At 64.5% G+C, this 219209-nt stretch carries 226 protein-coding genes, 2 tRNA genes and 4 pseudogenes (2 of these 232 cut by a window edge); 113 read left to right on the top strand and 119 right to left on the bottom strand.

What is annotated here, in order from left to right:
* From I6F33_RS08215 to I6F33_RS08200, 4 genes are all read left to right on the top strand, one after another.
* Positions 1-155, top strand: the 3' portion of a protein-coding gene (locus I6F33_RS08215; protein ID WP_035999731.1) for a TRAP transporter small permease. Its footprint begins 454 nt before the window's first position; only the last 155 of its 609 coding nucleotides appear in the window; the start codon falls outside the window, past its left edge; it ends in the stop codon at positions 153-155.
* Entirely contained in the window at positions 155-1420 is a 1266-nt protein-coding gene (locus tag I6F33_RS08210; protein WP_036045581.1) for a TRAP transporter large permease, read from the top strand. Before I6F33_RS08215 ends, I6F33_RS08210 begins: the two co-directional genes overlap by 1 nt.
* 18 nt (positions 1421-1438) lie before the next feature.
* On the top strand, positions 1439-2422 hold the full coding sequence (locus tag I6F33_RS08205) for a TRAP transporter substrate-binding protein (RefSeq protein ID WP_225141883.1): 984 nt from the start codon (positions 1439-1441) through the stop codon (positions 2420-2422).
* A gap of 72 nt (positions 2423-2494) precedes the next feature.
* Positions 2495-3421, top strand: a complete 927-nt coding sequence (locus tag I6F33_RS08200; protein WP_057029142.1) for a dihydrodipicolinate synthase family protein — start codon at positions 2495-2497, stop codon at positions 3419-3421.
* Between the two features lie 105 nt (positions 3422-3526).
* Here I6F33_RS08200 and I6F33_RS08195 read toward each other — a convergent pair whose 3' ends face one another.
* Genes I6F33_RS08195 through I6F33_RS08180 form a run of 4 tightly spaced genes read right to left on the bottom strand, consistent with a single transcriptional unit; the run spans position 3527 to position 9249 of the window.
* A complete protein-coding gene (locus tag I6F33_RS08195) occupies positions 3527-4438 on the bottom strand; it encodes a hydroxymethylglutaryl-CoA lyase (protein WP_225141882.1) in 912 nt (303 codons plus the stop codon).
* 1 nt (position 4439) lies between these two features.
* Positions 4440-6443, bottom strand: a complete 2004-nt coding sequence (locus tag I6F33_RS08190) for an acetyl/propionyl/methylcrotonyl-CoA carboxylase subunit alpha (protein ID WP_225141881.1) — start codon at positions 6441-6443, stop codon at positions 4440-4442.
* Positions 6444-6447: 4 nt separating this feature from the next.
* A complete protein-coding gene (locus I6F33_RS08185; RefSeq protein ID WP_225141878.1) occupies positions 6448-8052 on the bottom strand; it encodes a carboxyl transferase domain-containing protein in 1605 nt (534 codons plus the stop codon).
* Between the two features lie 24 nt (positions 8053-8076).
* Positions 8077-9249 (bottom strand): isovaleryl-CoA dehydrogenase, encoded by a 1173-nt coding sequence (locus I6F33_RS08180; protein WP_035999647.1) that lies wholly within the window; start codon positions 9247-9249, stop codon positions 8077-8079.
* A gap of 111 nt (positions 9250-9360) precedes the next feature.
* On the opposite strand from I6F33_RS08180, the gene I6F33_RS08175 reads away from it, so the two are divergent.
* Entirely contained in the window at positions 9361-10389 is a 1029-nt protein-coding gene (locus I6F33_RS08175) for an AraC family transcriptional regulator (RefSeq protein ID WP_225125478.1), read from the top strand.
* 45 nt (positions 10390-10434) lie between these two features.
* On the opposite strand, the gene I6F33_RS08170 is transcribed toward I6F33_RS08175, so the two are convergent.
* Both I6F33_RS08170 and I6F33_RS08165 read right to left on the bottom strand, forming a co-directional pair.
* A complete protein-coding gene (locus I6F33_RS08170; RefSeq protein WP_057029137.1) occupies positions 10435-10929 on the bottom strand; it encodes an Lrp/AsnC family transcriptional regulator in 495 nt (164 codons plus the stop codon).
* Between the two features lie 213 nt (positions 10930-11142).
* The gene (locus I6F33_RS08165) at positions 11143-11448 is read right to left on the bottom strand and encodes an ETC complex I subunit (protein ID WP_024337795.1); all 306 of its coding nucleotides are present in this window, start codon (positions 11446-11448) and stop codon (positions 11143-11145) included.
* 253 nt (positions 11449-11701) lie between these two features.
* Here I6F33_RS08165 and I6F33_RS08160 point away from each other — a divergent pair, with 253 nt between their 5' ends.
* On the top strand, positions 11702-12874 hold the full coding sequence (locus I6F33_RS08160) for an OpgC domain-containing protein (RefSeq protein ID WP_036027956.1): 1173 nt from the start codon (positions 11702-11704) through the stop codon (positions 12872-12874).
* 12 nt (positions 12875-12886) lie between these two features.
* On the opposite strand, the gene I6F33_RS08155 is transcribed toward I6F33_RS08160, so the two are convergent.
* From I6F33_RS08155 to I6F33_RS08135, 5 genes are all read right to left on the bottom strand, one after another.
* Positions 12887-13081 (bottom strand): hypothetical protein, encoded by a 195-nt coding sequence (locus I6F33_RS08155; RefSeq protein WP_036027955.1) that lies wholly within the window; start codon positions 13079-13081, stop codon positions 12887-12889.
* 715 nt (positions 13082-13796) lie between these two features.
* Positions 13797-13873: transfer RNA gene (locus tag I6F33_RS08150), tRNA-Pro, on the bottom strand.
* Between the two features lie 92 nt (positions 13874-13965).
* On the bottom strand, positions 13966-14451 hold the full coding sequence (locus tag I6F33_RS08145) for a DUF192 domain-containing protein (protein ID WP_035999663.1): 486 nt from the start codon (positions 14449-14451) through the stop codon (positions 13966-13968).
* A gap of 115 nt (positions 14452-14566) precedes the next feature.
* A complete protein-coding gene (locus I6F33_RS08140; protein ID WP_225141876.1) occupies positions 14567-15229 on the bottom strand; it encodes a cold-shock protein in 663 nt (220 codons plus the stop codon).
* Positions 15230-15427: 198 nt separating this feature from the next.
* Positions 15428-16189: an NAD-dependent protein deacetylase gene (locus tag I6F33_RS08135; RefSeq protein ID WP_225141875.1), complete on the bottom strand. Its 762-nt coding sequence runs from the start codon at positions 16187-16189 to the stop codon at positions 15428-15430.
* A gap of 252 nt (positions 16190-16441) precedes the next feature.
* Between I6F33_RS08135 and I6F33_RS08130 the strand changes: the two genes are divergently transcribed.
* Positions 16442-16606 (top strand): hypothetical protein, encoded by a 165-nt coding sequence (locus I6F33_RS08130; protein ID WP_225140731.1) that lies wholly within the window; start codon positions 16442-16444, stop codon positions 16604-16606.
* 98 nt (positions 16607-16704) lie between these two features.
* Here I6F33_RS08130 and I6F33_RS08125 read toward each other — a convergent pair whose 3' ends face one another.
* Positions 16705-16989 carry a hypothetical protein gene (locus I6F33_RS08125; protein WP_036045604.1) on the bottom strand — a complete coding sequence of 95 codons (285 nt, stop codon included), beginning with the start codon at positions 16987-16989 and terminating at the stop codon, positions 16705-16707.
* Between the two features lie 270 nt (positions 16990-17259).
* Here I6F33_RS08125 and I6F33_RS08120 point away from each other — a divergent pair, with 270 nt between their 5' ends.
* Both I6F33_RS08120 and I6F33_RS38310 read left to right on the top strand, forming a co-directional pair.
* A complete protein-coding gene (locus tag I6F33_RS08120; protein ID WP_225141873.1) occupies positions 17260-17502 on the top strand; it encodes a hypothetical protein in 243 nt (80 codons plus the stop codon).
* Positions 17503-17579: 77 nt separating this feature from the next.
* On the top strand, positions 17580-17705 hold the full coding sequence (locus I6F33_RS38310) for a hypothetical protein (RefSeq protein WP_035999737.1): 126 nt from the start codon (positions 17580-17582) through the stop codon (positions 17703-17705).
* A 13-nt stretch (positions 17706-17718) separates the two neighbouring features.
* On the opposite strand, the gene I6F33_RS08115 is transcribed toward I6F33_RS38310, so the two are convergent.
* From I6F33_RS08115 to I6F33_RS08110, 3 genes are all read right to left on the bottom strand, one after another.
* Positions 17719-17916 carry a hypothetical protein gene (locus I6F33_RS08115; RefSeq protein WP_249788245.1) on the bottom strand — a complete coding sequence of 66 codons (198 nt, stop codon included), beginning with the start codon at positions 17914-17916 and terminating at the stop codon, positions 17719-17721.
* A 490-nt stretch (positions 17917-18406) separates the two neighbouring features.
* On the bottom strand, positions 18407-18541 hold the full coding sequence (locus tag I6F33_RS38305; protein WP_260347228.1) for a hypothetical protein: 135 nt from the start codon (positions 18539-18541) through the stop codon (positions 18407-18409).
* A gap of 403 nt (positions 18542-18944) precedes the next feature.
* Positions 18945-19241, bottom strand: a complete 297-nt coding sequence (locus I6F33_RS08110) for an HU family DNA-binding protein (protein WP_008558895.1) — start codon at positions 19239-19241, stop codon at positions 18945-18947.
* 287 nt (positions 19242-19528) lie between these two features.
* On the opposite strand from I6F33_RS08110, the gene I6F33_RS08105 reads away from it, so the two are divergent.
* Positions 19529-20020 carry a hypothetical protein gene (locus I6F33_RS08105; RefSeq protein ID WP_225141870.1) on the top strand — a complete coding sequence of 164 codons (492 nt, stop codon included), beginning with the start codon at positions 19529-19531 and terminating at the stop codon, positions 20018-20020.
* Between the two features lie 123 nt (positions 20021-20143).
* Positions 20144-20446 carry a hypothetical protein gene (locus I6F33_RS08100; RefSeq protein WP_036022979.1) on the top strand — a complete coding sequence of 101 codons (303 nt, stop codon included), beginning with the start codon at positions 20144-20146 and terminating at the stop codon, positions 20444-20446.
* Between the two features lie 57 nt (positions 20447-20503).
* Here I6F33_RS08100 and I6F33_RS08095 read toward each other — a convergent pair whose 3' ends face one another.
* The 5 genes from I6F33_RS08095 to I6F33_RS08075 all read right to left on the bottom strand — a co-directional run bounded on the left by I6F33_RS08095 (position 20504) and on the right by I6F33_RS08075 (position 23342).
* A complete protein-coding gene (locus tag I6F33_RS08095; protein WP_035999684.1) occupies positions 20504-20731 on the bottom strand; it encodes a hypothetical protein in 228 nt (75 codons plus the stop codon).
* Positions 20732-21466: 735 nt separating this feature from the next.
* Positions 21467-21673 (bottom strand): DUF2934 domain-containing protein, encoded by a 207-nt coding sequence (locus tag I6F33_RS08090; protein ID WP_050995879.1) that lies wholly within the window; start codon positions 21671-21673, stop codon positions 21467-21469.
* Between the two features lie 136 nt (positions 21674-21809).
* Positions 21810-22379 (bottom strand): DUF1236 domain-containing protein, encoded by a 570-nt coding sequence (locus tag I6F33_RS08085; RefSeq protein WP_225141867.1) that lies wholly within the window; start codon positions 22377-22379, stop codon positions 21810-21812.
* 508 nt (positions 22380-22887) lie between these two features.
* Positions 22888-23115 carry a hypothetical protein gene (locus I6F33_RS08080; RefSeq protein ID WP_036022976.1) on the bottom strand — a complete coding sequence of 76 codons (228 nt, stop codon included), beginning with the start codon at positions 23113-23115 and terminating at the stop codon, positions 22888-22890.
* Positions 23109-23342, bottom strand: a complete 234-nt coding sequence (locus I6F33_RS08075) for a hypothetical protein (RefSeq protein WP_035999688.1) — start codon at positions 23340-23342, stop codon at positions 23109-23111. Before I6F33_RS08075 ends, I6F33_RS08080 begins: the two co-directional genes overlap by 7 nt.
* 98 nt (positions 23343-23440) lie before the next feature.
* On the opposite strand from I6F33_RS08075, the gene I6F33_RS08070 reads away from it, so the two are divergent.
* A complete protein-coding gene (locus I6F33_RS08070; RefSeq protein ID WP_225141865.1) occupies positions 23441-23632 on the top strand; it encodes a DUF3072 domain-containing protein in 192 nt (63 codons plus the stop codon).
* A gap of 58 nt (positions 23633-23690) precedes the next feature.
* Positions 23691-23843 (top strand): hypothetical protein, encoded by a 153-nt coding sequence (locus I6F33_RS08065; RefSeq protein WP_225141863.1) that lies wholly within the window; start codon positions 23691-23693, stop codon positions 23841-23843.
* Between the two features lie 4 nt (positions 23844-23847).
* Here the strand turns inward: I6F33_RS08065 and I6F33_RS08060 are convergent, their stop codons facing one another.
* Together I6F33_RS08060 and I6F33_RS08055 are read right to left on the bottom strand one after the other, a co-directional pair.
* Positions 23848-24111, bottom strand: coding sequence for a hypothetical protein (locus tag I6F33_RS08060; RefSeq protein ID WP_036033380.1), 264 nt, complete (start codon positions 24109-24111; stop codon positions 23848-23850).
* Complete coding sequence (locus tag I6F33_RS08055; RefSeq protein WP_036033381.1) at positions 24111-24311, bottom strand: hypothetical protein; 201 nt, start codon at positions 24309-24311, stop codon at positions 24111-24113. The genes I6F33_RS08060 and I6F33_RS08055 overlap by 1 nt, the downstream gene beginning before the upstream one ends.
* A gap of 187 nt (positions 24312-24498) precedes the next feature.
* On the opposite strand from I6F33_RS08055, the gene I6F33_RS08050 reads away from it, so the two are divergent.
* From I6F33_RS08050 to I6F33_RS08025, 6 genes and pseudogenes are all read left to right on the top strand, one after another.
* Positions 24499-24807, top strand: coding sequence for a type II toxin-antitoxin system RelB/DinJ family antitoxin (locus I6F33_RS08050; protein WP_225113584.1), 309 nt, complete (start codon positions 24499-24501; stop codon positions 24805-24807).
* Positions 24804-25090 (top strand): annotated as a pseudogene (locus I6F33_RS08045) (type II toxin-antitoxin system RelE/ParE family toxin). Before I6F33_RS08050 ends, I6F33_RS08045 begins: the two are co-directional and overlap by 4 nt.
* A gap of 202 nt (positions 25091-25292) precedes the next feature.
* A complete protein-coding gene (locus I6F33_RS08040; protein WP_225125493.1) occupies positions 25293-26240 on the top strand; it encodes an NAD-dependent epimerase/dehydratase family protein in 948 nt (315 codons plus the stop codon).
* Positions 26241-26247: 7 nt separating this feature from the next.
* Positions 26248-26955, top strand: coding sequence for a hypothetical protein (locus I6F33_RS08035; protein WP_225141861.1), 708 nt, complete (start codon positions 26248-26250; stop codon positions 26953-26955).
* A gap of 500 nt (positions 26956-27455) precedes the next feature.
* The gene (locus tag I6F33_RS08030) at positions 27456-27692 is read left to right on the top strand and encodes a hypothetical protein (RefSeq protein ID WP_225141860.1); all 237 of its coding nucleotides are present in this window, start codon (positions 27456-27458) and stop codon (positions 27690-27692) included.
* Positions 27635-28414: an STM4504/CBY_0614 family protein gene (locus I6F33_RS08025; RefSeq protein WP_225141858.1), complete on the top strand. Its 780-nt coding sequence runs from the start codon at positions 27635-27637 to the stop codon at positions 28412-28414. The genes I6F33_RS08030 and I6F33_RS08025 overlap by 58 nt, the downstream gene beginning before the upstream one ends.
* Positions 28415-28454: 40 nt before the next feature.
* Here the strand turns inward: I6F33_RS08025 and I6F33_RS08020 are convergent, their stop codons facing one another.
* Positions 28455-28601 (bottom strand): hypothetical protein, encoded by a 147-nt coding sequence (locus I6F33_RS08020; RefSeq protein ID WP_225125497.1) that lies wholly within the window; start codon positions 28599-28601, stop codon positions 28455-28457.
* A gap of 600 nt (positions 28602-29201) precedes the next feature.
* Here I6F33_RS08020 and I6F33_RS08015 point away from each other — a divergent pair.
* Positions 29202-29654: a VOC family protein gene (locus I6F33_RS08015; protein ID WP_225113580.1), complete on the top strand. Its 453-nt coding sequence runs from the start codon at positions 29202-29204 to the stop codon at positions 29652-29654.
* Between the two features lie 377 nt (positions 29655-30031).
* The gene (locus I6F33_RS08010; RefSeq protein WP_225125498.1) at positions 30032-30670 is read left to right on the top strand and encodes a glutathione S-transferase family protein; all 639 of its coding nucleotides are present in this window, start codon (positions 30032-30034) and stop codon (positions 30668-30670) included.
* A gap of 128 nt (positions 30671-30798) precedes the next feature.
* Here the strand turns inward: I6F33_RS08010 and I6F33_RS08005 are convergent, their stop codons facing one another.
* The 3 genes from I6F33_RS08005 to I6F33_RS07995 are packed head-to-tail and all read right to left on the bottom strand — an operon-like array spanning position 30799 to position 31525.
* On the bottom strand, positions 30799-30966 hold the full coding sequence (locus tag I6F33_RS08005) for a hypothetical protein (protein ID WP_036022969.1): 168 nt from the start codon (positions 30964-30966) through the stop codon (positions 30799-30801).
* A gap of 5 nt (positions 30967-30971) precedes the next feature.
* Positions 30972-31220, bottom strand: a complete 249-nt coding sequence (locus tag I6F33_RS08000; RefSeq protein ID WP_225126000.1) for a hypothetical protein — start codon at positions 31218-31220, stop codon at positions 30972-30974.
* A 50-nt stretch (positions 31221-31270) separates the two neighbouring features.
* Complete coding sequence (locus I6F33_RS07995; RefSeq protein WP_057029117.1) at positions 31271-31525, bottom strand: PilZ domain-containing protein; 255 nt, start codon at positions 31523-31525, stop codon at positions 31271-31273.
* Positions 31526-31749: 224 nt separating this feature from the next.
* On the opposite strand from I6F33_RS07995, the gene I6F33_RS07990 reads away from it, so the two are divergent.
* The 7 genes from I6F33_RS07990 (at position 31750) to I6F33_RS07960 (ending at position 38121) form a co-directional block, all read left to right on the top strand.
* Positions 31750-31824, top strand: a tRNA-Glu gene (locus tag I6F33_RS07990).
* 1219 nt (positions 31825-33043) lie between these two features.
* Positions 33044-33700 (top strand): hypothetical protein, encoded by a 657-nt coding sequence (locus I6F33_RS07985; protein ID WP_225125500.1) that lies wholly within the window; start codon positions 33044-33046, stop codon positions 33698-33700.
* Between the two features lie 149 nt (positions 33701-33849).
* Entirely contained in the window at positions 33850-34476 is a 627-nt protein-coding gene (locus I6F33_RS07980) for a PilZ domain-containing protein (RefSeq protein WP_225125501.1), read from the top strand.
* A gap of 98 nt (positions 34477-34574) precedes the next feature.
* On the top strand, positions 34575-34817 hold the full coding sequence (locus tag I6F33_RS07975) for a hypothetical protein (RefSeq protein ID WP_036022964.1): 243 nt from the start codon (positions 34575-34577) through the stop codon (positions 34815-34817).
* A 294-nt stretch (positions 34818-35111) separates the two neighbouring features.
* Complete coding sequence (locus tag I6F33_RS07970) at positions 35112-36152, top strand: PrsW family glutamic-type intramembrane protease (protein ID WP_035999770.1); 1041 nt, start codon at positions 35112-35114, stop codon at positions 36150-36152.
* Between the two features lie 70 nt (positions 36153-36222).
* The gene (locus I6F33_RS07965; RefSeq protein ID WP_035999772.1) at positions 36223-36801 is read left to right on the top strand and encodes an HdeD family acid-resistance protein; all 579 of its coding nucleotides are present in this window, start codon (positions 36223-36225) and stop codon (positions 36799-36801) included.
* A 234-nt stretch (positions 36802-37035) separates the two neighbouring features.
* Entirely contained in the window at positions 37036-38121 is a 1086-nt protein-coding gene (locus I6F33_RS07960; protein ID WP_057029112.1) for a 3-deoxy-7-phosphoheptulonate synthase, read from the top strand.
* A 62-nt stretch (positions 38122-38183) separates the two neighbouring features.
* On the opposite strand, the gene I6F33_RS07955 is transcribed toward I6F33_RS07960, so the two are convergent.
* The 3 genes from I6F33_RS07955 to epmA all read right to left on the bottom strand — a co-directional run bounded on the left by I6F33_RS07955 (position 38184) and on the right by epmA (position 40650).
* Positions 38184-38438: a hypothetical protein gene (locus I6F33_RS07955; protein WP_035999808.1), complete on the bottom strand. Its 255-nt coding sequence runs from the start codon at positions 38436-38438 to the stop codon at positions 38184-38186.
* Between the two features lie 68 nt (positions 38439-38506).
* A complete protein-coding gene (locus I6F33_RS07950) occupies positions 38507-39601 on the bottom strand; it encodes a lysine-2,3-aminomutase-like protein (RefSeq protein ID WP_035999791.1) in 1095 nt (364 codons plus the stop codon).
* Positions 39598-40650: an EF-P lysine aminoacylase EpmA gene (gene epmA, locus I6F33_RS07945; RefSeq protein ID WP_225141855.1), complete on the bottom strand. Its 1053-nt coding sequence runs from the start codon at positions 40648-40650 to the stop codon at positions 39598-39600. The genes I6F33_RS07950 and epmA overlap by 4 nt, the downstream gene beginning before the upstream one ends.
* A 162-nt stretch (positions 40651-40812) precedes the next feature.
* Between epmA and efp the strand changes: the two genes are divergently transcribed.
* The 3 genes from efp (at position 40813) to I6F33_RS07930 (ending at position 44093) form a co-directional block, all read left to right on the top strand.
* Positions 40813-41379, top strand: coding sequence for an elongation factor P (efp, locus tag I6F33_RS07940; RefSeq protein ID WP_028136595.1), 567 nt, complete (start codon positions 40813-40815; stop codon positions 41377-41379).
* Between the two features lie 45 nt (positions 41380-41424).
* The gene (locus tag I6F33_RS07935) at positions 41425-43026 is read left to right on the top strand and encodes a M23 family peptidase (protein WP_225141854.1); all 1602 of its coding nucleotides are present in this window, start codon (positions 41425-41427) and stop codon (positions 43024-43026) included.
* 80 nt (positions 43027-43106) lie between these two features.
* Positions 43107-44093 (top strand): DUF808 domain-containing protein, encoded by a 987-nt coding sequence (locus I6F33_RS07930; protein ID WP_035999800.1) that lies wholly within the window; start codon positions 43107-43109, stop codon positions 44091-44093.
* A 29-nt stretch (positions 44094-44122) separates the two neighbouring features.
* Here the strand turns inward: I6F33_RS07930 and I6F33_RS07925 are convergent, their stop codons facing one another.
* The gene (locus I6F33_RS07925; RefSeq protein ID WP_225141852.1) at positions 44123-44626 is read right to left on the bottom strand and encodes a cupin domain-containing protein; all 504 of its coding nucleotides are present in this window, start codon (positions 44624-44626) and stop codon (positions 44123-44125) included.
* A gap of 14 nt (positions 44627-44640) precedes the next feature.
* A complete protein-coding gene (locus I6F33_RS07920; protein ID WP_225141850.1) occupies positions 44641-45126 on the bottom strand; it encodes a carboxymuconolactone decarboxylase family protein in 486 nt (161 codons plus the stop codon).
* Positions 45127-45180: 54 nt separating this feature from the next.
* On the opposite strand from I6F33_RS07920, the gene I6F33_RS07915 reads away from it, so the two are divergent.
* Entirely contained in the window at positions 45181-45699 is a 519-nt protein-coding gene (locus tag I6F33_RS07915; protein ID WP_225141848.1) for a MarR family winged helix-turn-helix transcriptional regulator, read from the top strand.
* A gap of 35 nt (positions 45700-45734) precedes the next feature.
* Here I6F33_RS07915 and I6F33_RS07910 read toward each other — a convergent pair whose 3' ends face one another.
* Complete coding sequence (locus tag I6F33_RS07910; protein WP_035999836.1) at positions 45735-45986, bottom strand: hypothetical protein; 252 nt, start codon at positions 45984-45986, stop codon at positions 45735-45737.
* A 191-nt stretch (positions 45987-46177) separates the two neighbouring features.
* Between I6F33_RS07910 and I6F33_RS07905 the strand changes: the two genes are divergently transcribed.
* Positions 46178-47407 carry a lytic murein transglycosylase gene (locus tag I6F33_RS07905; protein WP_225113571.1) on the top strand — a complete coding sequence of 410 codons (1230 nt, stop codon included), beginning with the start codon at positions 46178-46180 and terminating at the stop codon, positions 47405-47407.
* A gap of 51 nt (positions 47408-47458) precedes the next feature.
* On the opposite strand, the gene I6F33_RS07900 is transcribed toward I6F33_RS07905, so the two are convergent.
* The gene (locus I6F33_RS07900; protein ID WP_225141846.1) at positions 47459-48148 is read right to left on the bottom strand and encodes an FMN-dependent NADH-azoreductase; all 690 of its coding nucleotides are present in this window, start codon (positions 48146-48148) and stop codon (positions 47459-47461) included.
* Between the two features lie 108 nt (positions 48149-48256).
* On the opposite strand from I6F33_RS07900, the gene I6F33_RS07895 reads away from it, so the two are divergent.
* Positions 48257-49141, top strand: coding sequence for a LysR substrate-binding domain-containing protein (locus I6F33_RS07895; protein ID WP_035999847.1), 885 nt, complete (start codon positions 48257-48259; stop codon positions 49139-49141).
* Positions 49142-49178: 37 nt separating this feature from the next.
* Here I6F33_RS07895 and I6F33_RS07890 read toward each other — a convergent pair whose 3' ends face one another.
* The 3 genes from I6F33_RS07890 to recJ all read right to left on the bottom strand — a co-directional run bounded on the left by I6F33_RS07890 (position 49179) and on the right by recJ (position 52807).
* The gene (locus I6F33_RS07890) at positions 49179-49976 is read right to left on the bottom strand and encodes an aldolase (protein ID WP_225141844.1); all 798 of its coding nucleotides are present in this window, start codon (positions 49974-49976) and stop codon (positions 49179-49181) included.
* A 97-nt stretch (positions 49977-50073) separates the two neighbouring features.
* Positions 50074-50883, bottom strand: coding sequence for an SDR family NAD(P)-dependent oxidoreductase (locus tag I6F33_RS07885; protein ID WP_225141842.1), 810 nt, complete (start codon positions 50881-50883; stop codon positions 50074-50076).
* 82 nt (positions 50884-50965) lie between these two features.
* Positions 50966-52807, bottom strand: coding sequence for a single-stranded-DNA-specific exonuclease RecJ (gene recJ, locus I6F33_RS07880; RefSeq protein WP_225141840.1), 1842 nt, complete (start codon positions 52805-52807; stop codon positions 50966-50968).
* 283 nt (positions 52808-53090) lie between these two features.
* On the opposite strand from recJ, the gene I6F33_RS07875 reads away from it, so the two are divergent.
* Entirely contained in the window at positions 53091-54167 is a 1077-nt protein-coding gene (locus I6F33_RS07875) for a methyl-accepting chemotaxis protein (protein WP_225113566.1), read from the top strand.
* 188 nt (positions 54168-54355) lie between these two features.
* Here the strand turns inward: I6F33_RS07875 and I6F33_RS07870 are convergent, their stop codons facing one another.
* The 8 genes from I6F33_RS07870 to I6F33_RS07835 form a co-directional block, all read right to left on the bottom strand.
* Positions 54356-55417: a glycosyltransferase family 4 protein gene (locus I6F33_RS07870; protein WP_225141837.1), complete on the bottom strand. Its 1062-nt coding sequence runs from the start codon at positions 55415-55417 to the stop codon at positions 54356-54358.
* 131 nt (positions 55418-55548) lie between these two features.
* Complete coding sequence (locus I6F33_RS07865) at positions 55549-55764, bottom strand: hypothetical protein (protein ID WP_225141835.1); 216 nt, start codon at positions 55762-55764, stop codon at positions 55549-55551.
* Positions 55765-55900: 136 nt separating this feature from the next.
* Complete coding sequence (locus I6F33_RS07860; RefSeq protein WP_225141834.1) at positions 55901-56905, bottom strand: 4-hydroxythreonine-4-phosphate dehydrogenase PdxA; 1005 nt, start codon at positions 56903-56905, stop codon at positions 55901-55903.
* Positions 56902-58440 carry a tripartite tricarboxylate transporter permease gene (locus tag I6F33_RS07855; protein WP_225141831.1) on the bottom strand — a complete coding sequence of 513 codons (1539 nt, stop codon included), beginning with the start codon at positions 58438-58440 and terminating at the stop codon, positions 56902-56904. The genes I6F33_RS07860 and I6F33_RS07855 overlap by 4 nt, the downstream gene beginning before the upstream one ends.
* A gap of 12 nt (positions 58441-58452) precedes the next feature.
* A complete protein-coding gene (locus I6F33_RS07850) occupies positions 58453-58935 on the bottom strand; it encodes a tripartite tricarboxylate transporter TctB family protein (protein ID WP_225141828.1) in 483 nt (160 codons plus the stop codon).
* 177 nt (positions 58936-59112) lie between these two features.
* Positions 59113-60105 carry a tripartite tricarboxylate transporter substrate binding protein gene (locus tag I6F33_RS07845; protein ID WP_057029101.1) on the bottom strand — a complete coding sequence of 331 codons (993 nt, stop codon included), beginning with the start codon at positions 60103-60105 and terminating at the stop codon, positions 59113-59115.
* A 51-nt stretch (positions 60106-60156) separates the two neighbouring features.
* Positions 60157-61416: a CaiB/BaiF CoA-transferase family protein gene (locus tag I6F33_RS07840; RefSeq protein ID WP_074447908.1), complete on the bottom strand. Its 1260-nt coding sequence runs from the start codon at positions 61414-61416 to the stop codon at positions 60157-60159.
* A gap of 9 nt (positions 61417-61425) precedes the next feature.
* Positions 61426-62220, bottom strand: coding sequence for an enoyl-CoA hydratase/isomerase family protein (locus tag I6F33_RS07835; RefSeq protein WP_036022948.1), 795 nt, complete (start codon positions 62218-62220; stop codon positions 61426-61428).
* A 117-nt stretch (positions 62221-62337) separates the two neighbouring features.
* Here I6F33_RS07835 and I6F33_RS07830 point away from each other — a divergent pair, with 117 nt between their 5' ends.
* Positions 62338-63003: a GntR family transcriptional regulator gene (locus I6F33_RS07830; RefSeq protein ID WP_036022947.1), complete on the top strand. Its 666-nt coding sequence runs from the start codon at positions 62338-62340 to the stop codon at positions 63001-63003.
* A 218-nt stretch (positions 63004-63221) separates the two neighbouring features.
* Positions 63222-64193: an MBL fold metallo-hydrolase gene (locus I6F33_RS07825; protein ID WP_036022946.1), complete on the top strand. Its 972-nt coding sequence runs from the start codon at positions 63222-63224 to the stop codon at positions 64191-64193.
* A 62-nt stretch (positions 64194-64255) separates the two neighbouring features.
* Here I6F33_RS07825 and I6F33_RS07820 read toward each other — a convergent pair whose 3' ends face one another.
* Both I6F33_RS07820 and I6F33_RS07815 read right to left on the bottom strand, forming a co-directional pair.
* The gene (locus tag I6F33_RS07820; protein ID WP_109143886.1) at positions 64256-64765 is read right to left on the bottom strand and encodes a DUF4269 domain-containing protein; all 510 of its coding nucleotides are present in this window, start codon (positions 64763-64765) and stop codon (positions 64256-64258) included.
* A 23-nt stretch (positions 64766-64788) separates the two neighbouring features.
* Complete coding sequence (locus tag I6F33_RS07815) at positions 64789-65517, bottom strand: haloacid dehalogenase type II (protein WP_036022944.1); 729 nt, start codon at positions 65515-65517, stop codon at positions 64789-64791.
* Between the two features lie 337 nt (positions 65518-65854).
* On the opposite strand from I6F33_RS07815, the gene I6F33_RS07810 reads away from it, so the two are divergent.
* Positions 65855-66877, top strand: coding sequence for a hypothetical protein (locus I6F33_RS07810; RefSeq protein ID WP_225113557.1), 1023 nt, complete (start codon positions 65855-65857; stop codon positions 66875-66877).
* 64 nt (positions 66878-66941) lie between these two features.
* Here the strand turns inward: I6F33_RS07810 and glpX are convergent, their stop codons facing one another.
* From glpX to I6F33_RS07790, 4 genes are all read right to left on the bottom strand, one after another.
* On the bottom strand, positions 66942-67943 hold the full coding sequence (gene glpX / locus I6F33_RS07805) for a class II fructose-bisphosphatase (RefSeq protein WP_035999899.1): 1002 nt from the start codon (positions 67941-67943) through the stop codon (positions 66942-66944).
* A gap of 87 nt (positions 67944-68030) precedes the next feature.
* Positions 68031-69347 carry a homoserine dehydrogenase gene (locus I6F33_RS07800; protein ID WP_036022941.1) on the bottom strand — a complete coding sequence of 439 codons (1317 nt, stop codon included), beginning with the start codon at positions 69345-69347 and terminating at the stop codon, positions 68031-68033.
* 28 nt (positions 69348-69375) lie between these two features.
* A complete protein-coding gene (locus tag I6F33_RS07795) occupies positions 69376-70596 on the bottom strand; it encodes an LL-diaminopimelate aminotransferase (RefSeq protein ID WP_035999902.1) in 1221 nt (406 codons plus the stop codon).
* 228 nt (positions 70597-70824) lie between these two features.
* A complete protein-coding gene (locus tag I6F33_RS07790; protein ID WP_225141827.1) occupies positions 70825-71100 on the bottom strand; it encodes a hypothetical protein in 276 nt (91 codons plus the stop codon).
* A 254-nt stretch (positions 71101-71354) separates the two neighbouring features.
* On the opposite strand from I6F33_RS07790, the gene I6F33_RS07785 reads away from it, so the two are divergent.
* Together I6F33_RS07785 and I6F33_RS07780 are read left to right on the top strand one after the other, a co-directional pair.
* Positions 71355-73163: an alpha/beta hydrolase gene (locus I6F33_RS07785; protein WP_225125527.1), complete on the top strand. Its 1809-nt coding sequence runs from the start codon at positions 71355-71357 to the stop codon at positions 73161-73163.
* A gap of 121 nt (positions 73164-73284) precedes the next feature.
* On the top strand, positions 73285-73683 hold the full coding sequence (locus I6F33_RS07780; RefSeq protein WP_225125529.1) for an MAPEG family protein: 399 nt from the start codon (positions 73285-73287) through the stop codon (positions 73681-73683).
* A gap of 116 nt (positions 73684-73799) precedes the next feature.
* Here I6F33_RS07780 and argC read toward each other — a convergent pair whose 3' ends face one another.
* Both argC and I6F33_RS07770 read right to left on the bottom strand, forming a co-directional pair.
* Positions 73800-74783 carry an N-acetyl-gamma-glutamyl-phosphate reductase gene (gene argC, locus I6F33_RS07775; protein ID WP_036022938.1) on the bottom strand — a complete coding sequence of 328 codons (984 nt, stop codon included), beginning with the start codon at positions 74781-74783 and terminating at the stop codon, positions 73800-73802.
* The gene (locus I6F33_RS07770) at positions 74780-75445 is read right to left on the bottom strand and encodes an FMN-binding negative transcriptional regulator (protein ID WP_035999927.1); all 666 of its coding nucleotides are present in this window, start codon (positions 75443-75445) and stop codon (positions 74780-74782) included. Before I6F33_RS07770 ends, argC begins: the two co-directional genes overlap by 4 nt.
* A gap of 391 nt (positions 75446-75836) precedes the next feature.
* Between I6F33_RS07770 and I6F33_RS07765 the strand changes: the two genes are divergently transcribed.
* On the top strand, positions 75837-76832 hold the full coding sequence (locus I6F33_RS07765) for an MBL fold metallo-hydrolase (protein WP_035999929.1): 996 nt from the start codon (positions 75837-75839) through the stop codon (positions 76830-76832).
* Positions 76833-76885: 53 nt separating this feature from the next.
* Here I6F33_RS07765 and I6F33_RS07760 read toward each other — a convergent pair whose 3' ends face one another.
* Positions 76886-77416 carry a DedA family protein gene (locus tag I6F33_RS07760; protein ID WP_035999932.1) on the bottom strand — a complete coding sequence of 177 codons (531 nt, stop codon included), beginning with the start codon at positions 77414-77416 and terminating at the stop codon, positions 76886-76888.
* Positions 77417-77689: 273 nt separating this feature from the next.
* Between I6F33_RS07760 and parE the strand changes: the two genes are divergently transcribed.
* From parE to I6F33_RS07740, 4 genes are all read left to right on the top strand, one after another.
* Positions 77690-79732, top strand: a complete 2043-nt coding sequence (parE, locus tag I6F33_RS07755) for a DNA topoisomerase IV subunit B (protein ID WP_225141826.1) — start codon at positions 77690-77692, stop codon at positions 79730-79732.
* A 443-nt stretch (positions 79733-80175) separates the two neighbouring features.
* Positions 80176-80958 (top strand): outer membrane protein, encoded by a 783-nt coding sequence (locus I6F33_RS07750; protein ID WP_057029089.1) that lies wholly within the window; start codon positions 80176-80178, stop codon positions 80956-80958.
* A gap of 189 nt (positions 80959-81147) precedes the next feature.
* The gene (locus I6F33_RS07745) at positions 81148-81333 is read left to right on the top strand and encodes a hypothetical protein (RefSeq protein ID WP_036000069.1); all 186 of its coding nucleotides are present in this window, start codon (positions 81148-81150) and stop codon (positions 81331-81333) included.
* Positions 81334-81354: 21 nt separating this feature from the next.
* Positions 81355-82125, top strand: a complete 771-nt coding sequence (locus I6F33_RS07740; protein ID WP_035999947.1) for an SDR family NAD(P)-dependent oxidoreductase — start codon at positions 81355-81357, stop codon at positions 82123-82125.
* A gap of 111 nt (positions 82126-82236) precedes the next feature.
* On the opposite strand, the gene I6F33_RS07735 is transcribed toward I6F33_RS07740, so the two are convergent.
* The 4 genes from I6F33_RS07735 to I6F33_RS07720 all read right to left on the bottom strand — a co-directional run bounded on the left by I6F33_RS07735 (position 82237) and on the right by I6F33_RS07720 (position 86945).
* Entirely contained in the window at positions 82237-83004 is a 768-nt protein-coding gene (locus I6F33_RS07735) for an outer membrane protein (RefSeq protein ID WP_036022935.1), read from the bottom strand.
* Positions 83005-83182: 178 nt separating this feature from the next.
* Positions 83183-84400: an FAD-dependent oxidoreductase gene (locus tag I6F33_RS07730; RefSeq protein WP_225141824.1), complete on the bottom strand. Its 1218-nt coding sequence runs from the start codon at positions 84398-84400 to the stop codon at positions 83183-83185.
* Between the two features lie 211 nt (positions 84401-84611).
* The gene (locus tag I6F33_RS07725; RefSeq protein WP_225141822.1) at positions 84612-85052 is read right to left on the bottom strand and encodes a hypothetical protein; all 441 of its coding nucleotides are present in this window, start codon (positions 85050-85052) and stop codon (positions 84612-84614) included.
* A gap of 378 nt (positions 85053-85430) precedes the next feature.
* A complete protein-coding gene (locus I6F33_RS07720) occupies positions 85431-86945 on the bottom strand; it encodes a caspase family protein (RefSeq protein WP_057029084.1) in 1515 nt (504 codons plus the stop codon).
* Between the two features lie 206 nt (positions 86946-87151).
* Between I6F33_RS07720 and I6F33_RS07715 the strand changes: the two genes are divergently transcribed.
* The 3 genes from I6F33_RS07715 to I6F33_RS07705 all read left to right on the top strand — a co-directional run bounded on the left by I6F33_RS07715 (position 87152) and on the right by I6F33_RS07705 (position 91159).
* Positions 87152-88117: a helix-turn-helix domain-containing protein gene (locus I6F33_RS07715; protein WP_225140355.1), complete on the top strand. Its 966-nt coding sequence runs from the start codon at positions 87152-87154 to the stop codon at positions 88115-88117.
* A 300-nt stretch (positions 88118-88417) separates the two neighbouring features.
* Positions 88418-89926, top strand: coding sequence for a DEAD/DEAH box helicase (locus tag I6F33_RS07710; RefSeq protein ID WP_225141821.1), 1509 nt, complete (start codon positions 88418-88420; stop codon positions 89924-89926).
* A gap of 165 nt (positions 89927-90091) precedes the next feature.
* Positions 90092-91159, top strand: coding sequence for a GGDEF domain-containing protein (locus tag I6F33_RS07705; protein ID WP_036033560.1), 1068 nt, complete (start codon positions 90092-90094; stop codon positions 91157-91159).
* A gap of 88 nt (positions 91160-91247) precedes the next feature.
* Here I6F33_RS07705 and I6F33_RS07700 read toward each other — a convergent pair.
* The 9 genes and pseudogenes from I6F33_RS07700 to I6F33_RS07660 all read right to left on the bottom strand — a co-directional run bounded on the left by I6F33_RS07700 (position 91248) and on the right by I6F33_RS07660 (position 100099).
* Positions 91248-91668: pseudogene (locus tag I6F33_RS07700) on the bottom strand (TfoX/Sxy family protein).
* A 166-nt stretch (positions 91669-91834) separates the two neighbouring features.
* Entirely contained in the window at positions 91835-92245 is a 411-nt protein-coding gene (locus I6F33_RS07695; RefSeq protein WP_074447904.1) for an iron-sulfur cluster assembly accessory protein, read from the bottom strand.
* A 49-nt stretch (positions 92246-92294) separates the two neighbouring features.
* A complete protein-coding gene (locus I6F33_RS07690; RefSeq protein ID WP_018641712.1) occupies positions 92295-92666 on the bottom strand; it encodes an SUF system Fe-S cluster assembly protein in 372 nt (123 codons plus the stop codon).
* Positions 92663-93910, bottom strand: coding sequence for a cysteine desulfurase (locus I6F33_RS07685; RefSeq protein WP_036022923.1), 1248 nt, complete (start codon positions 93908-93910; stop codon positions 92663-92665). The genes I6F33_RS07690 and I6F33_RS07685 overlap by 4 nt, the downstream gene beginning before the upstream one ends.
* The gene (gene sufD, locus I6F33_RS07680; RefSeq protein ID WP_225141819.1) at positions 93907-95211 is read right to left on the bottom strand and encodes a Fe-S cluster assembly protein SufD; all 1305 of its coding nucleotides are present in this window, start codon (positions 95209-95211) and stop codon (positions 93907-93909) included. Before sufD ends, I6F33_RS07685 begins: the two co-directional genes overlap by 4 nt.
* An 11-nt stretch (positions 95212-95222) precedes the next feature.
* The gene (sufC, locus tag I6F33_RS07675; RefSeq protein WP_035999976.1) at positions 95223-95975 is read right to left on the bottom strand and encodes a Fe-S cluster assembly ATPase SufC; all 753 of its coding nucleotides are present in this window, start codon (positions 95973-95975) and stop codon (positions 95223-95225) included.
* A 132-nt stretch (positions 95976-96107) separates the two neighbouring features.
* A complete protein-coding gene (gene sufB / locus I6F33_RS07670; RefSeq protein ID WP_036033568.1) occupies positions 96108-97604 on the bottom strand; it encodes a Fe-S cluster assembly protein SufB in 1497 nt (498 codons plus the stop codon).
* A gap of 112 nt (positions 97605-97716) precedes the next feature.
* Entirely contained in the window at positions 97717-98856 is a 1140-nt protein-coding gene (locus I6F33_RS07665) for a cysteine desulfurase family protein (RefSeq protein WP_225141817.1), read from the bottom strand.
* A gap of 52 nt (positions 98857-98908) precedes the next feature.
* Positions 98909-100099, bottom strand: a complete 1191-nt coding sequence (locus tag I6F33_RS07660) for an acyltransferase family protein (protein WP_225141814.1) — start codon at positions 100097-100099, stop codon at positions 98909-98911.
* A 189-nt stretch (positions 100100-100288) separates the two neighbouring features.
* Between I6F33_RS07660 and I6F33_RS07655 the strand changes: the two genes are divergently transcribed.
* The 3 genes from I6F33_RS07655 to I6F33_RS07645 all read left to right on the top strand — a co-directional run bounded on the left by I6F33_RS07655 (position 100289) and on the right by I6F33_RS07645 (position 102479).
* Positions 100289-101128, top strand: a complete 840-nt coding sequence (locus tag I6F33_RS07655) for a LytTR family DNA-binding domain-containing protein (RefSeq protein WP_225141812.1) — start codon at positions 100289-100291, stop codon at positions 101126-101128.
* A 348-nt stretch (positions 101129-101476) separates the two neighbouring features.
* Positions 101477-102124 (top strand): alpha/beta hydrolase, encoded by a 648-nt coding sequence (locus I6F33_RS07650; RefSeq protein ID WP_035999994.1) that lies wholly within the window; start codon positions 101477-101479, stop codon positions 102122-102124.
* A 64-nt stretch (positions 102125-102188) separates the two neighbouring features.
* The gene (locus I6F33_RS07645; protein WP_225125548.1) at positions 102189-102479 is read left to right on the top strand and encodes a DUF1330 domain-containing protein; all 291 of its coding nucleotides are present in this window, start codon (positions 102189-102191) and stop codon (positions 102477-102479) included.
* A 13-nt stretch (positions 102480-102492) separates the two neighbouring features.
* Here I6F33_RS07645 and I6F33_RS07640 read toward each other — a convergent pair whose 3' ends face one another.
* The 3 genes from I6F33_RS07640 to I6F33_RS07630 all read right to left on the bottom strand — a co-directional run bounded on the left by I6F33_RS07640 (position 102493) and on the right by I6F33_RS07630 (position 104738).
* A complete protein-coding gene (locus I6F33_RS07640) occupies positions 102493-102816 on the bottom strand; it encodes a multidrug efflux SMR transporter (protein ID WP_225125549.1) in 324 nt (107 codons plus the stop codon).
* A 10-nt stretch (positions 102817-102826) separates the two neighbouring features.
* A complete protein-coding gene (locus I6F33_RS07635; protein WP_225141810.1) occupies positions 102827-103522 on the bottom strand; it encodes a glutathione S-transferase family protein in 696 nt (231 codons plus the stop codon).
* A gap of 112 nt (positions 103523-103634) precedes the next feature.
* Positions 103635-104738, bottom strand: a complete 1104-nt coding sequence (locus I6F33_RS07630) for an anhydro-N-acetylmuramic acid kinase (protein ID WP_225141798.1) — start codon at positions 104736-104738, stop codon at positions 103635-103637.
* Positions 104739-104904: 166 nt separating this feature from the next.
* Between I6F33_RS07630 and tyrS the strand changes: the two genes are divergently transcribed.
* The 4 genes from tyrS to I6F33_RS07610 all read left to right on the top strand — a co-directional run bounded on the left by tyrS (position 104905) and on the right by I6F33_RS07610 (position 110224).
* On the top strand, positions 104905-106158 hold the full coding sequence (tyrS, locus tag I6F33_RS07625; RefSeq protein ID WP_128261852.1) for a tyrosine--tRNA ligase: 1254 nt from the start codon (positions 104905-104907) through the stop codon (positions 106156-106158).
* A gap of 56 nt (positions 106159-106214) precedes the next feature.
* On the top strand, positions 106215-107498 hold the full coding sequence (locus I6F33_RS07620; protein ID WP_225141796.1) for an MFS transporter: 1284 nt from the start codon (positions 106215-106217) through the stop codon (positions 107496-107498).
* 228 nt (positions 107499-107726) lie between these two features.
* Positions 107727-108137: a DoxX family protein gene (locus tag I6F33_RS07615; RefSeq protein ID WP_036000011.1), complete on the top strand. Its 411-nt coding sequence runs from the start codon at positions 107727-107729 to the stop codon at positions 108135-108137.
* A 392-nt stretch (positions 108138-108529) separates the two neighbouring features.
* Positions 108530-110224 (top strand): methyl-accepting chemotaxis protein, encoded by a 1695-nt coding sequence (locus tag I6F33_RS07610; protein ID WP_036000014.1) that lies wholly within the window; start codon positions 108530-108532, stop codon positions 110222-110224.
* Positions 110225-110391: 167 nt separating this feature from the next.
* On the opposite strand, the gene I6F33_RS07605 is transcribed toward I6F33_RS07610, so the two are convergent.
* Entirely contained in the window at positions 110392-114198 is a 3807-nt protein-coding gene (locus tag I6F33_RS07605) for a DUF3971 domain-containing protein (protein ID WP_225141794.1), read from the bottom strand.
* 195 nt (positions 114199-114393) lie between these two features.
* Between I6F33_RS07605 and I6F33_RS07600 the strand changes: the two genes are divergently transcribed.
* Together I6F33_RS07600 and I6F33_RS07595 are read left to right on the top strand one after the other, a co-directional pair.
* Positions 114394-115095 carry a peroxiredoxin gene (locus tag I6F33_RS07600; protein WP_225113980.1) on the top strand — a complete coding sequence of 234 codons (702 nt, stop codon included), beginning with the start codon at positions 114394-114396 and terminating at the stop codon, positions 115093-115095.
* 111 nt (positions 115096-115206) lie between these two features.
* On the top strand, positions 115207-116562 hold the full coding sequence (locus I6F33_RS07595) for a M23 family metallopeptidase (protein ID WP_192893223.1): 1356 nt from the start codon (positions 115207-115209) through the stop codon (positions 116560-116562).
* Here the strand turns inward: I6F33_RS07595 and I6F33_RS07590 are convergent.
* The 5 genes from I6F33_RS07590 to I6F33_RS07570 all read right to left on the bottom strand — a co-directional run bounded on the left by I6F33_RS07590 (position 116549) and on the right by I6F33_RS07570 (position 123808).
* A complete protein-coding gene (locus I6F33_RS07590; RefSeq protein ID WP_225141792.1) occupies positions 116549-117526 on the bottom strand; it encodes a DMT family transporter in 978 nt (325 codons plus the stop codon). The two genes, I6F33_RS07595 and I6F33_RS07590, sit on opposite strands and share 14 nt — an antisense overlap.
* Positions 117527-117660: 134 nt before the next feature.
* The gene (locus I6F33_RS07585; protein ID WP_109143907.1) at positions 117661-118542 is read right to left on the bottom strand and encodes an NAD(P)-dependent oxidoreductase; all 882 of its coding nucleotides are present in this window, start codon (positions 118540-118542) and stop codon (positions 117661-117663) included.
* Positions 118543-118544: 2 nt separating this feature from the next.
* A protein-coding gene (gene prfB / locus I6F33_RS07580; protein ID WP_100213427.1) for a peptide chain release factor 2 occupies positions 118545-119676 on the bottom strand; the annotation gives its coding sequence in 2 pieces (ribosomal slippage) (positions 118545-119606 and positions 119608-119676; 1131 coding nt in all).
* 107 nt (positions 119677-119783) lie between these two features.
* The gene (locus tag I6F33_RS07575; RefSeq protein WP_036022896.1) at positions 119784-122285 is read right to left on the bottom strand and encodes a penicillin-binding protein 1A; all 2502 of its coding nucleotides are present in this window, start codon (positions 122283-122285) and stop codon (positions 119784-119786) included.
* 227 nt (positions 122286-122512) lie between these two features.
* The gene (locus I6F33_RS07570; RefSeq protein ID WP_225141790.1) at positions 122513-123808 is read right to left on the bottom strand and encodes an N-acetylmuramoyl-L-alanine amidase; all 1296 of its coding nucleotides are present in this window, start codon (positions 123806-123808) and stop codon (positions 122513-122515) included.
* A gap of 705 nt (positions 123809-124513) precedes the next feature.
* On the opposite strand from I6F33_RS07570, the gene I6F33_RS07565 reads away from it, so the two are divergent.
* Together I6F33_RS07565 and I6F33_RS07560 are read left to right on the top strand one after the other, a co-directional pair.
* The gene (locus I6F33_RS07565; protein WP_225141783.1) at positions 124514-127621 is read left to right on the top strand and encodes a ribonuclease E/G; all 3108 of its coding nucleotides are present in this window, start codon (positions 124514-124516) and stop codon (positions 127619-127621) included.
* A gap of 66 nt (positions 127622-127687) precedes the next feature.
* Complete coding sequence (locus tag I6F33_RS07560) at positions 127688-128920, top strand: FAD-binding oxidoreductase (RefSeq protein WP_225141782.1); 1233 nt, start codon at positions 127688-127690, stop codon at positions 128918-128920.
* Positions 128921-128930: 10 nt separating this feature from the next.
* Here the strand turns inward: I6F33_RS07560 and I6F33_RS07555 are convergent, their stop codons facing one another.
* Complete coding sequence (locus tag I6F33_RS07555; RefSeq protein WP_057029063.1) at positions 128931-129488, bottom strand: biotin transporter BioY; 558 nt, start codon at positions 129486-129488, stop codon at positions 128931-128933.
* A 92-nt stretch (positions 129489-129580) separates the two neighbouring features.
* On the bottom strand, positions 129581-130768 hold the full coding sequence (locus I6F33_RS07550) for a pyridoxal phosphate-dependent aminotransferase (RefSeq protein WP_225141781.1): 1188 nt from the start codon (positions 130766-130768) through the stop codon (positions 129581-129583).
* Between the two features lie 206 nt (positions 130769-130974).
* Between I6F33_RS07550 and I6F33_RS07545 the strand changes: the two genes are divergently transcribed.
* The 10 genes from I6F33_RS07545 (at position 130975) to aat (ending at position 140899) form a co-directional block, all read left to right on the top strand.
* A complete protein-coding gene (locus tag I6F33_RS07545; protein ID WP_036022887.1) occupies positions 130975-132375 on the top strand; it encodes a M48 family metalloprotease in 1401 nt (466 codons plus the stop codon).
* Between the two features lie 96 nt (positions 132376-132471).
* Entirely contained in the window at positions 132472-133239 is a 768-nt protein-coding gene (locus tag I6F33_RS07540) for a DsbA family protein (RefSeq protein ID WP_225141780.1), read from the top strand.
* A gap of 207 nt (positions 133240-133446) precedes the next feature.
* Positions 133447-134322: a DUF1236 domain-containing protein gene (locus I6F33_RS07535; protein WP_225141779.1), complete on the top strand. Its 876-nt coding sequence runs from the start codon at positions 133447-133449 to the stop codon at positions 134320-134322.
* Between the two features lie 226 nt (positions 134323-134548).
* Positions 134549-135016 carry a type II 3-dehydroquinate dehydratase gene (gene aroQ, locus I6F33_RS07530; protein WP_036022884.1) on the top strand — a complete coding sequence of 156 codons (468 nt, stop codon included), beginning with the start codon at positions 134549-134551 and terminating at the stop codon, positions 135014-135016.
* Between the two features lie 35 nt (positions 135017-135051).
* Positions 135052-135540, top strand: coding sequence for an acetyl-CoA carboxylase biotin carboxyl carrier protein (gene accB, locus I6F33_RS07525; protein ID WP_036022883.1), 489 nt, complete (start codon positions 135052-135054; stop codon positions 135538-135540).
* Between the two features lie 82 nt (positions 135541-135622).
* A complete protein-coding gene (gene accC, locus I6F33_RS07520; protein ID WP_036022882.1) occupies positions 135623-136981 on the top strand; it encodes an acetyl-CoA carboxylase biotin carboxylase subunit in 1359 nt (452 codons plus the stop codon).
* Positions 136982-137087: 106 nt separating this feature from the next.
* Complete coding sequence (locus I6F33_RS07515) at positions 137088-138614, top strand: CHASE3 domain-containing protein (protein ID WP_225141778.1); 1527 nt, start codon at positions 137088-137090, stop codon at positions 138612-138614.
* A complete protein-coding gene (locus tag I6F33_RS07510) occupies positions 138611-139051 on the top strand; it encodes a response regulator (RefSeq protein WP_036000093.1) in 441 nt (146 codons plus the stop codon). Before I6F33_RS07515 ends, I6F33_RS07510 begins: the two co-directional genes overlap by 4 nt.
* The gene (locus tag I6F33_RS07505; protein WP_225141776.1) at positions 139048-140163 is read left to right on the top strand and encodes a sensor histidine kinase; all 1116 of its coding nucleotides are present in this window, start codon (positions 139048-139050) and stop codon (positions 140161-140163) included. The genes I6F33_RS07510 and I6F33_RS07505 overlap by 4 nt, the downstream gene beginning before the upstream one ends.
* 55 nt (positions 140164-140218) lie before the next feature.
* Complete coding sequence (aat, locus tag I6F33_RS07500; RefSeq protein WP_057029056.1) at positions 140219-140899, top strand: leucyl/phenylalanyl-tRNA--protein transferase; 681 nt, start codon at positions 140219-140221, stop codon at positions 140897-140899.
* A gap of 12 nt (positions 140900-140911) precedes the next feature.
* On the opposite strand, the gene I6F33_RS07495 is transcribed toward aat, so the two are convergent.
* Entirely contained in the window at positions 140912-141940 is a 1029-nt protein-coding gene (locus I6F33_RS07495) for a DUF2155 domain-containing protein (protein WP_192893224.1), read from the bottom strand.
* Positions 141941-142144: 204 nt separating this feature from the next.
* Here I6F33_RS07495 and I6F33_RS07490 point away from each other — a divergent pair, with 204 nt between their 5' ends.
* Together I6F33_RS07490 and I6F33_RS07485 are read left to right on the top strand one after the other, a co-directional pair.
* Entirely contained in the window at positions 142145-143191 is a 1047-nt protein-coding gene (locus I6F33_RS07490) for a Na+-dependent transporter (RefSeq protein ID WP_225141774.1), read from the top strand.
* Between the two features lie 38 nt (positions 143192-143229).
* Positions 143230-143484, top strand: a complete 255-nt coding sequence (locus I6F33_RS07485; protein ID WP_036000102.1) for a PepSY domain-containing protein — start codon at positions 143230-143232, stop codon at positions 143482-143484.
* Positions 143485-143560: 76 nt separating this feature from the next.
* Here the strand turns inward: I6F33_RS07485 and I6F33_RS07480 are convergent, their stop codons facing one another.
* Positions 143561-144499, bottom strand: coding sequence for a GlxA family transcriptional regulator (locus I6F33_RS07480; protein ID WP_074447899.1), 939 nt, complete (start codon positions 144497-144499; stop codon positions 143561-143563).
* A 104-nt stretch (positions 144500-144603) separates the two neighbouring features.
* Between I6F33_RS07480 and I6F33_RS07475 the strand changes: the two genes are divergently transcribed.
* Complete coding sequence (locus tag I6F33_RS07475; protein WP_225141772.1) at positions 144604-145290, top strand: DJ-1/PfpI family protein; 687 nt, start codon at positions 144604-144606, stop codon at positions 145288-145290.
* Between the two features lie 422 nt (positions 145291-145712).
* Here I6F33_RS07475 and I6F33_RS07470 read toward each other — a convergent pair whose 3' ends face one another.
* On the bottom strand, positions 145713-146120 hold the full coding sequence (locus I6F33_RS07470) for an NADH:ubiquinone oxidoreductase subunit NDUFA12 (protein ID WP_036022873.1): 408 nt from the start codon (positions 146118-146120) through the stop codon (positions 145713-145715).
* A gap of 240 nt (positions 146121-146360) precedes the next feature.
* On the opposite strand from I6F33_RS07470, the gene I6F33_RS07465 reads away from it, so the two are divergent.
* The 3 genes from I6F33_RS07465 to I6F33_RS07455 all read left to right on the top strand — a co-directional run bounded on the left by I6F33_RS07465 (position 146361) and on the right by I6F33_RS07455 (position 149991).
* Entirely contained in the window at positions 146361-147074 is a 714-nt protein-coding gene (locus I6F33_RS07465) for a BA14K family protein (protein WP_225113967.1), read from the top strand.
* A gap of 239 nt (positions 147075-147313) precedes the next feature.
* Complete coding sequence (locus I6F33_RS07460; RefSeq protein ID WP_036022871.1) at positions 147314-147736, top strand: response regulator; 423 nt, start codon at positions 147314-147316, stop codon at positions 147734-147736.
* Positions 147733-149991, top strand: a complete 2259-nt coding sequence (locus I6F33_RS07455) for a CHASE3 domain-containing protein (RefSeq protein ID WP_225141770.1) — start codon at positions 147733-147735, stop codon at positions 149989-149991. Before I6F33_RS07460 ends, I6F33_RS07455 begins: the two co-directional genes overlap by 4 nt.
* Before the next feature lie 21 nt (positions 149992-150012).
* Here the strand turns inward: I6F33_RS07455 and I6F33_RS07450 are convergent, their stop codons facing one another.
* Complete coding sequence (locus I6F33_RS07450) at positions 150013-151293, bottom strand: malonyl-CoA decarboxylase family protein (RefSeq protein ID WP_081492890.1); 1281 nt, start codon at positions 151291-151293, stop codon at positions 150013-150015.
* Positions 151294-151305: 12 nt separating this feature from the next.
* Positions 151306-152952 (bottom strand): malonate decarboxylase subunit alpha, encoded by a 1647-nt coding sequence (gene mdcA / locus I6F33_RS07445; protein ID WP_225125586.1) that lies wholly within the window; start codon positions 152950-152952, stop codon positions 151306-151308.
* Positions 152953-153062: 110 nt separating this feature from the next.
* Between mdcA and I6F33_RS07440 the strand changes: the two genes are divergently transcribed.
* The 3 genes from I6F33_RS07440 (at position 153063) to I6F33_RS07430 (ending at position 157284) form a co-directional block, all read left to right on the top strand.
* Positions 153063-153923: a LysR substrate-binding domain-containing protein gene (locus I6F33_RS07440; RefSeq protein WP_036000125.1), complete on the top strand. Its 861-nt coding sequence runs from the start codon at positions 153063-153065 to the stop codon at positions 153921-153923.
* 581 nt (positions 153924-154504) lie between these two features.
* Positions 154505-155476, top strand: coding sequence for an ABC transporter substrate-binding protein (locus I6F33_RS07435; protein WP_225141768.1), 972 nt, complete (start codon positions 154505-154507; stop codon positions 155474-155476).
* A gap of 8 nt (positions 155477-155484) precedes the next feature.
* Positions 155485-157284 (top strand): adenylate/guanylate cyclase domain-containing protein, encoded by a 1800-nt coding sequence (locus I6F33_RS07430; protein ID WP_225141766.1) that lies wholly within the window; start codon positions 155485-155487, stop codon positions 157282-157284.
* A 19-nt stretch (positions 157285-157303) separates the two neighbouring features.
* On the opposite strand, the gene I6F33_RS07425 is transcribed toward I6F33_RS07430, so the two are convergent.
* A complete protein-coding gene (locus tag I6F33_RS07425) occupies positions 157304-158203 on the bottom strand; it encodes a DMT family transporter (RefSeq protein ID WP_225141764.1) in 900 nt (299 codons plus the stop codon).
* A gap of 767 nt (positions 158204-158970) precedes the next feature.
* Between I6F33_RS07425 and I6F33_RS07420 the strand changes: the two genes are divergently transcribed.
* The 5 genes from I6F33_RS07420 (at position 158971) to I6F33_RS07400 (ending at position 166312) form a co-directional block, all read left to right on the top strand.
* Positions 158971-162741 carry a vitamin B12-dependent ribonucleotide reductase gene (locus I6F33_RS07420; protein ID WP_225141762.1) on the top strand — a complete coding sequence of 1257 codons (3771 nt, stop codon included), beginning with the start codon at positions 158971-158973 and terminating at the stop codon, positions 162739-162741.
* Between the two features lie 178 nt (positions 162742-162919).
* Positions 162920-163921: a TIR domain-containing protein gene (locus I6F33_RS07415; RefSeq protein ID WP_225141759.1), complete on the top strand. Its 1002-nt coding sequence runs from the start codon at positions 162920-162922 to the stop codon at positions 163919-163921.
* A gap of 119 nt (positions 163922-164040) precedes the next feature.
* Positions 164041-164583 carry a hypothetical protein gene (locus tag I6F33_RS07410; RefSeq protein ID WP_225141757.1) on the top strand — a complete coding sequence of 181 codons (543 nt, stop codon included), beginning with the start codon at positions 164041-164043 and terminating at the stop codon, positions 164581-164583.
* A 201-nt stretch (positions 164584-164784) separates the two neighbouring features.
* Positions 164785-165594: an Mbeg1-like protein gene (locus I6F33_RS07405; protein ID WP_225141755.1), complete on the top strand. Its 810-nt coding sequence runs from the start codon at positions 164785-164787 to the stop codon at positions 165592-165594.
* Between the two features lie 202 nt (positions 165595-165796).
* Complete coding sequence (locus I6F33_RS07400) at positions 165797-166312, top strand: ParB N-terminal domain-containing protein (RefSeq protein ID WP_225141753.1); 516 nt, start codon at positions 165797-165799, stop codon at positions 166310-166312.
* Positions 166313-166517: 205 nt separating this feature from the next.
* On the opposite strand, the gene I6F33_RS07395 is transcribed toward I6F33_RS07400, so the two are convergent.
* Positions 166518-166784: a DUF2312 domain-containing protein gene (locus tag I6F33_RS07395; protein ID WP_025575662.1), complete on the bottom strand. Its 267-nt coding sequence runs from the start codon at positions 166782-166784 to the stop codon at positions 166518-166520.
* Positions 166785-166828: 44 nt separating this feature from the next.
* Between I6F33_RS07395 and I6F33_RS07390 the strand changes: the two genes are divergently transcribed.
* Positions 166829-167446 (top strand): hypothetical protein, encoded by a 618-nt coding sequence (locus I6F33_RS07390; protein ID WP_225141750.1) that lies wholly within the window; start codon positions 166829-166831, stop codon positions 167444-167446.
* Between the two features lie 326 nt (positions 167447-167772).
* Entirely contained in the window at positions 167773-168831 is a 1059-nt protein-coding gene (locus I6F33_RS07385; RefSeq protein ID WP_225142046.1) for a hypothetical protein, read from the top strand.
* Positions 168832-169010: 179 nt separating this feature from the next.
* Here the strand turns inward: I6F33_RS07385 and I6F33_RS07380 are convergent, their stop codons facing one another.
* The 7 genes from I6F33_RS07380 to I6F33_RS07350 form a co-directional block, all read right to left on the bottom strand.
* Entirely contained in the window at positions 169011-169514 is a 504-nt protein-coding gene (locus tag I6F33_RS07380; RefSeq protein WP_036000202.1) for a hypothetical protein, read from the bottom strand.
* A 288-nt stretch (positions 169515-169802) separates the two neighbouring features.
* Positions 169803-170843 (bottom strand): acyl-CoA desaturase, encoded by a 1041-nt coding sequence (locus I6F33_RS07375; RefSeq protein ID WP_225141748.1) that lies wholly within the window; start codon positions 170841-170843, stop codon positions 169803-169805.
* A 217-nt stretch (positions 170844-171060) separates the two neighbouring features.
* Entirely contained in the window at positions 171061-171342 is a 282-nt protein-coding gene (locus tag I6F33_RS07370) for a hypothetical protein (protein ID WP_036022858.1), read from the bottom strand.
* A 251-nt stretch (positions 171343-171593) separates the two neighbouring features.
* Positions 171594-172235 carry a cell envelope biogenesis protein TolA gene (locus tag I6F33_RS07365; RefSeq protein WP_225141745.1) on the bottom strand — a complete coding sequence of 214 codons (642 nt, stop codon included), beginning with the start codon at positions 172233-172235 and terminating at the stop codon, positions 171594-171596.
* A gap of 96 nt (positions 172236-172331) precedes the next feature.
* Positions 172332-172736, bottom strand: a complete 405-nt coding sequence (locus I6F33_RS07360) for a VOC family protein (RefSeq protein WP_225125604.1) — start codon at positions 172734-172736, stop codon at positions 172332-172334.
* A 235-nt stretch (positions 172737-172971) separates the two neighbouring features.
* Positions 172972-173331 (bottom strand): cytochrome c, encoded by a 360-nt coding sequence (locus I6F33_RS07355; protein ID WP_225141743.1) that lies wholly within the window; start codon positions 173329-173331, stop codon positions 172972-172974.
* Between the two features lie 94 nt (positions 173332-173425).
* On the bottom strand, positions 173426-173878 hold the full coding sequence (locus I6F33_RS07350; protein ID WP_225113953.1) for a pyridoxamine 5'-phosphate oxidase family protein: 453 nt from the start codon (positions 173876-173878) through the stop codon (positions 173426-173428).
* Positions 173879-174110: 232 nt separating this feature from the next.
* On the opposite strand from I6F33_RS07350, the gene I6F33_RS07345 reads away from it, so the two are divergent.
* Positions 174111-174461: a zinc ribbon domain-containing protein YjdM gene (locus I6F33_RS07345; protein ID WP_036000193.1), complete on the top strand. Its 351-nt coding sequence runs from the start codon at positions 174111-174113 to the stop codon at positions 174459-174461.
* 6 nt (positions 174462-174467) lie between these two features.
* Here I6F33_RS07345 and I6F33_RS07340 read toward each other — a convergent pair whose 3' ends face one another.
* Both I6F33_RS07340 and I6F33_RS07335 read right to left on the bottom strand, forming a co-directional pair.
* Positions 174468-175382: a DMT family transporter gene (locus tag I6F33_RS07340; protein WP_225140322.1), complete on the bottom strand. Its 915-nt coding sequence runs from the start codon at positions 175380-175382 to the stop codon at positions 174468-174470.
* Positions 175383-175467: 85 nt separating this feature from the next.
* Entirely contained in the window at positions 175468-175884 is a 417-nt protein-coding gene (locus I6F33_RS07335; protein ID WP_225140321.1) for a nuclear transport factor 2 family protein, read from the bottom strand.
* 129 nt (positions 175885-176013) lie between these two features.
* Here I6F33_RS07335 and I6F33_RS07330 point away from each other — a divergent pair, with 129 nt between their 5' ends.
* Complete coding sequence (locus I6F33_RS07330) at positions 176014-176574, top strand: bifunctional transcriptional activator/DNA repair enzyme AdaA (protein WP_074447944.1); 561 nt, start codon at positions 176014-176016, stop codon at positions 176572-176574.
* Here the strand turns inward: I6F33_RS07330 and I6F33_RS07325 are convergent.
* A complete protein-coding gene (locus I6F33_RS07325; protein WP_225141741.1) occupies positions 176571-176822 on the bottom strand; it encodes a hypothetical protein in 252 nt (83 codons plus the stop codon). The two genes, I6F33_RS07330 and I6F33_RS07325, sit on opposite strands and share 4 nt — an antisense overlap.
* A 171-nt stretch (positions 176823-176993) precedes the next feature.
* Entirely contained in the window at positions 176994-177197 is a 204-nt protein-coding gene (locus I6F33_RS07320; RefSeq protein ID WP_036022847.1) for a hypothetical protein, read from the bottom strand.
* 241 nt (positions 177198-177438) lie between these two features.
* On the opposite strand from I6F33_RS07320, the gene I6F33_RS07315 reads away from it, so the two are divergent.
* Positions 177439-178770: a hypothetical protein gene (locus I6F33_RS07315; protein WP_225141739.1), complete on the top strand. Its 1332-nt coding sequence runs from the start codon at positions 177439-177441 to the stop codon at positions 178768-178770.
* A 4-nt stretch (positions 178771-178774) separates the two neighbouring features.
* Here the strand turns inward: I6F33_RS07315 and pdxY are convergent, their stop codons facing one another.
* Positions 178775-179590 (bottom strand): pyridoxal kinase, encoded by an 816-nt coding sequence (gene pdxY / locus I6F33_RS07310; protein WP_225141737.1) that lies wholly within the window; start codon positions 179588-179590, stop codon positions 178775-178777.
* Between the two features lie 124 nt (positions 179591-179714).
* Between pdxY and I6F33_RS07305 the strand changes: the two genes are divergently transcribed.
* Positions 179715-180059, top strand: coding sequence for a multidrug efflux SMR transporter (locus I6F33_RS07305; RefSeq protein ID WP_025035970.1), 345 nt, complete (start codon positions 179715-179717; stop codon positions 180057-180059).
* A gap of 42 nt (positions 180060-180101) precedes the next feature.
* Here the strand turns inward: I6F33_RS07305 and I6F33_RS07300 are convergent, their stop codons facing one another.
* The 3 genes from I6F33_RS07300 to I6F33_RS07290 form a co-directional block, all read right to left on the bottom strand.
* Entirely contained in the window at positions 180102-180308 is a 207-nt protein-coding gene (locus tag I6F33_RS07300; protein ID WP_036000235.1) for a hypothetical protein, read from the bottom strand.
* A 130-nt stretch (positions 180309-180438) separates the two neighbouring features.
* Positions 180439-180720, bottom strand: a complete 282-nt coding sequence (locus I6F33_RS07295; protein WP_225141735.1) for a hypothetical protein — start codon at positions 180718-180720, stop codon at positions 180439-180441.
* 225 nt (positions 180721-180945) lie between these two features.
* Positions 180946-182868 (bottom strand): FAD-binding monooxygenase, encoded by a 1923-nt coding sequence (locus I6F33_RS07290; RefSeq protein ID WP_225141733.1) that lies wholly within the window; start codon positions 182866-182868, stop codon positions 180946-180948.
* Positions 182869-182968: 100 nt separating this feature from the next.
* Here I6F33_RS07290 and I6F33_RS07285 point away from each other — a divergent pair, with 100 nt between their 5' ends.
* Entirely contained in the window at positions 182969-183433 is a 465-nt protein-coding gene (locus I6F33_RS07285; protein ID WP_225125612.1) for a MarR family transcriptional regulator, read from the top strand.
* A gap of 118 nt (positions 183434-183551) precedes the next feature.
* Positions 183552-183983, top strand: a complete 432-nt coding sequence (locus tag I6F33_RS07280) for a hypothetical protein (protein WP_036000243.1) — start codon at positions 183552-183554, stop codon at positions 183981-183983.
* 42 nt (positions 183984-184025) lie between these two features.
* Here the strand turns inward: I6F33_RS07280 and I6F33_RS07275 are convergent, their stop codons facing one another.
* Positions 184026-184622, bottom strand: a complete 597-nt coding sequence (locus I6F33_RS07275) for a L,D-transpeptidase (protein WP_167361659.1) — start codon at positions 184620-184622, stop codon at positions 184026-184028.
* Between the two features lie 343 nt (positions 184623-184965).
* Between I6F33_RS07275 and I6F33_RS07270 the strand changes: the two are divergent.
* Together I6F33_RS07270 and I6F33_RS07265 are read left to right on the top strand one after the other, a co-directional pair.
* Positions 184966-186038 (top strand): annotated as a pseudogene (locus tag I6F33_RS07270) (hypothetical protein).
* Positions 186039-186522: 484 nt separating this feature from the next.
* Positions 186523-186753, top strand: a complete 231-nt coding sequence (locus tag I6F33_RS07265; RefSeq protein ID WP_057029028.1) for a hypothetical protein — start codon at positions 186523-186525, stop codon at positions 186751-186753.
* A 1-nt stretch (position 186754) separates the two neighbouring features.
* Here I6F33_RS07265 and I6F33_RS07260 read toward each other — a convergent pair whose 3' ends face one another.
* Positions 186755-187537 (bottom strand): SDR family NAD(P)-dependent oxidoreductase, encoded by a 783-nt coding sequence (locus tag I6F33_RS07260; protein ID WP_225141721.1) that lies wholly within the window; start codon positions 187535-187537, stop codon positions 186755-186757.
* Positions 187538-187664: 127 nt separating this feature from the next.
* Between I6F33_RS07260 and I6F33_RS07255 the strand changes: the two genes are divergently transcribed.
* Both I6F33_RS07255 and I6F33_RS07250 read left to right on the top strand, forming a co-directional pair.
* Positions 187665-188057, top strand: coding sequence for a hypothetical protein (locus I6F33_RS07255; protein WP_225141719.1), 393 nt, complete (start codon positions 187665-187667; stop codon positions 188055-188057).
* A 107-nt stretch (positions 188058-188164) separates the two neighbouring features.
* Complete coding sequence (locus I6F33_RS07250) at positions 188165-188413, top strand: hypothetical protein (RefSeq protein ID WP_036033817.1); 249 nt, start codon at positions 188165-188167, stop codon at positions 188411-188413.
* Between the two features lie 18 nt (positions 188414-188431).
* Here the strand turns inward: I6F33_RS07250 and I6F33_RS07245 are convergent, their stop codons facing one another.
* The 8 genes from I6F33_RS07245 to I6F33_RS07210 all read right to left on the bottom strand — a co-directional run bounded on the left by I6F33_RS07245 (position 188432) and on the right by I6F33_RS07210 (position 194013).
* The gene (locus tag I6F33_RS07245) at positions 188432-188617 is read right to left on the bottom strand and encodes a hypothetical protein (RefSeq protein ID WP_036000257.1); all 186 of its coding nucleotides are present in this window, start codon (positions 188615-188617) and stop codon (positions 188432-188434) included.
* Positions 188618-188793: 176 nt separating this feature from the next.
* Positions 188794-189075, bottom strand: a complete 282-nt coding sequence (minE, locus tag I6F33_RS07240; RefSeq protein ID WP_036033781.1) for a cell division topological specificity factor MinE — start codon at positions 189073-189075, stop codon at positions 188794-188796.
* On the bottom strand, positions 189072-189887 hold the full coding sequence (gene minD, locus I6F33_RS07235; protein ID WP_036022837.1) for a septum site-determining protein MinD: 816 nt from the start codon (positions 189885-189887) through the stop codon (positions 189072-189074). The genes minE and minD overlap by 4 nt, the downstream gene beginning before the upstream one ends.
* 21 nt (positions 189888-189908) lie before the next feature.
* Positions 189909-190607 (bottom strand): septum site-determining protein MinC, encoded by a 699-nt coding sequence (gene minC, locus I6F33_RS07230; RefSeq protein WP_225141717.1) that lies wholly within the window; start codon positions 190605-190607, stop codon positions 189909-189911.
* 259 nt (positions 190608-190866) lie between these two features.
* Positions 190867-191958: a TRAP transporter substrate-binding protein gene (locus tag I6F33_RS07225; RefSeq protein WP_225141715.1), complete on the bottom strand. Its 1092-nt coding sequence runs from the start codon at positions 191956-191958 to the stop codon at positions 190867-190869.
* A 185-nt stretch (positions 191959-192143) separates the two neighbouring features.
* Entirely contained in the window at positions 192144-192644 is a 501-nt protein-coding gene (locus tag I6F33_RS07220; RefSeq protein ID WP_036022833.1) for an SMI1/KNR4 family protein, read from the bottom strand.
* 94 nt (positions 192645-192738) lie between these two features.
* Positions 192739-192996, bottom strand: coding sequence for a hypothetical protein (locus I6F33_RS07215; protein WP_036000273.1), 258 nt, complete (start codon positions 192994-192996; stop codon positions 192739-192741).
* A gap of 66 nt (positions 192997-193062) precedes the next feature.
* The gene (locus I6F33_RS07210) at positions 193063-194013 is read right to left on the bottom strand and encodes a DUF2778 domain-containing protein (RefSeq protein WP_225142044.1); all 951 of its coding nucleotides are present in this window, start codon (positions 194011-194013) and stop codon (positions 193063-193065) included.
* Between the two features lie 206 nt (positions 194014-194219).
* Here I6F33_RS07210 and I6F33_RS07205 point away from each other — a divergent pair, with 206 nt between their 5' ends.
* Positions 194220-194660 carry a DUF1810 domain-containing protein gene (locus I6F33_RS07205; RefSeq protein WP_225141713.1) on the top strand — a complete coding sequence of 147 codons (441 nt, stop codon included), beginning with the start codon at positions 194220-194222 and terminating at the stop codon, positions 194658-194660.
* Between the two features lie 10 nt (positions 194661-194670).
* Here the strand turns inward: I6F33_RS07205 and I6F33_RS07200 are convergent, their stop codons facing one another.
* Positions 194671-195447: a crotonase/enoyl-CoA hydratase family protein gene (locus tag I6F33_RS07200; protein ID WP_036000278.1), complete on the bottom strand. Its 777-nt coding sequence runs from the start codon at positions 195445-195447 to the stop codon at positions 194671-194673.
* Between the two features lie 35 nt (positions 195448-195482).
* The gene (locus I6F33_RS07195) at positions 195483-195965 is read right to left on the bottom strand and encodes a tautomerase enzyme (protein ID WP_225141711.1); all 483 of its coding nucleotides are present in this window, start codon (positions 195963-195965) and stop codon (positions 195483-195485) included.
* 126 nt (positions 195966-196091) lie between these two features.
* Between I6F33_RS07195 and I6F33_RS07190 the strand changes: the two genes are divergently transcribed.
* The 3 genes from I6F33_RS07190 to I6F33_RS07180 all read left to right on the top strand — a co-directional run bounded on the left by I6F33_RS07190 (position 196092) and on the right by I6F33_RS07180 (position 199646).
* Entirely contained in the window at positions 196092-196679 is a 588-nt protein-coding gene (locus I6F33_RS07190) for a TetR/AcrR family transcriptional regulator (protein ID WP_225125616.1), read from the top strand.
* A 14-nt stretch (positions 196680-196693) separates the two neighbouring features.
* Complete coding sequence (locus I6F33_RS07185) at positions 196694-197479, top strand: 2-keto-4-pentenoate hydratase (RefSeq protein WP_225128566.1); 786 nt, start codon at positions 196694-196696, stop codon at positions 197477-197479.
* An 85-nt stretch (positions 197480-197564) separates the two neighbouring features.
* Entirely contained in the window at positions 197565-199646 is a 2082-nt protein-coding gene (locus tag I6F33_RS07180; RefSeq protein ID WP_225141709.1) for a methyl-accepting chemotaxis protein, read from the top strand.
* A 103-nt stretch (positions 199647-199749) separates the two neighbouring features.
* On the opposite strand, the gene I6F33_RS07175 is transcribed toward I6F33_RS07180, so the two are convergent.
* Together I6F33_RS07175 and I6F33_RS07170 are read right to left on the bottom strand one after the other, a co-directional pair.
* Positions 199750-200340: an NADPH-dependent FMN reductase gene (locus tag I6F33_RS07175; RefSeq protein ID WP_225125624.1), complete on the bottom strand. Its 591-nt coding sequence runs from the start codon at positions 200338-200340 to the stop codon at positions 199750-199752.
* 50 nt (positions 200341-200390) lie between these two features.
* Positions 200391-201338 carry an AraC family transcriptional regulator gene (locus tag I6F33_RS07170; protein WP_225141708.1) on the bottom strand — a complete coding sequence of 316 codons (948 nt, stop codon included), beginning with the start codon at positions 201336-201338 and terminating at the stop codon, positions 200391-200393.
* Between the two features lie 297 nt (positions 201339-201635).
* On the opposite strand from I6F33_RS07170, the gene I6F33_RS07165 reads away from it, so the two are divergent.
* The 3 genes from I6F33_RS07165 to I6F33_RS07155 are packed head-to-tail and all read left to right on the top strand — an operon-like array spanning position 201636 to position 204247.
* Positions 201636-202748: a DUF2336 domain-containing protein gene (locus tag I6F33_RS07165; protein ID WP_225142041.1), complete on the top strand. Its 1113-nt coding sequence runs from the start codon at positions 201636-201638 to the stop codon at positions 202746-202748.
* A complete protein-coding gene (locus tag I6F33_RS07160; protein WP_036000311.1) occupies positions 202745-203077 on the top strand; it encodes a PilZ domain-containing protein in 333 nt (110 codons plus the stop codon). The genes I6F33_RS07165 and I6F33_RS07160 overlap by 4 nt, the downstream gene beginning before the upstream one ends.
* A gap of 51 nt (positions 203078-203128) precedes the next feature.
* Positions 203129-204247, top strand: coding sequence for an HD domain-containing phosphohydrolase (locus I6F33_RS07155; RefSeq protein WP_225114112.1), 1119 nt, complete (start codon positions 203129-203131; stop codon positions 204245-204247).
* 26 nt (positions 204248-204273) lie between these two features.
* Here I6F33_RS07155 and I6F33_RS07150 read toward each other — a convergent pair whose 3' ends face one another.
* Complete coding sequence (locus I6F33_RS07150; RefSeq protein ID WP_036000317.1) at positions 204274-204477, bottom strand: hypothetical protein; 204 nt, start codon at positions 204475-204477, stop codon at positions 204274-204276.
* A gap of 133 nt (positions 204478-204610) precedes the next feature.
* Entirely contained in the window at positions 204611-205288 is a 678-nt protein-coding gene (locus tag I6F33_RS07145; RefSeq protein ID WP_225114113.1) for a nitroreductase, read from the bottom strand.
* A gap of 115 nt (positions 205289-205403) precedes the next feature.
* Between I6F33_RS07145 and I6F33_RS07140 the strand changes: the two genes are divergently transcribed.
* The gene (locus tag I6F33_RS07140; protein ID WP_225114114.1) at positions 205404-206366 is read left to right on the top strand and encodes an alpha/beta hydrolase; all 963 of its coding nucleotides are present in this window, start codon (positions 205404-205406) and stop codon (positions 206364-206366) included.
* A 6-nt stretch (positions 206367-206372) separates the two neighbouring features.
* Here the strand turns inward: I6F33_RS07140 and I6F33_RS07135 are convergent, their stop codons facing one another.
* Positions 206373-206834 carry a cupin domain-containing protein gene (locus I6F33_RS07135; RefSeq protein WP_036000328.1) on the bottom strand — a complete coding sequence of 154 codons (462 nt, stop codon included), beginning with the start codon at positions 206832-206834 and terminating at the stop codon, positions 206373-206375.
* Positions 206835-207036: 202 nt separating this feature from the next.
* On the opposite strand from I6F33_RS07135, the gene I6F33_RS07130 reads away from it, so the two are divergent.
* From I6F33_RS07130 to I6F33_RS07120, 3 genes are all read left to right on the top strand, one after another.
* A complete protein-coding gene (locus I6F33_RS07130; RefSeq protein WP_036000331.1) occupies positions 207037-207285 on the top strand; it encodes a hypothetical protein in 249 nt (82 codons plus the stop codon).
* A gap of 292 nt (positions 207286-207577) precedes the next feature.
* A complete protein-coding gene (locus tag I6F33_RS07125) occupies positions 207578-208630 on the top strand; it encodes a type II asparaginase (RefSeq protein WP_225141706.1) in 1053 nt (350 codons plus the stop codon).
* Positions 208631-208810: 180 nt separating this feature from the next.
* The gene (locus I6F33_RS07120) at positions 208811-209344 is read left to right on the top strand and encodes a transposase (protein ID WP_225141704.1); all 534 of its coding nucleotides are present in this window, start codon (positions 208811-208813) and stop codon (positions 209342-209344) included.
* Between the two features lie 167 nt (positions 209345-209511).
* Here I6F33_RS07120 and I6F33_RS07115 read toward each other — a convergent pair whose 3' ends face one another.
* Positions 209512-211134 (bottom strand): ABC-F family ATP-binding cassette domain-containing protein, encoded by a 1623-nt coding sequence (locus I6F33_RS07115; RefSeq protein WP_225141702.1) that lies wholly within the window; start codon positions 211132-211134, stop codon positions 209512-209514.
* A 118-nt stretch (positions 211135-211252) separates the two neighbouring features.
* Here I6F33_RS07115 and I6F33_RS07110 point away from each other — a divergent pair.
* Positions 211253-211357, top strand: a pseudogene (locus I6F33_RS07110) (DUF3750 domain-containing protein); the annotation flags it as partial.
* 60 nt (positions 211358-211417) lie between these two features.
* On the opposite strand, the gene I6F33_RS07105 reads toward I6F33_RS07110, so the two are convergent.
* Positions 211418-212698 (bottom strand): amidohydrolase family protein, encoded by a 1281-nt coding sequence (locus I6F33_RS07105; protein WP_225141700.1) that lies wholly within the window; start codon positions 212696-212698, stop codon positions 211418-211420.
* Positions 212699-213112: 414 nt separating this feature from the next.
* Between I6F33_RS07105 and I6F33_RS07100 the strand changes: the two genes are divergently transcribed.
* From I6F33_RS07100 to I6F33_RS07080, 5 genes are all read left to right on the top strand, one after another.
* Positions 213113-214240, top strand: a complete 1128-nt coding sequence (locus tag I6F33_RS07100; protein WP_036000349.1) for a TRAP transporter substrate-binding protein — start codon at positions 213113-213115, stop codon at positions 214238-214240.
* Positions 214241-214354: 114 nt separating this feature from the next.
* The gene (locus I6F33_RS07095) at positions 214355-214957 is read left to right on the top strand and encodes a TRAP transporter small permease subunit (RefSeq protein ID WP_025035930.1); all 603 of its coding nucleotides are present in this window, start codon (positions 214355-214357) and stop codon (positions 214955-214957) included.
* On the top strand, positions 214954-216303 hold the full coding sequence (locus I6F33_RS07090; protein WP_036000352.1) for a TRAP transporter large permease subunit: 1350 nt from the start codon (positions 214954-214956) through the stop codon (positions 216301-216303). Before I6F33_RS07095 ends, I6F33_RS07090 begins: the two co-directional genes overlap by 4 nt.
* 31 nt (positions 216304-216334) lie before the next feature.
* Positions 216335-217735, top strand: a complete 1401-nt coding sequence (locus I6F33_RS07085) for an amidase (protein ID WP_225141698.1) — start codon at positions 216335-216337, stop codon at positions 217733-217735.
* Entirely contained in the window at positions 217732-217902 is a 171-nt protein-coding gene (locus I6F33_RS07080) for a hypothetical protein (protein ID WP_157284651.1), read from the top strand. The genes I6F33_RS07085 and I6F33_RS07080 overlap by 4 nt, the downstream gene beginning before the upstream one ends.
* A gap of 74 nt (positions 217903-217976) precedes the next feature.
* Here the strand turns inward: I6F33_RS07080 and I6F33_RS07075 are convergent, their stop codons facing one another.
* The gene (locus tag I6F33_RS07075; protein WP_036000430.1) at positions 217977-218435 is read right to left on the bottom strand and encodes an Rrf2 family transcriptional regulator; all 459 of its coding nucleotides are present in this window, start codon (positions 218433-218435) and stop codon (positions 217977-217979) included.
* Positions 218436-218522: 87 nt separating this feature from the next.
* Between I6F33_RS07075 and I6F33_RS07070 the strand changes: the two genes are divergently transcribed.
* Positions 218523-219209 carry the 5' portion of a class I SAM-dependent methyltransferase gene (locus I6F33_RS07070; RefSeq protein ID WP_225141695.1) on the top strand. The gene runs 93 nt beyond the window's last position, so 687 of the gene's 780 nt are visible here — the first part of the coding sequence; it begins with the start codon at positions 218523-218525; the stop codon falls past the right edge of the window.

The raw sequence follows: 219209 nt of genomic DNA, 5'->3' as shown, positions 1-219209 counted from the left end.
TGAACTGGCCGACCTGGGTGCTCTATCTGACGCTGCCGATCTTCGCGGTGTCGATGACCGTACATGGTCTCGCCAACCTGCTGGAAGATCTCGAGCTGGTCCCGCGCACGCCGCCGAAGGGCTTCCAGCTCTCCGAGCTCGACGGGGTCAATTGATGATCACGTCAGCAGCCTTCATGGCCTTCATGCTGGTCGGCGTACCGATTGGCCTCTGTCTCTGCCTCGCCGGCCTCGTCTACATCGCCGCCTCGGGCAACCCGGTGCTGTTCCAATCCTATCCGCTGCAGCTGTTCGGCGGCGTCGACAGCTACGGCCTGATCGCGATCCCGCTCTTCATCCTGATCGGCGAGATCATGAATGGCGGCGGCATCACGCGGCGCATCGTCGACATGGCGATGGCCTTCGTCGGCTCACTCAAGGGTGGTCTCGCCTACGTCAACATCCTCGCCAACATGTTCATCTCGTCCATCCTGGGATCGGCGACCGCGCAGGTCGCGATCATGGCGCAGATCATGGTCCCCGAGATGGAGAAGAAGGGCTACGACAAGACCTTCGCGGCCGGCCTGACCGCCTATGGCGGCATGCTCGGCCCGATCATCCCACCCTCGGTGATGTTCGTGGTCTACAGCGTGCTGGCGCAGGTCTCGGTAAGCGACATGCTGATCGCCGGCATCGTCCCGGGCGTCATCCTCACCGTGATGTTCTGCCTCGTCATCGCGCTGATGGGCTACATCTACAACTATCCGCGCGCGGCCTACCAGACGCCGCGCCAGCGCGTGATGACCATCCTGCGGACCTCGCCGACGCTGCTGATCCCGATCGTCATCGTCGGCACCATTCTCGGCGGCCTCGCCAACGCCACGGAATCCGCGGCCGTCGGCGCGGTGGCTGCGGCCCTGGTCGGAAAGTTCTGGACCAAGGAGTTCAAGTTCTCGCAGCTGCCACAGATGATGCTGCGCAGTGCGATCTATTCGGCGATCGTGCTGTTTCTGGTGGCGGCCGCCGCGGTGTTCTCCTGGGTGCTGATCTTCGGCAAGGTGCCGCAGGAGACCGCCGCCTGGATCCAGACCGTCGCCAAGGATCCGGTCAGCTTCATGCTGATCTGCAACGTCATCCTGCTGCTGATCGGCACTGTCATCGACGGCATTCCCGGCTTGATCATGACGGTGCCGATCCTGCTGCCGGTCGCAACCGAGATCTATCACATCGACCCCCGGCAATTCGGCGTCGTCGTGGTGATCAACCTCGTGCTCGGCCTTTTGTCGCCGCCGGTCGGGCTTTGCTTCTTCGTCGCGGCCGCCGTCACCGGCGCCAAGCCCGGCAGGATGTTCATGGTGACGCTGCCCTTCTTCGTCATCGCCTGCATCCTCCTGGTGCTGCTCTCGCTGTACCCATCGCTCTCGCTGATCCTCGTCAAATAGGCCCAAAGGAGTCCCACGATGCCGCTTTCACGCCGCCACTTTCTCGCCGCCAGTGCCGCCGCCTCGGTGTTCGCCCCGTCGCTGGCGCTCGCCCAGGCCAAGGAATTCCGTCTCGGCCTGATCACGCCGAACGGCCATTCCTGGAACAAGGCCGCGCTCAAATTCGGTGACGAGCTCAAGGCCGCCACCAACGGCCGCCTGACCTTGACCGTCTTCCACGCCGGCCAGCTCGGCAACGAGACCGCGATGATGCAGCAATTGCAGTCCGGCGCGCTCGACATGGGCTTCATGCAGGCCGCCGAGCTCGGCTCGCGCGTGCCGCACATCGCCGCGATCAACGCGCCTTACATCGTGCGCTCGACGCCGGCGGTGGCAAAGTTCGTGCGGCATCCGGCGGCGGTGAAGTTGTTCGAGGTGCTGCCGCAGGAGACCGGCACGATCGGGCTCGGCTGGGGCATCACTGGAATGCGCGCGGTGTTCTCCTCCAAGGACCTGAACACGCTCGCCGACATCAAGGGCATGAAGCTGCGCATCAACCCGACCCCGGTCTATCGCGACTTCTATTCCTCGCTCGGCGCGGCGCCGACGCCGATCCCGACGCCGCAAGTGTTCGACGCCATGGCCAACGGCCAGGTCGACGGCCTCGAAGCCGATCTCGAGTTCTCCTGGAACCAGCGCTTCGACAAGGTGTCGAAGGTGATCCTGCAGATGAACGCCGTCTTCATGCCGATGGCCGCGGTCGTCTCCGGCCGCGTCTGGCAATCGCTGCCCGCCGCCGACCGCGAGCTGATCACGAAAACGATCAAGACGACGCTGGACGCGCAGATCGACGAGCTCGCCGGCAACGAGCCCACGCTGATCGAGAATTTCAAGAAAGCACCAATCCCGATCCGCCAGGTCGACGCCAAGGACACCGAGGCCGTGATTGCCGAGTTCGACAAGATCTGGCTGCCCAAGGCCCCCGTCCTCGCCGAGCTGCGCAAAGTCGGCGCAACGCTCTGATCCCGTTCCCCATCCCTTTCACAAGAGCCGGCGGCTCCAGCCCCCGCCGGCATATTTACCTGGAGTCAAACCATGAGCCGCCGCGTTGCCTGGGAAGGCGTCTTCCCGGCCGTCACCACCCAATTCCACGACGATCTCTCGCTCGACATCGACGCGACCGCCAAGGTCATGGACGGATTGATCCGCGACGGCGTCTCCGGCCTGATCGTCTGCGGCTCGGTCGGCGAGAACACCTCGCTCGAGCGCAAGGAGAAGGTCGCGATCATGGAAGCGGCGAAGTCGGTCGCGAAGGGCCGCGTGCCCGTGCTGTGCGGCATCGCCGAATTCACCACCGCGTTTGCGGTGGAGACCGCGCAGGAAGCCGCACGCGTCGGCATCGACGGCGTCATGGTGATGCCGGCGCTGGTCTATTCCTCCAAGCCGCACGAGACCGCCGCGCATTTCCGCGCCGTTGCCTCCGCGACTGACCTTCCCGTGATGCTCTACAACAACCCGCCGATCTACAAGAACGACGTTACGCCCGATATCCTGGCCTCGCTCGCCGACGTCGAGACCGTGGTCTGCTTCAAGGATTCCTCCGGCGACACCAGGCGCTTCATCGACACCCGCAACATGGTCGGCGATCGCTTCGTGCTGTTCGCAGGTCTCGACGACGTCATCGTCGAGAGCGTCGCGATGGGCGCCGTCGGCTGGGTCTCCGGCATGTCCAACGCCTTCCCGCGCGAGGGCGAGACGCTGTTCCGCCTCGCCAAGGCAGGGCGCTTCGCCGAGGCGATGCCGCTCTACGAATGGTTCATGCCGCTCCTGCATCTCGATGCCCGCCCGGACCTCGTCCAGTGCATCAAGCTGTGCGAGCACATCATGGGCCGCGGCACCGCCCTGACCCGTCCGCCCCGCCTGGCACTGCTGCCGCAGGAAAAGGCCGAGGTCGAGGCCCTGATGGCCAAGGCGCTGAAGAACCGCCCGCGCCTGCCGGATGTCGGGCTGAAGGCGGCTTGAAAACTCTCTCGGTCGTCATTGCGAGGAGCCCTTGCGACGAAGCAATCCAGACCGCCTCAGCGGAAAGACTCTGGATTGCTTCGCTTCGCTCGCAATGACGGAGAACTAGGAGACAGCCCGCTTCTTCTTCGCGTTCAGCGCGGAGGCCACGCGGCTCACGGGCGGCTTGCCGAGCACGCCGCTCATCGCGTTCGTCGCCGCCAGCAGCTTCTCCATATCGACACCCGTCCTGACGCCCATACCCTCCAGCATGTAGACGACGTCCTCGGTCGCGACGTTCCCCGTCGCGCCCGGCGCATAGGGACAGCCGCCGAGCCCGCCGGCAGCGGCGTCGATGACGCGGACGCCCTCCTCCAGCCCTGCATAGAGGTTGGCGAGCGCCTGGCCGTAAGTGTCGTGGAAATGCATCGCGAGCCTGGCTGCGGGAATGTTGGCGGCAACCGCGCGCAGCATCTCCTTGGCCCTGGCTGGCGTGCCGACACCGATGGTGTCGCCGAGCGAGATCTCATAGCAGCCGAGATCGAACAGCGTGCGCGCAAGATCCGCCACCGCCTTCGGCTTGATCTCGCCATCGAACGGACAGCCCAGCACGCAAGAGATATAGCCGCGCACCTTGACGCCATCCTCCCTGGCGCGCGCCAGCACCGGCTTGAAGCGCTCGATGGACTCCGCAATCGTGCAGTTGATGTTCGCCCGGGAAAACCCCTCGGAGGCCGCCGCGAACACGGAGACCACTTTCGCGCCCGCGGCACGCGCGGCGTCGTAGCCTTTCTCGTTCGGCACCAGCACGTGGAATTCGGCGCCCTTCACATGCGCGACGCCGCGCAGCACGGCATCCGAGCTTGCCATCTGCGGGATAGCCTTGGGCGAGACGAAGGCGCCGACCTCCACGGTATCCAGCCCGGCCGCCACGAGCGCCTCGATAAAGGCGATGCGCGCCTCGACGCTGACGGACGTCTTCTCGTTCTGAAGGCCGTCGCGCGGCCCCATTTCGATGATGCGGACCGGATCGCTCATCTCATTTCCCTGCAGGTTCGACCATAGCGAGCTCGACGCCCTCCTGCACGATGTCGCCGACCTTGCACTTGATGGATTTCAGCACGCCGGCATAGGGCGCGCGCAGCGTCTGCTCCATCTTCATCACTTCCAGCGTGAGGATCGGCGCGCCCTTCTCCAGCTCGGCCCCCTCCTCGGCCAGCACTGCAACCACCGTGCCCGGCAAGGGTGCTGCGATCTTGTCCTCGCCGACATGCTCCTCGCTCTCGCCTCCGAACGGATCGACCCAATGCAGGTCGAAGCGGCCGTTGCGCGTGCGCAGGTACAGCTCATGGCCATTGATGACCGCTGCCACCGACGATTTGACGCCGTCGAGCGTCAGGTCGAAGCCGCCATCCTTCGCAGCGATCGTGAACGCCAGCTCGCGCTCGCCGATCACCAGCGTCGACGGTCCGCTGCCGTAGTTCAGCGTGATCTTCTGCTCCGGACCATGGCCGACACGGAAGGCAAAGCTGCGCTGGCGGCGACCGACCGGCTGCCAGCCGAAGGTCTGCCAGGGCGAACTCGCCTGCGCATGCGCGGTCTGCCGCTCCTCGTTGACGATGGCGGCAACTGCGGCGCAGAGCTCGAGCTCTCCGGGCGCCGGCGCCGCGGCGGTCAGCACCGCCAGCTCGCGCTCGATGAAGCCGGTGTCGATCGCATTCGCCCGCACCTTCGGATGCGTCATCAGCGCCGACAGGAACGGGATGTTGGTGACGATGCCGCGGACGTCGGACTCCTCCAGCCCGCGGTTCAGCCGCTCGATCGCGACGTCCCGCGTCGGCGCCCACGCGATCACCTTGGCGAGCATGGCGTCATAATACGGCGAGACCGTATCGCCCTCGCGATAGCCGGCGTCGATGCGCAAGCCCCCGGTCTCCGCCGGCAACCGCCAGGTCGAGATCCTGCCGACCGACGGCATGAAGTTCTTGGTCGGGTTCTCGGCGTAGACGCGCGCCTCGACGGCATGGCCGTTGAGCCTGATCTCATCCTGCTTGAGCGGCAGCGCCTCGCCGAAGGCAACGCGCAGCTGCCACTCGACCAGGTCGATGCCGGTGATCAGCTCGGTGACGGGATGCTCGACCTGCAGGCGCGTATTCATCTCGATGAAGAACACGTCCTTGCCGTCGGAGACGAACTCGATGGTGCCGGCACCGACATAGTTCACCGCGCCCGCCGCTTTTCGCGCGGCGGCGCAGACGGTTTCGCGCTGCGCAGCATTGAGCGTCGGTGATGGCGCCTCCTCGATCACCTTCTGATGCCGGCGCTGGAGCGTGCATTCGCGCTCGAACAGCGAGAGCAGATTGCCATGGCTGTCGCCGATGATCTGCACCTCGATATGCCGGGGATTGTCGACGTACTTCTCGATCAACATGCGGTCGTCGCCGAAGGCGGCCTTCGCCTCGCGCTTGGCGCTGACGATCGCCGGCGCCAACTCATCGGCGGACCGCACGATGCGCATGCCGCGCCCGCCGCCACCGGCGGAGGCCTTCACCAGCACGGGAAAGCCGATCTTGTCCGCCGCCTTGGCGAGCGTCGCCTCGTCCTGGGCCTCGCCGTGATAGCCTGATACCAGCGGCACGCCGGCCTTCTCCATCAGCTCTTTCGAGCCGGATTTCGAGCCCATTGCCGTCATCATCCCGGCGGTCGGCCCGACGAAGACGAGGCCGGCGTCATAACAAGCCTGCGCGAACTCGGCATTCTCGGAGAGGAAGCCGTAGCCGGGATGCACGGCCTCCGCTCCGGTCTTGCGCGCGGCCTCGATCAAGCGCTCGATATTGAGATAGCTGTCGCGGGCGCGGGCGGGCCCGAGCAATACGGCCTCATCGGCGAGCGCGACATGCATCGCCTCGCGATCGGCCTCGGAATAGATCGCGACCGTGCGCAGGCCCATCGCACGGGCGGTGCGGATGACGCGGCAGGCGATCTCGCCGCGGTTGGCGACCAGGAGCGTGCGGAAACGCCGGTAGAGTTTTGAGCGGTCCATCGCATCACATCCTGAACAGGCCGAATTTCGTCGGCTCGAGCGGCGCATTCGATGCCGCCGAGAGGCCAAGGCCGAGCACGAGACGCGTGTCGGCCGGATCGATCACACCGTCGTCCCACAGCCGCGCGGTCGCGTAGTACGGGTGGCCCTGGCTCTCATATTGCGCGCGAATGGGCTCGCGGAACTTGTCTTCCTCTTCCCTGGACCAGCTGTCGCCCTTGGCCTCGATATTATCGCGTCGGACCTGGCTCAGCACCATCGAGGCCTGCTCGCCGCCCATCACCGAGATGCGCGCGTTCGGCCACATCCAGAGGAAACGCGGCGAGTAGGCGCGGCCGCACATGCCATAATTGCCGGCGCCGTAGGAGCCGCCGATCACGACGGTGAACTTCGGCACCGAGGCGGTCGCGACCGCCGTCACCAACTTGGCGCCGTCGCGCGCGATACCGCCGGCCTCGTATTTCTTGCCGACCATGAAGCCCGTGATGTTCTGCAGGAACACCAGGGGAATGCCGCGCTGGCAGCACAGCTCGATGAAATGCGCGCCCTTCAGCGAGCTCTCGCTGAACAGGATGCCGTTGTTGGCGATGATGCCGACCGGATAGCCCCAGATATGGGCGAAGCCGCACACCAGCGTCGTGCCATAGAGTTTCTTGAACTCGTCGAACTCGGAACCATCCACCACGCGGGCGATGATGTCGCGCACGTCGAACGGCTTGCGGCCGTCGACCGGCACCACGCCGTAGATTTCCTCCGCCGGAAACAGCGGATCGCGCGGCTTATGCATGTTCAGGTTCGGCCGCACGGAAGGCTTGAGCGTGCCGACGATACGCCGGGCGATGCCGATCGCATGCGCATCGTTCTGGGCGTAGTGATCGGTCACGCCGGACTGCCGCGAATGCACGTCGGCGCCGCCGAGCTCCTCCGCACTGACGACCTCGCCGGTCGCGGCCTTCACCAGTGGCGGGCCGCCGAGGAAAATGGTGCCCTGGTTGCGCACGATGATGCTCTCGTCCGACATCGCCGGCACATAGGCACCGCCGGCGGTGCAGGAGCCCATCACGATCGCGATCTGCGGAATGCCCTGCGACGACATCTGCGCCTGATTGTAGAAGATGCGGCCGAAGTGCCGCTCGTCCGGAAAGATCTCGTCCTGCAGCGGCAGGAAGGCGCCGCCGGAATCCACCATGTAGACGCAAGGCAGATTGTTCTGCCGCGCAATGTCCTGCGCACGCAGATGCTTCTTCACCGTCATCGGGTAGTAGGTGCCGCCCTTGATGGTGGCGTCATTGGCGACGATCACGCATTCGCGGCCCGAAATGCGCCCCACCCCCGTGACGACGCTCGCCGAATGCACATCGCCGCCATAGAGGCCATAGGCCGCGAGCGGCGACAGCTCCAGGAACGAGGTCCCGGGATCGACCAGGAGGTCGACGCGCTCGCGTGCCAGCATCTTGCCGCGCGCGGTGTGGCGCTTGCGCGAAGCCTCGCCGCCGCCGCCGGCGACCTCGCTGAGTTTCTCACGCAAGTCCGCGACGAGGCCGCGCATGGCCTCGGAATTGCGTGCAAAATCTGATGACGACGGATCGATGCTGGAATAAAGCGGCATGGTGTTTCCAATGGGGTGAAGGACTTAAGCCGTCTCGGCCATCAGTTCGCGGCCGATCAGCATGCGGCGCACCTCCGAGGTGCCCGCGCCGATCTCGTAGAGCTTTGCATCGCGCCACAGGCGCCCGACCGGGAATTCGGAGGTATAGCCGACCCCGCCCAGCGCCTGGATTGCTTCGCCCGCCATCCACGTTGCCTTCTCCGCGGAATAGAGGATCGCAGCAGCCGCGTCCTTGCGCAGGGTGCGCGCGTGGTCGGCGCGGTCGCAGGCGCGGCCCACCGCATAGACATAGGCGCGCGTGGCCTGCCAGGTCGCATACATGTCGGCGAGCTTGCCCTGCATCAGCTGGAAGTCGCCGATCGGCTGGCCGAACTGCTTGCGCTCGTGCATGTAGGGCACCACTGCGTCCATGCAGGCCGCCATGATGCCGAGCGGCCCGCCCGAGAGCACCGCGCGCTCATAATCGAGGCCGGACATCAGCACCTTGACGCCCTCGCCCACCTTGCCCATCACATTCTCCTCCGGCACCTCGCAATCGTCGAAGAACAGCGGATAGGTGTTGGAGCCGCGCATGCCGAGCTTGTCGAGATGCTGGCCATGGGTGAAGCCCTTGAAGCCCTTCTCGATCAGGAACGCGGTCATGCCGCGCGGGCCGGCCTCCGGATCGGTCTTGGCATAGACCACCAGCACGTCGGCATCGCCGCCGTTTGTGATCCACATCTTGGAGCCGTTGAGCACGTAGCGGTCGCCGCGCTTGTCGGCGCGCAGCTTCATCGAGACCACGTCGGAGCCGGCGCCCGGCTCGGACATCGCGAGCGCACCGACATATTCGCCTGAGATCAGCTTCGGCAGATAACGCTGCCGCTGCGCGTCATTGCCGTTGCGGCGGATCTGGTTGACGCAAAGATTGGAATGGGCGCCGTAGGAAAGGGCCACGGCCGCCGAACCGCGCGAGATTTCCTCCATGGCGACGATATGGGCGAGATAGCCCATATTGGAGCCGCCATATTGCTCCGGCGCGGTCATGCCGAGCAGGCCGAGGTCGCCGAAGCGCTTCCAGAGGTCTGCGGGGAAAAGATTAGCCTTTTCGATCTCGGCGGCACGCGGGGTGATCTCCGCCTCCACGAACGAACGAACGGTGTCGCGCAGCAGGCTGATGTCTTCGCCCAGATCGAAATCGATGCTCGGGATGTTCAAGGCGAGTCCTCCGTATTTTGGGCTCCGAAACTAGCCCGGTCCCGGCCCTCTTGCAGTCGAAAAGGTTGCATTTTCCGCCAAACTTGGCGAGGATTTCCGAAAGGAATTCCGATGCCTTTTCAAGCCGCCACCGCGATTCCGCGCCGCGCCGTCACGCCCGCCGCCTTCGTCCGCGGCGTGGTGGCCGCGTACGAGCATTACGGCCGCGATCCCGCCGAAGCCTTGAGCCGGGGCCAGGTCGCGCCGGAGCTTGTGAATTCTCCTGATGGGCGTGTGACCGCGGCCCAGTTCGAAGCGCTGGCGGGCCATGCCATGCGCGAGCTCGATGACGAGGCGCTTGGCTGGTTCTCGCGCCGGCTGCCATGGGGCACCTATGGCATGCTGTGCCGGGCCTCGATCACCGCACCGACGCTGGAGGTCGCGCTCAAGCGCTGGTGCCGGCATCACCGCTTGGTCACAGAGGATGTGCTGCTCGATCTCGAGGTTGGCGAAGAGACCGCCGTCGTGTCGATCCGTCAGCTCCGTGACCTCGGACCCTTCCGCGAGTTCTGCCTCGTCACGCTGTTCCGCTACGTGCTCGGCTTCTCATGCTGGGCTGTCGACTCCCAGATCGCGCTCCGCGCGGCTGAGTTTCCTTACTCAGAGCCCGGCCACGTCTCGGTCTATCCGACCATCTTTTGCCGGAGCGTCCGCTTCGATGCGGACCGCGCGGCCATCGTCTTCGACAAGCACTATCTGTCGCTACCGCTGACGCGCAGCGCGGCCGATCTCGACAACATGCTCAAGGGCGCGCTCCGGCTCACCGTGCTGCCGTACCGGCGCGACCGCCTGCTGGTCGAGCGCGTCCGCCGCGTGCTGCGAGAAGCGCGCGGACGGGTCCTCGGCGCCGAGGACGTCGCGCGCGAGCTTGCGCTCTCCACCCGCACGATGCATCGCCGTCTGCGCGAGGAGTCCACCTCGCTGCGCGATCTCAAGGAGGAGACGAAATTCGAGCTGGCCAAACAGGAGCTGATGCGCGGCCGCACGCCGATCAAGCGCATCGCCGAGATCGCCGGCTTCCGCAACGAGAAGAGCTTTTCGCGGGCCTTCCGAACCTGGACCGGCACCTCCCCGCGCGAGTTTCGGGGGCGGTATCGCTGAGGCGCTTTTCTGAGATTCAGACTTGATCGTGGAATATTCGGAGCCCTACCCCGCCGGCTCTGCCACCGCGACCTCCTGCAATGGCAGCGGCACGTCCTTGGCAACCCCGAGCACGGGGAAGCTGCGCACGTTCTTGACGTTAGGCATCGCGGCGAAATGCAGGAGCTGCTGCCGCATACTCTCGACACTCGGGGCCACGCATTTGAGCAGATAGTCGGTGTCGCCGGAAATCCGCCAGCATTGCTGGATGCGCGGGATTGCGGCGATCGAGCTCTCGAACGCCTCCAGCACCGGCTGGGCCTGGCTGCCGAGCTGGATCGAGACGAACGACACCACCTCGTAGCCGAGCAGCCGCTCGTCGATCACGGCGCGAACCGCCCGGATCACGCCGCGGCTGAACAGCGACTTCAGCCGCCGCAGGCAGTTCGGCGCGGACACGCCGACGCGCAGCGCCAGCTCGTTGTTGCGAACCCGCCCGTCCTGCTGCAGTTCGGATAGGATTTTCAGATCGACGCCGTCGAGCTGGTCACGCCCCGCCATCCCCCACCTCGTCCTGGTCGTGTCATGCGAGGCAGCGAAGCACGGGGCGGAATTGGTGCCAAGGGTTCTCAGGCGCGGGCGACCAGCCGCTCCCTTCGTCATGGCCGGGCTCGTCCCGGCCATCCACGTTCTTCGTCTACCGCCAAAAACGTGGATGCCCGGGACAAGCCCGGGCATGACGGCACTTTGGATGCTTCGGGTGAGAATGGCCCCTCAATGCGTCCAGGGTTCGCCGCGGCGGAACGAGAAATTGTCGGCATAGGCAACCGGCCGGCGGATCGACTCCTTGGGCTCGATCACCTGGTAGGCGATGCCCTTGCGCTCGCAATAGGCGATCGCCTCTTCCTTGCTGTGGAAGCGCAGCGTTATTTGCTGCTTCATGTCGGCCGACGAGGTCCAGCCCATCAGCGGCTCGACCGAGCGCGGCTGCTCCGGCTCGTAATCGAGCTGCCATTCCCTGGTCTTGGACCGGCCGGATTGCATCGCGTTTTTGGCGGGCTTGAAAATGCGTGCGGTCATGACTGGTCCGGGCCTCTTGGTCTTTCCGTTCGATTTCGATGCGTCACGGTGGCAGTTGGTGGAAATCTCGGGGATAGTATAGAGAAGCCGGTTGGGAACTGATCCTGATTCCGGCCCCGGCAACCCTCGCCAACGGTATAGTCATTATGCTGCACCGTGACAATTGCGTACCCGCGTTTCATCCTGGGACCCCGTTTGGCGGCCCGGTTTCATCGATCTCCGTGCTTCTGTCCTCTCTGAAAGCTCCCGACGCATGGCCTTCCTGAACGTCAGCGCCACACTTCCCGACAAGGGTCGCGACCTCCGGCTCGACCTGTTTCGCGGTGTCGCAAACTGGGCGATCTTTCTCGACCATATCCCCGACAACGTCGTGAACTGGATCACGACCCGCAACTACGGCTTTTCCGACGCGGCCGACCTGTTCGTCTTCATCTCCGGCTACACCGCCTCCTTCGTCTATGCACGGATGATGCTGGACCGCGGCTTCATCGTCGGTGCCACGCGGCTGACCAAGCGGGTCTGGCAGCTCTATGTCGCCCACATCATCCTGTTCGTGATCTACATCGCATCAATCAGCTATCTCGCGCTGCGCTTCGGCGATTCCGAGATGATCAACGAGTTCAACGTCGCCGGCCTCGTCGACAACGCCACCGAGACGCTGCGCCAGGGCCTGTTCCTGCGCTTCAAGCCGCTCAACCTCGACGTGCTGCCGCTTTACATCGTGCTGATGGGCCTGTTTCCGCCGGTGCTGTGGTTTATGCTGCGCAAGCCCGATTTGACGATGATCCTGTCGATCGTGCTGTGGCTCGCCGCGCGCCATTACGGCTGGAACCTGAACGCCTATCCGGCCGGCCAGTGGTACTTCAACCCCTATTGCTGGCAGGTGCTGTTCGTGTTCGGCGCCTGGTGCTCGATGGGCGGCGCGCGGCGCTCGGCAACGCTGATCAATTCGCCTGTTACGCTGTGGGTCTGCCTCGGTTATCTCCTGTTCGCGCTGGTCATGACCATGGCCGGCCGTTTCCCCACCTTCGGCGGCATGTTCCCGGAATGGCTGTTCTCGGCCTTCAACCCCAATGACAAGACCAACCTCGCACCGTATCGCTTCCTCCACTTCGTGGTGATCGTGATCCTGGTGATCCGCTTCGTGCCGAAGGAGTGGCCGGGGCTGGAGTGGAAGGTGTTCGACCCCTTGATCGTCTGTGGCCAGCAGTCGCTCGCCGTGTTCTGCGTCGGCGTGTTCCTGTCCTTCGTCGGTCATTTCGAGCTGTCGATGAGCTCAGGGTCGCTGCTCGCGCAGATCTTCGTCAGCGTCGCCGGCATCGCGATCATGACGACGGTGGCATATTACATCTCGTGGTCGAAGAAGCAGGACAAGCCGCTGAAGCCGCCGCCGGCCAAGCCGGCTGCGGAGGCGAAGGCGGCCTGAGAGAGGCGGCAGTTAGGCCGCCTCTTCGCCGTCGAACTCGGTGAACTTCTTGTAGATCCAGTCGCGGCCGTCATGGCGGCGCCAGACCTTGCCGAGCACGAACTGCCCGTTGATGGAGCGGCGCGGCACGATCACCGTCCAGAGGTGCCAGATCTCGGTCCAGTTTGACTGCGGACCGATGGTCCCGATGTTGCGGTCAATAGACATGGCAGAACTCGCTGGCGCAGAACTTAGGCTGATCCGCGCGCCGCGACGAACAATCATCTGTGGTGGCACAGAATGGACAGCCCATCGCGAGCCGGGACCGACCTGATAGCAGCCAGCCAAACGGCCGCAACAGCCGCTCGCCTTTAACCTTGCCGATCAACCTTACTTCTTGGGATGGAGCGGCGCGTTTGGTTGAAAGCCCGCGCCGGTTTTTCTAGAATGCCCGTGATTTGAGGACGGGCGCGCCGTTTCGGCGCAGGGCGATTTTAAGACTGAACTTTGCAGACGATCGGACGTTTGGAAGCAAGTAGATTGCTGGGGGGACGACAATGATGAAATTGCAATGTGCGCGTCTGCGCCTCGCGTTGCGCGTGATCCCGCCCGCGCCAATCGTGAGCATGGCGTCGCAACGGCCGCCGCAAGCCGCCAACGACAATCAGATGGCCTGGCCGTACGTGCCATTTCCGCCCGGCTGGTACGCCTCGAACTGACGAGCGCGGCGGACAAAACGCAACGCCGCGCAAGCGGAATATTCATCGCTTGGCGGCGTCCGTTTAGACATTGGGCGCTGAAATCCCCAACACGGATTTGTCTATCGCGACGGGCGAAGGTTCGATGAGGCTTTGCTGATTTCCGCGCGAAGCGGAGGCCGGACGCGTAGATGCCTGGCCATTGCCGGTTGGATGCTGACCTCTAGGCCAGCGCCGCCCGGGACTGGTCGGGGCAGCTGGATTCGAACCAACGACCTGCAGTACCCAAAACTGCCGCGCTACCAGGCTGCGCTATACCCCGAATGTCCGGCGAGCCCCGTCGATACACGCTTCCCGGAGCGCCAGCAAGCTTTCCAAAGCCGCCGGCCTGGGCCGCAATCGCCCCTGCCCGTCCTATTTGCCGCCGAACAGGGGGTGGCCGACGCGATCACCGGGGCGGATGCCGTACTTCTGCGCCGTCCCCGCCACCACCTCCAGCACGGCCCGGGCGGGTCCCCGGGAGGAGATGATCTTCGTCGACAACGGCTCGGTATTCTCCGCAATGCGCAGGATGCGGCCATCGGCGCGGATGAAGATCATGTCGAGCGACACATAAGTGTTCTTCATCCACATCGAGATTTCCTGCTCGGGATTGAAGTCGAACAGCATGCCTTTGCCGTCGGCCAATTCCTTGCGGTACATCAGGCCGGTCTCCTTCTCCTCCGGGGTCGTTGCCATCTCGACCGAGAACACCTGCACGCCGTTCTTGGTGACGATCTCGAGCGGCTGGAAGCTCGCGGCGCCGGCCGGCGCGCCGGCGACGGCCCAGCCGGCGATGACGAGGATGGCGGCCAGCCAGCCCTTCAGAGCGGACCAGGCGGCCTTTCGATCAGAATTCATGGGGGCTCTCGCGGCGTGGGACTTCAATCAGTCCTTACGCGGCGACCGCCGGAAAAGGAAGAGGCGCGCCGGACTTGCAGCGCGCCTCTGCTCACAATTGCTGGAAGTCATAGCCTTAGTGCGACTGCAATCCCGGCGATCCGGTCTCGGGATGGATCTCGGCCGCCATCATGCCCTTGGAGCCGGGCCCGAAGCGGACCAGCACATACTGGCCCGGTCTCAGCTCAGTCATGCCGAAGCGGCGTAGCGTCTCCATGTGCACGAAGATGTCGGGCGTGCCCTCGCCGCAGGTCAGGAAGCCGAATCCGCGCAGCCGGTTGAACCATTTGACCTGGGCCCGTTCCAGCCCGCTGGTCGGGGTGACCGTGACATGGGTGCGCGGCGGCAGCATCTGCGCCGGGTGGATCGCGGTCGACTCGTCCATCGAAACGACGCGGAAGGCCTGGTAGCCCTTGGCGCGCTGGATGCACTCGACGACGATGCGGGCGCCCTCATAAGCGGTCTGGAAGCCGTCGCGCCTAAGCACGGTAACGTGCAGGAGCACGTCCGGCCAGCCGTTGTCGGGAACGATGAAGCCGTAACCTTTGGAGGCGTCGAACCATTTGATGACGCCGGTGACCTCGACGAGGTTGCCGCTGGCTTCGCCCAATCCGGTGAAGGGATTGAGCGCATTGTCGCGGCCGGCTCCGCCGTGCTCGCCCGGCGTCAATCGCCCTGGCGAGGTGCCCTGTCCGGGAACTCCAAGCTTCTTGGACTCAAATCCGTCCGACGACCCCATAACCCCGGACCCCACACTGCCATGCAACCCGCCACATTGGCGGCGCTCGAATCACGCGTCTTAAGAGAATGTTCTCAATTCGACGCGACGCGAATCTTTCGACTCAAAAGATAACACTCCCGGTTGCGACGCATAGACAAAAAAGAGATTCGCCGGAACCTATGAACAGCTTGCACAGCCGCGAATCAAATTGATGCCTCAATTGCCGACAAAGGGCCCGAGAGTCTCGCCGATGTCGTGGTGGATGACGAGGTCGGCGATGTTGTCCTGCTCGGTCGGCTCGCGATTGATGATCACGAGACGTGCACCGGCGCGCTTGGCCATCATCGGAAAGCCGGCCGCCGGCCAGACCACCAGCGAGGAACCGATCGCGATGAAGAGATCGCAGGCCTGCGACAGCGCTGTCGCGCGCTGCATCTCCTCGTCCGGCATCATCTGCCCGAAGGAAATCGTGGCGGTCTTCACCGGCGCGTCGCAGGCGGTGCAGTCGGGCGCGATGCCATCGTCATCGAAACGGCGCTTCACCCAGTCGAGCGGGTAAACCTGCCCACATCCGATGCAGCGCGCATAGGTGGTATTTCCGTGAAGCTCAACCACGTGCTCCGGCGCGAAGCCGGAGGCCTGGTGCAGGTTGTCGATGTTCTGGGTGATGACGGCGGGAACCTTGCCAGCGCGGTAGAGCGATGCCAGCGCCCGATGGCCGCGGCCGGGCTTCGCTGCGGCGAATACCTCCTCCATCGCAAAGCGGCGGCGCCAGGATTCGTCCCGCGCTGACTGGCTCGCGACGAACTCGTCGAACGGGATCGGACGGTTACGCGTCCAAATTCCGCCCGGCGAGCGGAAGTCGGGTATGCCGCATTCGGTCGAGATGCCGGCACCGGTGAACGGCACGATGGTCCCGGCCTCGGCGATCATGTCGCCGAGCCGTTCGATACCGCTCTGCACATCCGATGCGATCAACCGCGCCTCCCGAATAGTTTGGCCTGACAGCAACATGCGCAAGCGGCAAGATCGTTGACGCTCTTATCAAGCGCCAACGCAATGCGCTCGGCAATTTCTTCCGACCTTCGCATATCACAATCCTGCAATGCCTCCTCCCCATTGACGCCCCATTCGGAAGTGCCAATGGATGTGTTGACGCGACTCAACGTGATTGCGGCGGCAGTGCTTGAGTTCGGATGTGCACATACTCAGGTGTAGAGGGGATTTGACATGACCGAAGACGAACAACGCAAAGAGCGCGAACGCGAAGAAATCGCCGCCCGTGTCGCCGCCTTCCGTGCCACGCAGGAAAAGTTCAAGCGCGAGCGCGAGGAATATTTCGTGGCGACGCTGGAGAATGCCCGCAAGGCCGAGCGGCCCTCGCTCTGGCCGTAGGCATCATCGCGCCGGCAAGCGCGAAAATGGGCGAGTAAACAAGACCTGCGAATGAAAAAAGCCCGGAGCACCGCTCCGGGCTTTTCGCTATTCGCCGACTACCAATGACGGTAGTGGTGGTGACGGTAGTACGGCCCGCCGTAATAGGCGTACGGACCCGGTCCGTAATAGGCGGGACCGTCGTAGTAGCGGTAGCGGGGACCGTAATAGCCATAGGGCTGAGAAGCCGCGACTGCGCCCGCGGTGATCGCGCCGGCGGCGAGGCCGAACGCGAGGCCCGGGCCGATACCGCCGCGGCCACGCGCCTCAGCCGGCGCGGGCGCCGCGACCGCGGTCACACCGACCGCCGCGATGGTGGCCAGAACTGCCAGTGTCTTCTTCATGCTTGTCCTCCTTCGCGTGTCGCGGAGACAACGGCGAGCGCCTGCGATGGTTGCGCATGGATGGAACCCGCCCGCAGTCAGGAAATGTCGATGAAGCGGGAACGAAACGGCGAGATGGGGGTTAGCCTCTCAAGTGCGGGAGCCTCCGCCATCCGGGTCGAGGCGACAGCACGAAGACCCCGTCAGCATCTCCGCGGTGCTGGCGGGGTTTTCAGTTTCATGGGAGCAGATGGCAGCAGACCATGACGGTTGCCAGCGGGGACGACAATCATGGAGGAGAGTTTGCCCTTATCCGCCTTGCTGGCCCGTATCCGCAAATTGGTTCCCAGATCCGAGGATGAGCATTACGACGAGATCGTCCGCAACTTCGGTGTCGGCACGCTGCGCCCGCCGCCGACGCCGATGAGCGACCGCGAGCTGGCGCAGGCCATCGCCGAGTTCCTCAAGGAGCAGCCGTCGAGCGAATCCGTCGCGACCCTCGGCCGCCGGCTCGACCCGTCCACCCGGCTCTGAGTTTCTTCGCGGGAGTATGGAACCAGGAATGCGCGCGGACGTTGAGCCCGTTCCCTGCTGAGCGGAGAGAAAGAGATATGCCCGCCTGGCTCGAAGTCTTGCTCAACCTGTCCGGCTATGCCGGCTTCGTGGCGCTCGCCTCGCGCGGCGCCGGATCCCCGCAGGCGCGGGCCGATGACCGCCGTTGCGGCGACGAGCGTTAATTGGCGCGCGGCGTTAGTTGGCGCGCGCGGCTTGGCCTGCCGTGCGGACCAGCCGGTCGGCTTTGACCGCAACGCGCGTGTCCTCGGCCTGCGGCCGCAGCGAGAAGCTGATCACAACGAAAGCAAGGCAGAACAGCGTGACGACGACGGCGACGCGCCGGTAGGTGTGCCGGTCGCCTTGGAAAAAGGACGGAGCTGAAAAAGGCATCATGGCAAATTGCTGCTTGCGCAAAGGCGTTTCTTGCTTGTCGTTGCCGAACACCTACCCCAAGGCGCAGCAAGCGCAACGCGATTAGGCTTTTAACCTAACCGAATAGGGTTATCGGCATCCGTATAAGCTATCGTTAGCCAGACGCATCCGGCACCTTCGCGGCGAGAGCGGCGCAAGAACGCCCGGCTTTGTTCCAGCTTCGACTCCGTTTCGTTCGCGAAGAACGAATCGGAGTCGCAAGAATGCGCGGAGAGCAAATCCTAACGATCGATGAAAGCGCGCGCGCGCTCACACCGTCGACGCGGCAGGACCCTTCTTCGACGAGTGTCTTCTGCAACGAGTCTCTTCTGCAACAAGTCTCTTCTGCAACAGACTCTTCATCGACACAACTTCGAGAAGACTCTTCGCCGGCAAGCAGCGCGGCGACAGATCAAGCGCGCCCCCGCGGAGCGGATCGCGCTTGCGCGTTGCCGCGTGGCGTCGACAAAGGTCAGGCCGCCCGCTTCGGCTTCTCCTTCGAGAAGCATTCGAGGATCTGGATGCGCAGCTCCTCCGCCGCAGGGCCCTCGACCTTTCTGAGCTCGTTCCAGAGCCTGATCACTTCGCGCTGTTTTTCGACGGTCATGAGCAACCTCCAACGGTCCATCAGGGCGCCTCACTAGAACAAAATGAGAACAAAAAGTCCAGCCCCGGACGTAAAATTTTGGTGGGGGCGGCGTTGAACCTTTTCGGCGCGGCAAGCACCTATGGAAGCTGGGGATTTCAGCGCCCAGTTACACGGCAGCGCCGCCTGACGAACATACTCCGTCGTGGCGGCGCTGTTGCTTTTTGCGATTTTCAACTTTAGGTTAAAGCCATGGCTGTCGGCCAGGCGCTGAAATCCCAACGCCGTCAGCCAGAAAAGCCTCGCGCGAAAGCGCGGGGCTTTTTCTTGTGAAGCGGATGAGGATGGTGAGGGAACGAAGCCTCGCCCCCCGATTGCTGCGCCGGCGCGTCAATGAGCCCACCGCACCGACATCCCCGGCACGTCAGACGGCGTCCTTGGCCACCTTCAGCGGCGAGGCCTTGACCGACTTGCTAGCGGGCTTCGCTGCAAACTGCATCGGCTCCTTGGTGAAGGGATTGATGCCCATGCGGGCTTCGGTCGCCGGCTTGTTCACCACCGACATCTTCACGAAGCCGGGAATGACGAACTCGCCGGACTCGTTGAGCTCCTTGTAGCCGACCGTCGCCATGTACTCGATCACCGACTTCACGTCGTTCTTCGAAAGCTGCGTGCCCTCGGCAATTGCATCGATCAATTGGGTCTTCGTCATCTTCGCCATGGTCTGAATTCCTTTGAATGGGTGCGCGGAGCAATTCTGCTGCTGGGGACGCGGCCGGACCCGCGAGTGCGCGCTGCTGATTCATGCCAGAAGTCATGAAGCGATCGGGCTTAGACCCTATCGAGGCCAAAAACGCAAGCACGGGCTCCGCGAGGTTCCCGACTTCCTGTGCAAGACGTTGCAGGAGCTACAATTTTAGGCCCTGCAATTTTAGGACCTGCAATTTCTCGAGCCTGACACAGCGCCGCGGCTGCTATAAGCCAGGAAGGGTATCTGATGGGGTTCTGATGAAGGTCGCTATCGTCATCGCAGGTTTGATCGTGGTCGCCGTCGCAGCCCTCGTCGCGATCCAGCCTAGCTTCTTGAAGCCTGCGTCCTTCGCCCTCGTGAAAAAGTCCGACATGTTCGGCTTCTCGCCCGGGATGACATTCGACGAGGCCAACAAGCTCATCGCGCGACGCCACTATCTCTGCCGGCCGAGCCGAGGTCCGTACACGCTCACATGCGACATCAACGGCGCCAAGGTCGCCGTCGACGGCGACGAGACCGATCCCAGGCATCCGATCTGGCGCGTCAATGCGACGCTGAACAATCCGGGATCGCAGGAAACCGCCGTCAAATCGATTTCCGAGCAGTTCAACGCCTCGGCCATCAAGGACCGGGAAGGCTGGATCTGGATCGTCGGCCGCGGTTTCAAGCTGAGCTATGACGGGGCCAGCTTGACTCTCGTCGACGAGGCCGCCGAGGCCAGGCTGCGCAAGGAGGACGCCAAGCGCTAGATCGCATCGCGCTTTGGCGTCACCTCGTCGTGAAACTTGTGGCTCAGCGATCCGTCGTTGACGCTTCAGTAACCTAACGCGACCAAGCTTCTGTCAGGTTGGTTGCGTTGGAGTATCCTCAAAGTGCTGGATTTTAACGAGCTGCGTGAACTCGCGGCAGATGTTCGTGTTTTTGTCGATGTCGCCGAAGACAAGGCCGAGGCGCTCAGAGCCGTGATCGCGGCCTACGATGTGGTGCTGGCGATCTTCCCCGTCGATGACGGCATGGGCCTCCACGTCATCAAGGGCAAGGGGATCCTGGACCAGATCGCGACGTCGCGCACACACGCGATGTACAGCCACACGGCGATCGCGGTTCCGGATCTCGCCCACGCCGAAGCGCTCAAGTTCCTGACGGCGCCGGTCGAACAGCGGATTGCGGCCTGAGCATCGTTCAGCCGCTCCGCTCGCGTAGAGCGGCGCGGCGGAATTGTCGTGGTCGCTTCAGCGGCTTTGTCTGGGCGTGCGGGCTGTTCGCCGCTTCCGTCGCAGACCGATGCGCGTGCCCGGAAGATTGATGCCAAGCTCGATCGCACGCGACCTGATCGATGCAATGGGACGCTTGAGCTTCACGATCATCAGCGTGAGGCTCTTTCCCGTTTCGCACATGGATCGAAGCAGCCGGTCGTCGTCTTCCGACCAGCGTTCGTGGTTGTAGGTGCGGGCAGCCATCGACGTTTGCCTCTGAGGCCAATGAGGCGGGACCTTAAGCGGGAGAATGTCAAAGGACCCAGCTTCGCCTGTTCTGAGCGCGGCGGCTGGGTGTCAGTTGAAGGGCGGCTTGTTACGCTGCCGCCTGACGCAGAGATAGTTTTTCGGCGTCGATTTTCAACCGACTTACGGATTTGTAATGGCCCGGCGCGGGCGCATCCACGTTCCAGCGACGCGGCGCACTTTCGTTTGAACTTTCTTGCCGCTCGCGCGTCTTACAGTTGAAGCGTCCCTAAGCTTCACCTCGACAGAGAACCCCGCTCCTGAAAGGGCGGGGTTTTCGCTTTTGGCGCTGCATCAGCTCGCCCGGGATTTCAAGCGCTCTTTGCCGTTGACCCGGCAGCCCTCCAGACGCATTTTTTGCGACGGGCAGGGTTTTGAGGAGCCGTGATGCCGAAAACCCTTGTGGAATTCAGAGCGCAGAACCTTCGTTTGCTCGAGCGGCTTTGTCCCGACGACCCGCGATACATCGCGGCCTGGCTGAAGCAGTTCGACGAGCAGAACGGGATCATACCAAAAGCCGGTCCGAAGTCCGGCAAGCGCCGCGCGACTGCTTCGCCGCGAAGCAAGACGGCTTCGCCCGCGCGCACGAGGTCAGCGCCCTCCTCCGTCTCACCCCGCTAGTCCGCGGTGACGACAACGCGCGTGCTTATGGCTTGCATGCGCGCGCGTGTCACGACCGAGCGGCCGCAAGCTTCAGGCGGCGCGGCGCTTCTTTCGCGCACCTGCCGGCTTCGCCTTCGGCTTTTCGGCGCCGACTTTCGAGACGCGCGCGACAAGCGAGGCGGAAAGAACCTCGCGCTGGGCTTCGAGCCAATGCCTCTCGGCGTGGCCGTCCGCCCCACCGCTCTCCATCCAAATCTGGTATGCGCGCTCGCGGATCGCTTGTTCCAGGTCTGACATCGATGTCCCTCCAATTCGGAGCGGCATCCTGGGCGCGGTCGGTTAACAAGCTCTCAAGCGACCAACGTTCCCCGAGCCGGAACATCGCAACGAGCCAGCTCGTTGCGGGCCCTGACGTCTTCACGAAACGCGGACGTCATCGCACGTCGGCAATGATCGCAGCGACGCGGCGGGAATGATGATCGACGATCACGAGGGACTTCCCAGCGATCAGGTACTGATCTCCCCAGAACCCGTTGAGGATCTGCGTCACCTCCGGCGGCAGGTCCGCCGTCTCGGTCTGCCGCGGGACCGAGGTGCCGATCATCATCTCGAAATTCGGCCGATCCATTGCGGGGCCTTGCGATGTCGAAAGGACTGAGCGCAGCTGCTCGCGTTGTTGCGCGGAGAGGTTTGCCGGCTGGCTACTCTCCTTGATCTGGCGAGCGCGAGCGCCGCTCGAATCCTCATTTGCAGCGGGATCTTGTTTGGCAGCGGTGCTGACTGCGTCGCGTTGTGTTGGAACTCCCGTGCCGACCGTGGTCGCGGGCGCGCTGTTGTCCGCGCCGGTCGAGGGGCGTCCAACGTAGTCGGTCACGCCGAACATTTGGGGAGCCGCAAACCACAGCCCGAAGCCCACAAAGAGGATTGCAGCGACCGCCGATCCCCACATCATCAGCTTGCGTGTGCCTTCTCGCTCTGCGTCCCGAGGAAGATCCTTGACCATCGTGAGATGCCTCCAGTTGCTTCGGGCCAACCCGGGCCTTGCTCCTCCGTTCCTACAGCTTCAGCGAGGGCTCTGAATGGAGCACGTCCTTGAAATTGGAACGTTGCGTCCGCACCGGCGTAGCGACAGCAACCGCAATTGCGCAACGGCCGGCTGAAGGGCGGTGAGTCAATCGCCCGCCTCGCGCCGCGAACGCTCGCGCTCGAACCAAGTCAGGCAGAAGCAATGCAGAGCAACTCGGAAACCAGGCTGCAGTCGATCCCGGCGGATGCCTCGGCCGAACGCAGGCCACACCCTGCCGGTCCGCACGCCACGCCGGAGCTGACCGACACGGAGAAGACACCCGGTTGCGGCGTTTTGCCTGAACCGGATGATCCGAACATCAGTCCCACGGGTTAATCGGCACGACGCTCTGCGGCCACGTCGATCCGGCGACGGAGTGCGCATGGCTGCAGCCCAACTTGCATCGACGGCTCCGCCCGACCAGCAGCAGAGACCGCAGCGCCAGTCACGGAACGTCCGCGGCCTTGCGGTTGTCCCCGATCGAAACCGGCTTGTTGAGGAAATACTCGCGGTTGCCCGTCGCCGCTTCCGCGTATTGGTCGATGGCGACGATGATGGCCTGGACGTGGGCATAGCACCACCCTTCCCGCGTCGCGCGTCGGCGAACGTCCTCGAGCGCGGTCAGGAAGGGCGACAGGTCTCGCTCGTCGTCGAACCATCGCCTGCTCACCATGTCCTCCCGCCGAGCACCCTGCCCTTGGTCTGGCGCGGCTCTGCCGCCTTCAGCGCGTCGCGTTGCGCGCACAGGCTCTCGACCTTCGCCTCCATCCGCGACAGCAGCGCTTGCGCCGAGGCCGTCCCGATCCCCGCCCGCTGCAGCTGGAGGATCTCCTTCCTCTGCCTGCCCATCTGGATGCGCATCCGTTCGATCTCCCGCCTGAGAAAGTCCAGGTCCGGCATTGTTCCGCCTCGCGAATTCGAGATATGGCCCATGAGAACAAAAACGGAACGAAGAGTCGAGTCCGACGTTCTACGGAAAACGGAATAGGAGATGCGCAATGGCCGACAACACCCGGAAGGACCCGAAGGACTGGGTTTCCGGCGACGATCCGATGACCGGAGCCCAGGAATCCTACCTCAAGACCCTCGCCGAGCAGGCCCACCAGGATTTGCCCGAGGAGGAGCTGACCAAGGCCGAGGCCTCCGAGCTGATCGACAAGATGCGGCAAAAGGCCGGGCTGGACGAGTGAGCCGTCCAATTGCGGGAACCCGGCTCCGTGCGTATGCAAACGAAATTGGGAATCGAGAATGCCTTATTTCGTTTGTGCCCGCGACGGAGCGGGCCAGATCATCTTGAAGAGAGACAACCGGGAAGCGGCCGAGAAGAAAGCCGCCGAGCTCCGCGACATGGGCTATTTCGAAGTCGAGATCGTCGCGAAGGGCGACGAGGAGACGGCGTGAGGGATCATGCGTCCCTCAGCACCTTCAAGGCGCTGAGAATGACGAAAGCACCCAGACCGTAGGTCAGCGCATTCACGACCCACGAAATGGCGATGCCGAGGAAGGCGGAGCCTCCGACCGCTCCCCGGAAAAAATACGCTGCGCTGATGCCCGGCCACTCCAGCCAAAGCAACGCGAAGTCGGTCAGCGGCTCCAGCACGAGGAGCACCGTCGAGACGAGCGCCCCCACGGCCAATGCGATGACGAGATATGTCCTCAGCCAGGGCATCAAAGACCCAGCAGGCCAGCGATAACAGGAATGAGGAAAAAGGCGGCGATCCCGAGTAGCCCGCCCACGACAAAGCGTGCCGCGCGGCCGTGAATCTTCGTATCGAGCCACGCACAGATGGCCACCGCAGCCTGTCTCAGCCAGCTACCCACGAGGGTTCTGACGAGATCGAACAGGAGTTCTGCAACGAGTGCGGCCATGGCGTTTGGTCGGCGCCAGCTCTGGCGGGGTTCACGAGCAGTCATCGCGGTGGCTGATCGGCCGAACGCGAGCCGATAGGCGATGACACAGCACGCTTACCGCGCCGCGCTCCCGCGGGCGCCTTGCACTCGTCATTCAATTGAATTACCTTGGACGTATCGCTTCGGAGAAAGTAAAGAAAGTAACATGGCCGCAAATGCCCTTGTTCAGACCCGCATCGACGCCGAAGTCCGTGATCGCGCCTCGGCCGTCCTTGAGGAGATGGGGCTAACGGTGTCGGACGCGGTCCGCATCCTGCTCACCCGGACTGCCAATGAGGGCGCGCTACCGCTCGAGCTCCTCACGAACGGCAAGGCTCATGACGCCTGGTTTCGCGCGAAGGTTCTGGAGGCGCTGAACGATACCCGGCCCGATACCTCCGACGAACAGGCTGAAGCGCATTTCGCAAAGCGGCGGGCGGCGGCTCGGCGCAGGGCGGATGAACCAAAGTCGTGAAGCTCGTCTGGTCCGCGTTCGCGCTGTCGGACCGCGACGGCATCTTCACCCACATCGTCGCTGAAAATCCTCGGGCAGCCATAGCGCTCGACGAGAGGATCGCTGCCGCTGCGCATCGACTTGTCGAGTTTCCCGAAAGTGGGCGCCTGGCCGTGTCGCCGGCACACGCGAGCTCGTCATTGTCGGCACTCCCTACGTCGCGGCCTATACCGTAACGGAAAGCTCGATCCGGATATTGCGCGTCCTGCACGGCGCCCAGAAGTGGCCCGATGAGCTTCCCTAAGATTGAGGCTGCGGAAAGCTGTCAGGGCTCCATGAACTGACAGCGCGTAGGATGGAGCGAAACCCATCGAGCGCCTCGTTACGAAACATGATGGGTTTCGCAAGTGCTCTACCCATCCCACGAGCTAATCCAAGTTGCCTTGGGCCTCCTGATCTGCATTCATCAACTTGCATTGGTCTCTCAACGCAAACCGGTGGCTTGAATGAAAACCGCACTTGTCTTCGGCGCATCCGGCTTCATCGGCTCGCATTTGCTGCGCGATCTCTTGGACAGTCCGGACTATTCGCGGGTTGTGGCGGTGGCCCGCAAGCCGCTGGCGGTGAGCGATGCGAAGCTCACGGTGCTGATCGGCGATCTCGCTTCCCTGCCCGCACTTAAATCCCAATTGGTTGCGGACGAGATCTTCATCGCGCTGGGGACGACGCGCAAGCACACGCCTGACGAGGCCGAGTACTACAAGATCGATCATGATTATCCGGTGTTGGCAGCCGAGATTGCCAGGGCGAATGGCGCGCGGTCGGTGTTTCTGGTCACAGCCGTTGGCGCCAACGCCGCTTCCAGCGTGTTCTATCTCAGGACCAAGGGCGAAGTTGAACGGGACATTCTCTCGCTCGATTTCGAGCACACGCATATTTTCCGCCCCTCAATGATCCTCGGCGCGCGCGACGAGGATCGCCCGCGTGAACGCCTCATCGCCGCGATATGGGGCGTGCTCAATCCGCTGCTCCTCGGTCCCGCCGACCGGTATCGCGGGCTCACCGGCAACGACATCGCGCACGCCATCGCCCAAGCCGCGCGGGGCATCAAACCGGGAAGGTGCGCATCTATCATTGGAAAGAGATGGCGGAGCTGCTTCGAACGTGATGCAGATCAAGCCCAACCGGCGCGCTTTGCGCCGCAATATTCAACGCGGTCAGTGGATTCACAACGCTGCTCGGCTGCTGGCGCACGCAGTCAGCTAGGTGTTGGACTGAAGACAGTCTCAGGCGCCGTATGGATCCTTCGTAGCCAGCTGATGCCTGGATTTGGGATTCTCCACCTGCGATCAGTTCGATGTATGGGGCCCACCGCCAATGAAGCCCTCTCAGGAGGGCTTCTATTTTGGTTGCAGCTTTGGAATACTACACCCTTCCATTTGATTCATTTGTAGGTTGAACATGAACGCGCACGAGATGCCTCCAGAGGAAAATCCCGACGCACTTGAAGTTCTACAAGAACCAAGGTATCGCCGCTTGTTCACTGTCGTAAACAGTGGAGCATTCCTGGCGATAATCTCTGCCGCAATAGCCGCAGGAGGTTGGTATCTCAAATCTTATAAGGAATGCACGTTGTCAGCCACTACGCTGACAGACGGGATCGTTGATAAGGCCAACAAGATTGTGACCCAACTTACTCGTCTCAAGGTTCTTTCTCACGAGTACGACGATGTCGAAAAAATATACGCCGATGCGCCTAGCCTCGCGATCATTCCCGACGACCCGACTTTGGAGAAGTTATCGAGAAGTCTCTTGCTGCAGAAATCCACGGTCGACTACATGCAGTGGATTCCGTCGATAGTTACTCAACAGGGGCTTCCTGTTGGGCCGCCTTACGTGATGAACCTATTCAAAAAGGACGGTTCGACTCAGAAGCAATCAATAGAGGATCTGCGAACAGCAATAGCTGACACCAGCGTTTTCAGATTTCTTGTACACTATCCCGAACTCAAGTCAGTTTATACGAACCAATGCGGCCCCGTTGATATGGCCAGGCGCGAATACCTAGGAGAAACTATCCCTTTGGTCGTTGGCGCGCCGCGAGATTTGCTTACAGAAGATGATTGGAAGAGTGTTGCCCTTAATTATCGGGTCTTCGATTATCAGTAGGGGGATCGATATGAAACGCTGCTGTTCTTGATTTTACCAACGGGCGCCTACGCCGAGGTCGTCAACGTGAATATCGCGGTCCCGTGGACCTCAAACCCTTCACTTGCCACGACGCGAAGAACCAGTATCCTTCTGAAGGATACCGACTAACACTGCTGCGAGATACCGACATCGACGGTAGAGCCCTCCTTTCAGCGGAGTTTCACTGGGCTATTACGCGGAGTTTCACTGGGCTATTACAAAGCCAATATCAAGGGGTCAGGGAAGGACGGCCCTTATGATTGTCGGACACACTTATTGAACGCAGATGCTCAGCCCCGCAACCAGCTCGGTAGGATGGGTAGAGCGAAGCGAAACGCATGCGGGTCTTGTTGCGCAACAGATTTCGCAACTGCTCTGAGCTGCCAATAACAATGCCGTTGAGAACTCTGCCGCTTAAAAGTCGGGGCAGTTCCAGCTAAACGTTGGCCGGTGTAAGACTTCCTCTTTCAGGAGGGAAGATGCCAGTCTACGACCTCTATTCAAAACGCAAGGCGCGCGAAAGCCGCAGCCAGCCGGACGTCTATAAATACGATCATATCCCATACGGCCTGAAAATTCAGATCAAACATATTTGGGACGATGCAATCGGTGTGCCCTACCATACACGCGGACGCCGTGGCGACGATCAGATTTTTCAATGCTATTTACGGTATCGCTCAGGTCCTACGCCGCGAATTCAGCGTCATGGACACTGACCCCGAACGTCGATCGGTTTTCGAAGAGTGACTCATATCAAGACGTTCGGGATTGGTTTGAACGTGAAACCGATACAGATCGTCTTCTCGATGCGGTCGAGCTCTCCTTTCGTCTTATCGACGGCCATACGCGTAAATTCGAATACCTTAATCGGCAGAGGTCGGACCAGATCGCCACCGAGGCTATCGAAGAACTCAATATCCGCTTTAAGGAGCACGGCGTCGGCTATCAATTTGTCAATCGTCAGATCATTCGGATGGACTCTGAGTTTGTCCATGCCGAGGCAGTGGTCCCCTCGCTGGCCGTTCTGCGAGGAGCGGAATTCAGAAACGCGCAGGATGAATTTCTCAGTGCCTTCGATCATTACCGGCATGGAAAATATGAAGAAGCTTTGGTTGACTGTGCAAAGTCCTTCGAGAGCACGATGAAGGTCATCTGTCATAAGCGCGGATGGCCCTTTGACCCCAATCGCTCCACCGCGTCCGAGCTTGTTCGGACCTGTCTTGATAATGGTTTGATCCCCTCATATTGGGAGAACCATTTCACCGGCGTGAGAAACATCCTTTCATCGGGCATTCCCACCGCTCGCAACCGTCAAGGGGGCCATGGGGCGGGAACACTGCCGGATAATGAACCGCCCGAGGAGTTGGTGTCCTACGTGCTGCACATGACTGCTTCAACTATTCTCTTCCTCAGCGAGGCTGAAAAGAAATTGCCTTAGTAGCGGCGCCCTTACTTCGGACCCTGACCGAGCAAGCAGGCTAATGCCCTCCGTGGAAGATCGCTGCAATCGCCAACCCGATACGAACGATGAAATACCAAGGGCCTCGCTCGCGACCGCTGGGCGGCCGCGCCGAGGGCATTACCTCGACTTCCTCGATAATGGTGATCTTGCGGGTACGTTTCATCAGGGCACACCTTTTGGTAGCGAGAACCGATGTCTCGCGGGATTGACAGGGCGCCTGGGGGGAGCGAGAACCTCAGTTGTTCAGGCGGAGAGTCCTTCGGGATCTCCACCCCAGGCGTCAGGCGATTCACCTCGCCTGGCGCCATTTTAATGTTTTCGGATTCGGTACGAAGCCGGGCCTATACGGATGCCGGTCACGTCCCGGTGAGACAGCACAAACTCACGGCCAACCAATATCACTGGGTTCGCGTGCGCGCGTAGCTGCGTCTGAGTTATCCGGGATATTCGTCCTGTCCACAGCTAAGGGAATGCGGTGGTTTTCCCCACTCATTCTCGACCACTCTCTTGACAGTTACCGAACGCCCCGCCTTCGGCGCCATGCCTCCCCCCGCCCGAGGGCTCAAGAGGGGTGCGGCCACAGTCAGGGGCTCGACTAACTACCGCCTCCAAACTCCGCAATAGCGCCATCAAAACAAAGCGAGTTTTACCCGCACGTCAGCGGCACGTATGGCAGTGCCCCCGCTGCATTTTCCTGCTATTTCCTACCCCCGCCGTCCCGGCCCAACACAAAACCCTCCGTCCGTTCCAGGGAGCAACAACCATGCGATACCTCCACACTATGCTGCGCGTGCGCAATCTCGATGTCGCGCTGAAGTTTTACCAGGATGCGCTGGGCTTGAAGGAGGTGCGGCGGATCGAGAACGACAAGGGGCGGTTCACGCTGGTGTTCCTGTGCTCGGCGGACGATCTCGAGGCACTGAAGAAACAGCCGCCGACGCGCGGGGCGCCGCTGGTCGAGCTCACCTACAATTGGGACGAGGAGAAGTATGGCGAGGATCGCTTCTTCGGCCATCTCGCCTACGAGGTCGACGACATCTACGCCACCTGCGAGAAGCTGATGAAGGCGGGCGTCACCATCAACCGTCCGCCGCGCGACGGCAACATGGCCTTTGTCCGCTCGCCGGACCTGCACTCGATCGAGCTGCTGCAGAAGGGCGATCCGAAGCCGCCGCAGGAGCCGTGGGCGTCGATGCCGAACACCGGCCACTGGTAACGGCGCCGGCCGGAACAAGGCCCCTCGCCCGGCGTTCTCCTTTCACGAAACCGATTTGGAGGAGGATGCGATGGCGAGAGGGCTGTTGCTTTGGATGCTTGGCGTGCCGATCCCGGTGATCATTCTGTTGTGGCTGTTCTTCGGCCGCTGAGCGTCGGTTTGAACTTTGCAAGGAAAGCTCCGCCGCGTGCGGAGCTTTTTGCATGACGGACGCGATGCAATCGCGCATCGCTCCGCGCGCCGAATTCCGCTATCACCCGCAGCGAGGTGGATCTGTAGCCCGGATGGAGCGCAAGCGTAATCCGGGACTGTCAGCCCTGGATTGCGCTTCGCTCCATCCAGGCTACGACACCGAACAATGCCGCGGGAGACGCTTCATGGCCGATACCAAGCTGACGATCTGGGGCCGCGCCAATTCGGTCAACGTGCAGAAGGTGCTGTGGTGCTGCACCGAGCTTGGCCTGGCTTACGAGCGCATCGATGCCGGCATGCAATACGGCAAGACGCGCGAGGCCGAATATCTGGCGATGAATCCGAACGCGCGGATTCCGACGCTGGTCGAGGGCGACTTCGTGCTGTGGGAATCCAATTCGATCATGCGCTACCTCTGCATGGCGCATGGCCGCGGCACGCCGATCTATCCCGAGGCGCCGAAGCAGCGCGCCTCGGTCGACCGCTGGCTCGACTGGACGCTGGCGACGGTGCAGCCGGTCGACCGCCCGGTATTCTGGGGCATCGTGCGCACCGCGCCCGCCGAGCGCGATATGATCCAGGTGCAGCGCGATGCCGATGCTGCCGCCGAGGTCTGGGCCATCGCCGACCGCCTGCTCGCCACGCGCCGCTTCATCGAGGGCGATGCGTTCACGCTCGCCGACATCGCGGTCGGATCCTATGCGCGGCGCTGGCTCGGGGTCGAAGGCATCAGCCGGCCGGCCCAGCCGCACCTGACGCGCTGGCTCGCCGAGCTCGGCAAGCGGCCCGGATTTGCGCAATTCGTCGCACCGCCGATGTCGTGAACCCCTCGCGCGCCTTAAGCTGCGGCGATCGCGCGGGGAATCCTCGTTCCGGCGCGCTTCCCGCGGCGTCACCGCCGCGCTTGACGGCTACTGTGCATGGGGTTGTTTTCGCGGTTTTGTTTCAGGCTTTAGCGCCAGCCGCGCTCGACCAGCAGCACGACGACGATCAGCACCAGAGTCACGGCAGCCGTGGCGAGCCGCGCGGTCCAGCTGAGGCCGCGGCCGACCCACCACAGCAGCGCGCAATACATCAGCACGGGAACGATGATGTCGAGCCGCACCAGATCCGCGGGCATGGGCTTCAGCGCCGGATGCCAGCGTCGACGCTGGTCGAGCCACCGAGCTTGACGCAGGTCCCGGTGCCCTCGGCCATCACGAAGCCCCGGCCGTAGGCGGCGCAGGCGCCTGCCCTCACCTTGCCGGCCGTGCTGCCGTTCAGCGGCAGCACCTTGCCCGCCTGTGGCGGCTCGGCAGGCGGCAGGCGCAGGCTCTCAGCCGCAGTCGCGGACGTGGCCAGCAAGGAGAGCAGGATGAGGAGCTGCGTGCGCATCGCCGCCTTGTAGCCCGGACCGGACCCGCGCGCCATCGGACCGTCCGCAGCTAGAGGAACTTGACGCCGGCCGACTTGCCGCGGCGCCAGACCACTTGGCAGCTCCGCCCGGTGCGCGCATCGCGTGCGAAGGCCATCCGGATCACGCCGGGAAGCTGGCTCGCGTCCTCGTCGAGGGTGATCCTGGCGCCCGAATCCGAGATGTCCTGAACCAGGCAGTGCCGCGCGGCAAAGCCGCCGTCCAGCGTGATCCAGGCGTGCTGCGACAGCAGCTTGCGGGCTGCGCGCTTCTTCGGCGGTGGCATCGGCAAAATCTCCCCGTCCAGCGCTACGTAGGGAACGCTAACAAACCGTTGAAATCGCCTCCGAATGATCCCGCGCCCCGGGGCTATCCACCGGGCCGGAAAGACCGTTCCCGAACGGCTTGCCCGGGAGCGCAAAGGCCACTATACGTTCGCCCGCTGCAAGCCGCCGGGCCCTGTTCGGCCGGCCAGCGGCCGTGCCGGGAAAACGGCAGGGCCCTGCGTTTGCTCCCTTCGTCTATCGGTTAGGACGCCACCCTTTCACGGTGGAGAGAGCGGTTCGATTCCGCTAGGGAGCGCCAGCAAAATCAATCACTCAAAGATCCACTCTGCCGCCGTGTCCAACGTGTGGCCAATAAACCCGTGCGAACACCCATGGACGTGGGGCTCGATCGCCGCCCCGCTTCGCGAGCGTGAACCGGCGGGCCATCGTGCTTACCGCCTGAGCCCGGGGCGGTGCGTCATCAGCCGCGGCCGGTCGCGCCTCCTGTGCAACCTGCGGTCGCCGCGAGGCAAGCCGCCGGCATCGCTCATTTATTTTTGTCGAAGCAGCCAGCGGCTACCCTGTTGCCGATTGAGTAGCAATCAGGAGGATTGGGCTTTGTGACCACGTGCTGGGGCGTTTCAACTCGTGGGCTCGACCACCCCCAAAGCACAGCAAGCAGGGCCAGACCCCCGAGGATCGCGAGTGCAACCATTTCAGGCGTGACGAGAGCGGGGCGCCGACAGAGCCCCTGGGGTGCAATCTGCTTCAACGAACACAACTCTGAACTGTAATAATCTAAACTGTAATAAAAATATCATATGTTAATTCCGGTTCCATTGCAAATGGCAGTTGTTCCACGCAGAAATGCCTGAAACGAACGGCCCGCCAGCGTGAACCGGCGGGCCCTGCTCAATGGTGCTTCATTGGTCGCGCTCCGCCAGGATGCGGTTGATCTCGGCCGTCACGATCAGCTGGTGCTCAGGCGTGAGCTGGGCATACCTCGCGAAAGGGCTCGCTCAGCCCTCTGGTGCCCTCGGCGTTCGTCGATCATCCTCTTGAGGCCCCTTAGATCGCCGTCGAGTATCCAGTCGACGTTGATCCCGTGCTTCCGGCAGTAGTCGCACAGCTCGGCGCCGACCTTCGGAGCTCGTTCCAATCCCCATTCGATCGCGAGCCACAACAGGCGCCGGTTGTTGTTCTGCGCTGACGACGCGCCGTCGGCGTCGAGCCGCCCCCAACGGTGTCCGGAGGCGTAGCCGCCGACGCTTGGCGGCGTTGCGGCGCCGCGTGATGCCAGCGCGGGTGATGGGCTTCTCCTTTGCCACTGCGCGCGGATCTTCCTGAGCTTCGTTTGTGCCTTGTCGATGTCTATTTTTACGGAGGTGGGACGGCCATGGACCTATTCTCATCTCTTTCACGGTGGAGTGAGCGGTTCGATTCCGCTAGGGAGCGCCAGAGGCGCAAGCCGCCGCGGCAGCATGAACCTCCTCGCCCCTCGTCTCCGACCAATGTCAGGTCGAAACCGGTCGAGGCCCATGCCGCAGCTCAAAGCCGACATTGCAGACGCATCGCAGATGCCGGCGCTTCCCACATGGCTGCGCCACCCGCGCCAGCATGCGCCGGACCGGCGCGCCAAGATGCTGGCGCACATGGCCCACCTCCAATCACTGCCCGAGCGCCAAGCGGCGTTGACGCCGCCCTCGCCGGAGCGGTCAGGCCAGGCCGTCGCTGACATTCTCGGCGATGCCTTCGGCTACATCGTGCTGTTCGGTGTCATCGCCCTGCTCTTCCATTCGCGCGTTCCGCTCTACCTCGGTGCCTTTCTCTTCCTGACCGATGGCGAGCGCATCGAAAGCGCGCTGGCAAGCATCGGTATCCGCCTCGAGCCCGAAATGATCGGCCAAGACCTCGTCAAGCGCTTTGTATTCTGGTTCGGATGGTTCGCGTTGCTCGGCCCCCTGAATGCCTCGGTTCCCGCCTGGCTCGCGTCTTGGCTGCCTCCGACCCAGTCATGGTCTTCCCTGGCCGGCATTGCCATTCTGCTCGCCCTCGTCGAAGCATTGACCGGGCTCGCGCTGCGGCGCGCATTGCCGCGCCTGCGATGGGAGATCCGTCCGAACGGACTGATATGGACGATGATCCAGTTCGCCTTTGCCGCATTGGCTATCCTGGTGCTGTTCGGACCTCGCTAGCCGTCGCTTATGCCGCGCTTCCCGCTGCTCTGCCGACCCGCGCCATTTACCGAAAATTCACCCCAGCTATTAGGCAGCAGTATCATTTGCTTAGAATTTGCTCGCTACCGTGGAACTACGGCAATCACCCGAACCCCCGGTCAGCGCTCATGTCCGTCGCAGACTTCCTGAGGCAGCGAGCAGTGGACGTTGCGGTCAGCGGCAGCTACTCGCTGCCGCGCTGGTATGATTGCGAGGGCAAGCTCCGCAGCTTCGCCTGCCGGACCAAGCGCGTCTCGCCGTTCCGGATGATCGTGGATGTGCCGGTGGTCGGCAAGGTCGGCGAGCGCTTGACCTCCTACTTCGAGGATTTCGGCGAATTCCAGGGCACCATCAGCGCGACGCTGAAGGCTGGCTTCCTGATGGAGCTCGAGATGACGCGGGCGCGGCGCGTCTGGATGTCGGAAAAGCTGACATGGCTCGAGAAGAAGCAGAAGGATGCCAGCGTTCGGGAGCTGCGGCGTGACGCGCGTTTCGTTCCGCAAGTCTCGCACACCGTGCTGACCCTCGCGGACGGCAGCTGCCATCCGTGCTTCATCATCGACGTCTCGACGGCCGGCGTCGCGGTGTCCTCCGAGTATGATCCGGTGGTCGGAACCCCGCTTGCGGTCGGCGCCTGTGTCGGGCGGGTGATCCGCAAGTTCGAGCACGGCTTTGCGGTCAAATTCGCCGAAAAGCTGGACCGGGACGACCTCGTCCGCCTGATCGTCCGCGCGCCCTTGCTGAAGTCGGCCTGAATTTCGCCGCCCTATAGCGGCCCCAATGCCGGATCAGCTTTTGCAGGTCTGTGCCTCGGGCCGGACGTCATTTTGCAGACTTGCGATCGGGGGACCGAATGGCAGTCGACAAGATCACCTGGGACAGGGTCGGCCGGGTCACCGAGCCCGGACGCTACATGTACACGTTCGGTTGGCTCACCATCACCGCCGGCGATCTCGAAATCTGGAAACGATACCCGCGCGCCGCGTTCACGCTGCTGGCGCAGCGTTCCGGGTCACATGAGTCCGCTGGCGAGGAATTCCATCTCGGCGCCTTCGACGTCGCACCCGACGCGCCGCCCGCGATCACGACGCACTGACTAGACAAGGCCAGCAGCCGGCACGCTGCGCAGATGCGCCAGGAATCGAGGAATCCCGCGCATTTCCTTGAGCTCGCTTGCAAATCTCGATCCGCAGCGCACCGGGCAATCGTTGCGGTGACTGGCGAGCTTCTGCCATCATGCGATTGATTGCGCTCGTATTCTACTCCCCACAATGAGCCCGGATGAACGGCAGCTGTCGCGCACCTTCAGGGAGCCGACAGCCGGCGCATGACACATGGTCGCATCGGAGAACGTAGATAAGCGGATCAAGGGAACTTATTTTCGGCGCCAATGTACCTGATCGAAGCGCTCCCCACCGTCGTTGGAACTGCCGCTATCGCCCCGGCGCTGCTGTTGCTCTGGCTCGTCATCGCTGCCGAGGAACGCCCGGGGCCGCCGGCCCAGGTCTGGACCGCATTCCTGTTAGGGGCGGCGAGCATTTCGCTCCTGGGCCTCGCCCGCGCCCCCTTCGCCAAGATGATCGCCGCCCCCGACGATCCCTGGGCGGCGCTGGCGATGCATTCGATCTTCGGCGTCGCGCTGCCCGAGGAAGCCGTCAAGGTGCTCGCCATCGTGCTGGTCTCCTCGACCAAGCGACGCACCTTTGCCAATCCGATGGACACCGTGGTCTACGGCGCCGCGGTCGGCCTCGGCTTCGCCGCCTACGAGAATCTCGCCTATCTGGTCCAGCACGCCGACATGTGGCGCTCGCTTGCCGCGCTGCGCAGCGTCCTGACCGTGCCGTTCCACGGCGCGCTCGGCATCATCGCCGGCGCCTACCTGACCATCGCGCGCGCCGGCACGGCGCTTGGCGCAAACCGCCACCATCGCGATTGGGCCCGTCTTTCCAGCCGGCTGTTGATCTTCGGTGGCCCGCTCGCGCTTCATACGGCCTTCGACTTCCCGCTGCTGACGCTCCAGCGCATGCCCGATCTCGATCCGACACTCCGCATGTGGTTGGGCGCTGCAAGCCTGTTGATCGGCTTCGGCTCGATCGCCTTCGCCATCCGCCTGGTCCGGCGCGTCGCGCGCCACCACGCGCCGCGAACCGATGTCGCGCGCGAGCGGCTCAGCCAGCTGCGCCGGATGTGGGCGCTGCTGCTCGCCGGCGGCGGCATCGGGTTCGTCGGGCTCGCCTTCGTCCTGACCTCGATCCATCACTGGCTGATCAACCCCGAGCGCAACCTGACGCTGGCGCTGATTCCGATCGGTTTCGTCTCGATCCTGCTCGGCCTTGCGCTTCTGATTGTCACATCGGCTATCTACATTCTCGGCCGCAACCGCATTCGCACCAACGCGGAAGGCTTTTCGTCGGCGCCCGGCGGCACTTGATCCAACGCATGGCGAACGCGCGACAGGCCCACTAGATTGGGACGCAATCCTCTCGTTCCGGAGCCAGACGATGACATCGCCCGAGGAATTTGCCCGCCTCCAATCCGAGATGAACCAGGCGGTCAAGGCGCACTGGAAGGCTTTTCTGTTCGAAGGGATCCTGCTTGCCGTCCTCGGCATTGCCGCGCTCGTCCTGCCGCCGCTCGCCAGCCTTGCGACCGCGATCTTCCTCGGCTGGATGTTCCTGATCGGCGGCATCGGCGGACTGATCGCGACCTATTGGGCGCGCAGCACGCCGGGCTTCTGGTGGTCGCTGATCTCGGCTGCGCTCGCTGTGCTCACCGGCCTGCTGCTGCTGGCCCGGCCGATGCAGGCCGTGCTGACGCTGACCATCGTGCTCGGCGCCTATTTCCTCGCCGAGGGCGTCGCCACCATCATGTACGCGCTAGAGCACCGCCGTGAGCTCAGCGGCCGCTGGTCGTGGCTGCTGATCTCGGGCCTCGTCGACATCGCGATCTCGTTCATGGTGATCACGGGACTGCCGAGCTCGGCGGAGTGGGCCATTGGCGTCCTCGTCGGCATCAACCTGCTGTTCGGCGGCGCCACCCTGATCGGCATGGCGCTGGCGGCACGCAATGGCAACACCTGAGGCGCCTCGTCGCTCCACATTCTGATTGGGGGGTGACAAGGCGCCAGCGGCACGCTATATGGCCTTTCCATGATCACCGTCGCCACCAGCTATTTTTGGTACTTTAGCTACGACAGCTCGCTGGCGGTGGGAGGATCGCGCTCAATCTGAAACATTGCAGCAAACGTCCGAACAGCCGCCCGACCTGGCGGCTTTTTTATTGCCGGCAGGTTCTAGAACAGACAGGAGCCCGCCGTGCTGAGCACGACCGACGATCTTCGTATCCGCGAACTGAAAGAGCTGAGCACGCCGGAAGAGGTGATGCGGGAAGTCCCGCGCACGCTCACCGCGACGCGTGTGGTGATGGCCGCGCGCAACGCCATCCATGCCATCCTGAGCAATCAGGACGACCGCCTTCTGGTCGTCGTCGGCCCCTGCTCGGTGCATGATCCCAAGGCGGCGCTCGACTATGCCGAGCGGCTAGCAAAGCTTCGCGAGGATCTCGCCGATCAGCTCGAGCTCGTGATGCGGGTCTATTTCGAGAAGCCCCGCACCACGGTCGGGTGGAAGGGCCTCATCAACGATCCCGACCTCGACGGCAGCTTCGACATCAACAAGGGGCTGCGGCTCGCGCGCAACGTGCTCGCGGCGGTGAACAATCTCGGCCTGCCCGCCGGCACCGAGTTCCTCGACATGACGACGCCGCAATACATCGCCGACCTCGTCTCCTGGGCCGCGATCGGCGCGCGCACAACCGAGAGCCAGATCCATCGCGAGCTGGCGTCGGGGCTGTCCTGCCCGGTCGGCTTCAAGAACGGCACCGACGGCAATGTGCGGATCGCGGCCGACGCGGTGAAATCAGCCTCGCATCCCCATCATTTCATGGCTGTCACGAAGCTCGGCCGCTCGGCGATCGCCTCGACCGCCGGCAACGAGGACTGCCACATCATCCTGCGCGGCGGAGCTGAGCCGAACTACGACGCGGCAAGCGTTGCGTCGGCCTGCAACGAATTGACCAAATCCGGCGTTGCCCCGCTGGTGATGGTCGATGCCAGCCATGCCAATTCGAGCAAGAAGCCGGAGAACCAGCCGCTGGTGATGGCCGATATCGCCCGTCAGATCTCGGGCGGCGAGAGCCGCATCATGGGCGTGATGATCGAGAGCAACCTCGTCGCCGGCCGGCAGGATGTCGTACCGGGCAAGCCGCTCACTTATGGGCAGAGCATCACGGACGGTTGCATTGACTGGGCAACGACGTCGAAGACGCTCGAGCAGCTCGCCGACGCGGTCGAAATCCGCCGCAACATCCGGCGCGCCGGACTGCACGAGCGATCAGCCTGACGGATGGCCGAGCTTGGGATGGCTCATTCCTCACCTCTCCCCGACGGGGAGAGGTGAAAGCCTCAGCAGCCGCGGCAGATGCTCTTGATCTTCTTGTCGAGCGCCTGGTTTTCCTTGCTGAGCGGATCGTTGGGATCGCTCAGATTCTTCTCGCTAGGCACATCGCTGGCACGCGGCTGGCGATGACCGACCGGCGCCGGCAACACCGACCCGGACGATGCGCCGCTTGAGGTCGATCCCTTGGAGCCGCCGGTCTGCGCAACAGCCGCGCCGCCAAGCAAGACAACGAGCGATACTGCCAGCATGATCTTCGTCATGTCCATTTCTCCATTCTCAAATCAGCGTCCAAGCCCAGCACTCAAGTCAGCGTCGATGCCATCGCCACTCATGCCTCGGGCGGATAGAGATGAACGTCGCCGCAATAGTCGACGATACGATAGCGCGTTTCTGATTCCGCTTCACTTGTCTCGTTTGCGGTATTTTTCACCGCCGACACGTAATTCGGACCCACCGGCGACTTGCCGGCACCGCCGGGAATGTCGATGACATAGTCCGGCTGACACAGGCCCGACACCCGCCCGCGCAACTGCCGCATCAAGGCCTGCCCCTCTGCCAACGTCGTGCGCAGATGCGCCGTTCCCGGGGCGAGATCGCCGTGGTGCAGATAATAGGGCTTGATCCGGCATTCGACGAAAGCTCGCATTAAATCCGAGAGAGCGGCGATGTCGTCATTGACGCCGCGCAAAAGCACGGACTGGCTCACCAGGGGAATTCCAGCATCGACGAGCCGCGCGCAGGCATCGCGCGCGGCCCCCGTCAGTTCGCGCGCGTGATTGGCGTGTACCGCGACCCAGGTGGCCGCGCCCGCAACCTTCAGGGCTGCAACCATCTCCGCGCTGACGCGCGCTGGTTCGGCCACCGGGACACGGGTGTGGAGACGGATGATCTTGACGTGATCGATGGCCGCAAGGTCAGCCATGATCTCACTCATCCGCCGGGGCGACAGCATCAGGGGATCGCCGCCGGTCAGGATCACTTCCCAGATCTCGTCATGCGACCGGATGTAGTCGATCGCGGTGCGATAGGCGCTCTCCGACAGCGCATTCTCCTTGCCGGGCCCGACCATCTCGCGGCGGAAGCAGAAGCGGCAATAGACCGCGCAGACGTGCACGAGCTTGAACAACACCCGGTCGGGATAGCGGTGCACGATTCCCGCCACCGGCGAATGCGGGTGATCGCCGATCGGATCGGCATTCTCGCCCGGCTGCGCCTCGAGCTCGGCCGAAACAGGAACGAACTGCCGCGCGATGGGATCGTCGGGATCCGTCGCGTCGATCAGCCCGACCAGATCCGGCGTGATCGCCACGGCATAGCGCGCGGCGACGCGTTCGAGCGCCGGCAGCGCCGATGCGGGGACCAGGCCCTCGGCTACCAGCTCGGCAGGTTCGCGCAGAGTGCGTGCAAGGTTCGTCTTTGTCATCTCTCATCCGCAGGCGGTGTCCACACCACCTGATCAATTCGTGTGGCGCCGCTCGCCAGCATCACCAGCCGGTCGAAGCCGAGCGCGACACCGCTCGCCTCCGGCATTGCGGCGACCGCCGCCAGAAAATCCTCGTCGAGCGGATAGGCTTCGCCGTAGCGGCGCTGCTTCTCCGTCATGGATTCCGTGAAGCGTTTGCGCTGCTCCCCGGCATCGGTCAGCTCTCCAAAGCCGTTGGCGAGCTCGACGCCGCAGGCATAGACCTCGAAACGTTCGGCGACCCTCGGATCGTCCGTCTTCACCCGCGCCAGCGCCGCCTCTGGAGATGGGTATTCGAACAGGATGGTCAAACGCCCCTGCCCCAGCTGCGGCTCGACGTGTTCGACCAGCACCTTGCTGAAGATGTCGGACCAGGTGTCATCCTCGGCGACACGGACCTTCCCGGCTGCCGCCTCGGCGAGCGCCGCACGGTTACCCTCGCCGCCCGAGATTGTCGACAACAGGTCGACGCCGGCGAACTGCGCGAAGGCGCCAGCGACCGTCAGGAGCTCCGGCTCGGCGAAGGGATCGGCGGTTCGGCCGCGGAAGGAGAAGGTCCCGATCCCGGTCGCCTGCGCCGCCCGGGCGATCACGACGACGCAATCGGCCATGATGGCATCATAGGGCGCTCCCGCCCGGTACCATTCCAGCATGGTGAACTCGGGCAGATGCAGGTCGCCGCGCTCGCGGTCCCGGAACACCCGTGCGAACTCGAAAATCCGCGTCTCGCCCGCCGCCAGCAGTTTCTTGCAGGCGAACTCGGGCGAGGTGCGCAGGTATCGGCTGGCCCGGCTGCCGTCGGGCCGCATGATCTCGGTCCTGGGGGCGTGCAGATGGGTCTCGTTGCCCGGAGAGACCTGGAGAACGGAGGTTTCGACCTCCACAAACCCCTGTTCGGCGAAAAACCCCCGCAAAGCTCCGGTCACGGCGCCCCTAGCCTGGAGGAACGGCCGTCGGTCGAGGTGGCGCGCGGGCGACCAAAACGGCGACATCGGCTTGTCCCCAGCCATCAACCGACCGCCCCAGCCGGCAGCAAAATGCTGGCATCCAACGGCAAAATCAGTATGTTGCGGCCCGAAACGGGTGCCGAGGTCCGAATTGAGGCCCCAAGTCCCCCAGCAATTCGACCACGTCCTGGCTGGTGCCGGGCCAAGCAAGCAGGAAATACAGCTTTGAGAGTCATCGCCAGTTCTATTCGCAAGGGCAACGTGATCGAGCAAGACGGCAAGCTCTATGTCGTCGTGAGCGCCGAGAACATCCATCCCGGCAAGGGAACCCCGGTCAGCCAGATCGAAATGCGCCGAATCTCGGACGGGGTAAAGATCTCGGAACGCTACAAGACCACCGACCAGGTCGAAAAGGCCACCATCGAAGAGCGCAACTACACCTTCCTTTACGAAGATGGCGATGGCTACCACTTCATGAACCCCGAGACCTACGACCAGGTTCAGGTTTCCAAGGACGTCGTCGGCGACGCGGCCGCGTATCTTCAGCCGGACATGACCGTCAAACTGTCGATGCATGACACCAATCCGGTGTCGATCGCACTGCCGCAGCGCGTGACGCTGGAAGTGGTGGAGACCGAGCCGGTGACCAAGGGCCAGACCGCCTCCTCCTCCTACAAGCCGGCGGTGCTGTCCAACGGCGTGCGCACCACCGTGCCGCCGCACATCTCGGTCGGCACGCGCATTGTGGTGATGACCGAAGACGGCTCCTACTCCGAGCGTGCTAAGGACTAAACGAGCCATCGAGGATCGGAACAGGTACCGCCGGGGGGCGAAGCAGTGGGCAGGAACAGTCTCCGCTTCGTCTCGCTTCTCCTGGCGTTGCCGTCGCTCCTCGTTGCTGCACCGATCGCTGCGGACGAGTTCCGCAGTCCCTCGCTGACGGCCCTGCGCATCGAGTGGCGCGCGGCGCTCGATCAGCTTCGCAGCGAGATCAACAGCCGTCCGCAAATTGCGGGCGACTTCATCTTCGCACCGCGCCGTTCGGTGCCGCGCTACGATCCGCGCGCGATGCCGGCACTGGTGCAGCTCAACGCGGTCTCCTCGCGCTTCTTCACCGGCATTACCCGAAGTCCCGTCCCCGTGCTGCTGCCGTTCGACGCCGCCGCGTATCTCGACGCGCAGCGCAGCGGCGCGCCGGCGACGCTCGCGCTGTCGCGCTACCAGGCCGACTTCAATCCCGTCGACATGTTCGATGCCGGTCCTGCCGGCTACAGCGCGACCTTCTCGCTCGAGCCCGGCGCCGGTGACGGCATGCCGAGCCGGGTGTACGCAAAGCCCGTCGAGGTGCAGATCACGGGCTCGGCGCTGATCTACGACATCGCCGATCCGGCCGGGGGCAAGGGCGAGCCAGTCAAGCCGCTCGCCGCAACCTACCCGGATCTGCGTAGGTTCATCCGGGAAGGCAATGTGCGCTACGCCTTCACCCGCTTCGGCGCCACCTATGTGGTCTCGATCCAGTGCCTCGACAGTGTCGCGAGGCCACGGCGGCTCGCCTGCAAGGAGGCCTATCCGGTCGCCGAGCGCTTCCTGAAGGCGCTGCGCGTCGCAGGGGGCCAGCGCATGCGGCCCCTGGCGGACGTTGCCTCCAACATTATCGACCGCCCCGCGGTGCGTTCACCGGATTTCAGCTACCGGCCGAGCGGCGACATCATTCCGAACACCGGCTACCGCAAGCAGGGCGGTCATCCCGACGCCATGGCCTATGCCCAGATCCGCTTTCCCTTGGAGAAGGCGCCCGCCTTCGTGCGCTCCCAATCCTTCGGCAAGCGCGACAAGAGCGAAGGCCCGACCGCTTATCCCTGGCGCGACAATTTCTGCGAGTCGCGTAGTTTCGAGGTGTGGCAATGCGGCGGAGGTTACGGCCACCAGGGCGAGGACATCCGCGCCGCCGACTGCCCGCCGCCCGGCGAAGGCCGCGAGCCCTGCGATTCCAAGCGGCGCGGCGTCGTCGCCGTGCGTGACGCAATCGTCATCCGTGGAGCCAAGGACCAGGCCGCGACGCTTCAGGTCAATAGCCGCACCGAGCACATCCGTTTCCGCTACATGCACATGAATCCGCATGCGATGAACGCCGATGGCGTCATCAACGGCCGCATCGTCACCGAAGGCGAGAAGATCGGCGTGATCTCGAACTACCTCGACCGTCCCGCCGGCACCTCGATGCACCTGCATTTCGACGTCCAGGTGTTCACCCGCGATGGCTGGATCTGGGTCAGCCCCTACGCGACGCTGGTCTCGGCCTATGAACGGCTGATCCGCGCGCGCGGCCGCGAGATCGGCCCGGAGATCGCGGTCACGGCGCAGCCGGTGGCCCATGCGCTGCCGGAAGACGTGCTCAAGCCTGACCTGCGCGAGGGAGCGGGCGGCGAGGAGAACTGACAGCGTGCTGGTTCGTTGCTGGAGCGGGCAGGACGCATCTGGTCGCGCACTCCCCCGCTCGAACGAAGAAGGATGGGTTGATGAGTGTCGGACTAATCGGTCTCCTCGACGATATCGCGGGGATCGCAAAGGTGGCTGCAGCCTCGCTCGACGATGTCGCTAGCCAGGCAGCCAAGGCAGGCACAAAGGCGGCTGGCGTGGTCATCGACGATGCGGCGGTCACGCCGAACTACGTCATCGGTTTCGCTTCGAAACGCGAGCTGCCGATCGTCGGCAAGATCGCGGTCGGATCGCTACGCAACAAACTGCTGATCTTGCTGCCGATTGCCCTGCTGCTCGGCTATTTCCTTCCCGCTGCGGTCACGCCGCTGCTGATGCTGGGCGGCGCCTTTCTCTGCTATGAAGGCGCCGAAAAGGTGCTCGAAGCCGTGATGCCGCATCATGCGCACCAGCACGAAGCTCAGCTCGAGCCGATTGCGTTGAATGCCCAGTCGGTCGAGGACGAGAAGGTCGCTGGCGCCATCAAGACGGATTTCATCCTGTCGGCGGAGATCATGGCGATCACGCTGGCGGCCCTCCCGGCGGGCAGCATCTGGACGCAGGCGCTGGTGCTGGCGCTGGTCGGCCTCTTCATCACCGTTGGTGTCTATGGCGTGGTGGCCCTGATCGTGAAAGCGGACGATGCCGGCATCGCCCTCGCGCGGTTCGACGGCGCCTCGCTCGCCGGCGGCGCGATCCGATTGCTTGGGCGCGCGCTCGTCCGCGGCATGCCCGTTTTCCTGGCGGTGCTGAGCACGATCGGCACCGCCGCCATGATCTGGGTCGGCGGTGGCATCATCCTGCACGGCATCGAGAAATACGGCCCACCCGCGATCGGCCACACGGTCCATGCCATAACCGAGGCTGCCGCACATCTCCTTCCATCCGTTGCCGGCATCGTCGAATGGTCGGTCGAGGCAGCCATCTCGGGTGCGCTTGGACTGCTCGTCGGCGCAGTCGCCATTCCGGTCGTCCAATACGGACTCGCGCCGGCCTGGAAGCGGTTGAGGCGATCGCGATCGGCCTGAGCACAGCCATTGCGGATGACGCGCGCAGCCTATTCCAGGAACGTCGTCAGTTGCGCGCCCTCATCCGCCACGAACACCGCGATCAGTTCCGCCGGCTCGGTCATGCTGGCATTGGCCGAGACCAGATGCGTCGAGCCCGGCGGTTCGAAGAAGGACTGGCCGACGCCGAACGTCTCGACCGGGCCGCCGCCGAGCTGCGAGCGGATCTCGCCCTTGGTGATGTAGGCGGTGACGGATCCGGAGTGACGATGCGGCCGCGAAAACCCGCCCGGACCGTAGGACACGCGCACGATGGTAACGCGTTTGCCGGGCACGTTCGGAAGCGCGTAGGAGCCGATCGGCTCAACCTTGTCGAGCGGAGAGCCTTCCGCCGCCGTCGCGCAGAGCGGCGCGAGGGCGCTGGACACGCTGTCGATCGTCACCGGCAGAGCTTTGCCGATTGCCAGCGCGCAGACTAATCCTGCGATGACGGCGAACGCCGTCGAACGTGACGGCAACGGGTACTGCACGGCCGAAAGACTCATGGCTGTCATCGTGATCTTCTCCGTCAGGACGAAGCTGCAGCGGCGGCCGCTGCGACCGGCCGCTTTGCAGGCGTCCAGCGAAACGCCGCACCAAAACGGTTCCAGACGTTGATCGAGGCGACCGCCGAGGTCAGGTACGTCAGTTCAGTCTCGGAGAATTCGCCGGACGCTTCCGTGTAGACCTCCTCGCTGACGCCGTCCGGCAGACAGGTCAGCGCCTCGGCCCAGGCGAGCGCAGCCCGCTCGCGCGGCGAAAAGATCGGCGCCTCGCGCCAGACCGCGAGCAGATGAAGCTTGTCGAGGGGAACGCCGATCCGTTCCGACAGCAGGACGTGATGCTGCACGCAGAACGCGCAGCCGTTGATCTGCGAGGCGCGCAGCTTGACCAGCTCGAGCAGCTGCTTGTCGAGGCCGGCCTTGGCCGCAAGCTGGCCCAGCGCCAGCACCAGATCAAACGCATCGGGCGCGATCCGCTTGAAATCTTCGTATTCGCTGCGGGCGTGTGCCATTGCCATTCACCTCGGCTTATTATAAGAACTCCGATACATTATAAGAGCTCTTATATGTCGCGCAAGACGAATGTCATGACATTGCAATCGGGCCGCAAGGCCGTTGCAGCCGGCGCGGTGCATGTCCCGGCACCGGGCGAAGGCAAGCGCGGCGAGCAAGGCTATCTCGGCTACCTGCTGCGCCAGGCCCACGCCGCGGTTCGCCTGACGATGGAGCGCACGCTCGCCGATCTCGGCGTGACCTCGCCGCAATTCGCGGTGCTGACGATGCTGAACGCCTATCCGGGCCTGTCGGGAGCCGATGTCGCCCGCCTCACCTTCCTGACGCCCCAGACCGTCGGCGTCATCATCCGCAATCTCGAACGCGACGGCGCGATTGCGATGACGCCTCATCCCGTTCACGGCCGCATCCAGCAATGGACGCTGACGCCGCGCGGCGCGACGCTTCTGAAGGCGTGCCGGCACCGTGTGCTCGAATTGGAGAAGCGCCTCGCTCGCAATTTGGATTCAAAGGCGGAAACCACGATCCGGCGTTGGCTTTCCGGAATCGCGGCTGAGCTTAAGGAGGACTAGGCGGCCGGCATTCGCGGCTGTCGTCGCCGCTGGTGCTACCCGCCTTTCAAGGCGTTCTTGACTGCGCCGTCCGGCCAGCTCTCGTCGGCCGCGATCACCCGCACGCGGGTCTGGTCGGCGGGATTGACCAGCACGTGCGAATTCACCCGCTCACCGCTCGGCTCCAGACGCAGATCGGTTTCGGGCTTCCAGCTCAGCGTCGTCGCGAGGTCGCCGGGAAAGATCTTCCATTGCGATCCGTCGTCGAGTTCGACGATATGGCTTTCGGCATGTGTGCGTATCTTCATTCCACCCCGATGCTTCGATGAACAGGAAGGACGGCCGTACCAGGACCGACTCTTCTCCTCCTGGCGTGGGAGGAATGCGGGAGTGCGGCACTTGTTCCGGTGGGAACGACCGACGGGGTCGGGCCGAGTTGACGCACGCGGCCATTTCGGAACCGACTCACACGTGCCATGTTTCCGGCTAGAATGTGCCCATGAAGCACACTGATTCCACGCCCCGTCACACACGCCGCGCCCTGCTCCAATCGACGCTCGGTGCAGCCGCTTTGCTCGCGCTTCCCACCCGCGCTCTCGCCGCGCCTCCCGGCTTCGACGAATGGCGCGAGAGCTTCCGTGCGCGCGCGATGGCAAAAGGCATTTCCGCCGCGACATGGCAGCGCGCGATGGGACGGGTCGAACCGGACATGAGCGTGTTCGCGCAGATGCGCAACCAGCCCGAATTCCGCGAGCAGGTTTGGCAGTACATCAACCGCCGCGTTTCGGACTGGCGCATCATCAACGGCAAGATCGCGCTGAAGAACAATGAGGCGCTGTTCGCCCGCATCGAGCGCGATTTCGGGGTCGAGCGCGGCACGCTGCTGGCGCTATGGGGCGTCGAGTCCGCCTATGGCGATCCGTTGGTGCAGCAGAACCACATGAGGCCGGTGTTTCCCTCGCTCGCCGCGCTCGCCTGGAACGAGCCGCGCCGCAAGGCCTATTGGGAGACCGAGCTGATCAATGCACTGCGCATCGTCGACAAGGGCTGGTCCACGCCTGAGGACATGCGGGGATCATGGGCCGGCGCGATGGGCCATTCGCAATGGATGCCGGAGGTCTGGCTCAATGTCGGCATCGACTATGACGGCAACGGCAAGGTCTCGCCATTCGGCAAGCCCGACGACGCGCTGGGCTCGACGGCAAAGTATCTCGTCAATCGTGGCAAGTGGCATCGCGGCGAGCACTGGGGCTACGAGGTGCGCGCGCCCGCCAACATGAGCGGCAGCCGGACCTATGCGGCCTGGCAGGCGGCCGGCGTGACGCGTGCCGACGGCCAACCGTTTCCGCAGCCCAACGCATCCGCGCAGATGTGGACGCCGGTTGCGGGCGGGCCGACCTTCCTGCTCGGGCCGAATTTCTACTCGGTGAAGAGCTACAACCCTTCCATGAACTACGCGCTGGCGATCTGCCATCTCGGGGATCGCTGCCTGGGAGCTCCGCCCTTCATCCAGCCCTTCCCGGGCTCCGAGCGTGCGTTGACGCTCGCCGAAGTGCAGGAGATGCAGACGCGCCTGACCAAGGCCGGCTTCGACACCGGCGGCACCGACGGCCGGGTCGGCAACGACACCATGAAGGCAGTCAAGGAGTTTCAGCAGAAGGTCGGGATCGCGCCCGCCGACGGCTACGGCGGGCTCAAAGTGCTGGCCAAGCTGCGGCAAACCAACTAGCACGGCTGGGAGCGTCGGTGCTGGCGCCTCCGCCGCCGCTGCAGCCGACCCTTAAGCCGCGTTTCGCTGTTCTGTCAGCTTCAGCATCTCGTCGACGAGGTCATCCACGGCACGCTCGGCCGCGGCAATCGACGCCTGCAACCGATCGTCGGCGAATTCGTCGTACTCGACTGCGATGCTGTGGAAGGCCGTGATCCCGATGAAAGCAAACACGTCCCGGACGGCTCCTTCGACATGATTGACGGCGGCCATACGCCCGCCCGGATCGTACCCGTAGTCTCCGCGCGAGCCGAGCAGGACAAGACGCTTGTCCATGCCCGCAAGCAGCGCCGAATATGGATTGTCCGGGCGTGATCGGTCGAAGCCAAACGTGCGTCCGACCCGAACGATGTTGTCTATGTATGCCTTGAACTGCGCTGGCACACCGAAGTTGTACATTGGCACGCCCGCGACGATCAGATCAGCTGAGATCAACTCGTCGACCAGCGCATCGCTTTCCGCCAAAGCCTCTCTCATCCATGGCTCGCGCCGATCGGGCTTCGCGAAGGCCGCCTTGACCCAGTCGTCCGTCACCGGACTCGGTGCGAAGCGACCGAGGTCGCGGCTGACGACGCGATCCCCCGGCCGCGACTGTAGCCATCGTTGGACGAAACGCTGAGTCAGACGCCTGGTGTGCGAACCGCGCGGATTTGCATCTGAAGGCTCGAACCGCGCGCTTGAATCGATTTGTAGCAGTTGCATTGCAGCACTCCTCTCATCTATTTGCCCAATAGATCGGTTCAGGTCCCGTCGTTGACAAACGAAAGTTGCTCAGCCTATGGATGAACTGCATTCATCCTTGAGTTCGCGATGAGAAGGCTTCCTCCGCTGGCGGGATTGCGTGCATTTGAAGCGGCGGCACGTCACCTCAGCTTCAAGCGCGCCGCCGATGAACTTCACGTCACGCCGACCGCGATCAGCCATCAGGTGCGACAGCTGGAGCAGACGGTCGGGGTCAGGCTGTTCGAGCGCCGGACGCGGCAGGTTCTGCTCACCGCGGAAGGTCAGGTCCTGCTTCCGGTCCTGCGCGACGGCTTTGATGCGTTTGCGCGTGTTCTGGAGGGATTGAGCCGGAAGCGACGCCGGGCGGTGGTCACACTTTCGGCGACGCCGGCTTTCACAGCCAAATGGCTGGTGCCGCGTCTTGCTGGGCTCCGAAAGAGCAGAGCCGACATTGATCTCACATTGCTTGCGAGCTTGGAGGTGGCCGATCTCAATTCGACCGCGGACCTCGCACTTCGCTACGGTTCCGGTCCTTATCCCGATCTGATTGCCGAGCCGCTCACGGTCGATCGTTTCGCACCGGTGGTCAGTCCGCGCTTGGGCATCCGAAGACCGAGCGACCTGCGCTCAGCAACGCTGCTACATTTCGACTGGCACCGTCGTGATGCCCGAAATCCGACCTGGCGGCGCTGGTTCAAGACGGCCGGCATTGACGACGTTGATGCGCGCGCCGGCGTGCGTTTCAGCGATGAAACCCATGCCATCCAGGCAACCGTCGCCGGCGCTGGTGTCGCTTTGCACAGTCTTGTGCTCGTCGCCGACGAACTTTCGCAGGGAACGCTGGTCGCACCATTCGGGCCGGAGCTGGAAGGCTCTTCGCTGCACTTGGTCCGCAGCCGCGACCGGCCGCTCACCGAGCCGGTCGAGGCTGTACGACACTGGCTGAAGTCAGAGTTCGACGCGGCCCGCTGATGCGCGCAGCTCTAGCGCGCCCGGAATGACATCGTGGTCAGTGCCGATATTGCGGCTCTTCCGCATCGAGCTGCCGCCGGATCGCGGCGAGATGCAGCCGGGCGGATTCGGAATCGCCCTCGCGCATCTGCCTGTAGGTCTCCGCCGCAACGGCGGGATCGACCGGCAGCACCTTCCGCCCCGTCGACATCGCCAGCACCTGCACCTCGGCGGCGCGCTCGAGATAATAGAGATCGTCCCAGGCTTCCGCGATGGTCGGCGCCAGCACCATCACGCCGTGATGCTTCATGAAGACGATGTCGGCATCGCCGACGGCGGACGCGATGCGGGCACCTTCGCGGCTGTCGAGCGCGAGGCCGTTGTAGTCGCGGTCGACCGCGGTGCGGCCGTAGAATTTCAGCGCGGTCTGGCCGGCCCAGATCAGGGGCTCGCCTTCGGTCATCGACAGCGCTGTCGCGTAGGGCATGTGGGTGTGGAAGGCGACCTTGGCGCGCGGCAGCAGCCTGTGCATCTCGGCATGGATGTAGAACGCGGTCGCCTCGGGCACGCCCTCGCCGTCGAGCACGTTGCCGTGGAAGTCGCAGATCAACAGCTTCGACGCGGTCAACTCGCGAAAGGCGTAGCCATAGGGATTGACGAGGAACAGATCGTCATGACCGGGCACCACGGCCGAGAAGTGGTTGCAGATGCCCTCCTCAAAGCCGTTGCGCGCGGCCATGCGGAAGCAGGCGGCGAGATCCTCGCGCGCGGTGCGGATCGCGTCGGTGGCGAGATCCGGCCGGTTGGAACGGAATGGCGCGGGCGCGGGTGAAGAAGCGTGAAGGCTGTGCGCCATGGCGAAGGACACCTCTTTCGGTCGGGAGCTGCCCAGTGTTGTACAGGGACTGCGCCTGCGCGTCAGCCCCTGCGGCCGCCACCCTGCCCTGCGCAGCTCAAGCGCGCCGCGGCACGCCGCCGGCATTCATGCCGCCGTCGATGACGAGCTCGCTGCCGGTGACGTAGCGCGAGGCATCGGAAGCCAAGTATAGCACGCCCGAGGCGATCTCCGCCGCCTGGCCCGCACGACCAAGCGGCGTCACCACCTTGGCGCGCTCCTCCGGATCGATCGGGGCGTTCTGGCCGGCGCCGGCCGCCCCCGTCGGGATCTTGCCCCAGATCGGGGTGTCGATGATGCCGGGGTGAACCGAGTTGACCCGGATGCCGTCGCCCGCCGCCGCGCACTCCATCGCAATGGATTTGGCGAACAGCCGCACGCCACCCTTGGTCGCCGAATAGGCCGACAATCCGGGCGAGCCGCGCAGGCCGGCGAGCGAGGACATCATGACGATCGAGCCGCCGCCGGTTTTGCGCATCAGGGGCAGGCAATGCTTCACCGAAAGAAACACGCCATCGAGATTGATCGCATTCTGCTTGCGCCAGTCCGCGAGCGTCATGTCGACGATCGACGGCACCGAAATGCCGATACCCGCATTGGAGACGAGCACGTCGAGCCGGCCGAAGCGCTTTGCGATCTCGGCGATGATCTCGATCCAGCGCTCTTCGCTGGTGACATCCTGCTCCAGAAAGATCGCCTTGCCGCCCTCCCTGGTGATGCGCCTGACCAGCTCGGGGCCCCTCAGCTCATCGATGTCGGTCGCGATGACCGTAGCGCCTTCGCGTGCGAACAGCTCGACGGTAGCCTCGCCAATGCCGGAGGCGCCGCCCGTCACCAATGCGACCTTGCCCTCAACCTGCCCTGCCATCCCTCACTCCCTTTTTTGTTGTTTGGAACCGTTGTCTTTGATCGTTGTCGGAAAACCGCTTCGCACTTTTCCGGATCATGCATCATCTAATCACGGATGGCCCCTGATCCGGTAGCGCGACGTCGACGACACGGAATTGCACGCGCTCGGCGCCCTGGTAGCGATCGACCGACAACGAGCCCGCGACATGCATCTGCTGGCCGCGATTGGCGAGCAGCGCATTGCCGAGCTTTTGGCCGACTGAACGGAACGCGATGCCGTTGACGATGGCGCCGTCGCCCGCCTTGAAGCGCAGGCGCAGATGCGACTGGCCGACCTCGTCGGCAAACACGAGCTGGTGCGCCGGCAGCGCCAGCACCGGCTCCGGATTGCCGCTGCCGAAGGGACCGGCGCGATTGAGCGTCGCCGCAAGCTCCGGCGTCACCGCACGGGCGGTGACTGCGCCGTCGATATAGAGCTCGTTGACGTGGCGCGCCTCGGCGACGTCGCGCGCCAGCGCGGTCTCGAGATAGGCGCGGAATTCGGCGAGCTTCTCCTTGCGCAGCGTCACGCCCGCGGCCATCGCGTGGCCGCCGCCCTTGAGCAGGATGCCGTCGGCGACCGCCTGCCGCACCGCCTTGCCGAGATCGACGCCGGCGATCGAGCGACCGGAGCCGGTGCCGATGCCGCCCGGCTCCAGCGCAATGGTAAAGGCCGGCCGCGAGAACTTCTCCTTCAGGCGGGAGGCAACGAGGCCGACCACGCCGGGATGCCACCCTTCCGAGGCCGTGACGATCACGGCGAGCTTGTCCTCCAACCCGATCGAGGCCAGCGCCTCGGCTTCGGCCTGGGCTTCTGCCGCCTGCTCGATGACGCGACGTTCGCTGTTGAGACGGTCGAGCTCGGCCGCGATCCGCGCCGCCTCGACGCTGTCGCCTTCGAGCAGCAGCCGCACCCCGAGATCGGCGCGGCCGATGCGGCCGCCGGCATTGACGCGCGGGCCCAGCATGAAGCCGAGATGCCAGGCCTCCGGCGGGCCGTTGAGCCGCGCCACGTCCATCAGCGCGGTGTGGCCGACATGGTCGCGCCGCCGCATCGCGATCAGCCCCTTGGCGACGAAGGCGCGGTTGAGACCGATCAGCGGCGCGACGTCGGCGACGGTGCCGAGCGCGACGTGATGCAGCATGCCCAGGAGATCGGGCTCGGGCATCTCGCTGGTCCAGAAGCCGCGCTGGCGCAGCTCGCGGTTGACCGCCACCAGCGTCACCAGCACGAGGCCGACGGCGGCGAGATGACCGAGGCCGGAGAGATCGTCGAGCCGGTTCGGATTGACCAGCGCATCCACCACCGGCAGCTCCGTGCCAGCCTGGTGATGGTCGATCACGACCACGGACATGCCGAGGCGCTTGGCCTCGGCGAGCGGCTCTATGCTGGTGGTGCCGCAATCGACTGTGATCAGCAGCGTGGCGCCCTTGGCCGCGAGCGCGCGCACCGCTTCCGTGTTGGGGCCATAGCCCTCGAAAATCCGGTCGGGAATATGGATCAGCGGATCGAGCCCGCAATGGCGCAGATGCCAGGCCAGCAGCGCCGCCGAGGTCGCGCCGTCGACGTCGTAGTCGCCGAAGATCGCAACCTTCTCGCCCTTGGTCGCGGCATCCGCGATGCGTTTGGCGGCGGTCTCCATCTCCGTCACCGTGAACGGGTCCGGCAGCAGCTTTCGGATGGTCGGATCGAGAAAGTCGGACACCGCGTCGATGTCGACACCGCGGCCCGCCAGTACCCGCGCCAGCAGTTCCGGCAATTGGTGCCGCTGCACGATGGCGAGCGCCTGGGCTGCCCCGCGGGCATCAAGCCGGTCGCGCCACAGCTTGTCGGTGAGCGAGCGCGCCACGCCCAGGAAGGCCTGGGGCGCTTCGATAGGCAAGGCGGTGGCTGGCGGCGTCATGACAGAGGCAGATGTTGGGGAACCAGGGCCAGGCGGTCACGCGAACGCAGAGTCACTGGCTTCAGGGGATTGGTCGGCATCCGGGACGGATTTGCAACGGTCCGGCCGCACAAAGCGGTGGATGGCCGCCCCGACGGGCGCACTGACTATCATTTAGGCATCCCGTCAAACAGCAAATTAAGCAGGCGTTAGGCGGAATCCTCGAAAAAGAATCGTATTCGATCTGTAAGTCGTTGTTCCGGGTTCATTGCAGATCAGACCTCATTGCCAAGGGAAGTCCCCGATGTCTGCTGCGCTGGGTCTGAAAGCCAAGCCGATCGCCACCGAGCCCGCGGACGATGATTCCGACATCTCCGCGCTGATCAACCGCCTCACCGCGGAGGTCAACCAGATCGCGGTCGACAAGACCAAGTCGATCCAGCAGATCACCAACCAGATGAAGATGCTGGCGCTCAACGCGCTGATCGAAAGCTCGCGCGCCGGCGCGCAAGGCGCGGGCTTTGCGGTGGTGGCGCAGGAGGTGCGCGGCGTCGGCCAGCAGGTCGAGACCATCGCCCGCGAGCTCGAGACCCAATTGACGAAACGCACCGGCGATCTCGTCGCCTCGATCGACCGCATGAGCCAGCGCTCCCGCGGCGAGCGCATGGTCGACCTGTCGCTCAACGCGATCGAGCTGATCGACCGCAATCTCTACGAACGCACCTGCGATGTGCGCTGGTGGGCGACCGATTCCGCCGTGGTCGATTGCGCGGCCTCGCCCAGTGCTGCGGCCGTCTCCCATGCCTCGCAGCGCCTCGGCGTGATCCTCGGGGCCTACACCGTCTATCTCGATCTCTGGCTCTGCGACCTCGACGGCAACGTCATCGCCAACGGCCGCGCCGACCGCTTCCGCGTCGTCGGCCAGAACGTCGCCCACACCAGATGGTTTCGCGATGCGAAAGGCCTTCGCTCCGGCGACGATTATGTCGCCGGCGACGTCGAGAACCAGCCGCTGCTCGGCAATGCGCAGGTCGCGACCTATTGCGCCAGCGTCCGCGCCGGCGGCCAGGCTCATGGCGCACCGATCGGGGTGCTCGCCATCCATTTCGACTGGGAGCCGCAGGCCCGCGCCATCGTGCAGGGCGTGCGCGTCGGCGACAGCGACAAGGCGCGCGTATTGCTGGTCGATTCCAATTTTCGCGTGATCGCGGCCTCCGACGGCCAGGGCATCCTCAGCGAACGCATCTCGCTGTCGCTGAACGGCCAGCGCTCCGGCTTCTATCAGGAACGCACGGGCACACTGGTCGCGTTCCATGCCACCCCAGGCTACGAGACCTATCGCGGGCTCGGCTGGTACGGCGTGATCGTCTGCGGCGCGTGAGGCGAGCGGGCCCGCCTCGATCAAAACTCGCGAAAACAACCCCATGCACAGTAGCCAAGGGGTTGTCTTGCCTCGCTGTTTTTGCACGCGCGAAGATTCTTTGACACGTCGGGCAAAACAGAAGGAATCCGGCTCGGCGACACCTCATTGGGCGCGGCGATCTAGCACAGCGACATCGCCGCCTCCCTTCACCTTTCCGACATTTGCGTGTTGACCTTCCGAGCTGCCGCGGCAGCCAGCTTGCGGTACTGATCTTCGTACTGGCGCGCCATTCGGTATGCGGTGAAGCGTTCCTTGAAGCGGGCGCGCACTCTCCTTCGATCCAGCTTGCCCAATTCGCCGACCGCCTTGACCGCCTGCTCCTCGTTCTCGACGATGAAACCGGTTAGGCCGTGCTCGATGACCTCAGGGACAGAGCCGGAGCGATAGGCGATCACGGGCGTTCCGCACGCCATCGCCTCGATCATGACCAGCCCGAAAGGCTCCGGCCAAGCGATCGGAAATAGCAGAGCGGCTGCTCCGCCAAGGAATGATTGCTTCTTCACGTCGTCGACTTCGCCGATAAGCTGGATCATCTCGCCGTCGATCCGGGGCGCAAGGTGTTTCCTGAAGTAGGCAGTCTCGGCGCGTGGAATCTTGGCGGCGATGCGAAGAGGCATCCGGGCTGCGTGCGCGATGCGGATGGCGTCCTCCGGACCCTTGTCCTCCGTGAGACGGCCAAGAAACGCCAGATAGGATCCCTCCTCATAGGATGGGTCCAACAGCTCCGACGGCAGCCCGTGCTGGATCGTCCCAATCCATTTCGCATCCGGAAGCGGCAGGCGCTGGTGATCCGAGATCGACACGAAGCATGCTTCTGGGAACTGCCGAACCACGTCAGGCAAGCCAGGCAAGTCAAGGCGGCCGTGCATGGTCGTCAGGAACGGTACGCCAACGCGACTGAGCAACGGCAGCGGAAGCCAGTCGAGATGGGCGTGGATCACGTCGAAGTCGTTGGCTCGTCTCGCGATCGCTTCCAGCAGCATCGCGCAGGCTGCGTTCGGATCGGCGCCCTTCCGGCCGAGACGCAGCGCGCGTGGCCATACCGGGTGGAGTTTGCCTCTCGTTCGGGAGTCACCGCTGGCAAACAGCGTGACGTCGTGACCGAGCTCGACAAGCTCATCCACAAGCCAGGCTACCACCCGCTCGGTGCCGCCGTAGAGCTTCGGAGGGACGCTTTCGGCAAGCGGAGCCAGCTGGGCGATACGCATTGGAGCTCGCTATATCGCTGAACGCACGATCAGCACGATGGCCGCAGACAGAAGGTTCGAAATCGCGAGCAAGGTCCAATCCGGCCTTGCGCTCGCGCTAGCCAGCCGACAGATACCGCCCTCGATGAGCCTCAACATTCGTCATCGGAAAGCCGCTCGAGATAGGCAAGCCCGAATGCTGCGAGTTCCTGGGCATCACCGTTACTCTCGCGCGCTTCCCGCCTCCTTTGCAGATGACGCTCGAGCAGGCAACGACGGCCATCCGCTGCATCGACGCTGCGATGCCGGGCAAGGTACACGCACCAAGCGGTGTCCACCGCTGTTCGTAGCGGGCTGTCGTCGACCATGTTCCAGCTCCGACGTGGAAGATGTTCATGGGGCGCCAACTCCTCGCGACGGCGGAAGTTTCCAGTTTTTCCCTAAAGTCTAAGTCTGCGCGCAAGGCGAGCGCAATCAGCGGTCGCTCCCTTCGCGCGTGCAAGTTCAGCCGAGACGACGCGCCGCCATCTCCGCGGCGAGCAGCAACGCCGCGCGGCTGGCGCCAATCGATGCGATACCTTGACCCGCGATGTCGTAGGCGGTGCCGTGCGCGGGCGTGCAGATCGGGAACGGGAAGCCGCCGAGCAAGGTCACGCCGCGATCGAAACCCATCAGCTTCATCGCGATCTGGCCCTGGTCGTGATACATCGTCAGCACGGCATCGAAGGCGCCGGCCTTGGCGCGCAGGAACACGGTGTCGGCCGGAAACGGTCCCTCCGCGGCAATGCCCTCGCTCTGGCTTGCTGCGACCACCGGCGCAATCACGTCGATCTCCTCGCGGCCGAAATTGCCGCCGTCGCCGGCATGGGGGTTGAGGCCTGCGACCGCGATGCGTGGCCGCGCAAAGCCGGCGTTGCGCATGCAGGAATCGGTTAGTCTGAGCGCGCGATGGATGCGTTCGCCGGATAGCTTCGCAGCGACGTCCCTGAGCGGGATGTGCGAGGTGACCCGTGCGTTCCAGAGCCGGTCCAGCACGTTGAATTCGCTTGCCGGCGTCTTGAGACCGACGACCTCGGCGGAGAACGCGATCTCGTCGTCGTACTCGGCACGGGCAAGGCGCATCGCCTGCTTGTTAAAGGGGGTGAAGCAGACCGCGTCGACATGGCCGTCGCGGCCGCGCTCGAGCGCATGCCTGTAATTGGCCAGCGCAAATTTTCCGCCGGCAAGGGTCGCTTTCTTCGGCTCGACCTCTCTGGGGTCGAGGTGGCGGAGATCGACGAACAGCGCATCTTCCTGCGCTGCGCGAAGATCGGCGCCCTGCTCTATCATCGTCAGTGCCGGCTTGACGCCCGCAATGCGCGCGCCCTCGTCGAAAATGCGGCGATCGCCGGTGACGACGAGCCGGCAGCGCGCGCGGATGTCGTCCTGCGCCACGAGCTTGGCCGTCAGCTCCGGGCTGATGCCGGCTGGATCTCCCATGGCCAGCGCAATCAGCGGCTTTGCGGTCATATGATCGCCCTTTCCTGGACTGGCGCATCGGTCGCGGGCGACGCAGGTTTGCGCCAGAGCCGCGGCAGCTGCAACAGAAGCGGAAGCAGCAGCAGCGCGATGCCGCCCACGATCAGGCACGTCACCAGCTTGTTCGCAAAGAAAATGCCGAGAGATCCCTTGGAGATCAGCATCGACTGCCGGAAGGCGTCCTCGGCCTTGTCGCCGATGACGATCGCGAGCACGAGCGGCGCCAGCGGATAGAACAGCTTCTTGAAGAGATAGCCGACGACCCCGAAGCCGAGCATCATGACGACGTCGAGATAGGAGTTCGACACCGAATAGGCGCCGACGACGCAGATGATCACGATCAGCGGCGCGATCACCACGAAGGGAATCCGCATCAGGGCGGCGAACACCGGGACCGTCAGCAGCACCAGCGCGACGGCGACGATGTTGCCGACATACATCGAGGCGATCAGGCCCCAGACAAAATCCTTTTGGTCCACGAACAGCATGGGCCCGGGATTGAGGCCCCAGATCATCAACCCGCCCATCATCACGGCCGCGGTTGCCGAGCCCGGAATGCCGAGCGAGAGCATCGGCAGCAGCGCGCTGGTGCCGGCGGCATGATCGGCCGTCTCCGGCGAGACGATGCCTTCGACCTCGCCCGTGCCGAAATGTCGGCCGCGCCGTGAAAAGCGGCGCGCGATGCCGTAGCTCATGAAGGAGGCCGCGGTCGGGCCGCCCGGCGTGATGCCCATCCAGCAGCCGATCGCGGCGCTGCGCAGCAGGGCGACGCCGTGCCGCGGCAGGCGGCCGACGGCGCGAAACACCTCGCGCCAATCGATCTTGGACGAGACGGCGCGCGCGTGAAATTCCTCCTCGACGGCGACAAGCAGTTCGCCAATGCCGAACAAGCCCATCACCGCCACGACGAAGCTGACGCCCTTGACGAGTTCGTCCACGCCCATGGTGAGGCGCACGCTGCCGGAGACCGTGTCGATGCCGATGGCGGCGATGGCGAAGCCGAGCGCCAGCGCCACGACGGTCTTGATCGGCGCCGCACCGCCCATGCCGACGAAGCTCGCAAAGGCGAGGAAATAGACCGCGAAATACTCGGCCGGACCGAACGCGAGCGCAGCCTGCGCCACCCAGGAGGCGAGGAAGGTGATCAGGATGACGCCGACCAGCGCGCCGAACGCCGCCGAACCGAAGGCGGTCGCGAGCGCGGTGGTCGGCCTGCCGTCGCGCGCCATCGGATAGCCGTCGAAGGTGGTCGCCACCGACGACGGCTCCCCCGGGATATTGAACAGGATGGAGGTCACCGATCCCCCGAATAGCGCGCCCCAATACATGCTGGAGAGCAGGATGATGGCCGAGACCGGCTGCATGCCGAAGGTGAGCGGCAGGAGCAGCGACACGCCGTTCGGCGCGCCCAGCCCCGGCAGCACGCCGACGAGAATGCCGAGCAGCACGCCGACCACCATCAGGACCGGATGCGGCACCGTGACCGCGATGGTGAAGCCGTGCAGGAGCTCCTGGAGATTGTCCATCCCGCTGCTCCCTCAGAACCCGAGCGCGGAAGCCAGTGCGCCGCGCGGCAGACTGACCTGGAACATGCGCTCGAACACGAGGTAGAGCGCGAGCGCCGTAGCTCCTGCCATAGCCAGCGCGCGCGGCACGGATTGGTGTCGGGGAATCGCCAGCACCGCGAAGACATAGAGAGCGGAGGCGACATACATCCCGGCGAGCGGGATCGCAGCGACGAAGATGGCAGCCGGCACGAACAGGCCGACGAGCCGGCGCAGCTCGATCGACGTGATCGCGATGGGAACGTTTGCGAGCGTGGCGGCCGGCAGCACGCCTCGCACCAGATTGTAGAGGCTGCCGAGCACGACGATGATCCCGGTCAGGAACGGGAATGTGCCGGCGTCCACGCCTGCGCTCGACCAGCCGATGCCGTTGTCGAGGCTGGAGACGACGACGGCTACGCCGAAGCTGCCGGTGAGCACGGCGGTCGCAAGTTCAAGCGCGCGACGGGAGATCATGGGCAGCTCCGGCGAAACAGTCCTCGTCCTGAGGAGCGCGCTTTTTCGCGCGTGTCGAAGGACGGCTCCAGGCGACATCGCATCCGCGGCCATCCTTCGAGACGCCCGCCTCCGGCGGGCCCTCAGGATGAGGACCAGGGCTACAGTTGGCGGCGCGATCGAAGCCCATCCTCGGCCTCACTTGACCAGCCAGCCCTGCTCGCCCGCGACCTGCTTGATGCGCTCGAGGTCCTCCTTGATGAATTTTTCGAGCTCGGCACCGGTGAGGAACGTGTCGACCTGGGAGGTCTTCTCGATGTAGTCCTTCCACTCCGGCGTCGCCTGGACCTTCTTCATGAGGTCGACATAGAACGCGGCCTGCTCCGGCGTGACCTTGCCGGGCAGCCACACGGTACGCGGCTGCTCATATTGGTTGATGTCGAGGCCCTGCTCGACGCAGGTTGGAACGTCGCCCCAGCCTTCCGTCGCGGTGACCTTCGGCCCCTGCGGCAGCCGCTTCGGGCTGAACACGCAGAGCGGGCGCTGCGTGCTGCCGCGCCATTGCCCGAGGCTTTCGCTGGGGTTGTTGACGTGGGAATCGAGGTGTCCGCCGGCGAGCTGCACGGCGGTCTCGGCGCCGCTCTTGAAGGGGATGTAAGTCAGCTTGACCTTGCCGGCCTTCTCGATCATGCGCGTCAGCACCTCGTCGGTGTCCTTGGACTGCGCGCCGCCCATCTTGAATTCGCCCGCTGCGGCCGCCTTCAGATAATCGCCCGCGGTCTTGTACGGTGCGTCCTGCTTGACCCAGAGCAGGAACTCGTCCTGCGCCATCGCCGCGATCGGCGTGAGATCGGTGTAGTTGAAGGCGACCTTGGAGACGAGCGGCTGCTGCCAGGCATTCGAGGTGCCGAAGATCACCTTGTAGGGATCGCCGGCGGAGGCCTTGCCGTAGACATAGCCTTCGGCGCCGCTGCCGCCGCCCTTGTTGACGACGACGATCGGCTGCTCGATCAGCTTGTGCTTGGTGATGATGTTCTGCACCGCGCGCGCGAGATTGTCGGTGCCGCCGCCGGGGCCGGCGGTGGCCACGAACTCGATCGGCTTTTGCGGTTGCCAGGCGCTGAGCGCCGGCATGGTGCCGGCGAGCACGGCTGCGGCTGCGGAGAGCAGAAATGTTGACGTCCGACCCATGATTTCCTCCAGCTGATCTTTATCTTTTGTTGTTGTCGTATCGACGTCCGGTCAGGCGACGTGTTCCTCGCGTCGTTCCCGGGCCGAGACGATTGCGCCTTCTTTTTCGAGCGCTTCGATTCGTGACTGGTCGAACCCATGCTCGGCCAGAACCTCTTTCGTGTGCTCTCCATAGACCGGTGCGCCTGATCGCACTTTGCCCGGGGTCTCCGAAAACTTGATGGGAAGCCCGATCGTCTTGACGGACCCGAGCGTGGAGTGCTCGACCTCGACGACCATCTCGCGCGCCAGCGTCTGCGGATCGCTCAGCGCCTCCAGCATGTCGTGCACGGGGCCGCACGGCACGCCCTTCTCGTCCAGCGCCGCGAGCCAATGCGCCCGCGATTGCTTGCGGAAGCGTTCGCTGAGGACGGCTTCGAGCTCCTTCAGGTTGGCCATGCGATCGGCACCGGTGACGAAGCGCGGATCGTCGGCGAGCTCGCTCGCGCCGAGCGCTTCCAGCATCAACAGCCAATGCTTCTTGTTGGCGCCGCCGACCACGAGCCAGCCGTCCGAGGCTTCAAACGCCTGGTACGGCGCGTTGAGCGGATGCGCCGAGCCCATCGCGCGCGGCGCGGTGCCCGCGGCGAGCGCGATGGTCGACTGCCAATAGGTCTGCACCAAGGCGGCTTCATAAAGCGAGGTCTCGACCCATTGGCCTTCACCGGTCTTGAGGCGATGGGTGTAGGCGGCCAGGATGCCCATGCTCGCGAGCAGGCCGGCGGTGATGTCCGACAGCGGCGGGCCGCACTTGACGGGCGGACCGTCGGGCCGCTCGCCGGTAAAACTCATGATGCCGCTCATGGCTTGCGCGACGAGATCGAACCCCCTGCGATGCTTGTAGGGGCCGGTGCGGCCGAAGCCCGACAGCGAGCAATAGATCAGCGCCGGGAATTCCGCGTGCAGCGCCTCATAGCCGAAGCCGAGGCGCTCCATCGCGCCCGGCGCAAAGTTCTCGACCAGCACGTCGGCATCGGCGATCAGCCGGCGCAGCACCTCTTTGCCGCCGTCGGTCTTCAGGTCCAGCACGATGCCGCGCTTGTTGCGGTTCATCATCAGGAAGGAGGCCGCCTCGTCCCCGATCTTCGGCGGCACCGAATGACGGGTGTCGTCGCCGTTCGGCCATTTCTCGATCTTGATCACGTCGGCGCCCATGTCGGCGAGCATCAAGGTGCAGGTCGGTCCCGCCATGACGTGAGTGAGATCAATGACCTTGAGGCCGGCCAGCGGTCCCGAACGGCGGGAGGTGGATTGCGATGGATCGCTTTGCATCGGCTCGTCCTATTGGCCGCGCCATTGCGGCGCGCGCTTGTTGAGGAAAGCATCGAGCCCTTCGCGAAAATCCTGGCTCGTGTAGCACATCAGGATGAGGTCTTCGCCCTCGTCCTGCGTCAACCGGCGCTGCAGACGGCTGACAGCCTGCTTGGTCGCATTCAGCGTCAACGGCGCATGGCTCGCGACGAGCCGGGCCACCTCGTCTGCACGTCGTTCAAGGGCGGCAAGATCGTCGACGACCTCGCCGAGCAGCCCGACGCTTGCGGCCTCCCCGGCATCGACGAGGCGTGCGGTGAAGATGAGATCCTTGACGCGCGCGGCGCCGATCAGTGCGGTGAGACGGCTGACATTGGACATCGACAGGCAATTGCCGAGCGTCCTGGCGATGGGGAATCCGATCTTCGCAGCTTTTGTGCCGATGCGGAGGTCGCAGGCCGCGGCAATGCCGGCCCCGCCGCCGGTACAGAACCCGTTGATCGCCGCGATCGTGGGGACCCGGCATTGCTCGAGTGTGGTCAGCACGCGGTCGATGCGGTTCTCGTAGTCGACGGCGTCCTGCGGCGTCCTGAATTCGCGAAACTGATTGATGTCGGTGCCCGAGGCGAAGGCCTTGTCGCCGGCCCCCCGCAGCACCAGCACCTTGATGTCATGGTCGCGATTGGCCTCCTCGCAGATCGCGGCGAGCCGCTCGTACATGGCGAACGTGAAGGCATTGCGGGCCTGCGGACGGTTGAAGGTGATCCGCCCGATGCCGCCGTCGCGCTCGAACACGAGGTCTTCTGCCGCCACTTGCAGGTCCATTTCCTCATACCTTTCTGTTTTTTACATTTTTGAATGCAAAACTCTGAATTTTCAAGCTGGAACTTGGCCATATGGGCGTATAAGTTCATTTTTGCATTCAAAACAGAGCTCAGAGCCATGCTTCACGACGAGGTCGTCAACCGCATCCGCGCCATCCTGCTCGACGGCGAAATCCCGCCGGGCGCGCGGATTCCCGAGCGCGAGCTGTGCGAGCGGCTCGAGATCTCGCGGACGCCGCTGCGCGAGGCGCTCAAGGTGCTGGCGGCGGAAGGGCTCGTGCAGCTGCTGCCGCATCGCGGCTCGCGGGCAGCAAAGCTGACCGACAAGGACATGCGCGACCTGTTCGAGGTCTGCCAGGGCTTGGAGGCTCTCGCGGGCGAACTCGCCTGCGAGCGCATCAGCGACGCCGAGATCGATGCGATCGCCGCCGCACATGCGGACATGGTGCAGCATTATCGCGAGCGCGACCTGATCCAGTACTACCGTGGCAATCGCGCCATTCACGAAGCCATCGTGACCGCAGCGGGAAATCCTGTGCTCGCCGGGCTTTACGCCTCGGTGACCGCGCGCATCCGGCGCGCGCGCTATGTCACGCCGATGACGGCGCAGCGCTGGGCGCTCGCCGTGAAGGAGCACGAGGCAATCCTGAACGCGCTTCAGCGCCGCGACGGTGTCGGGCTCGCCCACATCCTGCGTGCGCATCTGCGTCACAAGCGCGAAGAGGTGCTGCAGGCGGGCTTTGCCGAGACGGAAGGCAATGACGTCACGTTGAGAATTGCGTAACGCGCAATTCCGCGCCTTGGCGCAGCCTGCCTTTGGACGTCGCTTTCGCGCTCCGGCTATCGTTCTCGTTCAGCGTGCCGTACCGGGTAATTCCACTTGCTAGCTTGTCGCAACCGGCGCAGCATGCTTTCCGCCGCCCTCCGGCCACGTGGCCGATCGGGCGGCCGCTTACCGCGCCAACGATTGCGCAAAACAAAAGACGAAAGCGGAGGAAAAGAATGACACTCGATGTCTCGCGTCGGTCCCTACTCGCACTTGGGGCCGGTCTCGGCGCCAGCGCCATGCTCGGCAGCAGCGCGATGGCGCGGGCGCCCAAGCTCGGCACTCAGACGCCCTACTGGCACCGCTTCATTCTCGGCGATGCCGAGGTGACCGTCGTATCCGACGGACCGCTTCCGCTCGGCGATCCCTCCGGGACCTTCACCGGCGTTCCCAAGGAAGAGGTCAAGAAGATGCTGGCCGACAATTTCCTGTCGCCGGACAATGTCGTGCTCGAACAGAACTCTCCGATCGTGAACACCGGTGACAAGCTCATCCTGTTCGACACGGGCATGGGCTCATCGAAGATGTTCGGCGCCAGCACCGGACGGCAGCAGAAGAGCATGACGGAGGCCGGCATCAAGCCGGGCGACATCGATGCCGTCGTATGCTCGCATGCCCATATCGATCATATCGGCGGCATCGTCGACGAGGGCGGCAAGCCGCTGTTCCCCAACGCGCAAGTCTACATTGCCCAGAGCGATTTCGACTTCTGGACCGACGAAGGCAAGCTCGGCAGCGCGGCCAAGGATTTCGTCATCCACGCCCGCAAGAACCTGCTGCCGGTCCGGGATCGGATCAAATTCTTCAAGGATGGCGAGGAATTCCTGCCCGGCGTGCAGGCGATCGCGGCCCCCGGCCACACCGTCGGCCACACCATCTTCATGGTGACGTCGGCCGGCAAGTCGTTCGCCTTCCTCGGCGATCTCTCGCACCATTCGGTGCTGCTGCTGGAGAAGCCACGGATGGAGTTCTCCTACGATTCCGACCCGAAGCAGGCGGCGGAGTCGCGCGTCAAGCTGCTGACGATGCTGGCGGCGAACAAGATCCCGGTGATGTCCTATCACTTCGCCTGGCCAGGCTATGGCCATGTCGCCAAAGCCGGAGATGGTTTCCGCTACTATCCGGAGCCGATGAAGATGACGTTGTAGCCGTCAGTTCAGATCCGGGCGGCGCGAGCCGCCCGGATCTGTGCGGTCCCACGCGGCGAACCTTACAGGCACTCCAGGCGGGCCCGCAGCTGGGCGTCGCTCTCACGGCCCAATGCAAGCAATGCGGAATACGGGTCCCCGGCAATGCCGAGCGCGGCGGCAAACGCGGGCTCGGTCTTCATCCCGCGCGCCCTATGGTCGGCCACGGCTTTGCGCAGACGCCCGTCGTCGAGCGCGAGCAATCTCCGCTCGATTTCGAAGTGCAGCCAGCCTTCCTGCTGATCGACCGGCCTGGGATCGCCGAACAGCTCGAACGGCCAGCCGTCCCACTCGAAGCGGGCGACCACCGGCCGCCGGCTGGAGCACCATTGGTAGAGCGCAAACCCGCCACAGGCGCGGTACCGGCGCCAGATCACTTCGGCGAAAGCCACCGCGTCCAGAACATGGCAGACGACATCGATGTCGCTCAATGGCGTCGCAAGCCCCAAAGGCAGCGTCCCGACCACGCGTGGATCGAACTCCCGCAGCTCGTCGAGCAATCCCGAACTGCCGATCGCACTTTCGTAGTCCATTGATCGCCGCTGCGCCGCGAATGTCAGCAGCCGAGCTGATCGGCGATGCCGCCAAAATCCTTCGCGACGATGTCCCACTTGCCGGTTGCTTCGAAATCGACCTTCTGAAGCGGGCCGTATTCGGTCGGTCGCGCCACGAAGGCGGTCTTCAATCCGTTCTTCTGGGCGGCAGCGAGATCGCCATTGTGGGCCGCGACCATCATCACCTCTTCCGGCTTGAGGCAGAGCAGCTTTGCTGCGCCGAGATAGGTTTCCGGATCGGGCTTGTAGTGCTCGAACAGCTCGGCCGACATGATGAGGTCCCACGGCAGGCCGGCGAACTTCGCCATGTTGGTGAGCAGCGCGACGTTGCCGTTCGAGAGCGGCGAGATCACGAACTTTGATTTCAGCCGCATCAAGCCGGCGACGCTGTCGGGCCAGGGATGCAGGCGGTGCCAGCCTTTGGTGAGGTAGTCGAGATCGGCCTCGGTGAGGCCCCTGATCGCGAATTGATCGACCAGCTGCTCCAGCGAGCGGCGATGCAGATCGTCGAGCATGACGTAGCCGCGCTCGGGATGTTGGCGCACGTCGTCCATCGAGGCCATGTACATGCCGCGCCAGCCGTCGACCAGCGCGGTCCAATCGGCGGTGATGCCGCGCTGCTTGCTCCACCACATGAAGTCGGTAATCAGGCTGGTGCGCCAGTCCACGACTGTGCCGAACACGTCGAAGACGAGGGCTTTGACGGCGGAGAGATTGGATGGTGTGGTCATGCTTCGCTCCGCTGATTTTGTTTTGGCCCGGCTAGCCGGCCGAGATCGAGGGCTTTAAAGCATGATCCGTTCCATGCAACAATAGCGCTAGTTCGGCGCATCAAGCACGTGAGGGACGAGTTTGGTCGCCTACCTCAACTCGTCGGGGTGAAGCGCACCGGCCATGACAACCGTCTCTGTCGCATACATATTGCTCGAGGATGCCCGCCTCCCGGACGAGGAGGCTTTGATCCAGTTCTTACGCGTTCGTCATGCCGACATACGCTGGAACCGTAGCACCTTCGCACCGAGCGACGGTGCTGACGGTCCCCTGTTCATCCGCGCAGGAGATCATCTCATGACGATCCTCCTGATGCCTGCGCCGATACCTTTCGATCAGCAATTGTGGGAGCGGGCTTCCTGGCTGTGGCCGGAAGCTTTCCACGCCGCTCGACGCCATCGTGCGCACCTCGTGGTCGCGCCGATGGGCTCTGCCGAAGGCAATACGGAAACGAAAGCGCTGGATTTTGCCGAGAATACGTACCTCACGACCGCCTTTGTGGGTGCCGTGGTTGCGGCACTGCCTAATGTTGTCGCCGTCATCTGGGACGGAAAAATCGGCCGTTCCCCCGAGATGTGGCTGGAGCAGTCAAGCCGCGCGTTCGAGGCGTATCCAGATCAGCCGTTCGGATTGTGGATGGACATCGTCCCCTTCCGTTCCGGCAAGACCCTGGGAGCTTATACGCTCGGATTGTCCGCGTTCGCTGGACGAGAGATCGAGTTTGAGGTGGACGGGCTTGACGAACGCACCGTCACCGGCCGGGTTGCCCAGCTCTCGGCATTTCTCATCGCTGCCGACCCCGACGCGAGCTTCAAGAACGGTGAGGTGTTCAAACCGGACTCCGAGATCGACCATCGCGTTGCTGTGCTCCATCGCAAGTCGCGCTTCAACCTTGGGCCGGTCATCTCCTTCTCATCTCTTGATGATCGATCGGGGAGAATCAGGACCTATCCGATCATTCCTCCTTCCATCGCCGGAAATCATCCTCTGCTGATCATGCTGGCAAAGGTTGGGCATTTCGATCCGGCGCATCCAAGAAACAAAATCGGTCTCAAGCCTGATCACTACGTCTCCGAAGTACGCCTGGAGAGCTTCGATGAAGGCCTCGCGCAGGCGCTGTCCCGTATGATTGCAACTGACACCTATGCCGAGGCCGACATAAACGCGCGCAGCGCGCTCGCGCGCGGAGACATGGCGACCGCGAAGTCCATTCTTCAGCCCTGGGCCGATGAGGTTGGGCAGCTCCAGGGGGCCGTCATGCTGGCTCTGATGTTGCGCGACCTGCACATGTTCGCCCCGGCACCGCATCGCAGCCCATAGCAGACAGACGACGGATCCGTCTGCGACCAAAGCGCCGAGCAATCGCGCGCGGATGACCGCGGCCTCAATCCAGATGGAACTTTGCCAGCTCGCGATGCTCGGCCTTGATGTAGCGCACGGTGCCGGTGACGGAGCGCATCACCACCGTCTCGGTCTCGATCACGCCGTCCTTGCGGAACTTGACGCCCGACAGCAGCGAGCCCGTGGTGACACCGGTGGCGGCGAACAGGCAGTCGCCGCGTGCCATGTCCTCGATGCCGTAGATCATCTTGGGATCGTTGACGCCCATCTTGGCGGCGCGCTCGCGCTTCTCCTCGGAATCGAGGATGAGGCGGCACTGCATCTGGCCGCCGATGCAGCGCAGCGCCACGGCGGCGAGCACGCCTTCCGGTGCACCGCCGGTGCCGAGATACATGTCGACGCCGGTGTTGTCGGGGTCGGCGCAATGGATGACGCCGGCAACGTCGCCGTCGGTGATCAGGCGTACGGCCGCACCGGTCGAGCGCACGCTCGAAATGATGTCGGCATGGCGCGGACGGTCGAGCACGAGAACGGTGATGCCCTCGGGCTTCACGCCCTTGGCATTGGCGAGGCGACGGACATTGTCGGCCGGCGAGGCATCGAGATCGACGACGCCCTTGTCGTAGCCGGGGCCGATCGCGAGCTTCTGCATGTAGACGTCGGGGGCGTGCAGCAGCGTGCCGCCGTCAGCCATCGCCATGGTGGCGATCGAGCCCGGCATGTTCTTGGCGCACAGCGTGGTGCCTTCGAGCGGGTCGACCGCGATATCGACCTCGGGACCTGCCTTGAGGCCGACCTGCTCGCCGATATAGAGCATCGGCGCCTCGTCGCGTTCGCCCTCGCCGATCACGATGGTGCCCTGGATCGGCAGCTTGTTGAGCTCGCGCCTCATGGCGTCGACGGCGGCCTGGTCGGCCGCCTTCTCGTTGCCGTGGCCGCGCAACCGCGCCGACGACACCGCCGCCCGCTCCGTCACCCGCACGATCTCCAGCGTGAGAATGCGCTCGAGCAAGGCGTGCGGGGGGACTTCAATATGGGTCGACATCGGCTTACTCCTTCGAAACGTTTGGGACGGAAATCTCCGCCCGCATCAACTCACAACGCCCGGTGTTCGTTCGAACGAACGACCGCCTCAGTTCTTCTCGATCCGGATCACCTGCGGCCGTCCGCTGATCACCTTGTCCTTCTGCACGGCGGCGAGCGCACGGCGCACGGCATCCTCGTGAGTGGCATAGGTGATCAGGATGACGGGCACCGGGACAGCCTTGCCGTCAGTGGGCGCAGCGCCGCCATTGGGATGACGCTGCACGATCGACTCGATCGAAATCTTCTGCTCGGCAAGCCGCGTCGCGATCGCGGCCGCAGTGCCGGGGAAATCGCGGGCGAGCAGGCGAATGTAATAGCCGCCCTCGTGGCGCTCCATCGGCGCCTTCTTGGTGTCGCGCAGCTGCCCGATCGGCCGGCCGAACGGATTGGCGCGGATGCCGCGCGCGACGTCGGCGATGTCGGCGACGACGGCGGATGCGGTCGCGGCACCGCCCGCGCCGGGGCCGACCAGCGTGATCGGCGGAATGCCTTCGCCATCGATCGTGACCGCATTGGTGACACCCATCACCTGCGCGATCGAGGAGGATTTCGGCACCATGGTCGGATGCACGCGCTGCTCGATGCCCTTGGCGGTGCGAACGGCGACACCGAGCAGTTTGAGCCGATAACCGAGATCGTCGGCGGCGCGAAGATCTTCCGGCGCGATGGAGGAGATGCCTTCGACATACACCGCACTTTGAGCAACTTTCGTGCCGAAAGCGAGGCTGGCGAGAATGGCGAGCTTCTGCGCGGTGTCGTGGCCGTCGACGTCGAAGGACGGATTGGCCTCGGCATAGCCGAGCCGCTGGGCATCCTTGAGGCATTCGGCGAAGGACAGGCCCTCCTGCTCCATCCGGGTCAGGATGTAATTGCAGGTGCCGTTGAGGATGCCGTAGACGCGGTTGACGCCGGTTCCGGCAAGCCCTTCGCGCAACGTCTTGATGACGGGGATCGCGGCGCCGACCGCTGCCTCGAAATTCAGCGCACCGCCGTGCTTTTCAGCCGCCTTGGCCAGCTTGAGGCCGTGCTTGGCGAGCAGCGCCTTGTTTGCTGTGACGACCGACTTGCCGGCACCGAGCGCAGCGTCCACCGCCGACAGCGCGGGATCGCCGGCGCCGCCCATCAACTCGACGAAGCAATCGACCTCCGGATGCGTGGCGAGCGCGATCGGGTCCTTCGCCCAATCGAAGCCGCGCAGGTCGATGCCGCGTTTCTTCGCCTTCGAACGCGCTGTGACCGCAACCACGCGGATGCCCCGGCCGCTGCGCCCTGCGAGCACGCGCGCCTGTGTTTCGATCAAACGGATAACCTCGGCACCCACGGTGCCGAGCCCCGCTATGCCCACTTTCAGCGGTGCGACCATGATACTTCAGAAAACCTGCAGAAGAGAATTACCGCCGATTAGCGAGAGGAACCACGTTGTGCAACGTTTCGATGCCGCTTTCAAGGAAGCGGCGGACGCCGCGCGCGGCCTGCCTGATCCGTTGCTCGTTTTCCACCATGGCGATGCGGACATATCCTTCACCATGCTCGCCGAAGCCGACGCCGGGCGAGACCGCGACGCCGGATTTCTCCACCAACAGGGTCGCGAACTGCATGCTGCCGACGCTGCGGAAGGCTTCCGGCAGCGGCACCCAGGCGAACATCGAGGCCTCCGGCGCCGGGATTTCCCACCCAGCCCGGCCGAACGATTCCACCAGCGCGTCGCGGCGCTTGCGGTAGGTGTCGCGCATCTCCTTGATGCAATCGTCGGGGCCGTTCAGCGCGGCGGTCGCCGCGACCTGCACCGGCGTGAACGCGCCGTAATCGAGATAGGATTTGACGCGGGCGAGCGCTGCGATCACGCGCTCATTGCCGACTGCAAAGCCCATGCGCCAGCCGGCCATCGAATAGGTCTTCGACATCGAGGTGAACTCGACGGTGCAGTCCATCGCGCCCGGCACCTCCAGCACCGAGGGCGGCGGGTTGCTCTCGTCGAAATAGACCTCGGCATAAGCGAGATCGGACAGGATCAGGATCTCGTGCTTCTTCGCGAAGGCGACGAGGTCCTTGTAGAAGTCGAGGCTCGCGACATAAGCGGTCGGGTTCGAGGGATAGCAGACGACGAGCGCGAGCGGCTTGGGGATCGAATGCACGATCGCCCGCTCCGCCGCCTCGAAGAATTGCGGCGTCGGCTCCGAAGGCACCGAGCGGATGACGCCGCCCGCCATCAAGAAACCGAAGGCGTGAATCGGGTAGCTCGGGTTCGGACAGAGGATGACGTCGCCCGGCGCGGTGATCGCCTGCGCCACATTGGCGAAACCTTCCTTCGAACCCAGCGTCGCCACGACCTGAGTGTCGGGGTTCAGCTTCACGCCGAAGCGGCGGGCGTAATAGGCGGCCTGGGCCCGGCGCAGCCCGGGGATGCCGCGCGAGGCCGAGTAGCGGTCGGTGCGCGGCTTGCCGAGCGTCTCCTTCAGCTTGTCCAGCACATGCGCCGGCGCCGGTAGGTCCGGATTGCCCATGCCGAGGTCGATGATGTCGGCGCCGGCATTGCGCGCAGCCGCCTTGGCCCGGTTGACCTGCTCGAACACGTAAGGCGGAAGGCGGCGAATGCGGTAAAATTCTTCCATGGCTCTCTGGGCTCCGGGCAACCGGTCAGGACAGAATCGACAGGCCGCGAGGGCCGGCACGAAAGCACTCAGGCTCCATCGCGAAAATTACTCAGAATCAAATACTTAGAGCAATCGTCGGCAACGAAGATTGAAGTCGTTCGCCCTGACTCCAGGCTGAACCGAGGTCTTTTAGCACGGCAAAGCGGAGGCGCCAGCGATTACCTTGCCGGTCTCGCGGCCACGGGCCTATTTGGCGTCCTTGGCGGCAGCGGCCTGGCGATCGCGCGCGGCGGCGAGCTCGGCCTCGATCTTGGCGCGCTGCTCCAGCGGGATGATCGCCTGATCGCGATCCGGGGGCAGATCGTGCACGGGCAGATAGCTCCCGGGCTCCCTGGTACGCGGCGGCGCATCCGCGGGCGCCAGATCCGCGAGTTGGCTCGAACACCCGCCCAGGGCGAGCGCCGCGATCAGCACCGCGCCGCAGATCGACAGCGTCTTTTGCAGGTCCCATAACGCCAACACTTGGGAAATCCCCTACTCGTCCCAATGCACGGCCCCGGGGCAAGCTTACCCAAGACCGTGCCCAAGCTCAAACCATTGCTGCCCAAATGGTGCGAGCGAGAAAACAACCGACGCCCAACAAGCCGAGCCGTGCGGCTCCATTGTGACGGAACCAAGAAGATTTGTCGCAGTGCAACACATCTTCGAGAGTGTTTAACGTCAAACATGCGAGCTTCGCGGTGACGAATACGGAATGAATCGTTACTGTTCTGCTCATGAGTATGGCCACGACCGATACGCCGAAACCCGAGACGAAGTTCGACGCCGAAGCCTTTGCGATGAACGTCGCGCGGGCGATGGAGAGCGGCGGCAAGGCGCTCGCCGCCTATCTCAAGCCGCGCGAGAGCGGCGAGGTGCAGGACCGCCCGCCGGCCGAGCTTGCCGAGGTCGTCAAGACGTTCACGTCGGTCGCCGAATATTGGCTGTCGGACACGTCCCGCTCGTCCGATCTCCAGACCAAGCTTGCCAAGGACTATCTCGACCTGTGGGGCTCGGCGGTGCGTCGCATGGCCGGTCAGGACGCCGAGCCCGCGATCGCGCCCTCGCCGCGCGACAAGCGCTTTGCCGATCCGGAATGGAAGTCGAACCAGTTCTTCGACTTCGTCATGCAGCTCTATCTGCTCACGACCAAATGGGCGCAGGAGCTGGTGCGCGACGCCGAAGGGCTCGATCCGCACACGCGCCGCAAGGCCGAGTTCTACGTCCAGCAGGTCACCAACGCGCTCTCGCCGTCGAACTTCGTGCTGACCAACCCCGAAGTGCTGCGCGAGACGGTGGCGTCCAGCGGCGAGAACCTCGCGCGCGGCCTGAAGATGCTGGCCGAGGACATCGCCGCCGGCAAGGGCATGCTGAAGATCCGCCAGTCCAACCCGGACAATCTCGTCGTCGGCGTCAACATGGCGACGACGCCGGGCAAGGTGATCTACCAGAACGAGATGATGCAGCTGATCCAGTATTCGCCGACGACGGAGAAGGTGCTGCGCACCCCGCTCCTGATCGTGCCGCCCTGGATCAACAAGTTCTACATCCTCGATCTCAAGCCGGAGAAATCCTACATCAAGTGGTGCGTCGATCAGGGCATCACCGTCTTCGTGATCTCATGGGTCAATCCCGACAAGCGGCTCGGCAACAAGGGCTGGGAAGACTACATGAAGGAAGGCCCGCTCACGGCGATGGACGTGATCGAGAAGATCACCGGCGAGATGAAGGTGCACACCGCCGGCTATTGCGTCGGCGGCACGATGCTCGCGACCACGCTGGCCTGGCTCGCCGAGAAGCGCCGCCAGCGCGTGTCGTCCGCGACGTTCTTCGCGGCCCAGGTCGACTTCACTCATGCCGGTGATCTGCTCGTGTTCGTCGACGAGGAGCAGATCGCGGCGCTCGAGCAGGACATGAAAACGGTCGGCGTGCTCGAAGGCTCGAAGATGGCCATGGCCTTCAACATGCTGCGGTCCAACGACCTGATCTGGTCCTACGTGGTCAGCAACTATCTGAAGGGCCAGCAGCCGAGCGCGTTCGACCTGTTGCACTGGAACTCCGATGCGACACGGATGACCCAGGCCAACCATTCCTATTACCTGCGCAATTGCTACCTGGAGAACCGGCTCTCCACCGGCACGATGGCGCTCGACAACACCCTGCTCGATCTCTCCAAGGTGAAGGTGCCGGTCTACAATCTCGCCACCCGCGAGGACCACATCGCGCCCGCAGAATCGGTGCTCTACGGCTCGCAGTTCTTCGGCGGCCCCGTGAAATACGTGCTGTCCGGCTCGGGCCACATCGCGGGCGTGGTCAATCCGCCTGCCGCGAACAAGTACCAGTATTGGACCAACGACAACATCAAGAACGTCAGCGTCGCGCAGTGGATGAAGGGCGCCACCGAGCACAAGGGCTCGTGGTGGCCGGACTGGCGGGAGTGGCTGGGCGAGCTCGACCCCGAGGAAGTCCCGGCGCGCGCGGTCGGCAGCGACGCATTCCCGCCGATCGAGGACGCGCCCGGCAGCTATGTCAGAGTTCGCGCGTAGCGGAATGCGGCGCGCTTTCGTATAGACTAATTGTTTGAGCATGATCTTTTCGGAAAACCGCTACTCACTTTTCCGGATCATGCTCTAGCCTCAATCCAGCGACGACACAGGGACCGGCACTATGACACGCGAATTGTTCTGGCTGACACTGACGGTGATCCTGACGGGAGTTCTGTGGGTTCCCTACATCATCAACCGCTGCCAGGTTCGCGGGTTGAGCGGCGCCATGGCCAACCCCTCGCGCGGCGACAAGCCGCAGGCGGAGTGGGCCAACCGGCTGATGTTCGCCCATGACAACGCGGTCGAGAACCTCGTCATCTTCGCCCCGCTGGTGCTGATCCTGAACGCGATCGACTATTCCACGAAATGGACGGTGCTCGCCTGCGCCGTCTATTTCTGGTCGCGCATCGCGCACATCATCGTCTATGCGCTCGGAATTCCGGTGTTCCGCACCCTCGCCTTCACCGTCGGCTTCTTCGCCCAGGCCGTGCTGGTGCTGGCGATCTTCGGGGTGGTTTGAAGCACTTTCCACGTCATTGCGAGGAGCCCTCGCGACGAAGCAATCCAGACTATTTCCGCGGTGGAAGCTCTGGATTGCTTCGCTTCGCTCGCAATGACGGAGGATAGAGGCCTGCCTCACTCCTCCGGCAGGCCGAGCATCAGCCGCATGTTCTGCACGGCTGCGCCGGATGCCCCCTTGCCGAGATTGTCGAGCCGGGCGACCAATAGCGCCTGGTGATATTTGTCGCTGGCGAAGACGTAGAGCTCGAGCATGTTGGTCTCGTTGAGCGCCTCCGGCTCGAGCCGGCCGCCCTTGCTCGCCTCGTTTTGCAGCGGCATCACCTTGACGTATTTCGAGCCGGCGTAACGTTTTGCCATCGCCGCCTGCAGGTCGGCGCCGCCGGGCTTGCCCGGCAGCGTGTCGAGCTGGAGCGGCACCGAGACCAGCATGCCCTGCCGGTAGTTGCCGACCGAGGGAATGAAGATCGGCCGCCGCGTCAGGTTCGAATAGAGCTGCATCTCCGGCAGATGCTTGTGCTCGAAGCCGAGGCCGTAGAGCTCGAAGGACGGGGCGCTGCCATCCTCGAAGCTTGCGATCATCGACTTGCCACCGCCGGAATAGCCGCTCACCGCGTTGACGGTGACGGGATAATCAGGCGGCAGCAGGCCGGCATCGACGATCGGCCGCAGCAGCGCGATCGCGCCGGTCGGATAGCAGCCGGGATTGGAGACCTTCTTCGCGGCCTTGATCTTGCCGGCCTGGTCCGGCGTCAGCTCCGCAAAGCCGTAAGCCCAGTCCGGCGCGACCCGGTAGGCGGTCGAGGCATCCAGCACCTTCGGCGCGTGAGCCCCCATGCCGTCGACCAGGGCAACGGTTTCCTTGGCGGCATCGTCGGGAAGGCAGAGGATGACGAGATCCACCTCCTCCATCAGCGCCTTCTTGGCCGCGGGATCCTTGCGCTTGTCGTCGGCAATGGTCTTCACCGCGACGTCGCTTTGGAGCTTCAGCCGCTCATTGATGCCGAGCCCGGTGGTGCCGGAGCCGCCGTCGACGAAGACGGTGGCCGGCTTCTTGGCCGCGCTGGTGGCCGGAGCTTTGGTGGTGTCAGCGAGGCTCATGATGCGCTCCCTTCGAGCATGTTCGTGTCGTCTGCGAAAATCTGCGGCCTTGCCTGCCGCATCAATTGTGAGATCCGCTTGGCATCGGCATCGCCGCCGTCAAGCGCATTCGCGATCGCTGCATAATCGGCATCCGACTTGTGCTGGTTCAGCTTGAAGCTGCCTTCGACCTCCTCAACGGTCATGACCAGCCCAACGATCCCTTTCTTCATCGTCTCCAGCCGACCCGCCGTCATCTTGGCCGACGTCCACGGCTTTTTCGGCAGCAGCCAGCTCTCGAACTTGGCGCTGAGCACCTCGAGCTGCACCGCCAGCTCGTCATCCGACAACAGCCGAACCGGCCCGCTCAGATGCACCGACTGGTAGAGCCAAGTCGGAACCTGATCCGGCGAGACGTACCAGTCCGGCGATACATAGGCATCCGGGCCGTTGACCGCGAGCAGCCACGACGCCTCGCCGCCCGCCAGCTTTAGCAGCGGATTGTGACGGGCGAGATGAAAGGCAGCCTGCGGCGTGCCATCTGCGGCATAGGTCAAATAGAACGGCAACGGCGAGGCGATCGGCCGCTTGCCATCGAAGGCGCACATCGTGCCGAAGCCGCGCTCCTCGGCGAATTTCAGGCTCGCGGCGCGGTCCTGCTTGAAAAAGGGTGGCGTGTACATCGTGGTCTCCTGCTGGGCCTCCTCGGGGGACCGCCGGATCAGATCGCGCTGACAGGAGAGAGGATGCCGCGGATCGGGTCCAGCGGCAAAGACGATGATCTCAAACGCGATCGACCGCCCAAACCGCTAAGCTGCGGCGGCGGCGACGGGCGAACAGAATGGTCGCGGCGTTGATCATGGCGCGCGGCTATAATGCCCGCTGGTTCCATGGTCAAGAGCAAATCGGTTCAGTGGGACGGCAGGATGCCGCACGCGCGACGGCAGGACGCGCACAGATGTCATCGGCCCGCCGTGGAATTTCCACTAGAAGTAGGGGTTTTCGAGAACGACCGGCGGGACACAACCTCTTCGCCGGCCCCGAGCCGTTCGCACCCAGCCTCAGGACATCACCATGACCGAGATTACTCGTCGCGCAACGCTAGCCGGCGCCGCCGCATCGGCGCTCCTGCCTTTCGTGAAGATTTCGCCCGCGGGCGCCGCCGCGCCGCTGGCCGAGAAGCAGAATGCGAGCTTCTATCGCTACAATGTCGGCACCCACCAGGTCACGGTGGTCTGCGACGGCGTTGCGACCGTCAATCTGACCGACAATTACGCCGCCGGCGCCAGCAAGGATGACATCAACAAAGTGTTCGCCGAGCACCACCTGCCGGCCGACAAGGTCACCCACACCTTCAACCCGGTGGTGGTCAACACCGGACCGAAGCTCGTCGTCATCGATACGGGGCTCGGTCCCGACCAGTTCACGCAGTCGAAGGGCAAGGTCGGCCAATTCCAAAACAATCTCGCCGCCGCCGGCATCGACCGCGCGGCGGTCGATACCGTCATCATCTCCCATTTCCATGGCGACCACATCAACGGCCTGCTGGCGGCCGAGAACAAGCCCGCCTTCCCCAATGCCGAGATCATGGTTCCGGCGGTGGAATGGAAGTTCTGGATGGATGACGGCGAGATGAGCAAGGGGATGGGCAATCCGATCCTCGAGAACAATTTCAAGAACATTCGCCGCGTGTTCGATGCCCTGGGCCGCAAGGTCACGCAATATGAGGCCGGCAAGGAAGTCGCGCCCGGGATCACCTCGGTGGCGAGCCCCGGCCACACGCCAGGCCACAATTCCTTCATCGTCGCCTCCGGCGCCGAGAAGGTGCTGGTGCAGGTGGATATCACCGCGGGCGCAGCGTTCCTGTTCGTGAAGCATCCCGAATGGAACATCGCATCCGACGTCGACAAGCCGCTGGCCCAGCAGACGCGCCGCAAGCTCTACGACATGGCGATTGCCGAGAAGATGCCGATCCAGGCCTTCCACGCCGCCTTCCCCGGTCTCGTCCGGGTCGAGAAGGACGGCTCCGGATATCGCTGGATCCCCGCGATCTGGAACGCATCGCTGTAGGCTTGCTTAGAAGGCTTGGCCTGACGCCCTGACCGGGCGGCCCCGTTGCCCGGTCAGATCACCCGCCAGATCCATTCCATGATCTTGGCGAGCACGTCGCCGAACAGCAGGAGCACGGCCGACCAGATCAGGGCCGAGACGAAATTGGCCGCCTGGAAGGTCCAATAGGGCATCTCGAAGATGCCGGCCGCGAGCGGCACCGAGGCGCGCAGGGGTCCGAAGAAGCGCCCGATGAAGATGCTGGGGACGCCCCAGCTGCGCACGAAAGCCTCGCCTCTGGGGAGCAGTCCCGGATAGCGCGAAAGCGGCCACATCTCGGCGACCTTCTCCTTGTAGCGGTAGCCGAACCAGTAGGAGACCCAGTCACCCAGCGCCGCGCCGAGGGCGCCGGCAATCCAGACCGGAAAAAAGTTGATGCCGCTGACCCCGATCAGCGCACCGATTGCCACCAGCGCGCCCCAGGCCGGGACCAGCAGCGAGATGAAAGCGAGCGACTCTCCGAAGGCCAGCACGAACACAATTGGCGCTGCCCAAGCCTGGTGAACGCGCACGAAGTCAGTAAGGGCGTGCGCAAACTGCTCCATCCAAAATAGCCTTCCCGCCCGTCTCAAGGTGCTGCTCGATGAAAAGGACTGGTAAGCCAAGGACTTGTGTGACATCAAGTCACAAAACCCAGACATCACCAAGCCGGCACGTCAAATTGCCGGGAAATGGCGAGGCTGCGGCGTAAAATCGCCCGGATTCGCTCCCAACCCACAGCGCCCAGTCCGCCCTACGGTAACCTTTCCAAGTCAGAAGTGGCATAGTCGGCTTAACCGATTCGCCGCTTCTGCGGCCCTCAAAACCCATCAAGATATATGTCCAAGCAGTTGAAGCCAAAAGCAAAAGACGATTTCTTCGGCGGTGACGAGCCGAAGCCCCGCACAGCCGTCAAGGCGGCGCCGCGCAGTGGGGGGGAAGCCGATTACACGGCAGCCGACATCGAGGTGCTCGAGGGGCTGGAACCGGTGCGGCGCCGGCCCGGCATGTATATCGGCGGCACCGACGAGAAGGCGCTGCATCATCTGTTCGCCGAAGTCATCGACAACTCGATGGACGAGGCGTTGGCCGGGCATGCGACCTTCATCGGAGTCGAGCTGAGTGCGGACGGTTTCCTGACCGTCACCGACAACGGCCGCGGCATCCCGATCGATCCGCATCCGAAATTCCCGAAGAAGTCGGCGCTCGAAGTCATCATGTGCACGCTGCATTCGGGCGGCAAGTTCGACAGCAAGGTCTACGAGACCTCGGGCGGTCTGCACGGCGTCGGCATCTCCGTGGTGAACGCCCTCTCCTCGCGTCTCGAGGTCGAGGTTGCGCGCAGCCAGAAGCTCTACCGCATGACCTTCGAGCGCGGCCATCCCAAGGGCAAGCTCGAGGACCTCGGCAAGGTCAACAACCGCCGCGGCACGCGCGTGCGCTTCAAGCCCGACACCGACATCTTCGGGCAGAAGGCCGCGTTCAAGCCGCAGCGCCTGTTCAAGATGACGCGCTCGAAGGCCTACCTGTTCGGCGGCGTCGAAATCCGCTGGAACTGCGCGCCCGAGCTGCTCAAGGGCGTAGAGGACGTGCCGGCGGAAGCGACGTTCCACTTCCCGGGCGGCCTCAAGGACTATCTCGCTGCCGCGATCCACGCCGACACGCTGGTGCATCCGGACATCTTCTCCGGCAAGTCGGGACGCAACGGCGCGCACGGCGCCTGCGAATGGGCGGTGGCCTGGACCGCGGATGCCGACGGCTTCCTTTCCTCCTATACCAACACCGTGCCGACGCCCGACGGCGGCACCCACGAATCCGGCCTGCGCAGCGCGCTGCTGCGCGGCTTGAAGGATCACGCCGAGCGCGTCGGCCAGGGCAAGCGCGCCGCCTCCGTCACCTCGGAAGACGTGATGGTGGGCGCCGCCGTGATGCTTTCGGTGTTCGTGCGCGAGCCCGAATTCCAGGGCCAGACCAAGGATCGCCTCGCCACCGCCGAAGCGCAGCGCATCGTCGAGCAGGCGATGAAGGACCCGTTCGACCATTGGCTGTCGGGCAATCCGAACATGGCCAACCGGCTGCTCGACTTCGTCATCGACCGCGCCGAGGAGCGGCTGCGGCGGCGGCAGGAGAAGGAGACCGCACGCAAGACGGCCGGCAAGAAGCTGCGCCTGCCCGGCAAGCTCGCCGACTGCACCGATGCCGGCACCGAGGGCTCGGAGCTGTTCATCGTCGAGGGCGACTCGGCCGGCGGCAGCGCCAAGCAGGCGCGCGACCGCAAGAACCAGGCCGTGCTGCCGCTGCGCGGCAAGATCCTCAACGTCGCCTCCGCCGGCAAGGACAAGCTGACGGCGAATGCGCAGCTCTCCGACCTCGTGCAGGCGATCGGCTGCGGCACGCTCGCGCAATATCGCGAGGAGGATCTGCGCTATCAGCGCATCATCATCATGACCGACGCCGACGTCGACGGCGCCCACATCGCCTCGCTCCTGATCACCTTCTTCTATCGCCAGATGCCGCGGCTGATCGACGAAGGCCATCTCTTCCTCGCGGTGCCGCCGCTCTACAAGCTGACCCACGGCTCCAAGTCGGTCTACGCCCGCGACGACGCGCATAAGGAGGCGCTGCTCAAGAGCGCGTTCAACGCCAACGCCAAGGTCGAGGTGAACCGCTTCAAAGGGCTCGGCGAGATGATGCCCGCGCAGCTCAAGGAGACCACCATGGACCCGGCCAGGCGGACGCTGCTCAAGGTGGTGCTGCTGGCCGACGACCGCGACACCACGGCGGATTCGGTCGAGCGGCTGATGGGCACCAAGGCCGAGGCGCGCTTTGCCTTCATCTCGGACAAGGCCGAGTTTGCCAGCGACGAGCTGCTGGACGTTTGAGGCGGCAACCAAACCGGCTGCACGCCAACACAGCCCCGGCCCAAAGCCGGGGCTGTGTCTTTGGGGCAGCGGCCGCCGTTTCGGACCAGTTTGCCTTGTGTGCTGCCGGGATCTTCGTTGCTTTCCGGATTCGTCTCGCGGCGACTCGGCCAGCGACTCAGCGGATGCTGCGGCCGGGAGCAGGATTGCCTCCGTCTCGGACAAAACCGAATTTGCTAACGAAACCTTACTCAAAATCGAGTCGCTAGAATTCGGTCAAGGCCTTGAAACATAACAATTTTTTTTTAGATCTGGGCGAGGCCGCCGCAAAATACCCCCACACCGGCGTTTTCCGGCGACTGTGCCTGTCCGGCAACAGCATTTCGGCAAGAACCGTCTATAGTCCGGTCATCAGATGACACGGACTTCAGTGCGCTCGCGCCGACAAGGTTTGGGGATTTAAAATGAAGAAGACATTGCTCGCTCTGACCGCGGTTGCGGCGATGACCGGCACGGCCTCGGCTGCCGACTTGGGCGCCCGTCCCTACGCGAAGGCCCCGATGCCGGCGCCCGTCGCCAACTGGACCGGCTTCTACGTCTTCGGCGGCGGCGGCGGCGGCCTCTCCAATGCTGACCAGCAGATTGTCGACACCGCCACGGGTACCCCGCTGACCATCACCCAGCGTCAGGGCGGTTCCGGTTGGTTTGGTACGGTCGGCGCTGGTTACGACTGGCAGTTCAGCGGCACCTGGGTGGCCGGTGTGTTTGGCGACGCTCAGTTCGGCAGCATCCGCTCCACCATCCAGGATCCGATCTTCGACATCACTGGTAACCAGAAGCTGGAGACCTCTTGGGCCGCGGGCGTGCGCCTCGGCTGGCTGGTCGCTCCGAACGTTCTCTCCTACGTCAACGGCGGTTACTCCGGCGCTCACTTCGGCCGCACCAACTTCACGACGCTCGGCGGTACCCCGGCCGGTGTTCACCTCAATGGCTACGATCGTCACGGCTGGTTCATCGGCGGCGGCGTCGAGAACAGCCTGAACATCTTCGGCATCACCTCGCCCGGCTGGTTCATGAAGACCGAGTACCGTTCGGCCTTCTACAATGCCAAGACTGAGGCTATCCGCACCGATATCGGCGACCTCCCGACCATCAACAGCGTCCGCGCCAACAGCTGGAACCAAACGATCTCGACCTCGCTAGTCTACCGCTTCAACTGGACTGGCCCTGTGGTCGCGAAGTACTGATCTGATCGCACGATCAAGCGTCAAAGCCCCGGCATCGCCGGGGCTTTTTCGTTTTGGGCCTAGCGTCCTTGCGGCCACGGCCCATTGTGTCCGTACCAGAGCTACGGCTAGTCTGTCGGCAAGTTTTCGTGGCTGCGGCAGTCGTTGATGCCGTGGAGCGCGACAGAAGCGGACCGATGGGAGGAAGGCATGCGCAGATTTCTGCTGGTGGCAGGCCTGTTTGCAACCGCTCTCGGGCTGCTCTGGATCGGACAGGGCACGGGCACGGTTCCGTGGCCGCGATCGAGCTTCATGGTCAACCAGCTGCACTGGGCCGGCTATGGCGCAGCCATGGCCGGGTTCGGGCTGGTGCTGATCTGGCAGAGCAACCAATAGAAGAACTCAGGGAATCCAAGCATGACATCCAGCCGGTTCGATCTCCGCGGCAAGGTCGCGATCGTCACGGGAGGCAATGGCGGCATCGGGCTCGGCATGGCGCGCGGCCTCGCCGATGCCGGCGCCGACATCGCCGTGGTCGGACGCAACGAGAGCAAGTCCGCCGCCGCCGTGGCCGATCTCAGGCAGCGCGGCGTGAAGGCGATCGCCGTCGCCACCGACGTGACCGACAAGGCGGCGGTCGCAGCCATGATCGACCGTGTCGTCAAGGAGCTCGGCCGCATCGACATCCTCGTCAACAATGCCGGCATGAGCATCCGCAAGCCGCCGCACGAGCTCGAGCTCGACGAGTGGAACAAGGTGATCGACACCAACCTCACCAGCGCCTTCGTGTGCTCGAAGCTGGCCTATCCGGCGCTGAAGGCGTCCGGCAACGGCAAGGTGATCAACATCGGCTCGATGATGTCGATCTTCGGCGCAAGCTTCGCGACCGCCTATGCGGCCAGCAAGGGCGGCATCGTGCAGTACACCCGCGCCTGCGCCAATGCCTGGGCGCCCGACAACATCCAGGTCAACGCCATCCTGCCGGGCTGGATCGACACCGATCTCACCCGCGGCGCGCGACAGCAGGTCTCGGGGCTGCACGAGCGCGTGCTGGCGCGCACGCCTGCGGGGCGCTGGGGCGACATCGACGACTTCGCCGGCATCGCCGTGTTCCTGGCATCGCCCGCGTCGAATTTCGTCACGGGTACGGCGATCCCGGTCGACGGCGGATTCTCGGTGATGGCCTGAAGCCGGCCTGCCCGCCATCCAACAACGCAAAAAAGAAGCCCCGGACGACGCCGGGGCTTTTGAATTGAGACAGTGCTTTTCTTGATCGTTGGTCGCGTTGCGTCGACGTGCTCAGTAGCGGGCGATGGTGGGTGCGTCGAACTTGTAGCTCGCGCGCACCACGGCCCATTGGATGTCGCGCGGCTTGGCATCGAAGGTGTAGTTTCCGGAGGTGCCGCCGAGCTGATAGGTCTGGCTGGTGAAGGCCGCGTAATTGTATTCGAGGCCGACGATCCAGTTGCGGGTGACGCCGTATTCCCAGCCGGCGCCGACGGTCCAGCCGTTGGCCCAATGGGTTTGTCCGCCCGAGCCCGTCGCCACACCGACGGTGTCGGTGACCGAGAGGCGGTTGTTCGCGCCGGCATAGCCGCCCTTGATGTAGAAGAGGTTGTTCTGCACGGCGAAGCCGGCGCGCCCGACCACGGTCGCGAGCACGTTGGTACGCCAGGAGAACACGTCATCCGCGGCGCCAAACACGGTGTTCGTGAACGAGCCCTTGTTGTCGAGACCCGAAATCGTGCCTTCCACGCCGAACACGTAATTGTTGGCCTGCCAATTGTAGCCGATCTGCGCGCCGCCCATGACGCCCGCGTTGCGCTGGCGATAGCCCTCTCCCGGCAGCAGATCGCCGAACGCCGCGCCGGTGCCGTTGTTGATGAACTGCTGGTTGGTCCATGCGCCACCGATGTGGCCGCCGACATAGAAGCCGGTCCAGTTGAAAAGCGGCTCGACATAGGCGGGCGCCTTCGTGTAACGCGCACCGAGATCGGCGGCGGAGGCCGCACCGGTCGAAACCAGAGCCGTCGTGCAGGCAAAGGCGGCAATCAACTTATTACGCATGGTACACCCCGTGTCCTTGATGGACGCACGGTCACAGACGGCTCTTACTAAAATTGAAATCAACACGGTTAACGTGGGGGTTGGGCCCGCATCGCGCCGTGAATCCGATGGCGATGTTGCAAGCGTGCAACGCATCGCGCGCGAATTCACGCCGCGTTATCCCTACCGAAGTCCTCCGCTAGGATTGCGGCGCGGCGCGCAAATGCACGTGCTCGGGCCGCACGCCGAGCGCAAGCAGGCGCGCTGGAATGCCCTGGAGCCATGGCAGCGCGGTGATGAGGCGCACGACCAGCGGCACCTTCAGCGGCCGGTCGCCGCCCTGCAAGGCGCCACTGATGATGTTGTTCTGCACGACCACCTGCATAGCTTGCGTCATCTTCACCGGGAACGCGCGACGGCGCCTGATGGCATCGAGCTCGTGCTCGGACGGGCAGCCATGCTGCAGCTTGTCCGCCAGGAGGTTCGCGGTCGCAACCGCATCCTGCACGGCGAGATTGACGCCGACGCCGCCGATTGGCGACATCGCATGTGCGGCATCGCCGATGCACAACAGGCCTGGCTGCGTCCAGCGCGTCAGACGGTTGATCGCGACGGTGAGCAGCTTGACGTCGTCGAAGCTCTTCACCTCGGCGGTGCCGGAGCGGAGGATCGGCGCCATGCGCACGACGTCGTCGAGCAGCGCCGAAAGTCCCCTCGCCTTCACCGCATCGTACTGTCCCTTGGCGATGACATAAGCGCACTGCCAATAATCGCCGCGGTCGAAGGTGATCATCATCTTGCCGGGCTCGACCCGCGCGAACACGTTCTCGGTCTCTTCGGGTGTGCGGCCGGCGCGAAACCACAGCACGTCCATCGGCGCGCCGATCTCCTCGACGCTAAGGCCGGCGCGCTCGCGCACCGTCGAATGCCGGCCGTCGCAGGCGATGGTGAGATCGGCCTCGATGTCGATGATGCCGTCAGGCGTCTTCGCCCGCACGCCGGCGATCGTCTCGCCGCGGCGGATCAGATCGATCGCCTCCGTGCTCATCATCACCTCGAGCGAGGCAAAGCGCCTGCCCGCCTCGCGCAGAAAATTCAAGAAGTCCCATTGCGGCATGAAGGCGATGAAGGGGTATTTGGTATGGAGCCGGCTGAGATCGGCAATGCGCACAGGCGTGCCGCCGAACAGGCCGTCCATCTTTTGCAGGCGCTGGTGCGGCAGCTTCAGGAAGCCGTCGATCAGGCCGAGCTCATCCATCACTTCAAGCGTCGACGGATGCACGGTATCGCCGCGGAAGTCGCGGAAGAAATCCGCATGCTTCTCCAGCACCACGACGTCGATGCCGGCGCGTCCCAGGAGGTAACCGAGCATCATGCCGGCAGGTCCGCCGCCGACGACGCAGCAGCGGACTTTCATGGTCCTGTCAGATTGTGGGTTGGGTGTCACTGCAGACGCGAACCGCGAGGTGAGTATCGATGAAGAGATGTCCGCCGATACTAGCGCGATTCAGGTCAAAGAGAGTCCTAATTATGCAGGGCGCAGGTGGATCAATGCGGGTTGGGAGCAGCAGACCGGCGCCAAATGAAAGGCCCGCTTCGTGCGGGCCTTCCGTGACAATCGCGTTCGACTATTTCTGATCCTCGTTGCTGGTCCCGGACCCCGGACTACCGATCGGCACCCCATTCGGAGCGCGCCCGGCACCCATGTTTCGCTCGGCCTGAGCTGCCGTGGGCGACTTGCCGGCGGCAGTCGGCGCCTGAACGTTGGGATTGGTCGGGCTGTTATTGGTGTTGATGTTGGCGCCTGTGGTGGTGCCCTGCGTTCCCATGCCGGAGGGAGCCGACGGCCCGGAATTGGCACTGCTGGGTGACGTTCCAATTCCCGCGCCCGATGAGGCCGCAGATCCGCCGCTGGTTCCGCCGGTCCCCGTGCCTGCCGCGGCACCCGCACCTGCGCCACCGCCGCCTGCGCCACCACCACCGCCTCCGCCACCACCGCCTCCTTGAGCAAGGGCGGCCGTCGAAAGCGCAGCACAAGCGATCGTGACGAGGATGGATTTACGGATCATGGATCGTCTCCCTGGTTTGGCAGACAATCCAGCCCGGCAGGAGTTGTTCCTTCCGCGGGGGAAGCGAGCTTCGCGTCTCAGGACTTTGGCGACTTGCGGTCCCACGGCCGTTTGCCATCGGCGTCGCGATCCCATGGTCGCGTGGCCGGAGCCCCCTTCTCATCCTCGGCAGCCTTCGCGCGGTCCGCCTGGACGCGTTCGCGATCGGTGAGAGGTGGGGCTGTGGGAACTGGATTCGTTTGAGCCAGAACCGGAAGCGTCGTAAGGAGCGCGACAATAATGAATCTTGTCATTCCCGGCTCTAGCACTTTCACCTTGGCTTGTCCGATTTAAGTTCGGCCGCTGCGCAAGATCATCCCGTCACAATCGAACAGCGCATCAATTATTACTCCGGTTCGCGCTCCTGAAGCTCTTGATCTCCGACACGCTGCCGTCGCGATAGGTCAGCTCCACCGAGATGGATTTCGTGCTTGGCGCGAGCTTCATGTAGAGCGGCATGCCGGCGCTGACCGCGCTGGGGTCGCGCATGTCGCAGGGCGGCATCTTCAGCACCTGGTTGGGCACGGCGCTGTCGACGCCGATGCGCACCTCGCGGATGGCGCAGCGGTAGGAGACGAGATGGGTGTAGTAGACGAGCAGCCCGTTGAACTCGCGGAACGACAGCCAGCTCGTCGAGGTCATGTCGAGGATCTTGCGCTGGTCGCGGATCAGCGCGGCCTCGGGATCGAACCTGATCGGGAACGGGCCCTGCATGTCGCCGGACTGATCGACATAACGGACCTCGATCGTGCCAGCCTGCGCATCCGGCGGCAGCTCGATCGACGGGTTCGGCATCCGCTTGCGGGTGCGCGGATCGAGCGTGTCGATGAAGCCGGTCTCGCGGAAATCGCCCGTGCCGGCAATGCGCCAGGAAATGCCGAGCGTCGGATCGGCGAAAGAGAAGGTCACGCTCCAGCCGCCATTGTGACGCGAGAAGCTCGCGATCGGCGCGTTGAGGGTCTCCTCCTTGGGCATCTGCGGCACCGACACCGGCGGCAGCGCCGCAAGCTTCGTGGGCGGCGGATCGTCCGAACGCGCGGCGGTGTCCTTGGCGAGGCCGCTGAGGAAGACATCGTCGACCATCTGGTCGAAATAGACCGGCACCTGCCTGTGCTTCACGGTGTCGGCGAGCTCGCTGACGGCACGGCGGGTACGCTGCGCCACCTGCACCAGATTCTCGCCGGGCTTGAGCAGCTCCTTGGCGAAGGTGCGCGTAAACACTGAGTTTGGATTGGCGTCGTCATTGGAGAGCCGATCGAGCGCGGTCTGGCGGGGACCCGCGGAGAACACCGAGAACACGCCCTCGGGCAGCTGGGTCATCGGTGCGAGCCCGCCGGCGCCGGCAACCGCGCGGGTGCCCTTGCGCTCGAACGGATTGTTGCGGCAGGCGTCGAACACCAGGATCGAGGTCCGCGCCTTCTTGTTCTGCAGCCGCTCGACGATGCGGTCGGCCAGGATCGAGGCGTCGCGCACCAGCTCCTCCTGCCCTTCCGTCGCAGCCGGCACGTCGGTCGGCAGCAGATAGTTCTGGCCCGCGATCTCGAAGCCGTGGCCGGCATAGAAGAAGAAGGCGGTGTCGCCGGGCTCGATGGCCTTGTCGAAGGCGAGCAGCGTCTCGGAGAATTGCTGCCGGCTCTGGTTTTCGGCGACCATCACCGAGAAGCCGAGCTGCTTCAGCGTGTCGCCCATGGTGCGAGCGTCGTTGACCGCCTTGAGCAGCTTCGGCACGTTCTTGTAGTCGTTGTTGCCGACGACGAGCGCGACGCGCTTAGCGGCCCAGGCGGGCCCCGCGAAACCGCTCAGGCCCACCGCGAGGCCAAGGGCCGCCAGAATTCTGAAAAGCCGACGCGTCATCGCAAAATTTCCCGTTGCAGAACCGGCCCTGCCACCGATCTTCGAACGGCAGTTCATGGGACCCCCCCTGCCGCTGTGTGATAGTCGGCCCAGACCTGACGACGGTTCAAGGACCCCGGGGGGCTCCGATTGTACGATCCGACTATGGCCGATTCCGCTGGAATCTGTTTCCTTTTGGACAATTTCGCCGGAAGCGAGGGGCTGCCGTGTTGCACTGGTGTACGGACGAGGTCGACCCGAAGGATCGCTTCGACTATTGGCGCGAGGTGCGCGCCAAGGGGTTGTTCGGTGTCACCGCCGAGCTCGCGCGCGAGCGGCGCGCGGACTTCTTCGGCGAATTCTCGCTGCGTAAGCTGGGCGGCGCCGGCCTCGTCGAGCTGAAGGCCTCGCCCTACGCGGTCGAGCGCAGCGCGTCGGACATCGCCTATGCCCCGGGTGAGGCGATCTGCGTCTACCAACAGCTCGGCAGCGGCGGCTGGTTCGGCGGCATGCGCGCAAGCGACTTTGCCATTGCCAATGGCAGCTTCGCCACCAGCCATACCGACCTGCCGTACCGCACCGCCCCGCTGGGCACCGGGGGCTTCCACCTGCGGATCCTCAAGATCCCCGTGAGCCACATCCCGGTGCAGGACAAGCGCATGCGCGAGCTGGCGCCCCGGACCTTCAACGATCTGGCCCTGGCGCCCCTGCTCGCGGCCTGCTTCGCCGATCTCGGCGAAATCGCCGCGGACGATACGGCCTCTGCCGTCCAGACCTCGTTAGTCCAGGCGTTGGCCCACCTGGCGCTGATCGAGCGCGGCATCGTGCGGCCCGGAAGCCGGCGGGGACAGGAGGCACTGCGGACCGCCCGCCTCTCGCAAGCCCGACGGCTGATCGCGCGCCACCTTCAGGACCCCAATCTTGCGCCAGCCATGGTGGCCGACCTGCTCGGCGTCTCCGTTCGTCACCTGCACATGCTGTTCGAGATGGCGGAGAAGAGCTTTTCCCAGACGGTGACCGACGAGCGCCTGAAACAGAGCCGCCGCCTGCTGCGCGAGGCGCCGGAACGGCTGATCGCCGACATCGCCGCCTCGTGCGGCTTCGAGAGCCTGGCGACCTATTACCGGGTGTTCAACGCCGCCTACGGCATGGCCCCAGGTGATTTCCGGGCCAAAGGCACGGACGGGCCTTAGCTGCTGTCTAGGCGGTTGCGGCCAGGCGGAGGGGGCTCGGGGGAAAACCCCAGCCGCGCCCGTGATTTGGGCAAAAACCTCAGGCTTTTTAGGCTCTTCCCGCGCCCGCTCCATTGACTTTGGCCAATTCCCGCCTATGTTCCGGGTCGACGCGGCTCAGATCGAAGAGCGATTCCTGAGCCTTGCGCTTTGTCCGCGTGAGTCAGCACCCCCAGCTTCTTCGAGAGCGCGCCGTTTCGGGGTGGAACGCGACAGCCTTATTACCCTCGATTCCGAACGGCGGTTTCGACCAGAGGCTCAATGTCCTTTTCAGATCTCGGACTGTCCGAAAAAGTCCTCGCCGCAGTGGCGGCCACCGGTTACACCACCCCCACCCCGATTCAGGAACAGGCGATCCCCCACGTCCTCGCACGCAAGGACGTGCTCGGCATCGCCCAGACCGGCACCGGCAAGACCGCGGCCTTCGTGCTGCCGATGCTCACCATCCTCGAAAAGGGCCGCGCCCGGGCGCGCATGCCGCGCACGCTGATCCTCGAGCCAACCCGCGAGCTCGCGGCCCAGGTGAAGGAAAACTTCGATCGCTACGGCGCCGGCCAGAAGCTCAACGTCGCCCTCCTGATCGGCGGCGTCTCCTTCGGCGACCAGGATGCCAAGCTGATGCGCGGCGTCGACGTGCTGATCGCCACCCCCGGCCGGCTGCTCGACCATACCGAGCGCGGCGGCCTGTTGCTCACCGGCGTCGAACTGCTCGTCATCGACGAAGCCGACCGCATGCTGGACATGGGCTTCATCCCCGACATCGAGCGCATCTGCAAGCTCGTTCCCTTCACGCGGCAGACCCTGTTCTTCACCGCGACCATGCCGCCGGAAATCCGGCGCATCACCGAAGCCTTCCTGCACAATCCGCAGAAGGTCGAGGTCTCCAAGCCCGCCACGACCGCCGTCACCGTTACGCAAGCCCAGGTGCCCGCCGGCCGCGAGGCGCACGAGAAGCGCGAATTGCTCCGCCGTTTGCTACGCGAGGCCAAGGACCTCAAGAACGCGATCATCTTCTGCAATCGCAAGCGCGAGGTCGCGATCGTTCACAAATCGCTGCAGAAGCACGGCTTCAGCGTCGGTGCCCTGCATGGCGACATGGACCAGCCGGCCCGCATGGCCGCGCTCGACCAGTTCCGCAAGGGTGAACTGCCCCTCCTCGTCGCCTCCGACGTCGCCGCCCGCGGCCTCGACATTCCCGAGGTCAGCCACGTCTTCAATTTCGACGTTCCCCACCACGCCGACGATTACGTCCACCGCATCGGCCGCACTGGCCGCGCCGGCCGAACCGGCACCGCGATCTCGATCGTGACACCGCTCGACCAGAAGTCGATGGCCGCGATCGAGAAGCTGATCGGCCAGAGCATTCCGCGCGCCGAAGGCGACTATGACGTCCACGCCGAAGCGGGCGAACAAGGCGAGCGTCCGCGCGAGCAGCGCGGCCGCGAGCGTTCACGCGGCGGACGCGGCAAGCCGCAGCGCGGCGAGCGGCGCGGTCATGACCGCGAACGCAGCCACGAGCCGCGCGAGGCGCGTGGCGAGGCACGGGCGGCTCCCGAGGCGAGGCCGGCACGCGAGGCACGGCCTCCGCGCGAAGCCAGGCCATCATCCGAGCCGCGCAATGGTGCGCGCCCGCAAGCGAATTCGTCGCATGTGCCCTCGATCGGCCGTCCCGAGCCGCGCCGCCAGCGCGAGATCGACAGCGAGCCGGGCGATCACTCGCATCTGCCGGCGTTTCTTCTGCGGCCGGTGCGCTCCCCCGCCGGCGCCTGAAGCGCGCTGGCGCGCCAGATTTTCGGTTGAAAATCCTCGATCTGCAATTTTCTGGATGCCCCGTAAACGTATATTTACGGGGCGTTCACGATCGTCCGTTAGCCTACGAACATAATTTAAGGATTGCTGCGGTCGATGGCGCGTCGGCCGCTGTGGGGATGTTCAGTGATCAAGGTACTCGACGAACACGAACGCACCCTGGCGTTCGCCGAGGTGGCGCTCGGTCAGATCCGATCGCTTCGACAGACGGCCATTCCCCGCAATTACGAGATCTGGTACGTCTACGCCACCGGCTACAACGCACCGCTCAACAAGATCATCAATGAGACGCTGGCGCGCAGCGGCAAGCTGACCGAGGCCGATCTCGAGCAGATCTACGAGACCTATCTCTCCCACATCAAGACCACCGACCGCATCGACAAGGTCGGCGCGCGCGTCGTCGGCGAGATCGACGACGTCGTGAAGGTGTTGGGCGAGGCGCTCGGCATGACCGGGGCCTACGATACCAGTCTGTCGGATGCGACCGAGAAACTGTCGTCGGCCGAGAACCGCGACCAGGTCAAGGCGATCGTCGAGGCGCTGCTGCGCTCCACCAGCGAGATGCGCGAGACCAACAAGGCGCTCGAAGACCGGCTGACGCTGTCGAAGAACGAGATCAGCAATCTCCAGCAGAGCCTGGAGGCGATCCGCGCCGAAAGCCTGACCGATCCGCTCACGGGCCTGGGAAATCGCAAATATTTCGACCGCATGATCGGCATGGCAGTGCAGAGCGCGCTCGTCTCGGGCGAGCCGCTGTCGCTGCTGCTGTTCGACATCGATCACTTCAAGTCGTTCAACGATTCCTACGGCCATCTCACCGGCGACCAGGTGCTGCGGCTCGTCGGCCTTTCGCTGAAGCAGACCATCAAGGGCCAGGACATCACGGCGCGCTACGGCGGCGAGGAATTCGCGGTCGTTCTCCCCAACACCGCGATGCGCCAGGCACTGACGGTGGCCGATCACATTCGCCGCGCCGTGATGGCGAAGGAATTGAAGAAGAAATCGACCGGCGAGATCCTCGGCCGCGTCACCATCTCCGTCGGCGTTTCCATGCTCAGGGAGGGCGACGACACCGACGCGCTGATCGAGCGTGCCGACGCCTGCCTCTATGCCGCCAAGCGCAACGGCCGCAACCGGGTGATCTGCGAAGCCGATCCGGAATTCGCGATCGAGAGCCACAGCCGGGTGGCGTGACGTTCATCCTCGCCTCTGTAGGGTGGGTTAGCGCAGCGTAACCCACCTCTTGTCTATCAAGATGTATGAAGTGGTGGGTTACGCTGCGCTAACCCACCCTACGCATCGCCTTCCCGGCAACCTTCTTCGCCACACCCTTCTTCGGCGCAACCTTCTTCTTCGCCGCCGCCTTCTTCGCCTTCGGTCGCTTCTTCACCTTGGCGCTGCGCGGCAGTGAGCGCCGCCCTCGCCCATTGCGCAAGCTCCTGGGAATCGTCGAACAGGCGCGCCGGCAGCTCCCAGTAGGAATTCACAACCACGGTCTTGGCGCGGGTCGAATACTGGAACGGCTTCGAGCCTTCGGCTTCGAAGTCGGGAATGGTCGTCTCGTCGGCGCGAAAGAACAGGCCGGCGCGCAGTGACAGCGCGAAATTGACGCCGTCGGCCGAGATGCCGTAGCCGGAGAACATTTTCCGGATGGTGACCGGGCCGAAATCAGCGAACAGGTCGATCAGGAATTCGCGGTCCATCGGAGGCTTCCCTGCGCAAGCAAGTGAGCCTTCATAGCATTTCCGTCATTGCGAGCGAAGCGAAGCAATCCAGACTTCCGCCGCGGAGGCAGGTTGGATTGTTTTGTCGCCAGCGCAAAATTGCTCGCAATTTTGTCGCGGGCTCCTCGCAGTGACGCTGGAGAGTCTACCCGTCGATCTTTGCCGGCCGCAACTCGACCGACTCGCCGCAGCCGCAGGCGGAGACCTGGTTGGGATTGTTGAAGACGAACTGGGCCTGCATCTTGTCGGCCTTGTAGTCCATCTCGGTGCCGAGCAGGAACAGCACGGCCTTGGGATCGACCAGGATCTTGACGCCCTTGTCCTCGACGACCTCGTCGGTCGGGCGGATGTCGTGGGCGTATTCGACCGTGTAGGACTGGCCGGCGCAGCCGCCGTTCTTCACGCCGACGCGCAAGCCCACGATCTCCGAGTCCGCGCGTTGGGTCAGCTCGGTGATGCGCTGGGCAGCGGCATCCGTCAGCCGCATCACCTGCGGGCGCGGGCGCCGCGGCTTCGGAGTGGATGCTGGTGTCGAGCCTGACGAAATCTGGGTCATGTTGTCTATGTGGTCCGTTGCGGAGCGAATTCAATGCGGCCCGAGGGCGTCACCACATGTTCAGCACGAGGCGGGCCTCGTCGCTCATGCGTTCCGGCGACCACGGCGGCTCCCAGACGACCTTGACGTCGACCACGCCGACGCCGGGCACGCTCGCCACCGCGTTCTCGACCATGGTCGGCAGCTCGCCGGCGGCCGGACAGTTCGGCGTCGTCAGCGTCATCTGCACGTCCACGGAACGGTCGTCCTTGATCTCGACCTTGTAGATCAGGCCGAGCTCGTAGATGTCGGCGGGGATTTCCGGGTCGAACACGGTCTTGAGCCCGGCGATGATCTCGCGGGTCAGCCGCTCGGTCTCCTCCGGCGGCAATGCCGAATGGGTCTCCATCGGATTGGCTTTGATTTCGGCCGTGTCACTCATGCAAACAAATCCCGCGCCTTCAGCAGCGCCTGTGCCAGATGATCGACTTCTTCCCGCGTATTATACATGCCGAACGAGGCCCGGCATGTCGCCGTCACGTTGAACCGCTCTAAAAGCGGCATGACGCAATGGGTGCCGGCGCGCACCGCGATGCCCTGGCGGTCGATCACGGTGGCGACATCGTGGGCGTGCGCGCCCTTGAGCTCGAAGGAGATCACGGGGCCCTTGCCCCGCGCCGTGCCGATCAGCCGCAGCGAGTTGATCTCGCGCAGGCGCTCCTGGGCGTAGGCGGTGAGGTCCGCCTCGTAGGCGGCGATGCGTTCCTTGCCGATCGAGTTGACGTAGTCGATGGCGGCGCCAAGGCCGACGGCCTCGACGATCGCCGGCGTGCCCGCCTCGAACTTGTGCGGGGGATCGCCGTAGGTGACGACGTCGCGCGAGACCTCGCGGATCATCTCGCCGCCGCCGTTGAAGGGGCGCATCGCGACGAGGTGGTCGTACTTGGCCCAGAGCACGCCGATGCCGGTCGGACCATAGACCTTGTGACCGGTGAAGACGTAGAAGTCGCAGCCGATATCCTGGACGTCGACCGGCAGATGCACCGCGCCCTGGCTGCCGTCGACCAGCACCGGAATGCCGCGGGCATGGGCGATCCTGACGACGTCCTTGACCGGCACGATGGTGCCGAGCGCGTTCGACATCTGCGTGATCGCGACCAGCTTGGTCTTCGACGTCAGCAGCTTCTCGAATTCGTCGATGAGGAAATTACCCTCATCGTCGACCGGTGCCCATTTGATCACGGCACCCTGGCGTTCCCTCAGGAAATGCCAGGGCACGATGTTGGAATGGTGCTCCATGATGGAGATGACGATCTCGTCGCCTTCCCCGATATTCGGGGCGCCCCACGAAGACGCGACCAGGTTGATCGCCTCGGTCGCGTTGCGGGTGAAGATGACTTCCTCGGTGCGCGCAGCGTTGATGAACTGCGCCACCTTGGTGCGGCCGCCCTCATAGGCTTCGGTCGCGGCATTGGCGAGGTAGTGCAGGCCGCGATGCACGTTGGCGTATTCGGATGTATAGGCCTGCGTCATGCGGTCGAGCACAGCACTCGGCTTCTGCGCCGAGGCGGCGTTGTCGAGATAGACGAGCGGCTTGCCGTAGACCTGCATGGCGAGCGCCGGAAAATCCTGGCGCACGCGCGTAACGTCATAGGCGCCGTTCTTGACCGCCGGATGCGTGCTCATGACCGCCGCTCCAGCCAGCGCTCGGCGATGCCGATCACGTGCTCGCGCAAAGTATCATCGGCGATCTGCTCGATCGCCTCGCCGACAAAGGCCTGGATCAGCAGCGCCTGGGCCTGCTTCTCCGGCAGGCCACGGGCCTTCAGGTAGAACAGCAGACTGTCGTCGAGCGCGCCGGCGGTGGCGCCGTGGCCGCAGGAGACGTCGTCGGCAAAAATCTCGAGTTCGGGCTTGTTGTCGGCCTCGGCCTCGTCCGAGAGCAGCAGCGCGCGCGTCATCATCTTGCCGTCGGTCTTCTGCGCGTCGGGACGGACGATGATGCGGCCCTGGAACACCGAATGGGCGCGGTCGTCGATCACCGCACGGAAGATCTCGCGGCTGACGCAGTTCGGCACGGCATGGTCGACCACCAGTGTGGTGTCGCCGTGCTCGGTCTTCTTCAACAGGTTGACGCCGTTGACCGAGAGCTGGCTGCCCTCGCCCGCCAGCGTAATGAAGCCCTGCAAGCGGCTGACCGCAGCGCCGCTGGTCATGTTGAAGACGTTCAGCTTGGTGTTGGCGCCGACGGTGACGAACTGCGAGGTGATGTTCACCGCATCGGCCGCATCGTCCATCAGGCGGATATGCGCGACGTCGGCGTCGTCACCGATCGAGACGATGACGGCGTCGTTGACCTGGTAGGCCGCAGCGCCGGCGGCGGCGAAGCTCTCGATGATGGTGGCGCGGGCGCCCTTCCCGATCGCCACCTGCGAGCGGGTGAAAGCCGAGACCGATGCGGCGATCGCAACATGGATGATCTGGACCGGCGCAGAGAGCTGCGTTCCATCCGCGATCGACAGCACCACGCCGTCGGTCGCCAGCGCCGCGTTGACCGCGATCACGGCATCGGTGGACGCGGTCTTGAGGAGACCGGCATCCTTATCCAGCGTCTCGCGCAGAGTCTTGAAGCCGACCTCGGACGCAAGCGCCTTCACGTCTGAAAGCTCAGCCGCGAACACGCCGTCGACCAGCACCAACTTGCGGGCGCCCGCGATGGCATGCGCCTTGACCGCGTCCGCGGCGCGCTTCAGCGCGGTCGCATCGGGCACGGCGGCCAGCGGCAGCACCTCGCCGACCAGCGCGCGCAGGTCGGTGTATTTCCATTCCTCGATCCGGCGGTGCGGCAGACCGAGACGCTCATAGGTCTCGAACGCCTCGCGGCGCGCCGCCATCACGTCAGGCGAACCCGGCAGGCGGCCTTCGGCGCTGGCGAAGAGATCGCTCACCGCGCGGCCGCTCCCGGTCTTTGCCACAGCAACGTTCATCTTAAAATTCCTTACGCGGCATCCTCGAACTGGGCGTAGCCGGAGGCTTCCAGCTCCAGCGCCAATTCCTTGCCGCCGCTCTTCACGACGCGGCCCCTGGACATCACGTGCACGACGTCGGGCACGATGTAGTTCAGCAGCCGCTGATAATGGGTGATGACGACCATCGCGCGCCCCGGCGAGCGCAGTGCGTTGACGCCGTCGGCCGCGATGCGCAGCGCGTCGATGTCGAGGCCCGAATCCATCTCGTCGAGGATGCACAGGCTGGGCTCGAACAGCGCCATCTGCAGCACCTCGTTGCGCTTCTTCTCGCCGCCGGAGAAGCCGACATTGACACCGCGCTTGAGCATGTCCTGCGGGATGTTCAGCGACTTCGAGACTTCGCGGACCTTCTTGAGGAAGTCCGGCACCATCAGCTCGCTCTCGCCGCGCGCCTTGCGCTGCGCGTTCAGCGCCGTGCGCAGGAAATTCATGGTGGTGACGCCGGGGATCTCGACCGGATATTGGAACGCCAGGAACACGCCCTTGGCGGCACGCTCGTCGGGATCCATCTCCAGCAGGTCCTCGCCCCTGAACAGGATCTGGCCGTCGGTGACCTCGTAGCCGGGCTTGCCGGCGATGACATGGGAGAGCGTCGACTTGCCGGAGCCGTTCGGCCCCATGATCGCGTGCACCTCGCCCTCGTTCACGGTCAGCGTCAGCCCGTGGAGGATCTCACGCTCCTCGACACGAACCTTGAGGTCTTTCACTTCAAGCAAAGCCATAATGTTTTTCCATCTATCCCCTCATCCCAGGGAGCGCCGCAGGCGCGTCTCGAAGGATTGAGGCCACCAATCTTTCCGGTATCCATCCTTCGAGGCGGCCGCTTGCGCGGCCTCTTCAGGACGAGGTCCGAGCTAGCCGACCGACCCTTCGAGCGAGATCGAGATCAGCTTCTGCGCTTCCACCGCGAACTCCATCGGCAGCTGCTGCAGCACGTCCTTGACGAAGCCGTTGACGACGAGGCCGACCGCTTCTTCCTGGCTGAGCCCGCGCTGGATGCAGTAGAACAGCACGTCCTCGGAGATCTTCGAGGTCGTCGCCTCGTGCTCGAAAGTCGCCGAGGAGTTCTTGGCCTCGATGTATGGCACCGTGTGCGCGCCGCATTTGTCACCGATCAGCAGCGAGTCGCAGGCGGTGAAGTTGCGCGCGCCGGTCGCTTTCCGGTGCGCGGTGACGAGACCGCGATAGGTGTTCTGCGACTTGCCGGCGGCGATGCCCTTGGAGATGATCCGGCTCGACGTGTTCTTGCCGAGATGGATCATCTTGGTGCCGCTATCCACCTGCTGATAGCCATTCGAGATCGCGATCGAGTAGAACTCGCCACGGGAATTGTCGCCGCGCAGAATGCAGCTCGGATATTTCCAGGTGATGGCCGAGCCGGTCTCGACCTGGGTCCAGGAAATCTTCGAGTTGGCGCCCCGGCAGTCGCCACGCTTGGTGACGAAATTGTAGATGCCGCCCTTGCCTTCGGAATTGCCGGGATACCAGTTCTGCACCGTCGAATATTTGATCTCGGCGTCGTCGAGGGCGACGAGCTCGACCACGGCGGCATGCAGCTGGTTCTCGTCGCGCTGCGGCGCGGTGCAGCCTTCGAGATAGGAAACGTAGGAGCCCTTGTCGGCGATGATCAGCGTACGCTCGAACTGGCCGGTGTTGCGCTCATTGATGCGGAAATAGGTCGACAGCTCCATCGGGCAGCGCACGCCCGGCGGCACGTAGACAAACGAGCCGTCGGAGAACACCGCCGAGTTCAGCGTCGCATAGAAATTGTCCGAGGTCGGAACCACCGAGCCCAGATATTTCTGCACCAGCTCGGGGTGCTCTCGTATGGCTTCCGAGATCGGCATGAAGATCACGCCGGCCTTCTTCAGCTCAGCCTTGAACGTGGTCGCAACCGAGACCGAATCGAAGACAGCATCGACCGCGATCTTGCGGCGGGCCGGATCTTCCTCGCCGGGCTTGGGCTCGACGCCTTCGAGCATGGCGACTTCCCGCAAGGGGATGCCGAGCTTCTCGTAGGTTTTCAGGATCTCCGGATCGATCTCGTCGAGCGAGGAGACCGTCTTCTTCGGCTTCGGCGCCGCGTAGTAATAGAGGTCCTGGAAGTCGATCTTGGGATAATCGACGCGGGCCCAGGTCGGCTCCTGCATGGTCAGCCAGCGCCGATAGGCTTCCAGCCGCCACTGCAGCATCCAGGCGGGCTCGTTCTTCTTCTGCGAGATGAATTTTACGATCTCTTCCGACAGCCCCTTGGGGGCCTTCTCGGAGTCGATCAGGGTCTCAAACCCATAACGATACTGGTCGACGTCGATGCGCTTCACGCGCTCGACCGTCTCTTGTACGGCTGGCATTCCATCCTCCGCTCGCGGTTTCAAGGACCGCGGTGGATCAAACTCGGACGAGTATTACGATATTTCTCTGCGGAAAGCACGGCTTAGAACCGTTCAAGCCGTGTTTCGTCGCTTAGCCCTTAAGTAGGGTATTACCAAGCTTTCGCCAAGCCTCTAACGCCCTATTGATGTCCGCCGGTTCCGTGGACCAGCCCAGACTGAGACGCACCGCTCCCTGGGCCACCGCGGGATCATAGCCCATCGCCGACAGGACGTGAGACGGCTGGACCTTTCCGGAGGAACAGGCGGAGCCGGAGGAGACCGCGATGCCTTCCAGATCGAAGCCGATCACGGCGGTTTCGGCCTTCAAGCCGGGCGCCGTCAAGAGGACGGTATTTGGTAACCGCGCCACGTCTTTCGCAAAAACGGTCGTCCCGGGAACCTCGCGGAGGCCATTTTCCAAGCGATCTCTGAGACTTGCCATACACTTCACATCCTCCGGCATAGCCTGAAGCGCAGCCTTCACCACCGCCCCGAAGGCGGCGATCCCGGCAATGTTCTCGGTTCCGGCCCGGCGGCTGAACTCCTGTCCGCCGCCCCGCAGCACCGGCTCAAGGCCGCTTATCCCATCGGCCATCGCCAGGGCGCCGACCCCCTTGGGGCCGCCGATCTTGTGCGCAGAAAAGGTCGCAAGGTCGGCGCCTACTGAATTGATATCGAACGGTATTTTGCCAAGCGCCTGGATCGCGTCGACATGCAGCAGGCCGCCGGCCTCGTGGACGATGGTTGCAGCCTCCGTGACGGGCTGAAGAGCGCCGGTCTCGTTGTTGGCGGCCATGATCGAGACCAGGGCCGGCGGGCCGCCCTTCAGCAGCGCCTTCAAATGATCGAGGTCGACCACGCCGGAGCGCGTGACCTGGATCACCCCGATCTTGTCCGCCGGGAACCGGCCGCCGGCCAGCACCGAGGCGTGCTCGACCGCCGAGACCAGCAGCCGCTCGACGGGTGCGCCGGACGGGCCCCGCAAACCCGGCGAGAGCGCCAGCGCATTGGCCTCGGTTCCGGCGGAGGTGAAGACGATGTTGCGCGGCTGCGCCCCCACCGCGGCGGCGAGTGTCGCGCGGGCTTCTTCGACCAGCCGCCGCGACTCCCGCCCCTCGGCATGGACCGAGGATGGATTGCCGACCAGGTCGAAGGCCGCGACCATCGCCGCCCGCGCCTCGGGGCGCAGCGGCGTGGTCGCATTCCAGTCGAGATAGACACGGTTCGGCATCTGGCCCTCTTAGCACCTTTTGTCGTCCGGCCAATCGGACGGCGTGCGCTCGTCAGGCCGGCTGCTGCTCCATCCTCGCAACACTTCGCGGCACCGCGCGCAACCCGAACAGCGGCCGCAGCCAGGCAACGCGTCGGACGATCTCATAGCTCGCCACACATGTGAGCGCGGTCCCGGCGATGACAATGGACGCTTCGATCCCAGCCGACAGACCGCTGCCATGCAATTGATGCGCGATCACGATGATCGCGGTCTGATGCACTATGTAGTACGGGAAGATCGCGTCGGTCAGATAGCGCCGCGCCGGGCTGTCGGCTGTAAGATAGCGCCGGGCAAAGCCCAGCACGACGGCGATCGCGAGCCATTGATAACAGCCATAGGCCGAGGCGGCGAACCACTTCAGCATGGGCGACGGCGCAAACAGGCCGGCGCGTACCAGGATGAAGCCAGCGAAGCACGCGGCGGCGGCCAGCAGGGCCGCCCAGCGCAGGCGTTCGAGTTCGCGCCAGATCCCCTCCTGCTTGGCCAGCAGGAAACCGATCAGGAAGGCCGTGGCGTGGTCCGCGTGGTTGTACCAGTCGCCAAACAGCGCGTGTGTCGACGGGAAAGCCGGGAACAGCACCAGGCGCCAGGCCGCATACAGCAGGCAGGGCGCGATCAGGAGCCATGGGCCGGTAAGCGCACGAGCCAGCTTTCGGCCAAGCCAGTCAGCGCCGGCCGGCCATAACGCGAGCACGCCGATCAACGCCATGGTGTAGACCCACAGATAGACCACGAACCAGAGGTGGTTCCAGGTCGGCAACACGATGCACGGCTTCGGACAGAATTGCGCGCCGAAGGCGAAGTAGTGCCTGGCGTAGAAATCGAAGAAGCCGGCGGGATAGCCGAGGCTTTCGACGATCTGGAGATAGGCCTGCGGCGGCACGATCACGAGCATGCCGAAGATCAGCGGGATCAGGAGCCGCGCCGATCGCGCACCGGCAAGCGAGGCGAGGCTGGACTTGCCGAGCATGAAGCGGGTGGCAACCCCAGACACCAGGAACAGAAGCGACAGCCGCCATGGGTTGAGGAAGAGCATCACCGGTTCCAGCCACGTCAGCCGGTGCGTGCTCTTGATGTGAAATCCCCAGGACATGTAGAGCATGCCGACGTGGTAGAAGATGAGCAGCGCGAAGGCTAAAATCCGCACCCAGTCCAGGTCGATACGCCTTTCAGAGCTTTGGGATTGCTGTGGTGTTGTCATGGTTTTCTGCTCCTTGACGGGACGACAAACGCGGTTTTGGGGCCAGGACTGACGAAAATGGCTGACACCGAAAATGCTCCGCCTGCGGCGCGCGTCGAGCCGGTTTGGGATCAGAATCGGACACGAGGGGATGAGCTGCCGGCGGCTGGGACGAGTCGCGGGACTTTCGGGATCAGCGGCGGCGACCGGATGATGTTCGCAGCGATCGCGGCCGTCGCGCTCGTGATCGGAATCGTCAATGCGTTTTCGTTCGCTCAGGACGCGGCCTGGCGCGGCGACAGCTACGACATCGGCCGGCGGTTGTTCTGGGAGATGTCGAGCATCGCCGTCATCCTGCTGTTGCTGCCGATCCTGGTTTTGGCGGTCCGCCGCATGCGCCGGACAGCCGGCCTCGCCGCCCAGGCGGCCATCGGGGCGATCGCCCTGCTCGGCTTCTCCACCCTCCACATCACCGGCATGGTCTGGGTGCGGAAGCTCGCGCTCTGGCTCGCCGGCGGCGCCTACGATTTCCGTTTCTCGCTCGCGACGGTCCTGTATGAATTCCGCAAAGACGCCGTGGCCTTTGTTCTGATCGCCGCCACGATCTGGCTGCTCGAAAGCCGGCGTGAGCTGAAGAGCGCGGCAGTCGCATCGTCGGCGCCGCCCACCCCGAAGCAGCCATCGTCCGCCGATCTGATCTGGCTGCGCGACGGCACCAGCCGCATTCGCGTGGTGCCGCGCGATATCCTCTGGGTCGCGTCAGCCGGCAATTACATCGAATATAGCCTCGCCGACGGCACCCAGCACCTCATACGGGGCACGCTGGCAGCGGCGGAAAGCGAGCTGGCGCGCTTTTCCATCGTTCGCGTCCACCGGACCAAGCTCGCCAATCTCGACCGGGTGCGCGGCGTGGACCTCAAGCCATCAGGGGATTTCGAGCTCGCCTTCGACAACGGCCAGACGCTCGGCGGCAGCCGGCGCTACCGGCCGGCGGTCGCATCGCTGGGAAGCCGAACCGCGCCAGCGGGAATCGCCCCAGGCGCCCCCTAAACAATCGTGATTTCAATAAGTTGGATAGCACCCTTCGGCAGGACGGCCGGCTCTTGCCGTGCTTCGGTTGATTCAGGCAGGTCCAGGTCGCGGCAGGCAAGCCAGAGATGACAATGCAATGACTGGCTAAGCTCTTGAGCTGATTGAGAGATGTCGAAGAAGCTTGCTTTTTGACCCTGGCCTTGTGTTAGAAGCGCGCGTCAGTTCACCTGCGCGCCACTCGCGCATCATCCGAGGGCGCGCCTCTCCACCCTTCATCCGTGCTCTCGTCGGCGGCAACGCTGCGAGAGCCACAATCGGACGATTGCGCAGGGATCACCTCCAAGGGACTTAGATCAGAGATCATCGATGCCTGAAGTCATTTTCACCGGCCCCGCCGGCCGCCTCGAGGGCCGCTATCACCCGGCCAAGCAGAAGAATGCGCCGATCGCGATGATCCTGCATCCGCATCCGCAGTTCCACGGCACGATGAACCATCAGATCGTGTACCAGTGCTACTACGCCTTCGCCCATCGCGGCTTCTCGGTGCTGCGCTTCAATTTCCGCGGCGTCGGCCGCAGCCAAGGCGCGTTCGACCACGGCACCGGCGAATTGTCCGACGCGGCCGCCGCGCTCGATTGGGCGCAGACCATCAATCCCGAGGCGCGCGCCTGCTGGGTTGCCGGCTTCTCCTTCGGCGCCTGGATCGGCATGCAGCTCTTGATGCGCCGCCCCGAGGTCGAGGGCTTCATCTCGATCGCGCCACCGGCCAACCTCTACGACTTCTCGTTCCTCGCGCCCTGCCCGTCCTCAGGTCTGATCGTGCATGGCGAGAAGGATGCGGTGGTGCCGCCCAAGGACGTCAACACGCTGGTCGAGAAGCTGAAGACCCAGAAAGGCATCGTAATCGATCAGCAGATCATCCCCGGCGCCAACCACTTCTTCGACTCCAAGCTCGAGCCGCTGATGGAAACCATCACGGCCTATCTCGACATGCGCCTCGCCAACGTGCGGTAATATCTTCCGACGTGGATGGGTTCGCGGCATGGCTGCGAACCCATCACCCTGGAGATTGCGAGCGATGAAGGCGTATCTGGTTCTTGATCTCTCGGTGAACGACTACGCCGGATTCAAGACTTACATCGCTGAAGTTCCGGCGTTCATCGCCAAGCACGCAGGGCGATACATCGTCCGCGGCGTCGAGCCGACAACGATTGAGGGCGACTGGGCGCCCGAGCGTCTCGTCATCATCGAATTTGCGGACCGCGAGAAGGCTCAGGCCTTCTTGGATGATCCTGAGATTCAACCCCTGTTCAAACTGCGTCAGGCGACGACGACCAGCAGGCTGCTGCTCGCGGATGGGTGCATCTGATCGCAGCAACTGACTACGCCAGCTTGAGCGCGACGATCCCCATCAAGACGAGCGCGATGCCGGCAAGCTTCATCGCGCTCAAGGTCTCGCCGAACAGCACCACGCCCATCAGGAACGTGCCGGCCGCGCCAATGCCGGTCCACACCGAATAGGCGACGCCGACCTCGAGCACCTTCAAGGCGCGCCCGAGCAGGAATACGAAGGCGGCGAGCAGCACGAGCGAGGCGATGCTCCAGCCGGCGCGCGTGTAGCCTTCGGCATATTTCATGGTGATCGCCCAGCCGACGTCGAGCAGGCCCGCGATCACCAGCATGAGCCAAGCAAGGGATTGCGACATCGGACGGGGCTCACGCCGCGAGCTTGAGCAGATGCGCGTCGTGGCGAATGAGGAAGGCGCGCAACAATTGCGGATAATCCGCCCCGACCGCGCCGCGCACGCTCGGGCGCTTTGCGAGTTCGGCGCGCCAGGCGCGCACCTTCGGCACGTCGTTGAAAATGCCGTGCTCGGTCAGTTCGTCGAACAGATCGAAGTAACGGAAGACAGGTGCGAACACCGCATCGACCAGACTGAACGCCTCGCCGGCGAAGTACGGGCCCGCGCCGAGCGCGGCCTCGACCCGCGCGAATTTTGCCGCGAGTGCATGGCGCTTGCTCTCGAACGTCGCCGGATCGGTCGTGGTTTCCAAGCCCCAGAGGTCGCCGAGGATCGCCGAGCCGAACTCCATCCAGGCGCGGTGCTCGGCCCGCTTCAGCGCGTCGACCAGATGCAGCTTCGCGCCGCCTTGGGTTTCCTCGATGTATTCGCAAATCACGTTGCTCTCGAACAGCGCGACCTCGCCCTGCTCCGTCGTCACCACCAGCACCGGCACCTTGCCGAGCGGCGAGAGCTTCAAGAACCAGTCCGGCTTGTTGGCGAGATCGATGTCGATCCGCTCGAACGGCACGCCCTTCTCCTTCAGCGCGATCACAGCGCGCTGCACGTAGGGACAAAGCTTGTGGCTGATCAGTTTCAGTGAAGCGGGCGTATTAAGCGACGATGTCATGGCAACGATCCCGGCGGTTAGATGCAATTGCATCCTATATAGATGCATCTGCATTCACTCGTCAAGATCGATGCATTCGCATCAACCAAGCGTGATCCTCAGGCAGTCATCTTCAGGGCCTGGCGATCACCCCGCCGGTCATCGGCATCGGCACGCCCGTGGTCGCGGGATAGGACAGCGGCAGGCCCTTCATGCCGCGGACCGCGAGAAAGCCGAAGGCCTGCGCCTCGATGGCGTCCGAGGCCCAGCCGAGCGTTTCGGCCGCCTCGACGCTGGCCGAGCCCACCCGCTCCCGCAGCATCCGCAGCATGGTGAGATTGCGCGCGCCGCCGCCGCAGACGATCCAGCTGCGCGGCCGGCGGGGCAACAGCGGAATGATGCGGGCGATCGCGGCGGCGGTGAAGGCGGTCAGCGTCGCTGCGCCGTCGGCAGGCAGCACCTCGCCGAGCCGCAGCGCCGCGAAATCGTTGCGGTCGAGCGATTTCGGAGGCGGGCTTGCGAAGAACGGCAGCTCCAGCGCCCGCGCGATCCAGGCTTCATCCACCTTGCCGAGCGCAGCGAACTTTCCGTCGGCATCGAACGGCTGGTTCATGGTGCGGTACATGAAATCGTCCAGCAACGCGTTGCCGGGGCCGGTGTCGCAGGCGATCAACGCATCGTTGCCGTCGATATAGGTGATGTTGGAGACGCCGCCGATATTGACCACGACGATCGGCCCTTCGCGCTCCAGCGAATGGGCGAGCGCGCGGTGGTAGACCGGCACGAGCGGCGCGCCCTGCCCGCCAGCCTCGACGTCGGCGGCGCGGAAGTCGTGCATCACGGGAATATGGATGGCCCTTGCGAGCGCCGGCGCGTCGCCGATCTGCACCGTTAGCCGCCTCTCGGGCCGGTGCAGCACGGTCTGGCCGTGGAAGCCGACAATGTCGACGTCCTCCGCCCTCATCCGATTCTGGGCGAGGAAGGCCGCGACCGCTTCGGCATGGGCCTGCGTCACCGCACGCTCGGCATCGCCCAGACTGCCCGGGCGGGCGTCGCGTTGCTGCAGATGCACGGCCTCGCTCAGCGCCTGGCGCAGCAGGTTGCGCTCGGCCGGGCCGTAGGGCCGGTAACCGGACGGTCCGAACGCCTTCACCTGTTTTCCGTCGGTCTCGATCAGCGCGACATCCACCCCGTCCAGCGAGGTGCCGCTCATCAAACCGAGTGCCGTCAACATCATGGACCAGCATCCTCAAGAGACCCGCGCTGGCATGCCGATCTTGTGCCAGAGGGGCACATCTTATAATGCCAACGCGCCAAGTGGCGGGCGGCCAACCGGGTTCCCGCGGAAGACCCTTAAATTGCCCCCAAAACGGTAAACCAAGAATTGTCAGGCACGCCGACAGATGACTGCATTTAAATCGGATTTCCTCAACACCCTGCAGGAACGTGGATTCATCCACCAATGCTCCGATTTCGAGGGGCTGGACGCGCTCGCCGCCAAGGGCGAGGCCACCACCTATGTCGGCTACGATTGCACCGCCCGCTCGCTGCACATCGGCAATTACCTGACCATGATGATGCTGCACTGGCTGCAGCAGTCCGGCAACAAGCCGATTACGCTGATGGGCGGCGGCACTACCATGGTGGGCGATCCCTCCGGCAAAGACGAGACGCGCGCGATGCGCACCATCGCCGAGATCGAGGCCAACAAGGAATCGATCCGCGGCGTGTTCGCCAAGGTGCTGCGCTACGGCGAGGGCAAGAGCGACGCGGTCATGCTCGACAATGCGGAATGGCTGACCAAGCTGAACTGGATCGAGATGCTGCGCGACGTCGGCCGGCACTTTTCGGTCAATCGCATGCTGACCATGGATTCCGTGCGGCTGCGCCTCGAGCGCGAGCAGGAGATGAGCTTCATCGAGTTCAACTACATGGTCTGCCAGGCCTACGACTTCGTCGAGCTGGCCAAGCGCACCGGCTGCCGCCTACAGATGGGCGGCTCGGACCAATGGGGCAACATCATCATGGGCGTCGATCTCGGCCGCCGCATGGGCACCCACCAGCTGTTCGCGCTGACGACGCCGCTGCTGACGACCGCCTCGGGCGCCAAGATGGGCAAGACCGCTCAAGGCGCGGTGTGGCTCAACGCCGACCAGTTCAGCCCTTACGACTTCTGGCAATACTGGCGCAACACCGAGGACGCCGACGTCGGCAAGTTCCTGAAACTGTTCACGACACTGCCGATGGCCGAGATCAGGAAGCTCGAGGCGCTCGGCGGCTCGGAGATCAACGAGGCCAAGAAGGTGCTCGCAACCGAAGCGACCGCGCTGCTGCACGGCCGCGACGCCGCGAACGAAGCCGCCGAGACCGCGCGCCGCACCTTCGAGGAAGGCGCGCTTGCCGAGAGCCTGCCGACCGTGGAAATTCCGCGCGGCGAACTCGACGCCGGCCTCGGCGTGCTCAACGCCTTCGTCAAGGCTGGCCTCGTCGGCTCCAACGGCGAAGCGAGGCGCCAGATCAAAGGCGGCGGCCTGCGCGTCAACGACGCGCCCGTCACCGACGAGAAGATGGCGCTGTCGGCAGGCCACCTGACGCCGGAAGGCGTGATCAAGCTGTCCTTTGGCAAGAAGAAGCACGTGCTCATCAGGCCTGCATAGGCGTATGAGCTTTTCACTGCTTGTCAGGGCGCACGGATGCGCGCTCCCTGACGGCAATGAAACAGGACAGGCCCAAGGAAACGAAAGCGGAAACGACAGCGGAAACGGGCAAGGAAAGGGTCGGAGGCGCCCGGCGGGACGCGGTGCGCACCGCACTCGTCGTGCTCGGCCTCTGCTTCACGCTGGCTGTTCTTGGCCGGGGCTTGAGCGAGAGCTTCACGGTCTTCCTCAAGCCGATCTCCGAAAGCCTCGGCTGGGATCGCGCCCAGGCCGTCTCGATCTACTCCCTCACCTGGCTCGTCAGCGGGCTGACCGCACCCTTGGTCGGGCGCCTGTTCGATCATTCCGGGCCACGGCTCGTCTATGCGCTCGGCTTGCTCCTGCTCGGTTCGGCCTTTCTGATCGCGAGCCATGCGCACGCGCTCTGGCAATTCCAGCTCTCGATCGGCATCTGCGTCGGCATCGGCGTTGGCTTCATCGGCAATGTGCCGAACTCGATCCTGCTCGGCCGCTGGTTCGGACCAAAGCTGCCGACCGCCATGGCGGTGGTCTATTCGGCGATGGGCGGCGGCGTGCTGGCCTTGCTGCCGGCATCGCAGCTTCTGATCGATCATCTCGGCTGGCGCGAGACCTATCAGCTGTTCGGCTTTGCAGCGCTCGGGCTGCTGGCGCCGCTGTTGCTGCTGCCCTGGCGCATGTTCGCGGCCGGCTCGCCGCACGTCGCCAAGAAGAGCGATCCTGACTTCGTCGACAGCGGCTGGACGCTTGCGAGCGCGATGCGCCACCACGCATTCTGGGCGCTGTTCTCGACCTTCTTCTTCACCGCGGTCGGCATGTATGCGATCGCGGCGCAGATCGTGGCCTATCTGATCGACGCCGGCTTTCCGCCGCTCCAGGCCGCGACCGCCTGGGGCTTCTCCGGAATCGTGCTGGTGTTCGGCATGCTCGGCATCTCCGCGCTCGACGGCCTGATCGGACGGCGGCCGTCGGTGCTGCTCAGCTACGCGATCTCGATTCTCGGCATCGTTCTGCTCTGGCTGCTGCAGTACTATCCGAACGTCATTCTGCTCACCGGTTTCGTCGTCTGCTTCGGCAGCATGATGGGCTCCCGCGGGCCGCTGATCAGCGCCACCGCCATGAAGATCTTTCGCGGCAAACGCGTCGGCACCATCTTCGGCACGATCTCGATCGGCAGCGGCCTCGGCTCGGCCTTCGGTTCATGGAGCGGCGGCCTGATCCACGATGCCACGCACGGCTACGATCTCCTGCTCGTCTTCGCACTTGCGAGCGTGATCCTCGGAATGATTCCGTTCCTGGTCGTCCCTGCTTTGCGGGAGTAGGTCTCCCCGACGTAACCTGCACACCCTGGTTTCACCGGAATCCTACGGACGAGCGCGAGGCGAACGTGCAAAAAAGAGGGTCGCGTGCAGCTGGTGGCGGCGCCTTGCGGTGTTTTGTCCGACATGACGAAAATGTCAGCGCTGAATTGATGCTGGTGGCTTGCGAGGCGGAAGCGAATGCGGTCCAAGTCGCAGCATTGGGTCCAGCATTGGATGGAGGGCAAACCAATGGACTTTCCTTATCTCACTCGCTTTCAACCGGTTCTCCTGAGCCTGTTTCGCTTCATCACCGGCCTGCTGCTGTTCCAGTACGGCGTCGCCAAGCTGTTCAAGTTTCCGGCTGTCCCAATGTTCGCCAAGGTCGAGCTGATGTCGCTTTACGGCGCCGCCGGTGCGCTCGAACTGGTGCTTGGCGGGCTGCTCATGATCGGCCTGTTCTCGCGCCTCGCAGCCTTCATCTTGTCCGGTGAAATGGCTTTCGCCTACTTCATGGGCCACATGTTCAGGGGCGAGACGCCGATCTTCCTGCCGCTGCTGAACAACGGCACCCTGGCGATCCTGTTCTGCTTCGCCTGCCTGTATCTCTCGGCGGCGGGCGGAGGCCCGGTCAGCGTCGACGCAGCGATGGGCAAGAAATAGCCGCCGGACCGGCGGGCGCATCCGCGCCCCGCTGAAGCACATCTCATCCGCTAAGCACGAGGATGGCGCCGGCAGATCTCCGGTGCCGTCTCAGCGCGTCCCCAGCACATTCCAGATCAGAACGAGGGCCGCGACGAGCAGCAGAGACATGATGATGCGATGAACGAATCGATTCATTGCAGGTCCGTCCAGACGGTCTAGCTGCCAAAACCCAAGATCGATTCCCTTCCCCAGACGGGCTGGAGTCCGTCTGCACGGCGATTTGCCTGCACCATTGCGCACGCGCCTGCAAACGCTGTCCGCGCAGCAGGCCGCCGCATGCCTCCATTCATGATTGGTAAGAACTTCATGCTACCGGTGCGAGCAATAACAACCATTCCGTAGGGGCTGTGATGAAACTGCTGAGTCATTTGAAGATCCGCACCAAGCTTGCCAGCATGGTCTGCCTTGCGGCTCTCACGGTCACAGCCATCATCGGCGTATCGGCCGTGCTCAGCAAGAGCCGGATGATGGAGGACCGCGTCCAGCAGATGCGGACCGCCGTCGAACTCCTCTACAACTACGCCCAAGCGCTCCAGGACGAAGTGACCGCCGGCAAGCTGACGCCGGCCGAGGCCAAGAGCCTGTTCCACCAGCGCGGCCGCCGCATGAACTTCAACGGCAACCAGGGCTATCCGGTGGTTTACAATCCGGACGGCTCCCTGGTCGTGAACGGCGCCAACCAGCAGCTCGAAGGCAAGATCACCGGCGCCAAGGATTCAAACGGCGTGCTGATTGCCGACGCCATCATCAAGGCCGGCAGCGAGACTGCGCAGGGCGGCGTCACCTCCTATCTCTACCCCCGTCCCGGCCAGACCGAGCCGGTCCGCAAGACCGTGTTCGCGCGCAAGTTCGCGCCCTGGAACGTCATCATCAGCTACGGCCTCTATGTCGACGACATCGACGCCGATGTGCGCGCCTTGACGCTGGAGCTTGGCGCCATCGGCATCGGCCTGATGCTGCTGATGGCGGCGCTGTCCTGGCTGATCGCGCGCGACGTGCTCGGCGCGCTCGACCGTCAGAAGAACCGCATGCAGGCGATTTCCGAAGGCGCCATCGACAAGCCGGTCGAGGAGACCGACCGCGGCGACGAGATCGGCCGCATGGCCGAGACGCTCGAAATCCTCAGGCAGACCGCGCTCACGGCCCGCACGCTGGAGGCCGAGCAGGTCGCGGCCAAGGCCCGCAGCGAGCAGGAGAAGCGCGAGGCCCTGATCGCCCTTGCCGACCGCTTCGATGCCTCCGTCGGCCAGCTCGTCGGCCTGATGGCCTCCGGCTCCGGTGAATTGGAGACCACGGCCAAGTCGATGTCGTCGACCGCCGAAGGCACCAATCGCCGCGCCGCCGTGGTCGGCTCGGCCGCCAATGAGGCCAGCCAGCGCGTCCAGACCGTCGCCTCCGCCGCCGAGGAGCTCTCCTCCTCCATCACCGAGATCAGCCGCCAGGTCGCGCAATCGGCCGAGGTCACGGGACGTGCGGTGGACAGCGCCCGCCGCACCGACACCATCGTGCGCGCACTCTCGGACGGCGCCCAGCAGATCGAGCATGTCGCCGAGCTGATCTCCAACATCGCGGCGCAGACCAACCTGCTCGCGCTCAACGCCACCATCGAGGCCGCCCGCGCCGGCGAAGCCGGCCGCGGCTTTGCCGTGGTCGCTTCCGAGGTGAAGTCGCTGGCGAGCCAGACCGCGGAAGCCACCCGCGAGATCGGCGACAAGATCGCCCAGATCCAGGGCGCCACCAAGGAAGCTGTCGATGCGATCGGCGGCATCACCGCCACCATCGAGGAGGTCAGCCGCATCGCCACCTCGATCGGCGCGGCCATCGAGGAGCAAGGCGCCGCCACCGCCGAGATCGCCCGCAGCGTCTCGCAGACCGCGGAGGCGACCAAAGAGGTCACCACCAATATCGGCGGCGTCTCCACGGCGGCCAACGAGACCGGCAACGCTGCCGGCATGGTGCTCGCAGCAGCCAGCAACCTCTCCAAGCAGGCCGAGCAGCTCTCCGGCGAAGTCGGAACATTCCTGAAGGGCGTGCGCGCGGCCTGACGCCCCGCTCCAGCCTCAAAACGTTTGGCGCGAAAGCATCGCCACATTCGTCATGGCCGGGCTTGTCCCGGCCATCCACGTTTTTGGCCGCGCCGCACGAAGAACGTGGATGCCCGGGACAAGCCTGGACAAGCCCGGGCAATGACGAGCACCTGGGAATGTGGGGATTACCGCCGCGCGAGGGTGCAACCGCTCGACAGCTGGCGCGTCGATCCGGTCGAGCCGTCGTTCGAATGCGATGGGAATTCCTCGAACGGCGAGTTCTGCTTGCCGGTGTTGAACTCGAAGATCTTGCGGAACAGGCCCGGCGCCATCGCCGAGATCGGATTGACGCGCATCACGGGCGCGGCTGGCGTGCCGACGACCTCGTAGGTCACGCCGATCAGCCCCTCATTGTTGCCGCCACCGAGGAAGATGCCGAACAGCGGGATCTGGCCGAAGATGTTGTTGACGCCGTACATCGGCACGAAGGTGCCGCTCATGCAGACCTGGTTGCCGGGATAGTCGATCGAGCCCTCGATGGTGGCACCGATCATCGGCCCCTTGACCACGCCGTCACGGACCGTGAGCGCACCGTTCTGCCGCGTGAACTCGGCGCGAAGTGCGCTGAAGGAGACGCCATTCCCGGTCCCGTTCGGCGCGCCGGCGGCAACGCGTTCGAGCTGCGCCTCGCCCTTCACGGTGAAGTCGCGGACATTGATCAGGCCCTCGCGCGCGGCGTTCGGCTCGGAAGACGGCGGCTCCATCGCCACCACCATCTGGCCGCCGACCGCCTTGGTGTAGGTGTCGGTGAAGCGCAGCAGCGCGCCGGCGTCGTTGGTCTGCAGGTAGATCACCTCGCGGTTGCCCTGGGCACGGCCGCCGCGCAGGTCGGCAGCGACAGGCGTGTCGCGGCCGATCTTGCCGCTCAGCGTGAACGCCTTGATAGCCCCATTGCGCTTCGACATCTTGGCATCGAGGCTGCGCATGGCCTCGCCGTTGAAGCCGGCGACGGCACCGAGCTTCACGTCGATGTCGAAATCGACGTTCTTCAGCTTGTTCTTGTCGTCCTTGGAATTGCCTGAGATCGCCGACTTCAGGAAGCCGCGGCCGTCGAACACGTCGCCACGCATGGTGCCGCGCAGCACCCCGTCCTGGCTGCGCTCCACCCTGAGCGAGGCCTTGTCGCCGTCGGACGGCGCGTAGGTCGGGAAGTTCGCGTTCACGAGATCGCTGTTCGCGTCGAGCTCGAGCGAGCCCTTGATCGAGGCGCCGCCGCCTTCGATGACGATGTCCTCGAAACGCGTCGATTGCGCCGTCGGCACGACCTTGAAGCTGGCCTTGCCGGACTTGCCCGGCAGCTTGACCCAGCCAGGCAGGATGTTGTCGAGCCTGACCGCGGTCAGGTCGGCCTCGACGCCGAGCTTCGTCGTCTGATCCGCGCCGCTCGCGATCTTGCCCGACAGCTTGATCGGCAACGATCCGATGACGGCGGGGCTGAGATCGAAGCCGAGCCGCGCGCGGCTGGCATCGTCCAGCGTCGCCTGCAGCCTGACATCCGCGTCGCCCTCAGCCGGCTTGCGATAATCGAGCGAGGCCGCCTGGCCGTTGATCTTGACGTCGCCCTTGACCTGATAGCCCTGGTTGTTGGCTGATATCTTGAGGTTGTTGGCTTCCAGCTTCTGGTTCATCACCAGCTTGTCGGCGGCAAAACCGTTGAGATCGGCGGTGACGGCGTAGGTGGTGTCGGCCTTGGTCAGCTCGCCCTTGACCGGCATGCCGAGCTGGATGTTCGCCGAGAACGTTCCCTTGCTGGTGTTGGGATCGACGACGGTCGCCGACAGGTCGCTCAGCCGATCATTGGCGAGCATTTCAGCGGCCGCGGGCACCGGCCCTTCCACACGGAATCTGCTCCGCGACGGCGACGGCTTCGGCGCCATGTCGGGCACCTCGAAGACGAAATCGGAGATCGTGACCTTGCGGCCCGCGGGGGTATCGGCAATGCCCTGCCCGATGTTGACGGTCGCGGTGCGTCCGGTCACGCGCGCCTTCAGATCGGCATCGCGCACCACCGGCATGCCGTCCACGGGCCGGACCGCAACGCCGCTCGCCACGATATTGACCGACAGGCCGTCGTCCGGAATGGGCGGACCCTTGCGCGGCAGGTTCCTGGTCGGCGAGTTGACGCCGATCTCGATGCGCTGGAGCGTGCCGCGCTCGATCCGTTCGATCACCCATTCACGCAATTCGGGGACGATCAGCGTCGGCCACATCCGCTTCAAGGCGGAGGCCGACATCGGCGTGCCCGCAAAACCGAGGGTGAGCCGCGGCTCGCCCGAATAGTCGAGGGCGCCGGTGCCGGCGACGCCGATCTCGCCGTTGGAGACGTCGGCCTGTGTCAGCAGGATGCGCTTGTGGTCGGCGTCGAAGCGGAAGCCGATCGCAATGCGGTTGAAGACGAGCGGCGGCTCGTTGTCGATGCCGCCGAGCAGGATCGACCCGCCGCTGAAGCCGAGCTGCCAGTCGTTGATGTTGCCGTTGGGTGGCTCGAGATGGGCCAGCAGCGTCAGGCGGTTCGCGCCGGAGAGAACCTTGAACGGCGCGACCAGCACCCGCCGGTTCGCATCCCACTCGACGTTGATCTCGGCCGAGTCGATTGCCATCGGGTAGTCGGGCGTGTCGGTATCGATGATATTGCCGGCGCCGGCCGCGATCTTGCCGCGGAAGAAGGTCGGCACGCCGTCGCGGCCGAGCTCGCCCTTGAGCTCGCCCGTCAGCGGCAGGTCGGCGGTGTAGGTGAGGTCCTTCACCCGCAGCGCCAGCAGGATGTTGGAGGTCGAGACCTTGTCGGCCTTGATGTCGACCGAGCGCACGCCGTTCTTGGCCGGTCCGATCGTGGCGCGCAGCAGCCACGGACGCGCGCCCTGCTCGCCGAGGCTGAGCGCGACGCCGCCGCGGCTCGGCCGCCTCAGACTGAGCGTGATGTTCTCGAACGACCATTTGCTGCCGCGCTGCTGATCGTCGACGATCAGGACGCCGTTTTTCAGACCGATCTCGTTGAGGTTCTGACCGTCGAGGCCCGTCATGCTCAGGCTGTCGAGCCAGTCGAGGCCCTGAAGGATGCCGCTCTGCGCGGTCGCCTGCGGTGCGGCCTGCGATGCGTCCGGGCTCGCAGGCGCGGTCGCGAATGGCGGCGGGGGGACACCGCTGCGCGGGAATGTCGGCGGCAGGCCCGCATCCTTCTTGGACGCGACACCGGTCGCGAGCGGCTTTGCCGTGTCGCCGGCGGACACGGTGACGGTGCCATCGGGCGCAATGCGGATGGCGAGCTCGGCATCGACCAGGTTGAGACTCTCGGCACGCAGGTGCCCCATCAGGAGGGCCGCACCCGACAGCCTCACCTCGGCCTTCGGCGCGCTGGCGACGACGGCGTGATCGCGGTCGCGAACGATGATGTCTCGGATGCGGACGGCGACGCGGACCCGGCCGGCCCGCTCGATCTGGGTGCCGCCGACCTCAACGGTGTTGCCATGGCCGATATTGTCCTCGATCGCGGCTGCGAGCCACGGCGTTGCGATGTCCAGATTGATGGGACCGGCGCCGAGCCGCCACCACAGCGCACCGAAACAGCCGACGAAAATGACGATGACGGTGGCGACGGCCACCGCCAGGCGCTTCAGCCAGCGCCCCCTACCTGTCCAGCGGCGCAGCGCGCCAAATCGACCACCGAAGCGAAGAAAGCCCGAACCGGAACGCGCCAGCAACCGGCGTGCGCGATTGCGCGCAGCCGCTTCCTGATCCGGATCCCAGTCGGCGTCGTCCCATTCCTGCGGCTCGAATTGGCCGCCGCGCCGATCAAAATCCCGGTTGTAGTCCTGGGGCGACGTATTCCTTGCCATTGCCTCTCGATACAGGCGCCCGTCATAGGACTGAGCGCCGCCGGGACCGCAGCCGTTCGCGGGAAGTGATGCTCCCTGCGCCGGCACTGCCGCCATACCTCGAATATTCCTGCTGTTCGTCATTTCGCCCCGGGAGCGCGTTCAACGAGCAGTGGGGTGGTGCGTGGAATTCCTTGTAACCATACTCCGGCGTCGCCAGACTTGCCCAGCCGAGGGCACGATTCCGGCTCGCCGGACAAGAGCTGCAATACCGCTTCGGTTGACCTGCCGAAAGCGTCGAAAGGAAGGCGTATGTCCAAGAAATCCCGAAAGAAATCGTCCAAAACGCCCTCCGGCAGTCCGACCGCTGAAAAGAAGTCCGCAAAAACGCGGGCATCGACTCAAACAAGATCCGCGAAAACGCAGCGCACACCGGCACGCAAATCAGCTGCGACCGTAGCAAAAGCAGGATCACATAAGGCCGCATCGAAACAGTTAAAATCCTCCAAATCCGCCTCTTCTCCGGCTGCCGCCAAGTCGGGCTTGAAGTCCGGCTTGGCCGAGGGCCAAAAGGCCCCGGCCTTCCGCCTGCCGCGCGATGGCGGCGACGTGGTCACGCTCGCCGACTACGCCGGCCGAAAACTCGTCCTGTTCTTCTACCCCCGCGCCGACACCCCCGGCTGCACGCGGGAGGCGATCGACTTCACGCGCCTGGCGGGCGCCTTCGCGGCCGCCGGCACCGCCGTGCTCGGCATCTCCGCCGATCCGTTAAGGGCCCAGGAGAAGTTTCGCGACAAGCACAAGCTCGGCGTCCCCCTCATCTCGGACGAGACGCATGAGATGCTGGAGGCTTATGGGGCCTGGGGCGAAAAGTCCATGTATGGCAAGAGCTTCCTTGGGATCCTTCGCACCACGGTGCTGGTCGGGACTGACGGTAAAGTCGCGCGGATCTGGCGCAATGTCCGGGTCGATGGCCATGCCGACGAAGTGCTGGAGGCGGCAAGGAGCCTTTAACCAATCCTTTAAATTCGCGCGTTCCCATTTGCGGAAAATTAACCATGAGCGGCCCAGATTGCGGCGGCAATTGAGCCGCAAGGAACCCATCCGACCGGCGCGGGAGTGCCGATGTCGAAAAGTTCTGCCCAATACTCGCAGTACCCCCAACATCATCCTCACGATCACGGACGCGCCTTCCGGCGCCCTCTGGGTGCCCCGGCGGCGGTAACCGCGATTCCCCTGCCCGCCACCGACGATGCCTACACCATCGTGCATGCCGGCAAGCAGGTCCGCTTCGGACCCGTGGTGTTCTGGATCGTGGTCGGCACCGTGGTGCTGCTCGGGCTGTGGTCGGCCGCCACCGCCACCTATTTCGCGTTCCGCGACGACGTCCTGACCCGGCTGATCGCCCGCCAGGCCGAGATGCAATACGCCTATGAGGACCGCATCGCCGAGCTGCGCGCCAAGATCGATCGCACCACCAGCCGTCAATTGCTCGACCAGGAGCAGTTCGACCAAAAGCTCGATCAGATCATGAAGCGCCAGACGGCGCTCGAGTCCCGGGCCACGGCGCTCGGCGCCATGCCCGACGTGACGGGCTCGATTCCCCGCGCCGCTCCGCAGCGCAGCGATGCAAGCCCGACCACGCCAAAACCGTCGCCCATCAGCGACACCGTGATCTTCGTGGCGCCACCGGATCGCGAAGCGCGCCTCGAATCGCGCGCGCCGAGCGTTGCGGCAACGCCGACCAGCCAGTTCGCCAAGAACCGCGGTTTCGACAACGTGCTGGTCCGGCTCACGACCTCGCTTGATCAGGTCGAGCGGCGCCAGATGGCGACGCTCAACGCGGTCGAGGAAAGCATGGATTCGCGCATGCGCCGGATGCGCAGCGTGGTCAGCGACCTCGGCCTGAACCTTGCCCATCTCGAAGCCGCCGTGCCGCGCAGTGCGATGGGCGGACCGTTCGTCCCGGTCAAGCTGACGGCGAATGCCGGACCGTTCGAGAAGCAGCTCCACCGCATCCACACCACGCGCGCCGAGATGGACCGTCTCAACCGCACGCTGGCCTTGGTGCCGTATCGCAAGCCCGTCATCGGCGAGGTCGAGTTCACCTCGGGCTTTGGCGTGCGCAGCGATCCTTTCCTGGGTCGGCCCGCGATGCACACCGGCCTTGATTTCCGCGCCGCCAGCGGTGATCCCGTCCGCGTCACCGCCTACGGCAAGGTGGTTTCCGCCGGATGGTCCGGCGGCTACGGCCGCATGGTCGAGGTCGACCACGGCAACGGGCTTTCGACCCGCTACGGCCATCTCTCCGAGATCAACGTCAGGGTCGGCGAAGTCGTGAAGATCGGCCAGGTCATCGGCCTCGTCGGCTCGACCGGCCGCTCCACCGGTCCGCACCTGCATTATGAGACCCGCATCGAAGGTGAAGCGGTCGATCCACAGAAATTCCTGCGCGCCGGCGTGCGGCTCAGCGCGGGTTAGGCCCGCGCTTTTCAGTTTCGCAGCGCAGAGCTTCCCGAGAGCCAGAGATGGCGGCCGAGAGCTTGCGCAGTAAGCTGAATGCACGCCCGTCAATCACCAGCAGCGCGCTGGCGATGACGATCGAGCCGGCGATCTCGCGGCCGGAGATCGGCTCATCCAGCACCAGCCAGCCCAGCAGGATGGCGGTGACGGGAATGAGCAGCGTCACCAGCATCACGTTGCTCGCACCCGAGCGCCGCACGATCTGGAAGAAGACGATGTAGGCGAGCGCCGTCGAAAGCCCGGCGAGCCCGAGCACGGCGAGCCAGGTCGTGAGGCTCGGCATCGGTAACTGCCAAGGCTGCTCCACGACGCCGGCGACGACCGCTATCATCACCGTGGATGACATCAATTGAAACGTCGCCGTCCCCAGCGGCGCTGCGTCCTGCAGCAAGCGCCGCGCAGCCAGCGCCGCAAAGCCGTAGCTCAGTGCCCCGCCGAGGCAGAGCAGAATGCCGAGCCCCTGTCCCGGCCTGGTCTCGAAGCCCCATCCGCGCAGCAGGATCACGCCGACAAAGCCCAACGCCACCCCGGCCAGGCGGCGCATCTGCAAGGCCTCCTGGCCCGCTGCAATCATCACGGCCACCGTGAACATCGGCGTGGTCGCGTTCAGGATCGAGGCCAGCCCACTCGGAATGAAAGTTTGGCCGATCGCGATCAGCGAAAACGGGACGACGTTGTTGAGCAGCCCGATCGCAATGAACGGCGCCCAGCCCGTCCAGCTCCTGGGAAAGCCGATGCCATGTGCGCGCAGCAGCGGCAGCAGCATTGCAGCGCCGAGCGCGACGCGCAAAAACACCAGTGTGAGCGGCGGCATTTCCCGCAAGGCTGCGCCGTTGAAGAAGAACGAGCCGCCCCAGAGGATCGAGAGCAGAGCGAGCAACGACCAGTCGCGTGCATCGATCCGGTGGTCATTGTCGGGCATGGGGTCTTACCTCAGCCCCATGGCCTAGAACGGTGCGATCAATGTCGCCACCCGATTTCTGACGAGGTCCCGGTTTACAAACCGATGCTCGGCGCGAATGGAGTGACTGAGGGGCACCGGTTAGCGCGGTTTGACTAGGATGGCTTCTTCGGCCGCGACACCAGCTCGATCATCCTGCCTTCATCATCGTCCGGCATCACCGCTTTCGCCTGCGCGTACGCCTCGACCGCGGCGCGCGCGACCAGCGGCTTGCCCGCGAGCAGGCTCTCGGCGAGCTTCACGGCGTAGGCGGCATCCTTGTGCCGCAGCGCTGCGGTGAAGGTCGCGCCGCTGAAATCGCGGGCGACCATGCGCTTGGAGTGACGCGCTACCTGCGGGCTTGCCGCGACGCCTGCCTGGATCGATTCCAGCACCAGGTTCATGTCGAGCCCGGCCTGCTCGGCAATCGCAAGGCCCTCGGCGAGGCCGGCGATCTGGATCGCGCCCATGAGATTGTTGATCAGCTTGTAGACCGTGCCGGAGCCGACCGCGCCGAAATGGCGGATGGTCGAGCCGATCGGCGTCAGATAGGGCCGCGCGCGCTCGAGATCGGCCGCGTCGGCGCCAACCAAGAGCGTCAACTTCCCGGCCGCCGCCGCGTCCGGCAATCCCGTCACCGGGCAGTCGATATAGATCAGCCCGCGCGCGTTGAGCTCGCGGCCCATCTCACGGGAATGGTCATAGGAGACGGTGGAGCATTCGATCGCGATGGTGCCGGCCTTCGCCGTCTTGGCGGCGCCGTCAGGCCCGAGCCAGACCGCGCGCGAGGCCTCGTCGTCGGCGACCATGGTCACGACCGCGTCGGCATCGATCGCGGCATCCTCCGGCGAGGTCGCCCAAATCGCGCCGCGCGCGATCAGGTCCTCGGCCTTTGCCTTGCTGCGATTCCAGATCGTTACCGTGAAGCCGGCATCGAGATAGCGGCCGGCCATGCCATGGCCCATCCGCCCAAGCCCGATGAAGGCGATTCGGGACATGGCTAGTCCACGTCCTCGACGTCGCCGGCGGTGGTGCCGAAGGCGCGCTGCGCCAAGGTCGCGGCCATGAACTCGTCGAGCTCGCCATTGAGCACGCCCGATGTGTCGGAAGTCTGCACGCCCGTGCGCAAATCCTTCACCATCTGATAGGGCTGCAGCACGTAGGAGCGGATCTGGTGGCCCCAGCCGATATCGGTCTTGGCGGCCTGGTCGGCGGCGGCTTTCTCCTCGCGCTTCTTCAGCTCGATCTCGTACAGACGCGCGCGCAGCATGTCCCAGGCCTGCGCCCGGTTCTTGTGCTGGGAGCGGCCGGCCTGGCAGACCACGGCGACGCCGGTCGGGATATGCGTCAGGCGCACCGCGGATTCGGTCTTGTTGACGTGCTGGCCGCCGGCACCGCCCGATCGCATCGTGTCGACGCGGACGTCGGATTCCTTGATGTCGATCTTGATGCTGTCGTCGATGACGGGGAACACCTGCACGCTCGAGAACGAGGTGTGCCGCCGCGCGTTGGAATCGAATGGCGAGATGCGCACCAGCCGATGCACGCCGGCTTCAGTCTTCAGCCAGCCGTAGGCGTTGTGACCGGAGACCTGGATGGTCGCCGACTTGATGCCGGCCTCTTCGCCCTCGGACTCTTCGAGATACTCGACCTTGAAGCCGTGGGTTTCGGCCCAGCGCGTGTACATGCGCAGGAGCATCTGCGCCCAGTCCTGGCTCTCGGTGCCGCCGGCGCCGGCATGGACTTCGAGATAGGAATCGAAGCGGTCGGCTTCGCCCGAGAGCAGTGCCTCGAGCTCGCGCCGCGCCACTTCCTTCTTGAGGTTCTTCAGCGCAGCTTCGGCTTCGGCGACGACGCCGTCATCGCCCTCGGCCTCGCCGAGCTCGATCATGCCGATGTCGTCTTCGAGCTCCTGCTCGACCTTGCCGATGCCTGAGAGCGCATCCTCAAGCGAGGTGCGCTCCTGCATCAGCTTCTGGGCTTTCTGAGGGTCGTTCCAGAGATTGGGATCTTCTGCGAGCTTGTTCAGCTCAGCGAGGCGCGCCGTCGATTTCTCGACGTCAAAGATGCCTCCTCAGCAGCCCGACTGACTGCTTGATCTCTTCTACCAACCGTTCGATTTCGGCGCGCATGTTGTTCTCTGTCTTGCGGAATCCCGCGTGCAGTTCGAGAGGGGATGTAGCGGCGGCGGCCGCAAAGCGCAACCGCCCGAACCGTGATCGCCGGCCTTATCCGCGGCCTACCACAACCCGCCAGTGCCCGGCCGGAAGAGGAAGCCGGAATCCGGCTGCTGCTGCTGCACCGGCATGCCGCGCCCGTCGGCGTCGGCAACGCCGATGACCGAATAATTGTCCGGCGGCGCCGTGCCGGGCTTGAAGGCTTCGAGGATCGTTCCGCCGGTCTCGCCGGGGCCGGCGCGCATGCCGGTCTTGGCGACGACGCGAACGAGCTTGATGCCGGCGGGCACCTTGAACGGGACCGCGGGCTTGTCGGCGAGCGCGAGCTTGAGGAAGTCACGCACGATCGGAGCAGCGAGATGACCGCCGGTCGCGGCATTGCCCTTACCGAGCGGACGAGGCTTGTCGTAGCCCATGTAAACTGCGACTGCGATGTCCGGCGAGAAGCCGACGAACCAGGCGTCCTTGGCCTCGTTGGTGGTGCCGGTCTTGCCGGCGACGGGCTTGCCGACCTCCTTGATCACCGTGGCCGTACCGGACTGCACCACACCCTCCATCAGCTCGGTGATCTGATAGGCGGTCATGGAATCCAGCACCTGCTCGCGGCGGTCGATCAGCTGCGGCTCGGGCTGGTTCTTCCAGCCGCCCGGCGCGTCGCAGCCGCGGCATTCGCGCTGGTCGTGCTTGAAGATGGTGCGGCCGTAACGGTCCTGGATGCGGTCGATCAGCGTCGGCTTCACGCGGCGGCCGCCATTGGCGAGCATCGAGTACGCCGTGACCATGCGCATCGCCGTGGTCTCGCCGGCGCCGAGCGCGTAGGAGAGATAGTTCGGCAGTTCGTCATAGACGCCGAAGCGGCGGGAATATTCGCCGATCAGGGGCATGCCGATGTCCTGCGCGAGGCGCACCGTCACGGTGTTGAGCGATTGCCGCAGCGCATTGCGCAGCGTCACCGGTCCCTGGAACTTGCCCGAGGAGAAGTTTTCAGGCCGCCACACGCCGGCGCCCTGCCCCTGGTCGATCTCGATGGGCGCGTCGAGCACGACGGTCGAGGGCGTGTAGCCGTTGTCGAGCGCGGCCGAATAGACGATCGGCTTGAACGACGAACCGGGCTGCCGGTAGGCCTGCGTGGCGCGATTGAACTGGCTCTGGTCGAACGAGAAACCGCCGACCATCGCGAGCACGCGGCCGGTCCAGGGATCCATCGCCACCATCGCGCCGGAGACTTCCGGAATCTGGCGAAGCCGGTACTGGCCCTCGACGGGGTGGCCGTCCTTGTAGAGGGGATCGGCATAGATGACGTCGCCGGGCTGGAGCACCTGCGACACCGCTGTCGGCGTCTTGCCTCTCGTGCCGCCCTGCAGCGCCCGCGCCCAGCGCACGCCGTCGACCGTCACGATGCCGGTCTCGCGCTGCTTGCTCACCGCGCCGCCGAGCTCGCGGCCAGGCTGAAAGCCGATCCGTGCCGACTGATCGCTGGTCTCCAGCACTACCGCCATGCGCCAAGGCGAGATGTCGGACAGCGACTTGATCTCGGCGAGCTTCACGCCCCAGTCGCCCGAGATGTCGAGCTTGCTGATGGCGCCGCGATAACCCTGCTGCTCGTCATAATTCACGAGGCCGGCGACCATGGCCTTGCGCGCCATGACCTGAATCTTCGGATCGAGCGTGGTGCGAACCGACAGGCCACCCTCGTAGAGCTTCTTCTCGCCGTAGCGCTCGAAAATGTCGCGGCGCACTTCCTCGGCGAAATATTCGCCGGCAAAGGTGTGGGCGCCGTTGGAACGGCTGGTGACGGCGAGCGGCTCCTTGCGCGACTTGTCGGCGTCGGCCTGCTTGATCCAGCCGTTTTCCACGAGACGGTCGATCACGTAATTGCGGCGCTCGATGGCGCGGTCGCGGTTGCGGACCGGATGCAGCGTCGCCGGCATCTTCGGCAGCGCCGCCAGATAGGACGCTTCCGCCACCGTCAGCTCGTTCACCGACTTGTCGAAATAGACCAGCGAGGCCGCCGCGATGCCGTAGGCGCCGAGGCCGAGATAGATCTCGTTGAGATACAGTTCGAGGATTTTGTCCTTCGAATAGGTCTTCTCGATGCGCATCGCCAGCAAGGCTTCCTTGATCTTGCGTGAGAAGGAGACCTCGTTGGTGAGCAGGAAGTTCTTGGCGACCTGCTGCGTGATCGTGGACGCACCCTGCGGACGGCGGTTGGAGCCGTAATTCTGCAGATAGAGCAGGCCTGCGCGCGCCATGCCGGTGTAGTCGATGCCGCCATGCTCGTAGAAATTCTTGTCCTCGGCCGCGAGGAACGCGTTGATCACGAGCTTCGGCACCGCCTGGATCGGCAGATACAGCCGCCGCTCCTTGGCGTATTCGCCGACCAGCGAACCGTCGACCGCGTGCACACGCGTCATCACCGGCGGCTCGTAATCCTGAAGCTGAGAGTAGTCCGGCAAGTCCTTCGAGAAATGCCAGATCAGGCCTGCCACGGCCCCGACGCCAACAAGGAACACCACTGTTCCCGCGGCGAACAGGAAGCCCATGAACCGCACCAGCAAGCGCATTATCTGTTTATCCGTTCAAACTCTGGATCAGCCCAGTATCAGCCCTTTGGCACACAAAACGGTACCAACCTCACGCCGCGAATTCACCGGCTTACGCAATCACATCGAGGCCGGACTTAAGACGCTTGCCGAACAGGTTCTCGCCGATTCCGGAACCCTCTACCGGTTTCTATAAAGCGTCCGCTGTGGCCAAACTAGGGCCTTCGGGCCGGGAGGAACAAACCGGCTCAGTTCGACGTCCCCGCCGTGGCCATCCGCTTGGTCAAAAATCCGTCGATCGCCTGGGCCATCGAGCCCACGGCGCGGGACCGCCAGCCCTCGGAGACCAGGTGCTCGAGATCTGCCTTGTTGGAGACGTAGCCGATCTCGACCAGCACCGATGGCACGTCGGGCGCCTTCAGGACCCGGAAACCGGCGGACTTCAGGGGATGCTTGTGCATTCGCACCGTCTGCTTCATTTCGCTCATCAAATGGCGGGCGAAACGGTTTGAAAAGGTGCGGGTTTCCCGCTGTGTGAGGTCGATCAGGATGTCGGCGACGTCGGTCGGCTCCTCCGCGAGGTTGAAGCCGGCGATCGCATCGGCGCGGTTCTCCGCATCCGCCAGCCGCTGGGCCTCGGCGTCGGACGCCTTGTCGGAGAGCGTATAGATGGTCGCGCCCTGCGCATCCCCTTCCGCCCGCGGCAGCGCATCGGCGTGGATCGAGACGAACAAGGCCGCCTTGAGATTGCGGGCGATCTTGGTGCGGTCATTGAGCGGAACGAAGGTGTCGTCGTCCCGCGTCATGACCACGCGGTACTTGCCGGCTTTTTCCAGCTTGTCGCGGAGCGCCAGGCCAAAGGCCAGCACCAGGTTTTTCTCGCTCTCGCCGCTCGACTGCGTCCCGTTGTCGATGCCGCCGTGGCCGGGATCGATCACCACCACCGGTCGAGTATCGGCCTTCTGCTGCGCGCCATCCGGGGCCGCGGCACTGGGAACCGTGGCAGGCGGCGCTTCAGCGATTGCGGGCCGCAGCTCGGGACGGTTCTCGGGGGCACGCGACGACACGAAGGCGGTGCGGTCGACCTCCTCCAGCTCGAGCACGAGCCGGGCGGGTTGGCCGTTGGCCGCCTCCAGCACGTAGGATTTGGCGATCTTCGCCGGTCCGGTCAGGTCGAACACGATTCGCGAGCCGCCGGGCATGACGAGCCCGTAGCGGAAGGCCTTGACCAGCCCCCGCCCCCCGCTTCCGGTCCCGGCGGGCAGCTGAAAATTGACCTGCGGCACGTCCACCACCACGCGGTAGGGGTCGCCCAGCGTGACGGCGCGGAAGGTGACGGTCTGGTCGAGGTCGAGGATGAAGCGGGTCTGCTTGCCGTCGCCGGCCAGGCGGGCGGCCGAGGCGACCGGAAAATTCGCCGCAACGGCAGCAGGTTGCAGCCGGCTCTCGGCGGCGATCAGGCGCGCGGAATCGGCACAGGGCAATGCCGCAGTGCACAGCAACACGCCCCCTAGCAAAATCCGTCGATTTGTGCGGCTCGCCACCGATTCCGTGCCTCCGAGCAGCTCTCTTAACGCAATAGAACCACAGGGTTAATCGATCCTTAATGACGGAAACGCGAAACTCGCCGACTGTGACCGCCGTGCGACGCTCCCTTGCACGGATGGCTCATTCCTCGTATGTACGGAATGCTGACGGCCGATATTTCCGGTTGTGTCGCATTCAGCCTCCCGGTGCAGCGCCGGAACTCTCAAGGTTTGAGAATTCCAGCGTTTTCCACTTCCCTCTATGACCAGCGCGGTGCGCGGCAGCGAGGTGGAGCGGGTCAAGCCCCGGCGGCGGACGGTCTCGGGCTACCACTCATGTTGCCGGGACGGTTCTGACAGCGGCGTAACCCATTACCCGGTCCCTTGACCCCAAGGGGGCGGTTCGTGATCCCCAAGGCGAGCGCGCTCGCGCCGTGCCTGGCCAGCAGCAACTGATTGAAGGGCGGCCTCGCCGCCCAGTGTTTCATACGGGCCGACGCTTGATGCGCCAGACTGTGCCGACGAAATCTGAAGGAGCATTCGCGACGCTGCGGAGTGACAATCCCGTGCGTCGCAATGGTCCTGAAGCTTCCGGTTCGGCAAGGCGCGAGAGACGGCGTTTCGGCCTTCCCCTCACCCCCGAATCAGGTGGACCGTCGCGTCACCCGCCGGCGCGATACGCGCCCACGGCTTATCGCGTCCGCCGCCGCCAAGAGTTAAGACATGCCCAACAAGATGTTGATCGATGCCACCCACCCGGAGGAGACCCGGGTCGTCGTGGTCCGCGGCAATCGTGTCGAAGAGTTTGATTTCGAGACCGCGCAACGCAAGCAACTGCGCGGGAATATCTACCTCGCCAAGGTCACAAGGGTCGAACCCTCGCTCCAGGCTGCTTTCGTCGAATATGGCGGCAATCGCCACGGCTTTCTCGCCTTCAGCGAAATCCATCCCGACTATTACCAGATCCCGGTCGCCGACCGGCAGGCGCTGATCGAGGCCGAGGAACAGGCCCATCGCGAGGCCGAGGAAGAAAGCGAGAACCGCTCGCACGGCCGTCGCCGCTCGCGGCACCGCAACGCCCGCCGCCGCGGTCATGGCGAGCGCGTGCGCAGCGACATCGTCGAAGGTCTCGAAGCCGGCGCCGATCCCGCCGCTCAGCCGGTCGAAGGCGCCGCGCTGCCCGAGCATGCCGAGGGCGAGCATCCGCACGCCGATACGGAGCATCATGGCGAGCACGAAGGCCACGATCCCGATCATGGTGACCATGATCATGACGAACATCGTCATGCCCGCGATGACGAGCACGATCACGCTCACGATGATGCCCACGGCCGCGAGGACGAACGCGATCATCACGATCATGATCACGCCGACGAGACGCCCGCGCCTGTCGCGGCGGTCGGCGCCGAGCCCGCGGTCGAAACCGCTGCCGAGCCGCAGCCGGCGTCAACCTTCGACGTTCCCGCTCCCGAAGCTCATGCCGCGGAAGCGCAGGCGGAGCCTCTGGCCGAAGCCGTGACATCGGCCGCCGAGCCGGCCGAGGCCATCTACACCGCCGGCGAAAGCACGGAAGCCCCGCATGCGGACGCCGGGGAAGCAGCCGAGGAGGACGACGAGGACGAGGACGGCGAGGATGCCGAAGAGGAAGTCGTCGAATCCGTCGGCGGCGACGACGTGCTCGAGGAAGTGCCGGAGCGCACCTTCCGCCCGCGCCGCCAGTACAAGATCCAGGAAGTCATCAAGCGCCGCCAGGTGATGCTGGTTCAGGTCGTCAAGGAAGAGCGCGGCAACAAGGGCGCGGCGCTGACGACCTACCTCTCGCTCGCCGGCCGCTACGCCGTCCTGATGCCGAACACCGCACGCGGCGGCGGCATTAGCCGCAAGATCACCAGCGCGCAGGACCGCTCGCGCCTGAAGGAAGTGGTGCAGGACCTCGACGTGCCCGAGGGCATGGGCATCATCCTGCGTACCGCGGGCGCCGCCCGGACCAAGCCCGAGATCAAGCGCGACTTCGAATATCTGATCCGGATGTGGGAGACGGTGCGCGACCTCACGCTGAAATCGCAGGCCCCGACCCTCGTCTACGAGGAAGGCTCGCTGATCAAGCGCTCGCTGCGCGACCTCTACAACAAGGAGATCGACGAGATCCTGGTCGCCGGCGAAGCCGGCCACCGCGAGGCCCGCGACTTCATGAAGATGCTGATGCCCGCCAATGTTGGCGCGGTGAAGCAATATCGCGACGGCCAGCCGCTGTTCTCGCGCATGGGCGTCGAGAGCCAGCTCGATGCGATGTTCTCGCCGACCGTGCAGCTGCGCTCCGGCGGCTACATCGTCATCAACCAGACCGAGGCGCTGGTCTCGATCGACGTCAACTCGGGACGATCGACGCGCGAGCACCATATCGAGGACACCGCGCTCAAGACCAACATGGAAGCAGCTGAAGAGGTCGCCCGCCAGCTCCGCCTACGCGACCTCGCCGGCCTGATCGTCATCGATTTCATCGACATGGACGAGAAGCGCAACAACCGCGCGGTCGAGCGCAAGCTGTCCGATTGCCTCAGGCAGGATCGCGCGCGCATCCAGGTCGGCCGCATCTCGCATTTCGGCCTGCTCGAGATGTCGCGCCAGCGCATCCGCGCCAGCGTGCTGGAATCCTCGACCGATCCGTGCCCGCATTGCGGCGGCACCGGCCACGTCCGCTCGGTGTCCTCGGTGGCGCTGCAGCTCCTGCGCGGCCTCGAAGAGATCCTGATGAAGGGCGCCACCCACAATCTCGTGGTCCGCACCCGCACCGACGTCGCGCTCTATGTGCTGAACCACAAGCGCGGCCATCTGCGCGATCTCGAGAACGGCTTCAAGGTCACGCTGTCGGTGATCGCCGATCCCGGCGTCAGCGGTCCGCAGGCCTATGTGATCGACCGCGGCGAGCAGGTGCATACGCTCGAAGCCGCCAAGGCGCTGCTCGTTGCGCAAGCCGCTGCGAGCCCGCCGCCACCGGCCGAAGAGGCCTATGACGACGAGGACGTCTTCGACCTGGAGACGGAATCCGAGGTCGAAACCGACGAGACCGAAGGCCTTGCCGACGAGCAGGCTGGCGGCGAGGCAGCCTCGGAGCAGGACGGCCAGCGCCGCAAGCGCCGGCGCCGCCGGCGCGGCCGCGGCGGCCAGCGCGAAGGAGAGTTGCGCGAGGATACGGCGCCGACCGTGCCTGAGCCCGCGATGATCGCCGGCGAAAGCGAGGAGGAGACCGAGGCCGAGCAGGACGGTGAGGAAGGCGAGGAACAGGCGGCCCGTGGCGAACAGCAGGGCAGCGGTGATCGCCGGCGCCGGCGTGGTCGCCGCGGCGGTCGCCGCCGTCGCGGTGGCGGCGAGGAAGGTCTTGCCGGCTCCATCAGCGACGAGCTCGGCACCAACCCGCCGCCGGAAGCTGCCGATGCAGTGGCCGATTTCGACGGCCTCGGCAGCCAGGCTTCGCCTTCGATCGCGCAGGCCGAGCCGACCGGCGAGCCGCAAGTTGCGGAGCCTGAGCCGCACGCCGAGATCCGAACCGAGGCGCCGGCCCAGCCGGAGCCCGCTCCCGCCGCGACGACCGCAACGCCGGACGAAGAGTCAGCCGGCGACAGGGCCGCGCGGCGCCGCTCCACCGTGCGCGAAAAGGTGAGCTTCCTGGCGAACAGCCAGGCGGAGCCCGCAACGCCGGCGGCGGAGGCGACCGAGCCGGTTGCTGCACCCGCGCCGGCACCTGAGCCCGCGCCGGAGGCGGCAAGCGAAACCCCGGCCGCCCCACGTCGTGCCGGCTGGTGGTCGCGCCGTTTCGGCGGCGGCGAGTAAAGGGACAAATGGAATTGAAACCGCCCGGCCCAACCGGGCGGTTTTGATTTGATGAGGTCAGTTGCGATGCAAAGCGCGATCATTCTCGGCGGCGGCATGGTGGGCGTCGGCGCCGCGCTGCATCTGCAGCGGCGCGGCTGGTGGGTGACGCTGATCGATCGCAGGGAGCCGGGCCGCGAGACCAGCTACGGCAACGCGGGGATGATCCAGGCCGAAGCGGTACGCCCCTATCCGATGCCGCGCGACCTCGCTTCGCTTTTGAAGATCGCGACCGGCCGCACCAACGACGTGCGCTACAGCCTCTCCTCGCTGCATCTCCACATCGAGCCCCTGCTCCGCTATTGGTGGCATTCGGCGCCGAAGCGACATCGCGAGGCGATCGAGGCGTGGGCACAGCTGATCGCCTACGCAACGGCCGAGCACGACATCCTGATCCGCGAGGCGCATGCCGACAATCTCATCCGACGCGCCGGCTACCGAGCGCTGTTTCGCGATGCCGCTTCGTTGGATCTCTCGGTCAAGGCTGCCGAGGAAGATCAGCGCGAATTTGGCGTGAACTACCGCGTGCTGTCGGGCAGCGAGCTTGCCAGGGCCGAGCCGATCCTGCGCGACGATCTCCCGGGAGCGATCCACTGGCTCGACACCTGGACCGTGTCCGATCCCGGCGCGCTGGTCACGGCCTATGCCGAGTTGTTCGCGCGCCTCGGCGGCAGGATCGTGCTCGGTGATGCGCAGTCGCTGCGACAGACCGCGACTGGCTGGTCGGTGGACACCGATCAGGGCCGCATCGACGCTGCCCACGCCGTCGTGACGCTCGGGCCGTGGTCGCCTGATTTATTGTACAAATTCGGCTATCGCATCCCGCTGGTGCGCAAGCGCGGCTACCACATGCATTACAGCGGCGGCGCTTCGCTCGACCTGCCGCTGGTCGACAAGGCCCGTGGCTACGCCATGGGGCCGATGGCCAGGGGAATCCGCATCACCACCGGCGCCGAATTGACCGGCGCGGACGCACTCGCAACACCAGTGCAGCTCGCCAGCGCCGAAGCCTCGGCGCGCGAGCTGATCGACCTCGGCAAACGGGTCGAGCCGGATCCGTGGTTCGGCACGCGGCCCTGCACGCCCGACATGCTGCCGGTGCTCGGCCCCGCCCCGCGCCACCCCGGCCTCTGGATGAATTTCGGCCATGGCCACCAGGGTTTTACGCTGGGACCTGCGACCGGGCGCCTGCTCGCGGAAATGATGAGCGGCGAAACGCCCGCGGTCGATCCCACGCCGTACCGGCCCGAGCGATTTTAGCGAGCGCGTCCTATCCGCGACGCTCGACAATCCGGCGCGCCGCCGGCATCAGGGTCGCGCCGAGCGCATTCTTGACCAGCGAGGCCGCGATGAAAGGCACGATGCCGACCTGCCAGGCCTTGGCGGCGCCGAGACCAAGGCCGAATGCCAGCCAGCCGAATCCGGCCGCGAGAATGACGATGTGGCCAACAGCCATCGCCGCAAACAGCAGCACGACGCTGCGATCCCAGCCGCGCTCGGCGAGCCAACCGGTCGCGAACGCAGCCAGCACGAAACCGAACAGATAGCCCGCGGTCGGGCCGACCAGCGGCGCGATCCCACCCACGGGGCCGGCGAACACCGGAAGCCCGATCGCGCCCTCGGCGAGGTAAGCGATCATGGTCGCGCTGCCGAGGCGCCAGCCATAGGCGGCGCCGATCATCAGCACCACCAACGTCTGCAACGTCATGGGCACGTAAGGCAGCGGCAGATTCACCTTGGCCGACAGCGCCATCAACGCCGTGCCGAGCGCGACCAGCACGACGGCACGCAGCGCGCCGACGGCTTCGCCCGGTCGCGTCGGCCACATCAATGCGGCGAGAGAGGAATGTGGCGTAGCGGCGGACGGGACGGAACGGTCTGACAAGCTGAACTCCGGAAGGCTGAAGAAAACTGGCGCAGTTATTTAAGCCACTCAGCAATCCGGTCAACTGCCTCACGCATCTCCCCTGGCGAGCGCGCATAGGAGAAACGAATGAACGAGCGGCCATGGATGGGATCGAAATCAAGGCCGGGCGTTGCCGCCACGCGCGCCTGCTCCAGCATCTGCTTTGCGAATTCGAAACTGTCGGAGGTGAAGTCCGAGACGTCTGCATAGAGATAGAAGGCGCCGTCGGCCGGCAGGAATTTCGTCAGTCCCGCCTTGGGCAAACCATCGATCAGGACGCGCCGGTTTTCCTGGTAGCCGTGCTTGATCTCCTCCATCTCGGCCGCGCCGTCGAAGGCGGCCTCCGCCGCGATCTGCGACAGCGCCGGCACCGAGATCGAGAGGTTCTGCTGCAGCCGCTCGATCGGCCGCACAAGGATCTCGGGCACCACCATCCAGCCGACGCGCCAACCGGTCATGCAAAAATACTTCGAGAACGAATTGATCACGAGCGCGTGCTCGGACAGCGCGGCCGCAGTCACGGCCGGAAACGCGTAATCGAGCCCGTGATAGATCTCATCGGAGATGAAGCGGATGCCGGCGTCTTCCGCGGCCGCGATCAGGCCGGCGAGCGCTTCACGGGACATCATCGTGCCGGTCGGATTGGCGGGGCTGCCGACCAGAACACCCTTCAGCGGCGCCTTGCGATGCGCTGCGAGCAGGGCCTCGCCGGTGAGCGCGTGACGCGTTTCGTTCGTGGTCTCGATCAGCACCGGCTCGCAGCCGAGCGCGGTCAGGATGTGTCGATACGGCGGATAGCCCGGCACCGTCACGGCGACGCGATCGCCAGGTTCGAACATCGACAGAAAGGCCAAGATGAAGCCGCCGGACGAGCCCGTCGTCACCACGATCCGCTCGGGGCTGACATCGCAGCCATAGGTGTCGCGATAATGGCGCGCGATGCGCGCGCGCAAGGAAGGGATGCCGAGCGCGGACGTATAGTCGATTCGTCCGGCCTCGAGCGCCGCATGGGCGGCCGCGATCGCGGTCCTGGGCGCGCCGGCCGCGGGCTGGCCGACCTCCATGTGGATCACATGACCGCCGGCGGCCTCGATTCGGGCCGCCGCGGCCATGACGTCCATCACCATGAACGGGGGAACATCGCTGCGGCGGGAGGGCTCGAGCCACTGCCCCAACCGGTTCCTCAATGTCGCGTCGTGCATCGATTTCTGCTATTGGCTGGCGAACCGGTCCGTCCGGTCCGTAAACGGGGCGCTTGTGCCCCAGACTGGCCGCATTGTACGGCTCATAAGGGCACCGCTCACAAGCGGCATATCGCGTATCCGGTCCGCCGCCAATCGCCAAAACCAATCACTGAACTGCTTGACCAAGACCACTTGACCGAGCCCCTTTTGACCAAGACCGCTTGATGTCGCTCCAGATCGCATTGCGCAAGAAGGCCTCCGCCCTCACCGCCCTCGTCACGGCCACGGCGATCGCGCTGACGCCGTTCTCGGCCGCGCGCGCGCAGGCCAAGGGGCCGCCGGTCCTGCGCGACACCGAGACCGAGCAGCTGCTGCGCGAATACACGCGTCCGATCCTGCGCGTTGCGGGTCTGGAGAAGCACAACATCCAGATGGTGATCATCAACGACGGCTCGTTCAACGCCTTCGTCGCGGATGGCCGCCGCATCTTCGTCAATTGGGGCGCGATCCTGCAATCGGAGACGCCGAACCAGATCATCGGCGTGCTCGCGCACGAGACCGGACACCTGGCGGGCGGCCATCTGTCCAAGCTGCGCGAGCAGCTCGCCGCCGCCCAGACCCAGATGATCATCGCGATGCTGCTCGGCGCCGGCGCGATTGCGGCCGGCAGCACGCAGCGCAGCAGCGTAGGCAACAACGGGCTCGCCAATGCTGGCGCGGCCGCCATCGCCGCTCCGCAGGAGGTGATCCGCCGCACGCTGCTGTCCTACCAGCGCCAGCAGGAGGAGAATGCCGACCGCGCCGGCGTGAAATTCCTGGCTGCGACCCAGCAATCGCCCAAGGGCATGTACGAGACGTTCAAGCGCTTCACCAGCGAGAGCCTGTTCGCCGCGCGCGGTGCCGATCCCTACCTGCAGTCGCATCCGATGCCGGCCGAGCGCGTCGCCGCACTACAGGAGTTCGCAAGCTCCAGCCCCTACTGGAACAAGAAGGACGATCCCGCGCTCCAGCTTCGGCATGACATGGTCCGCGCCAAGATCTCCGCCTTCATGGAGCGGCCGGAGACGGTGTACCGCCGCTATCCCCAGACCAACGACAGCCTGCCGGCGCGCTATGCCCGCGCCATCAGCACCTATTTGCACGGTGATCTGCGCAGCGCGCTCGCCCAGATCGACGCGCTGATCCAGGTGCAGCCGAACAACCCGTATTTCTACGAGGTGCGCGGCCAGGCGCTCCTGGAAAGCGGCAAGGCGGCCGAAGCGATCGCTCCCTTGCGCAAGGCCGTCGCCCTCTCGAACAACGCCCCCCTCATCGAGATGTTACTTGGGCAGGCTCTGGTCGGAACCGATAATAAGGCCTACACCGACGATGCCGTTCGAATTCTCCGCGCCGCGGTGGCCCGGGAGCCCGAGGCGGCGCTCGGTTATACCCAGCTCGCGATGGCCTATGGCCGGAAGGGAGATTATGCGGAGGCAGATCTCGCCTCGGCCCAGGCCGCATATTTGCGCGGCGACAACAAAACCGCCCGCGAGCTTGCCACGCGCGCGAAAACACGTTTCGCCGTCGGCACCCCCGGATGGGTCAAGGCCGACGACATCGTGGCGGCGAAGCCGCCGCGCAACTGACGCAAACTCGAACGACGCCCGACCACGACGTCACGACACCGGGCTTGCTCCGCCGGGACGTTTCTCGAAACCCGCTTTGGATAAGAGGATTTGACTATGCCTTCGCTGCGCCTGCTCGCTCCTGCCCTGTTCGCGCTCGCCATGTTCGGCGCAGCCGTGCCCGCCTCGGCCGACAGTTTCTCCGACAGCCAGCGCACCGAGATCGAGAAGATCATCAAGAACTATCTCGTCAGCAATCCCGAGGTGCTCGAGGAGGCCATGGCCGAGCTCAGCAAGCGCCAGGCCGCGGCCGAAACGCAGAAGCACCAAGCCAGCATCGCGCAGAACGCCGAGGCGATCTTCAACTCGCCGCGCCAGGTCGTGCTCGGCAACAGGGACGGCGACGTCACCTTCGTCGAGTTCTTCGACTACAATTGCGGCTATTGCAAGCGCGCGATGGACGACATGCTGACCATCATGAAGGGCGATCCGAAGCTGAAGGTGGTGCTGAAGGAATTTCCGGTGCTGAGCCAGGGCTCGGTGGAAGCGGCGCAGGTCGGGGTCGCCGTGCGCATGCAAGATCCCTCCGGCAAGAAATATCTCGACTTCCATCAGAAACTGCTCAGCGGCCGCGGCGCCGCCGACAAGGCCCGCGCGATGCAAGCCGCCAAGGAAGCCGGTCTCGACACGGCTCGCATCGAGAAGGACATCGCCAGCCCCGAGGTGCGCGCCACCCTCGAGGAGAATTTCAAGCTTGCCGAAGCGATGGGCATGAACGGTACGCCGAGCTACGTGATCGGCAAGCAGATCGTGATCGGTGCCGTCGGTGTTGAAAGCCTGAAGGAGAAGATCGGCATTGCCCGTTGCGGCAAGGCGACCTGCTGATCACAGTTTTACGATAGCGAGAACACAAAAAGGCCGGCAGACATGCCGGCCTTTTTCTTGCGCGAACGTTGGCGCCTTCGTGCAAAGTCATTCATCTGGCGTTCAACAAACAAAAGCCGCGGAACAGTCGAAGTTCCGGAACAACTCAAATCCCCTTTCGTTGTCGGCGCGGGCAATGACGCGAATGAACACGTGAGGAGAATTTCGATGTTGAACCGCTTTATGATTTCGGTTGCCGCAGTCGCGCTCGTCGCGGGCACTGGCCTCGCGAACGCGCAGGGCAATATGGGCCGCGACAGCGGCGGCGGCGCCGGTGGCGCGCAGACGCAGCATTCGCAGCCTTCCGGCGGCGCTGCTGAGCGCGGTGGCTCGATGAGCCAGGACAAGGGGACCGTTGGCCAGGCCGGCGGCTCCGGGACGATGAAGTCCGAAGACAAGTCCGGCGCGATGAAGGACGAGCGCCCCTCGGGCGGCGCGATGAACAAGAACGCGGCCGAGGACAAGTCTGGTACCACCAAGGGCCAGCGCACCGATGATCGCGCGCAGGGCCAGATGGACAAGTCCCAGCAGGACAAGTCCAAGAGCATGAGCCAGGACACCAGCAAGTCCGGTGCTAAGGACCAGAAGGACATGAAGGCTGAGGGCAGCAAGAGCGGCACCTCGACCACCGAGACCCAGAAGGGCACCGGCACGAGCACCAACCAGAATGCTCAGGGCCAGACCGGCACCAGCACGAACCAGAACGCGCAGGGCCAGACTGGCACCAGTTCGACCCAGAACGTTCAGGGCCAGAGCTCGACCACGGTCGGCCAGGCCGGCGCCGCTGCCAAGCTTTCGACTGAGCAGCGCACGCAGATCACGTCCGTGATCCGCGAGCAGCGCGTCGCCCCGGTGACCAACGTGAACTTCTCGATCTCGGTCGGCACCCGCATTCCGCGGGAGGGCATCACCCTTCACGCCCTGCCGTCTCGGGTCGTGTCGATCTATCCGGAATGGCGGAGCTACAAGTATGTCCTGGTCCGGGAAGAGATCGTCATCATCGATCCGGACACCTACGAGATCGTGGCTGTGCTGAACGTCTAAGGCGGACACGGGCAATCTCAGGGGCGGGCAGCGATGCCCGCCCCTTTGCATGCGCCCGGCAGCCATGCTTCGGACTGGTTAACAAGCAATTTCCGTGGTTTCCGCACAGGTTTTTGCGCACTGGATGAGGTGCTTGAACCCAACCTCAAGGCCCTTCAAGGCTTCCCCTCACGCGCTTTGTTACCTATAACCCCCGCCACGCCGAAGCACCTCTTCCGGGATTGGAATGGCCGAACCTGCAACCGACACGATCCTCGTCCTGAACGGGCCGAACCTCAACATGCTGGGGACCCGCGAGCCCGACAAGTATGGCCATGCGACGCTGGCCGACGTCGAGGCGTTGTGCCGGGACACGGCCGCGACGTTCGGCCTGAAGGCGGACTGCCGGCAATCCAACCGCGAAGGCGAGTTGATCGATTTCATCCACGAGGCGCATGCGCGCAAGATGAAGGGCATCATCATCAATGCCGGCGGCTATTCCCACACCTCGATCGCACTGCACGATGCGCTGCTCGCGGTGCAGATTCCGACCGTCGAGGTGCACGTGACCAACATCCACGCCCGTGAGAGTTTTCGTCACCATTCCTACACCGCGCGCGCGGCTTTCGCCTCGCTCTGCGGTTTCGGCATCGAGGGCTACCGCCTCGCCATCCAGGGCCTTGCCGCCAAGCTCGGCATCAAGCCCAACGCCTGACGCTCCCTTCCAACAGAACATTCGGATCAAACAACATGGCGCGCCAGCCAGACGACAAAGCAGCCGCAAAGTTTTCCAGCGAGGATTCCGCGCTCGTCCGCGAGCTGGCACTTCTGCTCGATGAGACCAGCCTCACCGAGATCGAGATCGAGCGAGCGGGTCTGCGACTGCGCGTTGCCCGCAACATCAGCGTTGCCGCGACCATGCCGATGCAGGTGACGGCTCCTCCGGCCGCCCTGCCGGTGGCAGCAAGCCCCGCGGCCCCTGCCGCGGCCGATCTGTCGAAGCATCCCGGCGCCGTGACCTCGCCGATGGTCGGCACCGCCTATTGGGCGCCGGAGCCGGGCGCAAAGCCGTTCATCGACGTCGGCACCAAGGTCTCAGTCGGCCAGACCCTGCTGATCATCGAAGCCATGAAGACGATGAACCAGATCCCCTCGCCGCGCGCCGGCACGGTGACGCAGATCCTGGTCGAGGACGGCCAGCCGGTCGAGTACGGCGAGCCGCTGGTGATCATTGAGTGACGCGAATGGGGAATAGCGAATAGCGAATGGCGTCAGCCTTCCCTACTCGCCATTCGCCACTCGCCATTCGCTGCAGGACAACATGTTCGACAAGATCCTCATAGCCAACCGCGGCGAGATCGCCCTTCGCATCCTCAGGGCCTGCAAGGAGCTCGGGATCGCCACCGTCGCCGTGCACTCCACCGCCGACGCCGATGCCATGCATGTGCGGCTGTCGGACGAGAGCGTCTGCATCGGGCCGCCGGCGTCCAAGGACAGCTATCTCAACGTGCCCGCCCTGCTCGCGGCCTGCGAGATCACGGGCGCCGACGCGGTGCATCCCGGTTACGGCTTCCTCTCCGAGAACGCGCGCTTTGCGGAAATCCTCGCCGAGCACAATCTGCACTTCATCGGTCCGAAGGCCGAGCACATCCGCCTGATGGGCGACAAGATCGAGGCCAAGAAGACCGCCAAGCGCCTCGGCATCCCCGTGGTGCCCGGCTCGGACGGCGCCGTCGGTCCCGACGACGATGCGATGGCGATCGCGAGGAAAATCGGCTTCCCCGTGCTGGTGAAGGCGGCGGCGGGCGGCGGCGGCCGCGGCATGAAAGTCGCGCACAGCGAGGCCGACCTCCAGGTCGCCTTATCGACGGCGGCCAACGAGGCCAAATCCGCCTTTGGCGATGCTTCCGTCTATCTGGAAAAATATCTGCAGAAGCCGCGCCACATCGAGATCCAAATCCTCGGCGACGGCCGCGGCGGCGCGATCCATCTCGGCGAGCGCGACTGCTCGCTGCAGCGCCGCCACCAGAAGGTCTGGGAGGAAGGCCCCTCGCCCGTGCTTGCTGCCGCCGCGCGCGCCAAGATCGGCGAGACCTGCGCGAAAGCGATGCGCGAGATGAAATATCTCGGTGTCGGCACCATCGAATTCCTGTTCGAGGACGGCGAGTTCTACTTCATCGAGATGAACACCCGCATCCAGGTGGAGCATCCCGTCACCGAGAGCATCACCGACATCGACCTCGTGCTGGAGCAGATCCGCATCGCCGCCGGCGGCGACCTGCCGGCCAGGCAGGACGAGGTCCAGGTCATCGGCCATGCGATCGAGTGCCGCATCAACGCTGAGAATCCGCAGACCTTCCGCCCCTCGCCCGGCCGGATCCTGCAATATCATCCGCCCGGCGGCCTCGGGGTGCGGATCGATTCCGCCGTCTACCAGGGCTACACGATCCCGCCCTATTACGACTCCCTCGTTGGCAAGCTGATCGTGCACGGCAAGACCCGCGCCGAATGCCTGATGCGGCTGCGCCGCGCCTTGGACGAGATGGTGGTCGAGGGCATCGAGACCACGCTGCCGCTGTTCCGCGCGCTGGTGCGCGAAGCCGACATCATCAACGGCGACTACCACATCCACTGGCTGGAGCAGTACCTGGCCGGCAAGGTGGAACCAGCGCCGCGATAATCACGTCCTCTCAAGGAACCCCTTGCCTCCAATCGCGTTCTAGACGGTTGGGGCCAGTTCCAAGGGGGCGTTTTGAACTCCATTGCCCGCAGACAGGTGAACCGTCGTGACGGCTGAAGGCCAGCGACGGCGCGCATTCTGGCAGATCCTGCTGTTCGCGGCGGGCCTTTTGGTGCTGACCGTGATCAGCGCCGGTTCCGTCTATCTCGTCAACAAGGCGCGGGAGGACAGCAAATGGGTGGTTCACACCATCGAGGTGGAGAACCAGATCAATGCCCTGCTGCTGGAGATCCGACGTGCAGAGAGCGGCGCTCGTGGCTACCTGTTGACCGGGGAAGACAACTTCAGGACTGACCATGAAAAGGCCGTGGCCGCCATCATCCCGGCCCTCGACAAGCTCACCCGCCAGAGCGTCGACAATCCGGGGCAACGCGAGAATGTCGAGAAGCTGAGCGCGGCGATCGAAACCCGGCTCAACCAGTTCGCGCAGGAAATGGCCTTCATTCGGCAAGGCCAGCCGGACAAGGCCACGGCACTGGTGCGTGAGCTAGCAGCCCAGGACGCCACGGCGAGGATCGCCAGCGTCGCCAACACGATGATGCGGGAGGAGGAGCGGCTGTTCCGCCTCCGCACGGCCAACTCCGACCGCAGCCAGACCCTGGCCGCCTCGATGACCGGTATCGGATCCGGCCTGGTTGTGGTGCTGGCGCTGATCTCGATCTGGCTGGTGCGGCGTTCGACACGCGAACGCGATGCGGCCGAAGCGCGCCTGCGCGAGGCCTACGCCAACCTCGAGACCGTCGTCGACGAGCGCACGGCGGATCTGCGCGAAGCCAACGACGAGATCCAGCGCTTTGCCTATATCGTCAGCCACGATCTGCGCTCGCCGCTCGTTAACATCATGGGCTTCACGAGCGAGCTCGATGAGCTCGGCGGCGACATCTTCCGCCGCATCGGCAGCCTCTCGCACGCCCCCGCGGAAGGAGCGCCGCTCGCGCCCGCCGCGCCGGGCGAGATCGCGCTCGAGGGCGGCGACAAGCAGCTCCAGGAGGATTTCTCCGAAGCGCTCGGCTTCATCAAATCGTCGATCGCCAAGATGGACCGGCTGATCTCGGCCATCCTCAACCTCACCCGCGAGGGCCGGCGCGAATTCCAGCCGGTGAAGGTCGACACGCGCGAGCTGATCGAGGCCATCGTGACGACGCTGGCGCACCAGGCCGCCGAGGCGCAGGCCGAGATTCACGTCGAGCCCCTGCCGGACCTCGTGAGCGACCGTCTCGCCCTCGAGCAGATCTTCTCCAACCTGATCGACAATGCCATCAAATATCTCAAGCCCGGCGCGCCCGGCGAGATCAGAATCCGCGGGCGGACCAAGCTCGGCTACGCTATCTTCGAGGTCAGCGACAACGGCCGCGGAATCGATCCCAAGGACCACCAGCGGATATTCGACTTGTTCCGCCGCGCGGGAACCCAGGACAAGCCCGGCCAGGGCATTGGTCTTGCCCATGTGCGTGCACTTGTGCGTCGCCTCGGCGGCACCATGTCGGTATCATCGGAACTCAACACGGGCAGCACCTTCACGATCACGCTGCCGATCGCCTGGAACGTGAGCAACCGGAACAGAGATCGATGACCCAGCCTGTCACCATCATCATGGTCGAGGACGACGAGGGCCATGCCCGTCTGATCGAGCGCAACATCCGCCGCTCGGGCGTCAACAACGAGATCGTCTCCTTCACCACCGGGACCGACGCCATGCGGCACCTGTTCGGCGCCGACGGCTCCGGGCTGGTGCAGAAGGGCAACGCGCTCCTGATCCTGCTCGACCTCAACCTCCCCGACATGACCGGGATCGACATCCTGAAGCAGATCAAGGAGAACAAATACCTGAAGGCCTCGCCCGTGGTGGTGCTGACCACCACCGACGATTCCCAGGAGATCAAGCGCTGCTACGAGCTCGGCTGCAACGTCTACATCACCAAGCCCGTCAACTACGAGAATTTCGCCAACGCCATCCGGCAGCTCGGTCTGTTCTTCTCGGTCATCCAGGTCCCGCCCGCCGCCACATGAACCAGCGCACGCCGACACTGCTCTACATTGACGACGACGGGGCGCTGGCGCGCCTGGTCGATCGCGGCCTGACGCGGCGCGGCTTCCGGGTCGTCCATGCCGCGAGCGGCGAGGAAGGGCTCGCGCACATCCGCCGCGCCGCCGCCCAGAACAGCACCGAAGGCGGCATCGACGTCGTCGCGCTCGATCAGTACATGCCGGGCCTCGACGGGCTCGAGACGCTCGAGCAGATCATGGCGATCCCGGACGCGCCGCCCGTCGTGTTCGTGACCGCCTCGCAGGATTCCAGCATTGCGGTGACGGCGCTCAAGGCGGGAGCGGCCGACTATCTGGTCAAGGACGTCCAGGGCGACTTCATCCCGCTCCTCCACGTCGCGGCCGAAGGCGCGCTGCGCCAGGCCGAGCTGCAACGGGCGCGCGAGGAAGCCGAGGCCGAGATCCACGCCTCGCGCGACCGCTACGCGGCGCTCGCCGCCGAACGCGAGCTCCTGCTGCGCGAGGTCAACCACCGCGTCGGCAACTCGCTCCAGATCATCGCCTCGCTGCTGCACCTGCAGGCAAGCTCCGCCGCACAGGACGAGGTCAAGGCGGCGCTGACCAACGCGATGGGCCGCGTCGCCGCGGTGGCGCAGGTGCACCGCCGCCTCTACACCTCGCAGGACCTCAAGAGCGTGGTCCTCAATCAATATCTGGACTCGCTGCTCGAGGATCTCAGGCGGTCGGCCGAAGGCAACCGCATGTCGCGCCTGACGCTGAAGGCCGAGCCGATCGAGATCGATCCGGACCGTGCGGTCGCCGTCGGCATCATCGTCAACGAGCTGGTGATGAATGCGGTGAAATACGCCTACCCCGACGGCGCCGGCCCGATCCATGTCGAGCTGATCTCGCAAGGCGATGACCTCCTGCTCTCGATCACCGACGACGGCGTCGGCGACAACGCCAAGGCCGATCCGCGCTCCACCGGCATGGGCCAGCGCATCGTCGCAGCCATGGCCACCAAGCTCGACGCCACGGTCGAGCGCGATCCCACGCATTCCGGAACCCGGGTCGTGCTGAAGTTCGGCCGCATGCCCGCAAGCGTCGGCAAGACCAGCACCGCTGCCACGGGCTGAGCGGTTCGGCCGCACCCATCGCAACTGCATTGCGATCCTGCTATGATGGCAAGCCATGACTTCGCGCGACTCCGCCCCGTCTGAAATCACGCCGGCCGTGCTGCTGCGCGCTTATGCCTGCGGCATCTTTCCGATGGCCGAAAGCGCCGACGATCCGACCCTGTTCTGGGTCGAGCCGGAGCTGCGCGGCGTCATCCCGCTCGACGGCTTCCGCGTCGCCTCGCGCCTCGCGCGCACCGTGCGCTCGGATCAGTTTCGCGTCACCGTCAACACCGCATTCAAGGCGACCATCGCCGGCTGCGCGGCGCCGCAAGTGGGCCGCGAGGACACCTGGATCAACAAGCGCATCCGCGACCTCTATGGCGGGCTGTTCGAGCTCGGCCATTGCCACAGCGTCGAAGCCTGGCAGGGCGACGAGCTCGTCGGCGGTCTCTACGGCGTCAGCCTGGGGCGGGCCTTCTTCGGCGAGAGCATGTTCCACAATGTGCGCGATGCCTCGAAGGTCGCGCTGGTGCATCTGGTCGCGCGGCTCATTCACGGCGGCTTCGAGCTGCTCGACACCCAATATGTCACCGAGCACCTGAAGAGCTTCGGCGCCGTCGAGATCTCGCGGCGACGCTATACCGCGCTGCTCGACAAGGCGCTGGCGGGCGAGCCCGGCGATTTCCTGAAGCTCTCCGCCGGCGAAGCGATCCCGGGCGCAAGCGCCCTCGAGATCATCGCTTCGCGGCAATAACAAACAGCTCGGTTAGCGGCCAAACCCGGGAATGCCGAACAGGCCTGGGCGCTGCTCCGGTGGTGGCGGCGGTGGCGGCGCCGGTTGCTGCTGCTGGATCGGCGGCAGCGGCTGCGGCGGGCGCTGCTGCACCTGCTTGGGCGCGGCCTTCTTCTGCGCGGGCGGCGGTGGCGGCGGCTTGGCCGCGGCCGGATCCGGTGCCGCCGTCGCCACAGTCTGCTGCGGCTCTTTGCAGTCGGTCAGCCAGATGTCGTAGATCGGATGCTCGACGCCGTGCAGGCCGGGGCTCGCCGCGTACATCCAGCCCGAGAAGATCCGCTTCACCTCGCCCTGCAAGGTGATCTCGTCGACCTCGACGAAGGCGTCGGTGTTGGCCGCTTCAGTCGCCGGACGCGTGTAGCAGGCGTTGGTCTTGACGCGGAGCGCACCGAACTGGACGGTCTCGCCGATCTCCTCGTCGAAATTGATGATGCGCCCGGTGATCTTGTCGAGGCCGGAGAACGTCGCCTTCTTGTTCACGATCTTCTGGGCCGGCGGCTCCGTCACGACCTCGTCGCCCGGCTGGAGGCTGGCCGGCGTCTGCGGCACGCCGCCCTTCTGCTGGGGCTGCCGCTGACCGGGCGCTCCGGGAGCGCCTTGCGGACCCGGCGGAGTGATCGCGGCCGAGGGCGGCTGGTTCGGCGGCGCGAGGGTCGAGCCCGGCGGCGGTGCTAGGGGCTGGGTCTCGACCGGCCCGGGCATCACGTTGCCCTGCCGGCCCGGAGGCGGCGGCATCGGGCGCGACGGCAGCACCCGGCCCTGCGGCGGCAGCTCCGGCACCTCTTCGTCGTCCTCGGGCATCTGCTGCGGCTGGGGCTGGCCGCGCGGAATGCTGCCGGGCGGCCGCAGCGGCGGCGGATCGGAGAAGATCGTGCCGATCTGCGCACTTGCCGGCGTCGCAGCCGTCAGTGCGGTGGCGGCCAAAAGCGCCGCAAGACCGGTCAGGGAAAAGGTTTTGAACATTTCGCGCGGCTTCAACAGCGAATCGGGCTCGTTGGACATTCTACAGGGGATACCGCCGCTCGCAGGCCTTCCGGTTAACACGCCGAATACGGCGGGGGAAGGGCGGCATCCCTGCCCTTCCCGGCCCGGTCTGGCCAGGCCGGCTCCCGGATGGGATAGTCCTGAGCCCCTCGCCGGGGCACCCCCATGGCCGAAGGCGAGCATGCCCTCCAAAGCGCTACACAGCCGATAATACCGACAGAAATGCCCTCCCTCGTCCGAGCCGTCCTCGCCCTTCCCCTGCGTGCCCTCGGCTGGCTTGGTGGCCAGGGCACGCGCGCGGTGGCGGCGATTGCCTTCATCGCGGTCGCGGTGCCGCCGCTCGGCGCGCTGCTGCGCCCCTACGTCACCGAGGCGATCTTCCTTCTGCTCTGCATCTCCTTCATGCGCGTCGATCTCGGCGCGCTGTACGGACATCTGCGCCGGCCGGCGCTGGTCGCGGCCGCCACCGCCTGGACCACGATCGGCGTGCCGCTAATCTTCGCCCTCGCTGCCCACGCGACGGGGCTCTCCACGAGCTCTCCAGGCCTTGCTCTCGCGCTGATGCTCCAGGGCATGGCCTCGCCGATGATGGCGGCGCCAGCGCTTGCCGCGCTGATGGGCCTCGATGCCGCGCTGGTGCTGGTCACGCTGGTGACCTCGACCGCGCTCGTGCCATTCACCGCCTCGCTGTACGCGAGCCTGTTTCTCGGCGGCATGCTCAGCATCTCTCCGATGACGCTCGGCTTGAAGCTGCTCGGCATCCTCGCCGCATCACTGGTGACCGCCACGATCATCCGCCGTCTGGTGGGCAGTGATGCAATCCAGCGCCACAAGCGGCCGATCGACGGCCTCAACATCATCATACTCTTGGTGTTCGCCTCCGCAGTGATGGGCGACGTCGCAACCGAGTTTCTCGCCGATCCGCTGTTCACGATCGCCGTTGCGCTGCTCGCTTTTGCGGTCTACTTCACCCTCCTCGCCGCAACCACGCTGATCTTCCGACGTGCCGGCACCGAGCGCGCGTTCGCGCTCGGCCTGATGGTGTCACAGCGCAATCTGGGCCTGATGCTGGCGGCCACCGCCGGCGCGCTGCCGGCGACGACCTGGCTCTATTTCGCGCTGACGCAGTTTCCGATTCACTTTGCGCCGTACATGCTGATGCCGATCGCAAGGCGCCTGACGGCACGCACGAATGGGTCCAGCGAGGCAAAAAAGGCCGAAGTTCACTCGTTTGTGTCACAGGAGCGCCGTGAAGGAACAACAATCTAAGGTGGCCGTTCAAGGTCTGTTACCCAAAGGAGGTCGCGATGAGGTTTGCCGTGATTTTGGTTCTCGGCTCGCTCGCGCTGGGCTCGGCCGCGAGAGCCGATCGACCCGGCCCCGACTGGATGCCGATGCAACAAGTGATAGCCAAGATCCTGGAGGCGGGCTATTCCGAGGTCACCAAGCTTGAAGCCGACGATGGCCGGTGGGAGGGCGAAGGCATCAAGAACGGCCAGAAGATGGAATTCCGTGCCGATCCCAAAACCGGCGCCATCGTGAGCGAGAAGCCGGACAAGTGAGCATCGCCGAAGTCCGCTTCTGAGCAACGCCCGACTTCGCCGTTCCGCAGGGCTCGCCAAGGTCAAGAGAAACGTCCTACCCCGCCCGCGCCGCGCGCCGCAGCGCCTGCGGCGGCTGGCCATAGGCGCGGATGAAGGCACGCCGCATGCGCTCGGGGTCGCGGAAGCCGGTCACCTCCGCCACGCGCTCGATCGCCTCGCGCGAGGACTGCACGCGCTCGCGCGCGACTTCGAGCCTGAGCCGCTCGATCGCCTTGGACGGTGTCGTGCCGGTCTCGGCGGCAAAGGCGCGGGCAAAATGCCGCGCGCTCATGCCGGCGCGATCGGCGAGATCCTCCACCGTCAGCGGCGCGTCGAGATTTTCGCGTGCCCAGGACAAGAGCGTGCCGAAGCGTCCGTTTGGCGCCTTCAATTCCAGCAGCGACGAGAACTGCGACTGGCCGCCGCTGCGGCGATGGTACAGAACGAGCTGCCGCGCAGTTGCCTGCGCGATCTCCTCGCCGTGGTCCTCGGTGACCATAGCCAGCGCGAGGTCGATCCCTGCGGTGATACCTGCGGAGGTCCACACATTGCCGTCGCGGGTGAAAATCTGGTCCGGCTCGAACTTCACCTTGGGAAACCGCGCGATGAAATCGCGCGTCCGTCCCCAATGCGTGGTGGCGCGGCGGCCGTCGAGAAGCCCCGCCTCGGCGAGCACGAAGGCGCCCGAGCAGACGCTCGCGACCCGCACGCCGCGCCTTGCAAGCCGCTGCACGAAGGCCCGCGTGATCTGACAGCGCCCAGCTTCCGCGACGCCCATGCCGCCGGCGACGACGAGCGTCGTGATCGCGTTCGCGGTCTTGAAGTCGCGCGCCATCATCTCAACGCCGGACGAGCTGCGCACCAGCCCCGGCTTGGCGGCCAGCACGCGGATGGCTGGCGCCTTGCCGAGGCAGCGCGCTGCGATCTCGAACGCCGAGATCGGACCTGCCGCATCGAGCAGCTGGAAGTCCGGGAAGATCAGGATGCCGATCATGGGCCAAGCCGTAACGTATGTCCGAAAGCGAGGGAATTATGCCATTTCGGACAGAAGGGCACCATGCCATTCTGCCGGCGTCAAGCGCATTATCGGAGGCTCCCATGTCGTCACCGCTCCAGATCGGAATCCTGGTATTTCCGCGCGTCACCCAGCTCGACTTCACCGGGCCCTTGCAGGTGTTCGCCATGGTGCCGGACGCAAAGCTGCACCTGATCTGGAAGCGGATCGAGCCGGTGCCGAGCGATTCCGTCCTGACGCTGACGCCGACCACGACCTTTGCGGATTGCCCCCAGCTCGATGTCATCTGCGTGCCGGGCGGCCAGGGCACCAACGACCTTCTCAACGACGAGGACGTGCTCGAATTCCTGCGCAAGCAGGCGGCAGGCGCCAAGTACGTCACCTCGGTGTGCACGGGATCGCTGGCCCTCGGCGCCGCCGGCCTTCTGAAGGGCTACCGCGCCGCCACCCATTGGAGCGCAATGGAGATGCTCGCACAGTTCGGCGCGACGCCGACCAAGACACGCGTCTGCGTCGATCGCAACCGCATCACCGGCGGCGGCGTCACCGCCGGGATCGATTTCGCGCTGACGCTGGTCTCGATCATGGTCAATCGCACCACCGCCGAAGCGATCCAGCTCCAGATGGAATATAATCCAGCCCCGCCGTTCAATGCCGGATCGCCCAACACCGCGCCAGCCGAAGTGCTGGCGCTGCTGAGGGAGCGCGGCGCGCAGAACCATGCACGGCGGCTCGAGGCGGTGCAGCGCGCGGCCGAGCGGGTGGCGTAAAGGATCGGGCTTGCTCTTGTACCCCGGACGCAGCGCAGCGCTGCACGCTGCACCGCGTCCGGGACACGCGAGGCGAACAACGACAGAAAAAGGCCGCTCGGTTTCCCGAGCGGCCTTTCCTGTCTCACGGTGGCTGCACATTCACATCGGGCGATGTCGGAGCTTCCAGACCGGGGGCCTATCTCCCGATCGAGTCCTTCCTCGGCGGCCGCTGCATCTCGGGACAGTCGCGAACTGTTGCCCGAACCGAACGCGATGGTCTCCCATCTCCGTAAGATGGGATCATTGAGCCGCATCGCCCGCCTCGCGGCAACACCTGCGCAGGCGGCATCCCCGCTGTTCCCGTTGTCCACAGCGGCGCGGCGCGGATGCATGTGCATCCGCTTTGGACGATGGTGATTCGTGGGTCGGCCGAAAGGGGCTTAGCCGGGCGTCCAGGGCTGATAGTCGCCGGTCGCCTTGGGACGCCTGCCGCTGGCGAGCGTCGAGCCGGAGGGCCGATAGGCCTTCGCTGTGCCGGTGAGGTTCGGCTGGTGCGGCTTCTCCCACTCGCGCGGCTGATAATCGATTTCGGTCGGCGGCTTGTCGACGACGTGGTGAATCCAGCCATGCCAGGACGGTGGAATCCGGCTCGCTTCCGCGTAGCCGTTATAGATCACCCAGCGCCGCTCGAAGCCGAGCGCCGGATCGATCGCCCCGCCCCGCGTGCGGTAGTAACGGTTGCCCTGCTCGTCCTCCCCGACCAGCTCGCCATACCGCTTGGTCCAGAGCTGGGTGCCAAAGGTCTGGCCATTCCACCAGGTGAAGAACTTGAGGAAGAATTGTTTCATGCGGCAAGGGCCCTGCTTCGTGGGGTCCTGATGCCATCCGGGGGCCGAAATGTCCAGTTCGGCAGGCGCGTCGGCGCCCCCGCAAATCCGCCTGCCGCGCACGCCCCTGCCGCAAAGCCGACGCGATTCATTCATGCCCGGTACAGCGGCGGGACCTGAGGCTTCATGCGCGCGCAAACCGGCGTGATCCCAGGAACCCCCGCGCTTTCTCAGGGTTGCTTTCCGGGAAAGGAGTTTACCATGAACAGTCTGAAATTGTTGAGTGCCGCTGCGACGGTGGCGTTGGTTCTTCCCTTGGCGAGCCCGAGCTTTGCGCAGCAGAGTCGTGCCGCCGCGGTCGGAGCGGGCGGTGGTGCGGCGATCGGTGGCGGAGGTGCCGCGGTCGGTGGCGGAGGCGGCGGCTTCGGTGGCGGCGCCCGCATGGGCGGCGGCGGCGCCGCGTTCCAGGGCGGTGGCGGCGGTTTCGGGGGCGGAGCCGCGATGCGCCCGAGCGGTGGCAATTTCGCAGGCGGTGGCGCGGTCCGTCCGGGCGGTGGCAGTTTCGTCGGGGGCGCGGCAGACCGTGCCGCTATCTCGCCGAGCTTCAGTGGGACCCGTAGCGCTGCAGTTGCGGGCAACTGGCAGGGCGGCAGCGGCAATTGGCAGGGCGGCAGCGGCAACTGGAGCGGTCGTCACTGGCACGGTCGCCACCACCATCATCATCGCCACGGCGGCTTCTGGCCGGGCTTTGCGGCTGGCGCCGCGATCGGCGGCCTCGGCTCCTACGCCTATTACGGCAGCGGCTACGGCTATTACGATGATCCCTACTACTACGGCTACTATGACGAGCCGTCGGTTGCCGTAGTGCAGGATGGCGGCGGCGACGCCGCTTATTGCGCGCGGCGCTTCAAATCTTACGACCCGGCCTCGGGCACCTATCTCGGCTACGACGGCCGGCGGCATCCTTGCCCGTAAGCAGATCGCGAAGACTAGAGGCGAAAGGCGCCGCAGCGATGCGGCGCCTTTTTTGCAATCGGCGCCTTCCTCGCTCCTTTCGGCTCCATCACCCTCGCGGATAAATACAACATCGATGCAAATGGACCTTTATGCACCAAACCGTGCATATCCTGCGCGATCCAATCGCAAATTGACCGGACCCACGATTCGCGGATATCACAAACCACAGTGGGGACTTCGATCTTCTGGGAAGTGTCATGCCGCGTATTCTCGTGGTTGATGACGATCCGATGGTCGGCGCGACCATCGAGGTCCTCCTCCAACGTCAGGGCTTCGACGTCACGCTGACCGACGGCGGCGAAACAGGACTGGCTGCGCTGGAATCGCAAGCCTTCGACGTCATGCTGGTCGACATCTTCATGCCGCATATGCGCGGCTTCGAATCCATCCGCATCTTTCACGAGCGCGCCCCTGCCACGCCGCTGATCGCGATGTCAGGCTATGCCTTCGCCTCGTCCGCCTCGCCCTCTCCCGATTTTCTCCGCATGGCGCTTGAGCTCGGCGCAACGCGCTGCCTGCGCAAGCCGTTCACGCCGGAAGCGCTGCTGACCACGATCCGGGAATGCCTTGCCGGCGCGGGCGAGAGCGCGCCGCCGAAGGACCAGAAAGAAGCCCCTTGATTCCAACGCAGCGCGTCATTCTCGGTGTTGGACTTGCCATCCTCCTGATCATCACCGCGGCCTCGATCGCCCTCGACGTCAAGTCGCGGTCCGACGCGGCGTCGGTGAACCACACCGTCCAGGTGCAAAAGAAGATCTCCGATCTGCGCGTGCTGCTGCGCCGGGCCGAGAGCGCCGCGCGCGGCTACGAGCTCTATCGCAGCCAGGGCTTCAGCGACGAGTTCCAGGCGGTGCACGCCAAGCTCGCGCCGGCCCTCGCCGAGCTCAAGCGCGACGTGCGCGACACCCCCGATCAGGTCGCCCTGCTTGAGGGCACCGAGCCGCTGGCGCTGCGCCGGATCGAGATCGCCGCCACCGCGATGCGCCTGCGGGCCGCCAACGACCAGGCCGGCATTGCCGCGCTCAACAGCAAGGCCGAGGGCCGCGGCCTCATGGACACGGTGATGCGCAATCTCGACCGCCTGAGCGCGGAGGAAGAACGCCTGCTCGCCGCCCGCTCCCAGGATTCGCGCCGCACCGGCATCGTGCTGCTCGGCATCGACGTCGCCGGCGCCGTGCTGATCCTGCTCCTGGTCGCGTTGGTGATGCGCGAAAGCCGCCGCACGACCGGTGAGCTCCAGAGCTCGCTCGAGCAGACCCAAGCCGCCAAGGCGGCGCTCGAGGCGGCGGTGGCCGAACGCACCGAGCACCTCGTCGCCGCGCATGACGAATTGCGCCTGTCGGTCAACGTGCTCCAGAGCACGTTTCGCAGCATGGCGGAGGCGGTGCTGGTCATCGACGCCGAGGGCACCGTGCTGCTGTCCAATCCGGCCGCCGAGCGCATGCTGCTGCATCGCACCGGCATGAACGTCGGCAATCTGCGCGCGCTGTCCGACGTGTTTCACGGCGACGGCGTCACGCCGCTTCCGGCCGACGAGCTGCCATCGACGCGCGTGCTGCGCGGCGAGCAGTTCGAAGAGCTGGAGATGATCGTCCGCCCGCACAGCGGCAACCCGCCGCGCCATCTCATGGTCAGCGGCCGGCCGATGCGGGACGGGCAAGGCAACATCTCCGGCGCGGTGCTGGTCTATCACGATGCGACGACCTCGCGCGAGACCGAGCGGCAGTTGCACCAGTCGCAGAAGCTGGATGCGATCGGCAAGCTGACCGGCGGCGTCGCGCACGACTTCAACAACATGCTCACGGTCATCTCCGGCAACACCGAGACGCTGGTGGAGCGCCTGAAGGACCAGCCCGAGCTGCAGCGCACGGCCCGGCTTATCGACGATGCCGCCGAACGCTGCGCCGAGCTGATCCAGCACCTCTTGGCATTCGCGCGCCGGCAGCCGCTCGAGCCGCGCAACGTCGACATCAACGCCGCGATCTCGGACATCGCAAAGCTTCTGCGCCCCACCCTCGGCGAGCAGATCCAGATCGAGACTGTGCTGGAGCAGGGGCCGATGACGACGCATATCGATCCGTCCAGGCTCACCAACGCCGTGCTCAACATGGCGATCAACGCCCGCGACGCCATGCCGGGCGGCGGCAAGCTGCTGCTGGAGACCCACCGCGTCGTGCTCGACGAAGCCTATGCGCAGGCCAATGCCGACGTGGCAGCGGGCCCCTACATCATGCTCGCGGTCAGCGATACCGGCACCGGCATGCCCTCTGACGTGCAGCAGAAGGCGTTCGAGCCCTTCTTCACCACCAAGGAGGTCGGCAAGGGATCCGGCCTCGGCCTCTCCATGGTCTACGGCTTCGTCAAGCAATCCGGCGGCCACATCAAGATCTACAGCGAGGAAGGCCACGGCACCACGATCAAGCTCTACCTGCCGCCGGGCGAAGGCGCAGCGGACATCGCAACCGGCGTCACGCCGACGGCCGAAGGCGGCGCCGAGACCATTTTCGTGGTCGAGGACGATCCGCTGGTCCGCAACTTCGTCACCGCGCAGCTCCAGAGCCTTGGCTACAAGACGATCGCCGCGTCCGACGGCAAGGCGGCGCTGGACCTGATTGAGGCCGGGCAGAGCTTCGACGTGCTGTTCACCGACGTCGTCATCCCCGGCGGCATGAGCGGCCGCGAGCTCGCCGACGAGGTGGCGAGGCGCCGGCCGGGCGTGAAGGTGCTCTACACCTCCGGCTACACCGACAACGCCATCGTCCATCACGGCAAGCTCGACGACGGCGTGCTGCTGCTGACCAAGCCCTATCGGCGCAACCAGCTCGCCGAGATGATCCGCAAGGCGCTGAACGGCGGCGGGATGGCGCCGAGCTAGCGCAACGAACTTGATCGCGGCTCAGTCGGTGATGTGCAGTAGAGCATCGACATCAGGCGAACGGACGATAGTGCCGTCGCGTACAAATGCTTCGTGATTGGTCTCAATGGTGTTGTGGTCATAAAGATAGTTGACCATGATCCCGAAGGATTCTTGAATCGCACGCAGAGCGGTATTGCCGAGCCAATTGATGCGCTCGAGCCGTGCGCCGTTGCCGAGGTGAAAACGCGCCACGGGGTCGATGCGTATCGAGGGCTTCCGTGTCAGATAGCTAGCGCAGAGCCGCAGCAAGGGCACGCGCAGCTTCTCGCTCTGCGCCGGGTCATTCCACCAGCTATCGCTCTCCAGTTGCGATAACAGCGCCGCATCGGGATCACTTGCATTTGCAAGCCGATTAGCGAGCCATTGCCGAAATCCCGGTACCGGAGATAGGGTGGAAAAACGCTTCAGCTGCGGAAACTCCGACTGCAGCTCTTCAACGACCTGCTTGATCAGGAAATTGCCGAACGCCACGCCGCGCAGGCCGTCCTGACAATTGGAGATCGAGTAGAAGATCGCGGTGTCGGCGCGCGCGGCGCGTTGCTGCGCGATGGCTTCACCGTCGTCCTGCGACAACAACGGCTGCACGGCCGTGGCCAGTCCTTCCACCAAAGCAACCTCGACGAAAATCAGTGGCTCGCCTGGAAGTGCGGGATGAAAGAAGCCAAAGCAGCGCCGATCGGGTGCAAGGCGCCGGCGCAGGTCGTCCCAGCCCTTGATTTCGTGCACGGCTTCGTAGGCGATCAGCTTTTCCAGCACCGCGGCCGGTGTCTGCCAGTCGATGCGCCGCAACTCGATGAAGCCGCGGTTGAACCATGAGGCGAACAAATGCTTGAGATCCGCGTCGAGCAACTTCAGTTCGGGGTCAGTGCGCATGTATGAAGCAATTTCGCTGCGAATCGCGATCAGCGCGCTGATCCCGCCGGGTGCCATGTTGATTCGCCGCAGCAGTTCCTGGCGCGGCGGCTCGGCAGCACGCGCGAGTGCGGCCGCGGCTTCTGCGGTGCCTTCGGCGAGGTAGCGCTGCGCCGCCGCGCGCAAAGCCGGACCGTGAGGATGGAATTCCGTGGCGAGATAGCGCTGAAAGCAGCGGCGATCGTTGTCGTCGAGTGCACCAAGCATCTCGCGCAATTGCCGCGCGACCAGCGCTCCTGAGGCCTGGCTGCGCTCGGAGAGCAGCGATGCTGCGAGCTGCTTCGCGCGATCGAGGAGCGGCATTGTCGTGCTGGATGGATCGTTGAAAGTTTGGCGGATTGCGGACATGACTATTCCTCCTCAAGCTTGGGCGGTGACGGCGCGGCGGAACTTGGCCGGTGGCGCGTAGAGTCCGCTCGAGGCGGCCACGAGGTCATCGATCGTCTTGGCGGCGAGCAGATCGCGCGTCGCCGTGCCGACGTCGATGCCAAGGTCTGCCGGAAACATCACGATGCCGCGACGGCGGAGGCTCTCGGTTGTGTCAGGCGATTGGCGCTTGCCAAATTCGGTGTCGCCGGCGATCGCGCGCAATGCCGCCTCGCGATCTTGCGGTGATCGGCAGCGCAACAGGTTCGCCACGGCCTTCTCGGTGATGACATGGCTCACGTCGTCGCCATAGATCATCACCGGCGGCAATGCGAAGCCGGCGGAGGCGGCCAGATCGAACGCGTCCAGACGCTCGACAAAACTGGGCGTGCCGTTTGGCTGATGGGTCTGCACCATCTGCACCACAAGCTTGCGCCCGCGTAAGGGATCGCCTGCTTCCTGACCGGCGCGAAGCCAGGTGGGGCTGTCGTGGCGACGACCGCGTGCATCCGCGCCCATGTTCGGCGCACCGCCGAAGCCTGCGATCCGGTCTTTTGTGGCCGTCGAACTGTTGCCTCGCGCGTCGATTTGCAGCGTGGCGCCAACAAACATGTCGCAGGCATATTGTCCGGCGACCTGCGCCAGTGCCCGGTTCGACCGCAGGCTGCCGTCGGCGCCGATCGGGAATATATCGGCGTGCTTTGCGACGTAGCGCTCCATACCGAGCTCGGAGCCGAAGCAATAGACGCCGTCGACGAAGCCGGCTTCGATCGCCGGGATCAGGGTCGGGTGCGGGTTGAGCACGAATTGGCTCGCGATCTTGCCCTTCAGGCCACGCCGGGCGGCAAATGTCGGGAGGATCAGCTCGATCGCCGCGGTGGCGTAACCGATGCCGTGGTTGAGCCGCCGGACCTCAAATGGCTCATAGACCGCAGCAATCGCCATCATCGCCATCAGCACGTTCTCGTCCCTTACCTTGGCGGGGTCGCGCGTGAACAGAGGCTCGATCGCGTAAGGCTTTGGGCTCGGTATGACGAAATCGACCCAGTCGCCGGGGACGTCTACTCGCGGCAACCGGTCAACGATCTCGTTGACTTGCGCCACGACAATGCCGCCGCGAAAGGCCGCGGATTCGGCGATGGTCGGCGTGTCTTCGGTGTTGGGACCGGTGTAGAGATTGCCGTTGCGGTCGGCCTTGTCGGCGACGATCAGCGCCACGTGCGGCGTCAGGTCCACCAACATCCGAGCATAGAGCTCGAGATAGGTATGGATTGCGCCGATCTTCACCGTGCCGCTGCCGACCAGTTCGGCGAGCTTGCGGCTCTGCGGACCTGCGAAGGCAAAATCGAGCCGATTGGCGACACCGCGCTCGAACACGGCGAGATGATCGGGCAGCGCCAGCACCGACTGCACCATGTGCAGATCGTGAATCTGCGCCGGATCCACGCTCGTCAGGGCGGCGGCAAGAAAATCGGCCTGCTTCTGATTGTCGCCCTCGATGGCAACGCGGTCGCCCGGCTCGATGATCGCTTCGAGCAACTCGGTCGCGCGCTCGGCAGGGCAGAGCTTTTCAGAGCAGATCGTGGCGGCCCGAGCTAGCCTCGCGGAGCGATCCGCTCCCCGTCGTGATGTGGCGTGCATGATGAACCTCCTTCGCTCGACGCTGTCTTCGATGCAGAAGTAGGTGACCAGTATTGATTATAGAAACGATATTTTGTAATATGATTGATCATGAATTTGGATCAATCGGCATGCTGGAATTCGAGCTTTTGCGTTCCTTTGTTGCCGTCGCGGATTGCGGCGGCTTCCACCGCGCCGCCGAACGGCTCAATCTGACGCAGTCGACCATCAGCCAGCAGGTCAAGCGATTGGAGCTTGAAACCAAACGTCCGCTGTTCCGGCGCACGACCCGCAGCGTCGCGCTGACCGACGATGGAGAGATGCTGCTGGGTGACGCCCGTCGTCTGTTGCAACTCGAGGAGGCGGCCCGCCATCGCCTGTCAGCGCCGCGTTTGTCAGGAGCCGTGCGTCTTGGAGTGGTCGAGGAAGTCGCCGGCGGCTCGCTGCCATCGGCGCTGGGACGCTTCGCCATGTTGCACGCGAGCGTGAAGCTCGAGGTGCAGATCGGCGTTAGTGCGGAATTGATCGAGCAGTTGAACAAGGGACGACTCGACGTCGTGTTCGCTAAGCGTCCGCTCGGTACGTCGCGTGGGCGCCTGGTCTGGCGCGAACCCATGGTCTGGGCCGCCGCCGACGCGTTTGATCTGGTTCCGGGCGCGGTGCTGCCGCTGGCGCTCTATCGCGAGCGGTCAGTATCGCGTGAGGCAGCGCTCGCCGCGCTAAATGACAGCGAACTGACGTGGGAGATCATCTATACCAGCCCCAGCCTGACAGGTGTGCGCGCGGCGGCGCTCGCTGGTCTCGCCATCACGCCGCTTCCCGCGAGCGCGGTCATTGCAGGTTTGCGCATTCTGGGATCGCAAGAGGGGCTGCCGCGCCTTCCTGACCTTGAGTTCGCAATCTATGAGAAAGCCCGGCCCGAAAAGGCCGCGGCGGCGCTGGCCGCAGCGCTTCTGGCACTTGGGCAATCGCCAGCGCGCCCGACGATTTAGCGCCATATGTTCCGTTGCGGGTCCAAACCCCAGGGTACAGATTGGTTCATCTCGCAATGATGAGGATCCGTCAGGCGGTATTGAGCGCATCGGTCTCATGACGGCTCTGGGTCACAAGCAGTGATGCTCTGGCAGATCAGAATATCTCCGCTCGTCCCTCAGGAGCGAACATTGCCTTTATGAGCCCCTAGCCCGTATGCGTACACGCGCTAGCCCGTGAGTTGCCGAAGGCGCTGAAGTCACCCAATCTATGAGGTCGTGGGCACTGGCTCAGGATGTGAGTTCCAACTGTCCTTTTGAGGCGCCATAACTAGCCCGGATCCGCGCTGGAGGTGTTCAGACACCGCGCGATGCAACGCGCAAGGCCGTTTTGGTCTTAACCGGGCCGGTCTCAAGTAAAAATCAAGCGCATCTCAAGGACAAATCGTCTCGCCAGCCCAGTCTCTGAGCATGCTCACGAGGACAAATGTCGGAGCCGGTGGCGCGACAGTCCGCTTGCGGAGCGCAGCAGTCATCAGACGCACAGCTAGGATCTTGGTCTGCGGCCGGAACTGCAAGGCCCAGCTTCGACAGGTGCTCGCATGAAAAGACGAGAGTTCATCTTGTTGATCGGTGGAGGACTGGCCTGGCCTGCGATCGCACGGGCGCAGGGCGGAGCCAAGCTGCATCGAATCTTCTGGGTCTCGACTGAGTCCGAACCGGATCCCTTCCTGGACGGCTTTCGCGATGGAATGCGCGCCCTGGGATATGTCGAAGGCAAGACCGTAACCTTCGAGACGCATTATGCCCCTGGAAATCCGCAGGCACTGCGGAAGATCGTCTCCGAGCTGCAGCGAGGGGATGTCGACCTTGTGGTCTCGAGCGGTCCGGCGACACGCGGCATGACTGCAATCACCGACATCCCAGTGCTGTTTGCATTGAGCGGCGACCCCGTCGCTTTGGGTGTGGTGAAGAGCCTTGCTCACCCCGGCACCAATTTCACCGGCAGCACATTCCTGTCGCTCGAGCTGGCAGGAAAGCGCGTTGAGCTGCTCAAGGACATTTATCCAAAGCTGCGAAAACTGGCGGTCCTCTCGAACACGGATCATCCGGGAGAGCCGCTGGAATGGCGTGCGACGTTGGAGTCGTGCCGAAACCTTGGGATAGAGGCAGCCTACGTTCCGTTCTGCGGCGCGCGCGAAATCGAGAATGGGTTGAAGGCTGCCGGCAAGGTGGACGCGGATGCTCTCCTCGTGTTTCCCGATGCTGTGACGCTGGTGCATCGTGCGAAGATTGCGGAGCTTGCAATTGCGCACCGGCTGCCTTCGATGTTTGGCTGGTCTGAATATTGTGACGCTGGAGGTCTCTTGAGTTACGGCGCAAACCAGCGCACGACCTATTTTCGGCTTGCCACTTATGCCGATCGCATCCTGCGCGGTGAATATCCGTCAGATCTTCCGGTGATGCGTCCCGAGAAGTTTGAACTGGCAATCAATATGAAGACAGCCAGGCTTCTGGGTATCAAGCTGGATGTGTCGTCGATCCTGTTTCGCGCCAGCAAGGTGATCTCCTGAGAGTAGCTATGAAGGACGGTGCTGCGCAGCCCTCTTCGTGTACGATGCCTCCGCGTCGCTCGCTGTTCTGCAAGTACTTCGCGACGTTGTTTGTCGCTGCGGTCGTGCCTCTGATACTCGGCGCGGCCGTCGAGGCTTCTTTCGGTTACCGAGACCAGCGTCGCCAGATCAGCGCGGTGCTGCAGGCCGATGCTCGCGCGGCGTCCGACAGGATCGAGGCGTTCACCGATGGCATGCGAGATCAGCTGGGTTGGATGGTGCAGCTTCCCTGGTCTGCCGGAGACGATGCGCAACATAAGATCGATGCCTTGCGTCTCCTCCAGCAGGTGCCTGCAATCGTTTCGGTTTCGCTTCTGGATGAGACCGGCACCGAACGGGTCTTTGTTTCCAGGCTGCTTCTGAACAGGACCGGGCGCGGCATCGATATGTCTGCGGATCCCGCTGTTCTGGGCGCACGCGGCAACAAAGTCTGGTACGGACCGGTTCAGTACCAGCAAGATTCAGAGCCCTATATGAGGATCGCGGTTGCCGGGAGCCTGCCGGCCGCAGGGATTGCGATCGCCGAGGTCAATCTGAAGCTGATCTGGGATGTCATCGCAGCCATTAGAATCGGCGAGACCGGCTACGCCATTGTCGTCGATGATTCCGGTCATCTGATCGCACATCCCGATATCAGCCGGGTTCTGCGCGGCCGCGCCAGCTCCGGCAGTTTTGGCCGGATCAAGCATCTCGTTGGCGCGGCAAGCGGAGCGGCGGTGATAACCGGGGAGCGAGGCAACCCGGTGGTGGCGCTATCCGTTCAAGCCGCCGATGTGGGATGGACGGTGATCGCGATGCAGCCAGCGGCGGAAGCCTTTGCATCAATTCGGGCTGCCTTGTGGCGCTCGTCAATTCTCATTGCCTTTGGTGTTCTTGTCGCGCTGGCGCTCGCCTATTGGCGCGCGCACAGAATGTCCGGTCCGATCAAGCAACTGGAAGAGGGCGTGGAGCGGATTAGAACCGGACAATTCGAGCATCGCATCAAAATCTTCAGCGGTGACGAGTTGCAGCAGCTGGCGTTGCGCTTCAATGAGATGGCTTCTGAACTGGCGGTCTCGCAGCAAAAATCTGCGCGGATCGATCGGCTGAAGCAGTTCCTGCCGTCACAGGTCGCCGAGTTGGTCGAGCATTCTCACGAACTGCTCGAAGGGCAGCGACGTGAAGTGGCTGTCATTTTTGGCGACTTGCGCGGCTTCACGGCGTTCTCCACGCGCAATGAACCCGATGTCATCATGGCCGTCATGCGAGAGTACTACGAGGCCGTCGGCGCCGTGACGACTCGTCACGAGGCAACGCTCATCGGCTTTGATGGCGACGGAGTCATGCTGCTGGTCAATGCCCCGATCGCATGCGAACAGCCGGCAACTCAAGCGGTCCGCCTCGCGATCGACCTGCAAATGACGGTTCAGGCCCTTGCCGGCAAATGGTGTGACGCCGGCCACGCGATCGGCTTTGGTGTGGGCGTTGCCATGGGACCGGCAACGGTAGGAACGGTCGGTTACAACGGTCGGCTGGATTACACGGCGATGGGAGCCGTGGTGAATTTGGCGTCGCGGCTCTGTAATCTCGCAAAGGACGCGCAGATCCTGGCTGATCCCACGATCGCTGGAAGAGTAAGGGATAGCGTCCCGATGGCATCGCTCGGACAGCGGACCATCAAAGGCTACGACCAGGCTCTCGAGGTCTTTGCCGTCGCACCTGCTGACCTGCCGTTGAAACCGCCGGGCCCGGCACAACGCCGGCGAGAGAAAGAACCTCAGGACCACTGATACCCCGACCTCCGGACGGCTACCCCCGTGTCGCCAGCACCACCGCGGCCAGCGTAAACACCAGCCCCGCGATCTGCCCTGCCCCGAGCGGCTCGCCAAGCGCGACCGCCGAGGCCACGACGCCGATCACCGGCACCGCCATGGTGCCGATCGCGGCGACCGAGGCCGGCAGGCGCGCCAGTGCTGCGAACCAGCTGACATAGGCGATGCAGAACTGCCCCACGACCGAATAGACCAGCAGCCACCAGCCGAGCGGCGTCACATGCGACAAATGCGTCGTCTCGATCAGGAGGCCGACGATCGAGATCGGCAGGCAGCCGATCCCGATCTGCCAGGCTGCCGCCGTGAGCGGCGGCAGGTGAATCGGGTACTTCTTCGAGAGCACGGTGCCGAGGGCAAAGCCGAACGCACCGACCAGCACCATGATGATGCCCGGCAGCTTTTCCGTGCTGGCGGCAAGGCCGTTGCCCCCCATGATCGAGGCAAGCCCTGCGAAAGCCAGCACCAGCCCAAGCGTGCGCAAGACCGTCGGCCGCTCGCCCAGGACCGGCCAGGCGAGGATCGAGGCCCAGACCGGCATCGTATAGGCGATCAGCGCCGCCTCGCTCGCCGGCAGCCAGAGCAGTGCCAGCCCCATCAGCACCATCCAGCAGGTGACGTTGAGCGCGGCCGAGGTGAGCAGGCGCGGCCAGATCGCGCCCTCCACGTACAGGCTTTGCCGCCGGATCACCGCAAGCAGCGCCAGCAGCAGCGCGCCGAGCACACCGGTGACCCCGCGCAGTGTCAGAGGCGGCAGCTCGGCAAGTAGGAATTTCGTCACCGGCCAGTTGAAGCCCCAGCCGATCGAGGTGATCGCAAGGAACATCAGGCCGGCCGGGGCGATGCGCGGCCGCACGCCCGGCGTCGTCGAATCAAGCATGTCGGCTAGTCCGGCAAATCGGGCGGTCACCTTGGCCCGGATTCGCGGGTCCCACCACCGCTTTGGCGGGCATGCCTGCCCTCACCGTCCGTAGGGCTACGTGAGTCCTGCTGACGCAATCCCATTGCTCAAAAATATACCTGCCCTGTGAACAGCGGGATGAAGGCCCCGCGTCATCACGGCATGCAAATTTTTTCAGTTGGGAATCCCTGAGGACTCACTGATACTTGGGTCCACGACAGGCGCGGCGAAGACCCCTGTTATCCCCCGCAATCCACCATATTTAGTATTTGATTCAGGAACTCGCACTAGTTCTTGACGGGCGCAGCGGAGAGTCCTAGCTTTCGGTCCGTTCGGCGCGAGTGAGTTTGCGTCCCGCCGGCACTCCCCCAAAGGGTCTCGCAAATTTCAGCTCCGCCAGCCGGCCAAAGGCTGCGGATGAGGGCTTGTCTGCCCTCGGAATGCAGGCTCTTCGGGGCGCCAGAACGGGCCGGCAACAGGCTCGGATGGCATCGATGACGAAGTGACGTTGTGGGGCGTTGAACGCATGTCGCGCACATCCCCTTGGGGGCGGATGGGTGTGGACATGCCGGCGGGATGATCGATGCGACGCATCGAGCTCGCGCCGGGAAAAAACAGGGCCGGATCCACCGGCTGAACTGCGGTGCTCCAAGGCCGAACGGCCGAAGGCGCCGCGAATGCAATGACGACCCGGCACGCCCACAACGAGGGGCGGGACCGGTCAAAGAAAAGGACGGGGCAAGACCATGCGGATTGAGCGGCGCCACACCACTGCGGGACAGTCACCTTATGCGGGAATCGAATTCCGCCTGACCACGTCGGAGATTCGCAATCCCGACGGCTCGGTCGTGTTCAAGCTCGAGAACGTCGAGGTCCCGGCCGAGTGGTCGCAGGTCGCCTCCGACGTGCTGGCGCAGAAGTACTTCCGCAAGGCCGGCGTTGCCGCGCGCCTGAAGAAGGTCGAAGAGGAATCCGTCCCCTCCTTCCTGTGGCGCTCCGTGCCCGACACCGAGGCCCTCGCCGCTCTCCCTGAGAAGGAGCGCTATGTCAGCGAGCTCTCGGCCAAGCAGGTGTTCGACCGCCTCGCCGGCTGCTGGACCTATTGGGGCTGGAAGGGCGGCTATTTCACCAGCGACGACGACGCCCAGGCCTTCTATGACGAGCTCCGCTACATGCTCGCCATGCAGATGGTCGCGCCGAACTCGCCGCAATGGTTCAACACCGGCCTGCACTGGGCCTACGGCATCGACGGCCCCGGCCAGGGCCATTATTACGTCGACCCCTTCACGGGCAAGCTGACCAAGTCCAAGTCGGCCTACGAGCATCCGCAGCCGCATGCCTGCTTCATCCAGGGCGTCGGCGACGACCTCGTCAACGAGGGCGGCATCATGGACCTCTGGGTCCGCGAAGCGCGCCTGTTCAAATATGGCTCCGGCACCGGCTCCAACTTCTCGCGCCTGCGCGGCGAAGGCGAAAAGCTCTCCGGCGGCGGCCGCTCGTCCGGCCTGATGAGCTTCCTCAAGATCGGCGACCGCGCCGCCGGCGCGATCAAGTCGGGCGGCACCACGCGCCGCGCCGCCAAGATGGTCGTCGTCGATGTCGATCACCCCGACATCGAGACCTATATCGACTGGAAGGTGAAGGAGGAGCAGAAGGTCGCCGCCCTCGTCACGGGCTCCAAGATCAACCAGAAGCACTTGAAGGCCGTGCTGAAGGCCTGCGTCAACTGCGAAGGCTCGGGCGACGATTGCTTCGACCCCGAAAAGAACCCTGCCCTGCGCCGGGAAATCAAGCTCGCCCGCCGCAGCCTCGTGCCCGACAATTACATCAAGCGCGTCATCCAGTTCGCCAAACAGGGCTACAAGGACATCCAGTTCGACACCTACGACACCGACTGGGATAGCGAAGCCTATCTCACGGTTTCGGGGCAGAACTCCAACAACTCGGTCTCGCTCAAGGACGACTTCCTGCGCGCGGTCGAGACCGACGGCGACTGGAATCTCAACGCCCGCACCTCGAAGAAGGTGACGAAAACGCTGAAGGCGCGCGATCTCTGGGAGAAGATCGGCTACGCCGCCTGGGCCTCGGCCGATCCGGGCCTGCACTTCAACACCACGATGAACGACTGGCACACCTGCAAGGCGTCCGGCGACATCCGCGCGTCCAATCCGTGCTCGGAATACATGTTCCTGGACGACACAGCGTGCAACCTCGCCTCGGCGAACCTGCTGACGTTCTACAACACCGACACCAAGCGCTTCGACGTCGAGGGCTATGAGCACCTCTGCCGGCTCTGGACCATCGTGCTGGAAATCTCCGTCATGATGGCGCAGTTCCCGTCGAAGGCGATCGCCGAGCTTTCCTACGAGTTCCGCACGCTCGGCCTCGGCTACGCCAATATCGGCGGCCTGCTGATGACCATGGGCCTGCCCTACGACTCCAAGGAAGGCCGCGCGCTCTGCGGCGCCCTCACCGCTGTGATGACCGGCATCACCTACAAGAGCTCCGCGGAGATCGCCGCCGAGCTCGGCACCTTCCCCGGCTACAAGAAGAACGCCGCGCACATGCTGCGCGTGATCCGCAACCACCGCCGCGCCGCGCACGGCCAGTCGAACGGCTATGAGGCGCTCAGCGTCAACCCGGTGCCGCTCGACCTCGTCTCCTGCCCGCAAGCCGACCTCGTCGGCCATGCCCAGGCGGCCTGGGATGCGGCGCTCGAGCTCGGCGAGAAGCACGGCTATCGCAACGCCCAGACCACGGTGATCGCGCCGACCGGCACGATCGGCCTCGTCATGGATTGCGACACCACCGGCATCGAGCCCGACTTCGCGCTGGTCAAGTTCAAGAAGCTGGCCGGCGGCGGCTACTTCAAGATCATCAACCGCGCCGTGCCGGCAGCGCTCCGCGCGCTCGGCTATCGCGAGAGCGAGATTGCCGAGATCGAGGCCTACGCCGTCGGCCACGGCTCGCTGGCGAACGCCCCCGGCATCAACGTCACCACGCTGAAGGCCAAGGGTTTTACCGATGAAGCCATCGCCAAGGTCGAGAAGGCCCTGCCGACCGCGTTCGACATCAAGTTCGCCTTCAACAAGTGGACCTTTGGCGAAGACTTCATCCGCGACCAGCTCGGCATCGGCGCTGAAGCCATTGCAGCCCCCGGCTTCGATCTGCTCCAGGCCGTCGGCTTCACCAAGCGCGAGATCGAAGCGGCCAACGTCCACATCTGCGGCGCGATGACGGTGGAAGGTGCCCCGCACCTCAAGGCCGAGCACTATCCGGTGTTCGACTGCGCCAATCCCTGCGGCAAGATCGGCAAGCGCTACCTGTCGGTCGAGAGCCACATCCGCATGATGGCGGCGGCGCAGCCCTTCATCTCGGGTGCGATCTCCAAGACCATCAACATGCCGAACGACGCCACGGTGGAGGACTGCAAGTCCGCCTACATGCTGTCGTGGAAGCTGGCGCTGAAGGCCAACGCGCTCTATCGCGATGGCTCCAAGCTCTCCCAGCCGCTCAACTCGCAGCTCATCAGCGACGACGAGGACGAGGACGATGCGGTCGAGCTGCTGCACGAAAAGCCCATGGCGGCTCGCGCCACGCATGTGGCCGAAAAGGTCGTCGAGAAGCTGGTCGAGCGCATCGTCGTGATGCGCGAGCGCGAGAAGATGCCCGATCGCCGCAAGGGCTACACCCAGAAGGCGGTCGTCGGCGGACATAAGGTGTATCTGCGCACCGGCGAATACGATGACGGCCGTCTCGGCGAGATCTTCATCGACATGCACAAGGAAGGCGCGGCGCTGCGCTCCTTCATCAACAACTTCGCTATCGCGGTGTCGCTCGGCCTGCAATACGGCGTGCCGCTCGACGAATATGTCGACGCCTTCACCTTCACCCGCTTCGAGCCGGCGGGCCCCGTGCAGGGCAACGACAGCATCAAGTACGCGACCTCGATCCTCGACTACGTCTTCCGCGAGCTCGCGGTGAGCTATCTCAGCCGCTTCGACCTCGCCCACGTCGATCCCAACGAGACGGGCTTTGACGCGCTCGGCAAGGGCGTCGAGGAAGGCAAGGAGCCGGACGAGGACGGCGGCCAGCACGCGACAAAACTGGTCTCGCGCGGCCTCACCCGCTCGCGCACGGACAACCTCGTCGTGATGCGCGGCGGCTCGGCCGCGGTCAGCCAAGGCAACGACAGCGCGCCATCAGGCGGCAGCCGGGTCACCGCGCTGGCCGCCCACGGCGCTAGCGCCCGCGTCGGCGACGCCATCGAAGGCGCCGTCGCGCTGAAGCAGGAAGCCCAGCACGATCTGTCTCCGACGGAGAAGCTCGAGCAGCTGCAATGGAGCAAGGCCGGCACCGCCGCGACCGCAGCTCCGACCAAGGCCGAGCGCCGCGCCGAAGCCAAGGCCAAGGGCTACGAGGGCGAGATGTGCAGCGAGTGCGGCAACTTCACGCTGGTGCGGAATGGGACGTGCATGAAGTGCGATACGTGCGGAAGCACGACGGGGTGTTCGTGAGGGATATGGACCACGACAAGGAACCTCATACCCGGGCTTGACCCGGGCCTCCACGGAGGGCGGCCGGAGGGGCCGCCCTTTCCATTTATGGCTTTTCCAAAGTCGATCGTTGTGACAACCTAGGAGCGTATTGCAGCATTCAGGATCTTTTTTGACCCATACGATTAGGAGTTGGATCGTGACCAACCAACCCGACGCCTTCCTAAGCTACACACGACTTGATGATGAGTTCTTCGGTGGCGCAATCACATCTTTGCGGAAACTCATCGAACTCGGCGTCCAAGTAATTGCCGGGCAGAAGAACTTCAAAATCTATCAAGATGTTGACGGACTAGAGTTCGGCGAGCAATGGCAGAAGGGCCTCAATCAGGCCGTTGCTAGCGCAAGATTTCTTGTTCCGGTTGTAACTCCCCTTTTCTTCCAGAGCGAAGCCTGCCGTGATGAATTGAAGAAGTTCATTACTCACGAGAGTGAACAAGGACGTGACGACTTGATACTGCCGATCTATTTCGTCACGGTACCGGCTCTCGAGAAACGGGAACTGCTCCGCGACGATCCACTTGCAGAAGTTATTGCATCGCGCCAACGCTATGACTGGCGCTCTAAAGCTGACCTGCCGATCAATGACCCCCAAGTCAAGGCTTCGGTCAGACAGCTATCGGAGAAGATCGGCGTTGCTCTTGCTCGCGTTCGGAAAGACTCAGCAACAAGAGCTCGCCCAATTGCTCCCCCTAAGAGAGTTACGGAACGGAATCAGGTGGCGGCGCTTTCTCGGGCGTCCGACGTCATTCGCAACGAGGAACCACAGAGAAAATCGACGAAACTCAAACGGATCCTCTGGGTCGATGATAGACCAGACAATAATGTCTACGAGCGTCGCGCGTTGGAAGCATACAACGTTGAATTCGAGTTGGCAGAGTCGACCGGTGAAGCTCTCGCTAAGCTGAAGAACACGCAATTCGACGCCATCATAAGTGATATGGGTAGACCGCCAGACGCTCAAGCCGGCTACACACTTCTTAATTCCCTGCGAAAGAGCGGCAACCTCACACCGTTCTTTATCTACGCTGGCTCAAACAGTCCTGAGCATCGGCGCCTCGCCTTAAGCAAAGGAGCACAAGGCTCTACAAATAGAGCCAACATATTGATCAACGACGTTCTGAACTCGCTGAACGGTTAGCCTGTAGGATGGGTAGAGCGGAGCGAGACCCATCGGCGGCCAGACAACTTTGGGCTTCGCAAGGGCTCCATCCATACTACGGATTACGCACACTTTTTATTTCGACTGAGAAAATCCAAATGGATATCAAGTATTGGGCAACCGTGGCTGAACTAATTCAGCATGTTATCACGCCTGGCGCGCTCATCGTCGGCGGCATCTGGGCTTACCGACGCTATATCGTTGAAGAGAGCAATTATCCGCACATCGAGACGTCCGCCGAGATTTCTTTCATAGGGCAACAGGGTGACGTCTGGATCGTTGAGGTGATCGCTGTCCTAACCAACAAGGGCAAGGTCCCACACAAGGTACAGAAGTTCGGATTCGATCTTGCAGCGATCTATGCCGATGAGATCGTCGATGTGTCCAAAAAACATGACGGGCAGGTCAATTTTCCGCATCGGGTCGCGAAAGCCTCGTTCCTAGGAGACTTTGAGTACTACACGGTTGGGCCATCTTTGGTCGCGAAGTACTCCTACGTCGCGCGGGTCCCGAAAAAGGCAACGTTTCTCATTTTGCACTGTTCATTTAATTATGCCGACGGGCGCGGCTTCAGTCATTCCATGGAAAAAACTGTACGCGTGCCTCACAAGCCTCCAGAGGCAGCCCATAGCAACCATTAAATGGCGGCGTTCCCATTGCGGATAAGCAGCATGACATCTTGTCACACCGGCCATGGCGCATGAGCTAGAAGCGCCCGCTTGCGCTCCCGCACAGGTTGCGGTTTGATAGACTCAATATTTGATATCGATGATCTGATTGAACGGCAATTTCTGCAGTTTGGCGGGGCAACGGGGAAACGCATCTTTCGATGATCGACATTGATGGATTGCGCTCTGCTCCACGGTTTCAACAAGCCAGTGACTTTGGGGGAAAGCATGGTTAGAGCAATAACAATTGGAGACGCCAACGCATACGCATTGCAGGCAATGATGTGCTCACGCGCCTATGCCGGCGACACTAACCGAGCTCTATTTCCCGTTGAAGAACTTGGATGGGATAAGGTGGGATTTCCTGGATACCCGTCCCCTTCGATCCACGAAAATTCATACTTCCCCAAATCTATCCTCGGGAAGATATTCTCAAACTTGCAGTTCGACATTTGGGAAAAACAAAATTCGAAGGAAACGATAGTTGCCTTCCGAGGAACCGATGAAAAGATCGACTGGATCGCCGGCAATTTCGCTTTGGGCATTTCTGTGCCCTATAAAAGCGCCAAGAAAAAGGTTAAAGAGTATTGCGATCTTAATCCCGACCGACAAGTTAGCTTGACTGGGCACTCTCTTGGTGGCGGCATCGCGCTTTCTGTGTCTGTTTGGCTTGCGCTGCCTGCTGTCGTATTCAACACCTCGCCGCGGATATTCGATGGGATGCGAAACAAGAAGAGCACCGCAGCACGCGTGGCGATATTCCAGCATGGTGATATCCTTCAATGGGTACGCACGAGATGGCTGAAATCCATTGAAGATACTACCGCCGGAAACATCATCGAGACACATTTCCGGTATCCCAAAGGAGAGAGTAATCACAGAATGAACCTGTTGGCTGAAGGAATTCTTCGTGCAGCGCACCTCCAAGCTTATGCAGACATAGCAAAGAACATCCCGGTGAAATTCCAAGTACCTCCTATGTAAAATCGCTGCGGGAATTGCGCTGACAGTGCACTAGATTCGTTCGCTATCGCCAGATCGGTAACATCGCCTAATTTTCGTATGCGCTCCGGATTAGTGCACACCGCATTCTGCCGAAATTCCTTTGCGGCTGCCCCCTTCCCACCTAAACTCCCACCCTCACCGGCATGGGTTCCGACGGGCCCGGTAGAAGCGGAGTTAAGTTATGCCCAAACCGGAAAGCTTCCCGATCGAGAAGATCTTCGTTCCCACCAAGCAGAAGAAGGCCGTCAATCCCGAGACCGTGGCGGAGATCGCGGAAAGCATGCTGGAGATCGGACAACAGGCCCCGATTTCCATCAGGCGCGACGGAGACCGGCTCGTTCTGGTCGAGGGACTGCATCGGCTCGAGGCCTGCAAGGCGCTCGGCGAGACGACCATTCTTGGCGTCGTGGTCACGGCGGAGTTTGCTGAAGCCAAGCCGCTTCTCGCCGAACGACCCGAAGTCGAGGCAGAGCGCATCAAGATGGCGCGATTGAAACAGCTGCGCCTGGAGAAGGAAGCCGCGGAGGCATCGGCGGCGGCGTTGAGAAACGTCAGCGCCACGCAAGGACCGCGCAGCAGTTCGGCGAAGGGCGTTCGCGACGCTCCGAAGGCATCGCCGGGCCGGATGGCGAAATCCAAACCGAAATCATTGTCGGACTGGATCACGCAGCAGAAGGGCAGCGGCGGTCGCTATTAATGACCGACGCCGTCATTCCGGGGCGCGCCCTTGGGCGCGAGCCCGGAATCCATCGGGCGGCATGACAGGTAGCGAAATGGATTCCGGGTTCGCGCTTCGCACGCCCCGGAATGACGGTGCTTTACTTAGGGCGGTTGCCACCGCATGACGGCCGCAATCCTTTTCGATCGCGACCATCTCTCCCTCGCCGATTGACCCGCTGGTCTCACGCCGCCTTCGCCTGCTCCGGCGAGGCCGTCTCCATCGCGCGCATGTAGAGGTCGAGCAGGCTTTCGCGCTCGTCGCGCTCGTTCTTGTCTTCCTTGCGCAGCTTGATGATCTCCTTGAGGATCTTCACGTCGAAACCCTCGCCCTTGGCTTCCGCGAAGACTTCCTTTTTCTGTTCGCTCAACTCCTGCATTTCGCTGTCGAGGTTCTCGATCCGCTCGACGAAGGAACGGATCTTGCCGCCGGGAATGGTGATGTCGGACATGGTGCCTCTTTGCTGACTAAGGTCGTGAAAATGCCCGCAAAGAAATGACCAATGTGTTAACCGAGTTGCCGCACCCGATGCCATCGCGCCGCAGCGATACCCGGGACAGGCGACCACCCCGCAGCTATCTGGATCGGCGACTTCTTGCCGGATGCATCGAAGATGCGGCGGCAAAATCTCACCACATGGCCGCCACGCAAGCGACAGCCCGCAATCGCGATTTCAGCGCAAACGCGACGGAGGCTCGCGGCTTCATCGATAGTCAGGAGCCATTTGCAATGTTGAGTGCGGTGGACAACAAGCCAAGGGGAAAATCCGGCCGGCGCGGCGGCAAGAAGAAATCGGGACATCGGACCGGGGCCGGCGAGCAACGCGCAAGTGCAGCGCATCAATTGCCGGATGCCTCGACGGAGAACAGGCAAGAGACCGAGGAAAAGACCGAGCAAGAGCCGAGCCGACACATCAGTGCGGAGATACCTTCGGCTGCGGCCTTGCCGGACGAGGCTTCCGGGATGGAGCTAGCTGCAAGCCCGCCCGTCGTACCGGTCGAACCCTTCCAGGCCAGCACGCAAGCGATTGCCGACGCCTATAGCGACTACATCAGGACCTCGCTTCTGGCGTCTTGCTCGATACACCCTGAGCAAATACGGCTGGTGCGGTAGCCATGACAACGGCAGCCGAAAGCGCGATGATCATTGCTTTCATGTTGTCCTCCTCGAACAAGCCCCTCGAAGGAAACGGAATGGACTAGCGCCCGTTCCCCTCAGCGAACGTTCATGGCGCCGCGGGGCTGGACGCCCCTGGGATCGCTTCGATCCGCTCGACTATCCTACGAAATGCGCTTTGCGCAGTCGCGGCGACAACCCATCCTACGCGCTCACGCCGCCCGCTCCCTCGCCCGCCATAATTTCTCCTTTGCACACGCGTTGTGTCGGACAGCGGCGAGACCTATCCTTGATCGGACTGCCTCCCATTGACGCCCGACCGGATGGAGAGCGCATCGATGCCTGACACGAACGACCCCAAGCCTGATACCGGCAAGACCGATAACGCCAAGCCTGATACCGCCAAGCCTGATACCGCCAAGCCTGATACCGCCAAGCCTGATGCGTCCAAGCCGGGCGAGGCACGTGCCGATAGCGGGCTGACTCGGGCTTACGACCGGATCAAGAGCGCAGAGGAAGACCTCGCGCGGCTGGACCGCCTTGTTTCCGGAATGGAACGGAGCAGCGAAGCCCCGCGGACCTCGCACGCAAGCGCCGCCTCGACGGCAGCCGCCACCTCCGCAAACAAGGCGCCGACGCCGGATGCCCGGGTTCTAAACACCAAGCCGCGCGATCAGGGCCTGAGGGGAGACAGGGCCATGATGCGCGCTCTGGCTATTCTCGTGATGGCGATCGGCCTGCTCGGTGCCGCCGTCGCATCGCAATATGGCGACGAGGCGACATCGATCGGCAAGTCCATCATGGCGCGATGGGCTCCACCCGCGAGCGCACCCCCGCAAGCGACCGCGGCGGAAAGTCCGGCGCAGCCGGCGACGGTGCTGCTGGCGGCCGCGGATGAGCCGAGCCCGGTGCCTGCACCGCCGGGGCCTAAGGACGCGGAAAGCGCCCCAAAGCCCGGCGCCACGGCGGCCGAGCCGGCATCGTCCGAGCTCGCGCAATCGCTCAAGGCCATCACGAGCGAGCTTGCGAATATCAACGGCAAGCTCGAGCAGCTGAAGAGCCGCAGCGAGCAGACCCTGCGCGACCAGGCCGACACTATTCAACAGCTCAAGGCCGCGCAGGAGAAGGATGCGGCGGACAATGCGCGCCTCGCCGCGCAGGTCCAGGCGCTGCAAACGCAACTGAGCGCATCGTCCGCGTCATCCGCCTCTGCAGCCGCCAAGCCAGTCGTGCGCAGCGTGGTGAGCAACGACACGGCTGCGCGTGCCCGGGCGCACGCACCAGACGCCGCGCCACGACGGCCCAGGCCGCCGCCGCGAGGCGGCTGGATGCCGCCGCGCTATATGGCCGACCCTTATTATTACGGCGATCCGGATTGGTGAGCCCGTTTCGCGAAGGCGCGCGATTTGAAGAGCCTTAGGGTGGGTTAGCCTGCAACGGCGCGAAGCGCAGTCCGCTGGCGTAACCCGCCACTTTGATTTCAGCGGAGGCAGACGTGGTGGGTTACGCTGCGCGAGCTGCGCCTTGCGCAGTCGCGCAGCTAACCCACCCTACGCTCCCCTCAGCGTATCTCGCTCATCGTCACCTTGGCCGCGATCCCCGTCAGCTCGGGCTCTTGCGGCGCAAGCTCCTCATCGGAAGGGCCGACCGAGACTTCAGCCATTCTGCGTTTGACCTGTTCGCAGGTCTTGCGAACGTCTTCGGTGAACAGCGCGCATTCTTCGATACGCTTGAAGATCTTCCGTCCCTCTTCACGATAGCCTGCCGCCGTTTCGCGCATGAAGGCGATCGCATCATGAACCTGGGCCGTCAGCGCCTCGCATTTTTGCGCGGCGTCGATCAACTCGGTGCCCATGGCCTCGATCTCTTTTGCAGCGGACTCATAGTCGCGAATGACCGCTTCTGCACTGAGCGCACCGACCCGGGACACCCCCGCGGTGTGTTCGACGTAATCAGGCAGATTAATTGAAGTAATGGAGTTTCCCGACCGGATCGAAGTAATGTCCGCTTCGAGTTGGACCAAGTTCACTCCGTCCCGTCTGTGCAATTGTTCGACACTTGCCATGACTGTCCTCCCAATACGCGCCCAGAACCCCAAGCAGCATTGGGTTTATTACGGGGATAAATGCCGTTCTACCTCTATGTATTCTTGACAGTCTCCACTTTGCCACTTTTACCCAATCGCCAACTCTGCACGCAGAGACGGCGAGCCATCAAACTTCAATTTTTCCGTGCACCTGTTCGAACGCGCGAACCTGACAACGAGTTCGACCGGCACTGTCGTCAACCTCAACGTCCGGCGAACCGCCCGCGCAGCGGAAATCCGCATCGCGCCCGCCATTGGCGGGCACGATTATGTTCCGGGGGCGCGAAGGTCGTCGCCCTCGAAGGCATTCCCGACGGCGGCTGGCGCAGGCTCGCCCGGCCCTGCATCCGCCGCACGTTGGCGGCCGGCACCGCCCGCCGCGAAAATATCATGCACCAGCCCGAGCTTCCCCAATCCCAGAATGATCAACCCGTTGATGTCCACCTCGTACCAGGCGTGCGAGATGTAGGCGTCGCGCGGAAAGCGGTGATGGTTGTTGTGCAGCCCTTCGCCAAAGGTGAGCAGCGTGGTCACCAGCTCGTTAGTGGTGCCGTCATGGGTCTCGAAGCGACGGTAGCCCCAGCGGCCGTCGCTGTGGCAGACCGAGTTCACTAGCGAGGTCGCCATGGTCATGAGGTAGCTGCGGAACAGGCCGGCGAACAGGATGCAGCCGATCATCGTGCGCGCGCCGCCGAAGGCATAGCCGATGGCGCCCGGAATGATCAGCGCCGAGAGCGCATACCAGTACCAGCGCGTCCTGGTGAAGAACATCGCGATCGGGTCGGCCAGGATGTCCTTGGCGTAGTAGCTGGCATCGGTGGTCTCGCGGTCCCACACCCAGCCGCCTTGCGCATGCGTCATGCCCTTGGCGAAACTGGTATAGGGATGGCCGCCGCCGTCGTAATAGGGGCTGTGCACGTCGCCGGGCCGGTCGGAGTGCAGATGGTGCCGCCGATGGTTGCTCACCCATTTCAGGATCGAGCCCTGCACCGCCATGGTCGCGAGCGCGGCGAAGATCGTCCGCATCAACGGACCGCAGCGGAAGCTGCGGTGCACGAAGTAGCGATGCATGAAGCCGATGCCGATCGTGGACATGATGAACGTGCCGGCGAAGACCGAAACCTCGACCCAGCCGATGCCTTGCCAGAAGGCCCAGACCAGCGCCGCGACCGAGCCGCCGACCATGATGGCGAACGAGATGTAGGAATCGCGAAACTTGGCCTCGACCACCGGACCTTCGGTCAGCACGCCCGGCGGCATCTTCGGCTCCGCAAGCTGCTCGGACGCCACGCTCTCAACCACGCTCATTTCAGCCGATCCATTTACACTGCACTTTTCTGCAGTGCAGCGTACAACCCCTGGTTATCAGAGGCAAGGACCGGAGCGGCCGTAGGAGCACGGGCGGCGCAGCCCCGCCCCTTTCGCTTCTCTGCCGAATGGAAAGTGGAGACCATGACGAGCAGATGCACGTCCTGCATCTGTCAGCGTACGCTCATGCGCCGATCAGTTTGGCGTCCGTCGGCCTTCACCACCAATACGGCCAGCGCCATCCCTCATAGCGCACGTAGGACGGCACCAAGGGCGGGCCGTAGGGATCGACCCGGTCGTGCTCGGGGCGATAGCGATAGCGTGGCACGATGTTGTAATCCCACGGCGTCGGCCTCAGCACCGGCGCCGTGACGATGAGCCGCTCCTGCGGCGCGCGAACGACGACGGCTCTCCGCGTCCGGGCTTCGGCGTCCGAGATTGCAAGGCTGCTCAGAACCAGGGCGGTTCCGAGCGCACAGGCGGCAGTCATCTTGGTCATGCGTTGGTCTCCTTCGCGCGGAGAGTGCAAAAGGATGCCAGGCGAGGCAAGCAAATTTCGCGCGAGGTGCGGACATAAGCGCTGTGCGCTTTGGCGCTCCGACCTCTCCCCGTCATTGCGAGGAGCACTTGCGACGAAGCAATCCAGAGTCCTTCCGCGGAGGGAGCCTGGATTGCTTCGCTCCGCTCGCAATGACGCGAGTATGACGGTCTGGATGAGCAACAGAACTCCCGGACGTCGGCACCTGCCTCTCACTCGCGCGCGCGGCGCAGCGCCTGATCCAGCTTGTGCCTCTGCTTGTCCCAGCGCCCCTGCTCCGCTTCGGCGCGCGCTTCAAGCGCGGCTCGCTCGGCTTCGATCGCCCCGGCCTTCGCTTCGTGCTCGCGTCTTGCTTTGTCGAGCGCTGCTTCCGCCGCGGCAACCGCCTTGTCGCGCCGCGCACGCTCCTTGGCGCGGGCGGCCTCCTCCTTGGCACGCCCTGCCTCGCGCCGCCGCTCCTCCTTCTCGAAAGCTGCAGCAGCCTTGCGCGCGGCCGCATCATCGATCTCGCGGGATGCATTCCGGGCCGTCTTGGCGGGACGCTTCTTTGACGTCGCCTTGCTCTTGGACCTGGTCTTGCTCTTAGTCTTGCTCTCGCCCTCGCCGAGATCGGTCGGCAGCTCCGCGCTCTCGGTGAACGGGCCGTCCGAGCCGACCGGGCGCCTCAGCACCACGCCCGGCTTCGCCATGGTTGCGGCGACGACATCGGGATCGTCGGTCTCCCTGGCGACGCCCTGATGGAACAGATTGGAGCTGGCGCCCCAGGCGGCAAGCGCCGCCTTCATCGAGGGCGCGGCGATCGCCTGATCGTAGAAGCCGAGCGAGGTCTGGTACGTCTTCAGCTTCTTTGCCATGTCGCTCCGATGTCGGCGCAGCCTTCCGCAGGCGATCGTAGCCCGGATGGAGCAAAGCGCAATCCGGGTGGCTCAGCACGCTCGGCCCGGATTAGGCTACGCACCTTCCAGCAACGCGTCATACCCTTGCGCGCTGAACGCCAACAGACAAAAACCGTGCCCGAACGGATCGGCCAGCATCGCGATCCGCCCATAGGGCGCATCGCTCGCCGGCACCTCCAGAATCGCACCCGCAGCGAGGGCACGCGCGACGGCCGCGTCGACATCGTCGACGACGACGTCGATATGCACCGGCGTCCAGTGCCGCTCATAGCGGCGGGGGTCGCCGCCGGCGCCGATGGTGCCGGCCTGCTTGGTCAACAGATACACCGGTGCGGGCCAGCCGTTGAGCTCGACGAAGTCGGCGCCGAAGCGGCGGCCGACCGAGAGGCCAAAGGCTTCGGTGTAGAACGTCGTGGCTTTCGCCACGTCGGGAACGTCGATGTTGAGGAGGAAGCTCATGAGCGGCTCGTCGCAAGTTGAGGCGCGAGCGTAGCCCGGACGGAGCGCAAGCGTAATCCGGGATGGTGCCGCACCCGACGCCCCCGACCGCGTTCCACGATGGCATCATGCCATTGTTTTGCCCGACGGGTCAAATCCTGTTCGATTTTGCCGAAGTCAGGAAAACCCCGAGCAATTCCATGGGGATGGCTACTGTGCATGGGGTTGTTTTCGCAACACTTGCTTGAGTCGGCCCTCAATTGCGCTTCAGGCTCAGGATATAGGCCGATAGCACCTCGGCCTGCTCCGGCGAGATCACGAGATTCGGCATGGTCTGGTGACTGGTCCGCCAGAACACCTTGAGCGAGAGCGCGGTGGTGCCGTTGCGGTCGGCGATGGATTGGAAGCTCGGTGCCTCGTCGAAGAAGCCGGCCATGTGCGGCTCGATCGCGTGACACGACTGGCACCACGCCTGCGCCAGGCGATGACCTGCGGCGACCGCGCGCGAGCCGGGCCTCGGCGCCCCGGCGGCGGTGTGAAAGAGGCTGAAGAGAAACAGCACCGACAGCGCGATCAGGACGGCGATGCCGATGGAGATTCGAACATTGTGCGACATCGCCCGACCTCACGGCATTTGAATCGTGGAGCAGCCTAGATGTGCACCACGACGCCAGCTTGATCTGCATCAAGCCAGCTCGCAGCTCGCGTCCTCAGCACGTCACGAGATCGGTGTGGCCGAATCCCTTGGAATAATCGAGCAGCGAGATCACCGTCGGTGTGAGACGGATCAGCCGCACCTCGGATGGCTTCGGCACGGGGAGGCCGATGGCCTTCTGCTCGGGATAGCGCGCCATCAAAAGCGCGATCGCCTTCTCGGCCTCGGCTGGATCGGTCACGGCCACCGCCCGCGCCGCCATGGACAGGCCGGTGATCTCCATCACTTGCGCCGGATCGTCGTCGATCGCCAGCGACACGCGCTCGTCCCGCGAGATGTTCTGCGCCTTCTGGCTGTCGGGGCCGCAGAGAAAGTAGATGGTGAAACCTTCGTTGGCATAGCCGACGGTCGTCACTTGCGGCCAGCCATCGGCGCGAAGCGTCGCGATCCGCATCGTGCGGTGCTGGTCCAGCAAGGTCTGGATTTTTCGTCTGAGTGTGTCGTCCATCGCTGCCTCCGGCGGTCATTCCTGAAGACACGGTACGCCCCTTGCGCGCAGTGCCGTTGATGCAGCTCAACGCGCGGCGGCGATGTTGCCTCATTGAAAGCGTCGGCAAGCATCGCCCGGTGATATCGCACCGGCAGGCGCGGCCAGCCCGCGCCGTGCGCAGCTTTTGCTTGCTTTCCCGGTTCCCGCCTCTACGGTCGCGCCGCGAACGAACGCGCGAGACAAGACCGTCATGACCGACACGATGAAATGCCCGACCTGCAATTCCGAGCACGCCTATCAGGACCGCGATCTCTGGGTCTGCCCGGAATGCGGCCATGAATGGAGCGGCGCGGCGGACGCGGTCGCGGACACGGCGCAGGATGCGGGCGTGCGCGATGCCAACGGCAATGTGCTCGCCGACGGCGACAGCGTCATCGTGATCAAGGATCTCAAGATCAAGGGCTCGTCCTCGGTCGTCAAGGGCGGCACCAAGGTGCGCAATATCCGCCTGCAGGACGCCAGCGACGGCCACAACATCGCCTGCAAGATCGACGGCATCGGCGCGATGAATCTGAAGTCGGAGTTCGTGAAGAAGGCGTGAGGTCCGCTAGCTTTGCCGCTGCGCCAGGTAGAACCCGCTCAGCACCGTCACGAGGCCTGCCATCTGCAGCATCGTGGGCGGCTCGCCGAGCAGCAACCAGCCCGTGAGCAGCGTCAGCGCGGGCACGCAGGCCGGAAACACCGCGGCGCGGGCGACGCCGAGACGCTGGACCGAGACGGCGTAGAGATAGAGCGCGGCGGGGCCGGCAAGCACGCCCTGCGCCAGCGCCTGGATCGCGTTCTCGGTCATGCCGATCGACGCAATGTGGGCGAGGCCCACCGTGGCGACGTAGACCGGCACCAGCAGCAGCGACAGCACGTTGATCACGAGCGCAGCCGACACGGCCGAGACGCGCCATCGACGCAGCATCGCGCCGAAGCCGGCGAACATGAATCCGGCGAGCACGAAGATGAGATCGCCCTGAATGCCGTCGGCACCGATGTGGCCGATTGATTCCGCACCGATCACGCCGAGGCCTCCGACGATGACGAGCGCGCCAGTCAGGCGCGAGGCGGAGATCCGCTCCTTCAGCACGACCGCCGCGAGCAGGAGGCCGCCGAGCGTGGCGCAAGAGGGCTGGATCACACTGCCATGGCCGAGCGGGACGAACAGGAAGCCGATGTACGAGATCAGCGACATCACGGGACCACCGAGCACCATCAGCACGAGCCCCCTGCCCCAGCCGATGCCGCAGAGATCGGAGAGTCCGGCGCGCAACACCAGGGGCAGGAATGCGATCCCCGACCAGACATAGCGATGCACCAGCAGATCGACCGGCGTGAAGCCGGCCTTGAGGCCGTGCCGCGTGGCGGCAAAGCCGAGCGCCCAGAACAGCGCTGCGGCAAGCCCGCAGACCACGCCGAGCAGTGCCGGCGCGGTATCCTTCTTCTGAGCGTCGGCGCCGCTCGTCCGCTGATCCATGGATCACTCGATATGTCGGCTCGCTGAGCCGCTCAACCCACGCGGCTGCAGGGCTGTCACGCGAGGGCGATGCCGCCTACGCGTGTTACAGCCCCTCATCGAAGACCATCCGCCATCCCTTGCGCGTATCCATGTATTCCCGCACTTGCCTGATCCGGTCGCCCACCACCTCGAACACGAAGCAATACTCGTTCTCGTACGGCTTGCCGCCGGGCAGCGTGGCGCGCATCCGCTCCTCCACGATCACGACATCGCCTTCGACATAGACGCCGCGGAACGTGATATCGATGCTCGAAAACAGCCTGTGCATTTCCTTGGCGATGAAGCGGGCGATCTGGTGCGCTCCCACCATGTGATCGGTATGATCGAGCGCGACGGCGGTGGCATTTCCCTTCGGCGCGATCCATTCGGCGTCTTCGGTGAAGAGTGCCGCGATGCGCTCGGGATCGCGTGACGAAAAGGTCTTCCAGGCGTTCAGTACGACGTCTCTCGGGCTGGTCACGATGGGGTCTCCGGCCGTGTTGCGATGAGAACCGCCTTCTAGGCCGCGGTGCGAGCCGCGGCTCGCCGCAATCGGACTCGGTCATCCGGCAGCCCTTCCGCCGCCGCCCCCATGCGCTACCATGCGATCATGTTGAGCTTTGATGTCTGCAACGCCGCGCGCCTGCGCCGCGATCCCCGCTATGACGGCCGCTTCTTCACGGCGGTGAAGACCACGGGCATCTATTGCCGGCCGGTCTGTCCGGCCAAGCAGCCGCTGGCGCGCAATGTGGTCTATTATCCGACGGCTGCGGCTGCCGAGGCCGCCGGCTTCCGGCCCTGCCTGCGCTGCCGTCCCGAGACCGCTCCTTTCTGCCCGGCCTGGAACGGCACGCGCTCCACGGTGGCCCGGGCCATGAGGCTCATCGATGACGGCGCGCTGGATGAAGGCTCGGTGGTCGATCTCGCGACGCGGCTCGGCATCTCGTCGCGTCACCTGGCGCGCCTGTTCGAGCGCCATGTCGGCGCTACGCCGCAGCAGCTCGCCAAGACACTGCGTGTCCAGCGCGCCAAGCGCCTGCTCGATGCCGGCGATGACAGCATGACCGCTATCGCATTCCAGGCCGGGTTCGGCAGCCTGCGCAGGTTCAACGCCGCCTTCGCCGAACTCTACGGCCGCTCGCCGTCAAGCCTGCGCGCGCGGCGAGCTTAGCGGCCCGCGCCAGTGATCACGTTCGCGGTCTTCACCTTGCGCGGGCTGAGCACCTTCGCCTGGTGGACCGAGGCGATTGCGCTTGGCGCTGCGACCTGCTGCTCGACATGTGCGGCACCGAGCACGTGCACCTGCAGCGGGGAAACCGGAAATCCGTTGGCCTCATAGGTCGGCAGCTCGGCGGCGAAAGCCGCGGTACCGCCCGCGATCGTCAGTAAGGCGGCGATCGACAAGGTCTTCTTGTTCATTGGTGATGCTCCGAGGTTTGAGAGTCGGAGCCTATTTAGGCGCATTTTGCTGCAGTGCGACATACACCGCCGCATTGCAACATCGCATGCAATGCATGACGTTATGCCTAATGCGTCCAGGGATTTGGGCGAATCACGCCGGCTGCGACGCGGCGCCTCCAGAGGAGCCGCTCAGCCACCAAGCACGTTGCCCCAGCCGTCGAAGAGATAGGTCTTCCAGGCCACGGTTCCATCCGCGCCGGGCCGGCTGGCGCGGCGGTAGTCCTCGGCCTGGTCGGCGGTCCAGGTGATGATCGTGTCGGAGAGACGATCGTGCAGGATGGCGGGCTCGGAGGGGTCGAAGGCGTCCATGGGACGAAGCGAGGGATGCGTCATGGCGCCTCCAACGCACCAGCCGCAACAAAGTTGCGGCAACGTCAAATGGAACCGGGCGTTGCACCTCGGCCACAGTTGCCCCGAAAAGCCCGCACTCCCCGATTTGCGCCATTGCGCCGCCACACCGTGGCCCGAACAATCGACGTGCTGCGTGCCTTTCCGTGCGACTGTTTCGTCAGACTGTTTGCATCATCACTGTTCGGGCAAGATTGTTCGAGCAGACCGTTTGGAGGCAGGGATCATGAACGATCGGCGGTCTCTTCTGGTGGCGGTGTCGTGTCCCTCGGCCGTTCTCGCCGGCTGGCTGGCATTGTCTCTCTCCGCTTATGCGCCTGCGCTCATCGAAAACAGCGCCGCCAATGCGGCCGCCATCTCGCGCGCCAAGGATCGTGCCAAGGATCATGCCAAGGATCTCGGCCGCATCGACCTCGCCGACGTGCCGCGCGCTGCGACCCTTGAGGACCGCTTCGCCTTGACCGCCGACATCGCAGCCACCGTCACTGCGCTGCCCGACCCTCCCGCGCCGGCAGAGGCAACGCCGGAAGAGCCCGCCTCCACCATCAAGCTTGCCTCGGCCGACCCGGCGCTGATCCTGCCGGTGGAAGCCGTGCCCGCGCCGCCGATCTTGCCTGAACCGGAGCCCGTCGTCAGCGAGGTTGCCCCCGCCCCTGTGGCGGAGCCCGTCAAGCTCGCATCCACCGATCCCACCGAGATCGTGACGACGGACACATTGTCGGCCGCGGCGATCGCGAGCGACCCCGTTGCGCCTGCGCGCAAGGCGTCACCGCCTGCCGACAACATCGCCGTGCTCGACGAATGCTTCGTCATGGAGGCCTGCATCGACCGCTACCTCTGGGCGCTCTATCAGCGCACCGCCAAGGAAGACACGATGAAGGTGCAGGAGCGGCGCGCAGTCACCATCAAGCGCAAGGGCAAGACCGTCACGGTGATGCGCAGCTTCACCAAGCTGGTCGATCAGGACTTCACCTGGAAGGATCCGCATGCGGCCGAGCGCGCCGGCATGTCGATGATGGACTACGTCATCGGCGGCATGGACAAGAGCTTCAAGCAGAAGCTGTTCCGCATGATGCTCGCGGCCGAAGCCGCCGGCCTGTCGCCGGGCATCACCAGCGCGTTCCGCGACGACTATCGCCAGTCGATCGCGAGCGGCCTGAAGGCCGCCTCCAACCGCTCCTATCACGGCGGCAGCACGCGCGGCGGCTACGGTCACGGCATGGCGGCAGACATCGTCAGCACGCAAGGCAGCAACAGGGCGCAGCGCTGGGTCTCGACCGAAATCCTGTGGAAGTGGGTCGATGCCAACGGCAAGGCGTACGGCATCGGCCGACCCTATCTCGGCCGCGATCCGCCCCATGTCGGCCCGATCGACGGCCAGGAATATATCTCGAAGCGCGGCACCTCCGACCGCAAGGACGTTGCCGGCGTTAAGCCGAAGAAGACACAGGGCCTTGCGAGCGCCAAGCCGCCGAAGGCCGACGTCGCGCGCGAGCAGAAGGGCCCGGCGGCCAAGCCGCAGAAGTCGGCGCAATCGGCCGGCAAGCGCGCGACCTGACGGTTTACGGCTTGCGCTCTGCCGTCGGCAGCGGCACCAGCCGCATCTCGGCCGAGCCGGCGGCCTGCGTGCGCACCAGCACGGCAAAGACCGTGTCGACCGCGCGCCGTACCGCCAACTCCATTGCTTCGCCCTTGGCCAGATGCGCCGCGATCAGCCCGGTGAGGAGATCGCCGGTGCCGTAGGGACGGATCGGCAGGCGCGGCGTCGCAAAGCGCGACAATCGCCCATCAGTGCACAGGATCGTCTCCACCTGGCCCGCCGCCGTGTCAGCGAGGGTGCAGCCGGTGGCGACGACGTCGGTGCCTGCCCCAGCCAGCACCGCGCAGGCCGCGCTGAGGCTCTCGGCGTCGGCAATTGCGACCCCAGAGAGCAGCTCGAGCTCGAACTGGTTCGGCGTCGTCAGGTTCGCCGTCGGCAGCAGCCGGTGGCGGAGCACGTCAAGGATGCCGTCCGCGACATAGACGCGGCCGTCGTCACCGATCACGGGATCGCAGAGATAGACGAGCTTCCCATTGCGCGTGCACGCCCGCTCGACGAAATCGGCGATGACGGCGGCATTGCCGGGCGAGCCGAGATAGCCGGTGACGACCACCGCGGCCTCGTCGACCAGGCCGCGCTCCTCGACTCCCCTCAGGAGATCGGCGACGAGCTCGGTCTCCAGCACCCGTCCGCGCAGGCTCGGATAGCGCGGATGGTTGGACAGCAGCGTCGTCGGCACCGCAGCGACGTTCACGCCCTCCGCCTGCATGGCATAGGCGGCCGCGCTGTTGCCGACATGGCCGTGGACCACCTGGCTCTGGATGGAGATGACGAGCATGAAAGAGGTCCGTAGAGTCAAACTTCGGGCGACGCAAGCGCTGCGTCCTGTCGCGGACTCGTCATTCCCGCGTGATATTTGCGGTCGCACGTCAGCCATCCGTCGGCCCGGACACAGCCTCCGCATGACCTCCGCCTTCAACGCCTATACGGCTCTCGCCCTCGCCATCGTGTTCGAGGTCACCGCGTCGGCGTTCCTGCAGCAGTCCGCGCAGTTCACCCGTCCCTGGCCGACGCTGGCGATGGTGCTGTTCTACGTCGCCTCGTTCTACGCGCTCTCGGTGGCGATCCGGGTGATCCCGTTGAGCATCGCCTATGCGATCTGGGGCGGGGTCGGCATCATCCTGACCGCCACCGTCTCCTTCGTGCTGTTCCGTCAGATCCTGGACGCCGCAGCCTTCGTCGGCATCGCGCTGATCGTATCAGGGGTGGTGATCATCAACCTGTTCTCGGAGACCACCGTGCGTTGATGCGCGCGGTGCCGACTCTGAGCAAGAGGTCGCGCCCCACCATCACGCTGCGGACAGTTGATCGAGCTCGGACGGCGCGTAGGCCTTGCCATCCTGGTCGGTGACGACCACCCGCCACCCCTCGCTCGCCCACACTTTCGCCTTCGCCACGATGAGCAACCGGCTCTCGCGGGCGAAACTGTACTTCTCGTTGTCGCGTTCTGCGACCATCTTGTAGGCCAATTCGCATCCCCTTGCGTCGCCCTGCACCCGGCCTTGTCGTGGCAGCGGGCTTTGGCGGCAATTCGCCGGGAGCGTGGCAATTTGGTGCCATCCGCGAGGCCTGTGGCCGGCCCCGTGCCGTCGCAACAGAGCCGATCTCGTTTGCCTCGGATCGGCGCTAGTGCACGCGGATAATATGCGGGCGGCCGAGATTGATCAGGCCCTGCACCGCCGAAAGGCGGTCATTGAGGGCTGCGATGGTGAGCAGCAGATTGTTGCGACGCTCATCGAGTAGTCCCATTTCTGCGCCCGACAGCTTGGTGCCCGCCCGCTCCTTGTGGATCTCCTCGAGGGATTCGCGCAGTCCGGCAATCAGGCCGGCCAGCTGCTTGGCCTCCCTGGTCATCGACCGCTTAGCGACATTTTGCTGACGGCGCGTCTCCGCTTGGTTCTGTCTCATCGTCATCCTCCGGTGCCCCGCTGCCCCGAGTGGATGCTTACAGCTTTGGATAGACATATTACGATCGATGAAATCTGCCCGCGAAGAACTTTCTTAAATTGTACGCGCACGGAACCGGAGGGCGCGGGAGCGGAAAGCCCGGCACCAAGGCCGGGCTTTCGTTGCGGCTAGCCAGAGCTCGGCTGCGGAAACGCGGGCGGAACGGCCCGCGCGGCGCTTTCGGCGTCAGCTCACCGGTAGCATGAAGGCGTCGAAGAACGAGGCCAGCCCGGCAAAATCGTTGAGCGGCAGCACGGTCGCGACATACTGGTCGGGCCGCACCACGACGATGCAGCCGGCCGCCCGATCGATGCCGCGCATCGTGAAGACGTCGTGGCCGCTCTTGAGATCCGGGCAGAACATCTTCTCGTAGTCGTACAAGCCGTAACGGCCTTTGCTCGGGAGCAACATCGGCGGCATTGCCTCGATGGCGAGCTCGCGATGGTCCTGCTGAAACACCGCGCGCAGATCGATCACGCTGTCGATGTCAGCTCCAACAGGCGTATATCGACGGATAGGTGACTTCCGGGATTCCGCGAGGAAATTGCACAAGGCACGAATGGCCGAGCCCGACGCTGCGGGGTTCTCGTCGGGCGAGAACGCGTAGATGCGGAAGCGGCCATCGGCCCGTGCGGCATGGCCGAGATGTACCGGCTTGGCGTCCGCCAGCCGGACCACCGGCGCGGAATGGAAGCGCGTGCCGATAATGAGGCCCTGCGCGAGGTGCTGATGCGTGGCCGCGCCGGTGAGCATCGAGGGCCTGTAATGCGTTGCCGTGCCCGCGGTAAAACGTCCGTGCCGGACGAAATAGTCCTGCGTTTTGGCGGCATCGGCGCCGCCGGCCTTGGCGGCGGAGGCGAGGATATCAGCCCATTCGCGATCGAAATCGATCAGCTCCTTCGCGACTGCCCGGCGCTCGGCCGAATAGGAATGCAACAGGCTTGGCGCGCACTGCCTCCGCAGCACGGCGGCGAGCTTCCAGCCGAGATTGAAGGCATCCTGCATCGATACGTTCATGCCCTGCCCGGCCTTCGGGCTGTGGGTGTGGCAGGCATCGCCGGCGATGAAGATGCGCGGCTGGCGCGTCTCGATCTCGCCCTCCGGCACGTCGTCGAACTTGTCGGTGAGGCGCTGGCCGATCTCGTAGACGGACCACCAGGCGATCTCCTTCACCTCGAGCCGATGCGGCTTCAGGACCCGCTGCGCTTTCGCAATCACGTCATCGGCGGTGATGTTGCGATTGGCAACCCGTTCACCGACATCGAGCTTGGCGAGCTCGACATAGATGCGGACCATGTAGCCGCCTTCGCGCGGAATGATCAGCAGGCTGCCGTCCTTGGCCGACTGGATCAGCGACTTGAAGCGGATGTCCGGAAAATCGGTCACGGCCAGCACGTCCATCACGCCCCAGGCGTGGTTGGCGGAATCACCGTGCAGCTCGCGCCCGATCGACTTGCGCACCGTGCTGCGGGCGCCGTCGCAACCGACGACGTAGCGGGCCTTGATCGTCTCGACCTTGCCCTCGTTCGCGGCATCGACGCGTTCGAGGCGCACGGTCACGGCATGATGGTCAGCGCCGGCGGCCGGATCAACATTCACATCAAGCACGCGCCGGCTGTAATACGGCGCGAGCTTCGCCGGCGATTTGCGCATGACGTCGAGAAAGCAATCATGGACGCGCGCCTGGTTCAGGATGAGGTGCGGGAATTCCGACAGCCCGTCCTCGACGTCCTGCACCCGGCCGCTGCGGACGATCTTTTCCGGCGCCGCTTCATCCGGCTTCCAGAACGTGGTCTCGTTGACCCAACAGGCTTCCTTCAGCACACGCTCGCTGAAGCCATAGGCGTGGAACATCTCCATGGTGCGGCAGGCGATTCCGTCGGCCTGACCGACCAGCAGGCGGTCCGGCTTCTGCTCGACGATGCAGGTTCTGATGTCGGCGAATTGCGCGAGCTGGGCGGCGAGCGTCAGGCCGGCCGGCCCGCAGCCGACGATGAGGACATCGACCTCGCCAGGCACGGCGCCCGCCGCTCCCGATGCCTGAACGCGCGCGGCAGGATCGGCGATTTCAGGGTCGCCCGGCTGAAATCCATTGAGATGGAACTGCATGAGCACCTCTCCCGCCAAATTCTGTTTCTTATTGATCAGTATGCTGACTATCAGTATACTTGTCAATGATCCGCACCGCTCTGCCCCGGAGGAGATTTCGGTGAAAGACAACAACGACATGCCCGGACATCTGGCACGCCGCTTCCAGCAGATCTCGGTCGCGGTGTTCCTGGCCGAGGTCGAGGACGCCGGCTTCGATCTCACTCCGGTGCAATACGCCGCGCTTGCAACCATCAAGGCCAATCCGGGGCTCGATCAGGTGACGCTCGCCGGATTGATCGCCTACGATCGCACCACCATCACCGGCGTGATCGATCGCCTCGTCCAGAAGGGCCTCGCGGAGCGGCGCCCCTCCAGCCGCGACCGCCGCGCGCGTGAGCTCGAGATCACCGACGAGGGCCGCCGCACGCTGCGCAAGATCACCCCGGCCGTCGAATCCGCGCAGCGCATCATGCTGCGCGGCCTCAGCGCGAAAGAGAGTGAGGAGCTGATGCGGCTGCTGCGCAAGGCGATCGCCGCCGGCAACGAGCTCAGCCGCGCGCCGCTGCGCGATGCGCAGCTCTGATCTCGGACCATGTCCGTAATTGTCGCAGCGCACGAAACCAGGAACTAACCTTCGGCTGCTAACCTCGGCCGCATTGGGGCGCTTAACGCGCGATTAACTTTGCGGGGCGGAGTTTCGGATGTTCAGGTTCCTCGTTGTGGCCGCGGCCGTCGCGCTCTCGACCGTTCAGGCGGTCGCAGGGGGCCATGGCGGCGGCGATCCTCCTCCGCCGAAGGTCGAGGCGCCAACGGCTCCCGCGAAGGTCATCCTGACCAAGCAGGGGCCCAAGCTCGTCGATCTCAACGGCATGACGCTCTACTATTATGAGCGCGACACCACGGGAAAGACGTCGAACTGCAACGGCAAGTGCATCGAGAGCTGGGTGCCGCTCGCCGCAACGGCCGACGCCAGGGCCGTCGGCGACTTCACGGTGATCAACCGCAACGACGGCAGCAAGATGTGGGCCTACCGTTATCGCCCGCTCTACACCTCGCCCGCCGACAAGGCGCCGGGCGACGCCAACGGCAACGCCACGACGCTGCAATGGCGGGTCGCCCGGCCTGAGAACTAGAGCGTGACAACGCACCTAAACTCGAACTGACCGGCGCAGACCTCAGCCGCGCCAGCGCCCGCCCGCCGCGGCCTGCGCGCTCTGCCCCGGCGGCAGCACCACGACCATCGAATTGAGCTTCACCCGGTCGTAGAGATCGATGACGTCCTCGTTGCGCATCCGGATGCAGCCGGACGAGATCGCCTGCCCGATATATTCGGGCTGGTTGGTGCCGTGGATGCGATAGAGCGTGTCCTTGTTGCCGACATAGAGATAGATGCCCCGCGCGCCCAGCGGATTGGCGGGACCGCCGGGAACGCGCGCGGGATAGGGACCGAGCCGCGCCTGGATATCCGCGGTGGGGACCCAGTCCGGCCATTCCGCCAAACGGCCGACCCGCGCGACGCCGGAGAACGCCATGGCTTCCTCGCCGACCGCAACGCCGTAGCGGATCGCCTTGCCCTCGGGCAGCACGTAATAGAGGTAGCGCGCGTCGGTATCGACCAGGATCGTGCCCGGCTGCTCCTTGCGGTGGTAATCGACGATGTGACGCAGATATTGCTGGGGCACGTTCGCCTTGGCGTAAGGCGCGTGCGCGAGCAACTGACGGTCGCGCGGCGTCATGCTCGCATCCGTCGATGGCGAAAGTGTCGTCTGCATGCAGCCGCCCAGCGGCAGCAGGGCTGCGACGAACAAAACGAGTAGAGATCTTGGCACCGCCGGCCCCCCGATAGCGGAATAACGACGCCCCCGCCGTCACCAGATATTGCCAAAATCGTGCTGAAAACAAGGCGGTGCAGGAACACATGCGCGTGTTCGGCAAATTGGGTTCCATCACCACAAAGGGCGGAAGAGTGTCGCATCATCTCCATCCCCTCGCCTTGCTTTGGTCAAACCCGGCTGGACTCGTGCGACATGGGGACCGGGTATGGCCTCACCTCGGATCAGCCCGGCGCCAATGCGGATGCCTTAACCTCGAACACTGGGCTTCAAAGGAGCTGCGATGCTCGCGACGCTGAACGCCAAGCAAATCGTCGATGAGATCGTGAAAGACACGGTCAAGGACAACGATCCTCACGACGCGGTCCAGATCTCGCCCGAGATCGTGCGGGCCTCGCGCCCCGCCAGCGTGTCGCCTGCGCTGGCGCCAGAGATCGCGCCGCGTCCGGAGCCCAGGTTTGCCCCGGAACCCAAGTTTGCCCCGCAGCCCACGGTCACGCCGAAGTTCACTCTGGAGCCGGCGCGCGCGCCCGAGCCAAGCATCAACGTCGTCTACGGAAAATCCACTGCGGCACCGTCGATCGACACCGCTGTCCGCGTCACGTCCAGCGATGGTCCCGTGATGAAGAAGCGGTCCTCGGTCGGCAAGTGGCTGCGCGGGGCGTTCGTCACGTTCCTGCTTGCCGGCGCCAGCGTGGCCGCCAGCATCGCCTGGGAGAAGCACGGCGACACAGCAAAGCAGTTACTGGCCGAATGGACGCCGGTGCTGACCTCGCTGCTCCCGACGACCTCGTTGTTGTCTGCGACACCGCAGCAAAGCGCGCCGGTCGCCGCCGCCCAGGCTGCGCCGCCCGCAGCGGAAGCCACGCCCAACCAAACCGCAGATCAAGCTGCGACGCCGCCCGCGGCTCAGCTAGCTGCGACTGCGCCCGCGGCACCACAGTCGGTCGACGCGGCGCAATCGGTGCAATCGATGACACGCGATCTCGCCGCCATGGCGCAGCAGATCGAGCAGCTCAAGGCCAACATCGCCGAGTTGAAAGCCGGACAGGAGCAGATGGCGCGTGAGATGGCGAGGCCTCCCGCACCGAAGCCGGTCACCGAGGCGAGGCCGCCGGTCGATCCGCGCCCACGCGCAGCCGCGCTCCCGCCGCAGCCTGCGCGCCGCCGGTTCGCAAGCCCAAGCCGCCTGTGACGCGGACCTACATGCCGGCCTCTTCGCCCGCGCCGCTCGCGCCTCCGCCGCCGCTATCGCAGGCGGCCGCCGCCACGCCGCCGGCTGCGCCGACCACGACGACGCAAGCCGTTGCTGATGACGACGGACCTATCGTGCGCCCGCCGATGCCGCTGCGCTAGAGCATGATCCGAACCCGAAGGGCCGCGTAAGCGCAAAGTGCGCAGCGGTTTTCCGAAACGATCATGCTCAAACAACAACAACCTGAAGCGCGATGACGATTCATCCTCGTCGCGCTTTAGAGCAGCGACGCAGCCTTGCTGTCACGCGCTCACGCACGCTGTCCGAGTCGATGTGAAGCGTTAACTCCGGGCGATTACGGTGAGCGACGTCTCGCTCAAGAGAAAAGGCCGTCGGGATCTATGCCGGCGGCCTTCTCTTGCAGCTGCCGGTTCCCGGAGCCCGGTTCTGCTGCAATTCCATGCCTAATGATCGCGCGGGTATATTTAATAAACTCTTAACGAGCCCGCACGTTGCACATCATTTCTGCGCCATAAGCCCAGAGATTGCGCGCTCTGTTCATTCGATAGATGTCGACTCAGTGGTACCATCCGACATGTGTTGAGACTTGCACTGAAGCTCAGATCGTCACACCGGGGAATTCGCATGCCCTACTATTCTTTCGATCTCGTGGTTGGTGGTGAGTTCAAGAACCAGGGTGGAATCATCCTCGAAGACATCGAGGTTGCCTCCGATCGCGCCGACCAATTGGCTTGCGAGCTGTCGCAGGTAAAGCCCGAACTACAGCAGAAAGGTTGCGCGGTGCGCGTCACCGATCGCGATCACAACGAGGTCTATCGCACGCCGCTCGATCCGGTGCCGGCCTGGCAGCGCTAGGCTAATCCAGCACCGGCGCCTCGAACCAGTTCGTCAGCGACAATCCGCCGTCGACGACGAAGGCTGCGCCGGTGACGTAAGCGGACAGCTTGTTCGACAGCACCGTGAGCGCCATCGGTGCGAGATCCCCGGCCTCACCGAGGCGTCCGAGCGGAATGTGCCGCGCCAGCGCGGGATCGGCGACGAACCCGCCGGCTGCGATCGCGCCGGGGACCAGCGCGTTGACGCGGATGTCGTAGCGTCCGAGCGTCTTGGCCAGCTCCTTCACCAGCATCGCCATGGCGGCCTTTGCCGTCGAGTAATGCGCCAGGTTGCGCGGCGTGCCCGCATGTAGCGAGGTCAGAAACAGGAACGAGCCCGGCCGCTTCGCCGCGATCAGCCGCTTGGCGAGCCCGCGCGCCAGGTGAAAGCCGGCATCGAGATTGACGGCATGCATCTCCTGCCAGGTGTTGCGATCGACCGCGAGCAAGTGATCCGCCTCGCGCCGCGGCGGCGAGGCGCTGTGGACGAAATGCGTGACCTCGCCCAGCGCGGAATGCGCTGATGTCAGCAGCTCATCGCAGGCCTCGAGGCTGGCGAGATTGCCGACCCAGGGCACGGCGAGACCTGGCCTCTCGCTCGCGCCGATCGCGGCACGCACCCGCTCCGCGCTGACATCCGCGAACACGGTGCGGACGCCCTCGCCGACCAGGCCGAGCGCGATCGCGCGGCCGATGCCGTTGCCTGCGCCGGTGACGAGCGCGGTGTCGCGTGTGGGATCGAACGGCGTGCTGAACAGGCTCATATCGCGCTCCGATGCTGGGGAGCGCAGGTTAGCCTACTGGGCCGATCGGCGACAATTGTGTCCCGGTCCCATTGCCGAGCGGCGCGCCAGACGCTAGCCTCTCGATAAAATGGAGGAGGTCCCAGGGATGCGCACCGGTTTTCTGATGACGGGCCTGTTGCTGGTGGCCGCGCCGGCCCTCGCGGGCGAGACGCCGCCGCGATCGACCTATGTGACGATGGTCTTGCAGGCCTTCGCCGCCAAGGTCGAGTGCCCCAACACCGATCTCGCCTACCAGGACCTCGTGCAGAGGGCGCAGCAGATGCACCTGCCCGACGGCACCACCGAGAAGGTGCGCAAGGCGATCGCCTGGCTGCATACCGGCGGCAAGATGGGCGAGAAGCAGGACGATAACCTGATGGCGGAGGTCGCGATCGCGACCCAGGCGACCGACATGGACCAGCGCCGCCTCGGCATGTCCGGCTGGTGCGAAGCCCAGAAGACCAATCTCGCCGGCCTGATCCGCAGCAAGGGCGGCTAACGCGCCGCTCCCATTAACACGCCGCGACGGAACCTCTGCCGCGGCCCAAAATCGACATAATTTTTCACAGCATGCGGCCTCTTTCCGAATTCGAACAGGAGGTCCTCATGCGGAGTTTCCATTTCGTTTTCGCCGGCGCGATTGCAGCCGCCGCGGTGCTGACTGCGCCCGCACTGGCGAGAAATTCCGACGCCCAGAAGGGCGGGGAAAAGTCCACCTCGCCGTCCTGCAGTGCCTATCAGCAGGCGCCGGACGGCTCGTGGGAACCCCTGCCCTGCAAGGAATCGGGCGAGCGCGCGCAGCCGCAGACACAGAACCGCAATTCGTCCCAAGGCGCCGATCGCGGCGAGCGTTGAAACTCGCGCGTTCGAATCTCAGCTCTGATGCGGGCCGCGCATGATCTTCATGGCGTCCACGATGTGACGCCATTCCCTGGCCTCATCGGCCTCGCCGCGGCCCTCGCAGGCCTGGGCCTGCTCAGCGGCCTTCGCGATCGCAGCAAAGCCGTGCTGTTCGAGCATCTGCCGGGCAAGTGTATGGACCTGGACCTCGGACATCATGGGCGCTCTCCCGTCTGACCTGCCGCGGTGCAACGCTGCCGCGGGTGGTTCACAACGATCGAGGCGCGGGGCGCGTTCCGTCCAATCGATGTGAACGGCAAGACAAGGGCGGCCCGCCATGCCCGGCGGACCGCCTTCTCACCCACCCCAAAACGGGAGTCTGCGGGCCGCGTCCCCTACGCGACCGCCACCTTCTTGCCCTCGAAATCGTTGGGCACCTCGATGTCGACCTCGAGGGTCGAGACCTCGTCGCCGCGTTCGAGCCGGACGATGACCTTGGTCGGGTCCAGCGTCACATGTTTGGACACGACAGCGAGAATTTCCTCACGCAGCACACCGAGCAGATCGGGCTGGCCGCGCATTCCACGTTCATGGGCAAGCAGGATCTGCAGCCGTTCGCGCGCGACGGGTGCTGTGGCCTTCTTGCCGCGGAGGAGTCGAAGCAGACCCATGCTCATGCAGCCCTCCGTCGCAGCAGCCGGTCCATAAATCCTCTGCGCTCGGCAGGAACGTGCATTGTCACGTTCTCGCCGCAGAGGCGCTTGGCGGCGTCCATATAGGCTCGTGCCGGCGCTCCATCGGCATTCGACAGAGTCACAGGCGTGCCGACGTTGGAGGCCTTCAACACGTCCTGGCTCTCGGGGATGATGCCGAGCAAGGGCGTGGCAAGGATCTCCAGGATGTCGTCGATGGTCAACATCTCGCCGCGCGCGGCGCGTGAGGGATCGTAGCGAGTGATGAGAATATGCTTCTCGACGCGCTCGCCCTTCTCGGCCCGCACCGTCTTGGAATCGAGCATGCCGATGATGCGGTCGGAATCGCGCACCGAGGAGACTTCCGGATTGGTGACGATCACGGCCTCGTCGGCAAAGCGCATCGCCATGGAAGCGCCGCGCTCGATGCCGGCCGGGCTGTCGCAGATCACCCAGTCGAACCGGCTGCGCAACTCGGCAATGACCTTGCCGACGCCCTCCTCCGTCAGCGCGTCCTTGTCGCGGGTTTGGGACGCCGGCAGCAGCCACAAATTCTCCAGCCGCTTGTCCTTGATCAGCGCCTGCGGGAGTTTGGCGACGCCCTGCACCACGTTGATGAGATCGAACACGACGCGGCGTTCGGCGCCCATCACGAGGTCGAGGTTGCGCAGGCCGACGTCGAAATCGACGACGACCACCTTGTCGCCGCGCTGTGCGAGCGCCGCTCCCAGGGCGGCGGTGGTCGTGGTCTTGCCGACCCCGCCCTTGCCTGATGTCACGACCAGTACCTTACTCATCTGAAATGTCTCCTTTGCTGGTCAGTTCAGTGCTGTAATTCGCATGGTATTCCCCTGCAGCCAGGCCTGCGCCGGCTTGCCGCGCAGGGCCTCGTCGATATCCTCGGCGGTCTGATAAAATCCGTCGATTGCAAGCAGTTCGGCCTCGATCTTCTGGCAATAGATGCGCGCGCTGGTGTGTCCATTGACGCCCGCCATGGCGCGGCCGCGCAGCGCGCCGTAGACGTGGATGGAGCCGCCGGCGACGACCTCGGCGCCCGAGCCGACCGAGCCGAGAATGGTGACGTCGCCTTCCGGGAAGATCACGGTCTGGCCCGAGCGCACAGGGTGTTCCAGCAGCAGCGACGTCGGCTTGGTCTCGACCTTCACCTCGGCCTTCTTCGACGCGCTCGGCTCGACCACGCAGCTGCGTCCGCCCGACAGCAGCGGCGGCATCGTCGGCGTCAGCCTTCCCTCCTCCACACCCTCGATGCCGAGCACGCGGATGTTGCGGTCCTGCAGGCTGGTGAGCAGATGGCCGATGCCGGCCTGGCTGAGATCGACCGAAGACAAGTCGATCACCACCGGCCGGCCGGCGAAAAAGCCGGGCGAGCGCGCAATCGTGGCGTCGATCTCGTGCAGCCAGTCCTGGACCGGAACCGTCGGCGTGAACACGAAAGCCACATAGGAGCGCCCGCGCAGGCGCACCATCTGACGTTGGACCTTTGCTGCAGCCTCCATGGCGGCCGACTCGTTCCCTGTTATTGAATGGTTAACGATGCGGCCGATATGGTTAATGGCTGGTTAATGTCTCCGTGGGGTTACGTGAGTGGATGCGCGGTCCCGTAGCCTGGATGGAGCCAACGGTCGGCGCGAAAGCGCCGCCCGTTGGTGCAATCCGGGTCTCGCGCAGCACCCGGCACTCTCCCGGATTGCGCTGCGCTCCATCCGGGCTACGAAGCTGGGCGCGGCGTAAACACCGCGCCCTCGCCTCTTCCGCTCAGGTCTTGCTGCGCGTCTTGCTGAGCAGATAGTTGTCGTAGAAATTCTCCGCGATCTGCGTATAGAACAGCACCTCCTTCATATACGCGTCGTGGCTCTCCTTGGTCCGCTTGAACAGGTCGCTCTTGGCGGCGAGCTCGTTCAGATGGTCCTGAGTCGCATTGTAGCAGGCCTCCAGCACCGGTTGCGGGAACGCCTTCAGCTCGGTGCCGTTCGCAATCAGCCGCTTTAGCGCACCGGGGTTCACGCTGTCGTATTTCTCGAGCATCCACGCACCGGCCGCCGCGCCCGCCTGGTTGACGATCACCTGATATTGCTTAGGCAGCGAATTCCATTTCTCGTCGTTGACGATCATGTGCAACATGGCACCGCCTTCCCACCAGCCGGGGAAGTAGTAGTATTTGGCGACCTTGTAGAAGCCGAGCTTCTCGTCGTCGTAGGGACCGACGAATTCGACCGCGTCGATCGTGCCCTTCTCCAGCGCCGGATAGATATCGCCTCCCGCGATCTGCTGCGGGACGACGCCGAGCTTTGCCAGCACATGGCCACCCATGCCGGCGATGCGGAATTTCAGGCCCTTGAGGTCGTCGACGGACTTGATCTCCTTGCGGAACCAGCCGCCCATCTGGGTGCCGGAATTGCCGCAGAGGATGGCGTGCGCCTTGAAGGGTTTGAGCGCTTCGTTGGTGAGGTCGGCGCCGCCCCCGAAGTGCCACCATGATTCCTGATGCCGATGGTTCATGCCGAAGGGCGCGCCGGTGGCATAGGCCAGCGCCGGCTCCTTGCCGATGTAAAAATAGAGCGGCGTCTGCGCCATCTCCACTGATGCGGTGCTGACCGCATCGAGCGCCTGCAGGCCGGGCACGAGCTCGCCCGCCGAGAAGGTCTGGATCTGGAATTTGTTGTCGGTGGCCTCGGCGACATATTTCGCGAAGGTCTGCGCCGTGCCGTAGATGGTGTCGAGCGATCTCGGGAAGCTCGACGTCAGGCGCCATTTGATCTCGGGCATGCTCTGCGCGATCGCAGGGGCCGCAACCAGCGTGGTCGCGCCGGCGACCGCACCACCTTGGAGGAATGTACGGCGTTTCATGATGGGTCTCCCTTGAACTCAGCGTCGAATGGATGGCCTGGGCCACGGTTTCTTGGCGAACCGTTTGCCCGTTCCGGGAGCGGAGTTCAAGCGACGGAAAAGAAAGGTCGGGCTTGCACCGGATACCGTGGACCAGCTGGACCCAGCATGTCGCGGCGGACCCGCCCGCTCGGCCCGGCCTCGCCTCAGGCGGCCGCTGCTTCCTCGTACAGGCCGGCGATGAAATCGCTGAACGTCGGTGCTAGCGGCAGGACATAGCCCCATTGATCGGACATCGCCTGCGCCAGTGTCCAGGGCTTTTCGTATTCGGCCATCTCGTGGTCCATGAACCAGATCTCGCCGAAATGGGCCTTGTCGATCGTCATGCAGATCGGATTGCCGCCGTGGTCGCTCATGATCCACAACAGCTCATCGACGGTCGGCCATTGCGGCGTCTGGCGCGTCTGCACCAGCGAGCACTCGTCGGACCGCAATCCCAGGACCTCCTGCACCGAACCCGCCCAGTCCCCATGCGGCCAGTTGAAGTCGGCGCCCCCCTGATGATAGCCGCCGGCGCAGGCCAGCAGGAAGCGGCGATAGTCGTCCGGCAAGCGACAGCCGATGGACGTCTCGAAGGCGGTGAGCGCGGCTTCGGTTGGTTGCTCCGCGCCAACGTCGATGCCTGCAATGAATTCTGCCAATTTCATATTCCCTCTCCCTGGCGCGGACGCGCAAGCCTTCGTCGCACCCGCCTTGCAGTGGGTTCGAGGGCGACGGATCAGGCCAGAGGGAGAGATTCTCTCAGAGCAGCTTGGCGCTGACGAACAGCGCGCGCACGGCGTTGGTTGCCTGCACCGCCAGCATGGCGTTACCGGCGGCGCCTTCCAGGGCCGCGACGGCGTCCTCGTGCAGCGAGCGAAATTCCATCCACTCGACCGATTTGAAGTTGGTCAGGAATTGATAGGCCTGGCCGACGGTCGCGATCGCCAGCGTGTCGCCGTTCAGCTTGATCTTGAACGTCGTACGCAGCGGGGTTTCGGAATTGGATGGATCGCTCATGGGCTGCTTCTGGACGAGGACGGCTTAACGAAGGGGAAACGGCAGCCCCGCCGTCGCAGGCGAATATCAGGAATCGGTGCTCGCGCGCTGCGAGGCGGTCGCCGCGCCGCGCAGACTCGGCACCACGACCAGGCGGTTGAACTCGCCATTGTCGTAGGCCTTGATGAACCGATCATAGTCCTTGATCGAGACGCAGCCGTTGGAATCGCCGCGCGGCCCGAGCAGGTAATTGTGCGTGAGCAGCCCGACGCGGCCGAGCGCGCTGGTGCCTTCGACCGGGGTCATGCGCAGCGCACGGACGCCGTGGAACGGCTTTTCGCGCGGCTTCAGATCGTAGATCGCCGGCGGCGTCGCGCCGACCATCCGCCGGTCGACATGGTCAGGATTGTCCATCAGCGCGCCCAGGCCGGAATGGGCTTCCAGCGCCACGCCGCTCGGCAGATAGACCGCCTTGGCCGAGATGTCATAGACCGCAGTGCGCGAATCGTAGCCGAGCGCGGCGAGATCCGGCCCCCTGCCGAGCAGGCCGTCGCCGGGCGTCAGCGAGGCCAGCTTGATCTTGTCGGTGAATTTTTCGAAGAAATTGCGGTTGTCGACCCTGAGATTGGTGTCCGCATAGGCCTGGCTGGAGGCGATCTGAGCGGAGAAGTCCGCCTGGACCGGACGCGCGCGCGGCATGGGGATGGCGTCGGCGCGCTGCGAGCGCCTCGCCTCCTCGGTCATGTACCGGTCGTCCTCGCTCAGGATCGAGCGCCAGTCGTCGCCTTGGAGCTTCTGGGCCAGCATCGCCTTGGCATCCCGCAGCTTGAGCTGGGCCGCATTCACCGCGGAGCGCTCCAGCACCCGCAGACCAAGCTCGCGCGGCGACGGGCCGGCCGAGGCCGAGGCGAAACGGTCCTCGAATGAGGGGGCATTGGCCGGCGGCAACGCCGCGGAGACCAGCGGGGTCGAATCGCTGATATCGGCGACCCACGCGGCGGCGCCGAGCGCCAGCGCCATCGCGGCCACAGACAGCAGAATCGTTTCAGCCCGCCCGACACGGCGGCGCGACAACAGCCTCTCGGCGTGTGCTGCGTCGGAAACCATCAGATCCCCAAATCGACCCCCGGGGGCTTACCCACCCCCACCCGGAGAGACTCTATACCAGCTACCACATTGGGAGCCAAAAGTTAGGCATAATCGGGGCCGCCAAGGCCCTCCAAAGGTATCCCCTAAGGTATCCAATGACCGATCCGTTCGATCTCGATCGCTTTGTCCAGGCCCAAGACCCGGTCTATGGCGACATCTTGGGCGAGCTGACTAGGGGCCGGAAGCAGACTCACTGGATGTGGTTCATCTTCCCCCAGGTCGCAGGTCTCGGCGCCAGCGCCATGTCGCAGCGATATGCCATCGGCTCCCGCGCGGAGGCCGAGGCCTATCTCGTCCACCCTATCCTGGGCGGCCGACTGATCGAATGCACCAGGCTGGTGCTCGCGGTCGAGGGCCGGACCATCAACGCGATCCTCGGCGCGCCGGATGACGCCAAATTCCGCTCGTCGATGACGCTGTTCGGCGCGGTCTCCGACGAGCCCGTCTTCGATCAGGCGCTCGCCCGATATTTCGCAGGCGAACGCGATGGCGCTACGCTGGATATCCTCGAAAGGCCGGATCAGGCTCGGCATTAGCAGGCGCCGATCAACGTCCTTGGAAGACGGCCGCGCGACGCTCGATGAAGGATTGGATGCCCTCCTTGGCGTCGGCACTGCCGAGCACACGATCGCGAATTTTCGGGATGTAGGCAATCGCAGCCGCTTCGCCAGCTTCGACATAGTTCGCCGCCGCTTCCTTGGTCACCTGGATGCCGAGTGGCGCATTGCGCGCGATCATGGCGGCGAGCGTCATCGCCCGCTCGATCTGCTCGCCTGCAGGCACGACCTCCTGGACGAGACCGATCGCGTGCGCGCGCTGCGCCGAAAACTCGTCGCAGAGGAACAGATGATACATCGCATCGCCCCAGCCGGCCCGCGATAGGAAGCGGAAATGCGCGCCGCCCAGTGGTGCGATGCCGCGCCTCGCCTCCATTTGGCAGAAACGTGCATCGTCGGCCGCAACCACGATGTCACCGGCGAGCATCAGCTCGATGCCGATGGTGTAGACGATACCCTGCACTGCCGTCACGATCGGCTTGCGGCAGCGCTTGTTGAGCCCGAACGGGTCGACATTGCCGTCCTTGGTGTTGCGCTTCTCCGCGGTGGGACCGAAGAATTTGGGCATATCGAGACCTGCAGTGAAATCCCCGCCCTCGGCGCAGACCACGCCGACGCGATAGGCCTCGTTGTGGTGCAATTCGGTGAGTGCATCGGACAATTGCTCCATCATCGCAGGCGTGAACGCGTTCTTCTTCGCGGCGTTGGCGATGATGATTTTGAGGACGTGGCCGTGCACCTCGGTGCCGATCTGACCTTCGCTCATGTGCTCGTCTCCCGATTGTTGGTGTTGGCAGCAAGTCAGGCCGGCTGCTGAAGCGCCGCGCGGATCGCCTCGATCCGGGCCGGCGTGAACACGCCGGAATCCAGCAGCTGAAGGATCGAGAGCACCCCGCCGCGCGATCCCCAGCTTCCCTCATCGATGATCTCGAAATTGACCCACCAGGTCGGCGACGGCGCCGGCATGCCGCAGGCCTCCGCAAGCCGCGCCAGCACGTTGCGGATCACCTCGGCGCGCACCTCCGCCGGCCAGGCCGCGTTCATGACGGCGATGTTGACGGTGATGATGTCGCGCGGCTTGTCCTGGTCGCACAGCAACCGGCCGCCGATCGCCATGCTGTCGGACGGAAGGCCGTGGAAATGCACCTGAAACCCCATTCGGGCCGCCGGCGCCCTGTGGCCGACCTCGGGCTCGAGCACGGCGTCGGTCAGGCTTTCCGCAAGCTGCCGGCGCTGCGGCAGGCCGAGCCGTCCGGCCGGTGCGGTGACGGTAATGATGGTCAAATCGGCACCTCTCCACGAATATGACACTCGTCATATCTCAGCGCGGCTTGCGTATGTCAAGTGTCATAGTCTAGATGGAGATGGCCAATTGCAGGATTCCCGATGACTGCCACCACACGCGACAGGATGATCGCCGGCGCCGCCGACCTAATGAGCCGCCGCGGCGTCAACGCCACCAGCATGCGCGACGTGGTCCGCCACACAGCGACGCCGCGCGGCTCGATCAGCCACCACTTCCCCGACGGCAAGCCGCAATTGATCGCCGAAGCCGTGACCTTCGCCGGCCGGCAGGTATCCATTCCTCTGGAGAAAGCCATGAACGAACGCGGCGTGATCGGCGGCCTCAAGGCTTTTGTCGCATCATGGCGCCGCCAGTTGGAGGCAACCGGCTTCGAGGCCGGCTGCCCTGTGCTCGCCGTGGCGGTCGATCGCTATGTCGGTGAGCCCAGCGACAAGGACGACGCGGCCGCGCAGCAGCACCTGCTCGACCTCGCCGACGGCGTGTTCGCCGATTGGCGGCGGATCATGCAAGCAGCCTTGTTGCGCGAAGGACTGGCTGCCGAGCGCGCCGAGCGGCTTGCAACGCTTGTCGTCGCCTCGATCGAAGGCACGGTCGCGATGTGCCGTGCCAGCCGCAGCGCCGACGCGCTCGATCAGGTCCAGGAGGAATTGGAGATCGTCCTCGCAGCCGCCCTCGCCCGCACAAGCAAATAGATTGGAGACGCGCAATGGACTTGTCCCGACAACGCGAACTCGCCCGTCAGCTCGCCGATTTGCGTCGCGAGGGCCGGCAACAGAGCGGCCTCGACGAACGGCTGGTCCCACCGGATGCGGACACGGCGTACCAAGTCGCGCAGATGGTGGAAGAAGAACTCGGCTGGGATGTTGTCGGCTGGAAGATCGCGGGCATGAAGTCCGGGCTTCAGCGTCAGCTTCGCATCTCCGCGCCGATCTATGGGCGGGTGTTCGCGCCCCTGATCAAGAGTTCGCCCGCCAGCGTCGAGCATGCCAGACAATGCAGCCCGATCCCTGAAGTCGAGTTCCAGGCGCGTCTCGGCGCCGATCTGCCGCCGCGCGCGAAGCCCTATACGGTGGACGAGGTCGGCGACGCCGTGGTCTCGTTGCATCCCGGCATCGAGCTCGCCGAGTGCCGCTTCATTCACGATGCGGCGTTTCCGCCGATGCCGGCGATCATGGCCGACGGCTCCGGATCAGGAACGATCGTGCTCGGAGAGCCCATCGCCGACTGGCGCAGCCGCGACGTCGCCACTCAAGATGTCGTCCTGAATTGCAACGGCATCGAGAGACGCCGCGGCTCCGCTGCAGAGGCGATTGACCATCCGCTGGTGCCGCTGGCCTGGCTTGCCAACGAGCTGTCGCGGACCGGCATCGGTCTCAAGGCCGGCCAGACGATCAGCACGGGCACGCTGACCGGTATGCTCCGGCCCAAGGCTGGCGAGACCTACGTTGCCGATTTTGGTCCGCTGGGATCGGTCAGCGCGACCTACAGCTGAGCCGGCCAGGGAGCGTAAACCGCAGATTAACATGGCCGCCCTATCGTCCGGGCAAAATACTTCTCCGTTATTTGCCGGACAGATCATGAAAATCGGTACGCTCCTGACCAGCGCCATCGTCTCGCTCTCGACCGTCGGCGGCGGCCTCGCCGTCTACGTCGCCGCGACGAAGTACCAGACCATGGAACGGATCACTGAAGCGCAGGGGCGGCTCGCAATCGTCCGTGCGGTCAGCGACATCCCGCGCTATCTCAATCCGGAGCGCGGCTTTTCCACCAACATCCTCTACGGACCTGCGGCCATCGACCCTGCGCTGCTGGCCGAGCAGGACAAGCTGCGCAAGCAGACCGACCGCGCCCGCGACAAGATGAATGCACTGCGCAAGGAGCTGCCCGGCCCGCTCGACGACGGCACCACGATCGGCAGCAACATCGACGGCATCAACGCGAAGTTCACCGCGTTGCGCGAGGCCATCGACAAGGCGCTGGCGGGTCCCGCCGAGGCGCGCAAAGACGCGGCCAAGAAGATCGTCGCCGACAATGCCGTGCTCAACGGCGGCGTGACTGCGCTGCTCAACGAGCAGGTCCGCCGCATGGCGATCCTGAACGGTGACGCCTACCGGCAGGCCAGCTACGCCAATGTCGCGATGACACTGCGCGACGTCGGCGGCTTCAACTCCAGCCTGCACAAGAATCTCCTCGGCGGAAAGAAGCCGGCGACCGACGCCGAGAAGGCCGACATTGCCCGCTCGCAGGGCCGCAACGATCAGGTCGTGATGTCGCTGCAGGAATTGCGCGGCAATCCAACAACGCCGGCGAATGTCGCGGAGGCCCTGGAGAAGTTCAACGCGATCTATGTCGAGGAGTTCGGCCGCGAGCTCAAGCTGGTGAAGGACGGCGCGATCACCGGCAAATACGAACACGACATGGACACCTATTACGCCGCCACGCAGCGCGGCCTCGGCACCATCATCGGCGTCCGCGACGCCTTCTACGACAACGCCGAGCAGATTCTCGCCGGCGCTTCGTCGGCCGCGCACACCAGCTTCACGATCGCGCTCGTCGGCCTTGTCGCCGTGCTGATCGCCAGCGCCGGCCTCATCGTGACGGTTCGCCGCCGCGTCTGCGCGCCGATCGTCGGCCTGACGACGCGCATGTCGCGGCTCGCCGACGGCGAGGTTGCGGAGAGCATTCCGGGCGCCGAGCGCTCCGACGAGATCGGCGCGATGGCCGCGGCCGTTCAGGTGTTCAAGGACAACATGATCCGCGCCGATCGGCTCGCGGCCGAGAAGCAGGCCGAGAACGACGGCAAGATGCGCCGCGCCCAAGCGCTCGACGATCTCACCCGCGCCTTCGAGGCCAAGGTGACCGAGCTGGTCGGCGGCCTGTCGCGGGCCTCTGCTGCAATGGAAAGCACCGCGCAGTCGATGACCTCGACGGCGGCGCAGACCAACAGCCAGGCCGCCGTGGTCGCCGCCGCCTCCGAACAGACCTCGACCAACGTGCAGACGGTCGCGAGCGCCACCGAAGAGCTGACCTCCTCGATCGCGGAGATCGGGCGTCAGGTCGCCCAAAGCACCGAGATCGCGGCCCGTGCCGTCGACAATGCCCGCCGCACCGGCGACACCGCGCGGACGCTCGCCGAAGGCGCCCAGAAGATCGGCGACGTCGTGACGCTGATCCAGAGCATCGCCGAGCAGACCAACCTGCTTGCGCTAAATGCAACCATCGAAGCCGCCCGTGCCGGCGAGGCCGGCCGCGGCTTTGCCGTGGTCGCCTCCGAAGTGAAGTCGCTGGCCGGGCAGACCGCCAAGGCCACGACCGAGATCTCCGAGCAGATCACCGCGATCCAGACCGCGAGCGACGAGACGGTGGCGGCAATCCGCAACGTCGCCGACGTCATCGCCGAGATCGACCAGATCGGCACCGCCATCGCCGCGGCGATCGAGGAACAGGGCTCGGCGACCAAGGAGATCGCCCGCAGCGTTCAGGAGGCTGCCCGCGGCACCCAGGAGGTCAACAGCAACATCTCCGGCGTGCAGCGCGCCGCCGACGACACCGGCGCCGCGGCAAGAGAGGTGCTGGGCGCGGCCGAGCAGCTCTCGACCCAGTCGCGCGATCTCGCCGGCCAGTTCGAGCGCTTCCTCGGTGAGGTCCGGGCGGCGTAGCACGCGAAGTCGTAGCCCGGATGGAGCGCAGCGCAATCCGGGACAGTGCCGTTGACGCGCGAGACCCTGGATTACGCTGTCGCTCCATCCAGGCTACGCGACCTCAATACGGCGGCGCCTTGCGCGCGCGCTGCGCTTTCGCCGCCTCGATCCACCAGGTCAGATCGTCGGCGAAGCGCGGGAACGAGCGCTCCAGGGCCTTGCCGCCGTCGCCGATCGGCTCGCCGGCTTCCGACAGCGTCTGCGCGATCGGGCCGACACCGATGGTGCTCGATACCACCACCATGCCCATCTCCGAGAGGGTGCCGTGCCAGGCGGTCGCTGCGCGCGCGCCGGACAGCCGGCCGGCCGAATAGCTCACGATCGCGGCCGGGCGCCAGAACCATTCCTCCAGGAAATGATCGGTGAGGTTCTTCAGCCCGGGCTGGATGCCCCAATTGTACTCGCCGGTGACGAAGACGAATCCGTCGGCGCCGCGGATCTGCCCGGCCAGCTTCTCCAGCGCCTCCGGCGCCGAGCCCTTGGGATGTTCCTTGTACATGCGGTCCAGCATCGGCAGCCCGATCGCCTTGGCGTCGATGAATTCGACGTCCTCGCCGCGATCGCGCAGCCGGTTGATGACGAAATTCGCAAGGCGGATGCCCATGCGGTCGGAACGGTAAGAACCGTAGAGAACGAGAATGCGATTGCTCATGGCCGGACGGTAGCACGAAACCGGCGTCCAGCCCTACCCGATTTGTCGCACTACCTTCCGCGACCACGGCCCAGTGTTTGCGACGGCGTCTCGCCGAACTGGTCACGGTAACTTCTTGAGAAATCGCTGAGATGCCAGAAGCCATACGCCAGCGCGACCGCCTTGACGCTATCGGCCCCGGCGAGAAGGCGCCGACGCACCAGCCACAGCCGATGCAGACGCAAATAGCGGTGCAGGCTCATGCCGCGATAGCGGCGCACGACGTCGTGCATGGTCCGAACGGACAGCCCCAGCTTGCGCGCGATCTCGTCGCTATAAATCGGCTCCGACAGGTCGTCAGACAGCAGCGCGCGGATATCCTGGAAGATCCTGAGATTCCGTCCGTCGTTGGGTGCAAAGGTCCAGCGGGCCGGAACGATCGTCGCAAAGGCCTCGTCAACGGCTCCGAGCAGGGACTCCTTCATCGCCGCGCCCTTCAACAAGAGCTCCGGTGCCGAAATCGGGCCGGCCGCCTCGGCCAGCACCTCCCTAACCACGCCGCGCAATCGCTGCAAGCCGGCCGTGGAGATCTCAAAAATCTTGAAGCTCGAGAGCGTGGACGGCCAGCCACGATCCCTCACCTCCGGCCGGAAAACCACCGAGGCGATTTGCCGCTGCACCTCCTCGACGGTGGTGTAGGCCGCCCCACCGTTGCCGATGACCACGACGGGTCGCGCCCGCTGCGAGCCGTTGAAGCGAATTGGCACATTGAGATCGTCTATCGTGAAGCCGATCGCCGTGCAATTCTCCACGAGTTGTGCGTCAACCACCCGCGGAAACGCGCGCGTCAAATTCACGTCGCAGCCCGGTAGGGCCAGGATCGTCTGCTCAGCCGAAATCTTCCGCACAAAAGGGGTGAATTCGAAATTCAGCCCGCGTATAGCGCTTCGAAATTCGTCGACGTCGGAAAAACGAAATGTTTTGAGTGCCGACCTCGGCACATCGTCAATGCTGTTCATGGAAATATGAGAAATGCCGCGCCGCTCTGAATGTGCGTCCGGCCGCGGGGTGCCGTTCGCTGCCTCCTTCGGTTTATTTCGTTAGAATCGATCCTAACGTGCCCTGATCAATTGGAGACGGGCCGGTTGAAAGAACAATCCGGGACAACCCTGTCTCGCCGAATTTCGATAGCGTTTCCTGCGATTGAGGCGGTGCGCCAATACCGAAGCCGTTGCCATTTAAGATTCAAATTAACGCCTTTGCGGCGGAATAACCGTCGTTTGATTGTGCAATTTATTTCATTTCAGGCTCCTGCCATGACGGCAAATTCGCCTGCCGACAATCTGGCCGAATTGGAGAACGCGGTCGCAACGTGTCCGCTGGACCGGTGCGCCCGCATTCTCTTCGGCCTTTTGCAACTGCTCACAAGCAGCCGCGGTCGATCCCAGGAATTGCTCGCCGGTGTGGTCGACGGCGTCCTGGTGCGACTGATCGAGCGGGTTGAGGCCAGCGCGCTGATCGATGTCAGCGCGGCGCTCGCAGAGCTCAAGGCGGCTCCGCCGGACACCGTGCGACGTCTCGCCTCGCACCGCGACCCGGAAGTCGCCTGCCCCGTTTTGCTCCGCTCGCGGTCGCTGTCCACGGCCGATCTCACACTGATCGCAGCCGCGAGCGGCGTACGGCAGCAATGTGCCATCGCCGGCCGCGCGCCGATCGATCCACGGGTGATGGAGACGCTGATCAAGGGTGGCACTTCCAGCGTTTGTCTTGCGCTGATCGGCAACAGCGAGGCAAGATTCTCCGAAGCCGCTTACGTTGCGCTGGTTGAGAAGTGCCTGGTGGATGACGAACTCACCAAGGCACTGGCGCTCAGGCCCGACACGCCCGACACAGTCATGCGGAAGTTGCTGTCGGCCTCACCGGCGCCGAAATCCGGCATCGGCCTGAACGCCACCGTCTCGCTTCAAGCCGCAACGGCCGCACCCATCGTCACCAAGCTACCCTCCGCGGCGGCCTATGCGATCGCGCGACCGGAGATCGTTGCACTCAGCCGCATCGGCAAGCTGAACGATTCCACGGTGAACCGCTTCGCCATCCGCGGCGAGACCGCCAATCTCATCACCGCGCTATCGGTGCTTTCGGGCGCTCCCATCGAGATCGTCGAACATGTCATGACCGACGAGGATTGCGAGGGTCTCGTCATGGCCTGCCGCGCCTCGCGGCTGAACTGGCAGACCACGCTCGCCATCCTGAGCAACCGCTGCGGCACACGGCTTTCTTTCGCCGAGCGCGAACGCGCGCAGCACATTTTCGAGACGCTGCTGCTGTCGACCAGCCAGTGGACGGTGCGGTGGGGCGAAATTGCCGCAAACGCCAAGGAGTGCGGTCGGGGACATCGCGACGCAAAAAAGATGGGGGTTAGCCGATGAAGTTCGACGGTCGCAAAGCCTTTCGCGTGAAAATGGACCACAGGCAACCGGTCAATCTCATGGGATCCGACGGCACCTGGCGGCGCAGCTGCGTCCTGCTCGACGTCTCGCAGACGGGCGCGAAGGTCGAGGTCGAGGGCACGCTGGACGTGCTCCAGGCCAAGGAATTCTTCATGCTGCTGTCGTCGACGGGCCTGGCCTACCGGCGCTGCGAGCTGGTCTGGATCGACGGCACCACCGCTGGCATCCACTTCGTCACCGCACAAAGCAAGAAGAAGCAGGCGATTGCGCCGGCTGCCGCAGCGCAGAGCTCCGATCAGGCCAAATAGACCGAGAATTCGACCCATCGATTGGAGCCCGCGCTATTCCGGGGCATATCCGTGCAGAACGCGCAAACCACACTCAAACCCACCAGCCTTGGCGGCGTCGCGGTCGCTGCAGCGCCGCGCCCATTCGTTCATGTGCTGGCCGACACGTCCGACAAGCTGGCCGGTGTGTGCTCGCTCCTCGAGCAACGCTTCGCCGTCGCGGGCGAGCGGCTGGACGCCGAGGCCAAGCTGTCAGAGGTGCCGTCCGCCATCGTCATTCGCGCCGAGCTTCGCGATGTCGACAATATCGCGGCGATCAAGAAACGGGCGGGCAAGCTCGCAAAGGCGAAGAAGCGGATTTTCCTGCTGGAGCACACCTCGCATGTCGCCGTTTCGCAGGCCTATGCGCTTGGAGCGACACTGGTCCTTCCGGGCACCATCAACCGGGCGAGGCTGCTGGCGGCGCTGTCCGATCCGCCTGATCCGCTCTCGGCCGCGTCGCGCGAGAGCGCGCAGGCCGACACTGCCGTCGAGACCGCCGCGACCGCGATCGCATCCATGTTTACCTCCGTCACCCTGGGCCAGCCGCTTGACGTCAACGCCACCAAGGAAGCGGGGCGCCAGATCGCCGATCGCATCACCCGGCATGGCCTGACGGAGTGGCTCATGACGGTGCGGCGGCACCACGAAGGAACCTATCAGCATTGCCTGCTCGTCACCGGTGTCGCCATCGACTTCGGTCTGAGCCTTGGCGTCGGCAGGGCCGACCTGGAACGTCTCTACTCGGCGGCCATGTTCCATGACATCGGCAAGGCGCAGATTCCGCTCGCCATCCTCGACAAGCCGGGCCGCCTCGATGCCGCCGAGCGCGCGCTGATCGAAACGCATCCCGCCGCCGGCTATACGTTTCTCAAGGACCATGACGGGATCTCGCCGGAGATTCTCGATGCCGTCCGCCATCATCACGAGTACCTCGACGGGAGCGGCTATCCCGATGCGCTCTGCGCCGAGAGCATTGGCGATATCGTCAGGATTCTAACGATCTCGGACATCTTCGCAGCCCTGATCGAGCACCGGCACTACAAGCCGACCATGCCGCGCGCGGAGGCCTACGACGTTCTGTGCGAGATGACAGGCAAGCTGGAGAAGGCGCTAGTCCGCGCGTTCAAGCAGGTCGCGCTCACGCGGTGAGCGCTGTGACCCGTCTCGAGCGCAGCCTAATGCGTCGCACGATGGCTGGCGCGGCGCGGGATGGAGCGGCAGGCCAGCCCGTCGGCCAGCAGCTTCATGTCCTCGTGCCGGCCGCTGCGAATCAGCCGGCCGAACTCTTCGGGTGTGAAAGGAAGACTTGGATCATCGTCGATCTTGGGCCGCAGTCGCGGACCGAAGAACCGCCGAACCAGGCTAGCCAGCCGCCGCATATCAATTCCCTCGCGCCAGCAACAAACCTCTCAGTCCGCATATTGTTCCTCCCGCGACTTCGAGAATGCAAGAGGCCACTCGCGACACCGCACCAAAAATTTTCCGCCAGAGAATAATCTCCTCTTGCTCGTGCTAATCGGCAAAACCCACGTAACGCACGAACTGGTGGTTGTGCTCGCGGTCCGAGCGCACGGCGTTCGCGGCAAAGCCGTCATCGGGATAGCCCATCGCGACACAGGTCATGATGACCTCGTCTTCCGGAATCTCGGCGACCTCGCGCACGATGTCGGAGCGCATGATGCCCTGCCCGTTGATGACCGAGCCGAGCCCGCGGTCCCACGCCGCGAGCACGATGCCGTAGCAGAGCGCGCCGAGATCGAAGTGGCAGACCGCGCCGGGATCGAGCACGCGGTCATAGGTCAGCACCAGCGAGACCGGCGCGTCGAACTGGCGAAAGCCGCGCAGCACCCAGTCCTGCCGCATCGGCTTGTCGTCGCGTGCGATTCCCATCGCGCCGAACAGCTTCTTGGCGATGTCGACCTGCCGGGTGCGATGCACGCCCTGGTATTCGCCATGGCTGACGATGTCGCGCTTGACCTTGGCGCCGCCGGCCATCTCCGACATGTTGCGGCGACGCACCTCCTCCAGCGGATGACCCGTGAGCACATGGACATGCCAGGGCTGGGTGTTCATCGACGAGGGCGCGCGCTTGGCGCTCTCGATGATCGCCTCGATCACCGCGCGCGGCACCGGCTCGTTCTTGAAGCCACGCACGCTGCGGCGCGACTGGACCAGCGTCTCGAATTCCACCTCGTGAACCTCCCTGCCCGTTCGTCCGGCCTTGCGACGCACGCCGGTTGCCGATGCGGCCCGCAAAACCTATGCTAAGGACCAAGCAAGACCAAGAACCCTGTGAGGAAAGTCCATGGCCGCACCGCTCGATCCCGTCATCGCCCAGATCATTCCGCTCATGCCGATGCGCGATCCCACGGTCATGACGCCACAGAGCGCCCGCGATTCCTTGCGCGCACTCGCTGCCTCGCGTGCCGCCATTCCGCCGCCGCCGGTCGATAGCGTCGAGGATATCAGGGTGAAAGGCGGCGCCGGTCTGCTTCCCGCACGGGTCTATCGGGTCGGCGCCGCGCCGGCACCGACGGTGGTGTTCTTCCACGGCGGCGGCTGGGTTGCGGGCGATCTCGAAACCCACGACCGGCAGGCGCGCAACCTTGCGATCGAGACCGGCGCGGTCGTCGTCTCCGTCGACTATCGCCGCCCGCCCGAGACGCGCTTTCCCGGCGCCTTCGAGGATGCTTTCGCCGCGGTCAGCGACGTGTTTGGCCGCGTCGCGGAATTTGGCGGTGACGCAACGCGCTTCGGCGTTGCCGGCGACAGCGCCGGCGGCAATCTCGCAGCGACGAGCGCGATCGCCTGCCGGGAGGCCGGCATCAAGCTCGCCGCGCAACTGCTGGTCTATCCGGTCACCGACGTCGTCGGCGCTTATGCCGATGCGCGCGAGAACGCGCGCTATCCCTCGCGCAGCGAGAACGCCGAGGGCTACTTCCTCACGCGGGCGACGATGGAATGGTTCTGCGGCCATTATCTCGCCGATCCCGCACACGCCGGCGACTGGCGCGTCTCGCCGCTGCGGGCCGCCTCCTTGGCCGGCGTCGCGCCCGCGGTCGTGACCACCGCCTGGTTCGATCCCCTACGCGACGAAGGCGCCGCCTATGCGCGGGCGCTGGAGGCCGCCGGCGTGAAGGTCAAGCACCATGAGGGCCCCGGCCTGATCCATGGCTATTTCGGCATGGGCGACGCCTCCGACGTCGCGCGCACTGAGGCGCAGCGCGCGCGGGCCGACTTCAAGGCGCTGCTGATGCGCGGCGCGTGAAGGCGATCAGGCGCTCTGCGCCCGCTGCGCCGCGGTGTGCCCCCAGGTCTCATCCCAGTCCTGGCCAGCGGCATCGACCACGCGGCCGTCGGCCTCGAAAAACTTGTTCGGCACCTGGAAGATCGCCAGAATCAACGCGCCGTCGGGGCACCAAGCGGCATGCCGGCTCCCCGCCTCGCGCCAGATGAATTCGCCGGCCTTGCAGGCAATGCCCTTGGCTGGACCCTCCTTGTCGACGAGCGCGCCTTCGATCACCCAGCTCTGCTCGATGCCGACATGTTCGTGATCGGGCAGCACCGATCCTGGCGCAAAACGCATCAAGGCGGTCATCAGCCCCGTACGGCGATCGAACAGTAGCGTCTTGGCCTCGCAGCCCGGAAAGCGCGTCTTCTGCCAATCCATGTCTTGGGGTCGAACCAGGTGGGAATGCCGATCGGCTGCCTGGTCGTGCGGGATCGCGGCGTCCATCACGATGCTTCCTCTCCATCTCAAGGGACCGACGCTAGCAGGATCGCCCGATGCGGTCAGCGAGCACTGCAACAGAGGCGACATCTTCCGAGCTGGCGCGCAAAAATCAGCGGGCGACCGGGCGGCCCAGTGCTCATCCTGCTTGATTGCGCCACGATTCCCGGCTCCACTCTCCCGGCCATTTCTGGTTCAGGAGACCCCCATGATGAAACGGATTTTCCTCGCTGCGATCGTTGCCACCTTCGCAGCGGGCTCGGCCCTTGCGCAAGAAACCTGCGAGAGCAAGGCCGTCGGCAAGGACGGCAAGCCGCTGGCCGGCGCCGCCAAGACCTCGTTTCTGAAGAAGTGCAAGGAAGACGCCTGCGCGCCCAAGGCCGTCAGCGCCGACGGCAAGCCGCTCGCCGGCGCCGCCAAGAACAGCTTCATGAAGAAGTGCGAGACCAGCGCGTAACGCGCAGTCCGTTCCCGGCTTTTTCAGCAAAGCCACAACCGAAATGCCGTCATGGCCGGGCAGAAGCGCGTCTTCGCGCGAGAATGTCCCGGCCATTTGCTTTTTGGTGCCTCCGCACCGCCAGTTTCCGACACGCGCCGAGCGCGTAAAGCAAGCGCGCCGCGACCCTGGACAGAACGCAGCGGCTGACAGATGATGCGGCGCTGAGCGAACCGGGGCGCATCAACGAGGCTTCCAGCAAAGGATGGACGAGATGTTGCAGTTCCGCGTGCGTGATCACATGATGGCGATAATGAGCGTGCTCTTTGCGCTGCTCATGATCGTTGACGTTGCCAACGCGAGAGGCCCCGGCCTGCCCAACGTCATGGTTCTCGCAACCGGCGGCACGATCGCCGGCAGCGGGGCGAGCAGCACCACCGTCATCGGGTATACCGCAGCCACGGTGGGCATCGAGACCCTCTTGAACGCCGTCCCCGAGTTGAAAACCGTGGCCAACGTCAAGGGCGAGCAGGTCTTCCAGATCGCCAGCGAGAATATGAACAATGATTATTGGCTGAAGCTCGCCAAGCGCGTCAATACGCTCCTCGCGCAGGACGACGTGGACGGGATCGTGATCACGCACGGAACCGATACGATCGAGGAAACCAGCTATTTCCTCAATCTGGTCGTCAAGAGCAAGAAGCCTGTGGTCGTCGTCGGTGCGATGCGGCCATCGACCGCGATCAGCGCGGACGGCCCGATCAACCTCTTCAATGCGGTGATCCTCGCAGGCAGTGAAGAAGCCGTGGGCAAGGGCGTGCTCGTCGCCCTCAACGATCAGATCAACGCCGCGCGCGACGTCACCAAGAACAACACGTCCACGGCAGACACCTTTCGCACGCCTGAACTCGGCTTTCTCGGCTACATGCAAGGCAACAAGCCGTATTTCTATCGCCAAACGACCCGCCGGCACACGGCGGATTCCGAATTCGACGTATCCAAGCTCGATGTCCTGCCGCAGGTCGACATCGTCTACGGCTACGCCAACATGAACCGGGTCGCGATCGACGCCTTTGTCGCCGCCGGCGCCAAGGGGATCGTGCATGCCGGCGTAGGCGACGGCAGCCTCGCCCGCCCGGCGGTCGAGCCGGCGCTCGACGATGCCCGCAAGAAGGGCGTGGTGATCCTTCGCAGCAGCCGTGTCGGCAACGGCATCGTCGCGCGCAATGGCGAGGCCAAGGACGATGAGCACGACTTCGTCGTCTCGGATACGCTCAATCCCCAGAAGGCGCGCATCTTGCTGATGCTGGCGTTGACCAAGACGACCGACACCAAGGACATTCAGCGGATGTTCTACGCCTATTAGAGCATGATCCGGACCCGGAGGGCCGCCCTAGTTGTAGCCCGGATGAAGCGCAGCGTAATCCGGGGCAGACCAAGCACCCGCACGACTGTCCCTGTAGCACTCCCCGGATTGCCCTGCGCGGCATCCGGGCTTCGGCCCATCCTTCGCCCGACTGAAGCGCAATCCGGGAAAGTCCCTCGCATGGTTCGCTATCGGCGAAATTTCGTACCCGGCGGGATGTTCTTCTTCACCGTCACGCTGGACGATCGAATGTCATCCGTGCTGGTTGATCATGTCGACGAGCTCCGCAGCGCATTTCGCGTAACGCGTGCCGAACGACCATTCGAGATCGATGCGATCGTGATCCTACCTGATCACCTGCATGTCATTATGAGGCTCCCCGATAGTGACTCGGACTTCTCGGGTCGTTGGAAGCGCATCAAGAGTGCCTTCACACACCGGCTGGCAGCTTCCGACGCACCGATCTGCCGCAATCATCGCGGCGAGTACGCGCTCTGGCAGCGGCGATTTTGGGAACACACAATTCGTAACGATGCGGATTTCGAGCGCTGCGCCGATTACATTCACTACAATCCGGTCAAGCACGGGCTCGTTGCAGCGGCGATTGAGTGGCCCTACAGCTCGCTCCATCACTACGTTCGCGCTGGTATTCTACCTCCCGATTGGGGAGGAGCCGGCGAGATAAGCGGCAGCTTTGGTGAACGCGGAGACTGATCCCGGATTACGCTTACGCTCCATCCGGGCTACCGGTCCATCACGGCCGCCCGTAGCCTGGATGGAGCGCAGCGCAATCCAGGGATGGTCCCGCGGCACGACACGAGCGCCGACGTCGCACACGGATCCCGGATTGCGCTTCGCTCCATCCGGGCTACCGCCCACCACTAGCTCCGCAACCCCGGCGCCTCCTGGCCGGTGCGCGCGACATATTCGGTGTAGCCGCCGCCATATTGGTGGATGCCCTCCGGCGTCAGCTCCAGCACGCGGTTCGACAGCGTCGCCAAGAAATGCCGGTCGTGCGAGACGAACAGCATGGTGCCCTCGAAATCCGACAGCGCGTTGATCAGCATTTCCTTGGTGGCGAGGTCGAGATGGTTGGTGGGCTCGTCCAGCACCAGGAAGTTCGGCGGGTCGAACAGCATCTTGGCCATGACGAGGCGCGCCTTCTCGCCGCCCGAGAGCACGCGGCAGCGCTTCTCGACGTCGTCGCCGGAGAAGCCGAAGCAGCCGGCGAGCGCGCGCAAGGAGCCCTGCCCCGCCGTCGGAAACGCGTCCTCCAGCGACTGGAACACGGTGCGCTCGCCGTCGAGCAGATCCATCGCGTGCTGGGCGAAATAGCCCATCTTGACGCTGCCGCCCAGCGCCACGGTGCCCTCGTCCGGCTCGCTCGCACCGGCAACCAGCTTGAGCAGCGTCGACTTGCCGGCGCCGTTGACGCCCATCACGCACCAGCGCTCCTTACGGCGGATCATGAAGTCCAGCCCGTCATAGATGCGCTTTGAGCCATAGCCCTTGTGCACGTTCTTGAGTGCGACGACGTCCTCGCCCGAGCGCGGCGCCGGCAGGAAGTCGAACGCGACGCTCTGGCGGCGGCGCGGCGGCTCGACCCGCGCGATCTTGTCGAGCTTCTTGACCCGGCTCTGCACCTGGGCCGCATGCGAGGCGCGCGCCTTGAAGCGCTCGATGAACTTGATCTCCTTGGCGAGCATGGCCTGCTGGCGCTCGAACTGCGCCTGCTGCTGCTTCTCGTTCTGCGCCCGCTGCTGCTCGTAGAATTCGTAATCGCCGGTGTAGGTGGTGAGCGAGCCGGAATCGATCTCGATCACCTTGGAGATCACGCGGTTGATGAACTCGCGGTCGTGCGAGGTCATCAGAAGCGTGCCTTCGTAATCGTGCAGGAATTTTTCCAGCCAGATCAGGCTTTCCAGATCCAGATGGTTGCTCGGCTCGTCGAGCAGCATCACGTCGGGCCGCATCAGAAGAATACGCGCCAGCGCCACGCGCATCTTCCAGCCGCCGGAGAGCTTGCCGACGTCCCCGTCCATCATCTCCTGGCTGAAGCCGAGTCCCGCCAGCGCCTCGCGCGCACGGCCGTCGAGCGCATAGCCGTCGAGCTCCTCGAACCGGTGCTGCACCTCGCCATAGCGGGCGATGATCTCGTCCATCTGGTCGGCCTTGTCGGGGTCGGCCATGGCGGCCTCGAGCTCGCGCAACTCGGCCGCAACCTCGCTGACGGGGCCTGCGCCATCCATCACCTCGGCCACCGCGCTGCGGCCAGACATCTCGCCGACGTCCTGGTTGAAATAGCCGATGGTGATGCCGCGATCGATCGAGACCTGACCCTCGTCGGGCAGTTCCTCGCCGGCGATCATCCGGAATAGCGTGCTCTTTCCGGCGCCGTTCGGCCCGACAAGGCCGATCTTCTCGCCCTTGTTGAGAGCCGCGGAGGCTTCGATGAACAGGATCTGGTGGCCGGCTTGCTTGCTGACGTTGTCGAGGCGGATCATGAGGTCATTTTTGGGGGATTTTTGCGTTGCAGCGTCATAGGCCATACGGGGCGTGAGGGGAAGCCCGGGACAGGCCGGGATTCAGCCCATTCGCTCGTGACCGCTCGGTTCGGGGCCTACGGGCAAATGGGTCGGGCTAACTGCGTCCGGCACGGGCATCTATGCTTCGCTTGCCGGATATGTCGGCTTTTCCATCGGCTGGGTCGAAGGCCTGGAGATCAACGCTCGGCCTGTAAGAACTTTTCGCCGAACCTCGAAGAGACCTGAGACCGGCGCCGCCTCTCTATCTCACTGAGAAAGGCGCCTGATACGGCCGCCCGAACGGCACGCCGTTGATGACGGTCTGGATCGGCTTGAGGTGGGCTTTCCCTTCTCTCCTGTTGTTGCGCGTGTCGACGAAGCTGACCGGTCCCTCCACCAGCTCCATGATCGCGACGTCGGCGGGCGCACCGACCTGAAGCGTGCCGATCTTCGGCGCGCGGTTGATGATCTTCGCCGGCGCGGTCGTTGCCATTGCGACCACCTGCTCCAGCGTGAAACCGAGCGTCATGAACTTGCTCATCACATTCGGCAGGAAGGGAATCCCTGGCGAATTTCCGGAGAAGACGTGGATATCGGAAGAGATGGTATCAGGAGCGCATCCACCGGGTATCGCCACTTCGGCCACGGTGAAATCGAAGCTGCCGCCGCCATGCCCGACGTCGAACATGACGCCGCGCTGCTTGGCCGCGAGAGCCGCAGGCAGCAGCTTGCCGTCCTGAACGATGTTCGTGAAGACGCTCGACAGGTTCGGGGCGCCCGAATAGGCATGTGTCAGCACGTCGCCCGGGCGCATCAAATCGAGGATCTGCGACATCAGCTCCTTGGATTCGACGCCGCCGATATGCACCATCATCTTCGCCGGCCAGCCGCACATCTCGCAGGCCTGGATGCCGCGCTTGAGCGGCTCGAGCCCGTGCTTGAAGATCACGTTCTCCGACATGCGCACTTTTACCCCGAGGAGGAAGTCCGAATTCTCGGCCAGTGCCATCGCGCAGGCTTCGGTCTGCGCAGTATCGATGTTGTAGAGCTCGGCGACGGGGAACGCGGACAGGCCGTTATTGGCGATGTGGACGAAGGCGTACATCCGCGCCCGAGTCTGGGCCACGATGAAGCGGCGCAACGCCGCCAGATTGTTGACGCCGGCATCGCCCGCCGACACGACGGTCGTCGTGCCCTGGAACTGGACCAGCTCGTCGGCGGGAATGCCGATCGCCGAGCCGTAGGGATAGACGTGACAATGCAGATCGATCAGGCCGGGCATCACCAGCTTGCCCGAGGCGTCGATGCTCTTCAGCGCGCGCTCCGCCGGGATCGCCTCCTGGACCGCCTCGATCGTGCCCCAGCGGATGCCGACATCGCGCCTGGCGCGCAGCGACTGGCTGGGGTCGAGCACCTCGCCGCCGCGGATCACCAGATCGTATTTGTCGTTCGGCCCCATCGCCCCGCGCGCGGGCGCGGCGAGGCCGACGGCGGCGGCCGCCGTCGAGAGTGCCAGGAAATCGCGGCGTGACAACGCAGGCATGATGATCCCCCCTCTGTGCTTTTGTTCGCGGCAACGGCCGGGCTGGTGTCCAGATCTGCTTTCGCCGCCAAGGTCGAGTTCACAACGAACGGGCTTGGAAATGAAGCCCGGATGATCCGATCCTATGACGGCACGCGAGCCCTGAGGAGCCGCGAAATTTTCCAGAATCGCATCGGGCGGGCACCACTGGCAGAAGTCCGGCTGCATCTTTGCTGCGCCGCGACATGCGCGTGAATATCCGGCTGCTTGGAGTCGAACGTCTAAGACCAATAATGCGACACCGGGGCTTGTCGGATGCCGGCAATGCGTCCAAACTGTGATCAAAGTCGCTGGAATGCGGCATACCTCCAGCGGTTCACAACGACAAGCGCGTCGAAACGCGTTCGAACAATCAGGCCGCCAGGGAGGACGTCCATGACTGCAAAGTCCGAAAAGACCAGAACAACTCGTCGCAAATTCCTGCTGACCGCCGGCGCGGCCGGCGCTGCCACTATCGCCATGCCGCAAGTCAGCCGGGCGCAGACAGCGACCCTGAAGATGCAGGGCTCGTGGGGCAAGGCCGATGTCTTCAACGAGATGGCCGAAGATTATGTGAAGCGCGTCAACGATATGGCCGGAGGCCGGCTGCGCATTGACTATCTGGTCGGCGGCTCGGTCGTGCATCCGTTCCAGGTCTTCGACGGCGTTCATGGCGGCCAGATCGACGCGGCACACACGGTGACGGTGTACTGGTACGGCAAGCACAAGGCCGCCTCGCTGTTCGGCACCGGCCCGGTGTTCGGCTTCAACGCCAACGAAGGCCTTGGCTGGATCCACAACGGCGGCGGCAAGGAGCTGTTCGAGGAGCTCCAGACCAAGATCATGAACGTCAACATCAAGAGCTTCTTCGCCATGCCGATGCCGACCCAGCCGCTCGGCTGGTTCAAGAAGCCGATCACCAGCGACGCCGATCTCAAGGGCTTGAAATATCGCACGGTGGGTCTGGCCGCCGATCTCTTCCAGGCGATGGGCGCATCGGTCGCGCAGCTGCCCGGCGGCGAGATCGTACCCGCGATGGAGCGCGGCGTGATCGACGGGTTCGAGTTCAACAATCCGACCTCGGACCGGCGCTTCGGCGCGCAGGATGTCGCCAAGAACTACATGATGGGCAGCCATCATCAGGCGACGGAATATTTCGAGATCATGTTCAACCGGACGAAATTCAACGCGCTACCGAAGGAACAGCAGGCGATCCTGCAATACGCCGCCGAAGCCGTGTCCTCCGCCAACGAATGGAAGGCCATGGATTATTATTCGAAGGACCTGCAGGAGCTGATCAACAAGGACAAGGTCAACGTCCAGCGCACACCGAAGTCTGTGTTCGACGCGCAGATCAAGGCGTGGGACGGTCTGATCGCCCAGCTCGGCTCGGATCCGTTCATGAAGAAGGTGATGGATTCGCAGAAGGAATGGGTGCGCCGCGTGGTTTACTACAACATGAACAACGCGACGGACTACCGCGGCGCCTTCGAGCATCACTTCCCGGGCGTGCTCAAGGTCTGACGGCTGTCGCGGGGGATCGCGTCAGGTCTTATCGCGAGGGCGGCGCAATTGAAGCGCCGCCCACGAGTTGGAGGGGGACATCCGGATGGACTGCTCGCAGCGAGTTCAGCTCGCATGACGAAATTCCTGTTCTTCATCGATGAGCTCAGCACGTGGGTGGGCAAGGCGTTCGCCTGGCTGATCCTCGTTCTCACCCTGGGAGTCAGCTACGAGGTGTTCGTGCGCTACGTGCTGCGTGCGCCGACCACCTGGGCTTTCGACATCAGCTACATCACCTATGGCGCGATGTTCCTGATGGCCGGCGCGTACACGCTCTCGCGAAACGGCCATGTCCGCGCCGACGTGGTCTACCGCCTCTGGTCGCCGCGCACCCAGGCGACGATGGACCTCGTCCTGTATATCCTGTTCTTCCTGCCGGCGATCGCGGCGCTGATGTATTCGGGCTGGAACTACGCCCAGATGTCGGTGCGCTTCCGCGAAGTCAGCATCTTCAGTCCGGCCGGCGTTCCGGTGTTTCCGCTGAAGGCGCTGATCCCGCTCACCGGCTTCCTTCTGTTCCTGCAAGGGGTCGCCGAGATCATCCGCTGTGTGCTGTGCATCCGCACCGGCCGATGGCCGCAACGCCTGCACGACGTGGAGGAGACCGAGAGCCTCGTCATCCGCGAACATCAGCAGCACGCGGCTGAGCCGCAGAGCGAGAAGGGACCAGGCGCATGACCGATCCTCAACTCGGCATGCTGATGCTGGGCCTCTTCATCTTCATCATCATGCTCGGCTTCCCGATCGCCTTCACGCTGATGGCGATGGGCGTCTCGTTCGGCTACTATGCCTACTACACCCCCGGTCAGGACTTCTTCCAGAACCGCATCTTCACGCTTCTGGTGCAGAAGACGTTCGAGGTCACATCCAGCGACGTGCTGGTGGCAGTTCCGCTATTCCTGTTCATGGGTTATTTGATCGAGCGCGCGAACATCCTCGACCGCCTGTTCTACTCGCTGCAGCTGTCGATGAAGAACGTGCCGGGCGCACTTGCCGTGGCCACGCTGATCACCTGCGCCATGTTCGCGACGGCCACCGGCATCGTCGGCGCCGTCGTCACGCTGATGGGGCTGCTGGCATTGCCGGCGATGCTGCGAGCCGGCTATGACGCCAAGCTGTCGGCGGGCGTCGTCTGCGCCGGTGGCTGCCTCGGCATCCTGATTCCGCCGAGCATTCTCCTGATCGTCTATGCGGCGACTGCCGGCGTCTCGGCGGTCAAGCTTTACGCGGCGGCGTTCTTTCCGGGGTTCATGCTGGCCGGCTTGTATGTCCTCTATGCGATGACGCGCGCGATCATCAATCCCGCGCTCGCGCCGAAGCTGCCGCGCGAGCAGACCGACGTGCCGACCTCGAAGGTCATCTGGGCGCTTGCCACGTCGTTCCTGCCGCTCGCGTTGCTGATCGTTTCGGTGCTCGGCGCGATCCTGTTTGGGCTGGCGACGCCCTCGGAAGCTGCCGCGGTGGGAGCCCTCATGAGCATCGTGCTGGCGGCCGCCTATCGTTCGCTCAACTACGAGATGATACGCGAATCCGTGTATCTGACCGTGCGCGCGACCGCGATGGTCTGCTACCTCTTCATCGGGTCCTGGACGTTTTCGGCGGTATTTGCCGTCCTTGGCGGACAATCGGTGGTCGAGCAGTTCTTCACTTCGATGAACCTTTCGCCGATCCAGTTCCTGCTGCTGACCCAGATCATCATCTTTCTGCTCGGCTGGCCGCTGGAATGGACCGAGATCATCATCATCTTCGTGCCGATCTTCCTGCCGCTGCTTCCCCAGTACGGCATCGATCCGATCTTCTTCGGCATTCTGGTGGCACTGAACACGCAGACCGCGTTCAACACGCCGCCGGTCGCGATGGCCGCCTTCTATCTGAAGGGCGTGGCGCCGCCTGAAGTGAAGCTGACCGACATCTTCTCCGGCGCGCTTCCGTTCGTCGGCCTGGTCTTCCTCACCATGGCACTGGTCTACATCTTCCCGGGGATCGCATTGTGGCTGCCGAGCTATCTCTATGGGGCGCGATGAGCGGACCCGGCAAACCGACGAGAGGCTGCGCATGAGTCTCAACGCGCTCGGCCTCGCGGACGCCGCGGCCGGCATCCGCGAGGGCCGGCTCAGCTCGGTGGAGCTCGTCGGCGACTGCCTCAGGCGCATCGATGAGGTCGATCGCGATATCCAGGCGTGGGCGTTTCTCGATCGCGACCACGCGATGCGGCAAGCCGAGGCGGCCGACGATCATCGCAAGCACGGCAAGGCCACAGGCCCGCTGCATGGCGTGCCCGTGGGCATCAAGGATATCTTCGACACCGGCGACATGCCGACCGAATTCGGATCGGAGCTGTGGGCCGGACGCACGCCGCGGCGCGATGCGGCGGCCGTGGCGCGTCTGCGGGCGGCTGGAGCGGTGATCCTCGGCAAGACGGTGACCACCGAGTACGCGTACTACAATCCGGGCAAGACCCGAAATCCGCACAACCCAAATCACACCCCCGGCGGATCGTCCTCGGGCTCCGCCGCGGCCGTCGCGGCGCTGATGGTGCCGGGTGCCATCGGCTCGCAGACCAACGGCTCGGTGATCCGCCCTGCCGCCTTCTGCGGCGTGGTCGGGTTCAAGCCCACGCATGGTCTCATTCCACGCAGCGGCGCGCTCCAATTGTCGCGCACGCTCGATCATGTCGGCGTGTTCGGGCGCAACGTCGAGGACGCGGCCCTGCTGGCGGAGGTCATGGTCGACTTCGACCCGGAGGATCCGGACACCCGGCCTGTTGCACGCCCGCCGTTTTCTGCGGTCGCGGCGAGCGAGCCGCCGTTGCCGCCGCGATTTGCCTTCGTGCGCTCTCCGGTCTGGGATCAGGCCGAGCCGGAGACGCGTGAAGCCTTTGCCGAGCTCGTCGACGCTTTGGGCGAAGCGTGCAGCGAGGTCGAGCTTGGGCCGAGCTTCGACGGGGCCGTCGACATGCACCGCATCATCATGGAAGTCGATATGGCGCACAATCTGCGGCGCGATGACGAACGCGGCGGCGACAGACTGAGCACGCGGCTACGCCAGGCGATCGCGCGCGGCCGCGCGCATCTTGCGGCGGATTATTGCAACGCTCTGGCCGGGATTGCGCCGCTCAACCAGGCCCTGGACCACGTTTTCGATGAATACGACGCCATCCTGACGCCCGCGGCACCGGGCGCGGCGCCCGCAATCGAAACGACGGGTAATCCGGTCTTCTGCTCGCTCTGGACCTATCTCGGCGTGCCCGCGATCAGCCTGCCCTTGATGCGTTCAGAAACGGGCCTTCCGCTGGGCGCCCAGCTCGTCGGCCGCCGCGGCAACGACGCCCGCCTCTTGCGCACGGCGCACTGGCTGATCAAGACCATTGGGCGCATGCGTGGCAGCGGTCGGCGCAACGCCCCGAGCGCCGGATCGAACTCGGCTCCCGGCGCGGAGAAAAGGAAAGTGCGATGACCAATCTGATCACCGGACTCATCGGCCTCGCGCTCATGATCGCATTTCTTGGAATCCTGCTGGTCTGGATCAAGGCCATTCCGCTCATCATCATCGTTGTCTGCGTCGTGGTGCTGGCCGTGATCGATTTCGTGCGATCCCTGCGGACGAACGGCGCGCCTCGCTGAATGCCCCATGGCAAGAAGACGCTTCACTTCTCGGCATTGGCCGGAGCAGCCGGAATTACGACAAGAAGAGAGCTTTAGCGGCCAACCCGTTCGAGCTGCCACCTGGGATCGCCTGCGCAGCGCGCGTCGAGACCTTTGCTCAAGTCTGCGAGGCTCACCGCGCCCAACCGTTCGACCAGCAATGCTTCGGCATCGCGAAGGACATCGTCCACCGCTGCGTTGACGAGTTGCTCGATCGCACAGTCTGGATTGGAATGCTCGTTCCCGATCGCAAATAGCCGGGGACCACCAACCGCACGATAGACATCGAGAAGTGACACGCGCTCGAGGTCGCACGCGATGACCCAGCCGCCGCCATGCCCTTTGTCCGACCGGACATAGCCCGCATCGCGCAGCCCCGCCAATGTGCGGCGAACGACGACCGGATTGGTCCCCAGCATCGTGCCGATCGCCTCCGAGGTCATGGGGCCGTCATGTCGCGCCATGTGGAGCAGCACATGCAGCATTCGAGAAAGGCGGCTGTCGTTTCGCATCGGCTGATCTTTCGCACGCATCCCATCATTGGCAAGGGCACGCAGTCATGATACATATAAAGTTACATGACTCGTGAGGTATCCGACGTGCAACAGTTTGAGGATCCAGACCACTGGGACAGCGCAGCCAGGCATTATCGAGAGACCGCGCACCCCTTCACCGCCCTGTTTGCGGAGGAGGCGCTGGCGCGCGTAACCCTGACGCCTCAGAGTCATGTTCTCGACGTGGCAGCCGGCACCGGCGCGCTCGCCCTCGCAGCCGCTCGCACCGGCGCACGAGTCCTAGCGACCGACTTCTCGCCCGGCATGGTCGGATGCATCGCAGCTGCTGGTCTGCCCAATGTGGAAGCGCGGGTCATGGACGGACAGGCGCTGGACCTGCCCGACGCACATTTCGATGCGGTCTTTTCGATCTTCGGTGTCATCATGTTCCCCGATTGGCGCAAGGGTTTGGCCGAGATGCGACGGGTGACGCGGCCCGGCGGGCATGGCGTGGTTGCGACCTGGCAGGATCGGGGCGCGGCGACCTTCCTCCTGTTGGGCGAAGTGCGGCAAAAGCTGTTCCCTGATCGGCCGGGCATGGCAATGCCTGAAGCCGTTCAGGCCCTGAGCGATCCGGACGATTTCGCCCGCGCCCTCGTCGCTGCCGGCTATCGCAATCCCCGGATCGACACGGTGACTCATGATTTTCTGCTCGACGTCGCGGCGCTCGATGAGCCTGACACGCTCTTTGGCATGTCGCCCGACTGGACCAGCCTGGACGACCTCGAAAAG

This window comes from Bradyrhizobium sp. BRP20 (assembly GCF_020194215.1).
Lineage (GTDB): Bacteria > Pseudomonadota > Alphaproteobacteria > Rhizobiales > Xanthobacteraceae > Bradyrhizobium > Bradyrhizobium yuanmingense.
Note: the sequence above shows the minus strand (reverse complement) of the source record. Positions and strands in the feature narration are given on the sequence as shown.

What these genes read in the sequence shown, in the direction of transcription:
- recJ (WP_225141840.1), bottom strand. Translation starts at nt 52,807, where the DNA reads ATGACGCCGCCAGCCACCGCCTTGCCTATCGAAGCGCCCCAGGCCTTC.
- I6F33_RS07255 (WP_225141719.1), top strand. Translation starts at nt 187,665, where the DNA reads ATGCGCACCGGTTTTCTGATGACGGGCCTGTTGCTGGTGGCCGCGCCG.
- I6F33_RS07490 (WP_225141774.1), top strand. Translation starts at nt 142,145, where the DNA reads ATGCCCTCCCTCGTCCGAGCCGTCCTCGCCCTTCCCCTGCGTGCCCTC.
- epmA (WP_225141855.1), bottom strand. Translation starts at nt 40,650, where the DNA reads ATGGCTGGGGACAAGCCGATGTCGCCGTTTTGGTCGCCCGCGCGCCAC.
- I6F33_RS08030 (WP_225141860.1), top strand. Translation starts at nt 27,456, where the DNA reads ATGCCAGTCTACGACCTCTATTCAAAACGCAAGGCGCGCGAAAGCCGC.
- I6F33_RS07545 (WP_036022887.1), top strand. Translation starts at nt 130,975, where the DNA reads ATGTCGCTCCAGATCGCATTGCGCAAGAAGGCCTCCGCCCTCACCGCC.
- I6F33_RS08185 (WP_225141878.1), bottom strand. Translation starts at nt 8,052, where the DNA reads ATGCCGCTTTATTCCAGCATCGATCCGTCGTCATCAGATTTTGCACGC.
- I6F33_RS07295 (WP_225141735.1), bottom strand. Translation starts at nt 180,720, where the DNA reads ATGAGACAGAACCAAGCGGAGACGCGCCGTCAGCAAAATGTCGCTAAG.
- I6F33_RS07950 (WP_035999791.1), bottom strand. Translation starts at nt 39,601, where the DNA reads ATGACAAAGACGAACCTTGCACGCACTCTGCGCGAACCTGCCGAGCTG.
- I6F33_RS07100 (WP_036000349.1), top strand. Translation starts at nt 213,113, where the DNA reads ATGACTGCAAAGTCCGAAAAGACCAGAACAACTCGTCGCAAATTCCTG.
- pdxY (WP_225141737.1), bottom strand. Translation starts at nt 179,590, where the DNA reads ATGCTCGTCATCTCCATCCAGAGCCAGGTGGTCCACGGCCATGTCGGC.
- I6F33_RS08125 (WP_036045604.1), bottom strand. Translation starts at nt 16,989, where the DNA reads ATGAAGAAGACACTGGCAGTTCTGGCCACCATCGCGGCGGTCGGTGTG.
- I6F33_RS07120 (WP_225141704.1), top strand. Translation starts at nt 208,811, where the DNA reads ATGGTTCGCTATCGGCGAAATTTCGTACCCGGCGGGATGTTCTTCTTC.
- I6F33_RS07135 (WP_036000328.1), bottom strand. Translation starts at nt 206,834, where the DNA reads ATGGACGCCGCGATCCCGCACGACCAGGCAGCCGATCGGCATTCCCAC.
- I6F33_RS07215 (WP_036000273.1), bottom strand. Translation starts at nt 192,996, where the DNA reads ATGAGCGATCCATCCAATTCCGAAACCCCGCTGCGTACGACGTTCAAG.
- I6F33_RS07840 (WP_074447908.1), bottom strand. Translation starts at nt 61,416, where the DNA reads ATGCAAAGCGATCCATCGCAATCCACCTCCCGCCGTTCGGGACCGCTG.
- I6F33_RS07585 (WP_109143907.1), bottom strand. Translation starts at nt 118,542, where the DNA reads ATGTCCCGAATCGCCTTCATCGGGCTTGGGCGGATGGGCCATGGCATG.
- I6F33_RS07780 (WP_225125529.1), top strand. Translation starts at nt 73,285, where the DNA reads ATGACACGCGAATTGTTCTGGCTGACACTGACGGTGATCCTGACGGGA.
- I6F33_RS07965 (WP_035999772.1), top strand. Translation starts at nt 36,223, where the DNA reads ATGACATCGCCCGAGGAATTTGCCCGCCTCCAATCCGAGATGAACCAG.
- I6F33_RS07575 (WP_036022896.1), bottom strand. Translation starts at nt 122,285, where the DNA reads ATGCGCTTGCTGGTGCGGTTCATGGGCTTCCTGTTCGCCGCGGGAACA.
- I6F33_RS07825 (WP_036022946.1), top strand. Translation starts at nt 63,222, where the DNA reads ATGACACTCGATGTCTCGCGTCGGTCCCTACTCGCACTTGGGGCCGGT.
- I6F33_RS07170 (WP_225141708.1), bottom strand. Translation starts at nt 201,338, where the DNA reads ATGAACAGCATTGACGATGTGCCGAGGTCGGCACTCAAAACATTTCGT.
- I6F33_RS07430 (WP_225141766.1), top strand. Translation starts at nt 155,485, where the DNA reads ATGAAGGACGGTGCTGCGCAGCCCTCTTCGTGTACGATGCCTCCGCGT.
- I6F33_RS07105 (WP_225141700.1), bottom strand. Translation starts at nt 212,698, where the DNA reads ATGCCTGCGTTGTCACGCCGCGATTTCCTGGCACTCTCGACGGCGGCC.
- I6F33_RS08110 (WP_008558895.1), bottom strand. Translation starts at nt 19,241, where the DNA reads ATGGCGAAGATGACGAAGACCCAATTGATCGATGCAATTGCCGAGGGC.
- aroQ (WP_036022884.1), top strand. Translation starts at nt 134,549, where the DNA reads ATGGCCGAACCTGCAACCGACACGATCCTCGTCCTGAACGGGCCGAAC.
- I6F33_RS07355 (WP_225141743.1), bottom strand. Translation starts at nt 173,331, where the DNA reads ATGTCGCACAATGTTCGAATCTCCATCGGCATCGCCGTCCTGATCGCG.
- I6F33_RS07900 (WP_225141846.1), bottom strand. Translation starts at nt 48,148, where the DNA reads ATGCAACTGCTACAAATCGATTCAAGCGCGCGGTTCGAGCCTTCAGAT.
- I6F33_RS07605 (WP_225141794.1), bottom strand. Translation starts at nt 114,198, where the DNA reads ATGGCGGCAGTGCCGGCGCAGGGAGCATCACTTCCCGCGAACGGCTGC.
- I6F33_RS08070 (WP_225141865.1), top strand. Translation starts at nt 23,441, where the DNA reads ATGGCCGACAACACCCGGAAGGACCCGAAGGACTGGGTTTCCGGCGAC.
- I6F33_RS07095 (WP_025035930.1), top strand. Translation starts at nt 214,355, where the DNA reads ATGACGAAATTCCTGTTCTTCATCGATGAGCTCAGCACGTGGGTGGGC.
- I6F33_RS08005 (WP_036022969.1), bottom strand. Translation starts at nt 30,966, where the DNA reads ATGCCCGCGGATCTGGTGCGGCTCGACATCATCGTTCCCGTGCTGATG.
- I6F33_RS07985 (WP_225125500.1), top strand. Translation starts at nt 33,044, where the DNA reads ATGCCGCAGCTCAAAGCCGACATTGCAGACGCATCGCAGATGCCGGCG.
- I6F33_RS07845 (WP_057029101.1), bottom strand. Translation starts at nt 60,105, where the DNA reads ATGGGTCGGACGTCAACATTTCTGCTCTCCGCAGCCGCAGCCGTGCTC.
- I6F33_RS07305 (WP_025035970.1), top strand. Translation starts at nt 179,715, where the DNA reads ATGACCTCCGCCTTCAACGCCTATACGGCTCTCGCCCTCGCCATCGTG.
- I6F33_RS08145 (WP_035999663.1), bottom strand. Translation starts at nt 14,451, where the DNA reads ATGAATTCTGATCGAAAGGCCGCCTGGTCCGCTCTGAAGGGCTGGCTG.
- I6F33_RS07245 (WP_036000257.1), bottom strand. Translation starts at nt 188,617, where the DNA reads ATGATGTCCGAGGTCCAGGTCCATACACTTGCCCGGCAGATGCTCGAA.
- I6F33_RS08165 (WP_024337795.1), bottom strand. Translation starts at nt 11,448, where the DNA reads ATGACCGCACGCATTTTCAAGCCCGCCAAAAACGCGATGCAATCCGGC.
- I6F33_RS08155 (WP_036027955.1), bottom strand. Translation starts at nt 13,081, where the DNA reads ATGTCTATTGACCGCAACATCGGGACCATCGGTCCGCAGTCAAACTGG.
- I6F33_RS07260 (WP_225141721.1), bottom strand. Translation starts at nt 187,537, where the DNA reads ATGAGCCTGTTCAGCACGCCGTTCGATCCCACACGCGACACCGCGCTC.
- I6F33_RS07770 (WP_035999927.1), bottom strand. Translation starts at nt 75,445, where the DNA reads ATGTACACGCCACCCTTTTTCAAGCAGGACCGCGCCGCGAGCCTGAAA.
- I6F33_RS07320 (WP_036022847.1), bottom strand. Translation starts at nt 177,197, where the DNA reads ATGACGCATCCCTCGCTTCGTCCCATGGACGCCTTCGACCCCTCCGAG.
- I6F33_RS07800 (WP_036022941.1), bottom strand. Translation starts at nt 69,347, where the DNA reads ATGGTCGCACCGCTGAAAGTGGGCATAGCGGGGCTCGGCACCGTGGGT.
- I6F33_RS07910 (WP_035999836.1), bottom strand. Translation starts at nt 45,986, where the DNA reads ATGAAGATACGCACACATGCCGAAAGCCATATCGTCGAACTCGACGAC.
- I6F33_RS07795 (WP_035999902.1), bottom strand. Translation starts at nt 70,596, where the DNA reads ATGGAAGAATTTTACCGCATTCGCCGCCTTCCGCCTTACGTGTTCGAG.
- I6F33_RS07720 (WP_057029084.1), bottom strand. Translation starts at nt 86,945, where the DNA reads ATGACGCGTCGGCTTTTCAGAATTCTGGCGGCCCTTGGCCTCGCGGTG.
- I6F33_RS07410 (WP_225141757.1), top strand. Translation starts at nt 164,041, where the DNA reads ATGGATATCAAGTATTGGGCAACCGTGGCTGAACTAATTCAGCATGTT.
- I6F33_RS07405 (WP_225141755.1), top strand. Translation starts at nt 164,785, where the DNA reads ATGGATTGCGCTCTGCTCCACGGTTTCAACAAGCCAGTGACTTTGGGG.
- argC (WP_036022938.1), bottom strand. Translation starts at nt 74,783, where the DNA reads ATGAGCCTCGCTGACACCACCAAAGCTCCGGCCACCAGCGCGGCCAAG.
- I6F33_RS07630 (WP_225141798.1), bottom strand. Translation starts at nt 104,738, where the DNA reads ATGATGTTGACGGCACTCGGTTTGATGAGCGGCACCTCGCTGGACGGG.
- I6F33_RS07690 (WP_018641712.1), bottom strand. Translation starts at nt 92,666, where the DNA reads ATGAGTGACACGGCCGAAATCAAAGCCAATCCGATGGAGACCCATTCG.
- I6F33_RS08130 (WP_225140731.1), top strand. Translation starts at nt 16,442, where the DNA reads ATGACCGAAGACGAACAACGCAAAGAGCGCGAACGCGAAGAAATCGCC.
- I6F33_RS07640 (WP_225125549.1), bottom strand. Translation starts at nt 102,816, where the DNA reads ATGTCGCAATCCCTTGCTTGGCTCATGCTGGTGATCGCGGGCCTGCTC.
- I6F33_RS07660 (WP_225141814.1), bottom strand. Translation starts at nt 100,099, where the DNA reads ATGACAACACCACAGCAATCCCAAAGCTCTGAAAGGCGTATCGACCTG.
- I6F33_RS08095 (WP_035999684.1), bottom strand. Translation starts at nt 20,731, where the DNA reads ATGGCTGCCCGCACCTACAACCACGAACGCTGGTCGGAAGACGACGAC.
- I6F33_RS07250 (WP_036033817.1), top strand. Translation starts at nt 188,165, where the DNA reads ATGCGGAGTTTCCATTTCGTTTTCGCCGGCGCGATTGCAGCCGCCGCG.
- I6F33_RS08200 (WP_057029142.1), top strand. Translation starts at nt 2,495, where the DNA reads ATGAGCCGCCGCGTTGCCTGGGAAGGCGTCTTCCCGGCCGTCACCACC.
- I6F33_RS08010 (WP_225125498.1), top strand. Translation starts at nt 30,032, where the DNA reads ATGGCCGATACCAAGCTGACGATCTGGGGCCGCGCCAATTCGGTCAAC.
- I6F33_RS07265 (WP_057029028.1), top strand. Translation starts at nt 186,523, where the DNA reads ATGCCCTACTATTCTTTCGATCTCGTGGTTGGTGGTGAGTTCAAGAAC.
- I6F33_RS07830 (WP_036022947.1), top strand. Translation starts at nt 62,338, where the DNA reads ATGCTTCACGACGAGGTCGTCAACCGCATCCGCGCCATCCTGCTCGAC.
- I6F33_RS07190 (WP_225125616.1), top strand. Translation starts at nt 196,092, where the DNA reads ATGATCGCCGGCGCCGCCGACCTAATGAGCCGCCGCGGCGTCAACGCC.
- I6F33_RS07345 (WP_036000193.1), top strand. Translation starts at nt 174,111, where the DNA reads ATGACCGACACGATGAAATGCCCGACCTGCAATTCCGAGCACGCCTAT.
- I6F33_RS07450 (WP_081492890.1), bottom strand. Translation starts at nt 151,293, where the DNA reads ATGTCCGCAATCCGCCAAACTTTCAACGATCCATCCAGCACGACAATG.
- I6F33_RS38305 (WP_260347228.1), bottom strand. Translation starts at nt 18,541, where the DNA reads ATGACCGTCGAAAAACAGCGCGAAGTGATCAGGCTCTGGAACGAGCTC.
- I6F33_RS07085 (WP_225141698.1), top strand. Translation starts at nt 216,335, where the DNA reads ATGAGTCTCAACGCGCTCGGCCTCGCGGACGCCGCGGCCGGCATCCGC.
- I6F33_RS07815 (WP_036022944.1), bottom strand. Translation starts at nt 65,517, where the DNA reads ATGACCACACCATCCAATCTCTCCGCCGTCAAAGCCCTCGTCTTCGAC.
- I6F33_RS08090 (WP_050995879.1), bottom strand. Translation starts at nt 21,673, where the DNA reads ATGTCAGACCTGGAACAAGCGATCCGCGAGCGCGCATACCAGATTTGG.
- I6F33_RS07225 (WP_225141715.1), bottom strand. Translation starts at nt 191,958, where the DNA reads ATGAAACGCCGTACATTCCTCCAAGGTGGTGCGGTCGCCGGCGCGACC.
- tyrS (WP_128261852.1), top strand. Translation starts at nt 104,905, where the DNA reads ATGACTGCATTTAAATCGGATTTCCTCAACACCCTGCAGGAACGTGGA.
- mdcA (WP_225125586.1), bottom strand. Translation starts at nt 152,952, where the DNA reads ATGCACGCCACATCACGACGGGGAGCGGATCGCTCCGCGAGGCTAGCT.
- I6F33_RS07890 (WP_225141844.1), bottom strand. Translation starts at nt 49,976, where the DNA reads ATGGCGCACAGCCTTCACGCTTCTTCACCCGCGCCCGCGCCATTCCGT.
- I6F33_RS07440 (WP_036000125.1), top strand. Translation starts at nt 153,063, where the DNA reads ATGCTGGAATTCGAGCTTTTGCGTTCCTTTGTTGCCGTCGCGGATTGC.
- I6F33_RS08170 (WP_057029137.1), bottom strand. Translation starts at nt 10,929, where the DNA reads ATGGCGGGGCGTGACCAGCTCGACGGCGTCGATCTGAAAATCCTATCC.
- sufB (WP_036033568.1), bottom strand. Translation starts at nt 97,604, where the DNA reads ATGCCAGCCGTACAAGAGACGGTCGAGCGCGTGAAGCGCATCGACGTC.
- I6F33_RS07495 (WP_192893224.1), bottom strand. Translation starts at nt 141,940, where the DNA reads ATGTCCAACGAGCCCGATTCGCTGTTGAAGCCGCGCGAAATGTTCAAA.
- I6F33_RS07860 (WP_225141834.1), bottom strand. Translation starts at nt 56,905, where the DNA reads ATGACCGCAAAGCCGCTGATTGCGCTGGCCATGGGAGATCCAGCCGGC.
- I6F33_RS08035 (WP_225141861.1), top strand. Translation starts at nt 26,248, where the DNA reads ATGAACGCGCACGAGATGCCTCCAGAGGAAAATCCCGACGCACTTGAA.
- I6F33_RS07290 (WP_225141733.1), bottom strand. Translation starts at nt 182,868, where the DNA reads ATGCAGTTCCATCTCAATGGATTTCAGCCGGGCGACCCTGAAATCGCC.
- I6F33_RS07325 (WP_225141741.1), bottom strand. Translation starts at nt 176,822, where the DNA reads ATGAACAAGAAGACCTTGTCGATCGCCGCCTTACTGACGATCGCGGGC.
- I6F33_RS07380 (WP_036000202.1), bottom strand. Translation starts at nt 169,514, where the DNA reads ATGGCAAGTGTCGAACAATTGCACAGACGGGACGGAGTGAACTTGGTC.
- I6F33_RS07885 (WP_225141842.1), bottom strand. Translation starts at nt 50,883, where the DNA reads ATGGCAGGGCAGGTTGAGGGCAAGGTCGCATTGGTGACGGGCGGCGCC.
- I6F33_RS07130 (WP_036000331.1), top strand. Translation starts at nt 207,037, where the DNA reads ATGATGAAACGGATTTTCCTCGCTGCGATCGTTGCCACCTTCGCAGCG.
- I6F33_RS07435 (WP_225141768.1), top strand. Translation starts at nt 154,505, where the DNA reads ATGAAAAGACGAGAGTTCATCTTGTTGATCGGTGGAGGACTGGCCTGG.
- minE (WP_036033781.1), bottom strand. Translation starts at nt 189,075, where the DNA reads ATGAGCATGGGTCTGCTTCGACTCCTCCGCGGCAAGAAGGCCACAGCA.
- I6F33_RS07615 (WP_036000011.1), top strand. Translation starts at nt 107,727, where the DNA reads ATGGACTTTCCTTATCTCACTCGCTTTCAACCGGTTCTCCTGAGCCTG.
- I6F33_RS07590 (WP_225141792.1), bottom strand. Translation starts at nt 117,526, where the DNA reads ATGCCCGACAATGACCACCGGATCGATGCACGCGACTGGTCGTTGCTC.
- I6F33_RS08175 (WP_225125478.1), top strand. Translation starts at nt 9,361, where the DNA reads ATGCCTTTTCAAGCCGCCACCGCGATTCCGCGCCGCGCCGTCACGCCC.
- I6F33_RS07925 (WP_225141852.1), bottom strand. Translation starts at nt 44,626, where the DNA reads ATGACAGCCATGAGTCTTTCGGCCGTGCAGTACCCGTTGCCGTCACGT.
- I6F33_RS07140 (WP_225114114.1), top strand. Translation starts at nt 205,404, where the DNA reads ATGGCCGCACCGCTCGATCCCGTCATCGCCCAGATCATTCCGCTCATG.
- I6F33_RS07955 (WP_035999808.1), bottom strand. Translation starts at nt 38,438, where the DNA reads ATGACGAAGATCATGCTGGCAGTATCGCTCGTTGTCTTGCTTGGCGGC.
- I6F33_RS08060 (WP_036033380.1), bottom strand. Translation starts at nt 24,111, where the DNA reads ATGCCCTGGCTGAGGACATATCTCGTCATCGCATTGGCCGTGGGGGCG.
- I6F33_RS08160 (WP_036027956.1), top strand. Translation starts at nt 11,702, where the DNA reads ATGGCCTTCCTGAACGTCAGCGCCACACTTCCCGACAAGGGTCGCGAC.
- parE (WP_225141826.1), top strand. Translation starts at nt 77,690, where the DNA reads ATGTCCAAGCAGTTGAAGCCAAAAGCAAAAGACGATTTCTTCGGCGGT.
- I6F33_RS07750 (WP_057029089.1), top strand. Translation starts at nt 80,176, where the DNA reads ATGAAGAAGACATTGCTCGCTCTGACCGCGGTTGCGGCGATGACCGGC.
- I6F33_RS07165 (WP_225142041.1), top strand. Translation starts at nt 201,636, where the DNA reads ATGACGGCAAATTCGCCTGCCGACAATCTGGCCGAATTGGAGAACGCG.
- I6F33_RS08105 (WP_225141870.1), top strand. Translation starts at nt 19,529, where the DNA reads ATGAAGGTCGCTATCGTCATCGCAGGTTTGATCGTGGTCGCCGTCGCA.
- minD (WP_036022837.1), bottom strand. Translation starts at nt 189,887, where the DNA reads ATGAGTAAGGTACTGGTCGTGACATCAGGCAAGGGCGGGGTCGGCAAG.
- I6F33_RS08205 (WP_225141883.1), top strand. Translation starts at nt 1,439, where the DNA reads ATGCCGCTTTCACGCCGCCACTTTCTCGCCGCCAGTGCCGCCGCCTCG.
- I6F33_RS08140 (WP_225141876.1), bottom strand. Translation starts at nt 15,229, where the DNA reads ATGGGGTCGTCGGACGGATTTGAGTCCAAGAAGCTTGGAGTTCCCGGA.
- I6F33_RS07150 (WP_036000317.1), bottom strand. Translation starts at nt 204,477, where the DNA reads ATGCGGCGGCTGGCTAGCCTGGTTCGGCGGTTCTTCGGTCCGCGACTG.
- I6F33_RS07695 (WP_074447904.1), bottom strand. Translation starts at nt 92,245, where the DNA reads ATGACCCAGATTTCGTCAGGCTCGACACCAGCATCCACTCCGAAGCCG.
- I6F33_RS07905 (WP_225113571.1), top strand. Translation starts at nt 46,178, where the DNA reads ATGAAGCACACTGATTCCACGCCCCGTCACACACGCCGCGCCCTGCTC.
- I6F33_RS07400 (WP_225141753.1), top strand. Translation starts at nt 165,797, where the DNA reads ATGCCCAAACCGGAAAGCTTCCCGATCGAGAAGATCTTCGTTCCCACC.
- I6F33_RS07740 (WP_035999947.1), top strand. Translation starts at nt 81,355, where the DNA reads ATGACATCCAGCCGGTTCGATCTCCGCGGCAAGGTCGCGATCGTCACG.
- I6F33_RS07765 (WP_035999929.1), top strand. Translation starts at nt 75,837, where the DNA reads ATGACCGAGATTACTCGTCGCGCAACGCTAGCCGGCGCCGCCGCATCG.
- I6F33_RS07510 (WP_036000093.1), top strand. Translation starts at nt 138,611, where the DNA reads ATGACCCAGCCTGTCACCATCATCATGGTCGAGGACGACGAGGGCCAT.
- I6F33_RS08015 (WP_225113580.1), top strand. Translation starts at nt 29,202, where the DNA reads ATGCGATACCTCCACACTATGCTGCGCGTGCGCAATCTCGATGTCGCG.
- I6F33_RS08065 (WP_225141863.1), top strand. Translation starts at nt 23,691, where the DNA reads ATGCCTTATTTCGTTTGTGCCCGCGACGGAGCGGGCCAGATCATCTTG.
- I6F33_RS07895 (WP_035999847.1), top strand. Translation starts at nt 48,257, where the DNA reads ATGAGAAGGCTTCCTCCGCTGGCGGGATTGCGTGCATTTGAAGCGGCG.
- I6F33_RS07555 (WP_057029063.1), bottom strand. Translation starts at nt 129,488, where the DNA reads ATGTGGCCGACGCGACCGGGCGAAGCCGTCGGCGCGCTGCGTGCCGTC.
- I6F33_RS07595 (WP_192893223.1), top strand. Translation starts at nt 115,207, where the DNA reads ATGTCGAAAAGTTCTGCCCAATACTCGCAGTACCCCCAACATCATCCT.
- I6F33_RS07970 (WP_035999770.1), top strand. Translation starts at nt 35,112, where the DNA reads ATGTACCTGATCGAAGCGCTCCCCACCGTCGTTGGAACTGCCGCTATC.
- I6F33_RS07745 (WP_036000069.1), top strand. Translation starts at nt 81,148, where the DNA reads ATGCGCAGATTTCTGCTGGTGGCAGGCCTGTTTGCAACCGCTCTCGGG.
- I6F33_RS07460 (WP_036022871.1), top strand. Translation starts at nt 147,314, where the DNA reads ATGCCGCGTATTCTCGTGGTTGATGACGATCCGATGGTCGGCGCGACC.
- I6F33_RS07785 (WP_225125527.1), top strand. Translation starts at nt 71,355, where the DNA reads ATGAGTATGGCCACGACCGATACGCCGAAACCCGAGACGAAGTTCGAC.
- sufC (WP_035999976.1), bottom strand. Translation starts at nt 95,975, where the DNA reads ATGGCTTTGCTTGAAGTGAAAGACCTCAAGGTTCGTGTCGAGGAGCGT.
- I6F33_RS07980 (WP_225125501.1), top strand. Translation starts at nt 33,850, where the DNA reads ATGTCCGTCGCAGACTTCCTGAGGCAGCGAGCAGTGGACGTTGCGGTC.
- I6F33_RS07565 (WP_225141783.1), top strand. Translation starts at nt 124,514, where the DNA reads ATGCCCAACAAGATGTTGATCGATGCCACCCACCCGGAGGAGACCCGG.
- I6F33_RS07370 (WP_036022858.1), bottom strand. Translation starts at nt 171,342, where the DNA reads ATGACCAAGATGACTGCCGCCTGTGCGCTCGGAACCGCCCTGGTTCTG.
- accC (WP_036022882.1), top strand. Translation starts at nt 135,623, where the DNA reads ATGTTCGACAAGATCCTCATAGCCAACCGCGGCGAGATCGCCCTTCGC.
- I6F33_RS07075 (WP_036000430.1), bottom strand. Translation starts at nt 218,435, where the DNA reads ATGCGAAACGACAGCCGCCTTTCTCGAATGCTGCATGTGCTGCTCCAC.
- I6F33_RS07200 (WP_036000278.1), bottom strand. Translation starts at nt 195,447, where the DNA reads ATGAGCGAAGGTCAGATCGGCACCGAGGTGCACGGCCACGTCCTCAAA.
- I6F33_RS07725 (WP_225141822.1), bottom strand. Translation starts at nt 85,052, where the DNA reads ATGATCCGTAAATCCATCCTCGTCACGATCGCTTGTGCTGCGCTTTCG.
- sufD (WP_225141819.1), bottom strand. Translation starts at nt 95,211, where the DNA reads ATGAACGTTGCTGTGGCAAAGACCGGGAGCGGCCGCGCGGTGAGCGAT.
- I6F33_RS07395 (WP_025575662.1), bottom strand. Translation starts at nt 166,784, where the DNA reads ATGTCCGACATCACCATTCCCGGCGGCAAGATCCGTTCCTTCGTCGAG.
- I6F33_RS07730 (WP_225141824.1), bottom strand. Translation starts at nt 84,400, where the DNA reads ATGAAAGTCCGCTGCTGCGTCGTCGGCGGCGGACCTGCCGGCATGATG.
- I6F33_RS07185 (WP_225128566.1), top strand. Translation starts at nt 196,694, where the DNA reads ATGGACTTGTCCCGACAACGCGAACTCGCCCGTCAGCTCGCCGATTTG.
- I6F33_RS07180 (WP_225141709.1), top strand. Translation starts at nt 197,565, where the DNA reads ATGAAAATCGGTACGCTCCTGACCAGCGCCATCGTCTCGCTCTCGACC.
- I6F33_RS07160 (WP_036000311.1), top strand. Translation starts at nt 202,745, where the DNA reads ATGAAGTTCGACGGTCGCAAAGCCTTTCGCGTGAAAATGGACCACAGG.
- I6F33_RS07850 (WP_225141828.1), bottom strand. Translation starts at nt 58,935, where the DNA reads ATGATCTCCCGTCGCGCGCTTGAACTTGCGACCGCCGTGCTCACCGGC.
- I6F33_RS07420 (WP_225141762.1), top strand. Translation starts at nt 158,971, where the DNA reads ATGCGGATTGAGCGGCGCCACACCACTGCGGGACAGTCACCTTATGCG.
- I6F33_RS07315 (WP_225141739.1), top strand. Translation starts at nt 177,439, where the DNA reads ATGAACGATCGGCGGTCTCTTCTGGTGGCGGTGTCGTGTCCCTCGGCC.
- I6F33_RS08120 (WP_225141873.1), top strand. Translation starts at nt 17,260, where the DNA reads ATGGAGGAGAGTTTGCCCTTATCCGCCTTGCTGGCCCGTATCCGCAAA.
- I6F33_RS07810 (WP_225113557.1), top strand. Translation starts at nt 65,855, where the DNA reads ATGACGATCCTCCTGATGCCTGCGCCGATACCTTTCGATCAGCAATTG.
- I6F33_RS07610 (WP_036000014.1), top strand. Translation starts at nt 108,530, where the DNA reads ATGAAACTGCTGAGTCATTTGAAGATCCGCACCAAGCTTGCCAGCATG.
- minC (WP_225141717.1), bottom strand. Translation starts at nt 190,607, where the DNA reads ATGGAGGCTGCAGCAAAGGTCCAACGTCAGATGGTGCGCCTGCGCGGG.
- I6F33_RS07175 (WP_225125624.1), bottom strand. Translation starts at nt 200,340, where the DNA reads ATGAGCAATCGCATTCTCGTTCTCTACGGTTCTTACCGTTCCGACCGC.
- I6F33_RS08075 (WP_035999688.1), bottom strand. Translation starts at nt 23,342, where the DNA reads ATGCCGGACCTGGACTTTCTCAGGCGGGAGATCGAACGGATGCGCATC.
- I6F33_RS07930 (WP_035999800.1), top strand. Translation starts at nt 43,107, where the DNA reads ATGAGTGTCGGACTAATCGGTCTCCTCGACGATATCGCGGGGATCGCA.
- I6F33_RS08000 (WP_225126000.1), bottom strand. Translation starts at nt 31,220, where the DNA reads ATGCGCACGCAGCTCCTCATCCTGCTCTCCTTGCTGGCCACGTCCGCG.
- I6F33_RS08050 (WP_225113584.1), top strand. Translation starts at nt 24,499, where the DNA reads ATGGCCGCAAATGCCCTTGTTCAGACCCGCATCGACGCCGAAGTCCGT.
- I6F33_RS08055 (WP_036033381.1), bottom strand. Translation starts at nt 24,311, where the DNA reads ATGGCCGCACTCGTTGCAGAACTCCTGTTCGATCTCGTCAGAACCCTC.
- I6F33_RS07735 (WP_036022935.1), bottom strand. Translation starts at nt 83,004, where the DNA reads ATGCGTAATAAGTTGATTGCCGCCTTTGCCTGCACGACGGCTCTGGTT.
- I6F33_RS07365 (WP_225141745.1), bottom strand. Translation starts at nt 172,235, where the DNA reads ATGGCAAAGAAGCTGAAGACGTACCAGACCTCGCTCGGCTTCTACGAT.
- I6F33_RS07645 (WP_225125548.1), top strand. Translation starts at nt 102,189, where the DNA reads ATGAAGGCGTATCTGGTTCTTGATCTCTCGGTGAACGACTACGCCGGA.
- I6F33_RS07600 (WP_225113980.1), top strand. Translation starts at nt 114,394, where the DNA reads ATGTCCAAGAAATCCCGAAAGAAATCGTCCAAAACGCCCTCCGGCAGT.
- I6F33_RS07505 (WP_225141776.1), top strand. Translation starts at nt 139,048, where the DNA reads ATGAACCAGCGCACGCCGACACTGCTCTACATTGACGACGACGGGGCG.
- I6F33_RS07870 (WP_225141837.1), bottom strand. Translation starts at nt 55,417, where the DNA reads ATGCGTATCGCCCAGCTGGCTCCGCTTGCCGAAAGCGTCCCTCCGAAG.
- I6F33_RS07390 (WP_225141750.1), top strand. Translation starts at nt 166,829, where the DNA reads ATGACCAATGTGTTAACCGAGTTGCCGCACCCGATGCCATCGCGCCGC.
- I6F33_RS08195 (WP_225141882.1), bottom strand. Translation starts at nt 4,438, where the DNA reads ATGAGCGATCCGGTCCGCATCATCGAAATGGGGCCGCGCGACGGCCTT.
- I6F33_RS07360 (WP_225125604.1), bottom strand. Translation starts at nt 172,736, where the DNA reads ATGAGCTTCCTCCTCAACATCGACGTTCCCGACGTGGCGAAAGCCACG.
- I6F33_RS08190 (WP_225141881.1), bottom strand. Translation starts at nt 6,443, where the DNA reads ATGGACCGCTCAAAACTCTACCGGCGTTTCCGCACGCTCCTGGTCGCC.
- I6F33_RS07375 (WP_225141748.1), bottom strand. Translation starts at nt 170,843, where the DNA reads ATGAGCGTGGTTGAGAGCGTGGCGTCCGAGCAGCTTGCGGAGCCGAAG.
- I6F33_RS07635 (WP_225141810.1), bottom strand. Translation starts at nt 103,522, where the DNA reads ATGACATCGTCGCTTAATACGCCCGCTTCACTGAAACTGATCAGCCAC.
- I6F33_RS07220 (WP_036022833.1), bottom strand. Translation starts at nt 192,644, where the DNA reads ATGAAATTGGCAGAATTCATTGCAGGCATCGACGTTGGCGCGGAGCAA.
- I6F33_RS07685 (WP_036022923.1), bottom strand. Translation starts at nt 93,910, where the DNA reads ATGAGCACGCATCCGGCGGTCAAGAACGGCGCCTATGACGTTACGCGC.
- I6F33_RS07915 (WP_225141848.1), top strand. Translation starts at nt 45,181, where the DNA reads ATGTCGCGCAAGACGAATGTCATGACATTGCAATCGGGCCGCAAGGCC.
- I6F33_RS07995 (WP_057029117.1), bottom strand. Translation starts at nt 31,525, where the DNA reads ATGCCACCGCCGAAGAAGCGCGCAGCCCGCAAGCTGCTGTCGCAGCAC.
- I6F33_RS07560 (WP_225141782.1), top strand. Translation starts at nt 127,688, where the DNA reads ATGCAAAGCGCGATCATTCTCGGCGGCGGCATGGTGGGCGTCGGCGCC.
- I6F33_RS08040 (WP_225125493.1), top strand. Translation starts at nt 25,293, where the DNA reads ATGAAAACCGCACTTGTCTTCGGCGCATCCGGCTTCATCGGCTCGCAT.
- I6F33_RS07475 (WP_225141772.1), top strand. Translation starts at nt 144,604, where the DNA reads ATGTCGTCACCGCTCCAGATCGGAATCCTGGTATTTCCGCGCGTCACC.
- I6F33_RS07665 (WP_225141817.1), bottom strand. Translation starts at nt 98,856, where the DNA reads ATGCCGAACCGTGTCTATCTCGACTGGAATGCGACCACGCCGCTGCGC.
- I6F33_RS07480 (WP_074447899.1), bottom strand. Translation starts at nt 144,499, where the DNA reads ATGATCGGCATCCTGATCTTCCCGGACTTCCAGCTGCTCGATGCGGCA.
- I6F33_RS07115 (WP_225141702.1), bottom strand. Translation starts at nt 211,134, where the DNA reads ATGATCCGCCTCGACAACGTCAGCAAGCAAGCCGGCCACCAGATCCTG.
- I6F33_RS08085 (WP_225141867.1), bottom strand. Translation starts at nt 22,379, where the DNA reads ATGGTCAAGGATCTTCCTCGGGACGCAGAGCGAGAAGGCACACGCAAG.
- I6F33_RS07090 (WP_036000352.1), top strand. Translation starts at nt 214,954, where the DNA reads ATGACCGATCCTCAACTCGGCATGCTGATGCTGGGCCTCTTCATCTTC.
- I6F33_RS07865 (WP_225141835.1), bottom strand. Translation starts at nt 55,764, where the DNA reads ATGGTCGACGACAGCCCGCTACGAACAGCGGTGGACACCGCTTGGTGC.
- I6F33_RS07205 (WP_225141713.1), top strand. Translation starts at nt 194,220, where the DNA reads ATGACCGATCCGTTCGATCTCGATCGCTTTGTCCAGGCCCAAGACCCG.
- I6F33_RS07920 (WP_225141850.1), bottom strand. Translation starts at nt 45,126, where the DNA reads ATGGCACACGCCCGCAGCGAATACGAAGATTTCAAGCGGATCGCGCCC.
- I6F33_RS07650 (WP_035999994.1), top strand. Translation starts at nt 101,477, where the DNA reads ATGCCTGAAGTCATTTTCACCGGCCCCGCCGGCCGCCTCGAGGGCCGC.
- I6F33_RS07470 (WP_036022873.1), bottom strand. Translation starts at nt 146,120, where the DNA reads ATGAAACAATTCTTCCTCAAGTTCTTCACCTGGTGGAATGGCCAGACC.
- I6F33_RS07125 (WP_225141706.1), top strand. Translation starts at nt 207,578, where the DNA reads ATGAGCGTGCTCTTTGCGCTGCTCATGATCGTTGACGTTGCCAACGCG.
- I6F33_RS07875 (WP_225113566.1), top strand. Translation starts at nt 53,091, where the DNA reads ATGTCTGCTGCGCTGGGTCTGAAAGCCAAGCCGATCGCCACCGAGCCC.
- I6F33_RS08025 (WP_225141858.1), top strand. Translation starts at nt 27,635, where the DNA reads ATGCTATTTACGGTATCGCTCAGGTCCTACGCCGCGAATTCAGCGTCA.
- I6F33_RS07350 (WP_225113953.1), bottom strand. Translation starts at nt 173,878, where the DNA reads ATGGACGACACACTCAGACGAAAAATCCAGACCTTGCTGGACCAGCAC.
- I6F33_RS08080 (WP_036022976.1), bottom strand. Translation starts at nt 23,115, where the DNA reads ATGGTGAGCAGGCGATGGTTCGACGACGAGCGAGACCTGTCGCCCTTC.
- I6F33_RS07340 (WP_225140322.1), bottom strand. Translation starts at nt 175,382, where the DNA reads ATGGATCAGCGGACGAGCGGCGCCGACGCTCAGAAGAAGGATACCGCG.
- I6F33_RS07535 (WP_225141779.1), top strand. Translation starts at nt 133,447, where the DNA reads ATGTTGAACCGCTTTATGATTTCGGTTGCCGCAGTCGCGCTCGTCGCG.
- I6F33_RS07275 (WP_167361659.1), bottom strand. Translation starts at nt 184,622, where the DNA reads ATGCAGACGACACTTTCGCCATCGACGGATGCGAGCATGACGCCGCGC.
- I6F33_RS07385 (WP_225142046.1), top strand. Translation starts at nt 167,773, where the DNA reads ATGGAGAGCGCATCGATGCCTGACACGAACGACCCCAAGCCTGATACC.
- I6F33_RS07080 (WP_157284651.1), top strand. Translation starts at nt 217,732, where the DNA reads ATGACCAATCTGATCACCGGACTCATCGGCCTCGCGCTCATGATCGCA.
- I6F33_RS07620 (WP_225141796.1), top strand. Translation starts at nt 106,215, where the DNA reads ATGAAACAGGACAGGCCCAAGGAAACGAAAGCGGAAACGACAGCGGAA.
- accB (WP_036022883.1), top strand. Translation starts at nt 135,052, where the DNA reads ATGGCGCGCCAGCCAGACGACAAAGCAGCCGCAAAGTTTTCCAGCGAG.
- I6F33_RS07760 (WP_035999932.1), bottom strand. Translation starts at nt 77,416, where the DNA reads ATGGAGCAGTTTGCGCACGCCCTTACTGACTTCGTGCGCGTTCACCAG.
- I6F33_RS07465 (WP_225113967.1), top strand. Translation starts at nt 146,361, where the DNA reads ATGAACAGTCTGAAATTGTTGAGTGCCGCTGCGACGGTGGCGTTGGTT.
- I6F33_RS08210 (WP_036045581.1), top strand. Translation starts at nt 155, where the DNA reads ATGATCACGTCAGCAGCCTTCATGGCCTTCATGCTGGTCGGCGTACCG.
- I6F33_RS07710 (WP_225141821.1), top strand. Translation starts at nt 88,418, where the DNA reads ATGTCCTTTTCAGATCTCGGACTGTCCGAAAAAGTCCTCGCCGCAGTG.
- I6F33_RS07280 (WP_036000243.1), top strand. Translation starts at nt 183,552, where the DNA reads ATGTTCAGGTTCCTCGTTGTGGCCGCGGCCGTCGCGCTCTCGACCGTT.
- I6F33_RS07975 (WP_036022964.1), top strand. Translation starts at nt 34,575, where the DNA reads ATGGCAGTCGACAAGATCACCTGGGACAGGGTCGGCCGGGTCACCGAG.
- I6F33_RS07550 (WP_225141781.1), bottom strand. Translation starts at nt 130,768, where the DNA reads ATGCACGACGCGACATTGAGGAACCGGTTGGGGCAGTGGCTCGAGCCC.
- I6F33_RS07820 (WP_109143886.1), bottom strand. Translation starts at nt 64,765, where the DNA reads ATGGACTACGAAAGTGCGATCGGCAGTTCGGGATTGCTCGACGAGCTG.
- I6F33_RS07485 (WP_036000102.1), top strand. Translation starts at nt 143,230, where the DNA reads ATGAGGTTTGCCGTGATTTTGGTTCTCGGCTCGCTCGCGCTGGGCTCG.
- I6F33_RS07425 (WP_225141764.1), bottom strand. Translation starts at nt 158,203, where the DNA reads ATGCTTGATTCGACGACGCCGGGCGTGCGGCCGCGCATCGCCCCGGCC.
- glpX (WP_035999899.1), bottom strand. Translation starts at nt 67,943, where the DNA reads ATGTCGACCCATATTGAAGTCCCCCCGCACGCCTTGCTCGAGCGCATT.
- I6F33_RS38310 (WP_035999737.1), top strand. Translation starts at nt 17,580, where the DNA reads ATGCCCGCCTGGCTCGAAGTCTTGCTCAACCTGTCCGGCTATGCCGGC.
- I6F33_RS07835 (WP_036022948.1), bottom strand. Translation starts at nt 62,220, where the DNA reads ATGGACCTGCAAGTGGCGGCAGAAGACCTCGTGTTCGAGCGCGACGGC.
- I6F33_RS08020 (WP_225125497.1), bottom strand. Translation starts at nt 28,601, where the DNA reads ATGAAACGTACCCGCAAGATCACCATTATCGAGGAAGTCGAGGTAATG.
- I6F33_RS07330 (WP_074447944.1), top strand. Translation starts at nt 176,014, where the DNA reads ATGTTGAGCTTTGATGTCTGCAACGCCGCGCGCCTGCGCCGCGATCCC.
- aat (WP_057029056.1), top strand. Translation starts at nt 140,219, where the DNA reads ATGACTTCGCGCGACTCCGCCCCGTCTGAAATCACGCCGGCCGTGCTG.
- I6F33_RS07655 (WP_225141812.1), top strand. Translation starts at nt 100,289, where the DNA reads ATGATGTTCGCAGCGATCGCGGCCGTCGCGCTCGTGATCGGAATCGTC.
- I6F33_RS08115 (WP_249788245.1), bottom strand. Translation starts at nt 17,916, where the DNA reads ATGATGCCTTTTTCAGCTCCGTCCTTTTTCCAAGGCGACCGGCACACC.
- I6F33_RS07855 (WP_225141831.1), bottom strand. Translation starts at nt 58,440, where the DNA reads ATGGACAATCTCCAGGAGCTCCTGCACGGCTTCACCATCGCGGTCACG.
- I6F33_RS07540 (WP_225141780.1), top strand. Translation starts at nt 132,472, where the DNA reads ATGCCTTCGCTGCGCCTGCTCGCTCCTGCCCTGTTCGCGCTCGCCATG.